The organism is Bifidobacterium dentium JCM 1195 = DSM 20436 (genome assembly GCF_001042595.1).
GTDB lineage: Bacteria > Actinomycetota > Actinomycetes > Actinomycetales > Bifidobacteriaceae > Bifidobacterium > Bifidobacterium dentium.
Window position 1 is genome coordinate 1 of record NZ_AP012326.1, and the last position, 230686, is coordinate 230686.

The 230686-nt window shown below is 58.7% G+C and carries 172 protein-coding genes and 6 tRNA genes (1 of these 178 cut by a window edge); 124 read left to right on the plus strand and 54 right to left on the minus strand.

The window, feature by feature from the left end; genetic code table 11:
- From dnaA to BBDE_RS00035, 7 genes are all read left to right on the plus strand, one after another.
- Positions 1-1503 carry a chromosomal replication initiator protein DnaA gene (gene dnaA, locus BBDE_RS00005; protein ID WP_012901761.1) on the plus strand — a complete coding sequence of 501 codons (1503 nt, stop codon included), beginning with the start codon at positions 1-3 and terminating at the stop codon, positions 1501-1503.
- Positions 1504-1977: 474 nt separating this feature from the next.
- A complete protein-coding gene (gene dnaN, locus BBDE_RS00010) occupies positions 1978-3102 on the plus strand; it encodes a DNA polymerase III subunit beta (protein WP_003838116.1) in 1125 nt (374 codons plus the stop codon).
- A gap of 84 nt (positions 3103-3186) precedes the next feature.
- Complete coding sequence (gene recF, locus BBDE_RS00015; protein WP_003838114.1) at positions 3187-4377, plus strand: DNA replication/repair protein RecF; 1191 nt, start codon at positions 3187-3189, stop codon at positions 4375-4377.
- Positions 4377-4862, plus strand: a complete 486-nt coding sequence (locus BBDE_RS00020; protein ID WP_003838112.1) for a DUF721 domain-containing protein — start codon at positions 4377-4379, stop codon at positions 4860-4862. Before recF ends, BBDE_RS00020 begins: the two co-directional genes overlap by 1 nt.
- Before the next feature lie 213 nt (positions 4863-5075).
- Complete coding sequence (gene gyrB / locus BBDE_RS00025) at positions 5076-7190, plus strand: DNA topoisomerase (ATP-hydrolyzing) subunit B (RefSeq protein ID WP_003838110.1); 2115 nt, start codon at positions 5076-5078, stop codon at positions 7188-7190.
- Between the two features lie 25 nt (positions 7191-7215).
- Positions 7216-9885, plus strand: a complete 2670-nt coding sequence (gene gyrA / locus BBDE_RS00030; protein ID WP_003838108.1) for a DNA gyrase subunit A — start codon at positions 7216-7218, stop codon at positions 9883-9885.
- A gap of 62 nt (positions 9886-9947) precedes the next feature.
- Entirely contained in the window at positions 9948-10499 is a 552-nt protein-coding gene (locus BBDE_RS00035) for a DUF3566 domain-containing protein (protein WP_003838106.1), read from the plus strand.
- A 314-nt stretch (positions 10500-10813) separates the two neighbouring features.
- Here BBDE_RS00035 and gdhA read toward each other — a convergent pair whose 3' ends face one another.
- Complete coding sequence (gdhA, locus tag BBDE_RS00040) at positions 10814-12160, minus strand: NADP-specific glutamate dehydrogenase (protein WP_012901762.1); 1347 nt, start codon at positions 12158-12160, stop codon at positions 10814-10816.
- A gap of 260 nt (positions 12161-12420) precedes the next feature.
- Here gdhA and BBDE_RS00045 point away from each other — a divergent pair, with 260 nt between their 5' ends.
- From BBDE_RS00045 to BBDE_RS00075, 7 genes are all read left to right on the plus strand, one after another.
- Positions 12421-13440 (plus strand): LacI family DNA-binding transcriptional regulator, encoded by a 1020-nt coding sequence (locus tag BBDE_RS00045; RefSeq protein ID WP_012901763.1) that lies wholly within the window; start codon positions 12421-12423, stop codon positions 13438-13440.
- A 189-nt stretch (positions 13441-13629) separates the two neighbouring features.
- Entirely contained in the window at positions 13630-14955 is a 1326-nt protein-coding gene (locus BBDE_RS00050) for a hypothetical protein (RefSeq protein WP_003838100.1), read from the plus strand.
- A gap of 81 nt (positions 14956-15036) precedes the next feature.
- Positions 15037-15792 (plus strand): sugar phosphate isomerase/epimerase family protein, encoded by a 756-nt coding sequence (locus BBDE_RS00055; RefSeq protein WP_003838099.1) that lies wholly within the window; start codon positions 15037-15039, stop codon positions 15790-15792.
- A gap of 57 nt (positions 15793-15849) precedes the next feature.
- Positions 15850-16821: a sugar kinase gene (locus BBDE_RS00060; RefSeq protein ID WP_003838097.1), complete on the plus strand. Its 972-nt coding sequence runs from the start codon at positions 15850-15852 to the stop codon at positions 16819-16821.
- A 61-nt stretch (positions 16822-16882) separates the two neighbouring features.
- Entirely contained in the window at positions 16883-17503 is a 621-nt protein-coding gene (locus tag BBDE_RS00065) for an orotidine 5'-phosphate decarboxylase / HUMPS family protein (RefSeq protein ID WP_012901764.1), read from the plus strand.
- A complete protein-coding gene (gene hxlB, locus BBDE_RS00070; protein ID WP_003838094.1) occupies positions 17500-18051 on the plus strand; it encodes a 6-phospho-3-hexuloisomerase in 552 nt (183 codons plus the stop codon). Before BBDE_RS00065 ends, hxlB begins: the two co-directional genes overlap by 4 nt.
- 300 nt (positions 18052-18351) lie before the next feature.
- Positions 18352-18795, plus strand: a complete 444-nt coding sequence (locus tag BBDE_RS00075; protein WP_003838091.1) for an MscL family protein — start codon at positions 18352-18354, stop codon at positions 18793-18795.
- Positions 18796-18991: 196 nt separating this feature from the next.
- On the opposite strand, the gene BBDE_RS00080 is transcribed toward BBDE_RS00075, so the two are convergent.
- The 3 genes from BBDE_RS00080 to BBDE_RS00090 form a co-directional block, all read right to left on the minus strand.
- Positions 18992-19064, minus strand: a tRNA-Ala gene (locus BBDE_RS00080).
- Between the two features lies 1 nt (position 19065).
- Positions 19066-19138, minus strand: a tRNA-Ala gene (locus tag BBDE_RS00085).
- Between the two features lie 42 nt (positions 19139-19180).
- Positions 19181-19254: transfer RNA gene (locus BBDE_RS00090), tRNA-Ile, on the minus strand.
- 181 nt (positions 19255-19435) lie between these two features.
- On the opposite strand from BBDE_RS00090, the gene BBDE_RS00095 reads away from it, so the two are divergent.
- Entirely contained in the window at positions 19436-20131 is a 696-nt protein-coding gene (locus BBDE_RS00095) for a M48 family metallopeptidase (RefSeq protein ID WP_012901765.1), read from the plus strand.
- Between the two features lie 108 nt (positions 20132-20239).
- Here BBDE_RS00095 and BBDE_RS00100 read toward each other — a convergent pair whose 3' ends face one another.
- The 5 genes from BBDE_RS00100 to BBDE_RS00120 form a co-directional block, all read right to left on the minus strand.
- Positions 20240-20719: a Dps family protein gene (locus BBDE_RS00100; RefSeq protein ID WP_012901766.1), complete on the minus strand. Its 480-nt coding sequence runs from the start codon at positions 20717-20719 to the stop codon at positions 20240-20242.
- Positions 20720-20829: 110 nt separating this feature from the next.
- A complete protein-coding gene (locus BBDE_RS00105; RefSeq protein WP_003838086.1) occupies positions 20830-22131 on the minus strand; it encodes a hemolysin family protein in 1302 nt (433 codons plus the stop codon).
- A 37-nt stretch (positions 22132-22168) separates the two neighbouring features.
- On the minus strand, positions 22169-22867 hold the full coding sequence (locus tag BBDE_RS00110; RefSeq protein ID WP_012901767.1) for a carbonic anhydrase: 699 nt from the start codon (positions 22865-22867) through the stop codon (positions 22169-22171).
- Between the two features lie 70 nt (positions 22868-22937).
- The gene (locus BBDE_RS00115) at positions 22938-23663 is read right to left on the minus strand and encodes a hypothetical protein (protein WP_003838083.1); all 726 of its coding nucleotides are present in this window, start codon (positions 23661-23663) and stop codon (positions 22938-22940) included.
- A gap of 116 nt (positions 23664-23779) precedes the next feature.
- A complete protein-coding gene (locus BBDE_RS00120; protein ID WP_003838081.1) occupies positions 23780-26536 on the minus strand; it encodes a phosphoenolpyruvate carboxylase in 2757 nt (918 codons plus the stop codon).
- Positions 26537-26722: 186 nt separating this feature from the next.
- On the opposite strand from BBDE_RS00120, the gene BBDE_RS00125 reads away from it, so the two are divergent.
- A complete protein-coding gene (locus BBDE_RS00125) occupies positions 26723-28576 on the plus strand; it encodes a threonine/serine exporter family protein (protein WP_003838078.1) in 1854 nt (617 codons plus the stop codon).
- Positions 28577-28727: 151 nt separating this feature from the next.
- Complete coding sequence (locus BBDE_RS00130) at positions 28728-30323, plus strand: sodium/proline symporter (RefSeq protein WP_126622079.1); 1596 nt, start codon at positions 28728-28730, stop codon at positions 30321-30323.
- A gap of 177 nt (positions 30324-30500) precedes the next feature.
- On the opposite strand, the gene trpS is transcribed toward BBDE_RS00130, so the two are convergent.
- Positions 30501-31604, minus strand: coding sequence for a tryptophan--tRNA ligase (gene trpS, locus BBDE_RS00135; protein ID WP_003838075.1), 1104 nt, complete (start codon positions 31602-31604; stop codon positions 30501-30503).
- A 125-nt stretch (positions 31605-31729) separates the two neighbouring features.
- Between trpS and BBDE_RS00140 the strand changes: the two genes are divergently transcribed.
- Entirely contained in the window at positions 31730-32104 is a 375-nt protein-coding gene (locus tag BBDE_RS00140; RefSeq protein ID WP_003838072.1) for a DUF3073 domain-containing protein, read from the plus strand.
- Positions 32105-32198: 94 nt separating this feature from the next.
- Here the strand turns inward: BBDE_RS00140 and BBDE_RS00145 are convergent, their stop codons facing one another.
- Entirely contained in the window at positions 32199-32636 is a 438-nt protein-coding gene (locus tag BBDE_RS00145; protein WP_003838070.1) for a sterol carrier family protein, read from the minus strand.
- A gap of 309 nt (positions 32637-32945) precedes the next feature.
- Here BBDE_RS00145 and BBDE_RS00150 point away from each other — a divergent pair, with 309 nt between their 5' ends.
- Positions 32946-35390, plus strand: a complete 2445-nt coding sequence (locus BBDE_RS00150; RefSeq protein ID WP_003838069.1) for a glycogen/starch/alpha-glucan phosphorylase — start codon at positions 32946-32948, stop codon at positions 35388-35390.
- A 417-nt stretch (positions 35391-35807) separates the two neighbouring features.
- Here BBDE_RS00150 and BBDE_RS00155 read toward each other — a convergent pair whose 3' ends face one another.
- Positions 35808-36029: a hypothetical protein gene (locus BBDE_RS00155; RefSeq protein WP_003838067.1), complete on the minus strand. Its 222-nt coding sequence runs from the start codon at positions 36027-36029 to the stop codon at positions 35808-35810.
- A 188-nt stretch (positions 36030-36217) separates the two neighbouring features.
- Here BBDE_RS00155 and BBDE_RS00160 point away from each other — a divergent pair, with 188 nt between their 5' ends.
- Positions 36218-37000: a rhomboid family intramembrane serine protease gene (locus BBDE_RS00160; protein ID WP_003838065.1), complete on the plus strand. Its 783-nt coding sequence runs from the start codon at positions 36218-36220 to the stop codon at positions 36998-37000.
- A gap of 463 nt (positions 37001-37463) precedes the next feature.
- Positions 37464-38819 (plus strand): THUMP-like domain-containing protein, encoded by a 1356-nt coding sequence (locus BBDE_RS00165; RefSeq protein WP_407921650.1) that lies wholly within the window; start codon positions 37464-37466, stop codon positions 38817-38819.
- 379 nt (positions 38820-39198) lie between these two features.
- Here the strand turns inward: BBDE_RS00165 and crgA are convergent, their stop codons facing one another.
- Entirely contained in the window at positions 39199-39651 is a 453-nt protein-coding gene (gene crgA, locus BBDE_RS00170; protein ID WP_012901770.1) for a cell division protein CrgA, read from the minus strand.
- A 118-nt stretch (positions 39652-39769) separates the two neighbouring features.
- Between crgA and BBDE_RS00175 the strand changes: the two genes are divergently transcribed.
- The 3 genes from BBDE_RS00175 (at position 39770) to BBDE_RS00185 (ending at position 42373) form a co-directional block, all read left to right on the plus strand.
- On the plus strand, positions 39770-40567 hold the full coding sequence (locus tag BBDE_RS00175; RefSeq protein WP_003838062.1) for a DUF881 domain-containing protein: 798 nt from the start codon (positions 39770-39772) through the stop codon (positions 40565-40567).
- Complete coding sequence (locus BBDE_RS00180; protein ID WP_003838060.1) at positions 40567-41661, plus strand: class E sortase; 1095 nt, start codon at positions 40567-40569, stop codon at positions 41659-41661. The genes BBDE_RS00175 and BBDE_RS00180 overlap by 1 nt, the downstream gene beginning before the upstream one ends.
- A gap of 67 nt (positions 41662-41728) precedes the next feature.
- Complete coding sequence (locus tag BBDE_RS00185) at positions 41729-42373, plus strand: anthranilate synthase component II (RefSeq protein ID WP_003838059.1); 645 nt, start codon at positions 41729-41731, stop codon at positions 42371-42373.
- A 154-nt stretch (positions 42374-42527) separates the two neighbouring features.
- Here BBDE_RS00185 and pknB read toward each other — a convergent pair whose 3' ends face one another.
- The 7 genes from pknB to BBDE_RS00220 are packed head-to-tail and all read right to left on the minus strand — an operon-like array spanning position 42528 to position 51262.
- Positions 42528-44597: a Stk1 family PASTA domain-containing Ser/Thr kinase gene (pknB, locus tag BBDE_RS00190; RefSeq protein ID WP_003838058.1), complete on the minus strand. Its 2070-nt coding sequence runs from the start codon at positions 44595-44597 to the stop codon at positions 42528-42530.
- Positions 44594-45538 carry a serine/threonine-protein kinase gene (locus BBDE_RS00195; protein ID WP_003838057.1) on the minus strand — a complete coding sequence of 315 codons (945 nt, stop codon included), beginning with the start codon at positions 45536-45538 and terminating at the stop codon, positions 44594-44596. Before BBDE_RS00195 ends, pknB begins: the two co-directional genes overlap by 4 nt.
- Positions 45535-47001 carry a peptidoglycan D,D-transpeptidase FtsI family protein gene (locus BBDE_RS00200; protein ID WP_003838056.1) on the minus strand — a complete coding sequence of 489 codons (1467 nt, stop codon included), beginning with the start codon at positions 46999-47001 and terminating at the stop codon, positions 45535-45537. The genes BBDE_RS00195 and BBDE_RS00200 overlap by 4 nt, the downstream gene beginning before the upstream one ends.
- Positions 46994-48418, minus strand: a complete 1425-nt coding sequence (locus BBDE_RS00205) for an FtsW/RodA/SpoVE family cell cycle protein (RefSeq protein ID WP_003842991.1) — start codon at positions 48416-48418, stop codon at positions 46994-46996. The genes BBDE_RS00200 and BBDE_RS00205 overlap by 8 nt, the downstream gene beginning before the upstream one ends.
- Entirely contained in the window at positions 48415-50004 is a 1590-nt protein-coding gene (locus tag BBDE_RS00210; RefSeq protein WP_012901771.1) for a PP2C family protein-serine/threonine phosphatase, read from the minus strand. Before BBDE_RS00210 ends, BBDE_RS00205 begins: the two co-directional genes overlap by 4 nt.
- A gap of 2 nt (positions 50005-50006) precedes the next feature.
- Positions 50007-50534 carry an FHA domain-containing protein FhaB/FipA gene (locus BBDE_RS00215; protein WP_003838050.1) on the minus strand — a complete coding sequence of 176 codons (528 nt, stop codon included), beginning with the start codon at positions 50532-50534 and terminating at the stop codon, positions 50007-50009.
- Positions 50535-50560: 26 nt separating this feature from the next.
- A complete protein-coding gene (locus tag BBDE_RS00220; RefSeq protein ID WP_003838048.1) occupies positions 50561-51262 on the minus strand; it encodes an FhaA domain-containing protein in 702 nt (233 codons plus the stop codon).
- Between the two features lie 297 nt (positions 51263-51559).
- Between BBDE_RS00220 and BBDE_RS00225 the strand changes: the two genes are divergently transcribed.
- The 4 genes from BBDE_RS00225 to BBDE_RS00240 all read left to right on the plus strand — a co-directional run bounded on the left by BBDE_RS00225 (position 51560) and on the right by BBDE_RS00240 (position 60142).
- Entirely contained in the window at positions 51560-54046 is a 2487-nt protein-coding gene (locus tag BBDE_RS00225; protein ID WP_003838047.1) for a S9 family peptidase, read from the plus strand.
- 200 nt (positions 54047-54246) lie between these two features.
- Positions 54247-56724, plus strand: coding sequence for a YhgE/Pip domain-containing protein (locus tag BBDE_RS00230; protein WP_012901772.1), 2478 nt, complete (start codon positions 54247-54249; stop codon positions 56722-56724).
- Entirely contained in the window at positions 56721-58994 is a 2274-nt protein-coding gene (locus tag BBDE_RS00235) for a YhgE/Pip domain-containing protein (RefSeq protein ID WP_003838044.1), read from the plus strand. The genes BBDE_RS00230 and BBDE_RS00235 overlap by 4 nt, the downstream gene beginning before the upstream one ends.
- Before the next feature lie 83 nt (positions 58995-59077).
- Positions 59078-60142 carry an alpha/beta fold hydrolase gene (locus tag BBDE_RS00240; protein WP_012901773.1) on the plus strand — a complete coding sequence of 355 codons (1065 nt, stop codon included), beginning with the start codon at positions 59078-59080 and terminating at the stop codon, positions 60140-60142.
- A 148-nt stretch (positions 60143-60290) separates the two neighbouring features.
- Here the strand turns inward: BBDE_RS00240 and BBDE_RS00245 are convergent, their stop codons facing one another.
- Complete coding sequence (locus tag BBDE_RS00245) at positions 60291-61499, minus strand: MalY/PatB family protein (protein ID WP_003838039.1); 1209 nt, start codon at positions 61497-61499, stop codon at positions 60291-60293.
- 139 nt (positions 61500-61638) lie between these two features.
- Between BBDE_RS00245 and BBDE_RS00250 the strand changes: the two genes are divergently transcribed.
- Positions 61639-62541: a DMT family transporter gene (locus BBDE_RS00250; RefSeq protein ID WP_003838037.1), complete on the plus strand. Its 903-nt coding sequence runs from the start codon at positions 61639-61641 to the stop codon at positions 62539-62541.
- Positions 62542-62897: 356 nt separating this feature from the next.
- Here the strand turns inward: BBDE_RS00250 and BBDE_RS00255 are convergent, their stop codons facing one another.
- Entirely contained in the window at positions 62898-63527 is a 630-nt protein-coding gene (locus BBDE_RS00255) for an NAD(P)-dependent oxidoreductase (RefSeq protein ID WP_003838034.1), read from the minus strand.
- Positions 63528-63764: 237 nt separating this feature from the next.
- Here BBDE_RS00255 and BBDE_RS00260 point away from each other — a divergent pair, with 237 nt between their 5' ends.
- Positions 63765-64088, plus strand: a complete 324-nt coding sequence (locus tag BBDE_RS00260) for a winged helix-turn-helix transcriptional regulator (RefSeq protein WP_003842980.1) — start codon at positions 63765-63767, stop codon at positions 64086-64088.
- Positions 64089-64414: 326 nt separating this feature from the next.
- On the opposite strand, the gene BBDE_RS00265 is transcribed toward BBDE_RS00260, so the two are convergent.
- Both BBDE_RS00265 and tgt read right to left on the minus strand, forming a co-directional pair.
- Positions 64415-64500: transfer RNA gene (locus BBDE_RS00265), tRNA-Leu, on the minus strand.
- A 254-nt stretch (positions 64501-64754) separates the two neighbouring features.
- A complete protein-coding gene (tgt, locus tag BBDE_RS00270) occupies positions 64755-66071 on the minus strand; it encodes a tRNA guanosine(34) transglycosylase Tgt (RefSeq protein WP_003838032.1) in 1317 nt (438 codons plus the stop codon).
- 299 nt (positions 66072-66370) lie between these two features.
- On the opposite strand from tgt, the gene BBDE_RS00275 reads away from it, so the two are divergent.
- Positions 66371-68209, plus strand: coding sequence for a S1C family serine protease (locus BBDE_RS00275; RefSeq protein ID WP_003838030.1), 1839 nt, complete (start codon positions 66371-66373; stop codon positions 68207-68209).
- A 346-nt stretch (positions 68210-68555) separates the two neighbouring features.
- On the plus strand, positions 68556-70991 hold the full coding sequence (locus BBDE_RS00280) for an HAD-IC family P-type ATPase (RefSeq protein WP_003838029.1): 2436 nt from the start codon (positions 68556-68558) through the stop codon (positions 70989-70991).
- A gap of 294 nt (positions 70992-71285) precedes the next feature.
- On the opposite strand, the gene BBDE_RS00285 is transcribed toward BBDE_RS00280, so the two are convergent.
- Both BBDE_RS00285 and BBDE_RS00290 read right to left on the minus strand, forming a co-directional pair.
- Entirely contained in the window at positions 71286-72296 is a 1011-nt protein-coding gene (locus tag BBDE_RS00285; protein ID WP_003838028.1) for an asparaginase, read from the minus strand.
- 92 nt (positions 72297-72388) lie between these two features.
- Positions 72389-73906: an amino acid permease gene (locus BBDE_RS00290; protein ID WP_033489546.1), complete on the minus strand. Its 1518-nt coding sequence runs from the start codon at positions 73904-73906 to the stop codon at positions 72389-72391.
- Positions 73907-74150: 244 nt separating this feature from the next.
- Between BBDE_RS00290 and BBDE_RS00295 the strand changes: the two genes are divergently transcribed.
- The 5 genes from BBDE_RS00295 (at position 74151) to BBDE_RS00315 (ending at position 80097) form a co-directional block, all read left to right on the plus strand.
- Complete coding sequence (locus BBDE_RS00295; protein ID WP_012901775.1) at positions 74151-75872, plus strand: hypothetical protein; 1722 nt, start codon at positions 74151-74153, stop codon at positions 75870-75872.
- Positions 75873-75991: 119 nt separating this feature from the next.
- A complete protein-coding gene (locus tag BBDE_RS00300; RefSeq protein ID WP_003842972.1) occupies positions 75992-77446 on the plus strand; it encodes an FAD-dependent oxidoreductase in 1455 nt (484 codons plus the stop codon).
- 226 nt (positions 77447-77672) lie between these two features.
- Entirely contained in the window at positions 77673-78677 is a 1005-nt protein-coding gene (locus BBDE_RS00305; RefSeq protein WP_003838024.1) for a serine hydrolase, read from the plus strand.
- 129 nt (positions 78678-78806) lie between these two features.
- A complete protein-coding gene (gene htpX, locus BBDE_RS00310; RefSeq protein WP_003838023.1) occupies positions 78807-79814 on the plus strand; it encodes a zinc metalloprotease HtpX in 1008 nt (335 codons plus the stop codon).
- A gap of 209 nt (positions 79815-80023) precedes the next feature.
- Positions 80024-80097, plus strand: a tRNA-Gly gene (locus BBDE_RS00315).
- A gap of 138 nt (positions 80098-80235) precedes the next feature.
- On the opposite strand, the gene BBDE_RS00320 is transcribed toward BBDE_RS00315, so the two are convergent.
- Together BBDE_RS00320 and BBDE_RS00325 are read right to left on the minus strand one after the other, a co-directional pair.
- On the minus strand, positions 80236-81339 hold the full coding sequence (locus BBDE_RS00320; protein ID WP_003838022.1) for a site-specific integrase: 1104 nt from the start codon (positions 81337-81339) through the stop codon (positions 80236-80238).
- Between the two features lie 43 nt (positions 81340-81382).
- A complete protein-coding gene (locus tag BBDE_RS00325; RefSeq protein ID WP_003838021.1) occupies positions 81383-82075 on the minus strand; it encodes a hypothetical protein in 693 nt (230 codons plus the stop codon).
- A gap of 132 nt (positions 82076-82207) precedes the next feature.
- On the opposite strand from BBDE_RS00325, the gene BBDE_RS00330 reads away from it, so the two are divergent.
- The 3 genes from BBDE_RS00330 to BBDE_RS00340 all read left to right on the plus strand — a co-directional run bounded on the left by BBDE_RS00330 (position 82208) and on the right by BBDE_RS00340 (position 85321).
- On the plus strand, positions 82208-82417 hold the full coding sequence (locus tag BBDE_RS00330; protein ID WP_003842966.1) for a helix-turn-helix transcriptional regulator: 210 nt from the start codon (positions 82208-82210) through the stop codon (positions 82415-82417).
- Positions 82418-82529: 112 nt separating this feature from the next.
- Entirely contained in the window at positions 82530-83975 is a 1446-nt protein-coding gene (locus BBDE_RS00335; protein WP_003838020.1) for a hypothetical protein, read from the plus strand.
- A 404-nt stretch (positions 83976-84379) separates the two neighbouring features.
- On the plus strand, positions 84380-85321 hold the full coding sequence (locus BBDE_RS00340; protein ID WP_003838019.1) for an Abi family protein: 942 nt from the start codon (positions 84380-84382) through the stop codon (positions 85319-85321).
- A gap of 441 nt (positions 85322-85762) precedes the next feature.
- Here BBDE_RS00340 and BBDE_RS00345 read toward each other — a convergent pair whose 3' ends face one another.
- The 3 genes from BBDE_RS00345 to BBDE_RS00355 all read right to left on the minus strand — a co-directional run bounded on the left by BBDE_RS00345 (position 85763) and on the right by BBDE_RS00355 (position 91903).
- Entirely contained in the window at positions 85763-87667 is a 1905-nt protein-coding gene (locus tag BBDE_RS00345) for an ABC transporter permease (RefSeq protein WP_003838017.1), read from the minus strand.
- Between the two features lie 14 nt (positions 87668-87681).
- On the minus strand, positions 87682-90492 hold the full coding sequence (locus BBDE_RS00350) for an MMPL family transporter (RefSeq protein ID WP_003838015.1): 2811 nt from the start codon (positions 90490-90492) through the stop codon (positions 87682-87684).
- Positions 90493-90622: 130 nt separating this feature from the next.
- Positions 90623-91903, minus strand: a complete 1281-nt coding sequence (locus tag BBDE_RS00355; RefSeq protein WP_012901778.1) for an NADH:flavin oxidoreductase/NADH oxidase family protein — start codon at positions 91901-91903, stop codon at positions 90623-90625.
- Between the two features lie 278 nt (positions 91904-92181).
- Between BBDE_RS00355 and BBDE_RS00360 the strand changes: the two genes are divergently transcribed.
- Entirely contained in the window at positions 92182-92949 is a 768-nt protein-coding gene (locus tag BBDE_RS00360; protein WP_003838011.1) for an SDR family NAD(P)-dependent oxidoreductase, read from the plus strand.
- A 60-nt stretch (positions 92950-93009) separates the two neighbouring features.
- A complete protein-coding gene (locus BBDE_RS00365) occupies positions 93010-93612 on the plus strand; it encodes a TetR/AcrR family transcriptional regulator (RefSeq protein WP_003838009.1) in 603 nt (200 codons plus the stop codon).
- A 1-nt stretch (position 93613) separates the two neighbouring features.
- Here the strand turns inward: BBDE_RS00365 and BBDE_RS00370 are convergent, their stop codons facing one another.
- Positions 93614-94033: a DUF2442 domain-containing protein gene (locus tag BBDE_RS00370; protein WP_003838007.1), complete on the minus strand. Its 420-nt coding sequence runs from the start codon at positions 94031-94033 to the stop codon at positions 93614-93616.
- A 25-nt stretch (positions 94034-94058) separates the two neighbouring features.
- A complete protein-coding gene (locus BBDE_RS11660) occupies positions 94059-94280 on the minus strand; it encodes a type II toxin-antitoxin system YafQ family toxin (RefSeq protein WP_074695961.1) in 222 nt (73 codons plus the stop codon).
- Positions 94281-95035: 755 nt separating this feature from the next.
- Between BBDE_RS11660 and mobC the strand changes: the two genes are divergently transcribed.
- The 7 genes from mobC (at position 95036) to BBDE_RS00410 (ending at position 103225) form a co-directional block, all read left to right on the plus strand.
- A complete protein-coding gene (mobC, locus tag BBDE_RS00380; protein WP_100070460.1) occupies positions 95036-95425 on the plus strand; it encodes a plasmid mobilization relaxosome protein MobC in 390 nt (129 codons plus the stop codon).
- Positions 95425-97314: a relaxase/mobilization nuclease domain-containing protein gene (locus BBDE_RS00385; RefSeq protein WP_003837999.1), complete on the plus strand. Its 1890-nt coding sequence runs from the start codon at positions 95425-95427 to the stop codon at positions 97312-97314. The genes mobC and BBDE_RS00385 overlap by 1 nt, the downstream gene beginning before the upstream one ends.
- Positions 97199-98017: a hypothetical protein gene (locus BBDE_RS11500; protein ID WP_228369725.1), complete on the plus strand. Its 819-nt coding sequence runs from the start codon at positions 97199-97201 to the stop codon at positions 98015-98017. The genes BBDE_RS00385 and BBDE_RS11500 overlap by 116 nt, the downstream gene beginning before the upstream one ends.
- Before the next feature lie 267 nt (positions 98018-98284).
- Entirely contained in the window at positions 98285-98962 is a 678-nt protein-coding gene (locus BBDE_RS00395) for a nitroreductase family protein (protein ID WP_003837996.1), read from the plus strand.
- A 442-nt stretch (positions 98963-99404) separates the two neighbouring features.
- Positions 99405-100631: a helix-turn-helix transcriptional regulator gene (locus BBDE_RS00400; protein ID WP_003837994.1), complete on the plus strand. Its 1227-nt coding sequence runs from the start codon at positions 99405-99407 to the stop codon at positions 100629-100631.
- A 268-nt stretch (positions 100632-100899) separates the two neighbouring features.
- A complete protein-coding gene (yddG, locus tag BBDE_RS00405) occupies positions 100900-101847 on the plus strand; it encodes an aromatic amino acid DMT transporter YddG (protein WP_012901780.1) in 948 nt (315 codons plus the stop codon).
- A gap of 403 nt (positions 101848-102250) precedes the next feature.
- Positions 102251-103225 (plus strand): hypothetical protein, encoded by a 975-nt coding sequence (locus BBDE_RS00410; protein ID WP_012901781.1) that lies wholly within the window; start codon positions 102251-102253, stop codon positions 103223-103225.
- A gap of 344 nt (positions 103226-103569) precedes the next feature.
- On the opposite strand, the gene fbaA is transcribed toward BBDE_RS00410, so the two are convergent.
- Positions 103570-104658, minus strand: coding sequence for a class II fructose-bisphosphate aldolase (fbaA, locus tag BBDE_RS00415; RefSeq protein ID WP_003837990.1), 1089 nt, complete (start codon positions 104656-104658; stop codon positions 103570-103572).
- A gap of 153 nt (positions 104659-104811) precedes the next feature.
- Between fbaA and BBDE_RS00420 the strand changes: the two genes are divergently transcribed.
- The 12 genes from BBDE_RS00420 to BBDE_RS00475 all read left to right on the plus strand — a co-directional run bounded on the left by BBDE_RS00420 (position 104812) and on the right by BBDE_RS00475 (position 120130).
- Complete coding sequence (locus BBDE_RS00420) at positions 104812-106008, plus strand: polysaccharide deacetylase family protein (protein ID WP_003837989.1); 1197 nt, start codon at positions 104812-104814, stop codon at positions 106006-106008.
- Between the two features lie 264 nt (positions 106009-106272).
- Entirely contained in the window at positions 106273-107559 is a 1287-nt protein-coding gene (locus BBDE_RS00425) for an adenylosuccinate synthase (protein WP_003837988.1), read from the plus strand.
- 304 nt (positions 107560-107863) lie between these two features.
- On the plus strand, positions 107864-109435 hold the full coding sequence (locus tag BBDE_RS00430; protein WP_003837987.1) for a ClC family H(+)/Cl(-) exchange transporter: 1572 nt from the start codon (positions 107864-107866) through the stop codon (positions 109433-109435).
- A gap of 235 nt (positions 109436-109670) precedes the next feature.
- The gene (locus BBDE_RS00435; RefSeq protein ID WP_003837985.1) at positions 109671-110711 is read left to right on the plus strand and encodes a FluC/FEX family fluoride channel; all 1041 of its coding nucleotides are present in this window, start codon (positions 109671-109673) and stop codon (positions 110709-110711) included.
- The gene (locus BBDE_RS00440; protein ID WP_003837984.1) at positions 110711-111079 is read left to right on the plus strand and encodes a fluoride efflux transporter FluC; all 369 of its coding nucleotides are present in this window, start codon (positions 110711-110713) and stop codon (positions 111077-111079) included. The genes BBDE_RS00435 and BBDE_RS00440 overlap by 1 nt, the downstream gene beginning before the upstream one ends.
- Before the next feature lie 270 nt (positions 111080-111349).
- Positions 111350-112759 (plus strand): ABC transporter permease subunit, encoded by a 1410-nt coding sequence (locus tag BBDE_RS00445; protein ID WP_012901782.1) that lies wholly within the window; start codon positions 111350-111352, stop codon positions 112757-112759.
- A 3-nt stretch (positions 112760-112762) separates the two neighbouring features.
- Positions 112763-113746 carry a branched-chain amino acid ABC transporter permease gene (locus BBDE_RS00450; protein ID WP_003837981.1) on the plus strand — a complete coding sequence of 328 codons (984 nt, stop codon included), beginning with the start codon at positions 112763-112765 and terminating at the stop codon, positions 113744-113746.
- Positions 113739-114734: an ABC transporter ATP-binding protein gene (locus BBDE_RS00455; protein ID WP_003837980.1), complete on the plus strand. Its 996-nt coding sequence runs from the start codon at positions 113739-113741 to the stop codon at positions 114732-114734. Before BBDE_RS00450 ends, BBDE_RS00455 begins: the two co-directional genes overlap by 8 nt.
- Before the next feature lies 1 nt (position 114735).
- Positions 114736-115596 carry an ABC transporter ATP-binding protein gene (locus BBDE_RS00460; RefSeq protein ID WP_003837979.1) on the plus strand — a complete coding sequence of 287 codons (861 nt, stop codon included), beginning with the start codon at positions 114736-114738 and terminating at the stop codon, positions 115594-115596.
- A gap of 433 nt (positions 115597-116029) precedes the next feature.
- Positions 116030-117334, plus strand: a complete 1305-nt coding sequence (locus BBDE_RS00465; RefSeq protein WP_003837977.1) for an ABC transporter substrate-binding protein — start codon at positions 116030-116032, stop codon at positions 117332-117334.
- Positions 117335-117519: 185 nt separating this feature from the next.
- Entirely contained in the window at positions 117520-118794 is a 1275-nt protein-coding gene (locus tag BBDE_RS00470; protein WP_003842937.1) for an ABC transporter substrate-binding protein, read from the plus strand.
- 226 nt (positions 118795-119020) lie between these two features.
- Entirely contained in the window at positions 119021-120130 is a 1110-nt protein-coding gene (locus tag BBDE_RS00475) for a LacI family DNA-binding transcriptional regulator (protein WP_003844760.1), read from the plus strand.
- Here BBDE_RS00475 and BBDE_RS00480 read toward each other — a convergent pair.
- On the minus strand, positions 120121-121074 hold the full coding sequence (locus BBDE_RS00480; RefSeq protein ID WP_012901783.1) for an aminodeoxychorismate lyase: 954 nt from the start codon (positions 121072-121074) through the stop codon (positions 120121-120123). The genes BBDE_RS00475 and BBDE_RS00480 overlap by 10 nt on opposite strands.
- 404 nt (positions 121075-121478) lie before the next feature.
- On the opposite strand from BBDE_RS00480, the gene BBDE_RS00485 reads away from it, so the two are divergent.
- The 7 genes from BBDE_RS00485 (at position 121479) to BBDE_RS00515 (ending at position 130318) form a co-directional block, all read left to right on the plus strand.
- The gene (locus BBDE_RS00485) at positions 121479-122264 is read left to right on the plus strand and encodes a putative hydro-lyase (protein ID WP_003837972.1); all 786 of its coding nucleotides are present in this window, start codon (positions 121479-121481) and stop codon (positions 122262-122264) included.
- Positions 122265-122290: 26 nt separating this feature from the next.
- Positions 122291-123166, plus strand: coding sequence for a LamB/YcsF family protein (locus tag BBDE_RS00490; protein WP_003837971.1), 876 nt, complete (start codon positions 122291-122293; stop codon positions 123164-123166).
- Positions 123163-124974, plus strand: coding sequence for a 5-oxoprolinase subunit B/C family protein (locus tag BBDE_RS00495; protein WP_012901784.1), 1812 nt, complete (start codon positions 123163-123165; stop codon positions 124972-124974). The genes BBDE_RS00490 and BBDE_RS00495 overlap by 4 nt, the downstream gene beginning before the upstream one ends.
- The gene (locus tag BBDE_RS00500; RefSeq protein WP_003837969.1) at positions 124974-126794 is read left to right on the plus strand and encodes an acetyl/propionyl/methylcrotonyl-CoA carboxylase subunit alpha; all 1821 of its coding nucleotides are present in this window, start codon (positions 124974-124976) and stop codon (positions 126792-126794) included. Before BBDE_RS00495 ends, BBDE_RS00500 begins: the two co-directional genes overlap by 1 nt.
- Positions 126795-126850: 56 nt before the next feature.
- On the plus strand, positions 126851-127879 hold the full coding sequence (locus BBDE_RS00505; protein WP_012901785.1) for a glutamate cyclase domain-containing protein: 1029 nt from the start codon (positions 126851-126853) through the stop codon (positions 127877-127879).
- A gap of 154 nt (positions 127880-128033) precedes the next feature.
- Positions 128034-129548 (plus strand): sucrose phosphorylase, encoded by a 1515-nt coding sequence (gene gtfA / locus BBDE_RS00510; RefSeq protein ID WP_003837964.1) that lies wholly within the window; start codon positions 128034-128036, stop codon positions 129546-129548.
- Between the two features lie 113 nt (positions 129549-129661).
- Positions 129662-130318 carry a YesL family protein gene (locus BBDE_RS00515; protein WP_003837963.1) on the plus strand — a complete coding sequence of 219 codons (657 nt, stop codon included), beginning with the start codon at positions 129662-129664 and terminating at the stop codon, positions 130316-130318.
- Here the strand turns inward: BBDE_RS00515 and BBDE_RS00520 are convergent.
- On the minus strand, positions 130313-131917 hold the full coding sequence (locus BBDE_RS00520) for an alpha-amylase family glycosyl hydrolase (protein ID WP_003837962.1): 1605 nt from the start codon (positions 131915-131917) through the stop codon (positions 130313-130315). The genes BBDE_RS00515 and BBDE_RS00520 overlap by 6 nt on opposite strands.
- 332 nt (positions 131918-132249) lie before the next feature.
- Here BBDE_RS00520 and BBDE_RS00525 point away from each other — a divergent pair, with 332 nt between their 5' ends.
- The 11 genes from BBDE_RS00525 to BBDE_RS00575 all read left to right on the plus strand — a co-directional run bounded on the left by BBDE_RS00525 (position 132250) and on the right by BBDE_RS00575 (position 146908).
- The gene (locus BBDE_RS00525) at positions 132250-133539 is read left to right on the plus strand and encodes an ABC transporter substrate-binding protein (protein ID WP_003837961.1); all 1290 of its coding nucleotides are present in this window, start codon (positions 132250-132252) and stop codon (positions 133537-133539) included.
- A gap of 84 nt (positions 133540-133623) precedes the next feature.
- On the plus strand, positions 133624-134502 hold the full coding sequence (locus BBDE_RS00530) for a carbohydrate ABC transporter permease (RefSeq protein WP_003844781.1): 879 nt from the start codon (positions 133624-133626) through the stop codon (positions 134500-134502).
- Complete coding sequence (locus tag BBDE_RS00535) at positions 134502-135359, plus strand: carbohydrate ABC transporter permease (RefSeq protein ID WP_003837958.1); 858 nt, start codon at positions 134502-134504, stop codon at positions 135357-135359. The genes BBDE_RS00530 and BBDE_RS00535 overlap by 1 nt, the downstream gene beginning before the upstream one ends.
- Positions 135360-135647: 288 nt before the next feature.
- Positions 135648-137210: an MFS transporter gene (locus BBDE_RS00540; RefSeq protein ID WP_003837956.1), complete on the plus strand. Its 1563-nt coding sequence runs from the start codon at positions 135648-135650 to the stop codon at positions 137208-137210.
- Between the two features lie 108 nt (positions 137211-137318).
- On the plus strand, positions 137319-138899 hold the full coding sequence (locus BBDE_RS00545; protein ID WP_003837954.1) for an MFS transporter: 1581 nt from the start codon (positions 137319-137321) through the stop codon (positions 138897-138899).
- A gap of 403 nt (positions 138900-139302) precedes the next feature.
- Positions 139303-140652 carry an MFS transporter gene (locus BBDE_RS00550; RefSeq protein ID WP_012901786.1) on the plus strand — a complete coding sequence of 450 codons (1350 nt, stop codon included), beginning with the start codon at positions 139303-139305 and terminating at the stop codon, positions 140650-140652.
- 257 nt (positions 140653-140909) lie between these two features.
- Positions 140910-141962: a ketol-acid reductoisomerase gene (gene ilvC / locus BBDE_RS00555; protein ID WP_003837951.1), complete on the plus strand. Its 1053-nt coding sequence runs from the start codon at positions 140910-140912 to the stop codon at positions 141960-141962.
- Positions 141963-142272: 310 nt separating this feature from the next.
- Positions 142273-143322 (plus strand): ketol-acid reductoisomerase, encoded by a 1050-nt coding sequence (gene ilvC, locus BBDE_RS00560; protein ID WP_003837949.1) that lies wholly within the window; start codon positions 142273-142275, stop codon positions 143320-143322.
- Between the two features lie 132 nt (positions 143323-143454).
- Complete coding sequence (locus tag BBDE_RS00565; RefSeq protein WP_003837948.1) at positions 143455-144015, plus strand: IS3 family transposase; 561 nt, start codon at positions 143455-143457, stop codon at positions 144013-144015.
- On the plus strand, positions 143976-144821 hold the full coding sequence (locus BBDE_RS00570) for an IS3 family transposase (protein ID WP_080513433.1): 846 nt from the start codon (positions 143976-143978) through the stop codon (positions 144819-144821). The genes BBDE_RS00565 and BBDE_RS00570 overlap by 40 nt, the downstream gene beginning before the upstream one ends.
- Before the next feature lie 284 nt (positions 144822-145105).
- Positions 145106-146908 carry a sialate O-acetylesterase gene (locus tag BBDE_RS00575; protein ID WP_012901789.1) on the plus strand — a complete coding sequence of 601 codons (1803 nt, stop codon included), beginning with the start codon at positions 145106-145108 and terminating at the stop codon, positions 146906-146908.
- A gap of 63 nt (positions 146909-146971) precedes the next feature.
- Here BBDE_RS00575 and BBDE_RS00580 read toward each other — a convergent pair whose 3' ends face one another.
- Positions 146972-148033 carry a GDSL-type esterase/lipase family protein gene (locus BBDE_RS00580; RefSeq protein ID WP_003837938.1) on the minus strand — a complete coding sequence of 354 codons (1062 nt, stop codon included), beginning with the start codon at positions 148031-148033 and terminating at the stop codon, positions 146972-146974.
- Positions 148034-148206: 173 nt separating this feature from the next.
- Between BBDE_RS00580 and BBDE_RS00585 the strand changes: the two genes are divergently transcribed.
- The 6 genes from BBDE_RS00585 (at position 148207) to BBDE_RS00610 (ending at position 157633) form a co-directional block, all read left to right on the plus strand.
- Entirely contained in the window at positions 148207-149574 is a 1368-nt protein-coding gene (locus BBDE_RS00585) for a GH1 family beta-glucosidase (protein ID WP_003837937.1), read from the plus strand.
- 516 nt (positions 149575-150090) lie between these two features.
- On the plus strand, positions 150091-151467 hold the full coding sequence (locus tag BBDE_RS00590; protein ID WP_003837934.1) for an ABC transporter substrate-binding protein: 1377 nt from the start codon (positions 150091-150093) through the stop codon (positions 151465-151467).
- Between the two features lie 127 nt (positions 151468-151594).
- On the plus strand, positions 151595-152656 hold the full coding sequence (locus tag BBDE_RS00595; RefSeq protein ID WP_012901790.1) for a carbohydrate ABC transporter permease: 1062 nt from the start codon (positions 151595-151597) through the stop codon (positions 152654-152656).
- Positions 152656-153546, plus strand: coding sequence for a carbohydrate ABC transporter permease (locus tag BBDE_RS00600; protein WP_003837931.1), 891 nt, complete (start codon positions 152656-152658; stop codon positions 153544-153546). The genes BBDE_RS00595 and BBDE_RS00600 overlap by 1 nt, the downstream gene beginning before the upstream one ends.
- Positions 153547-153654: 108 nt before the next feature.
- Positions 153655-156366 carry a glycoside hydrolase family 2 protein gene (locus BBDE_RS00605; protein WP_003837929.1) on the plus strand — a complete coding sequence of 904 codons (2712 nt, stop codon included), beginning with the start codon at positions 153655-153657 and terminating at the stop codon, positions 156364-156366.
- Positions 156367-156598: 232 nt separating this feature from the next.
- Complete coding sequence (locus tag BBDE_RS00610; protein ID WP_003837927.1) at positions 156599-157633, plus strand: LacI family DNA-binding transcriptional regulator; 1035 nt, start codon at positions 156599-156601, stop codon at positions 157631-157633.
- Positions 157634-157648: 15 nt separating this feature from the next.
- Here the strand turns inward: BBDE_RS00610 and BBDE_RS11390 are convergent, their stop codons facing one another.
- Complete coding sequence (locus BBDE_RS11390) at positions 157649-157816, minus strand: hypothetical protein (RefSeq protein ID WP_155115365.1); 168 nt, start codon at positions 157814-157816, stop codon at positions 157649-157651.
- 65 nt (positions 157817-157881) lie between these two features.
- Here BBDE_RS11390 and BBDE_RS00615 point away from each other — a divergent pair, with 65 nt between their 5' ends.
- Positions 157882-158898: a family 43 glycosylhydrolase gene (locus BBDE_RS00615; protein WP_003837924.1), complete on the plus strand. Its 1017-nt coding sequence runs from the start codon at positions 157882-157884 to the stop codon at positions 158896-158898.
- Here the strand turns inward: BBDE_RS00615 and BBDE_RS00620 are convergent.
- Positions 158885-159508, minus strand: a complete 624-nt coding sequence (locus BBDE_RS00620; RefSeq protein ID WP_003837922.1) for a DUF624 domain-containing protein — start codon at positions 159506-159508, stop codon at positions 158885-158887. The genes BBDE_RS00615 and BBDE_RS00620 overlap by 14 nt on opposite strands.
- A 66-nt stretch (positions 159509-159574) precedes the next feature.
- Positions 159575-160300, minus strand: coding sequence for a hypothetical protein (locus BBDE_RS00625; RefSeq protein ID WP_003837921.1), 726 nt, complete (start codon positions 160298-160300; stop codon positions 159575-159577).
- Positions 160301-160488: 188 nt separating this feature from the next.
- Between BBDE_RS00625 and BBDE_RS00630 the strand changes: the two genes are divergently transcribed.
- On the plus strand, positions 160489-162681 hold the full coding sequence (locus BBDE_RS00630) for an alpha-galactosidase (RefSeq protein ID WP_003837919.1): 2193 nt from the start codon (positions 160489-160491) through the stop codon (positions 162679-162681).
- Between the two features lie 122 nt (positions 162682-162803).
- Here the strand turns inward: BBDE_RS00630 and BBDE_RS00635 are convergent, their stop codons facing one another.
- A complete protein-coding gene (locus BBDE_RS00635; RefSeq protein ID WP_012901791.1) occupies positions 162804-164300 on the minus strand; it encodes an amino acid permease in 1497 nt (498 codons plus the stop codon).
- Positions 164301-164724: 424 nt separating this feature from the next.
- Between BBDE_RS00635 and BBDE_RS00640 the strand changes: the two genes are divergently transcribed.
- The 11 genes from BBDE_RS00640 (at position 164725) to BBDE_RS00690 (ending at position 183343) form a co-directional block, all read left to right on the plus strand.
- Positions 164725-165738 carry a LacI family DNA-binding transcriptional regulator gene (locus tag BBDE_RS00640; RefSeq protein ID WP_003837914.1) on the plus strand — a complete coding sequence of 338 codons (1014 nt, stop codon included), beginning with the start codon at positions 164725-164727 and terminating at the stop codon, positions 165736-165738.
- Between the two features lie 521 nt (positions 165739-166259).
- Positions 166260-167525, plus strand: a complete 1266-nt coding sequence (locus BBDE_RS00645) for an ABC transporter substrate-binding protein (protein ID WP_012901792.1) — start codon at positions 166260-166262, stop codon at positions 167523-167525.
- A 135-nt stretch (positions 167526-167660) separates the two neighbouring features.
- Entirely contained in the window at positions 167661-168785 is a 1125-nt protein-coding gene (locus tag BBDE_RS00650) for a carbohydrate ABC transporter permease (RefSeq protein ID WP_003837904.1), read from the plus strand.
- Between the two features lie 6 nt (positions 168786-168791).
- The gene (locus tag BBDE_RS00655; protein ID WP_003837901.1) at positions 168792-169742 is read left to right on the plus strand and encodes a carbohydrate ABC transporter permease; all 951 of its coding nucleotides are present in this window, start codon (positions 168792-168794) and stop codon (positions 169740-169742) included.
- 196 nt (positions 169743-169938) lie between these two features.
- On the plus strand, positions 169939-172911 hold the full coding sequence (locus BBDE_RS00660; protein ID WP_003837899.1) for an ABC transporter permease: 2973 nt from the start codon (positions 169939-169941) through the stop codon (positions 172909-172911).
- 469 nt (positions 172912-173380) lie between these two features.
- The gene (locus tag BBDE_RS00665) at positions 173381-173866 is read left to right on the plus strand and encodes an HTH domain-containing protein (protein WP_003837897.1); all 486 of its coding nucleotides are present in this window, start codon (positions 173381-173383) and stop codon (positions 173864-173866) included.
- 108 nt (positions 173867-173974) lie between these two features.
- On the plus strand, positions 173975-174982 hold the full coding sequence (locus BBDE_RS00670; RefSeq protein WP_048349410.1) for a class C sortase: 1008 nt from the start codon (positions 173975-173977) through the stop codon (positions 174980-174982).
- Between the two features lie 626 nt (positions 174983-175608).
- On the plus strand, positions 175609-178974 hold the full coding sequence (locus BBDE_RS00675) for a DUF7604 domain-containing protein (RefSeq protein WP_228369726.1): 3366 nt from the start codon (positions 175609-175611) through the stop codon (positions 178972-178974).
- Positions 178975-179120: 146 nt separating this feature from the next.
- Positions 179121-180680, plus strand: coding sequence for a SpaH/EbpB family LPXTG-anchored major pilin (locus BBDE_RS00680; RefSeq protein WP_003837892.1), 1560 nt, complete (start codon positions 179121-179123; stop codon positions 180678-180680).
- A 326-nt stretch (positions 180681-181006) separates the two neighbouring features.
- Complete coding sequence (locus BBDE_RS00685) at positions 181007-181579, plus strand: hypothetical protein (RefSeq protein WP_003837890.1); 573 nt, start codon at positions 181007-181009, stop codon at positions 181577-181579.
- 261 nt (positions 181580-181840) lie between these two features.
- Positions 181841-183343 carry an amino acid permease gene (locus BBDE_RS00690; protein WP_302534708.1) on the plus strand — a complete coding sequence of 501 codons (1503 nt, stop codon included), beginning with the start codon at positions 181841-181843 and terminating at the stop codon, positions 183341-183343.
- Between the two features lie 148 nt (positions 183344-183491).
- Here BBDE_RS00690 and BBDE_RS00695 read toward each other — a convergent pair whose 3' ends face one another.
- The 3 genes from BBDE_RS00695 to thiS all read right to left on the minus strand — a co-directional run bounded on the left by BBDE_RS00695 (position 183492) and on the right by thiS (position 185593).
- Positions 183492-184406: a thiazole synthase gene (locus BBDE_RS00695; RefSeq protein ID WP_003837888.1), complete on the minus strand. Its 915-nt coding sequence runs from the start codon at positions 184404-184406 to the stop codon at positions 183492-183494.
- A gap of 30 nt (positions 184407-184436) precedes the next feature.
- Complete coding sequence (gene thiF / locus BBDE_RS00700; RefSeq protein WP_003837886.1) at positions 184437-185150, minus strand: sulfur carrier protein ThiS adenylyltransferase ThiF; 714 nt, start codon at positions 185148-185150, stop codon at positions 184437-184439.
- Between the two features lie 248 nt (positions 185151-185398).
- On the minus strand, positions 185399-185593 hold the full coding sequence (thiS, locus tag BBDE_RS00705; protein ID WP_012901796.1) for a sulfur carrier protein ThiS: 195 nt from the start codon (positions 185591-185593) through the stop codon (positions 185399-185401).
- Positions 185594-186457: 864 nt separating this feature from the next.
- On the opposite strand from thiS, the gene BBDE_RS00710 reads away from it, so the two are divergent.
- From BBDE_RS00710 to BBDE_RS00725, 4 genes are all read left to right on the plus strand, one after another.
- Entirely contained in the window at positions 186458-187483 is a 1026-nt protein-coding gene (locus tag BBDE_RS00710) for an aldo/keto reductase (RefSeq protein ID WP_033489168.1), read from the plus strand.
- A gap of 163 nt (positions 187484-187646) precedes the next feature.
- A complete protein-coding gene (locus BBDE_RS00715; RefSeq protein ID WP_003837879.1) occupies positions 187647-188147 on the plus strand; it encodes a MarR family winged helix-turn-helix transcriptional regulator in 501 nt (166 codons plus the stop codon).
- Positions 188148-188454: 307 nt separating this feature from the next.
- Positions 188455-190212 (plus strand): ABC transporter ATP-binding protein, encoded by a 1758-nt coding sequence (locus BBDE_RS00720; protein WP_003837877.1) that lies wholly within the window; start codon positions 188455-188457, stop codon positions 190210-190212.
- A gap of 1 nt (position 190213) precedes the next feature.
- The gene (locus BBDE_RS00725; RefSeq protein ID WP_003844716.1) at positions 190214-192052 is read left to right on the plus strand and encodes an ABC transporter ATP-binding protein; all 1839 of its coding nucleotides are present in this window, start codon (positions 190214-190216) and stop codon (positions 192050-192052) included.
- Between the two features lie 135 nt (positions 192053-192187).
- Here the strand turns inward: BBDE_RS00725 and BBDE_RS00730 are convergent, their stop codons facing one another.
- Together BBDE_RS00730 and BBDE_RS00735 are read right to left on the minus strand one after the other, a co-directional pair.
- Positions 192188-193327, minus strand: a complete 1140-nt coding sequence (locus BBDE_RS00730) for an ATP-binding protein (protein WP_003837874.1) — start codon at positions 193325-193327, stop codon at positions 192188-192190.
- Positions 193328-193504: 177 nt separating this feature from the next.
- A complete protein-coding gene (locus BBDE_RS00735) occupies positions 193505-194551 on the minus strand; it encodes an FAD:protein FMN transferase (RefSeq protein WP_003837871.1) in 1047 nt (348 codons plus the stop codon).
- A 192-nt stretch (positions 194552-194743) separates the two neighbouring features.
- Between BBDE_RS00735 and BBDE_RS00740 the strand changes: the two genes are divergently transcribed.
- Positions 194744-196150: an MFS transporter gene (locus BBDE_RS00740; protein ID WP_003837869.1), complete on the plus strand. Its 1407-nt coding sequence runs from the start codon at positions 194744-194746 to the stop codon at positions 196148-196150.
- Positions 196151-196153: 3 nt separating this feature from the next.
- On the opposite strand, the gene BBDE_RS00745 is transcribed toward BBDE_RS00740, so the two are convergent.
- Complete coding sequence (locus BBDE_RS00745; RefSeq protein ID WP_003837867.1) at positions 196154-197197, minus strand: LacI family DNA-binding transcriptional regulator; 1044 nt, start codon at positions 197195-197197, stop codon at positions 196154-196156.
- A 45-nt stretch (positions 197198-197242) separates the two neighbouring features.
- Between BBDE_RS00745 and BBDE_RS11395 the strand changes: the two genes are divergently transcribed.
- The 17 genes from BBDE_RS11395 (at position 197243) to rbsD (ending at position 218114) form a co-directional block, all read left to right on the plus strand.
- Positions 197243-197419, plus strand: coding sequence for a hypothetical protein (locus tag BBDE_RS11395; RefSeq protein WP_003842880.1), 177 nt, complete (start codon positions 197243-197245; stop codon positions 197417-197419).
- Positions 197416-198729, plus strand: coding sequence for an MFS transporter (locus tag BBDE_RS00750; protein ID WP_003837866.1), 1314 nt, complete (start codon positions 197416-197418; stop codon positions 198727-198729). The genes BBDE_RS11395 and BBDE_RS00750 overlap by 4 nt, the downstream gene beginning before the upstream one ends.
- Positions 198730-198789: 60 nt before the next feature.
- On the plus strand, positions 198790-201462 hold the full coding sequence (locus BBDE_RS00755) for an alpha-L-rhamnosidase (protein ID WP_003837865.1): 2673 nt from the start codon (positions 198790-198792) through the stop codon (positions 201460-201462).
- A gap of 86 nt (positions 201463-201548) precedes the next feature.
- Positions 201549-202865: an MFS transporter gene (locus tag BBDE_RS00760; RefSeq protein WP_012901799.1), complete on the plus strand. Its 1317-nt coding sequence runs from the start codon at positions 201549-201551 to the stop codon at positions 202863-202865.
- A gap of 333 nt (positions 202866-203198) precedes the next feature.
- On the plus strand, positions 203199-204944 hold the full coding sequence (locus BBDE_RS00765) for an FTR1 family iron permease (RefSeq protein ID WP_003837859.1): 1746 nt from the start codon (positions 203199-203201) through the stop codon (positions 204942-204944).
- A gap of 31 nt (positions 204945-204975) precedes the next feature.
- A complete protein-coding gene (locus tag BBDE_RS00770; RefSeq protein WP_003837858.1) occupies positions 204976-205638 on the plus strand; it encodes an iron transporter in 663 nt (220 codons plus the stop codon).
- 85 nt (positions 205639-205723) lie between these two features.
- The gene (locus BBDE_RS00775; RefSeq protein ID WP_003837857.1) at positions 205724-206995 is read left to right on the plus strand and encodes a DUF2318 domain-containing protein; all 1272 of its coding nucleotides are present in this window, start codon (positions 205724-205726) and stop codon (positions 206993-206995) included.
- A 21-nt stretch (positions 206996-207016) separates the two neighbouring features.
- Positions 207017-208360 carry an ABC transporter permease gene (locus tag BBDE_RS00780; RefSeq protein ID WP_003837855.1) on the plus strand — a complete coding sequence of 448 codons (1344 nt, stop codon included), beginning with the start codon at positions 207017-207019 and terminating at the stop codon, positions 208358-208360.
- A 16-nt stretch (positions 208361-208376) separates the two neighbouring features.
- Entirely contained in the window at positions 208377-209696 is a 1320-nt protein-coding gene (locus tag BBDE_RS00785; RefSeq protein ID WP_003844733.1) for an ABC transporter permease, read from the plus strand.
- A 2-nt stretch (positions 209697-209698) separates the two neighbouring features.
- Positions 209699-210511: an ABC transporter ATP-binding protein gene (locus BBDE_RS00790; protein WP_003837851.1), complete on the plus strand. Its 813-nt coding sequence runs from the start codon at positions 209699-209701 to the stop codon at positions 210509-210511.
- 28 nt (positions 210512-210539) lie between these two features.
- Entirely contained in the window at positions 210540-211097 is a 558-nt protein-coding gene (locus BBDE_RS00795; protein WP_003837850.1) for an FMN-binding protein, read from the plus strand.
- 203 nt (positions 211098-211300) lie between these two features.
- Positions 211301-212365 carry a LacI family DNA-binding transcriptional regulator gene (locus BBDE_RS00800; protein WP_003837849.1) on the plus strand — a complete coding sequence of 355 codons (1065 nt, stop codon included), beginning with the start codon at positions 211301-211303 and terminating at the stop codon, positions 212363-212365.
- 477 nt (positions 212366-212842) lie between these two features.
- Positions 212843-213841 carry a LacI family DNA-binding transcriptional regulator gene (locus tag BBDE_RS00805; RefSeq protein WP_003844731.1) on the plus strand — a complete coding sequence of 333 codons (999 nt, stop codon included), beginning with the start codon at positions 212843-212845 and terminating at the stop codon, positions 213839-213841.
- A 151-nt stretch (positions 213842-213992) separates the two neighbouring features.
- The gene (locus tag BBDE_RS00810; protein ID WP_003837844.1) at positions 213993-215495 is read left to right on the plus strand and encodes a sugar ABC transporter ATP-binding protein; all 1503 of its coding nucleotides are present in this window, start codon (positions 213993-213995) and stop codon (positions 215493-215495) included.
- Positions 215496-215515: 20 nt separating this feature from the next.
- A complete protein-coding gene (locus tag BBDE_RS00815; protein WP_003837842.1) occupies positions 215516-216505 on the plus strand; it encodes an ABC transporter permease in 990 nt (329 codons plus the stop codon).
- Between the two features lie 130 nt (positions 216506-216635).
- Positions 216636-217583, plus strand: coding sequence for a D-ribose ABC transporter substrate-binding protein (locus BBDE_RS00820; protein ID WP_003837840.1), 948 nt, complete (start codon positions 216636-216638; stop codon positions 217581-217583).
- Between the two features lie 135 nt (positions 217584-217718).
- Complete coding sequence (gene rbsD, locus BBDE_RS00825) at positions 217719-218114, plus strand: D-ribose pyranase (protein WP_033489155.1); 396 nt, start codon at positions 217719-217721, stop codon at positions 218112-218114.
- Between the two features lie 122 nt (positions 218115-218236).
- Here the strand turns inward: rbsD and BBDE_RS00830 are convergent, their stop codons facing one another.
- Genes BBDE_RS00830 through BBDE_RS00840 form a run of 3 tightly spaced genes read right to left on the minus strand, consistent with a single transcriptional unit; the run spans position 218237 to position 223778 of the window.
- On the minus strand, positions 218237-218902 hold the full coding sequence (locus tag BBDE_RS00830) for a TetR/AcrR family transcriptional regulator (protein ID WP_003837837.1): 666 nt from the start codon (positions 218900-218902) through the stop codon (positions 218237-218239).
- Positions 218902-221139 (minus strand): YhgE/Pip domain-containing protein, encoded by a 2238-nt coding sequence (locus tag BBDE_RS00835; protein ID WP_003837836.1) that lies wholly within the window; start codon positions 221137-221139, stop codon positions 218902-218904. The genes BBDE_RS00830 and BBDE_RS00835 overlap by 1 nt, the downstream gene beginning before the upstream one ends.
- Positions 221136-223778, minus strand: a complete 2643-nt coding sequence (locus BBDE_RS00840) for a YhgE/Pip domain-containing protein (RefSeq protein WP_003837833.1) — start codon at positions 223776-223778, stop codon at positions 221136-221138. The genes BBDE_RS00835 and BBDE_RS00840 overlap by 4 nt, the downstream gene beginning before the upstream one ends.
- 316 nt (positions 223779-224094) lie before the next feature.
- Between BBDE_RS00840 and BBDE_RS00845 the strand changes: the two genes are divergently transcribed.
- The 3 genes from BBDE_RS00845 (at position 224095) to BBDE_RS00855 (ending at position 227882) form a co-directional block, all read left to right on the plus strand.
- Positions 224095-225654: a hypothetical protein gene (locus BBDE_RS00845; protein ID WP_003837831.1), complete on the plus strand. Its 1560-nt coding sequence runs from the start codon at positions 224095-224097 to the stop codon at positions 225652-225654.
- Between the two features lie 57 nt (positions 225655-225711).
- Positions 225712-226287 carry a hypothetical protein gene (locus BBDE_RS00850; RefSeq protein ID WP_003837827.1) on the plus strand — a complete coding sequence of 192 codons (576 nt, stop codon included), beginning with the start codon at positions 225712-225714 and terminating at the stop codon, positions 226285-226287.
- A 329-nt stretch (positions 226288-226616) separates the two neighbouring features.
- Positions 226617-227882, plus strand: coding sequence for a putative ABC transporter permease (locus tag BBDE_RS00855; protein WP_012901803.1), 1266 nt, complete (start codon positions 226617-226619; stop codon positions 227880-227882).
- Between the two features lie 65 nt (positions 227883-227947).
- Here BBDE_RS00855 and BBDE_RS00860 read toward each other — a convergent pair whose 3' ends face one another.
- Both BBDE_RS00860 and BBDE_RS00870 read right to left on the minus strand, forming a co-directional pair.
- Entirely contained in the window at positions 227948-228184 is a 237-nt protein-coding gene (locus BBDE_RS00860; protein ID WP_003837823.1) for a glutaredoxin family protein, read from the minus strand.
- A 521-nt stretch (positions 228185-228705) separates the two neighbouring features.
- Positions 228706-228778 (minus strand) — tRNA-Lys (locus BBDE_RS00870).
- A gap of 126 nt (positions 228779-228904) precedes the next feature.
- Between BBDE_RS00870 and BBDE_RS00875 the strand changes: the two genes are divergently transcribed.
- On the plus strand, positions 228905-229390 hold the full coding sequence (locus BBDE_RS00875; protein WP_003837821.1) for a C69 family dipeptidase: 486 nt from the start codon (positions 228905-228907) through the stop codon (positions 229388-229390).
- Positions 229391-229427: 37 nt separating this feature from the next.
- Here BBDE_RS00875 and BBDE_RS00880 read toward each other — a convergent pair whose 3' ends face one another.
- Together BBDE_RS00880 and BBDE_RS00885 are read right to left on the minus strand one after the other, a co-directional pair.
- Complete coding sequence (locus BBDE_RS00880) at positions 229428-230459, minus strand: glycosyltransferase family 2 protein (protein ID WP_003837819.1); 1032 nt, start codon at positions 230457-230459, stop codon at positions 229428-229430.
- Positions 230460-230682: 223 nt separating this feature from the next.
- Positions 230683-230686 carry the 3' end of a TetR/AcrR family transcriptional regulator gene (locus BBDE_RS00885; RefSeq protein WP_012901805.1) on the minus strand. It continues 752 nt past the right edge of the window, so only the last 4 of its 756 coding nucleotides appear in the window; its start codon lies beyond the right edge, outside the window; the stop codon is at positions 230683-230685.

Here is a 230686-nt window from a genome sequence, read left to right on the forward strand (position 1 = left end):
ATGGTCGATACTCCCCATAATCCTCTTGATCAGGCTCGCGGTGTATGGTCCGACGCACTGGCGTTGCTGCGCCAGAATCCCAAGCTCTCCGCCCGCGACAAGGGCTGGCTGGAGAATGTGGTGCCCGAAGGCATGTGGGGCCCGACCATCGTATTGTGCGTGCCCAGTGCGGCCACCCAGCAGGCGTTGCAGACCGAACTGAACCAACCGCTGATGGAGGCGCTGAAGGATTCCGCCGAACAGGATATCTTCCCCGCATTCAAAATCGTACCGATGCAGCAGACCGTCGAACCGGACATCGAGGAATATCCGCACTTCGACCGCAAACCGCGCACCCAACGCGAGGAATCGACCCAAGGCCAGCTTCCCATCCCCGCAAGCATGCCGGAACAGCCGTTCCGACCCACAGAGCAGGGAACGTTCACCAGCGGCCAGAACAGGCCTTTGCTGGACCCACAGACGCATCTGAACAAGAATGCCACCTTCGATACGTTCGTACCAGGCGACTCCAACAGGTTCGCACGTACCGTCGCCCTTGCCGTAGCCGAAGGTTCGGGACACGACTTCAATCCGTTATGTATCTATGGCGGCTCCGGTCTGGGCAAGACGCACTTGTTGAACGCCATCGGCAATTACGCCCTGGTCAAGGATCCGAATCTGAAGGTTCGCTACGTAACCAGCGAGGAATTCACCAACGAATTCATCGAGGCGTTGGGCGATACCAACCAGAATTCCGGCCAAATCAAGGAATTCAACCGCCGTTACCGCGAGGTCGACGTACTGCTGATCGACGACATCCAGTTCTTGAGCGGCAAGGAAGCTACACTCGAACAGTTCTTCCATACGTTCAACACGTTGCATCAGGCCAATAAGCGCATTGTGATCGCCTCCGACGTACCGCCAAAAGACCTCAAGGGGTTCCAGGCACGCCTGATCTCCCGCTTTGAATCCGGACTGACCGTTGACGTCAAGCCGCCGGATCTGGAGACCCGAATCGCCATTCTGCGCATGATGGCCACCATGAACGGCTCCAACATTCCCAACGATGTGCTCAATCTCATCGCGGAGCGCTTTACCGAAAACATCCGCGAGTTGGAAGGTGCGCTGAACCGCGTGACCGCCATGGCCTCGCTCAGCAACCAACCGGTCACCCGTGCGTTGGCAGAGCATACCCTGCAAGATTTCTTCACCTCCGATGTGGAAATCAAGCCGGCTGACATCATCAGTCAGGTAGCCAAATACTTCCATCTGACCTTCGACGATATCGTCGGGCGCTCCCGCACCAAGAACATCGCCTTGGCTCGTCAGGTGGCCATGTATCTGGTGCGTGAGCTCACCAGCATGAGCCTGAACGACATCGGCCTAGTATTCGGCGGCAAGGACCACACCACCGTCATGCATGCCTATACCCGTATCAGCGATGAGATGCAGGAAAAGCAGGAAATCTACAACTATGTGATGGAACTGACGGTTCGTCTGAAGCAGCATTCCTCTGAAAAATAAGGTCTCACCGGCATTGTCATTATCTAGTAAAATATTTTACTGGAGTAAATATTTACCGAAGTTGACACGCCGTGCCGTGCACAATAATCGTCGAATTTATCCACATGGTTATGCACAAATGTGGGAAAACCCCGTGGGTAAGCCGTTGAAAACACTCAATTCGTCCGTGGGCAACTCGTGGATGCATCACCGTAGGTTGTGGATAAGACGCAGACTTGATTCTGTCTGTGGATAAGTCGGTATGTTTTCCACAAGGCATCCCAATGTTATCCACAATCGAGTTATCCACCTTTGCCCTTGCAAATAATGTGGTCCCGGAACTTACCCACATTATCCACAGGCCTTATTATGACGAAGAGAGTTGGTTATTGAAAGATCACCGTCATCGCCATAAGTGGGGAATTCCCCATGATGCGCAAACACCGCGCACTTCGCTAGAATGACTTGTAGCCTGAACGAAATGAGGAATCCGTCATGAAAGTCGAAATCAACTCCCAAGCGCTTGCCGACGCAGTAGCCTGGACCACCCGCGTTATCGACGCCCGTCCTGCAACACCGATTCTGGCAGGCATCCGTCTTGAAGCCATCGATGGCACTTTGCAGCTCTCCGCCTTCAACTATGCGATTTCCGCACGTCACCATATCGAAGCGGGCATCGACGAAGCCGGTACGGCCTTGGTGCTTGGTAAACTCCTTGCCGATATCACCAAGTCGCTCCCCTCAGAGAAGACCTACCTATCAACCGACGGCTCGACCATGACCATCACTTCCGGCAAGTCCACCTTCACCATGCAGCTGATGCCGGATAACGAATATCCGGATCTCCCTGTGGTTCCGGCCAAGCTCGGCCAAGTGGACTCCCCCACGTTCATGCAGGCCGTCAACCAAGCTTCCGTAGCCGTCTCCCGTGAAGAGAACCGCCCGGTACTGACCGGCATTCGCGTGCAGTTCCAAGGCGATAAGGTCATCATGAGCTCCACCGACCGCTTCCGCCTGTCCCGCTCGAGCTTCACCTGGACTCCGGAAAATCCCGACATCAACACCACTGCTCTGGTACGTGGAGCACTCCTTCGTGACGTGGCCCGTTCGCTCGACGAGCATCAGAACATCGTGCTCGATTTCGATCCGGAGAGCCCTTCTCTGCTCGGCTTCGAAAACGCCGGACGCGTATCCACTTCGCAGCTGATTGACGGGGAATTCCCCGCCGTCGACCGCCTATATGCCGACGAATACCCGATTCACGCGATTATCGACAAGCAATCCCTGATCGGTGCCATCAAGCGCGTCTCCCTGGTTGCCGAACGCAATGCCCCGATTCGCATGGCCTTCGCCGGACAAGAGCTGACGCTGTCCGCAGGCACCGCCGATGAGGCACAGGCCAAGGAGATCATTGATATCGACATGGACGGCGATGACATCACCGTGGCCTTCAACCCTTCCTACCTGATCGAAGGTCTGAGCGCCATCAGCGAACCATTCGTCCGCATGAAGATGACCACGGCGGTCAAGCCGGTGGAATTCAACGGCCAGCAGGAAGCGGATTCCGACGAATCCATGGACTACCGTTACCTGCTCGTGCCGATGCGCTTCAACAGCTGACGGCATTCACCGACATCAGGGCTGAATATCGCCTAAAAGGGCATATTCAGCCCGTACTTATATATGATTCGAGGGTTCCCATCCATGTACATCTCACGGCTCGCGCTCGACCACTACCGTTCCTGGGAGCGTTGCGTGCTCGATTTCGAGCCGGGAGTGAACATCCTGCAAGGGGCGAACGGACTGGGCAAAACCAACATCGTGGAAGCCGTGGAGGTGCTGTCCACCGGTTCCAGTCATCGCACCTCATCCTCACTGCCGCTTATCGAGAGAGGCTGCGCCTCGGCAACCATCCGCGCAAACGTGGAAGATGACCGGAACCGGCATTCCTATGAGGTGACCATCGCGGCGCGAGGCGCCAACCGAGCACGTATCGACGGTGGCAATTCCCTGTACATGAGGGATGTCATCGGCAAGATTCCCTCCGTATCGTTCACCCCTGAAGATCAGCGTCTGGTATCGGGAGATCCGGCCACCAGACGCAATTTCATCAATCAGGCCGGTGCCCTGCTAATACCGCACTATATGGAGCGGCTGCAACAGTTCACGCATGTGGCCAAACAACGTACGGCCCTGCTTAAGCAGCTCGGGGACCGTGGTGACTTCGATCCTCAGTATGGTCGGCAGGCCGCCCTGAGCGGGCTGGAGATATGGACCGGCCAATTCATCGACATCGGCATGGCCTTGACCCACGACCGTGCCACGCTGATCGAACGGCTTTCCGAACCGTTCAGTCGTGTATATGCGTCTCTGGCGGGAATCGACCAGCAGGCATTGTTGCATTATGAGCCTTCTTTCGACGAAGTGATGCTCTACGATGATCCTGCCGCGGAGATCAGTCGGCATTTCCAGCGCATCTACCCCGGCGAAGTGGCACGTGGACAGAACCTGATCGGTCCGCATCGTGATGATCTGACGTTGACGTTGCATGGCATGCCGGCTCGCGAATTCGCCTCGAACGGTGAAATGTGGACGATGGCGTTGGCTCTGAAGATGGCATTGTATGAAACGGTCTGCGCCGACCAGCAGACCAAGCCGATCGTGATTCTCGATGATGTGTTCGCCCAGCTTGACGAGTCCCGGCGCGAGCAGATTCTGGATTTCGCCAGACGGCAGGATCAGGTGCTGATCACCGTCGCCGCGGCCAGCGACATTCCCGCAACGCAGGCGCATGTGATCGACGTGGCCGCGTTACGCGATCATGCCGACGATGACGATGCGCTGGGTGCGCTGATGGCCACACTGGCCGCAGGACGGAAGGCGGAAGAGCGCTGATGACGAATCCTCCCGTATGCGACATACTCAAGCTGGACCAACGCAAGTTGCCTGCGGAGGTGTTCGAACGCGTCTCACATCGTGCGGGACTGCTGAAGGAACGTGAACGCAAGGCGAGACTAGCGTGGGAGAATTTCGGCAAACCCGGGCGGGATCCGCAGAAAGTCGGCAACATCTTCGGCTTGATCGCAACCCAGGGCAAGTGGACGCCACATCTGAAAATCGCGCAGATGCAGAATCATTGGGACCAGGTGGTCGGTCGGGAGAACGCCATGCACACCTATCCGGTATCCTTGCGTGACGGCATCCTGACGATTCGCTGTGACAGTCCGGCGTGGACTACCACGATGAACTATATGATTCCCGAGCTCACGCGCATCATCCGTGAAAAACTCGAAGGACTGACCATCAACGAGGTGCGGGTGACGGGCCCACAGCAGCAGTCATTCAGCCGTGGGCGGATTTCTCGGCGTACCCGCTACTGAATCTCCGTTGGTTTCACGCGCATCGGGGCGGTGCCTTCCCCGCTTTCCATGAACAAGCGGCGAAATCGGCTCTATTCCGAGGAATAGTGCCTCTATTGAGGTGTCCCCCTCCATGAGTAGAATATCAAGCAGTGTATGTAAACGCCTAGAAGGGGCCTTTATTTGCGTTCTAGGTGGTATCGCCCGCGCAAATGACCTTCATCGGCGGGAAAAATGCAGGAAGGAATCTCTGTGGCAGACCTTGACGCGGATTCGCTGAACGAATCAGCTGAAAACACGCAGGAAGATCAGATTCAGAACGATCAGCTCGAAGATGCGCAGCTCGACGACTCATTGTCGCCCGAACACTATGACGCCTCCGATCTGAGGGTGCTGGAAGGCCTTGAGGCGGTGCGTATCCGTCCGGGCATGTATATCGGCTCCACCGGCCCACGCGGCCTGCACCATCTGGTCTATGAGATCGTCGACAACTCCGTCGATGAGGCTTTGGCCGGCTATGCGTCGCATATCGAGGTGACGATTCTGCCGGACGGTGGCGTACGCGTGGTCGACGACGGACGAGGCATCCCGGTCGACGAAGTGCCTGGCGAGGGCGTTTCCGGCGTGGAGACCGTGATGACCAAGCTGCACGCAGGCGGCAAGTTCGGCGGCGGCGGATATGCGGTCTCCGGCGGTCTGCACGGCGTGGGCATCTCCGTAGTGAATGCGCTGTCCACCCGCGTCGACATCGAAGTGCGTCGTCAGGGCTTCCACTGGACACAGACCTACGTCGACCAGAAGCCGACCGCCCGTCTGGCCAAGGGCGAGCCGATGGCCGAAGGTGAATCCACCGGTACCTCCGTGACCTTCTGGGCCGACGGCAAGATTTTCGAAACCACCACCTACGATTTCGAAACCCTGCGCAATCGTTTCCAGCAGATGGCCTTCCTGAACAAGGGACTGAAGCTCTCCCTGACCGATCTGCGCGAGCCTGATCAGGCGGGCGACGAGGTCGCCGGTGAGCTTGACGAGACCGAAACCAAGCATCAGACCGTCACCTACCAGTACAACGAAGGCATCAAGGACTACGTCGACTATCTGGTCAAGTCCCGCAAGGCGACGCCGGTCGAAGAGGACGTCATCGATTTCGAGGCGGAAGATCTGAAAATCGGCATTTCCGCGGAAATCGCCATGCAGTGGACCACCGCCTACTCAGAAGCCGTGCACACCTTCGCCAACACCATCTCCACCACCGAAGGCGGCACCCACGAGGAAGGTTTCCGAGCGGCGTTGACCTCGCTGATCAACCGGTACGCCCGAGAGAAGAACATTCTCAAGGACAAGGATGAGAACCTCTCCGGCGACGATGTGCGCGAAGGCCTGACCGCAGTAGTGTCCGTCAAGCTCACAACCCCGCAGTTCGAAGGCCAGACCAAGACCAAGCTCGGCAATTCCGAGGCCAAGACCTTCGTGCAGCGCGTGATGACCGACAAGCTTGGCGATTGGTTCGACGCCCACCCGAGCGAAGCCAAGAACATCATCCAGAAGGCCATCGAGGCCTCCCGTGCGCGCATCGCGGCCAAGAAGGCGCGTGAGAACACCCGTCGTAAGTCGATTTTCGAATCGGCCGGCATGCCCGACAAGCTTAAGGACTGCCAATCCAACAATCCTGAGGAATGCGAGCTGTTCATCGTGGAGGGTGATTCCGCAGGCGGCTCCGCAATCCAAGGGCGCAACCCGATCACGCAGGCCATTCTGCCGTTGCGAGGAAAGATCCTCAATACCGAGCGCGCCAGCCTGGACCGTATGATGAAGTCCGAAACCATCGAATCGCTGATCACCGCCGTCGGCGGCGGATATGGCGAGGATTTCGATCTGAGCAAGGTACGGTATCACAAGGTCATCATCATGGCCGATGCCGATGTGGATGGCGCACATATCGCCACCCTGAATCTGACACTGTTCTTCCGCTACATGCGGCCGATGATCACCGCTGGCTACGTGTACGTGGCCATGCCGCCGCTGTACCGTCTGAAGTGGACCAAGGGTGCGCACGACTTTGTGTACACCGACGCCGAACGTGACCGTGTGCTCGCCGAAGGCAAGGCCGCCGGCCGTCAGTTGCCGAAGGGTGAGGGAATCCAGCGCTATAAGGGTCTGGGTGAGATGAGTTATCAGGAACTGTGGGAAACCACCATGGATCCGGAACATCGCATCCTGAAGCAGGTGCAGATCGAGGATGCGGCCGCGGCCGACGAAACCTTCTCCATGCTCATGGGAGACGAAGTCGAACCACGCCGTCTGTTCATCCAGCGCAATGCCAACAAGGTCAGCTGGATCGACGCATAAGGGACTTCAAGGCAAGGATTAGAAATTGGCAGACGAAAACAACAACAACGAAGAGGGCCAGTTCGTGCCTGACGGCTCCATGGAACCGCTAAGCCCGCAAGAGGCCGACAACACCGATTACGGCCTGATGACCGGCGAACGCATCCAGAAGAAGGACCTGCGTCAGGAAATGCGCGACTCCTATCTGTCGTACGCCATGTCAGTGATCGTGGACCGTGCATTGCCGGACGTACGCGATGGCCTGAAGCCGGTGCATCGTCGCGTGATCTACGCGATGTACGACGGCGGATACCGCCCCGATCGTGGCTATTCCAAGTGCGCCCGCGTGGTCGGCGAGGTCATGGGTAAGTACCATCCGCACGGCGATTCCGCCATCTACGACACCTTGGTGCGTATGGCGCAGTCCTGGTCGATGCGCTACATGCTCGTCGATGGACAAGGCAACTTCGGCTCCCCCGGCGACGATCCGGCAGCGGCAATGCGTTACACCGAATGCCGTATGGCGCCTCTTGCCATGGAGATGGTGCGCGATATCGACAAGGACACCGTCGACTTCCTACCGAACTACGATGGTAAGACCCAGGAGCCGACCGTGCTGCCGGCCCGCTTCCCGAACCTGCTCTGCAATGGATCGTCCGGCATCGCCGTCGGCATGGCCACCAATATCCCGCCGCACAACATGCGTGAGGTGGCCGAAGGCGTGCATTGGGCACTGGACCATCCGGAAGCCAGCCGCGAAGAACTGCTCGACAATCTGATCCGCATTATCAAGGGGCCGGATTTCCCTACCGGTGCGACGATTCTCGGTCACAAGGGCATCGAACAGGCCTACCGTACCGGTCGAGGCCTGATCACCATGCGTGCGGTCGTAAACACCGAGGAAATCAAGGGCCGCATGTGCCTGGTGATCACCGAACTGCCATATCAGGTGAACCCGGATCGACTGGTCGTATCCATCCGTGAAGCGGTGCGTGACGGCAAAATCCAAGGCATTGCCGATATGCGTGACGAAACCTCCGGACGTACCGGTCAGCGACTCGTGCTCGTACTCAAGCGTGACGCCGTGCCGAAGGTGGTTCTCAACAATCTGTATAAGCACTCGCAGCTGCAGCAGACTTTCGGTGCCAACATGCTGGCACTGGTCGACGGCGTGCCGCGTACATTGAGCTTGGACGCGTTCATCCGCCACTGGGTGAGCCATCAGCTTGACGTGATCGCACGTCGTACCGCATACCTCAAGCGTGAGGCCGAGGAGCGCGACCACATCCTGCAGGGCTATCTGAAGGCCCTTGACATGATCGATGAGGTGATCGCCCTCATTCGCGCCTCCGAATCCGCTGAGACCGCCCGTACGGGCCTTATGGATCTGCTTGATGTGGATGAGGTGCAGGCCGACGCCATTCTGGCCATGCAGCTACGCCGACTGGCCGCATTGGAACGTCAGAAGATCCTCGACGAGCACAATGAGCTCATGCGCAAGATCGCCGACTACAACGACATCCTCGCCAAGCCGGAACGCCAGCGCAAGATCGTGGGTGACGAACTCGACGAAATCGTCGCCAAGTACGGCGATGAACGCCGCACCCGGATTCTGCCATACTCCGGCGAAATGAACGTCGAAGACCTGATCGCTGAAGAGAACGTGGTCGTGACCGTGACCCATTCCGGCTTCATCAAGCGCACCAAGGCCGACGAGTACCGTGCGCAGCACCGTGGCGGTAAAGGCATCAAGGGCGCCAAGCTGCGTGAGGATGACGTGGTCGATCACTTCTTCCTGACCAGTACGCACAACTGGCTGCTGTTCTTCACCAACAAGGGTCGCGTATACCGGCTGAAGGCCTACGAGCTGCCGGAGGGATCGCGCGATTCCAAGGGGCAACATGTGGCCAACCTGCTGCAGTTCGGTCCGGATGAGGCCATTCAGACCGTATTGTCGATTCCGAACTACGAGGTGGCCAAGTATCTTGTGCTTGCCACCCGTTCCGGCAAGGTCAAGAAGACCGCGCTTGCCGAATACGACTCCCCTCGTCAAGGTGGTCTGATTGCAGTGCGATTGATGACCGACGAGAACGGCGAGAACGCCGACGAGCTGATTGGCGCTGCACTGTGCAACGCCGAAGACGACATCATCCTCGTCTCCAAGCTGGGCATGAGCCTGAAGTTCCAGGCCGATGACGAGCAGCTGCGTCCAATGGGCCGCCAGACCGCAGGTGTGCAGGGCATGAAGTTCCGCGAAGGCGACGAGCTGCTGGCCATGGACGTGGTCTGGGGCGATTCCGACAAGGATCTGCTCGTGGTCACCAATGAAGGCTTCGCCAAGCGTACGGCCATCAGCGAATATCGTTTGCAAGGCCGTAACGGCTACGGCGTCAAGGCCGTGCAGTTAGCCGAGGGCCGTGGCTCCCTGGTGGGCGCCGTGATCGTGGAGGAAGATGACCAGGTCATGGCCATCATGAAGTCCGGCAAGGTCATCCGTTCCAACGTCGCCGAAGTCAAGCGCACGGGCCGCAACACCCAAGGCGTAACGCTCGCGAAGCCCGACAAGAACGACGAAATCATCTCCATCGCCCGTAATGAGGAGAAGGAGAACGAAGACGATGAGCCAGCCGAAGGAGCCCCTGCGGAAGCGGTGGACGGGCAGGCCGTCACCACTCAATCAGGCGAGAATGTAGAGGCCTCGGCCAAGACCGAGTAATCGTCGGCAAACACTGGTAGCCTCAGCCTAAGAAGCTGGGCATAACCTTGCAAGGAGCAACGATGAGCGAGAACATGGAAGAACAAGAGCCGAGCGCACAGTCTCCGGCATCCGAAGCTCAGGAAACCGAAAACCACGCCCCTCGCGTGGCCCGTTCCGCTTCGAGCCAGCCGCTGATCGGCGCCGAGCAGGTGCGTGCCCATGAAGGTGCGGTCAAATCGGTGCAGGGCAAGAGCCGTCGTGGTGCGCCTCGTGCACGCCGCATGAGTCTGTCCCTGACACGTATCGATGCATGGTCGGCGGCGAAGGTGGCATTCATGCTTTCCATCGCCGGAGGCATCATTCAGATCGTTGCCGCGGCACTGCTGTGGATGATGCTGAATGTGGTCGGCGTATTCGACCAGGTGACGCAGATTGTGTCCTCCACTGGCTTGGATGCCGGCGGATTCGACCTGGCCAACGTGCTGTCACTGAGCACGGTGCTGAGTGCGGTCACCATCTTCTCGATCATCGAGGTGATACTGATTACCGTGCTGGTGACCATCGTCACGCTGCTGTACAACGTGGTGAGCACACTGGTGGGCGGCATCCACGTGACTTTGGGTGATGACTGATCCGGACGCACGCCAACAAGCGTAAGAAGGCGGCACTTCCTTTCGGAGGTGCCGCCTTCTTCGCATTCACATATGCCCGCCGGTGTTTGCCGCCGTGTTTGTCCGATTCTGGAGAATCGGACAATGAGAGCGTGAAAAGCACCCCACGGATGTCCGATTCTCCAGAATCGGACATGTAAGGCATCAACAAATGGTCTTAAGTGTCCGAAAATCCAGAATCGGACATCTTGGACAGATAACACAATGCCGATCCACGCGGATAGAGAGGAATCGATCCGCGTGAACCGGCAAGTTCGGTTGAGTGGGCTATCGGACTAGAGCACGCCCTGAGCGACCATGGCGTTGGCTACCTTGACGAAGCCGGCCGCGTTGGCTCCGAGCATCAGATCGCCTTCATGGCCGTATTCCTTGGCTGCGGCCAAGGAGCTGGCGACGATGTTCTCCATGATGGACTTCAGCTTGTCATCCACCTCTTCAAAGCTCCATGAGAGACGGTAGGAGTTCTGGCTCATCTCGAGACCGGAAACTGCCACACCGCCAGCGTTAGCGGCCTTGGCGGGGCCATAGAGCACGTTATTGGCCTGGTAGACGGCGATCGCCTCTGGAGTGGACGGCATATTCGCACCTTCGCATACCACGGTGCAGCCATTGGCCACGAGCGTCTTGGCGGATTCCTCGTCAATCTCGTTCTGAGTGGCGCATGGCAATGCGATGTCGCACGGAACCGTCCACACACCTTTGCAGCCCTCGTGATATTCGGAGCCCGGCACACGCTCGGCGTATTCCTTGATACGGCCACGATGACCCAGCTTGATGTCCTTGACTACATCGAGCTGAATGCCATTCGGATCGTAGATGTAGCCGTTGGAGTCGGATGCGGTCACGACCTTCGCACCGAGAGCCTGAGCCTTCTCCGTGGCGAAGATGGCCACATTGCCCGATCCGGAAATGGCTACGATCTTGCCTTCGAAGGAATCATTCTTCAGCACTCGCAGGGCCTCTGCGGTGTAGTAGCACAGACCGTATCCGGTGGCCTCGGTGCGTGCCAGAGACCCGCCGAACTCGAGACCCTTGCCCGTGAGTACGCCGGAGTATTCGTCGCGGATACGCTTGTACTGGCCGAACAGGTAGCCGATCTCACGGCCGCCGACGTTGATATCGCCTGCCGGAACATCAGTGAACTGGCCGATATGGCGGCATAGTTCGGTCATAAAGGCCTGACAGAAACGCATGACTTCGGCATCGGACTTGCCCTTCGGGTCGAAGTCGGAACCGCCCTTGCCACCGCCCATCGGCAGGGTGGTCAGGGAATTCTTGAGAATCTGTTCGAAGCCGAGGAACTTGATCACACCTTCGTTCACACTCGGATGGAAGCGCAGACCGCCCTTATACGGTCCGATTGCGGAATTGAACTGGACGCGATAGCCGCGGTTGACCTGCACCTTGCCTTCATCATCGGTCCAAGCGACACGGAATTTGACCACGCGCTCCGGCTCGACAAGGCGTTCAAGCACGCCTGCCTTCTCATATTCCGGATGCTTCGCAACTACTGGTTCAAGGCTTTCGAAAACCTCAAGAACGGCCTGCAGGAATTCCGGCTGGTCGCCATCACGTTGTTCGACCTGTGTGTATACGCGCTTGACGTACTCGTCAGTGAGCATATTCTTCCCCTTCGGGATAGTTGGGTTATCAATAAGACGGTCTCATTCTAGGTATGCAAGGTTGGACGTCACAAGATATTGCTCAGGATTTGGCTGAGAGTTTGATGTCCGATTCTCCAGAATCGGACATCCAGACACGGTCCGGGGGCCTGTGAATGTCCGATTCTGGAGAATCGGACAGATTGAGTTTGGCGTATAAACAGACACTGTAAGGTTGATAGCAGGACGATTGATATGAAACGCAAGGGGTTATGGGTCGGATGAGTGCGAACAAAGCGGGCCGAAAGGCAAGCATGGGAGACGTGGCCGCAGCGGCCGGCGTTTCCAAAACCACCATCTCACGGTATCTGCATGGCGAATTCGGTTACATGTCGGAACAAACCAAAGCGAAAATCGAGGGTGTCATCAAAGAGCTTGGATACCGTCCGAACAAAATGGCCCAAAGCCTCAAGGCTACGGTCAGCCATATGGTCGGTGTGAGCATAGCGGATATGGGCAACCCATTCAGTTCCCTGCTGATCAAAGGAATCCAGGAAGAATGCCGAGCGCGCGATGTGCAGTTGCTGGTCAGCGATTCCAACAATCAACCCACATTGGAGCGAGCCAATATCGAATCGTTGCTCGATGCGCAGGTTGACGGACTGATCGTCAATACGGTCGGTAATAACGATGACTGGTTGGTGCGATTTCATGATCGCGCGAATCGCAAACCGGTGGTGATGCTTGATCGCATTGTGCTGCCGTTGATTTATGACAGCGTTACCAATAACAATGACGCTGCGGTGCGTGAGATGCTGGAATACCTGAAAGGGCAAGGATTCGCATATGTCGTGTTCGTAATGCGTCCTGGCGAGGGCATCAGTACTCGTACCGCGCGTCGTCAGGCAGTGGAACGGTATTGCGATGATTTGGGCCTTGGCGGTGAAGTGCTGGTCTATGACGACGGGATTGATGGACTGCGTTCGAGAATCGCCAACCTGTTGGAATTGTGCGGAAATCGGAAGACATGTCTGTTCGCCAACAACGACGAAAGCATGCGGGACATACTGGAAGCTACCTCAGCGGGACTGCGAAGGCATGTGGGTGTGTGCTCGTTTGCCGATGAGCATTGGGCCAAATACAGCGGTCCCGGCATCACGTGTCTGGATCAAGAGCCCATGCTGATGGGCCGCAGAGCTGCACAAAAGCTGTTCGCACGTATCTATGACGGGTCGGAGGAACCGTGTTCCTTGGATGAGGTACCGGCCAGACTATGCATCTTCGCATCGACTGAAATCTAATTGATCGGATTCCTTTTCAGCGGGAAGGGAATGTGCTGTAAATAAGCGGAACACGCCGTAGTTAACCGGTAAACAAAATCTGCTGTATGCTCATAGTTAACCGGTAAACGAAACCGATAAACTAAAACGGTGCACTATCCTATCTGATGCATTGACCCCATCCATTACCAGCTCAAGGAGGAGCGGAACATGATCATATGGATCATGGGCATATTGCTGATTGCCTCATTCATCTGCTTTGTCATCTACGCGATGAAAGGCGGTAATCTCACCATTGGATTCTTCATTCTCACCATTGTGTGGACCCTCGTTTATTTTCTGGGAATACCATTCGGCATAGGAAAGCCGTTCGATGTCATCGAGGAGACCTTCGCTCAGCCGGCGTTGACCTACGGTTCCACCATCATCCAGATCATTTGCGGTGCATGGTTCGGACGTGTGCTGGTCGACACCGGCATCGCGGCCTCCATCTCATACCGCACAGCCAAGGTCGGTGAGAAGAGTCCGGTGCTGGCCACCATCTGCATGGCTCTGGTCACCTGTCTGATTTTTACCAGTGCGTATGGGGTGGGGTCCGCCATAGCCATCGGCGTGATCCTGTTCCCGATTCTTGGTCGTCTCGGTGTCCCCAAACGTATCGCGGTACCGGTATTCACCCTCTCCATCGGTGCGGCAATGTGGATCAATAGCGTGTTGTTCGTACAATTTGCGGCCTTCTATCAGGACTATAAGTCTCCTGACGGGCAGATCGTGGAATGGGGAAACCACTATCTGCGCTTCGGCATCTCGGCCATGGTCGTGCAGATGATCGGCGTAATCATTTTCATCCTGATCAATACCAAATCCATCAAAAACGGCAAGCCATATGAAGTGGGGGATCCTGCCGACCAGGCCGCTGAAATCCCCCAAGTGCCGATTTGGACCTATGTGTTGCCTATAGTACCGGTCGCCCTGAGCATCATCTTCGAATGGGATGCTGTTCCGGCGCTATTCCTGGCTTCCATTGCCGCCTTCTTGGGAACCGGACATATGAAAACCTACAGAGGATTCGTACGCATCCTCAATTCCACTGCGAAAACTGCCATTGGCGACATCGGTAGCCTGATCATCATGTTGCTCGTGCTGCGTTTCTTCCAACATGCAGCGGTTACCGTCATGGCCGACTTCGGTCCGGCACTGACTTCCGTAGTACCCAACAACGAATTGATTCTTGCCGTCACGGTGTGCATTCTTGCACCGCTTGCCCTTTTCCGCGGCCCTCTGGAACTGTATGGCGCTGGTTCGGCCGTTATCAGCATTCTGATGGGCATGGGCATCTTTAACGCATGGTTCCTGTTCGCACTGCTCGTGGTACCGTCCATGACCTGCATCTCCAGCTGTGTGACGCAGTCGTGGAATATGTGGGCGGTCGAATACAACGAACTCGAACCCAAAACCTTCCTCAAGAACGGCGTGCCGGTGTACTGGCTATGCACATTCCCCATCATGGGGCTCGCCTCCCTGCTGCTGTTCTGAATGCACATAACCTCGCCGGTTGTTCGAATCATCCTGTGACGGATGACCGGCACCACCACATGAGAATCAAGGATTTCAATCATGAACATTATCGGTATCAACACCCTCGTCTACATGGATGCACTGCGTGACGGTGCCACACAATCCGAGCTGCTCGGCAGCATCGCGGAACTTGGCGTCACCCTTGCTGAAGTCCGCCGTGAATACATCGCCGGAGACGACGAATTCAACGCCATCGCAAACGCTGCGCGGATCAACGGTCTGCGGCTGTTCTATTCCATTCCGGAATCCATCACGGTCAACGGTGACGTCAATCCCAGATTCGAAGAGTTCCTTGATGAAGCGCAACGTATGGGCGCATCCAATGTGAAATTCAATCAGGGAGACATCAACAATGTGGATTTGGAGGTGTTGCGGCGTATCGATGAGTCATCGGCTGCGCACGGCGTGACTTTGACCATCGAAAATGATCAGACGCCGGAAAACGGTACCTTCGCATGTACCAGCGCATCACTCGACCATATCGTCGCCAATGGTGGCAAGGTGGGCTACACCTTCGATCTGGGCAACTGGTATTGGCGCGACGAAGATGCCGTCCGAGCCTTCGACAGGCTGTTGCCCTACATCACCGTCTTCCATTTGAAGAATGTCAACGGGGCTTCCGACAAGACACAACTTGCGACGACCATGCTCGAAGACGGCGTGATCGACTGGAAGAAGATGTTGCAACGTCTACCGGAAACGGTGCCGGTCTTCCTGGAATTCCCGATTCCATCGGATCGACTCGCCGAGCAGCTATCCATCGTACGCAATGCCGTCAATCAAGCATCGCACTGAACCCCTTATGAAATTTTCCGTACAACTTCCATAGAACCGCGAAATGAAGGAACTGCAATGTCTGAAGTCATGACCATCGGCGAACCCATGGTAAATCTCATCGTCGATTCGCAAGAAACCTATCTGGAAGCCCGTACACTCCCACGGGAGATGGCAGGCGCGGAATTCAACGTGGCCATCGGCGTAACGCGCCAAGGGCATTCCATACGCTATGTGACCACGCTCGGCAACGATTGGCAGGGCGATCTCATCCTCGACTATATGAATGGCATCGGTATTGATACGCGTAATATTCGCCGCGTATCCGAATCCGCAACAGGATACCAGCTGAAGGTGCGATCCAGTGATGGCGAGCCGAAAGTCATTTATTTCCGTTCCGGTTCGGCTGCTTCGCGGACCACGCCGGATATTGTTGATGACATTGATTTCGACGGCATCAAGATTCTGCATATCACAGGCATATTCTCAGCGTTAGCGCCGAACACGTACGACACGGTGACCCGACTGGTGGATACGGCGAAACAGCATGGCGTGACCGTGCTATTCGACCCGAATCCCCGGCCTACACTATGGCCCAGCGAAGAGGCCATGATTGATGCCACTAACAAGCTGGCTGCAAAATCCGATGTGTTCATGCCTGGGTTGGAGGAAGGTCGGCTATTCTCCGGCAAGACCGGACCACGCGACATTGCCGAGTGGTACCTCGACATGGGCATAGGCAAGGTCATCATCAAATTGGGCGATGTCGGCTCCGTACTGTTTGAAAGGACCTCGGACGGCGACTTGAGTGAAACGGTCGTACCTAGTTTCGTCGTAAACGTCGTCGATACCGTCGGCGCGGGAGATGGGTTCGCATCGGGCGTCATCACGGCTTTGCTGGAAGGGCTCGACAATGAGCGGTTGTTGGAACGAGCCAATGCGGTCGGGGCCATTCAGGTCACCAGCGTTTCCGATTCCGAAGGTCTGCCGACATCCGAGGAATTGCGCGAATTCATCGCATTGACCCCGCGTAAGGAAATCTCGTTGTAAGTGTCCCGACACTCACAATGCAACATGCAACATATGTGGCATGGCCAATGGAAGGATCATCATGAAACTACAGGTTGCTATCGATCGCGTTCCCGTGGAACGTGCCATGGAAATCGTGAAGAACATCACCTCTGAAGCGAACATCATCGAAATCGGTACTTCTCTTACCAAGGAATTCGGTATGCGTGCTCTACGGCCCGTTATTGAGGCCGCGGAAGGTGTCGCCGTGCTCGGAGACATCAAGACCTGCGACGAGGGCAAATATGAATTCGATCTCGGCTACCGATGCGGATTTTCGTATCTGACGGTCATGGGGTCCGCCTCAATGGGAACGTTGGAGGCATGCGCCCGCTCCGCTGCAGAACATGATGGCCTGATGATGATTGATCTGCTGGAATGCGATGAGGCGCGCATTGAGCGCATTAGCGGCTTTACGGACGCGATCTACTGCTTGCACACCTCCACTGATGAGGGCTCTACTGCAGATCCCGTCGCACAGGTGCGTGCGTTCAAGGCACGGTTCCCTCAGATTCAGCATCTCGCGATTGCTGGAGGTATCAAGAAACATCATCTTGCCGCCTTGTCGCAGGAAAACATCGACATCGTCATCATGGGTTCGGCCATCACCAAGGCCGACGATATTGCAATGGCATGCCGAGCATGTAGGAAGGAAATGAAATGATCGACAACAATCGCGTTCTCGAACGGATCGTCGAAGAAATCCAAGGCGTGATAGCCAGAATGGATGAAAATGACCTTGAACGGGCCATGGCATTGATTACCAAAGGTTCACGCATCTACGCGGCAGGGGAGGGACGCTCCGGTTTTCAGGCTCGCAGTTTCGCGATGCGCATGATGCATATCGGCTATACGAGCTACATGATGGGGGAAACCATCTGTCCGTCCATGCGTGAGGGTGACGTATTGCTGGCCATCTCCGGTTCCGGTAAAACCCGGCGTACCGTGGAAGACGCCGAAGCCGCCAAAAATCTTGGCGTACGAGTGATAGCAGTAACCTCCAAATCGGATTCCCCTCTTGCTTCCGTGGCGGATGCCGTGATTGTGGTACCAGGTCGGGTAAAGGGCGAATCCAGTGGTTCCATCCAGCTGTTGAGCTCGCTATTCGACCAGTCCGTGCATATCGCGCTCGATGCGCTATGTCTGATGTTGTCTCGCCGAGATGACGTGTCCGATGCCGATGCCAATGCCAACCATGCCAATGTGGAGTGAATACATGCGTTGAGTGAGGCATTGACACCGCATGGGAAACGTGACGATGTTCCGCTGTGAAACAAGCAGGTATACAACGGCGGAGCATCGTCATTTTTTGTTATGTCTGGATGTCCGATTCTGGAGAATCGGACATCCAGACAAGGTCCAGGAGCCTGTGAATGTCCGATTCTGGAGAATCGGACAGATTGCCTTAGCGTATGTTTCCTATAGGATTGGGGGATGGAAGACTGCGGAGGGGTTAACGAAGGTGTCTTCCGAAAATAAGAAGAACAATAACGGGAAACCCCGGGAGGAATCATGATTGAAGGATTCAAGAAGTTCATTGCGCGCGGCAACATGATCGACATGGCGGTCGGCGTCGTTATGGGCGGTGCCGTCACCACTGTGGTCAACGCGATTGTGGACAGCGTCATCAACCCATTCATCGCCATGATCTTCGGCAAACCGAATATGGACGGTTTGCTGGCGATCACGTTCAACGGTGCGACCGTGTCGTTCGGCGCGGTGCTCGGCGCGATCCTGAACTTCCTGATCATCGCCGTCGCCGTGTATTTCTGCATTTTGGTGCCCATCAATAAGTTCCGTGATGTGACCGAGGCTCTGCTGGCCAAGACCAAGCTTGCCGAAGATAAGAAGGCCGAAGAAGAGGCTGCCGCCGAAACGACTGCCGAGGAGCAGACGGTGCAACTGCTTCAGCAGATTCGCGACGAACTCGCCAAGCAAAACGCGGCTCATATCTGACGATAGACCGGCCTTCTCCACCTCAAGCGACACCTAAACGGGTACCGATTCGCGTACCTGATACGGCCAATCCGGCTACGTTCGTAGCGATGCCGGTCGTTGGAGAAAAACAACGCAAAACGTTGGGATTACAGGGATTCATGTCGGGCCGATAGGAAATGAAAAAAGGCTTCCGATTGCTCGGAAGCCTTATCTGTGGAGCTAAGGGGATTCGAACCCCTGACCCTCTCCATGCCATGGAGATGCGCTACCAGCTGCGCCATAGCCCCGTGGAGCTAGCCGGGTTCGAACCGGCGACCCTCTGCTTGCAAAGCAGATGCGCTACCAGCTGCGCCATAGCCCCATAGGTGAAAAAAGCGGCTATGCCGCTTCGTTCCCATCTACGTGGGCCCGGGAGGACTTGAACCTCCGACCTCATCCTTATCAGGGATGCGCTCTAACCACCTGAGCTACGGGCCCAACTCGCTGTACCCTCAAGCACAACGAGTTGAAATATTACCCGAAGCATTTTGAAAGTCAACTCAGGGGTGTATTTCGGCGTGTCGCAAGATGGCGTATCGGCGAACTGGAAGAATCGATCCGAAAGAGAGACCTATCTGAAAGATGATGTATGACCCGGGCATGCGACACAATGGCAGGCATGTCATACAGCCGTCAGCCTCATGCCCGAAGTGATAGCGGAAGGGTACGCAACCGCAATCGGATACTCTCCGAGAAGAATGCAGAAATAGCGGGAATGACGGTACATATCATCCGCAAACCAATCAAGAATATGTATCTGCGGATCAAACCGCCGAATGCCGACGTCGAGATTTCGGCACCGCAACGGATGTCTGCAGATACCATCGAACGATTCGTGATCGAACGAAGATCCTGGATCGAACGGGCACGGCAGAAGATGCTGCTGGCGCGGGAGATGGAAATCCGACGTGGGAAGGCGTTATCGGAGCAACGCGGCTTATCGGACGGCAATCCCGGCGGTCCGCTGACCTTCGTCTGGAATGATGAGAACAAGGCACAGGCGCGGCGCAACATCGATGCTCGACTGCCGGCCCTGCTTGCGATATGGGGGCCGATTATCGGTCGCGAGCCTACACATATCACGTTGCGTATCATGACATCCCGCTGGGGCTCATGCACGCCCCGAACCGGTCGTATCCGGCTGAATCTGCAGCTAGGCCTGATGAATTCGAAATTTTTGGAATACGTACTGGTGCATGAGATGACCCATCTATGGGAGAACGGGCACGGAGCCGGCTTCCAGCGACGTATGGATGCCTATCTGCCGCAGTGGCGCCAACTGCGACGAGACATCAACCGGCATGTAGTGCTGTAGGCGCATCGCATGCCGTGAAACACGATGCGGAACACCTCGTGAAAAACCGAAGGTGCCGCCGACCGCAAATCGGTCGCCGGCACCTTCATCACGGGCATGAAAACTCAATCAGGCCAAATGGCTACGCATGAACCACTGGAACTTCTCAAGCTCCTGCACATGGTCCTGCATGATGTTGGAGCTGATGACGTCCAACTCGTCCAGTTCGGTGATGGCCGTACGGCTCGCCTTGATGAACTCGCTGTAATAGGCGTCAAGGGCCTTGAGATAGTCAAGGGTGTTGACCCGGCCCTCCAACTCGAATTTCGGCCAAGTGCGGAAGCGGGTGATCGCATCCGCGCGTCCATCGGGTGAGCCTCCCAAAGTGGCGATGCGCTCGGCGGTCTCGTCGGCCATGTTGAGTACGGCTTCAACCTGCGGATCGATCATTTCATGTACGGCGATGAAATTCTCCCCGGTCACGTTCCAATGCGCATGTTTCAACACCAGTGCGGCTTCCTGCTCCTGGCTCAGGCGGTTCTGCAGAATGCCGATGATCTTTTCCGAGGCGGCCTCGTCGAGCCCCGGAACAATGAATGTCAATGCCATGATCGCTGTCCTTCCGTTCAATGGGATTGCGTGCATACGGTGTGCGCAATTCAAGTCTAGAAAAGGCGGAAGGTACTGGATAGTCTGTAAGCCGAAGGCAGAGGGACGGCCTACTCGTTGTCGGTATGACGGCGTACCTCGATGGTTTCGATGCGTCGGCCGTCCACATTGGTGATGGTCATGTCGTAGCCGTCATCGGAGGTGAGTACGTCGCCGACCTCGCCCATTTTGCCGGTATGTGCGAGAAAATAGCCGGCTACCGTCTCATAGGGGCCATCTTCCAGTTCGATGCCGGTCAGATCGGCGAAATCCTCAATCGTCATACCGCCCTCGATGGTGGCCACACCGTTCACGAATGCGGTGCGTTCGGTGCGTTCGCCGCCCTTCTCCTCGGGTAGATCGTATTCGTCGCGGATGTCGCCGACAAGCTCCTCGGTCATGTCTTCCAGCGTGACGATGCCGTCGGTGCCGCCATATTCGTCGATGACGACCGCCAGATGGATGCCGCGCTTGCGTAGCAGTTCGAGACTTGGCAGCAGTTTGGAAGTGCCCGGCAGGGAGATGCCCTCGCGCGTCACGTCGGCTACGGTCTTCGCTTCCGGATCGCGGATGTCGAGCAGGTCGCGCACATGCACGAAACCGAGTACGTCGTCGAAATCCTTGCCGGTCACGGGGTAGCGGGAATACGGCATTTCGCGTACATAGGCGGCTGCTTCGCCAATCGGCATGCTGCCGTCCAGGAAGACCACGTCGGCACGAGGACGCATGACTTCGGCCACAATCGTCTCGGAAGCATCGAATACGTCGTCGAGAATGGTGCGTTCGTCCTTGCTGAGATTGGTGTTGGTGTTGACGAGCACGCGCAGCTCCTCATCGGAAACCTCGCTGTCGGTCTCATTCGGGTCGAAGCCGAGCAATCGCACGATGCCGTTCGTATTCTTGCCAATCAGCCAGATGATCGGCTTGCAGACCTTTGCGAACACATGGATGGCCGGCACCACGGCCCGTGCGATCTGTTCGTTGCGTTGCATGGCGATGCGTTTCGGCACCAGTTCGGAGATGACGATCGAACAATATGAGATGATCAGCGTCAGCACGATGGTGGTCAGGGGAGCGGCCACGCTTTTCGGCACGCCCCAACCTTCGACGACCGGTACGATATACGGCGCTATCGAGGATTCGCCGAACGATGCGGACAGAAAGCCGGACAGCGTCACGCCGATCTGTACGGTCGACAGAAACGTGTTCGGATCGCGTGCGATCTGCGCCACCCGCTTGCCTCGAGCGTCTTCCTGTTCCATCTGGTCGATCTGCGACCCACGCAGGCTCACCAACGCAAGTTCGGTGCCGGCGAATACGGATCCAAGCAGTAGGAAGATGAAGATCAGCAGGATGTTCAAGCCAAGTGACATGCTTCCAATCTAAAGCAACGGCATGTCAAACGTCATTTCAGAAGCTCAGCACCTCCACCTTGCCGGAGTCCAGCTGATAGCGGGCGCCGACGATCATGAGTCGGTCGGAGGCGAGTGCCTGCTGAATCGATTCGGAGTGCTCGACCAACTGTTCGATGGTGCGTGCAATGTGTACGCGTTCGAAATCCTCATTGGATTCGAGCTCCGATTCGTGCGCCTGCCAGATGGAGAAGCCGACGGTGCGCAGCATAATCGAATCGGCATTCATGATGCGTTCGTCAAGATCGGCGACGCTGTCGGCTGCCATGAGCGAATCCTCGGCACTGGCGGTCAGATTGTGCAACAGGGCGTCGTATTCCTTGACGGCCTGTTTGATCGCACCGCAATTCTGGTGGCCGAGCACTACCAGCAGACGTACGCCGAGTACGTCCACCGCGTAGTCCAAGGAAGCGATCACAGCGTTGTCGATGACTTGGCCCGCGGTGCGTACGGTGAACAGATCGCCGATACCTGCGTCGAAGATGATATCGGGACTTACGCGTGCGTCGGAGCAACATAGCACGGCCGCGTCCGGCTCATGCGTGTCGATGAGCGCCTCACGCGCCTCGGCGCTGCGGTTCGGATGTTCCGGCCTGCCTTCCGCGAATCTGCGATTGCCGGCCAGCATGCGGCTCCATACGCCGCTTGCCGTGCCCTCGACGTCATTCTGGTCCACAAACAGTTCGTCATCCGCCATTGATGTGACCTCCATTGTTTAGGCTAGGAACATCATACGGTTCGGACTGGCCGTTTGTTTGCCATATGCGTTATTTCACCTTGATGACGTCGACAAGGTTGTTGGTGAGCCATGTGTCTATGGGGAAGAGGCCTTCAACGTCACGCATGTCAGTTGATACCAGTCTGTCCTTGACGCTGGCGTAGTCCACCGTGCCTCCGGACTGCAGGTCGGTGAGATCCGCATACTTCGCATCTGTTTGCGGTGAAATGTCGCTGCCTGGCGATGCCGCGATGACCGGATACCGGTATGCCCACACTTCGATATGCTGGGCGGACGTCATCGGTACCCAACCGATGGCGGAGCTACCTATATCGCCCATAGCTATCGGTTTCTCGCCATTGGCGACGCGGATATTGCAGATCGGATGATCCATGTCCGGATAGGCCTTGGACAGCAGCGTTACGGTATCGCCGTCCACATGCGCCGTGACACGGTCCCGCCAGTACTCCGGCATGTCGAATTCGTATGATTGCGCCTCCACATGCAACGCTGGTTCCGGTGACGGCGATTCGGTCTCGGATGGTGTGGCCTGCTTGTTCGTCTGCTCTTGCGATTGCGAGGATTGCTTTGCCTGTGGCTGTGGTGTCTTGGTCTTCGTGCTCGCAGACGTTGCCACAGTTGCGGGTTTCGTGCCCCACATACCCAGACCGTGAGTGATTGCAGCACCCGTCACCGCCAGTGCGGATATGAGAATGATTGCGATGATTGTGGTTGTACGTTTTCCCGCCTGCGCCGCGGGATGCACACGTTTCATGGAAACCTCCTTGTCTCCATCTCAATGCTACCCCGGGAAGCGAGTCATGCCCCCGAATGCAAGAAGCCCTCGTCCGGTTGGATGGGCGAGGGCTTCCAAGGGATCTGGAGCGTGAATCAGCCGGTGTTCTGCAGACCTGCAGCAACGCCCGAAACAGTGCACAGAATCAAGTAGGTGTAATTCTCCTGCTGACCGTGGGTCAGTTCTTCCTTGTCCACTTGCTTGCGTAGCGAGCCGAGGGCGAGCACCTGGGTAACGGATAGCGCGTCCACATACGGCGAGCGGATGCGGATGGCCTGACCGAGCACGTGGCGGTGCTGCAACGGCCACTCATCGCCGACGATCTTGAGCACCCATTCGCGGGTGAGCTCCATCTCGTCGAGCACCTTCTTATTGAGGTCTTCACGGTCGCCGAGAGCCAGATACATCTTGGCGATGCGTTCGTCGGTCTTGGCCAGCGACATCTCGATGTTGTCGATGAACGTCGAGAACAGCGGCCATTCCTCGTATGCCTGACGCAGGGTCTTAAGGTCGCCGAACTGCTCGCATGCGGTGCCGAGACCATACCATGCGGCCAAATTGATGCGTGCCTGCGCCCAAGAGAAGATCCACGGAATGGTACGCAAATCATCGAGGGACTTGGCGCCGAGACCACGCTTGGCAGGGCGGGAACCGATTGGCAGCAGGCCGATTTCGGTAAGCGGCGTGACGGTGGAGAACCACGGGGCGAAATCCGGCGTATTGAGCAGGTCGAGGAAGCGGTTATGCGCGGCCTCGTCGAGCTTGTTCGCCATGTCCGCATACTTCTCGGTCATGTCGGTGTTGCGCTTCTCCACGCTCGGAGCGGACTGCAGCAACGTCGCGGCTGCGACGGACTCCACGTGGCGGATGGCCAGCGCCGGGTTGCCGTAGCGTGCGAAGATGACCTCGCCTTGCTCGGTGAGCTTGAAACGGCACTTTACGGAGCCGACCGGCTGTGCGAGCACGGCACGGTTGGCCGGGCCGCCACCACGACCGACGGCGCCGCCGCGGCCGTGGAACAGGGTCAGGTCGATGTCGTGCGATTCCGCCCACTTGGCGATACGCTCCTGTGCGGAGTGCAGGGCCAGCGTCGCAGAGGTCGGGCCGGCATCCTTCGAGGAGTCGGAGTAGCCGAGCATGACTTCGAGCTTGCCGCCGGTGGCCTTCAGACGGGCCTGTACCTCCGGGATCTTGATCATGTCTTCGAGCACGTCCACCGAGTTCTGCAGATCCTCGAGCTGTTCGAACAGCGGAATCACGTCGATGGTCGGAACATCCTCGGGATGGGAGAACGCAAGGCGGTTCAGCTCATACACATCCTTGATGTTCTGGGCGCTCTTGGTGAAGGAGATGATGTAACGGCGGGCGGCCTTGATGCCATTGCGCTTCTGGATGGCGCCGAGCGCACGGAAGGTGTCGAGCACCTCGTGGGTCATCGGCTGCAGCGGTCCACGTTCGCCGTGCAGACCATGCTCGCGGATGTCTTCCAGCGCGCGCGAATGCACCACGGAATGCTGACGGAACTCCATCTCGACCATATGGAAGCCGAAGGTTTCCGTCTGCCAGATCAGATCCTGCACCGGGCCGTAAGCGGAACGCTTGGCGTTGGCCGCAGCCAGGGAACGCTGGACAATCTTCAGATCCTCCAGGAATTCATCGCAGGAGTGGTACATCAGGTCGGCGTCACGCTCGATGGTGTAGTGCAGACGGTCGGCCATGACCAGCATGACGGCGCGATGCATTTCCTTGGTGGAAATCAGGGCGGCCTTGTCGGTGAGCCTCTCGCTCATCTCCTTCTGGTGGTTCCACAGGCTCTTGAGCTCGTCGCTTGGCGGAGTGGTGCCGGCCTCCATCGTCAGGTTCTTGCCGACGGTGCGGGTCTCAATCTCCAGTGCGCCCAGCACATGATCGCTGAACTTGCGGGCCACCTGACGGCTTACCTTGGCGGTGACATTCGGGTTGCCGTCGCGGTCGGAACCGATCCAGCTTCCCGGATGGAAGAACGCCGGGCACATCGGCGGAACCAAGCCGGCCTTGTCGCCAAGCACCCAATCGTCGAAACGACGGTAGACCTGGGGAATGGTATAGAACAGCGTGTTGTCGAAGATGTCGAGAATCGTATCCGCTTCCTCGACAGGGGTCGGCTTCTTCAGCGCGATCGGGGAAGTGCGGAACAAGGCGTCGATCTCATTGAACAGACGGCGGGAATTTTCCTTCTTGTCCGAGCCGCCGAGCAGCTTATGCGCCTCAAGCAGGCGGGAGATGCGGCGGATCTTGCCTTCCACGGCCTTACGGCGCGCCTCGGTCGGATGTGCGGTGAACACCGGGTGGAACTCGAGCTTGTCAAGCAGATCCCTGGCCTTGGCCGGACCCAGCTCGTTAATGAGCTGATGATAGGCGCCGGTCATTTCGTTCACCGGATCGACGGCCTGGTTCTCGTCCACGGCGGTTTCGCGCTTGTGCAGCACGGAGACTCGGTAGTTCTCCTCACACAGGTTGGCCAGATGGAAATATGTTGCGAATGCACGAGCCAGCAGCTGGGCGTCATGCATGTCCAGCTTGTCGACGGTGTTGACCACGTTCTGCAGATCGTCCTGATCGGGGTTGGTGTCCGTCAGAATGCCGGCGAAGCGTTCGGCGCTGGCGTTCAAGGCATAGCCACGAACTTCATCGAAGCTTGCCAACAGCTGTTCGTCGAATTCGCCGAGGACTTCGCGAAGAATCTGCAGGCACAGATCCATTTCCTCTTTGAGAGATGCTGGAAGATCGCGCTCTTCGGGACCCTTGGTTCCGGTGCCGGACGAGACGATGGCCGCGTCCGCTGGCGTGATCTGTTGATCGTTGGTTGTCATCAGACCTCCTTCTCCAAACCATCGGGTTGCTCGGTCTGTCGGTCCTTCGCGGCTCCTCCGCGATTGTTTTGGCCGTCTGTTGCGAGCCCACAGCCCTAAGTTTGGTTAAGTAATGCGTGAACATTGTAGGCGTGCGTAATCGACACTTGTATTACGAACCCGTGAGATCTGTCCGTATTCCGGGCAATGAATGTCCGAAAAATGAAATCGGGGGAGCGGAAGAAAACCTTGCGGCCAGTCCCCGCGCTAGACCTGAATGGTGTGAGCTCAGAACATCAACATGACGAGAATGCTGAAAACAGTGCGAAGGCCGTCAGCAAATTCCATACTCATTCCATTCCTCTCGACATGGAGGACATCGAACGTGACTGGGACAAGCCGGTTACCGAAGCCGGCATCGCAGCCAAGGCAAGTGTGATCGTACGCGTCGGCATGCTCGATCTGGGCGCAGGTACGGGAAGCTTCCGCGTGCGCGAAATGATGCATCGCATCGCCTATCCACTCGGCGTTCACGTACGGGCGGACGTGAATCTCACCGACATCGAAGCCTCCTGCACCGATGGCAAGGACCGCATCACGGAAGTCATCGACTTGCCGACCACCGGCGTCAACACCGAACGCATCTGGCTGCTTGAACACTTCGCCGACTGGTTCAACGTCAATCTCGGCAAGGGTTCCATGTATCACAGCCAATCCGGCGTTTCCGAAGGGCTGATGCAACATCTCGACAAGAAGGACGCCTCGCAGGTCTCCGCGGAACTGTCGAAGAAACTCAAGGAACAGCAGAAGGCCGAACAGAATCAGGAAGGTTCCGACGATCCGGTACTCGACGCGCTGGAGATGGTGACGGAACGTGCCAAGGACGAGGAATCGCTCGCACACCCGTTGCACCTACGCGACATCGAAGAGGCCGAATATCGTTCCGACCACGCCAATTCGGCACAGTGGCAGGATACGGCACACGGACGATTCAAGGACCGCCATCACAAACCGCCGAAAGGCCAGTACGCACAGCATTTCGACCATGTAGGCAAGGCCGAGGACGACCAGGCAGGCATCACCGTGCGCCAGGCGCACGAGCGACTCGACATGATCGAACATCGCAAGCCGCTTTATTCCCCGGCGTTCGCCGGATTCGCCTCGGCCTGCGCCTGCGCATCCTTCGTGTTTTTGCTCGGCGGCGGCCCCTTCGACATGGTAGGCGCCTTCATCGGTGCCGGTCTCGGCCATTGGCTGCGTCGGCGTCTGTTTGCCCATCATCTCAACCAATTCTTCGTGACCTTCGTATGCGTGGCCGTCGCGGCGCTCGCCTGCACCGGCACATTGCGACTGATCGGGCTGTTCAACCCGATAGCGCTGCAGCACGACACCGCCTACATAGGTGCCATGCTGTTCGTGATCCCAGGCTTCCCACTGATTACCGGCGGCCTTGATATGGCGAAGATCGACTTCCCGTCAGGCGTGCAGCGCATCACCTATGTGTTCTGCATCATCCTGATGGCCACATTGGCGGGATGGATGGTCGCCTCCATCGTGCATCTGAATCCGCAGGGATTCGAGCCTCTCGGCCTCGATCCCATAATCAACTGCCTGCTACGCATGGTGTTCGCGTTCATCGGCGTATGGGGATTCTCCGTAATGTTCAACTCCCCGCAGCGTATGTGTCTGGTCGCCGCGACCATCGGCATGATCACCGACACCCTGCGTCTGGAAATCGTCGACATGGGCATTCCCGCCGAAGCCGGCGCCTTCATCGGTGCGTTGCTTGCCGGTCTGCTGGCCTCCGCATGGCGCTCCGCAGTGCATCATGGTCTGCTGGCCCCGCATCTTGGCTATCCTCGCATCTGCCTGACCGTACCGTCCATCGTGATCATGGTGCCCGGCCTATACATGTATCAGGCCATGTTCCATCTCGGCCAGTTCGATACGCTGAATGCGTTGGATTGGGCATTCAGGGCCTTCATGGTGATTCTCTGCCTGCCGATCGGACTTGCGATGGCACGAGTGATAACCGACAAGTCCTGGCGTTACGACATCTGAGGTCCTGCCATCGGAGGATCACGCATTATGCTCTCGCTCTGGGATGCAATGTTGCGGCGGCGTGTGATACTCAGTCAAGAGGTTACCAAAAGCACACATTGTTAAGAGGGAGAGGTACGTGGTCTCCAAAGATTTCTGGGTACTGCTGGCCATGGTCATCTATTTCGTGGCCATGCTCATCATCGGATTCGTCTATTCCAAGCGGTCCAACTCATCCACACGCCAGTACTTCGCGGGTGGTCGTGGCGTCGGCCCGTGGCTGACGGCTCTAAGCGCCGAAGCCTCCGATATGAGCGGCTGGCTGCTCATGGGATTGCCGGGCGTCGCCTACTTCACCGGTGCCGCCGATCCGTTATGGACGGCGTTGGGCCTGGCCATCGGCACCTATCTGAATTGGAAACTCGTGGCCAGACGTCTACGTCGCTATTCGGTGGTCGCCGGTGATGCCATCACCATCCCAGACTTCTTCTCCAAACGTTTCCACGATAGGAAGAACATCGTCTCCACGATTTCCGCGCTCATCATCCTCGTGTTCTTCTGCGTGTATGTCGGCAGCTGCTTCGTAACCGTCGGCAAACTGTTCTCCACGTTGTTCGGCTGGGACTATCACCTGACCATGGTGATCGGCGCGGCCGTCGTGTTCGCCTATACCGTCATCGGCGGCTACCTGTCCGTGGTGGTGACCGACTTCATCCAAGGCCTGCTCATGTTCTTCGCGCTGGCTGTGGTCTTCGTGGGCTCGGTGGCCTCCGCGGGTGGTGTCGACAACACCGTGGCCTTCCTGAAGGCCATTCCGGGCTTCCTGGACGGCACACAGATGGCCACGCCGGTCCTCAACGATGCCGGCGAGCAGATCGTCAAGGCCGGGCAGGCCATGTTCGGCGCGCCAACCGACTACGGTGTGATCACCATGATCTCCATGCTGGCGTGGGGCTTGGGCTACTTCGGCATGCCGCAGGTGCTCGTGCGCTTCCTGTCCATCCGCAGTTCCGAGGAAATCAAGAAGTCCCGTATCATCGCCACCACATGGTGTGTGATTTCACTTGCATGCGGCGTGTGCATCGGCCTGGTCGGCCGTGCCATGATGCCGACACAGTTCGCTACGCAGGCCGCAGCCGAAAACATCTTCATCGTGGTGGCTCAGGCGCTGTTGCCGAGCTTTATGTGTGGCGTCGTTGTATCCGGCATCTTCGCCGCATCCATGAGCTCCTCGTCGAGCTATATGATCATCGGCGCCTCCGCAGTCGGCGAGAACATCTTCCGTGGACTGCTCCATCGCAAGGCCACCGATCGGCAGGTCATGATGGTGGCGCGCATCACGCTGCTGGTCATGTTCCTCTTCGGCATCGTGGTCGCCTTCGACCAGAACTCTTCGATCTTTCAAGTCGTTTCGTACGCCTGGGCCGGCCTCGGAGCATCGTTCGGCCCGCTGATGCTGACTGCGCTGTATTGGCGCCGTACCAACAAGTATGGTGCCATTGCCGGCATGATTTCCGGCACCGCGATGGTGCTCATCTGGCACAATCTCATCAAGCCGATCGGCGGCGTGTTCGCCATCTACGAGCTACTGCCGGCCTTCATCGTTTCACTGCTGTGCATCGTGGTGGTCTCATTGCTCACACCGGCGCCGAGCGCAGAAGTGCTGTACGAATTCGATCATTATCTTGACGATCCGAACGATCGTAAGGTCGATGACGATCTGGTCGCCGCTGAAATCGCGGCGGGGGAGCGTCGCGCGCAGATGTAAACGCATATTTCTTCTATCTGCGTTATAGATGGCGTATGCAACAACCTTGAGGGCGAATACTCGCGCGATATATACCCCCTAACTACTTGGTTCCTGTAACCATCCGCCATCTATAGTGCAGATATGAAGATGCCGGATCGTGAATTCACGATCCGGCATCTTCTGTTTGTTGGCGTCTCAGTAACGCATGCCCATGGCCTCGCGTACCTGCTCCAGCGTTTCGTCAGCGATTTCGTTCGCACGCTTGTTGCCATCATGCAGGATGTCGCGGATGGAATCCATGTCCTTGGCCAGCTCGGCACGGCGTTCACGGTGTGGTGCCAGGAACTCGTTCACGGACTCGATCACGTACTGCTTCAGCGCACCTGCACCGGAATCGCCGATCTCTTCGGCGATCTCCTTCGGATCACGTCCGGTCACCAGGCCGGCGGTGGTCAGCAGCGCGGAAACCTGCGGGCGGGCAATCGGATCGAAGGTGATGCGTCGCTCGGAATCGGTTGGGCTCTTCTTGATCAGCTTGGTGGTTTCCTCGGCGGTGGCGCCCAGCATGATGGAATTGCCATAGGACTTGCTCATCTTGCGACCGTCCAGACCCGGGATCTCCGGCGCCTCGGACAGGATCGCGGCCGGCTCGGGGAACACAGGATGCTTCTTGGCGTAGCGTTCGTTGAAACGACGGGCGATGGTGCGGGTGATCTCGACGTGCGGCAGGTTGTCTTTGCCAATCGGGACCACGTTCGCCTTGCAGAAGAGGATGTCGCATGCCTGATGCACCGGGTAGGTGAGCAGCAGGCCGGTCAGTGCGTGGCCGGAGGCCTCCATCTCGGACTTCACGGTCGGGTTGCGGTGCAGTTCGGCTTCTGTGACCAGCGACAGGAACGGTAGCATGAGTTGGTTCTCGGATGGGACGGCGGAATGCGTGAAGATCATGGTCTTGTTCGGGTCGATGCCGGCGGCCATGTAGTCGAGCACCAGGTTGAGCACGTTGTCCTCGATGTGCTCGGTGGTATCGCGGTCGGTGATCACCTGATAGTCGGCGATGATGATGTTGGAGTTCACTCCGCGGTTCTGCATGGCCACGCGTTCGCGAATGGATCCGAAGTAGTGGCCCAGATGCAGGCGGCCGGTCGGTCGGTCGCCGGTCAGCATGGTGAACTTGCCCGGATTCTCCTCCAGTTTGGCCAGCGTCGCGTCGGAACGTTTCTTCGCGGCGAGGAAGCTTGCGCTCATTTCATTGCCTGCAGCGGTGATCTGCTGTTCCTGGGTGTCGTCCGTCATCATGTGTCCTTTTTCTACGAAAATAAACGATTTTATCGTAAAAGTCTGAGCCGACAACGAAACGGGGCTCAACAAGTGGTACTCTCGTGTTTGATGAATTGATAGCACAGTAATCCTCAGGGGGTCAGATGGGCCGCGGACGTCAGAAAGCCAAACAGCAGAAAATAGCCCGAAAGCTCAAGTACCTGACCACCGACACCGATTACGATGAGCTTGCCAAGGAGCTTGGTGCACAGGAGCCCGGTTCGGGTTCTTTTGACCCCTTCGCCGACATCGAAACCAAATATGCTCAACATGCGGACGGCGAACATGAATCCGCCGACGATGAGCAGCGGTCTTCCGAACCTGCCGATGATCTCGATGAGTATGCCAAGTGGGCCGCCGAAGCCGCGGCGAAGGCCACCAGCGGTGAGATTCCGGTGACCAAGGCCGCCGCACCCAAGCCACACAAGCCCATCCCGATGCCGGTGCCCAGTGCGCTGAAGCCGAAGAAGCAGGACTGACTGCATTTGTACACACTTGAAAAGCCGTGGTCGAACAAGATGATTGTTCGACCACGGCTTTTTCTTATGTCCTCCCTTATGATCCTATGCAAGCCTATACGAGCGGCAGCAGATCGCTCAGGTCGTCGCGTTCGCCGACGGCGGTGATGCGGCCGGCCTCCTTTTCCTCGGCCCAGCTGGTGATTCCGGTGGCCAGACGCATCCACACGTCCGGTTCCAGCTCGATGACGTCGGGAGGTGTGAGATTGTGCGGATCCGAAGCCGGTCCATCCAATATTTTGATGGCTCCCCACGGCGCCACCCGTACTTCCACGCCTTCGCCGGGTGCCTTGTTCTCCAGCAGATGCAGCGAGTAGCGCACTGCCATCGCCCATGTTTGCCGTGGCAGTTTCGGTGAGAGATTCAGCTTGAAGTCAAATGCCTCCATATCGTCGGCCGGCATCTGATCGGTGATGATGCGCCTTGCCGTTTGCAGCCAGTTTGCAAACGCTTCATGTCCTTTGTTGAGATCCTGTTCTCGAATAACAGCCATAGACGGTATTTTGCCGCTGATAAGCGACTAAGATGGGTGTCTGCGGACAACGTGGTCATAATTCAAAAGGGGCGTGTTGAGGGGAAATTACAAGTGATACTGACCATCGTTTGTACTGTTTTTTGCAGTGTTTTGCAAACGAATGCCATTATGTAATCACTTGCAATTTCATCTTTTTATGATTACGTTGTATGCTGAATTTGAGAACGTATGCATAGTGTTACTAAGTGTTCATACTGCCGTATACGCAAGGACGCTGGGGCAAGGCATAATGTTCAGGGAGAGTAATCCGTCAAAGGGAGTCAATCAATGACCGAAATTACCGCACCAAAGTCCCCCGTTACCGCGGCCGAATTCGCGGACGAGATTCGCGAGCAGCTGAAGTACACGCAGGGCGTCACGCCGGAGCAGGCCAAGCCGGCCGATGTGTATATCGCAGCTTCGGCGGCGATCCGTCGCCATCTCGTGGATTCCTGGATGAAGACCCAGGCCGACATGGTCAACGGCAACACCAAGGCCGTCGGCTACCTGTCCGCCGAATTCCTGATGGGCAAGCAACTGCGCAACGCGCTGCTCAACGCCGGCCTGACCGAACAGTTCAACGAAGCCGTCGAAGCTCTCGGCTTCTCCGTGCAGGATGTCGTCGACGCCGAATACGAGCCGGGCCTCGGCAACGGCGGTCTGGGTCGTCTGGCCGCCTGCTTCATCGATTCCCTTGCTTCCCTGGGCGTACCGGCATTCGGTTATGGCATCCAGTACAAGTACGGCATTTTCAAGCAGGAGTTTGACGAGACCGGCAAGCAGATCGAGACTCCGGACTACTGGCTCGCCAACGAGGAGCCGTGGGGCCATATCGATTACAACCGTGACCAGAAGGTTTCCTTCGGCGGCGAAGTCGTCGAGGAGAACGGCAAGAAGGTATGGAAGCCGGCCTGGTCCGTGCGCGCCGTGCCGGTCGACTACATGGTTCCGGGCTATGCCTCCGGCCGTGTGAACACTCTGCGCCTGTGGACCGCCAAGAGCTACGACGAGTTCGATTTGCTCACCTTCAACAAGTCCGAGTATCTTGACGCCGTCAAGCCGCAGGTCGAAGCGGAGAACATCTCCAAGATCCTGTATCCGGAAGATTCCACCCCGCAGGGCAAGGCACTGCGTCTGGAGCAGCAGTATTTCTTCGTGTCCGCCTCCATCCATGACGCCATCCGCGTCTTCTATCCGGGCCAGGACAAGCCGGATCTGACCACGTTCGCGGACAAGATCACCTTCCAGCTCAACGACACCCACCCGGTCATCGGCATTCCGGAGCTCATGCGCGTTCTCATGGACGAGTACGGCTACGATTGGGGCACCGCTTGGACCATCACCAACAAGACCTTCAACTACACTTGCCACACCCTGCTTCCGGAAGCCCTGGAAGTATGGCCGTCCAAGCTCATCGGCGAACTGCTGCCGCGTCACCTCGAAATCATCGAGAAGATCAACGCCCAGTTCGAAGCCGAGCTTAAGGCCAAGGGCATTGCCGACGAGACCATCAAGGACATGGCCATCTATACCGGTGACTCCGTGCGCATGGCATATCTCGCCACCTATGGCGGCTCCCATGTCAACGGTGTGGCCGAGCTGCATTCCCAGCTCCTGAAGGACGTCACCCTGAAGAACTTCTCCGACGCATACCCGGACAAGTTCACCAACGTAACCAATGGCGTGACCCCCCGTCGTTTCATCAAGCTGGCCAACCCGCGTCTGTCCGACCTCATCACTGAGGGTCTCGGTACCGACAAGTGGCTGAGCGACCTCGAATTGCTCAAGGGCCTCGAGCCGTTGGCCGCCGATGACGAATTCGTCAAGAAGTTCGCCGCCGTCAAGCAGGCCAACAAGGTCGACTTCGCCAACTATGCCAAGCGTGAGTATGGCTTCGACATCGACCCGAACACCATGATCAACACCATGGTCAAGCGTCTGCACGAGTACAAGCGTCAGGCCCTGAAGATCCTGGCTCTGATCGCTCGTTACGCCGACATCAAGTCCGGCAAGCTGTCCGCCGACGACGTCATGCCGCGCACCGTGGTGTTCGGCGCCAAGGCCGCCCCGGGCTACTATCTGGCCAAGCAGACCATCCAGCTCATCAACAACGTGGCCCGTGTCGTCAACAACGATCCGGAGGTCAAGGGCAAGCTCAACGTGTACTTCCCGTGGAACTACAACGTGCGCCTGGCACAGCACCTCATCCCGGCCACCGATCTCGATGAGCAGATCTCCCAGGCCGGCAAGGAAGCCTCCGGTACCGGCAACATGAAGTTCGCTCTTAACGGTGCCATGACAGTCGGCACCCTTGATGGCGCAAACGTTGAGATCCGTGAGCGCGTCGGCGCCGAGAACTTCTTCCTCTTCGGCATGACCGTCGACGAGGTGGACGCCCTCTACGCCGCCGGTTACGACCCGAAGAAGTACTATGACGCCAATCCGCGTCTTAAGGCTGCCATCGACATGGTTGCCGACGGTACCTTCTCCAACGGCGACAAGACCGTTTTCGAGGATCTCGTTCACGATTGGCTCACCAAGGATTGGTTCATGACCCTCGCCGATTTCGGTGCCTACACCGACATTCAGGCCGAGATCGAAGCCCTGTATGCCCAGCCGCTCGAGTGGAACCGTAAGGCTCTCATCAACGTGGCGAACTCCGGCTACTTCAGCTCCGATCGTTCGATCGAGGATTATTTGGAACGCATCTGGAAGACCGGTCCGCTCAAGTGAGTGATGCCTGAATCAAGATGACGGAAGGGCCGTCGGAGGACTTGTTCTCCGGCGGCCCTTGCTATCTAGCGCCATCCAGCGGGTATATCCATGGATGACCGTACTTGTCAAAGCGAGCGTCTTCCGGTTGCGCGCTGGTCTTGCTACACAGGCTGTGAAGCGTTGACTGTCTATATTTGGGCCCCGTGAGGCATATGCATGCGTTGCAGAGGCGTACCGTGACGAGAAAAAACGATGTACCGTTCCCCATCGTGTGCAGACGTTTGTCCGATTCTCCAGAATCGGACAACTGGACAGCATATGAGGGGTCATAGTTGTCCGATTCTCCAGAATCGGACAAACGGACGGGGCCGGGCATAAAAAAGGTCCGCATCCAACATGGATGCGGACCTGAACGAGTCAATGGTCGGAAAGCGATCAGGCGGCTTCCGGATCAGCGGTTTCGGCCTCGGCTTCCGGCTCGGCGGTATCCTTGGTCAGGCCAAGGTCAACCGGGGAAGAGCTGTTCTCCCATGGTTCCTCCCACGGGTCATAGTCCGGATTCTGCTGCTTGTAGATATACAGACCGACGACAGCTGCAAGCAAAGCTCCGAAGAGCAGTGCGAAGAACTTCCAACCGTTAGAAGACTTGTTCTCCATGACGGCTCCTTTCCCATACACAGGCTGACCTGTTCGTTCAAGCCAACTCTGCCTTCCATCTTAATTCCTGGAATGTGACGATTGGGTGGATTTACGCGCGGGGAAATGCCTGCCGTGTCAAAAGAAAACCGCGTAGTGAAGCCATTCGGGGGAGTCGTTGGCTCCGCAGGCTCCAGTACAGTTAAGGCATGGCATATCAACGATTCAGCTTGTTCCCCGATTCACCTTCGTTCAAGGATTTGTTCTCGGCGCGGTCCCTGCGCTATCGCTGGCGTAATGGTGACCCTTTGATCACCACCGGCATCATGGCGGTGTGCATTGTGGTTTGGATCGTGGAGGCGGTGCTGAATCTGGTGTGGCAGGGCGGACTCAATGCCATGTTGAACGCCGGCATGCTCATGCCTGCCACCGCCGTTCACAAGCCGTGGACCTTCATCACCTCGATGTTCCTGCATCAGCCGAACTCGTTGTGGCACATTCTGTTCAACATGCTGACGCTGTGGTGCGTGGGCCCGGTGCTGGAACGCATGATGGGGCATTGGTCGTTTCTCGCGCTGTACGCTGTTTCCGGATTGGCGGGCGGTACCGGCATGATGCTCTGGGCCGTGCTGTCAGGCGCTTCCGGTTGGAGTACGCCCGTATATGGCGCTTCCGGGGCATTGTTCGGCCTCTTCGCCGCCATTTTGGTGGTTTACCGTCGGATTGGTCTTGATATCAGGTCGATGATGATCTGGATGCTGATCAATTTCCTGATGCCGGTTATCATGCCGAATATCGCTTGGCAGGCCCATTTGGGAGGATTCCTATTCGGAGGCATGTTCACATGGCTGTTGGTTTCGGGGTTGCGTGTTCTGCGTGGCAAAAGCCTGCTGCGGCGCACGCTGATATACGGGACGGTCATGGTGATTGTGATTATTGCGATTGATCTGCTGTGTAACGCAGTCAATCCAGTAAATATGGCGTTGTTCTGACTGATGGTTCCGATTCATCAGGAATGGCCTTCGACTCGGTGAGTCGGGGGCCATTTTTTGATGGGTGACACAACGAACGGGGGAATGACGGGAAGTTACATGTATGCAGTTTTCCACACTTGTGAATAAGTGTGTGGATAAGTAGGGCCTAGGTTGAGGATAACTCGGGGATAAGCACTAGATTTATCCACATAGATATTCACAAAATGGCATTTTTCAAGGATTTTCCTATGTGGATAAGGTGGATAACTCACTATCCACACGTCAGAACATGGGGAAATGCGACGTCGATATTTCGTGGTGTGAGGAATCATCGACCACGAAATATAGGCACTATCCACATTCATCCACAGATATCCACCGTTGTTCACATCGCAATATGGGGTTGTTTGCCTCACCATGCCTGTATAACGGTGCGCGCTACGCAAGGAACGCTGACAGGCCGCCATTTATGATTACGGGTATGGAACATGAGGCAATGATCAGTCCGGAGACGCGTGCGTTCGTGGTGGTCCACCGTAACGAGGACGTACGCGAGTTGGCGTTGAAATCCAAACATGTGGACGGATTGGACCTGCCGCAAGCACTCAATCAGATCGCCGGTTGGCAGATTGCCCGCAACAAACTGTCGGAATGGGCCGACTGTGACGATATCATCTATCCTCCGCATATTTCCATGGAACAATGCTCATCGCAGTTTACGGCGCAATATAAAGCCGAAATCGTCAATCGTCTGCTGTGTACTGACGACGGTGCCGACAATGCCCGAGATTCGGCGCATTCCGACGATATCGGCAAAACGGACATCGCCGGCATAACGGAAGCGGAACACGCGGAAGAATGGGATTCGGTGACAACGTCAGCGGGGAACGCCGATCTATCGATGGTAGATCTGACAGGTGGCTTCGGCGTTGATTTTTCATACCTTGCGCGCGGTTTCACACGTGCCGCATATGTGGAGCGGCAGCCGCACCTGTGTGATCTGGCCGCACACAACATGATCGTTCTGGGATTGCACCAAACGGAAATCATATGCGGTGATGGTGTCGAATACCTGCGTTCGATGCAACCGGTGTCGCTGATCTACATTGATCCTGCACGTCGCGACGAGCATGGCACACGTACGTATGCCATCGAGGACTGCATGCCGAACGTGCTCGCCCTGCGTGATCTGCTGCTGGCCAAGGCGCGATTCGCGATGATCAAACTGTCTCCGATGCTTGACTGGCGTAAGGCTATCGCCGATTTCGGCGGTGCCGTGAGTGAAGTGCATATCGTGTCGACCGGCAACGAATGCAAGGAACTGCTGATGGTGCTGGATGGCGCCGTGGAAACGAGGCATCCGACGGATGACGTACGTGCGCCACATGTGTATTGCGTGAACGACGGTCAGCGGATTGATTACGATTCCGCGGTGTATGCGCGTGGACTGCGCATCGGCACGGCGCCGTTGCCGGAGATGGAATATCTGTATGAGCTGAATGCATCGATTATGAAAGCCGGCTGTTTCGACCTGCTGGAGGAACGGTATGGTGTGACGCAGATCGGACCGAATAGTCACCTGTTTGTGGCCGCTGAGCCCGTGACGGATTTTCCAGGGCGCGGGTTTGCCATCGAAGCGGTTGGAGGCATGGGCAAGAAGGATGTGAGGAGGTTGCTGAGCGGGGTCGGGAGGGCGAATGTCGCAGTACGCAATTTTCCGCTCACAGCGCCGCAGTTGCGTAAGAAGCTCAAGCTTGCCGATGGAGGCGATACCTACTTGTTCGGCACCACCATCCAAGGCGGTGGGCATATTCTGCTACGTACCGTTAAGGTGTGATCGCGTAGTGGGAGGATTCTTCCAGTGGCTGGGCGAATCAGGACTCTAGAAGAGCTTCAATAGGGATGATTTCTCCAGTCACTGGATGGATTGGGACGCTGAATGGGGTTTCAGCGGGGTAATTCTTCCAGTGGCTGGAGGTTTTATCCCTTTGAGGTGCGTTTAGGCGGAATGATTTCTCCAGTGGCTGGATGGATTGGGACGCTGAATAGGGTTTGAACGGGATGATTCTTCCAGTGGCTGGATGGATTGGGACGCTGGGAAGGGTTTGAACGGGATGATTTCTCCAGTGGCTGGATGGATTGGGACGGCTAAGGGTGACCGGACATAGCAAAAGGGCGTCTGGACTCGCCCAGACGCCCTCTCGTGGCGGATATGATCAGCGCCACCACATGGTCATAAGGAATCCGACCATGATGATGGCAACGGCGATGGCCAGATTCCATGCGCCGATGTTCGGAATCGGATAACTACCGCTCAGGTAGTAGGTCACGGCCCAGATCAGACCGATGATCATCAGTGCGCAGAACAGTGGCACGAACCAACGCGGGTTGGACTTGGTGCCATTGATGGTCTCTTCGACACGGCGGGTGTTCTCAGCCTGACGATTCATCATGCGCTGCATCTGAGGGGTCAGTGAGTCCTTGTCGACGGTGGCGTTCAGCACCGCTTCGACGCGGTCCATCGGGATGTCAAGATCGTCGTCATCTTCGGCGGACTCGGCAACAGCGTCGTTGTCGGTGGTCTCTTCCGTGCTTTCCGCGGCCTCGGACTGCCAGTCCTCCTGGGTGTCCGCGGTGGTTTCGTGCAGCTCTTCGTCAGCCATCAGCATAGTCTCCTTCAATAGGCTAAAAGTCATAATAGTGGGTAGACTCGAAAGCGGCGAACTCACATCGTAAAACTGCTCAAATTCAGAGCAAACGTTCAGTACTCGATAGGGGAAGGTCCGCATGGCGAAACGTACCGGCAGACATACCGCGAAACGGTCGAAGGTGGCCGGAATCGCGGTGTTTCTGGTATTGATGCTGTCCGGATTCCTGCTGGCGACCAATCTGCGGGTGAACCGTTCCGTGGTGGTCTCCAACGATACCGCCGACCTGGTGGAGCAACGGGTGAAAAGGGTGAACTCGTTGCGCAAGGAAGTCGACGGCCTCAGCTCCAAGGTGGATGACCTGAGTAAAACGCTGAACAGTGAAAGCGACGATGACTCACAGGACGGTGAGGATGCCGGCGTCGGCACCATGCTGCCTGCCGTCGAAGGTCCAGGGCTGGTAGTGACGCTCGATGATTCGCCGCTGTGGAAGAACATGGTCGACTCGTCCGGATCGACCTCCAATATCAACGACTACGTGATACATCAGCAGGACGTCGAGGCCGTGGTGAACGCGTTGTGGGCCGGCGGCGCGGAATCCATGATGATCATGGATCAACGCGTGCTGTTCAGCTCCGCCGTACGTTGTTCCGGCAACGTACTGCTGTTGCAGGGCAAGAAATATTCGCCGCCGTTCAAGATCTCCGCGATCGGGCCGGTCGACAGTATGCAGCAGGCGCTGGATGATTCAAAGGAGATCACCATCTACCGGCAGTATGTAAACGCATTCGGCCTGGGATGGAAGGTCGAGAAAAAAGACAAGCTGCATTTCGACGCGACCGATGCGTTGCAGCAACCGTTGAAATATGCGAAAGTCATCGAGAACGATGACAGCAGCGGCGATGCCGAGCAGAAGACGGAAGAGGGAAATCAGTAATGAAGCACGTCAGGCCGGTCGTGGCACGCCAAAGAAGCGTCATCTGGATATTGCTGGGCGTACTCGCCGAAATCATGCTGACCGCGGCGGCTGTCTGCGCGCTGTATATCGCATGGCAGATGTGGTGGACGGGTGTGCAATCCGAACATACGCAGATCGAGACCCGTCAGGCGGTGTCATGGTCGGATCCGGGCAAGGCCGAGAATGTGACCATCGCCCAGGCTCAGGAGGGCGATCCGCCGGTGCAGCCGCAGAACGCGCAGGAAGGCGAGCTCATCGCTCAGGTCTACATTCCGCGATTCGGCAGTCAGTGGCAGCGCAATCTCGTGGAAGGTACGACACTCACCGAACTCAACAAGCACGGTCTCGGACACTACACGAATTCGCAGAGGCCCGGCCAAATCGGTAATTTCGCCTTCGCAGGCCATCGCAACGGCTACGGGCAGCCGCTCGGCGATGTAGACAAGCTGCAGGAGGGCGACCCGATTATCATCCGCACGCAGGATTACTGGTACGTGTATCACTACACGAAGAGTGAAATCGTACTGCCGACCGACGTGGAAGTCGTCTCCTCCAACCCTGAAGAGCCCGGCGCCACGCCGACCAAACGCATGCTGACCATGACCACCTGCGAACCGAAATACTCCACCCCGACCCACCGATGGATCAGCTACGGCGAATTCTCCTACTGGGCCAAGGTTTCCGACGGCATTCCACAGGAACTCGCCACCACCGACACCAACGGCAAGGTCAAATTCATCAACAACGGGAAAGCCTCGTTCGCCTCGGGCATAACCACGTTGGAGCCGTGGATCTTCGGCGCGCTCGCCGCTTATGTGGTCATTTTCGCCGCGGCCGCGGTGGCATGGCGCTGGCCTGTGTTGGCGGCCATCCACGCAGGGGAACGTGAGAAACCCGATTTCAGCATATACGGCGGCTTGCTGCGATTGCAGCCGGGAGTACTGCCGATTCGGTTGCTGTTGCTGCTGCTGTTGCTGTTCGCGGCCGCTGCCTCGACGTTCGAATGGCTGTTCCCATGGGCGGCTTCGAACATTCCGATGTTGCAGGAGATGTCGAACTACACGGCTGTGTAGTGAGACACAGGGGGCGATGCGACGACTCGCGCACGTACACTGCTGTTCAACCGTTGATAGGAGCATTATGACCGATTCCGCACGCATTCTGGTCGTAGACAACTACGATTCCTTCGTCTACACGATTGTCGGCTATCTCAAGACGCTCGGCGCGACCGTGACCGTGGTACGCAACGATGCGATCGATCCGGCCACATCCGGCGTAATCGACGAATATGACGGCGTGCTGATCTCCCCCGGACCGGGTACTCCGGCGGAATCCGGCGCCAGCGAAGGCATGATCCGTCTATGCGCGGTGCAAGGCAAGCCGATGTTCGGCGTATGCCTGGGCATGCAGGCGTTGGCCGAAGTGTTCGGCGCGACCGTAAGCCATGCGCCGACCATCATGCACGGCAAAACCAGCCAAGTGGAGCATATCGATGATGCGATCTTCGAGGGCGTGGCCAATCCGATGACGGCGACGCGTTACCATTCGCTGGCCGTGGAACCGGATTCCGTGCCGGATGAGCTTGTGGTGACCGCCTGGACGCAGGGCGATCATATCGTGCAGGGCATCAAGCATCGTGACCTGCCGATGTATGCGGTGCAGTTTCATCCGGAATCGGTGATGACGCAGGACGGGTACCGGTTGCTGGCGAATTGGCTGAAGGTGTGCGGGCAGGATTCGGCCGTGGCCAGGTCCATGGGGTTGCAGCCGAAGGTTGTGGGCTGATTCGTGCCGAATCCCTGCGATGTGCGGGCCTGACATTCGTTTGCTGCGGGTGCTGCGAACATGTCTCGATTGGTCGACACGCTACGTTGTTCAGAGGACCAATGCAAAAGGAGCGACATCGAGTCGCTCCTTTTGCATATTGGGCGTGTGGCCTTTAGTGGGCGGTCGGGGATGCGGTCGAGGAGGACGTGCTGCTTGACGGCGACGGCGACGGCGAGCTGGCTGATTCGGTAGTCAGGGTGATGGTGGCGCCGGAATCGGCCTGCGAGCCACCTTCGGGGCTCATGCCGGTGACAATGGCGTCATCGTCGGTCGAACCGTTCACGGTGACCTGGAAACCGTTGTTGGTAAGCACGCTCTTGGCACTGGATAGCGTCATGTGCAGCACGCTTGGCACACTGACCTGCTGCTTGCCGAGGGACACCCAGATGGTTACGGACGTGCCGAGTTCGACGGTGCTGCCGGAACCCGGATCAAGACGGGTGACCGAACCGGAATCGACGGAATCGGAGTATTCGTTCTCCACATTGACCGTGCCGATGCCGGCCTTATTGAGCTGCTCAATCACCGAATCCTTCGACTGTCCGACCAGATTGTCGGGAATCTTGGTCATGCCGGACGAAATATACAACGTGATGATCGTGCCCTTGGTCTGCTTGGAATTCGCAGCCGGATCCGTGCTCACCACCTTGTCTTTTTCGACGGTGCCGCTATCGACTGTCTTGACGCTGCCCACCTTGAAGCCGGCGGATTCCAGAATGGACTTGGCCTCTTCCTGGCTCTTATTCGCCACATCGGGCACTGACACGGTCTGCGGGCCGGTGGAGAACCACACGGATACGGTGGAGCCCTTCTCCACCTTGGAGCCGCCCTTCGGATTCTGCTTCGTGACGGTACCCTTGGTCTGATCGGACTCCGTGTCATCGCGGGCGTCAAGCTTCAGACCGAGCGCATTGAGCTTCTCTTCGACCGTGGTCTGCGAGATGTTCGACATTTCAGTAAAATCCGGCACCTCGACGGTATCGGTCGACGAGTCGCCATGATTCAGCATGTAGACGATGCCCAAAATGGCCAGTAGGGCCACCAGTACGCCCACCACGGAGCCGATGATGATCTGCTTCTTTTTCTTCGACTTGGCGGCGGCAGCGCGCTGTTCCGCGCGGGTCTTCGTGGCGACGCCGCCGTTGGGGCCCGCCAACACCTGTTCGAATTGGCCGGTCACCGGATTGAATGCCTGCGTCGCCGCGCTCTCACCGCTCGTCGGGTTCATCGCCACGGTCGCGGCTTCCTGCTCGGCCTGCTTGCGGGCCTTCACATTGGTCAGATCGGTCAACGGATTGAATGCGGCCGCGACCGGGACGCCGCCGTTCATGAACGTCAGCAGATCGTTCTTGAATTCGGATGCGGTGGCATACCGGTTCTGACGGTCCTTCGCCATGGCTTTGGCGCAGATCGAATCCCACATCTTCGGCAGCCCCGGTACCACCGAGCTTGGCGGAGTGGCCACTTCGGAAACATGCTGGTAGGCGATGGCCACCGCGGAATCACCGGTGAACGGCGGCTTACCGGTCAGCATCTCATAGAGCACGCATCCGGCGGAATACAGGTCGGAGCGCATGTCCACGGTCTCACCGCGGGCCTGCTCCGGGGAGAGGTACTGTGCGGTGCCGACCACGCCTTGTGACTGCGTCATCGTGGCGGCGGAATCGTCGAGTGCGCGGGCGATGCCGAAATCCATGACCTTCACTACGCCCTGCTCGGAGATCATGATGTTGCCGGGCTTGATATCGCGGTGGATCACACCCATACGGTGCGAGTACTCCAATGCGTTCAGCACACCCATCATCACCTGTTCGGCGTCGCGCTGGCTGAGCGCGCCGTTCACCTTGATGATGTCGCGCAGGGTCTGACCCTTCACGTACTCCATCACCAGATATGGCAGATGCTCGGTCTGACCGGTTTCGGTGGTGACGACCTCTTCGCCCGAATCGTAGATGTTCACGATGTTCGGATTGTTCATCTGCGCCACGGAATGCGCCTCGCGGCGGAAGCGGGCGAGGAAGATCTGGTCATTGGCGAAATCGGCGCGCATGATCTTCACGGCCACGGTACGACCCAGACGCGTATCAAGTGCCACATGCACTTCGGCCATGCCACCGCGGCCGACCAGTTGACCGAGCTGATAGCGGCCATTCGCCAAAGAGGTAGGCATGTTGTTGCTCATCCCTGTTCCTTCCAATCACTGCTGGGCGAGATATGGGGTTTGCTGGCCACACGACGAGGAATCCGACCCCCGGTGGGAACGATCATCGTGTCCGCCAACTGTGTCTGCTGATCGAGCAGACGTCGTTCAATGCGTGTCAGCACGCGGGATACCGCCAGCGCGTCCTTCGGACGGTCGAGCGGATCCTTGGCGAGCATCGACATCACGAATTCACGCAGCTGCACATCCACGGAGTCAGGCAACGGCGGAACCGGATTGTTCACATGTGCGGCGGCGATGTCAACCGGCGTAGTGCCAGTGAACGGACGATGCCCACACAGGCCTTCATAGGCGACGACCCCCAACGAATAGATGTCGGACTGCGGCGTGGCCTGCTGGCCTTGCGCCTGCTCCGGGGAAATATATTGCGCGGTGCCCACGACCATGCCATCTTGCGTGATCTGCTCCTGGTTAGTGGAGTAGGAGACGCCGAAATCGGTGATCTTCACCTCGCCGGAATCGGAGACCATGATGTTCGCCGGCTTCACATCGCGATGAATCACGCCATGCGAATGCGCCACGAACAGGCCACGCGCGGTCTGAATGAGGATCGGCAGCAGCTGCGTCGGCTCCATCGGGCCGTCGATCTCGTGGAACAGATCGGCCAGCGACTTGCTCGGCACATACTCCATGATCAGGAATCCGATGCCATCATGCTCGTAGTATTCAAACAATGCGGCGATGTTTGGATGCGCCAAATTGGCGGAATTATGGGCCTCTGCGCGTAGACGAAGTAGTTTCGCCTCCTGGCTGGAGCCCAGATCGCCGCGTAAGGCCTTGATGGCCACCGGGCGGCCGAGCTGAATGTCATAGCCCTTCCACACTTCGCCCATGCCGCCTTGCGCCAGACGGGAATCCAGTCTGTAGCGTCGGTGGATGAGCTGTCCTTCAATCAGTTTCATTCTGCCAGCGCCTCCTGCATCATCGCTTTCATGATCGGACCTGCGGCCAATGCGCCGTAGGAATCCACGTTGTGCACCACCACGGACACCGCGATTTTCGGATCGTCTGCGGGTGCGAATCCGATGACCCAGGCGTCGACGGATCCGTTATTCTCCCCAATCTGTGCGGTACCGGTCTTCACCGCCACCTGTACGCCGTCAATCGCCAATTCGGGATCCTCCTTGGTGACCACGGCCTCCATCATCTGCGTGAGCTTGTCGGCGGTGTCGGCACTGAACGGTCGCGACATCACCTCCGACTTGGTCTGCGAGACGACCGACAGATCCGAGGAGCGTACACGGTCGACCAGCGTCGGTTGCATCAACTTGCCGTCATTGGCGACGGCCGCCGCAATCAGGGCGTTCTGCAACGGGGTGACCACCGTATCTCCCTGTCCGATCGATGCCAGCGCAAGTTTGTCGTCACTCACATCAGTCGGGAATTTCGAAGCCACGGTCATCCACGGGGTACCGGAAGAATCGGTGCCGTCCACGGTGATTGAACTGTCGAAACCAAGCTTCTTGGCCATCGACGAGACCTTATCGTCACCCAGCGAGACGCCCAATTGCGCGAAGGCGGTGTTCGACGAATACGCCATCGCGTCTTCCAGAGAAATCTTGCCGTCGGAGCCGTTGCCTTGCGAAGTGGCGTTCGTCAGTTGCACCGTGGTGCCGGGAAGCGTATAGCTGGCACCGGCGGGAATCTGCGTATCGGTCTGGTATTGGCCGGTTTCCAGCGCGGCGGCCGCGACCACCGTCTTGAACGTGGAGCCGGGCGGGTACAGCTGCGAAGTGGCGCGGTTGAGCATCGGATTCGCCTGGTCGGACGAGAGCGTGTTGTAGTTCTCGTTCACTTCCGACGTGGTGTGGCTGGCCAGCTGGTTCGGATCATAGCTCGGCGTACTCACCATGGCGAGAATACGACCGGTCTTCGGTTCGATGGCCACGGCCGCGCCGTCAAGCGACCCCAAGGCGTTATAGGCAACCTGCTGGATCTTCGGATCGATGGAGGTCTCGATGGTGGCGCCCTTGTTCTCCTGACCGGTAAACAGCGCTTTGAAACGCTGCCAGAACAGCTGGTCGGACTGCCCCGACAACAGTGAACTACGGGAGGCTTCGATCCCGCTCCACCCGCGCTGGCTGATCGAGAAGAAACCGGTGACCGGTGCATACAGCGGGCCATCGGAGTAGGAGCGCTGGTAGGAGAATGCGTCGTTCGACGGGTCGGATTTGGCGATTACGGAACCGTCCGAGGCGAGAATCGAGCCTCGCGGCGCCCCATACTCATGGTAGAGCGCGCGGGTGTTGCGCGGATCCTGATTGAGCTGGTTGGCACGGATGGCGGTGATGATGGTCGTCGACATGCCCAGGATCACGAACAGGATGATGACGATGGTGAAGAGCTGACGTAACGATTTATTCATTCGAGCCTCCCGTCACGGTGCGTGCGATCGGTTCGGTGGGCTGCGTACGGTGTTTCATGTCGCGGTTGCGCAACGCCTGCATCGCCTCGTACTGGAAGGTATCGCTGTTCAGGTCATCCTCCGGTTTGTTCGCGGCATTCGAAATGATGACCAGCAACGTGGCCAACAGATAATTGGCGATCAGCGACGAGCCGCCGGCGGCCATGTACGGCAGGGTCAGGCCGGTGAGCGGAATGACCAGCGTGATGCCGCCAACCACGGTGAACACCTGGAATGCCATGGTGAACACCAGGCCGGAGGCCAGCAGCTTGCCGAAACCGTCCTTGATCTTCATGGCGGTGATCATACCGGCGGCGATAATCAGCAGATACAGCATCAGTGTGGCCAACAGGCCGGTCAGACCAAGCTCCTCGCCGGCAGCGGCGTAGATGTAGTCGGAGTTGGCGATCGGCGTGAGCGACGGATGCCCCTGCCCCAGGCCGGTGCCCATCATGCCACCGGAAGCCAGACCGAAAATGCCGGTGACCAATTGGTACGATCCGCCATATTCCTTGCCATACTGCTCCGTACTGAACGGGTGCAGCCAAGCGTCGACGCGCGCGCCGACATGACTGAAGATGTTCGCCGCCAGGAATGCGCCCGCGGCGAAGGCGATGAAGCCGATGATGATCCAGCTTTTACGGCCGGTGGCCACATACAGCATGGATACGAACATGGCGAAGAACATCAGCGAGGTGCCCAGATCGTGCTGAATCACGAGCACGCCCATGGCCACGATCCACACCACGATGATCGGGCCCATATCCTTGATCCTCGGTAGCTGCAGGCCGAGTACCTTCTTGCCGCCGACCGCAAGCTGGTCGCGATGGTCGAACAGGTAGGAGGCGAAGAAGAACGCAAGGAACAGCTTGGCGAATTCGCTTGGCTGGAACGAGCCGAGGCCGGGAATCTTCACCCAAATCCTCGCGCCATACTGTTCGGAGCCGATCACCGGCAGCATCGGGGACAGCAGCAACACCAGGCCGACCACCATGCTTACGTATGAGAAGCGGCGCAGCACGCGGTAATCCTTGAGGAAGATCACCAGCAGGGCACTCAATACAAGCGCTATGGCCAACCACATCAACTGTTTGAATGCGACCGAGGTCTTGGTCTCCTGATCGATGCGGGCGATCATGGTTACGCCGATGCCGGTCAGCAACATGACGCAGCATAGGATGGTCTGGCTTGCATACGGCTGGAATCGCAGCAACAGGCCCCATGCGGCCAGGAACAGCACTGCGATGAACACGAGCATTCCCATGTAGTTGGAAGGGAAACCACCCGTGGTGCGTTCGAACATCTGGAAGAACGCCACGGCGCAGGTCAGCATGCTGAGCATCAGCAGACCGAACTGCCTCAAGCGGGTAGTGATCATGACTTGTCACCGCCTCGCGGACTCGAGCTGGAGGAAGACGATGCCGAGGCGCTCGAGCTGGGACTGGCTGAGGAGCTGGCGGAAGGCGATGATCCGCCGCCGCTCTTCTTGTTTTCGGCCTGCTGCTGCTTGAGCTGCTTCTTGATGAGCGTCGTGTGATTCTTCGCTTCGCCGTACGAGTCGAAGGAGATGCCCTGCATCAGCTGTTCCTGCCAGCTTGGCGGCAACTCGGAGGTCTTCATACCGGTGTCGGAGACGGCGTGGGACAGCTTCAGTCCGAAGATGCTCGTCGGGACGCCCTGGAAGATGGTCACGCTGCCGTTGTCATCGCCGAGATAATACTTGGTCTGGCTCCAACGATACGTACCGACGGCGGCTCCCGCCAGTCCCAGCAGCACCAGAATGGTGACGACGATACCGATGATGCGGTTGCGCTTGGAGTGCGCACGCTTGGTCTTGCGCTGTTGGATCTGCTCGTTGCGGATGGCCCTGGCGACTTCCGGATCGTTCGGATCGGCGGAGACGCGGCCGTCGTTCTTCTGCACGACGGGGATTTCGCCGGTGTCCGGATTGGTGCGATCGCCTGTTTCCTCGCGTACGGTCGACGGCTGCGCCACACGCTGCTCCGGTTGCGGTTCGTTGTCGGTCTCGTCGGGGTTCCTGCCATGACGAAGGGCCGCCGCACGTGCGGCAGGCGACTGCTTGCCTTCGCGTAGCAGCGGTGCCGTAGCCACCGGCGCGTTGATGATGTCGGCGATCGGCTCGAGGCTCGCGCTGGCCGCGCCGGCCACCAACGGCGTCTGATGCGGCAGATCGAAGGCATCGGCGTTCAGGGCGAGCGTCGCGTCGGCGATCACCGCGGTGACATTGTCAGTGCTGCCTGCCCGCAACGCCATGGAAACGAGGCGCTGCGCACACTCTTCCTGATCGGAGCAGGTCGCCAGCATCTCCTGCAGGGTGGAATCTTCCAGTACGCCGCACAGGCCGTCGGAACACAGCAGCCAGCGGTCGGCCGGATGCGCCTTGCGTACGGCGATGTCGGGGCGGGGGTCGATGTCGAAGTCACCCAATACGCGCATCACGACATTGCGCTGCGGATGGTTGCGCGCCTCGGATTCATTGATGCGACCGGTGTCGAGCAGATGCTGCACATAGCTGTGGTCCGAAGTCATGCGGATGAGATGACCGTCATGCAGCAGATAGGCGCGGGAGTCGCCGATATGCGCGAGTACCCAGTATCCCGACACCAAGGCTACGGCGGTGACGGTGGTGCCCATGCCCGCAAGGCGGCGTTCGCGCTTGGCCTTGCCGACGATGGCATCATGCGCGGCCATGACGGAGGTCTCCATCATGTGGGCGACGGTCTTCACGTCACCTTGCTCATTGTCCTGCTCGATATGCGCCAGCGATCGGATGGCGATGGTGGAGGCGGTATCGCCGCCGGCATGGCCACCCATGCCGTCGCAGATGGCAATCAGGTGCTCTCCGGCGAATGCGGAATCCTGATTGTTGGAACGTACGGTACCCACATCCGAGACCGTGGTGGAATACAGGAACAATGGTTGTGAAGTGGCGGAAGTCGTCAAAGTCACCTCAATTCAAAGGTGGTTGCGCCGATACGTACCGGAACGCGTGAACCGAGAATCATCGGAGCGTCCAGGCGCTGCTGGTTGACCACAGTGCCGTTGGTGGAGCCCAGATCCTCGATGGCCCACTGGCCGGTTGCGGGATCGGTATAGACGCGTGCATGATGCGAGGAGACGAATTCGTCGTCGAGCACCACGGTGTTCGATGCGGCGCGACCCAAGGTGATGGTGTTGCCGGTCAGAGGGACGGAACTGCCGGCAAGCGGGCCATCGATAACGACCAGCAGAGTGGGTTTGGCATTCGAAATCGGCATCTCGTTGGTAGGGATGACGGGCGCGGCCGACGCCACGGGTGCCGGCGCCTCGACCGCCTTGCGCGCGCGACGCTCCTTACGGCGATGAGCCCGCGACTTGCGCGGGCTGAACGTCTCGATGTCCTTGTACAACGAACGGACCGTACAGGCTACGAAGATCCATAACAGTATGAGGAAGCCATACTTGAGGATCGCAAAGGTAAGTTCGGTGAGCATAAAGGCAACTCCCGGGTTGGGGTTGGTTACTCCTGATCCTGCGAAGAAGCCCAGTACAGGATTCGGGTACGGCCGATAGTGATGGTGTTGCCATCCAACAGCGTGGCCGCCGGTACCTGATGGCCTTCGACGTATGTGCCGTTGGTGGAGCCCAGATCGCGCGCGATCACATTGCCGTCATTGATGTCGATCTCCAGATGCTTGCGGGAGATGCCGGGATCGTCGATCACGATGTCGCAGTTGGAACCACGGCCGATGATGGTCTTGTCCTTGGTGAGCAGGTACTGCTTTTCACCGATCTCCAGCATCGGGCAATCCTCGGTCTGTGCCTCGGTGGTCACCGGTACCGCGTTGCCCTGTACGGATTCGCTGGTCAGCTTGAAATCGCTCTTGCTCAGATCGAGATCTTCCTCGAAGATCACCACGACCGGTCCGACGAATGCATAATGCTGGCTCTTCGCATACTGCGTGAGATTGTCGGCCAGCTCATTGGCCAGGGTCTCCGCACCCCATTCCACGATGTTGTTGAAGTCCGGCGTGCTCAGCTTGAAACGGTATTCGTTCGGGGCTACGGTACGGTCGCGAGTAACGGGCATTGCCTCTTTGTCAATCTCGCGCTCAAGAGCGCTGGAGAGGTCAACCGGCTGCAGGTCCTTGGACCCGAACTTAGCGAATACTCCGTTGACGGCGCCTTCCACGCTCTTCTCAAATCGGTCGAGAACGCTCATACTTGTCCCTTTCTATCCTCACCTATCCTACGCGGTAGAGTGCCGAGAGCCAATTTATGAGGCCCATAATTGCAAAAATTCCATGCAAAGTGGGGTGTGAATGGTGACGCGGACCTAGTTCGGTGTCGGTTGTTTGGGTTTCTTTCCAAACTACCGACGGTGAGGTGGGGCTAGGCGTCGGTGGTTTGTGAGAATACCCAAACTACCGATGATGGGGCGGCCTGAGCGTCGGTGGTTTGTGGTGCCGCCCAGACTGCCGACGGTGAGGTGGGCCTGGGTGTCGGTAGTTTGGGAAGTATGAATGATGCGATTGATGTGTTTCCCCGACTCAAGGCCCGCACTGTGCGATTCACATGCGGCGCGCCCCGTTCCGCCCGTACGATTGGCGACGGGTCGCGGGCGCTGTTCCTGCGATCCGACGGTTCGGAGGATACCGTCACCTCGCTATGGATGAGCGTGATTGACACGACCGGCACCGGCGATGATCGGGAGGTCCTGCTTGCCGATCCGCGCGAACTGCTGGCCGATGCCGATGCGGAGAACGTTCCCGCCGAAGAGCGTGCGCGACGCGAGCGTGCGCGCGAAGGCGGCTCCGGAATCGTAAGCTATTCCGTCGATCAGGCCGGACGGCGCGTCGTGTTCACCATCAACGGCCAGCTGTTCCTGACCGAAATCCGGGAGGACGGCACCGGCATACGCACCCGCCAGCTTGCCTTCGAGGATCTGACCCTCACCACGGGCGGGTACGGGCCGGTGCTCAATCCGCGCATCAGCCCCGACGGCCGCCACGTGATGTACACGACCGGCGAGCACCTGAACCTAATCGACATCGCCGATTGGCCGGCTCCGGGGCAGGCCGCGCGGGAGTCCATCACCACGGTGTACGGCGTATGCGACGGCAACGGAGACGATCAGGCGCCCCATACGGTGAAGATCGGTCTGGCGGAATTCGTGGCCGGCGAAGAGATGGATCGGTACGACGGTTTCTGGTGGTCGCCGGATTCCCGATACGTGCTGTTCGAGACCTTCGATGCCTCACCCGAGCCGATATGGCACATCTGCGATCCCGCGAATCCGACCATGGGCGCGGCCGCCCGCCGCTACCCGCAGGCGCTGACGTCCAACGCCGACGTGCATCTGACACTGCTGGAGCTCGGCTTCGACGCCGATGGCTGCTGTTACGGTGAGGTGTCGCACGCGGTGGAGTGGGACCGGGAACGCTACGAATATCTGGCATCCGTGAATTGGGCGGAAGGGCACGATCCGATCATCGAGGTACAGGACCGACTGCAGCGCAACGATCAGGTGCTGACCGTCCGCGTCGGCGATCCGATCATGCCGGTCATCGCTCCGGAAGCCGAATTCACCGACGAGAACGGCGATGAGGTCGAAACCTTCTCCTTCGCGATTCCCGAATATGCGCCAGGCGAAGAGCCCGGTACGACCCGCGTGCTCGAAGAGCGTCACAACGACTGCTGGCTTGACTTGGTGCACGGCACGCCCGCCTACACGCCGGATGGTCGTCTGGTGTGTGCGGTCAACGACATGGAAGCCGATACGAACCGTCTGAGCGTGGATGGATGTGCGTTCACGCCAATCGGTCTGCAGGTGCGCGAAGTGCTTGACGTGACTGACGATGACGTGCTGTGCGTGGTGCAGCGCACGCCGGAACTGCTGCCGGAATCCGACCTGCCGTATCTATGGCAGGCGAACGCGGCCGATCATGATGCGCGCAGCTTCGACGTGGTGTCGATACGCTTCGATGGCAGCTGGGAGCCGCTTACCCACACGCCCGGCCAATGGACGATGTCGCGTGCCGGCAACGGATGCGTGATGACCGGACGCGGCATGGACGATGCGCGGGTGCAGATGCAGCATTGCATGAACGTCGTGACGGTCGGCGAAGACGGTGTGGAGACGCTGTCCATGGTGGTCGCGCCGATCGAGAACCATGCCGCCGAACCCGGCTTCGTGCCGAATGCGCGATTCGTACGATTGGGGGAGCGGTCGCTATACACGGCGATCGTGCTGCCGTCCGAGGGCAGCGGGTACGCGCACGCTGACAGGCTGCCGGTACTCATGAAGCCATACGGCGGCCCGGGATTCCAACAAGTCGTCGAAAGCCAGTCGTTCTACTGGGATGCGCAGTGGTGGGCCGATCAGGGGTACATCGTCGTGATCGCCGACGGTCGCGGCACCACCGGCCGCGGGCCGAAATGGGATCGTGCGATCTACGAGAGCATGAAAGCCGTGACGCTTGAGGATCAGGTTGACGCGGTGCATGCGCTGCCGGGAATCCTCAGCGAGTTGCGGGCGGAACAGGCCGACTCCGAGACTGCCGTCACCATTCCCGAACCCGACTTGGAACGGGTGGCGATAATCGGCTGGTCATATGGCGGATTCCTCTCCGCGCTCGCCGTGCTGGAGGCGCCTGATGTGTTCGCCGCTGCCTGCGCGGGCGCTCCGCCGACTGACTGGACGCTTTACGACACGCACTACACCGAACGGTACCTGGGCCTCGACCCGGTCGTGTACGAGCGCAATGGCATCATCGCGGACGCGCCGAATCTCAAACGTCCGCTCATGCTCATCCACGGATTCGCCGATGACAACGTGACCATCGCGCACAGCCTGCGACTCAGCCAGGCGCTGATGGCCGCCGGTCGGAAGCATACGTTCCTGCCGCTCACCGGCATCACGCATATGACCAACGACGAAACCGTCGCCGAAAACCTGCTGATTCTCCAACGCGACTTCCTCGCAGACGCCTTACGCAAGGTGTGATGCTTTCCGTCGATTGCGATGCGGATGATGCGGGGCGCTCCCGAGTGTACGGGGGTAAGGCCGATGTCGCAGGCCGGCATGAGTATTCGCCAAGCGCGTTATCCGCACCGTAGCTGGTCAAGGCAGGACTATAGTGCTCACAGGCCGGTATGCGCAGTATGCGACCTGATAGTTGAATGTTCGACTTGACGGAGGAAGATATGCGAACGATTCTCGCCATTTTCGCGCGCGATGTCAGACGCATCGTGAAGAGTCCCGTGGCGTTGGTCGTGACCTGCGGCGTAGCCCTGATTCCGTCGCTGTACGCATGGTGCAACATCCTCGCCAACTGGGACCCTTACGCCAACACCGGCAACATCCAAGTGGCCGTGGCCAACGAGGATCTCGGTACCGATTCCACGCTCGTCGGACATCTCGACGCGGGCGCGCAGACCGTTCGCAAACTCAGGACCAATCATCAGCTCGGCTGGCGTTTCGTCAGCAAGTCGGACGCCCTCAACGGCGTGAAATCCGGCGAATACTATGCGGCAATCGTATTGCCGGATGACTTCAGCGCAACGCTGATCGGATCCGTCACCGGTACCACCGAACGTCCGCATATCACGTACTACGTCAACGAAAAGGAAAACGCGATCGCGCCGAAAATCACCGACACCGGCGCCACGGAAATCGACGAACAGATCAACTCCACCTTCGTAACCGCCGTCGCCGACGCCGTGGCCACGGAAGTCAAGCGATCCGCGCAGGCCACCACGCAATCGCTCGACGGTGCGCAAAGCGACGTCATCGCGGATCTCAACACCACCATCGACCAGCTGAACAGCGTGCGCGACGAGCTGACGCACATGTCGACCTCACTCAGCGACGCCGAAACCACCATCGCTAAAGCGCAGGATACCAACAAGCAGATCAGTGCGGACCTTGCCACCGCCACGGGTACCGCCAACACCACCATCGGACTGCTCGCCGACGCACAGACCGCATCACAACGATTCTCGACGACACTCGCCAAGGCGCTCGATAACGGCAGTGTGCAATTGTCCAGTCTGCACATCGGCGTCAACACCGCTACAGGTCAGATCGTCAGCGGGCTCAACACCACGCAAAGCGCCGTGAACGCCGTCAGCCAGGCGATGCAGAAGACCTGCGACAAAACCGATGAATTCATCGGTGGTCTCGACCGCGTGCTCGCCTCCAGCGGCCTTGATCACAACAGCAAGGAATACCAAGCGCTCGCGCAGCAGATCGCCGATGCGCGCACCCAGCTCAAACAGGAGCAGCAGCTGCTCGACACCTTCGGCAACAACGCCGACGCCCTGATCGGTGACGGCACGACCACTGCGATCACGCTCGGCAACACCGTCGCCGGACTCACCGCCGACGGGGCAAACAAACTGATTGACGCACGTGACAAACTGACCGGCACCATCATGCCGTCGCTCGACAGCTCATTCACCTCGCTCAGCGCCACCAGCGGTTCCCTGATCGGTACGCTCGACGCGCTCGGCAGCCTGATCGGACAAAGCGACGGCCTGCTGAATCAGCTTGACGACACCCTACGGCAGACACGCACCACACTCGACTCCACCGTCAGAGCGCTGGACGACCTTGAAGGCAACCTCGACGCCACGCGCACCGACGTGGCCGCACTCTCCAGCTCACAGACCTACGAGCAAATCACCAAACTGCTAGGCCTCAACGCGGCGAGCATCGGCGACTTCATGGGCAACCCCGTGCATCTGAGCGAAATCGTCGTATATCCGACCGACAACTACGGGTCCGCCGTCACGCCGTTCTACACCAACCTTGCGCTGTGGGTCGGCGGTTTCGTGCTCGTGGCCATCTACAAACTCGAAGTGGACCGCGACGAGCGCATCCGCAACTACACGCCGACGCAAGGCTATCTCGGGCGTTGGCTGCTGTTCATGACAGTCGGCTTCATGCAGGCGATCATCGCCACCGTAGGCGATATCGCACTCGGCATCCAATGTGCGCATCCGATGCTGTTCATCCTCGCAGGACTGCTCGAATCGTTCATATACGTGAACATCATCTACGCGCTCGCCGCTACGTTCCGGCACATCGGCAAGGCGGTGGCCGTGGTTCTCGTGATCGTGCAGATTCCGGGTGCCTCCGGCCTATATCCGATTGAGATGATGCCGGAATTCTTCCAGCGGCTCAAGCCGTTCCTGCCATTCACCTACGGCATTCAGGCCATGCGCGGACCGATTGCGGGACTGTACAAAATGCACTACTGGAACGATATGTTCCACTTGCTGTGGTACTTGCCGGTTGCCCTGTTCATCGGATTGGTGGTGCGCCGGCTCGCCATGAACCTCAACGCCCTATTCGACGAACGGCTGGCCGACACCGACCTGATGATCACCGAACGCAACGCCGGCGTAGACAGTCAGTTGCGCTTCGTAGGCATGGCACGCGAATTCGCCGAACGCTATCCGGAAATCGCGCACGCCCGAGCCGAACGGTTCCTCGCCGTATACCCGAAGCTGGTACGGTGGGGCTTCCTCACGTTGGCGGTGTTGCCGTTCGTACTGCTGATTCTGCTGTTCATCATCCAACAGAAAACAGTGATGCTTACGTTGTGGATCGTGTCGATCATCGTCATCGACACCTATCTGATCGTGGTCGAATACCTGAAGGAAAGGTACGCGCGGTGAAATATCTCTGGGGTATCTTCCGACGTGACATGCGCCATGCCACAAGCAATGTGATCGCCCTGATCGTCTCGATGGGACTGGTGATCGTACCGGCGTTGTACGCATGGTTCAACATCGCCGCCAGCTGGGATCCATACGGTAACACGAAGGCGCTGAAGGTGGCGGTCGCAAACGTGGACTCCGGCTACAAGTCGGAGTTGATTCCGGTGCGCATCAACGTGGGCGAGACGGTGCTGAGCGCACTGCGAGCCAACCACCAGCTCGACTGGCAGTTCGTGGACAGCGCCAAGGCCGTCGACGGCGTGAAATCCGGCAAGTACTATGCGGCGATCGTCATTCCGAAATCCTTCAGCGCCGACATGATGACGCTGTTCTCACCCACCGTCAAGCATGCGACGCTGAAATACTATCTCAACGAAAAAATCAATCCGATCGCACCGCATATCACCGACGAAGGTGCGTCCACCGTGGCCAACACCATCGACAAGACCTTCGCGAAAACGATGGCGCAGGTCGGACTCGACCTTGCCGCAAACATGCTGCAGTATTCGCAAAGCCCACAGATGGCGCAATACATGACGAATCTGACGTCGAACATCGACGGCATGGTATCCACCATCTCAGGGGCGCAAGCGCAGGTGAACGCCTACTCGACGCTGTCGGGTTCGGCCGACAGCGTGATCACCTCCACGGACAAGCTGCTCGCCTCCACGCGCAAAGCCGGCAAACAGGCGCGCAAAACCTTGAAACAGAGCGGAACCAGCACCTCGACACTCACCGATGCCTGCACCAACGTAACCGATGCCGTCAATCAGGCTTTGCAACAGGCGGTTTCGGCGCTGGACGACATCGCAGACAAAGTCGGCACCGCCTTCGACCAGCTCGACAAGGATGCGACAGGCGCCGCGAAAACACTGCAGGACCTATCATCGCAGGTATCAAGCAGTGCGAACGTATACGGCAATTACATCGCGCAGCTGGAGAAGATGCGTTCGGCAGCCGAAGGATTGCCGGACGGAGACTCGAAGCAGGCCTTGCTGAATGCCATCGACAAGCAGATCGCGGCATTGCAGGCCGCACAACAGGATACGCAGGATCTGGCTACGGCGCTCGCCGCCGCCTCGAAACAGGTTGCCGCCGACAGCGGCGACATTCAGCGGGATCGACAGCAGATCCTCAACCGGATCACGACGGCAAAACGGTCGATCACCACTGTGCAAAGCGACTATGAGCAGAACGTCAAACCCAAACTGGACGATTTGTCGGCATCGGTGCAAACGCTCGTCACGCAGACCGGTACCGTGATCAGCGGACTGGATGCCGTCACCGGTGACGTCGGATCAATGGCCGGCGGCATCGGTGCGAATGTGGCTGCCGTACGCAAGACGCTAGGCAGCGTATCGGCCTCGTTGGGCGAATCGGCCGGCAAGCTGTCCGATCTGAGCGCAAAGTTCAAACAGGCCGTACAGGCCGGAGATAGTAGCGCAATCGCATCGCTTACGTCGAGCGATACCGACGCCGTCGCGACGCTGCTGTCCGCACCGGTGGCGCTCGACCGTGTACCGATCTACCCGATCGCCAATTACGGATCGGCCATGGCGCCGTTCTACACGGTGCTGTCCATCTGGGTGGGTGCCATCATTCTGGTGGCCATCATGAAGGTGGCCGTATCCGATCGTGAAAAGGCGCACGTGCTCGGGTTGGGGGATTCGTTGCCGCTTCGCGCCCGTAACCGTGAAATTCCGGGTAACGCGGCGACGTTCGGGTTGCGATTGCATCACGAATATTTCGGCCGACTGGGCATCTTCGCACTGCTGGCGCTGCTGCAAGGCACCATCGTATGCCTGGGAGACATGTACTTTCTCGGCGTGCAGGCCGAGCAGCCGCTGCAGTTCCTGGCCGTGGGATGGTTGTGCGCGGTGGTTTTCTCGAACATCGTGTACACGTTGACCGTGTCGTTCGGCGATATCGGCAAGGCATTGGCCGTGGTGCTGCTGGTGATGCAGGTAGCCGGTTCAGGCGGCACGTTCCCAATCCAGACGCTGCCGAAGTTCTTCCAGATCTGCTACCCGTTCCTGCCGTTCCCGCACGCCATCGACGCGATGCATGCGGCCATGGCCGGCTCATATGGTCTTGAGTATTGGATTGATCTTGGTGCGCTCGCGCTGTTCCTGCTGCCGTCGTTGCTGCTTGGACTAGTATTGCGTCGGCCGGTGATCCGCCTCAACAACTGGGTGCTGCGGAGGCTTGAATCCACGCATGTGATGTAGACGGTTCCGTTTGCGCTTGGCGATGGCGTGTCTGTAAGAGCATGCCCGCGATGGTATGAACGACTGGCCGTATGATGGGTGATATGACTATCACGCTCATCGATGAGGCGCATTACGACGCCGAAATGGACGCTAAGGTGCTTCCGGCGCTGCAAGCCTGCCTGACGGAAGGGCGTATGAAGCCGGCGACGCACGACAGCGACGGCAAGGCGTTGCCTACGCTCGATAATCCCGGCACGTTGCACTATTGCTGCTACGACGTCCGAAAATTCAACGAATCGCGCGGAGGCAGGTCGGCGGGACCGTTCCGCGGAGCGGTCGTCATCTCCCACGGTTTCACCGAATTCGGACGCAAATACAGCGAGATGGTGTGGTACTTCCTGCTCGCAGGCTATTCCGTATGCGTATTCGAGCATCGCGGTCACGGCCATTCCGCGCATGACATGAGCAATCCGAGTTTGGTCTGGATCGATGACTGGCGTCGATATGTAGCTGATTTCGCAACATTCGCCAGCACCGTCGGACGCGAGTATGCAATGGGTCGGCCGCTCGACCTGTACTGCCATTCCATGGGCGGCGGCATTGGCGCGGCCGTGCTGGAACGTTATCCGAGTCTATTCGACAAGGCGGTGCTGTCCGCACCGATGATCGCACCGGCGGTCGGTATGCCGACGTGGGTCGCGCGCATCGTCGTCGGCGGTATTTGCGCACTGGGATTCGGCAAAAGCCGAGTGTTCGGGCATGCCGACTTTTCCGACAATCTCAATCTGGACGATTATCGCGGCGCGTCCGAAGCGCGCATCCGCTGGTTCCACAAGCAACGGCTCGCCGACGAATGCTGTTGGACCAATGCGGCGACCTTCGAGTGGGCGAATCAGGCCATGGCGCTATCCCGTGCGGTGCTCAAACCCGACATGTGCGGTGCCATTGAGACGCCGACGCTGCTCTTCCAGGCCGGGCTTGACGTGTGGGTGCTCAACGGTCCGCAGGACGAGTTCATCGAACGTGTGCGCGAAGGTGGCGGTTCCATAGAGAAGGTGCGCTACGACCAGTCGTTGCACGAGATCTTCTCCATGCCGAACGATGTGGTCGGTCCGTATCTGAAGCGAATCCTCGATTTCCTTGGCGCGCACGACGTAGGCTTGTAGGAGTGGCTTGCGGCGGGCTTGTGCTTTGCGGGCGCGTGGCTTTTTGTGGCTGCGGACTCCGTTGCTTGAGACCGACTTGAGACCGCAGCCACAGAGGCACAGTTGTAGTGCCACCGCCGTAGGGCTGCGGCCACAATCATGGTGGGACTTAGGCGTTGAACACGTACCGGTCGAGTCGATCGAACGCTTCCCTGACACGACTCAACGGTAGTGCGAGATTCACGCGAATCGAGTACGGCTGTTTGAACATGACGCCATCCTGCCAGCACACGCCCACGTCCCAGCCGCGTTTTTCGAGTTCCTGCAACGAAACGCCGTGCGCCTGACACCATTCGGAGCAGTCGAGAAACAGCATGTACGTGCCCTCCGGCTTGGCGCATGAGACTCCGTCGAAATGATTGGCGATGAAATCGCACGCGTAGTCCACATTGCCGGTCAGAACCTCGCGCAGCTCGTCAAGCCACGCATACCCCTCCGGCTGGTAGGCGCCGATCAGCGCGTGCATCGACAGCACGTTCATCTCGTTATAGTGCGATTTCGAGCTCTTCGCGCCAATACGGTCGCGCAGATACTTGTTGTAGATGATGTGATAGCTGCCGATCAGCCCCGCCAGGTTGAACGTCTTGCTTGGCGCGTAAAAGGCGGCGGTACGGTTGCGCGCGTCCTCACTGACCGACTGCGTCGGAATGTGCTGGTGATTGCCGAGCGTCAGATCGGACCAGATCTCATCGGAAATGACCAGGCAGTCGTTGCGGCGATAGACCTCCATCGCCTGCTCGATCTCCCAACGCTCCCACACGCGGCCGCACGGGTTATGCGGGCTGCAGAACACGGCGACATGGATGTTGTTCTCCTTGATTTTGCGGTCCATGTCGTCGAAATCCATACGCCATACGCCGTCCGCGTCGCGCGTGAGCGGGCTATGCACGATGCGGTATCCGTTGTTCTCGATACTCATCGTGAAGCCGATATAGGTCGGGCTGTGTAGCAGGACCGCATCGCCGGGCGCGGCGAACGCGGTGAGCGCGGAAATCACGCCACCAAGCACGCCGTTCTCATAGCCGATGGCCTCGCGGGTCAGTCCCGTCACGCCGTTGCGCGTGGACTGCCAGCGGATGATCGCGTCGAAATACTCGTCGGTTGGACTGAAATAGCCGTATGCCGGGTGTTTGGCGCGTTCGATGATCGCTTCCGGGACGGTCGGAACGGTCGGGAAGTTCATGTCGGCAATCCACATCGGAATCACGTCGAACCCTTCCTTCGGCGGATCCGGCGAGAAGCCGAGCTGTCCCAGCCCGTCGACCGCAATCGAATCTTTGCCATGACGGTCCATGATGGACGTGAAATCGTAAGTCATACCGTGCCTTTCGCAAACATTGCCGGAGGGGAGACCTTCATCCTAATACGGTCACGTTTCACCATCGAGTCCAGCAGACGACGCGATAGAATCAGGCCGGGACGTTTCGAAAGGTAAGGGGTGGTTATGGGAGTGGATAATGTCTGAACGAACTTTCGAACTGACTCCTCGGAAACTGGCCATCGGCACAATCATGACGGTGACCGGGGCCGTATTATGGGGCGTCAACGGCACCGTATCGAAAATCCTCATGGACTCATATCGCGTCGACCCCACGTGGGTGGCATGCGTGCGCGAAATCGTGGCCGGACTGCTGTTCCTTGCCTGTGCGGGGGTTGCGACGCCGAAATTGCTTGGCGGCATGCTGCGCGAACGCAAAAACTATCCGATGCTGGTCATTGTGGCGTTGTCGAGCGTGCTGGTGATTCAGGTTGGCTATCTGCAGGCGATTCACTGGACCAATGCCGGCACCGCAACCGTATTGCAAAGCCTGAGCCTTCTATTCGTGTTGCTGTACGTGTGCGTGCATGGCAGACGGTTGCCGACCGTCATCGAAACGATTGGCGTGATACTTGCGGTAATCGGCACCGTGCTGATTGCCACCGGCGGCAATCTGTCGTCGATTTCCCTGCCGCTGCCCGGCCTGGCTTGGGGGCTGGCCAACGCACTCGGCAATGCCGCGATGGCGATCATTCCGCTTGCGCTGATTGCACGATGGGGAGCCTTTTCGGTGAATGGCGTGGCATTCCTGATTTCCGGATTCGTGCTGGTGCCGTTCGTGCGGCCATGGGCCCACATGCCGCAGTTGGATGCCCGTGGCTGGCTGATGTTGGGTTTTCTGGTGGTGATCGGCACGTTCGCGGCGTGTGGACTGTATATGGGCGGCGTTGCGATTATCGGCTCGATGCGTGGCATTCTCATCGGCACCATTGAGCCGGTGGTGGCTACGGTCACCGCCGTAACATGGACCGGTGCGGCATTCTCGCCCGCCGACCTGGTCGGTCTGGTGCTGATCATCCTCATGGTGTTTCTGGTGCGGTAAGCTTTCCCGGTCTTCTGACTCCGCTCCTCCGTCTGGTTCTTCTGGTTCGTCCTCTTGTCTGGTTCGTCCGATCTTCCCACCCCTCTGTTTGTCCGATTCTGGTGAATCAGACAAACAAGCAGTACTGCGCATCCTCTGTTTGTCCGAAAATCCAGAATCGGACAAACAGAGTGGAGCAACCGTGCTCCAGTTGTCCGAAAATCCCGAATCAGCCATGCGCGAGGCAGTCGCGTAGTGTCATGTGTCCGATTCTGGAGAATCGGACATTCGCTGGGTGCTTAAGGTGCTCCATGTGTCCGAATCTCCAGAATCGGACACATGGCATGGGGGATGGGGGAGCCGCTTCGGCTCATGACCTACTTGGTGTAGACGGAGATACGCTCACCGACATGCTTGCCGGATTCAGCTTCGTCTACCATGGCGATGGCGTAATCGGCATAGCTGATGAAGCTTTTGCCTTCGGCATTGGTGGTGAATTCCTCGCCGGCCAGCCCGTAGGATCCGGTACGTTCACCCTCGGCTTGGAAGTCGGCGGCGGGGCTGACGTAGGTCCACTTCACGTCGTCGCGGTTACGCAACAGATTGAGGGCGGCGACATGTGCTGCGGAGACCGGTTTGTAGGCGTCAAGGAACTCCGGAGTGTCCTCAAGGGCCTTGGTGTGTTCTTTGTTTACAAACAGGCTGCCTGCACCTCCAACAACGATCAGTCGGATGTCGGTGCCGGAAAGCAGGTCGGCGAGATGACCGGCGGCTTGTGCGATCTGTGGCAGGGTGTCCGGGGACCAGGTGCCGAAGGCGTCGATGACCACATCGAATCCGGCAAGATCCGCCATGGTCAGATTGAACACGTCTTTGATGATGGCGTTCGGGGCTGTGGTTCTGTTCTCGCCGCGTACGACTGCGGTCACATCATGGCCGCGACGCATGGCCTCCTTGACAATGAGTCGTCCGGCTTTGCCATTTGCTGCGACTACTGCGATCTTCATGGTGATTCCTTTCGTGTTTGCGGCCCTTCAAAGGAAGGGTAACTGCCGACCGGAAGGTCAGGCGGAGAAAGATTCCTCTCTATTGGGTGTTCCCAGTGGAAATCTTCCGTTTTTCGCTTACATGATGTACTGTATTTCCATACAGAAAATAATGGAAGAAGGCACAAATTAGTTCTGTAGTTACCTATAGGGAACTTTTATTGTGATTCCTGGATTTTATGGAAAGGATAATTTTAGATGGAACGTGAATTACCGGCGTGTCCCGTTGAAACAACGTTGCTGATGATTTCCGATAAGTGGAAGGTGCTGATTTTGCGTGATTTGCTCGATGGCACCAAGCGATTCAGTGAATTACGTCGCTCGGTCGGCAATGTTTCGCAGAAGGTGCTTACCGCGAATCTGCGACAGATGGAACGTGATGGGCTGGTGCACCGCGAGGTCTATCCGGAGGTGCCGCCGCGTGTGGAATATTCGCTGACCGAAACCGGGGTGAGTCTCAAGCCAGTCATCAAGGCTATGAAAGACTGGGGAATTCACTATAAGGCCACATGCGAAGCATGAGTTTGTCCGTTTCTGCCGAATCGGACATTTCTGGAGCGAAAAGTGGATTTGTTTGTCCGATTCACCAGATTCGGACAAACGGTTGAGTGGGATGCTGCCTATGCGAAGTGATAGATAGCCAGTTAGGGGGGTATGTAACACAACCGGCAGCACTTCAATGTCGGCGAATGAACCCCGTACTCAAACATCCGTTTTTGATCAATGACCCTCAAGCATGTTCAACGACGCTTATTGTTGTTATATTTTTCGGTATATTTTCGGGGTTTGATCAGAAAACGAAGAACCCTGAAACATTGCAATTCCAACGTTTCAGGGTTCTAATCCCGTGGTGCGAGCGGGGGGAGTTGAACCCCCACGAGCATACACTCACTGCCACCTGAAGACAGCGCGTCTACCATTCCGCCACGCTCGCAGACAATGGAATAATTTACACCCGTATTGGTATTTGTCCAATGCCGGCGTGTCGTGTTGCTGCCTCCATGGGGAAATACATGAGGAGTGAGGAAACTGGCGTTCTGAGTCAGGCTGATGCAGGCCGGTGCGGCATGTGGTTGTCCGATTCACCAGAATCGGACAACCAAGACGGCAAAGTACAATGCGGCACAGCGCATCGGCCGATTCCAGACCGCAATCACCCAGCGCATTTCCGTTCTTCCGGTTTGGGCGTTAGCCCCTCGATCCGTTCGCGTAGAAGCGGGCCAGCGTCTCGTCGCGGAATTCGTCGAAATAGCCGCCATCAATCGAAGCGCGGATGTCGTCAAGCAACTTGACGAAGAAATGCTCGTTGTGAATTGTAGCCAGCGTGAATCCGTTGAATTCGCGGGCACGCAGGGCATGATCCACGTAGGCACGCGAATAGTGCGTGCAGGTATAGCAGGTGCAGCCCTCCTCAAGCGGCCCGAAATCGTGTTTGAACTGCGCCCGTTTGATGTTATAGCGGCCCGAACGCGTGAAAATCGCGCCATTGCGGCCGCAACGTGCCGGCGCCACGCAATCGAACGTGTCGCCGCCATTCTCAACGCACGCGAAGATGTCATCGACGGCGGCGATGCCGAGCACATGGCGCGGTCGGCTTTCGGGCATCGCATCGCAGATCCAGGCGCAGGTGTCGCCGATAATACGCTTTTCGATCGCGCCGCCGATACCGACGCCATCGAAATCAAGCGAGGCGATCTGCTCGGCCGCATGACGGCGCAGATCCTCATAATTCGCGCCCTGTACCACGCCATACAGCGCCTGATATGGCTTGCCGAGACGCTCCTCGGTAAGCCGCTGATGCTCGGCTACGCACCGCTGCGCCCAACGATAGGTACGCTCCACGGAACGCTCCTGGTAGCCACGCGTGTTCATCAACGTGGTCAGTTCGTCGAAGGCGAACATGATGTCGGCGCCGATTTTGTGCTGGATGCCCATGGAGATCTCGGCGGAGAAGCGGTGCAGAGAGCCGTTGAGCGGTGACTTGAACGTCACACCATCCTCGTCTACGAATGCGAGGCGTTCCTTGCCTTCGGCGATCACTTCATCGGATTTCATGCCGGTTACGTCCATGGCGAGGGTCTTCTTGAAGCCCGCACCGAGCGACAGCACTTGGAACCCGCCGGAATCGGTGAAGGTCGGACCGTTCCAGTTCATGAATTTCGCGAGTCCGCCGGCCTCATCGAGCACTTGCTCACCTGGCCGCTCGTAGAGATGGAAGGCGTTTGACAGCAGGCACTGCGCGCCGAGATCCTTCATGGTCTCCGGCAATACGGCCTTCATCGCGGCCTGCGTGGCTACCGGCACGAACGCCGGCGTATGGATGTCTCCATGCGGGGTGTGGATGATGCCGGTACGTCCATAACGCGCGCCGCCGCGGCCTTTGCCGTCGGCCGTATCCGGCAGTCGAGTGATTTGCTCAAAGGAGAATGCGCGGCGGTCTCCGGGTTTGCCCGGCTCGGCTCCGCGCGGATGCTCGACGAGATTCGATTCAGTAAGGCTTGTCATGCGTTTCACTTTAGGCGATATCGCCGATTGCGTCGGATGGAGAGAGTGTTCGGTCCTACGGGATGGGTGACGGGCCGGATGGATTGCGCAAGAGGCGAAAAATCACCGTTTGCAGGTGCGATGAAGACGTTCCGATAAGGATGGAAGCGGCTGTTCGCCGATGCAGACGATCAATTCGAGTAGTACTTTCAACAAACATTCAGGAAATTTCCAGAGCGGGTATCTTTACTCTTAGATAGCAGTTCGAGCGGCACGATTGCTGAACATGTGAAATGCCGCGAGACGAATAAGGAGCAAGAATGGCTGAAGATAACAACGACCAGAATGTCGTGCAGCCGCAAAACAACGCACAACAGGCCGTACCGACGCAACCGGCCGACGCCGCGACCGACAATGCCGAGACCTCCGTGACCGAACCGATTGCAGTGCACGACGCCGGCGAACAGCCGACCACTACCCTGCCTTCCGTGAATGCCGCGGATTCGGAAATCGCCCCGGATTATGCATCCGCCGCCGGCGAAAGCACCGTGGTTTCCGGCGGCTCGTCTACGGGCGGCCAGTCGACTGCCGGCGCTTCCGCGCAATCGCAGTATCGTCCGGCGCCGGAATACGGCGCCTACGGAACGGTGCCGCCGCAGCCGACGAACGGAACGAATGCCGCGCAGCCGCAGTATGGTCAGCCTGCACACAGTGCGCAGACATCGCAGATGCCGCCGCAGAACAATCGCAATCCCTTCTTCGGCAATCCATATGTGAATCCGCAGAATGAGCAGCATGATTCGCGCGGCAGCAATCCGTTCACCGCTCCGCAGGGAGGTGCGAACGTTCCACCGAACACCCCGAACAACGGCAATCCGTTCAATCCATTCGGCAATGCGGGCAATCCGCAGAATCCGGTGGTCAAGACCCGACCGAAGACCGCTGGCAACGTGGTCGTGGCCGTGGTCGCCGCGCTGGTTGCCGCCGTGCTCTGCCTCGGCGTCGGCTATGCGGCCATCACCAATGGTTGGGTGCATGTGCCTACATCGAGCTCGATGACTAGCATCAGCTCCAACCAGTCCGGTTCCGGTTCGGCCAAGGCCAAGAGCGGTGAGGCCGTTGATTGGACGGCGGTAGCCAAGGAAGTGTCCAACTCCGTGGTCTCCATCCAGACCGTGACCAGCGAGGGCACCGCCAAGGGTTCCGGCGCGATCGTCAGCGACAAGGGCTACATCGTTACCAATAACCATGTGATTTCCGGTGCACAGCAGATTCAGGTCACGCTCGCCAACGGCACCATCTATTCCGCGCAGGTCGTCGGCACCGATACCACCACCGATTTGGCGGTCATCAAGCTTGACAATCCGCCGAGCGACCTCAAAGCCGTGGAATTCGCCGATTCCGACGACCTTGCCGTCGGCGAGGCCGTGATGGCCATCGGCAATCCGCTCGGCTACGACGACACCGCCACCACCGGTATCGTCTCCGCACTCAACCGCCCGGTGACCGTGACCGATGACAACAACAACGCCATCGTCACCAACGCCGTGCAGATCGACGCCGCAATCAACCCGGGCAACTCCGGCGGCCCGACCTTCAACGCGGCCGGTCAGGTAATCGGTATCAACTCGTCCATCGCCTCCACCGCAAGCTCTTCCAGCTCGGCGGGTTCCATCGGCATCGGTTTCGCGATTCCGTCGAACCTCGTCAAGCGCGTGGCCAATGAGATCATCGAAAACGGTTCCGTGCAGCACGTGGCGCTCGGCATTACCATCAAGAGCTCCACGGTCGAAGCCGACGGTGTGACCCGTGGCTGCGCTCAGGTGCAGTCCGTGGTCGACGGCGGTCCGGCTTCCAAGGCCGGCGTGAAGGCGGGCGACTCCATCGTGGCCTTCAACGGCAAGGCTGTGAACAACAACTACTCGCTGCTCGGTTACGTGCGTGCCTCCGCCATGAACGACAAGGTGACGCTGACCATCGTGCGCGATGGCCACACCATGGATCTCGAAGTGACGCTGAATCAGGAGGAATCCAGCAGCAGCTCCTCCAACAAGCAGGAACAGAACGAGCAGAACAATGGCGGCAACGGTCAAGACCAGCAGGGCAACGGCCAGAACGGTGACGGCGGCGGATTCACCGATCCGTTCGGCCTGTGGTAAACCGGATCAGCAAGTCGGGGCGTAAGCCTCCGACAAGCCCAAGGCGAACGTGATAATCATCGAAAAGCCTTGTAGCACCAAGCGAAACGGGACTGTGTGAGCAATCGCACAGTCCCGTTTCACATGCCGTGCGGCCAAGTCCCCCTGAAGACCTGTTACCCTTAAAACGAAGGTCGTTGAAGCGGCCGGATAATTGAACATTCCAGTAATCTTTTTACGCCGTGTATCGAGGCATTCCACGTTCGGACAGTGCCGCCGATGGGTTAACAAGGCGTGAATGCATCAGCCTTGGACCGGTATTCCGACCTGTACGTCCTCGGCTGGTATACGAGCGTAAGGAGATTCGATGCGTAGAGTCATCAATCTTTGCAAGCAGGTTCCACTCCTGCCGATCACCATCCTTGCCGCCATCCCGCTGGCCATGCTGGGCACGTGGCGACCATGGGGCACGCGTTCCGTATTCGCCATGCTGTTTGGCTGGGATTCGGTCAATCCCGGTGTCGGGCAGTGGCTGGTGATTGCGCTGGTGCTATACACGATTATCGTCACCGTGCTTGGCATGATCGACGATGTGCGGCATGGTCACGTCGGCGTCGATCTGTTGGCCGTCATCGCCATCGCCTCGACGCTCGCCGTTCAGGAGTATTGGGCCGCTTGGGCCGTGGTGCTGATGATCTCTTCCGGTGAGGCGATTGAGGAATTCGCACAATCGAAAGCCGAAAGCAACCTGACGGCGCTGATCGAGGCCGCGCCGAGGACTGCGCACGTAGTAAGACTGCCGGGTATGCGTGGACATATGCATGCGTCCGGTACCGAACATGCCTCGGATATTTCGGAGGACGGCTTCCGTCGCGCCGTCACAATGTCCGATTCTGCAGAATCGGACATGCAGGCCGTACGATTTACCTCCCAGATGTCCGATTCTGCAGAATCGGACACAGGAGCGCCGAAGGCTTACGACGCTTCCGGAGAGCATTTCACCACGATTTCCGTGGACGACGTCAAGTTGGGCGACGTACTGTTGGTACTGCCGGGTGAGACGGTTCCGGTTGATGGCGAGCTACTGTCGGGTGCGGCCACGCTGGACCTGAGCAACATCAACGGCGAGCCGCTACCGCGCGAAATCTACGCAGGGGCACGCGTCATGTCGGGAGCCGTCAACGGCTCGACAACGCTGACCATGCGTGCCACACAGCTTGCTCACGATTCGCAGTATCAGAAGATTCTGGAGCTTGTCTCGTCCGCGCAGGACTCACGGCCGGCCGTCGTGAAAACCGCCGACGTGCTTGCAGTGCCGTTTACCGTTCTTTCGCTTGCGATTGCGGTGCTCGCATGGATCATTGCCGGCACGCCATTGCGATTCGCGCAGGTGCTGGTGTTGGCCACGCCTTGTCCGTTGCTGATTGCGGCTCCGGTCGCGTATGTCGCCGGAACGGGGCGGCTCGCCAAGGCGGGAATCCTTATCAAAGCGCAGGACGTGCTTGAAAACCTGGGCCGTGTGACGCATATCTTCTTCGACAAAACCGGCACGTTGACCGTTAAACAGCCGCAGGTCGTGCGTGTCGAGAAGCCGTTCGACGTGAGGTCCCCATTCAATGACGATCACATTCTCATGATGGCCGGTGTAGTGGAGGGGTACTCCGTGCATATTTTGTCGAAGGGCATCGCGGCGGCCGGGCAGCGGGCCATGCATGATTTGTATGCGCGGTATGCGGCAGGGCAGCGGCTGTGCGCGGAACGGAATCTTCCGGGGCATGGGCGCGACTATCCGGTGGTGAACAACATTGTGGAGGATGCCGGCAAAGGCGTGTCCGGCGAGGTGAACGGGCACAAGGTGCGCGTGGGGCGTTATGCCTATGCCACGGCCGACGAGTTCGGCTTTTCGCCAGTGGTCCATGTGTCCGATTCTGGTGAATCGGACAAACGTGGCACCTCCACTACCCTCCAGATGTCCGATTCTCCCGAATCGGACAATATGAAGCCAGGAACTAGTGTTCAAGTGTCCGATTCACCAGAATCGGACATGCAGAGGGTACGGAATGCGGGTGTACTGTCCGATTCACCAGAATCGGACAAACGGGCGGTGAAAGGCAGGCTGGATGTGAACTCGCGGTTCGCGCCGCTTGAACCGGATGAGATGGCCGCGTACGTGGCGCTTGACGGGCAACTGGCTGCACGCATCGTGTTGCGTGATGTGCCGCGCAAGAACGCGAAGAACGCCTTGGCCCGATTGCGCGAGCTTGGTGTCGGGAAACTGTCCATGCTGACCGGCGACAAGGCGGCTTCCGCGCGAATCATCGCCGAGGAGGTCGGCATTGATGACGTCCATTCCGAACTGTTCCCTGAAGACAAAGTGCGTGCGGTCAAGGATGCTTCCGAAGCTACGCGCCGGCATCGGACGTGGCGGGATGGCTTCACGGGCGAATCCCGAATTCATCAGGTGACCATGATGGTTGGCGACGGTGTGAACGATGCGCCGGTGCTCGCGGCTGCCGACATCGGCATGGCCATGACCGATGGTACGTCGACCGCGGCTTCCGAATCCGCTCAGGTCGTGATTATGAACGACGACATCGCTTCCGTGCCGCGTGCCATCGCCATCGCCCGTCGTACTAAGAAGGTGATGCTGCAGGCGGTGCTCGTGGGTCTCGGTCTTGCCGTCATCGGCATGATTGCCGCCGCGTTCAACCTGATTCCGGTGGTGGTCGGCGCGTTTATGCAGGAAGGCATTGATGTGGTGAGCATACTGTGGGCCCTCACTGCTTTGTGGGATAGGGAGTGAGCGTGCGGATTCGCCTTGGTGGTAGAGGCTGTTCTTGCGTCTTTCCCAAGATATTTGGGATTGGATGCGATGATGAACCGTGCACGATTCCCAGGAATGTGATTTCCTGAAAGTCGTGCACGGATTTTCCTTGGAAAAAGTGCCGGTACTCACCTCCAAAGACATTTAGGGGGTATCGGTTGAGTGATAAACCGAGCACGACTCTCGAAAAGACCATTTTCCTGAAAGTCGTGCGCGATTACGTGATGCGGCCTCTATTCTTATATCCCAACAAATCCCTATAGTCCCATGGCCCTACAGCGAACTGGGTGAGATTTCACCGGCGATGGGTCGCTTCATCCATTTGCCGAAGTCCGATCCGGTCACGCCTTGCGACAGTAGGAACATGATTTTCGCGTAGGCGGCCTCCAGCGTCATGTCACCCGATCCGATGGCCCCGGCGCGAGCGATCGCATCGCCCGTCTCATAATGGCCGAGCAGCACTTCCGCCTGCTGACATTGCGATGCGATGATAACCGGTACGCCGTCATGCAGCACGTCGGCGATCACGTCGGTCAGGCCTGGCTCGTCGCTGGGCACATTACCCACGCCATATGCGCGTAACAGTACCGCCTCCGGCCGCGGTGTGAGCATGGCGTCCAGTCGTGCCGCAGAAATGCCCGGTACCATGTCGATTACGGCCACATCATGGCGCTCGTACGGTTTCGGTGACCGCCAGCCACATCCGACCGCTGCGGAATCGTCCGCATACCAGTGCCAAGGCGTGCCGGTGCGTGCCAGCGGTCCGGTGGACGGCGCCGAAAATCCTTCGAACGCCCAGCTCGATGACTTGCTTACACGATTGCCGGCAAACAGATGATGCCCGAAGAACAGTCCCACGCCATGGAATCGTCCGCTCATGGCCGCGTTCAACGCACCGGTCACATTGGCGGTGGCATCCGACTCGATTTTGCCGAGCGGATGCTGCGAGCCCGTGAAGATCACCGGCTTGCCGAATTCAGTCAGCGCGTACGACAGGGCCGCGCTGGAATAGCTCATCGTATCGGTGCCGTGCAACACCACGAACGCGTCGGCGTCGGCGGCATGCGTGCGCAAATCGTCGATCATCGTCTGCCAATTGTCGGGTGTCGCATTCGACGAATCAATCAGCGGATCAAGTTCGGTGAACGAAAACAGGCCGGAGTCCATATGCGCATCCTCAAGCAGACGGAACAGCCATCCACGGGTGTCGGCGCCCGGAATCAGGCCATTCGGCGAGTCGATCATCCCGATTGTGCCACCGGTATAGGTGATGTGAATGCGCATTGCCTTCCTCCTTATCGAAAAATCGATGCGCCGGGTGGGCGGCCTGTATGTTCCGCCGCCCACTTTACTGTCTTGTCCGATATCGTGAGCGGCTACTTGCCCGGCGTTTGCGTGGTTTCCAGCACGTCGGCCACGCCGTTGCCGTTGTCGTCGAGCATCTCGTCCATCAGATCGCCGTTGATGCGACCGCGTACGTAGAACCAGCCCGCCACCATGGCGATGATGACCACCACGAACATGGCGAGCGTCCAACGGCCGGCAGCGCTGGTGAGATTCGACAGCACGACCACCGCGAAGAACAGCAGGGAGATGTAGTTGGTGTACGGTGCGCCCGGCATGCGATATTCCGGTCGCGTCTCCTCGCCGGTTTTCGCCTTCTTGAGGAATGCGAGATGCGTCACAAGAATGCACGCCCAGGTGCCGGCGATGCCGATGCCAGCCAGATTCATGACGATTTCGAACGCGTCGGATGGCAGTACCGCGTTAAGTGCCACGCCGACCAGTCCCAGCGTGGAGGTGATGATGATGCCGCCATACGGCACGTGGTGCTTGTTCATGCGTGCCGCGAATTTCGGTCCGGATCCGGCCACGGCCAGCGAACGCAGGGTGCGTCCGGTGGAATACAGGCCTGCGTTGAGCGAGGAAAGCGCCGCGGTCAGGACTACGACCTGGATCACGTCGCCGGCATGCGGAATGCCAATGCCGGAGAAGAACGTGACGAACGGCGATTCGTTGGAGGAGTAGGCGGTATACGGCAGCACGAGTGCCATGAGCACCACGGAACCCACGTAGAACACGAAGATGCGGATGATCATCGAATTGATGGCCTTCGGCAGCACTTTCTCGGCGTCCTTGGCTTCGCCGGCGGCCACACCGACCATTTCGGTGCCGCCGAACGCGAATACGACGCCCAAAGTCAGGGCGAATACCGGTGCGATGCCCATCGGGAACAGGCCTCCGTTATCGGTGATGTTGGCGATGCCGGCGTGGGCGTCGCCAACCGGGGCGCCCGTCACGATGGCCCAGATGGCGATGAGCATGAACGCGACGATGGTGGCCACCTTGATGGCCGCGAACCAGAATTCCGCCTCACCGAACATTTTCACGCTCAGCATGTTCAGCACGAACACCAACGCCAGCGCGATCAGTGCCAGTAGCCATTGCGGCACGCCTTGGAACGCCTTCCAGTAGTGGAAGTACACGGCTACGGCGGTGATGTCGGCCATGACGGTCACGGACCAGTCCAGGAAGAACAGCCATCCGGTCACGTACGCGCCCTTCTCACCGAGGAATTCGCGTGCGTAGGAGACGAATGCGCCGGATGACGGGCGGCGGATTGCCAGCTCGCCTAACGCGCGCACCATCAGGAACGCGAAGATGCCGCATACGGCGTAGGCGATTGCCAGTCCTGCGCCGCCCTGCGACAGTCGGCCGCCCGCGCCCAGAAACAGACCGGTGCCGATGGATCCGCCGATGGCGATCATCTGGATATGACGTGGCTTCAGGTCCTTGGCATAGCCTGCGTCGCTTTTGTCTTGTTTGACTGCGCTGTGCGATGTTGCGTCGCTCACTGTTGCTTGCTCTTTCTCTGTGTTGTAGGTCCCATGCATGCGTGCCGTATGAGGGCGGTGGCATTCGTCAAACGTTTTAGTCTGATGGATAGGCACATGAATTAACAGGCACATTATAAGGACGGTGTGCAACTGAGCGAGATCCGGTTGCATCCGTGCCACGACAGTGGCGCCGTGAGCCGTTCGGGCCGTGTGATGCGGCTGGCCCCTGCCTGCCATGCCCATATCGGATGTGCTTAAATTGGTGCATCAGAGAGAAGCTGCATGGCGGTGGGAGACTGATATGGGGAATGAGATGCTGGCCGGTGCCGTGGGGGAGGCAAGGCCGGGCGAGACGAAACGGTTCGGAACCGGAATGAGGGGTTGGATTCGCCGTCGTTGGCGTCCCATCACGTTCATCGCGTACGTCGTCGTGATTGTATGCGTGATGGCGTTCCATGAGCCGTGGTTCGATGAGGCGCAGTCATGGCTCATCGCACGCGATGCGTCATTCCGCGATATCCTGCTGCTGCGCCCGCATTACGAGGGGCATCCGCCGCTATGGTGGCTGATGCTGGCGATTCCCGCGAAGTTCGGGGTGTCATATGAGATCGGTCTGAAAGGCGTACAGTTGGTCTGCGCCGCGGTCATGGCATGGTTGCTGGTGTTCCGCTCGCCCTTCCCCCCGCTGGTCGCGGTCCTGCTGCCGTTCACATATTTTCCATGCTTCCAATATGGCGTCACCTCCCGTCCGTACGCGCTGATGTGCGCCGCCATATTCCTGGTGGCCGACTGCTGGAAGGGACGCGACCGGCATCCGTGGCGCTTGACGTTGAGTCTGCTGCTGCTCTGCTGCACCAGTAGCTACGGCATCGTTCTGGCATGCGCGGTGGCGTTGGTGTGGGTCGCCCGCGTGCTGCTGCAGGCGCGGTCCCTCCGCGCCCTGATCGCCGATTCCGGACGATTCGTCGCCTGGCTGACGCTGATGGCCGTGGGCCTTATGCTGGCCGCGTGCATCCTGCCATATCCCGACACCTTCGGCGTGACCCCCGGCACGAACGGCAATTCACCCATTCTGCAGTTCCTGATGTTCTGGCTGGTATTGCCGTCCGAAAGCATGTTCACGTCGTTCGCCGGCGATGTCTCGCTGCATGGCATGAGGATGGACGTCCTCCCGATTGCGGTGTGCGTGGTACTGTCGGCGTTGATCTGGGCCGCGCTGGTCCGTCTTGCGCGCAGACGCGGCGACCTTGATATTCTGTTGCTGCCGTATGCGCTATTCGCGCTGTGTGCGGCGAAGTATTTCAGCCTGCATCATCTGGGCATCATGTTTGCGCTGTTCGTCGCGGATTGGTGGATGCTTGTCCGTGACCGTCCGCTTGATGTGGACGATGCGCCGGAACGTCTACGCCGATTCGTGAAGACACGGTTCGAGAAAACCGCCGAAACCCGGCGCTGGAGTCCCTCTGTCGTGCGTGACTGCGTGATCGTGGCGTTGCTGTTGCCAAGCCTGTTGTGGAACGTCGCCGCCGTCACCTGTGACCTGCGCTACGACTATTCGGGCGCACGGGCCATGGCGGCATTCGTCAAGCGCAACGGGCTCGAGCATGACCGTTGGGTGTCGTTCTGGCGCTACTATCCCGAAACCACCTGGCCGGACGGAAGCCATACGCCGCGCCAGGAAGATACGCACCGTTACAGCTGGGCGGCAATCGCCGCCGACCCGTACTTCGACCACGGCCTACTGGACTGTACCTATCGCGGCCGTTCCTACGAACCGAACCAGGTGCCGACGGCATTGCGGATGAATCGGGAAATCGCGGCCTGTGCCGCCAATGGCGAACCTGAATTCGTGATCGGAGACACCGATTTTCCGGATTACTATTTCAAGCGCCTCGGATACCGTATGCGCGACTATCGCAAGATCACGATCGCGACGAAGCGCACGCCGTGGAAGAACTGGACCACCACCGCCGACATCACGGCGTATGTGCGCGTGGATGTGTTGCGCGATCTGCGTTCGTGACACCCCGCCATTCCGGACTACGTCAGGAAGGGAGAGTTTGGCAGAGAGCCATCCAAGCATCCATTCCCCCGGCAAATCGACCCTTTTGCGTTTCGACGGTTTGCGTTAGGCTAGAGCGCGTGACTGAGACTAATGAACTTCGTATTGCTGTTATCGGCGCCGGCCCCGCAGGCGTCTACTCCTCCGACATCTTCCTGCGCCAACTGGGCAAGCTCGGCGACGAACTCGGCTTGGGTACCAAGGCCCGCATCGACCTGTTCGAAAAGCTGCCCGTACCGTTCGGCCTGGTGCGCTACGGCGTGGCCCCCGATCATCCTTCCATCAAGTTCATCGCAAGCGCGCTCGAGAAGACGCTCGACAACCCCGACATCCACCTGTACTGCGACGTGGAATTCGGCAAGGACGTGACGCTTGACGAACTGCTCGAACGCTACGACGCCGTGCTGTTCGCCACCGGTGCAGTGGAAGACAAGCCGCTCGGACTGCCGGGAGCCGATCTTGACGGCGTGTACGGTGCCGCCAAGTTCGTGGAATGGTATGACGGCTATCCGACCGGCGCTCGCGAATGGCCGCTCGAAGCCGAAGAAGTCGCCGTAATCGGCGGTGGCAACGTGGCCATGGACGTGGCGCGCGAGCTCATGCGCAACGCCGACGATCTGAAGGAACGTACCGACATTCCGGACAACGTGTACGAAGGCATCAAGGGCAACAAGGCCAAGGTGCTGCACCTGTTCATCCGCCGTGGCGTGGCACAGGCCAAGTTCTCCGTGCAGGAGCTGCGTGAGATGGAAAAGCTGCCGGGCGTGCAGCTGATCATCAACGAGGACGACTTCGATCTGGATGACGACACCATCGAGGAGGCCGGCAAGGACAAGCTCACCCGCCAGATGGTCGAAGAACTGTTCACCATCCGTGAGATGGCCGAAGACATGGAAGACGACGGCGACACGGACTTCGAAGGCAATCCGGCCGACCGCAAGTACTATGTGCATTTCAACTCCGCGCCGGTCGAAGTGCTGGGCGAGGATGGCAAGGTCGTCGGCATCCGTGTGGAGAAGACCGAGACTTCAGCGGATGGCAGGATGAGCCGCACCGGCGAATTCGAGGAATACCCGGTGCAGGCCGTGTACCATGCAATCGGCTACAAGCCGGCCACCGCGCCGGGCATTGCCTATGACGAGCGCCGTGCGCACCTGGCCAATGCCCATGGTGATGGCCGTATCACCACGGCTGCCGAAGCCGGTGAGGATGTTGAGGTGCGTGAGCGCCTGTATGCCACCGGTTGGGCCAAGCGCGGTCCGGTGGGCCTGATCGGCTCCACCAAGTCCGACGCGCTGCTGATCGTCACCAACATGCTGGAGGATTTGTCCAAGGCCGCCGAGGGCGGACGCGTGGCCGCCGATCGCGATCCGGAATCCATTGACCGCCTGCTTGCGGAACGTGGCGTCAAGCCAATCGACTTCGCTGGCTGGAAGAAGGTCGATGCCTTCGAGCGTGCCGAGGGTGCGAAGGAAGGCCGCGAGCATAAGAAGGTCATCGAACCCGAGCAGATGCGCGCTCTGGCCCACGCCTGATTCCCACAGACCCTCGAGCAGAGAGCTCGAGGGGCTGCTCGTATGATGCTTCGATGCGCTGGGAGGGCGGCTTCACCGCATGTTTCGGCTCCCAGAAAAACCCAAGGTGTGCGTAAGGTCACGATAACTTTTCGGTCATAGCGTTACGCACGACAGGGGAATCATACGAAAACGGAGTGTCATGGGATTCGGCGATCGTAGAAATCACGTGTGGAAAACAGGTCGAATGTACATGCGTAGGCGCGTCACCGTGGCTATGACCGGCATCGCGGCGGCAGCCGCACTGGCTGTCGCCTTTGGTACGGGAGCGGCTGGTTTGCAGGGCCTTGGCTCATCCGCATCCGAGGGAGGTGGAAAGAGCGCCTCTTCCAGCGGACAAGCCTCCTCAACATCACAAACCGATGCATCCGACAGTCCGACGCAGTCCGCGATGACCGGCATCGACGCACTTGACGGCAGCGCAACGATCTCAACTTCCGGCTTCACGCTCGACACTGACTCGCAACTGGCCATCGAATCGCAGATAACCAATTTCGAATCCGCGGGATATACCGCATCCTTCGTGCTGGTCGACATCAATACCGGCCGTGCAATTTCCTACAATGCGGATGCGCAGGTCTATTCGGCGTCCGCAATCAAAGCGCCGTTCATCATGGCACTCGCTTCGACGGGTACCATCGATCTGAACGCGGTATACCAAGCGGGCGATACGCAGAATGCAACGACGAAACAGAACATCGACCAGGTGCTGACCGTCTCCGACAATACCGCTTACAGTTGGCTGGTCGACACGTATGGCACCGGCGCCTTCGATTCATGGGCGGCACAAGCCGGCACCGCCGTGCAGATGGCCGGCTATGGTTACGTGACCACTTGTGCGCGGGACATGGCGAAGCTGTGGACGCAGGGTTATGGATTCCTGTTCGCACAGCAGACGTCCGGGGCCGCCGATGTTTCCGACGAGGCGCTGCAGTGGCTGTCGGGCGATATGACGGATTCACTCAACTCCAATATTCATCGGGCGCTCGGCGACTCAACCACGGTGTATACGAAAGCCGGATGGATCAGTGGCGAAGGCGACCTGTATGCGTTGAATGACGGTGGAATCGTGGCGTCGTCATCCGGTGCGTACGTGCTCAGCGTGATGACGGACGCATGCGGACGCAACGACTTGCTCACCGAGCTGGTTGACGTATTGGATTCGGTGCATTCCGGCGCCATGCTGGCGTAGGGCGATTCGCGATCGCACGCTTTGCGCGCACCTGATATGTTGCGCCGGTCGGTGGCGGGGTGCGGACCCGATAAGGCGCTCAGCATGTATCCAGCAAAATATCAGACTGCATCTTTACGCTTGGGCCCTATGAACGGCAAATTGCGGGTGCATGGCCATTGCAATGGCTTGAAGACAACGCTGCTTTTCGCGTTGATGTGGGGCGTCATCATGCTGATTTGGTGGGCTACGGGTGGTAGTCAGCGCACGCTTGGCGTCTACATTCTCATCGGTCTTGGCTCGACTTTCGTCTCATACTGGTTTTCCGACAAACTGGCCATCGCGTCGATGGGTGCGCGGGCCGTCAGCGAGCAGGAGGCGCCGATGCTGTACAAAATCGTGCGCGAACTGTCCGCAAAGGCGGGCAAGCCGATGCCGCGCATCTACATTGCGCCGACCATGAGCCCCAACGCCTTCGCGACCGGCCGTAACGAACGGCATGCCGCCGTCTGCTGTACGCAGGGCATTCTGCAGATGCTCAACGAGCGTGAGATTCGCGGCGTACTCGGCCACGAACTCATGCATGTGTACAATCACGATATTCTGACCTCCGCAATCGCATCCGCCATGGCCACGGTGATTTCGTATCTCGGCTATTCGCTCATGTATTTCGGAGGTGGCTCGTCGCGAGACGATCGCAACGGCTCGTCCAGCAGTGGACTTGGGTTGCTCGGCGTGCTGCTGAGTGCGATCCTTGCGCCGATTGCCGCCTCTTTGATTCAGATGGCGATTTCGCGCACGCGCGAATACGATGCCGATGAGGACGGTTCGATGCTGACTGGCGATCCCGAAGCGCTCGCCTCCGCGTTGAATAAGATTTCGTACGGTGCCGAGGCCGCGCCGATGCGCAAGACCGCAGGCACGCAGTCGGTGGCCGCGATGATGATCGCCAATCCGTTCTCCACAGAAGGCTTCTCCCGCCTGTTTTCCACGCACCCGCCGACCGCCGACCGCATTTCGCGACTTATGCAGATGAGCCAGGAGATGAAGGCGCAGGGCGTGCAGTCCGGATATACGTCCGATGGGTATGTGCAGGGCGGGTATTCGCAGAGTGGATACGTGCAAGGCGGGTATTCGCAAGGACCGTTCCGCAGCTGACTGGCGGATTTGGACGGCGGATGCTCGTGCGATGCGAGTACGGCGCTCGTGTGGCGGAGCCACTCAACGGACTCGGCTGGCGGATCTGGCTGGCGGGCGGTTATGCGGGCGCGTGCGGCGCGGGTCGGTAATCCGTATATCGGGAACCGCGTCTGTGGAGCCGTGCGCGACGTGCTAAACTTAACCTCCGTGCCCAAAAGGCACTTTTTGCGGATGTAGTTCATCGGTAGAACGAAAGCTTCCCAAGCTTTAAAGGCGGGTTCGACTCCCGTCATCCGCTCCATTTGCCTCAACGGTGAGGTGCTAAAACCCAATCATTCCAACGTTTTTCAATTTTGTGGATACCTGCTCAATCACTGGTTTTTTCCTGAAATGTTGTCACCGTGTTGTCACGGAGGGGGTCTGAAGAGCGGTATTCAGCTCAGCGAACATTCCCGGAGTTCGAGGTCTTCGCGGCTGCGATCTTGCTGCTGATGGATGTAGCCACATCGTCAAGATCGGTGTCAAATAGGTCTGCATAGGTATCTAAGGTCATGGCCGCGTTCTTGTGCCCCAGCATGCGCTGGACAGCCTTGACATTGGCTCCGGAGCTGATGGCAATGGAAGCCGCCGTGTGGCGAAGATCGTGGCAGGTCAGTGTGGGAACGCCGGAATCGCGCAATGCTCTTGCATACCAGCCGTGATTTTTCGCGGATTGCTCGCGGAGATGTCCTCCGGATGGTGCGGTAAACACTAAATCCTCAGGTCCCTTGCCTTCGCACTGTTCTTTGATGGCGGACATTACTTGATCGGGAACGGGAACGTCCCGTACCTCCCAAGTTTTGGGGGCACCTTCGAAGTGCTTCTTGCCGGAACGGACCCAGCTCAACCGCACCCTGAGGCGATTGTTCTGGGTGTCCACATGCTTGACGCGCAATGCTGCCGCTTCGCCCCATCGAAGGCCGCAGAAGCCCAGCGTCAAAATAAGGGCTTGGTAAGTACCCGCTGCATGGGCAAGGTCAATAACCTGTGCGGGCGTGAGGTAAGTGCGTTCCTTCCGTTGTTTCCTTGGGAGTTGGCATCCGTCTGCCGGATTGCGTCGTATACTGCCGTCTCGAACGGCAAGATCCAGCACTCCTTTGAGCACTCCGTGGGCGCGAATGGTGATTGTCGCTGATCGCTTTTTTGCAAGTTCGCTGACCCAAGTCTGTATCTCGCTGTGTCTGATGGATGCGATTTCCCGATTTCCCCAAGCGTTGCACACATGCACTCTCCATGAGCACTCAAGATCGGCGTAATACTTGGGTTTGACGACGTTTTTCTTGCCTTTGAGCCAGGTGTCTGCGAATTGGCAGACCAGCGTTTTGCCGGCGTTTGGGTCGATGTAATCGTTGTCTGCGATATACGTCGTCATGCGGGCCAGATAATCCTGCGCATCTTTCCGCCGTCGAAAGCCTCGTTTGGTGCGCTGGGAATGATCCGGATCGCGGTAGGTGACTCGGTACCGCTTATCGCCGGACTTGGTGTTATAGGAGTATATGGGCATGGTTGGGTTGTCTCCTCCGGCGATTACCGAAGGAGACAACCCCCTATTCCAAAAGCTTCTTCAAAGAGATGTCGGGGGTGGTGTCGATTTCGGTTTCGTCGTGAACGGTAATGGGGGATGGGAGCTTCGCGGAAACTGATTCTGGAACGCGCTCTTTCATGAGTGTCAGCCAGTGCGAGGCTGTACGCAGGGGTATGTCGAAGACCTCTGTCAATCGTTTCGTTGCGGGGCCCTTGTTGAGCTGGGTGACCGAATAAACACGCGAAGCCCATTTCAGGGTGTCGGGTGTGGGACCTTGCTTGCGGAGCGCTGGGAAGTTCACTTTGCGTAGCACTTCATCTTCCCAGCTCGGCAGCGGGCCGAAGATATCGGTTCCGTTTTCCGTGATCTCATAGGACCACAGTGGCGGATGGTAGGAGCGAATAATCTGCTCGATGGGCAGGCGCGCGATGTCCCTGATTTTGAGTTCTCGTGTGGTGCCGATTTCGCAGTTGCGCAGCACGATTCGCTGCTCTTCCTCGCTGTATCCCATGTGCAGGCGGATGTCGTATTTTCCGATGCGATCCTCCATCGCGCGGATGCAGTAATCGGCTCTGACTGCGATCCCAGGGGCGATGGAGACGAACGCTGTCCGATCCATTCGATCGAAATCCGTGAAGACGATGAATTTCCATTTGTCTATAGCGAGGGCATAAGTCGCGTCTTCGTATAACGGGTTTGCCTCTTCCATGCTCATGGCAGCAAGTATTACATGAGCGACAATCACCTTGCAATAGCAATATTGACAACATAGAGGCAATAATATGCTACAATCACAGCGTTGGCAAATATGTCAACAAATAGGCAAGTCAATTGAAGGGAATCTGTAATGAGCACAGCAGTAATTGGATCTGAGCCGTACATCAGCGATGATGATGTGGTGTCTCGTATGCCCGGCATGACCAAGGGAAACCTTGCGCAGCTCCGTTATACAGGTAAAGGGCCTAAGTTCTACAAGCCTTCACCGCGCGTAGTGCTCTACAAGTGGAGTGATGTACAGGCTTGGATCGAGGGTCACGCACAGATGAGAACACGATGAGAGCCGAGACGAATAAGGGTCGCGTCAATTCCGCTTGGCGCGACCCAAAGAATCCATATTCATACGCGCCGCTGCTTAAAACTGGCGCAAGATAAGGTTGAAGGACTCTTACATGCTTCATTATAGCGATCTGCGCCCAGAGAAGGGCGAATTCATTGGAGACGGGATAGCCAGAACGGCCGGTGGAATCCCCTACAATCCAGAAGCCGATGTCAATGCGTCATTCCCTGACGATGCGTTCTGGAATTCAAGGACGAGTCTGTGTGAAATCAAGGATTACGCGGTCAGCAGGCTTGTGTCTCCCATTGCGGTACTTGCCGTGACGATTGCCCGCATCATGGTGGCGGCACCTCCTCACATGGTTCTGCCGCCATTCGTCGGTGCGGATTACGGTTCGCTGAACTTCGGTATGGTGATCCTCGGCAAGCCGGGTTCCGGCAAGGATGCGGCATTCGGAGCGGCGAGGAAGCTAGTGCCTGACATTCGGGACGCTCCGGTGACTAGTGTGGCGAGCGGCCAAGCCATCAGCGCGCTGTTCGGGCAGCGCGTGCAGGAGGGCAACAGATTCAAGCTGGAATGCAAGTCTCCCCGCGCCATGATCAGGTATTCCGAAGCATCCAATTTCAAGGCGCTGTCAAGCGCGAAGGAGAGCAATCTCCAAGCGGAGGTGCTGTCACTGTTCTCCGGCCAGCAAATCGGTGACTACACCAAAAACAAGGAGCTGGCAGTGACTATCCCGGAGCACGGATACAGGGCAGTCGTAGTGATTTCGGCACAGCCATCGATGATGGGCATGTTCGAGGCCGGTGTCGGCGTGGGATTCCAACAGCGGTTCCTTTACGTCTCCGCATATGATGACAGACTCAGCGTCCGTCCTATCGGCGAAGAGCCGGTGGAGCTTTCCTCGTTGACTAAGTTCCCGTACGATACGAAGGCGTTGCCCGCAGACTATCCCATCGAGCAAATGAACAGGCTCTACGAGTGCGGCAGCTACGTCAAGGCCAATGAGGCTACACCGGAATCCAGCCATCTGCGGATGTACCCCATGCGGATGCCTCCCATTGTGAGGAATGAGATCATCGCTGATAAGCAGCGGGTCAACAGGGAGCGCGGAGGTGACCCGCGCAGAGCGCACAGCATGTTTCTGCGCGAAAAGCTGGCGGTGGGGCTCCGTCTGCTTGAAGACCCGCGATCGTCCGAGACCACTCAGGAGGATTGGGAACTCGCGGGCAGAATGATGCAGTACTCGCGTGCATGCTACGAGGAGAATCTGCGGGAATTCGAAGACGAGAACCTTACTCGCCGTGCGGACTTCAAGGAGCAGGACGAACTGGCGCGCGAACGGGTTGACATTCGCTCCCGTTGCGCGACAGAGGAGCGCATTGTCGATATCCTGTCCGCTTCGAGCCAGCCATCTGTATCCAAAGGAGAATTAAGCCGAGCCCTGTCGAAACGGCAGAAAGTCTACATGGATGACGCGTTGGAAAATCTGATGACTTCAGGAAAGATCAAACATAGAAAAGGTGTGAAAGGCGGACACTGGTACTCGCTCATCTGACTCAACCAAGCAGCCTACCGACCTACCCGCCTACTCACTACTGCCATAAGGGTTTTCGTCGCCTACTCACGCAATCTACCAACCTACCTAAGAAAACCTCAAGTAGGTCGGTAGGCCAAGTTGGTAGGCGGTCGAATCCCAATGATTCCAAAGGGTAGGTTGGTAGGTTGGTAGGTTTTGGGGTATGAGTGACTTATTGATGAGCAATGTGTCTGGAATCGCAGCGGCGGTATTTCAAAGAGTCATGGGATGATTGTTTTCCAACAGCATCACGACACGCATCGTCGCACAATAGTCATTCCCGTGATAAACTTTTCATGCGATAAAGCTGGGCAGTGTCCAGTTCGTAAAAACCGCTTCCGGAATTCCGGGGCGGTTTTTGCGCATCTAGGCGGGAGAACACGATGCACAAGCCATTCATGCCAGTAGCCGATCAAGTGAAACTACTGGCGTCCCGTGACCTAGCAACGGATTCCCGCACCTCATGGGTGCTTGAACGAGAAGGCTACTATTCCGTCGTCAACGGATACAAGACACCTTTTCTGGATAAGGAAAAGACGGAAGCAGCTGGTGATGACCGCTATCGCGACGATGCTTCGTTCAATGACATCTACAAGCTATACGTGTTCGACCGCAATCTGCGGTTCCTGTTCTTCAGGATGACCACCTTGGCCGAGGCTATCCTGAAAACGGTTTGCTCACATGAGTTCACGAAACTGAACCCGAATGAAAAGAACCCCTACCTGAACATTGCGAACTACGCCAGCAGCGGGACAGCGCACGAAAAAGCAATAAAGCTTATACCCCGACTGGAGAAAATTCTGCACCTGAACATGCAATCGGGGTACGCGGACAAGAAGGGCTATCTCCGTCATTGCCTGGAGCGGCATGATGGCGAAGTCCCGATGTGGGTGCTGGCCAACGATCTGACGCTCGGGCAGATGTATTGGTTCTTCCAATCCCAGAAGACAGAAGCGCGAGCCAACATCGCACGCAGCTTCACCGCATTGTACGCGGACTCGCACAAGCATGAAATAGAAATCACGTCTCAGCGGCTCGACAAAATCTACCGCAGAATCAAGGACTATCGCAACATCTGCGCGCATGACGAACGCCTGTACTGCGCCCACCCACACGACTCGAACATTACGGTCTTCCAGCTCGCCAAGGATTTGCAATTCGTGACGGACAAGCAACGGTACCTTGAATTCCTGCAAGGATTTGATTCATTGCTGATGCACCTACGAGAAGACATCCCCCATTACCTTGATGCCGTATGCGTTGAGATTGGACTGCACTATCCGGATGAACTGCACTTGTTCATGCAGCAAATACGCGAAAAATAAGCCAGCATGCCGCATATTGTAGTGATTCTACGCCAATTGCCCTGCCGATCATTCCTGAATTTTGCAGCCAAGCCAACCGAGGACATCTCCTGTAGCTGACGGATACCAATCCGTATCAGACCCTCGACCGCATTGCGCAATTGGCAAAATTGGTGGGAGCAATGACGCTCCCACCAGTCATGAATCAGCCTAATCGGCTACATCGTAGTATTGGACACTTGCTTTGGCCGTTGCGGCATCCACGTTGAAGAATGCTTCAAATTACACGGTTTCGCCTTTATTCCAGCTGTTGGCATAAGCGGAGGTCTCAGACTTGACGTTGTCGGCGTCACACTTACTTACGACAAACCTCGATAGTGAGACAGCTTGCTGTCAATTGTGTTTTCTATAGAGTCATGATGGAGTATCAGATCAATATTTCACGATTTGCGGTATCCATAGTCAGAAGGTCTGAGATGGCAATCGCAGCTGATTCGGATTCAGCGTGCGTCGTCGTGCAGTCAGGGCAACACAGGCAAGGAATCCGACGACCCACCATGTCAATAGGGTCAGCAGTGGCTGCGTGATGCTGCCACTTCCGGTTATGGCCGTTCGTAGCATCATGTTGGCGGCGTGTGTGGGCAGCATGGACGCCAAGGAGGCCAATGGTGCGGGGATAGTGGAGACGATACCCGTAAGCAGTGTCAGTGCCATCAGCATCATGGACAGCAATCGCCCGAGGCTGCCGAAACTGCCGATCAGCGCCTGGTTGATGGCATTGAATGCCATTGCGCACACCAGTGCCATGATCATCAGAAAAGCGCCATGCTGGTTGTCGAGCCTCAAGCCTGCCCACGCAATGGCGCTTGCAAGCAAAGCGCCGATTGACGCTGCGGCCGTTCCAAGGAACATGCCTGTAGCCACTAGTTTCCATGTGGATTCCTTCGAAGTGAGTATGTCGGCGGAGATTGGGCGGGCAATCACATACACCGCAAGCGACAGGCCCCATAGGGCCAGTGCCAGCAGCAGGGTGGCGGCCAGCAATCCGGAAGGGATGCTGGAGATGATGGACCGGGTGGGTTGGGCGATAGTGGAGGCCAGCCGCTCGCGCGCCTCTTTGCTGAAGGTAGGCACCTGCTTCACTCCGTTAGTAAGACCTGAAGACAAGGTATCCGCGCCTTCCTGCAGTTTCTTTGTACCGTCGGAAAGCTGTGCTGCGCCATCGTTGATAGCGGTGGCTCCATCGGACAGCTGGACGATGCCTTGATTGAGTTGGCTTGCGCCATCGGCCACGGATTTCGCGCCGTCGGCCACTTGGCGTGAACCTTGCGCGAGTTGGTTGATGGAGCTTTGCGTATGCTGGATCTGTGCGATGGCTTGAGCTTTAGCCGCATCGATCCGTTCGGCTGGCTCCGTGGCCTGACTGAGGGCTTGGTCAAGTTTGTCGCAGTAGGCTTGCGGCGTGTTGTTGGCGGCGCATTGCCCGACCAATTCTTGCATCTGCTGGAGCGCTGCTACGGCCGAAGGGGCTTGTTCGAGCAGAGAGGATGCTTGCTGGGCTATCGGGGAGACGGTGCTTGCCAGCTGTTCGTTGCCTTGCGCCACTTGTTCCGCGCCCTGGGCGACCTGTTGTGCTCCCGATTCCAGTTGCGAACCGCCTTGCTTGAGCGTTGTCGTGCCATCAACCAATTGCTTGGTGGCATCATGCAACTGGTTCGCACCGTCATGCAACGTGTTGATACCGCTGCCGAGCTGGTTCGCGCCATCGGCGGCTGTTGACAGGGATTCGTGCATGGTGTTGGACCCATCGTAGACGCTGCCAAGATAGGTGCGAATAATCAGTTGATCCAGATTGTTTTTCGCGCGTTCGGCGGCCGCGCGCGCGAATTGCGGATCGTTGACGCCGGTGGTGTTGGAGGTTTCCATATGCACCAAACCGTTGGAAACACTGCTGGTGTCTCCGGTGAGACTGGCCTGCATGGTGTCGACGATACGTTTGGAGAAATCATTCGGTATGGTCACCGTAATGGCATAGCTGCCGTTGTCTAAACCGTTTCGGGCATCATCGGCGTCGGTGAGTGTCCAGTCGTAGTCGGAGTCGTTGTTGTGAAGCAGTTCGGACGCAAGCTGCCTGCCAAGCGGCAGCGTTTGCCCGTTGAGTTCAACCGGTTCGTCATTGTTGACCACGGCCGCTTTGGCAGTAGCCGGATGATTGCTGGTGCCGTGGAAAGCGAAAAGCCCGAGCGAAAGCATGAACACGGGTATCAGGATGATTGCTGCCCAGAGTCGCCAGGTGATGGTGCGGGGCGTCCAGGTGCGTGCCGTCGGTGTGATGGAGTCTCGCAGGCGCTGTGTGAAGAAAAGCATGGGTGTCCTTGTGCTCATTGTTCGACGTGTGTGGAGGTGGTGATGGGTGAGTTGATGAACCGGGCGAAGCGCGTGATGTGGCTTTCCGGACGGTCAAATTGGTCGGTTCGCTCGCTGTCTCGGGTTCTAGAGGAAAGGCGCAATATTGTTAGCGGCATGCCATGCAGGATGTCGCCCAGCGTAGAAAGATTCCGGCAAGAGAGCACGTAGGTGGTCTCGCCACGCTTGCTGATTGCGTCGCGCAGCTGGGCCCGGGCGTCGGGCTGCAGCACCATATCGGCATCGTTCAACATGATCAACCGTGTGCCATCATTCGTGGCCTGTCGCATATCCTCCAATGGATCCGCCGCATTGGCACAGCTGATGAGTGCTACGTTGGAACGTATCTCGCGCATGTGCTGAGGCAAGGTGCATCCTATGACCTTCAGGTCGCCTCGGAACGTGGTGACCCTGACCGCGAGAGTGTAAAGCAGTGCGGACTTGCCTGAAACGCCGGAATCCTCGACCACCAGCACTTCGCCGGGTTTGATATGCAAGTCGATGTGCTCATACAGAGCGTTTCCGTTCATATCATCCAGCGTGAGATCATGTGCGCTGAGCACCTCGGTACTGTCGGGAGTAGGCCAGTCACGCAGACGAAGCTCACGCTCCAATCCGTCGCCTTCCGCATCGAACACCGGTAGACGGCGGTCTACCCAAGCGGGCAGATGCCAGACACGTTTGCCCAACAGAGCCAATACTGCGGGCACCAAGGTCAGACGGACAACGAACGCATCGACGAACACACCCACCGCAAGTGAAAAGGCGATAGGCTTGATGGTGGCGGACCCCTCGGGGATGAACGCCGCAAACACCGACAGCATGATGGTTGCCGCGGCCACGACCACGGTGCTTGCCGAAGCAAATCCTTCCTCGACGGCCGCCTTCGCATCACCATGATGGGCATAATGCTCTCGGATACGGGAGACGAGGAACACCTCATAATCCATGGCCAGGCCGAACAACACGCCCATAAGGATGATCGGCAGGAAGCTGATCACCGGTCCCACCCGCTGCACACGGATCAATTCCGCTCCATGGCCAAGTTGGAACACCCAGGTGGTGACACCGAAAGCGGCAAGCACGCTAAGCAGATAGCCTGCGGTCGCTTTCAGCGGCACCCATATCGAGCGGAACACCATAGCCAGCAATATCAGCGACAAGCCAACCACCAGCAGGCCGAATGGCAATAGAGCTGCCCCCAGTTTCGATGACACATCAATAGCAACGGCGGTGATGCCGGTCACCGCGGTTTCAGTGTCGTATGTGTCCAAGAAATACTGATATTTACCGCGTAACTCGCGCACAAGCTGTTCGGTTGCGGCGTCGGAGGGACCGGTTTCGGGAACGATCTGGATGATGCCGGTGTCGCCCTTCGGATTGGGAGTGGCCAACGGCACCGCTTTGACTCCGGGCAAGCGCCGAATATCGTCGGCGATGCGGTTGACCAAGCCGATTGGATCTGTGGATTGGATGATATCGGCCGTGAGAATCAACGGTCCGTTGAATCCCGGACCGAAATGCTCGGCCACGGCATCGTAGGCATCGCGTGCGGGAGTGCCGACCTCTTCCACGGAATTGTCAGGCAACGCCAAACGCAGGTTCGCTGCAGGCAGAGCCAGAGCACTCAAGGCCACGGTGATGACGACGACCACAGCCAGTGGCTTGGCGGTCACCAACCGTACCCACGTGCGCGCAATGCGATGGTCGTGGCTCTTACGATTCGTGAGGCTACGGCGGCTAGTCTTGACATTGGCACGCTTCCGTGGAATCAGGCGCTTGCCAGCGAAACCAAGTAGCGCAGGCACCAAGGTTTCGGCCACGGTCACTGCCACCAGCACGCCGAACGCGGCCGCGACACCCATGGTGGTCAGGAACGGTATCCCCGCCACGAACAAACCCAGCAGCGCGATAATCACCGTCAAACCGGCGAAAATCACCGCCGAACCTGCCGTGGCTACGGAACGGGCAATGGACTCCTCCACCTCCAGTCCATCGGAGAGCTGGTCACGGTGACGGGATATCAGGAACAAGGCGTAATCGATGCCCACGGCAAGGCCAATCATCACCGCCAGCATCGGTGCCGTGGACGAGATGGTGAACCACGAGGTCATTGTGTAGATGGTCGCGACGCCCACACCCACACCGACCACAGCAGTGAACAACGGCAATACCGCGGCGACCAGCGAGCCGAACATCATCAACAGCACGATAAGCGCGAACGCCAAACCCAACGCTTCAGTCGGTGACAACGACGGAATGGCATTGCTATACGCGGCCCCGCCGCAATACGTGACCGCCCCATCCATAAGCGCATCCTGCAACGCTTTGGCATCACTGGCAATCTTCGACTTCACCTGCGAATCAAGCTCGTTGAACGGCACCTCGAACTGAATGGCGATGATCGCTGCACGTCCGTCCTCGGATACAGCGTCCTGCACCGTCTCCGAAAACGGATCGGCGGCAAGCGCCACCTGCCGATAACCGCCTATCCTCTTCGCCACAACGCCTATGGCATTGCGCGACTCAGTGGTGTCAATGCGTTGGCTTTCCGGCGCTACCGCTACGATTTGCGCCGAAGTGCCGGAAACTTCGGGAAACACATGGCCCAAGTGATCCAGCGCGTCCTGGGATTGCGAACCCGGTATGGAGAACTCGTCGTTGGTGCCATGCGCCAGCGTCGCCATACCGGCAACGGCCAACACCGACGCCAGTAGCCACGCCATCAATACGCGGCCACGTCGGCGCACCATTAATTGCCCAAGTTTGTACAGCGAAAACGACATGGTTTGGTGTTGCCCTCTCAAGTAGTGCAGAATCTACGGTTCCGAAGTGTTGAACGGTCTGGGTTTGGCGAATGATTGACGGTTATGAACAGGCTGATTTGAGTAGTATTGCCGACTGATCACGGTTGATTCAGTTGCGGTTCTTGCGGCGGCGTGGCGAGAGCACGGCGGGCCCGTGTTGTTTGAGTGCGAACAGGAGCGCGCGCATGCCGCCGATATTCGGATCCGGGTTCTTGCCGGTGCCGATGCGGTTCATCTGCAGCTCGAACCAGCTGATGACCAGCACGCCGTTGAACGCCTTGTCGAGCGACTTGACGCCGGTGGTGATCCACGGCAGCTTGAAACGGTTGGTCGGCTCGATGTCGCCGTCGAGGATGTGCTGGGGCATGTCGGGCTGCAGGACCAGTGGCCGGGCGATGCCGATCATGTCGGTGATGCCCTGTTCGAGCGCGTCCTCCATATCTGCGGGCGTGCGGAAACCGCCGGTCAGGCACACGACGGTGCCGTGCAGATCGAGTTGCTTGACGCGGGTGGCGAAGTCGGAGAAGTACACGCCTCGGGCGCTGTCCTCCTTGTCACCGGTATTGGTGGAGAAGGTCGGTTTCTCCAGCGTGCCGCCGGAGATCTCGACCAGGTCGACACCGAGATCAGCGAGACGCTGGATGACGGTCAGGGATTCGTCCTCGGAGAAGCCTCCTTCTTGTCCATCCGACGAGTTGAGTTTGACCGCCACGGGGAAATCGCTTCCGACCGCTTCGCGCACGGCTTGGTAGGTTTCGACGAGGAACCGCATGCGGTTGTCGAGGCTGCCGCCGTACTCGTCGGTGCGCTGGTTGTCGAGCGGGGAAAGGAACTGGTTGATCAGGTAGCCGTGCGCGCCATGCAGCTGCACGCCGGTAAACCCGGCCTGCTTGGCCAATCGTGCGGCGGTGGCAAAGCGCTGCTGGATGTCGTGGATCTGCGCGCGGTCGAGTTCTCGTGGTTCGGCGAAGAACTTGCCGTATTCACCTTCCAACTTGCCCGCGCTGGGAGCCCATGGATGCGGGTTGATGGTGGCTGGGGACTGACGGCCGGGATGGTTGAGCTGCATCCAGCACTGCATGCCGTTCACCGTGCCTGCTTCGGCCCACGAGCGAAATGGGGCAAGGTTGCTATCGTCTTCCAATGCCACGTTGCCGGGTTCTCCCAACTGGGTGTGGTCGACCATCACGTTGCCGGTCATCAGCACGCCCGCGCCGCCCTCGGCCCACTGCCGGTACAAAGCGGCGAAACGCTCGGTCGGCGCGTGATCGCGGTCCGCCATGGCCTCGTGCATGGCGGACTTGAAGAAACGGTTCTTGATGTGAACGCCGCAACGCAGTTCGATCGGCTGTGCGAGATGGGTGGGGCGGGTGGTGTTCTGCTTGTCCATGACGGTTCCTTTACGCTGATGCTGCATAGTGTGATATCAGCGCGCACATGCGCTGCTTGCTCAAGGCTAAGCATGGACATCAGCCCATGACTGAGACGGTTTGCTGAAAATGTCCACCGATATGCAGGCGGCGATTTGTGTGTGATTTCGAGCTGCGAGTGTCCGTTATCGTGGACACCGATGGACAGCTGTCCACGCAGTGCCGGTGCTTGTCGAATAAGGCGGCGTTTTGTCGCGGACAGAGCATTCGGTGGTTTTGAAACAAGAAGGAGCATGCGATGACTGTGGCGGTAATCAGCGGCACGACGTCCGGGTTGGGGCGTGAGTTCGTGGATGCGGTGATGGGGGAATGCCCCGAGATTGACGAGATCTGGATGATCGCCAGACGGCAAGACCGGCTGGAGTCCATCGCCGCCGAATACCCGCGCATGCGGTTCGTATGCCTGCCGTTCGACCTGAGCCAGGACGACGGTTACGCAGGACTGGAGAAGGAGTTGGAGGCGCGCAAGCCGGACATCGGTGTGGTGGTCGCCAATGCGGGCGTCGCCAGCGCCGGATTGGTGGAGGAGTCCGAGCCGGACGCATTGGAGCGTATGATCCGCCTCAATGCCATTGGATCGACGATGCTGATCCGCCTGTGCCTGCCGTACATGCGTCGTGGCTCGTTCGTCATCCAGGTGTCGTCGGTGTCAGCGTTCGCGCCGAACCCGAACCTCACGGTGTATTCGGCCACCAAGGCGTATGCGTCGTTCTTCGCCGCTGGCCTGCGCGAGGAATTGAAGCCGCGCGGCATCAACGTGCTGCGGCTGAACCCGGGCAATATGCGCACCGGCATGCAATCCGGCGTGGCCTCTCACCCGGACGCGGCCCATGGCAGCACCGCCGCCAAGCTGCCGTTCGTCGACATGGCCAGGTTCGCCCGCATCGCGTTGCGCAAAGCCCGCGCCGGCTGCGCCTCATACACCATGCATCCGGTGTACAAGGCGTACCGGGTGCTCGCCAAACTGGTGCCGATGCGACTGCTGACGCTATTCTCATGGGGCTGACGGCAATCGGACTGTCGGAAAGAACTGTGAGACGACTAAGGGAACGGATAGGCTGGAATCATGAAGGCGGATGAACAACGTGCAGGCACTCGCGCGGGGCGGCGAATCCTCAACGGCATGGCGGACGCGCTGCTCGAACTGGTGGGCGAGCAGTCGTTCGAACAGGTCAGGGTGAACGCGATCTGCGAGCGAGCCGACTACCCGCGGGCAACGTTCTACAATTACTTCGCCGACAAATACGACCTGCTCAACCATTGCTGGGCGCGGTTCGCCGCCTCGATGGAACCCCGGGATTTCGAAGGGACCAGGGACGGGTTCCACACGCTGTTCGACAGGTTCGCGGATCTATTCGATCGTAACGCCGAACTGATGAGGAAGATATTCGCGCACAACGGACTCGACGGGGCGTTGATGCGCAGCCTGACCGCGTATTTCATCGCTCGCATACGTGAATCATTCCGTGCCAACCACTGCTACCACCTCGAAGTGGCTGGAGGGTTGCCGCAGGACCTGCTGGCCGATTTCTGCGCGAACACGATGCTGCTGATCGTGCGCTGGACGTTCCTGAGCGCCACCCCCATCAGCCGCGACCAAGCGCATGCCCTGATCGACCAGCTCATCATCAACACCGAAACCAGCGGAACTGCCACAACGAAACAGTGAATCATGCTGCTGCAATCGGCAATGTCAGGCCTGTGATACAAGCGATTGCCGGGTCTTTGGAATGTTGTTGATCAGTGAACGAGTTCGCGTTGCATGGGCGTAGTTGTATGGGCGTATTGGCGGAGCTGGTGTCCGTGATGGTGTCGTAGGGGTAGGTCAGGTTGTAGAGGTTGTTGGTGTCGATGTCGATGCTGCTGTCCCATGTGAGGATGGCGTGGTCAATGGCGAAATCGTCGAAAACCGTTTGATCGCGCAGCGGTTCGTAGACGGGTTTTCCGAAGAGATTGGTGCCGTCGAAGACACGGGTCTCTCCGTTAGAGAAGGTGACGAGCATCATCCAGTCGTTGGTCGCTCGTGCGTTCACGACCTTGAGTTCGGGCGTTATCTCGCCTACGATCATGATTCCGTTGAGTTCATACATGCCGGTCCCCTTCCTTGAGCTGGTTTCAGGACAGCGGATCCACGCGATTGAATGGCTTGCTGGGGAGTGTGGGCCTATATTGTCTTGCGAGGCGTGCTCCTGTAGTTCCTGATGTTTTTGCATCGACTATTTTGAAGAGAGCGTCATGACTGCCGGTGCGCATGAGCACTAGTGCGACGGTGTCGTTGTCGCGAAAATACACGACGAGACGGTCTGCTCGGACATGGAATTCGCAGATCCCTGCCATTGTCCGGTGAGAGTGTGGTCACGGTATTCACGTCTCCGTCTGGAATACGACGCCGAAAACCGCGTCAACACCGGACGAGACAACAAGTGAAATCGCAGGCATTGATCGCGCTCACCTTCAATGACGAACAAACAACGGTTTCGCGCTCACTTACTTACGACAAACCTCGGTTGGCCCGAATACGTCGAAGCGGCGTATGGCGTGACGCAGTCGTGCAGGACGGGCGACGAGCGTTTGCAGATTCTGTTCGACCGATACGCGGAGATGGCCGAACAGGAATAGGCAATCGCTTTCGGCTCTCACTCATTCAACCAGTCGGATAAGGGAAGCGCCACGGAAATTTTTCTCGTGGCGCTTCCCTTGTTTTTCAAGGCCTAATGTAGCCTTTCGCCTGTTTCGTGGGTCTTGTCTAAATCAGTTTCCTCCAAATGGCCTTAGCGTCGATAGTGCGATGTGAACCAGCCTCACGCCAAGCCCGGAGCGGGTCCGCGTCGCAATCGTCATGCCGGATGAAACATGAAAGGACAGGCACATGAACAACACCGCCAAGAGTTTGCTCAAGGCCGTGCACGATGGCTCCCAGTTCGTGGATGCGAATATGGGAGTAGCAAGCGACGCATGTGTGGCCACACTTGCTCGCCCCGCGGGGCCGGGGCGGCTTGACGGGAGACCCGTTCCCCTTGGTCGGCGGAGCCTCCGGACCGCTTTCGCGGCTGGAAAAACGATGCGCTTCGCTTCTCGTGTGGAGGTGTCCGGTGGGTTGGCGTGACAATCGCAGGCGCAGCATCTGCAGGAAGATCATGTTCACGCCGGAGGAATGGGAGCAGGCCAGACGAGTCCACGAGCGCTGGTCGAGGAACATTCCGGTGTACAGGAGGTGGGGCGATTTCGCCCGGCAGACGCTCATGCACGGCGGGCTGATGAACGTTTCGGTGACGCTGGCGAGCGATCCGGAGGCGTTCAAGGCTGAGCTGCACCGCATCGGCGTGAACGTGAACCAGGTCGCCAGGATCGCGAACCTGACCGGCACGGTGGACGCGGAGCAGGTGCGTGAGCTGCAGGATCTGCTGGCCTCGATCGACGGGAGGGTGGCGGAGATGGAGCGCGAGAAGGCCCGGATCGACGCTGCGCAGGGGTTGTACTGATGGCCGTGGTCAAGCTTGGGAGCAAGGTCAAGACGAATCTTCCGGCCACGATCCGCTACGTCATCAACCCCGCGAAGAACGATGACGGCAGGCTCGTGTACGCGAGCTACAGCGGCGAGAAGCGTGACGCGGACATGCTGGCGGAGCCGATGATCCACGACTTGGAGCGCTGCGCGAACGGGTTGCGGAGGGACGGCGTGCTCGCCCTGCACTTGAAGCATTCGTTCAGCCCGGACGAGCGGGTGACGGCGGGGCAGGTGCACGAGCTGGGCGTGATGCTGGCCGAGGCGATCACGGGCGGCGACTACAAGTACGTGGTCTGCACGCACGTGGACCGGCACCATTTGCACAACCACATCGTCATCTGCGCGGCGAACCGCAGGACGGGAAGGAAGATGCGCCTGACCCGCAGAAGCATCGACCGGTGGCGTGCGATCAGCGACGAACTGTGCCGCCGCGAGGGCCTGGGCATACTGGAGAACCCGAACGTGGAAACCGCCATGAAACATGCGGAACTGGTCGCGGCGATGCGGCATACGCCCGGCCAGGATGACAGTCCGCTGCCCGGAACCGGAGCGAGGACGGTTGCGTCCAACGGTCTTGGCGTGGGCATGAACGAGTTGTACGCGGCGGCGAAGGGCGGGGGAGTCAAGGAGCGGATGCGCATCCTGATCGACCTCGACGCCGCCAGGGCGGGCAACATCGCCGAACTGTCGCGCCTGCTCGACTCGCACGGCATAAGTTTGGCGATGCGCGGCGGCGAGGCGACGTTCATGGACCAGGCCACGGGGCGCAGGTTCCGCGGATCCCGTTTGGGTCCGGCGTACTCGCTCGACCAGATCGGGGCGAGGCTTTCGAATGGTGGGAGCATGCTGCACCTGACGTTCAACAACAAGCTCGTCGCCACCGAGAACGAGCGCACGGTAAGCGTGTGGCTGCCCGGTTCCAAACGCCAACGGAAGGTCAACCTGCCCGTGAATATGCTGCACCGGGACGGCGGCACGTGGCATCTGCTCGTGCCGGAAACGTTCACCGGCATGCTCACGGACAGGTCGAACAGGTATGCGGCACGCTTCACCGCGACCACGTTGGCGGATGCATTCGGCCGTCCGGAACGGCGCATCGAACCCCTGACGGCAACGCCCCGCACGCGGATTGTGCGCTACGCGTCCAGCGAGGCGCAGCGCCGCTACTACCAGTCGCAGGCCAGGAAACTCGACGAACTGGCGATGATGGTGGAGGGATTGAACGCGGCGTGCAGGATCCAACGCGCGGGCGGCTGCGACCTCGCCAAGGGATTGAGGGACCTGAACAACCGTGCGGACTGGGCGCGGGGCGAACTGCGCGCCGCCGTCATCGCGTTGAACGACGCGATCGACAACAACGACACTGACCTCATAGTCGAGACCCGCGAGGAGATCGAACGCCGCGAACAGGCATTGCTCGAATGCCAGCGCGAACTCGACAAGATTCGGATCGCGGCCCGTCTCGCCGGAATCACACCGCCCGAACAGACGAACAAGGAACAGCATCATGAACCAGACAGCAAGGAACACCAGTATGGAAACCGATCCGATGGGCGACATGTTCTCCCAAATGTTCGACCGGATGAAACCACAGGAACCAGCGAACACGACCCCGACCATGGGAACCGACATGATCCGGCTGGAAGCGGAGAACAGGGAACTCGAACGGCAGATCGCGGAGCTGCGGGACGGGAATTCGACGCTCTCATCCGAGAATCGAGAGCTTCGATCAACGAATCAGAGGCTCTTGTCAGCGAATCGGACGCTCAGGAAACAACTCTCCGAACTCAACGAGACGAGCAGGCTGCTCGAAGAAACCAAACGGAGGGAACACGATTGCGCAGAAAAGGAAGAGCATTGTAGGCGCATCCTCAACCGCGAAGCCACACTCAAGCAGGATGAAGCGCGCCTCGAAAGCGACCGGGCGAAACTCGACGGCGAACGGAAACGACTGCGGGAAAACATCGCCGAACAGGTCAGACAACAGGCCGAACAGGAACAGGAGCGACTCCGAAACGATGCCGACAGGCAGCGCGGGAAAGACAGGCGCGTCCTGTTCGCCCTGTGCGTGGGCGTGTGCGCGTCCGTGATTCCCCTGCTTGTCATCATCATGCAGGGCAGGTGGCATGCCCTCATGGCTTCGCTGCCGGAATGGGTCCATGCGCGCGGCCAACAGCTTTCCGCGATCGGGAAATGGTTCAACAGCACCGGCACGTGGATCGGTGGAATCATCCCGCAGGGTTGGTGGAACGGGCCGCTCACCCTTTTAGTCATGCTAGTGATCTTCGTCATCGTATGCGGCATACCGCTATTGGTCGTCATCGTCTACGCGGCGGCAAGCAAAGCGGCGGTCATGTACTGGTGGCGGGAACAGACGATGGGCGTGCACATCATCCTCTGGACGCTGCTCATGCTCATATGCCTCGTGGTCGCGGATCGCCTCGCCACGATCCCCGACAGCCCGATGCGATGGCCCACCTGGTGGATCCTGCTCGCCGCTATCACGCATCCGGTCTACCTGCTGGCAATCGCACCCAGAATCAGCCAATTCATCAAAGGTGACTAATAATGAGCGGCAACCATGAGTGTGCGGCAGCGTGTGTGTGCTGCATGTTGAGAGGGCGCAAAATGAGTTGTTCTTAAATTGTTGTCACCATGTTGTCATATAGGTCTGCGATAAGCCAGAGAAAGCCGCTAAATCACTGGAATTTAGCGGCTTTCTGGCTTTGGTCAGGTAGGGTTCGACTCCCGTCATCCGCTCCACGATTTCTCCAACTTCAGGATTATTCCAACAGCATAGCCAGAGAAGCCGATTGAAGGCTAAGGTGTATGTATGGATATGCTTGAAGCGATGCGTTCACGGCACACCGTACGTGCCTATACCAACAAGCCGATACCTGACGACATCGTATCGTTGCTTACTAGGCGCGTTGCGCATGACAATCAAAAATATGGCACAGCCATCACTCTACGAACCGAAGACACAACTGCGTTCGGTCCCATCTTCAAACTGATACGTGCCAAAGGTGTGCGTAATTTCCTCATCATGTCCGCGAATCTGCGTGAGGGGGAGGACCCTCGAGAACTGGACGAACGACTGGGATATGCGGGCGCCGATCTCATGTTGTACGCGCAAACCTTGGGCCTCAATACCTGGTGGGCGGGCGGTACCTACAGCCGTAAGATTGTGGACAAAATGGCGGAAGGTAACCGGACCATCGCCGTCATCGCCATCGGATACGGAGCGGAGCAAGGCGAGCCGCACCAATCCAAATCCGTTTCCGAAGTCTGCAAATACGACGGTAAGGCCCCTGCATGGTTCACGGACGGTGTGAAAGCGGCACTGCTTGCACCGACGGCATTCAACAAACAGGACTTTTTCATCGAAGGACACGGGCGGATCGTGTCCGTTCGTCTGACCAACGAGACGTCATACTCCGGAGCTGATCTGGGTCTGGTCAAATACCATTTCTCACTAGGGGCGGGAGCCGATAATTTCGGCTGGGCCTGACTGGGGTTGGAGCCAACCAGAGTGCTGGGCTTAGGTGGGGGCACTTGGCTTAGCCGGGCACTCGGGACCAAGCTGGGGCCAACGACCGTTGCCTTGGGTTCTGGTTTGTCCGATTCTGGTGAATCAGCCATCCGGAGGGCAAAAGTATGGGCATGTTTGTCCGATTCTGGAGAATCGGACAAACAGGGTGTGCCAAAACGTACACGGATGGCTGATTCACCAGAATCGGACAAACGAAAGGCGAGCGTACGCCGCCGCAACTACCGGTTGCAGAGAGAAATCCGGTTGCACCATGGCCGTGCAACCGCAAGATGGTGGCACGCAACCGAAGCCTTGTGGCAATCTGCAATCATCAATCGCAAACATGTTCCACACTTTCGAGGGCAAGATCGCCAATCGAACGGTATGAGACGATGGAACCAATCGCAGTAAAGGAGCAAAGATGAGCTTCAGGGAAAATCTGCAATACCTGCGCGGCACCCGCAACATGACGCAGGAGCAGCTGGCGATGCTGCTCGGCGTCTCACGGCAGGCCATCTCGAAATGGGAGTCCGAAAAAGCATATCCGGAAATGGACAAATTGCTGATGATCTGCGACCTGTTCGGCGTAACGCTTGATGACCTGGTGATGGGTGACGTTCGCAGACCGAATTCGGGCATACGTGAATCGACCGCCGATACGTCTACGAATTCCGGATCGGTCGGGGTCGTGGCCGCAATTGCGCAACCGGTCGGTTTCGCGGCGGCTTCGTCGTCGCTGCGAAACCAGGCGGAATCGTCGGCTTCGACGCAAGACGCGCCGACTGCGCTGAAAGCGGATCACCCTGCAGCGGCGCCGCGTTCCGCCGCAGCATCGCGCTCCGCAATGCCGCAAGACATGGTCGGCTACGACAGACATATGAAGATCCGCGCATGGCTGACTGCGCTTGGCGTCGCCGCGATGATTCTTGGTGTTGCGGCCGGCATGCTATTCGACTCCGAAAACTCGATTATCGGACACAGTCCGATGAATGAATTCCTGACCGCCGCGCCGATTATTCTCGGTGTGATCGTAGGCTGTGCGTTGCTGATTCCTGCCGGTGCCCTGCATGGCGATTTCCAACGGCGTCATCCATACATTCAGGATTTCTATACGGATGATGACAGATCGCGCGCAGTCATCGAAAATGGCATCGGTAAGGCTGTGGGTGTGGGGTTGATCATGGTCGGCGTATGCGTGATGGTGTACTGCAACGAGGTACTCGGCATCAACAACGGGTGGCCCGTCAGCATAATGCTGGCACTGGTGGCCATAGCCGTATTCTGCTTCATCTTCACGGGGATGCGGCTCGATCGCACAAAGCTCGGCAAGTACAATCGCGAAAGCGAAGAGCGCAATGCGGAGGGTGATTCCGCGGAGGATGATTTCGAAAGCCTGTCACAGCCTATGAGTGTGACCGACAAATACTACAACAAACTTACCGGGGCGGTGTGCGGTATCATCATGCTGATTGCAACGGTGATGGCGCTGCTCATGCTGTTCGTGGGCGTCAATGCGAATGCCGCGCTTGGGGGCGATCCTAGTTTTTGGGGAGCTGTTTTCTGGATTCCTTGGCCGATTGGCGGCATCCTGTGTGGCGTTGCCGGCGCAGTCATCCAGTTGCTGAAGTATCGTAACGGCCGACGGTAGGGCGCTGGGATTGCTGGCTGCGAATGGAGTGATGCGGAGCCGTGGGTTGTGCAGCTGCGGGTTGTGCAGCGCGTGGCATGCGGTTTGTGGCATGCGGGCAGTTGTCTGATGGGTTTGTTTGTCCGATTCTGGTGAATCGGACAAACAAACCCATATCTTTTGCCTTTACCTGACTGTTTCTGGAGAATCGGACATTTGGATACCTGTATATTGGGGTCTGAATGGCTGATTCACCAGAATCGGACATCTGTTGGGCGTGTGAAGTAACGTGGTGCGCGTGAAAGCAGATGAGAGAAAGACGCCACGCAATCCGTTGCTTGGACATGCGATTTCGCATCGTGGCACGATTATCGGCCTGTGTGCAATCGTGTTGTGGGGGTTCATGGCCGGGCTGGTGCGTCTCGTCGCCGACGCATTCGGTGCAACGCTCGGATCTGCGCTGATCTACACCGTCGGTGGCATGATGCTGATGATCGTACGTCGACCGGCGCCGATTCGTAAGGCGCCGCGTAAATATCTGATCATCGGCGGTGCCATGTTCATCGCGTACGAAGCGTCAATCTCATTGTCGATCGGACTCGCCTCAACGGCCGCGCAATCTGTGGAAGTGAGCTTGGTCAACTATCTATGGCCCACACTGCTGGTACTGATGACCGCTGCGGTCTCACATAAGCGCGGTGCGGTCTGGAAAGCGCTGCCAGGCGCGATCGTGGCGACAATCGGCGTGGCGATGGCCGTCGGAGGTGAGAGTCTCGACGTATATGAGGCCATGCGTAACATCGCATCGAATCCGCTGCCGTATGCATTGGCGCTCGCAGGCGCGTTCATATGGGCAGTGTATGCAACCGTGACACCTGTGATGTCCGACGGCTACGATGGTACGACGATTTTCTTCTGCTGCGTGGCCGCAGTACTGTGGGTGATTCACTTCGCGTCCGGCCAAGGCTGGCCAACATCCACGCCGTCGATAAGCGGATATGTGACACTGGCGGCCTGTGCACTGTCGATTGCCGACGGATACGCCTGTTGGGGCTATGGCATGTTGTACGGAAACATGGAGACGCTGGCGGTCGGCTCATATGCCACGCCCGTGTTCTCCACCGCATCCAGCACGGTGCTGCTCGGTGTGGCTTTGGGCGTGCCATTCTGGATTGGCGTGGTGCTGGTGGTGGCGGGGTCGCTGATCAATCTGTGGTTCGCGCGGCGTGCCAGTTAGCCATCTCTCCGCATGTCCGATTCTCCCGAATCAGACAGTCTGATTGGTTCGTGCGCTGTATGAATGTCCGATTCTGGTGAATCAGTCACATACATTCCGTTTTCTGTACCCCGGTTGTCCGATTCTCCAGAATCAGACGCATGTGGTGCAGTATGGCAGCATTGGATGACTGATTCACCAGAATCGGACAAACTGGGGCGAACTCCTGTTATTCCCGCTGAAGATTGACGCCCCCCTCCCCCGCAGCCTCGCGACACGCCCGAAAATGTGGATAACTCCCGTCCTTCGACCACAACCCCTGTTTCTGCTGGCACGTCCACCCGAAATCCCCTATCGTGTGCGCATGAACATGCACAGGAATTCTTCTGCAAGAGCGACGAAAGCTCAGCAGCGTCTAGACGCGATGCTCCGTCAAGCCTATGCGCACCGCCGTCTTGCGGTACCCGAGCAGCCTAAGGATCGCCGTGCATGCCAACGTCGTGTACATACCGGCATGATTATCATGCCGAAGAAGGGCTACTACATCAGTGCGCAGCAGTGGAATGCACTTTCCTACGCCGATCGCATCAAATGGACGCTTCGGACAGTTTGCCACGAACATCCGGACTGGGTGCTGTGTGGTCCGTCCGCCGCCGGTGCGTACGGTTACTCGACCACCCTGCAATTGCAGCGGTACGTGCACATCGCAGTGACGGAACGTTCCAAGGCGGGGCGTCACGGCTTCGTCATCGCACATTTTTACAAGGATCCTCCGCCGACGAAAGTAGTGGACGGCATGCAGGTCACCGCAGAAATTCAGACTATGGCGGACTGTGCGCGGATGCTGGATTTTGAAAATGCGATGATTGTGTGCTGCACGGGTTTGCGCAAAGGCAATCTCACGAAGACGCAACTGCAGGAGTTCGTTGGCAATAAAAGGAAGATCGGCGGAATCATCCGTGCACGTTATGTTGCGGAGCATGCGGAACCGGCATGCGAGAACGGCGGTGAGGTGGCCGCGCTCGCCGCGATGCTGGAATTGGGATTCGCGCAGCCACAGGCGCAGGTTACTTACGTAAGTCCGTTGGATGGTCGCAATATCAGGGCTGATTTTTCATGGGAACGTGACGATGGCAGCATTGTGGTCGGTGAGTTGGATGGTCGGCAGAAGTATGTGGACCCGTCCATGACGGTCGACGGTGACACGGTTGATGTGATTTTGCGAGAGAAGGACCGTGAAAGTGAACTGAATATGCTGAAAATTAACGTCGTAAGATTCCAGATGGAGCATGTCCGATTCCGGGAACCATTGCGGCGTCGGCTTGACGCGGCTCGAGTGCCACGTGACCCATGTGCCTATGCCTCGCCGTTCGCGGGATTCCGAAGCACCGCCTACTAGAAGCGTGGCAGTTCCTGTCCGGTTCCTCTTTCCCTTTGTTCTTTCCTGATTCTGTTCGCACACGAGCCGTGCCCGCTTGGCTTATAGCGCCACCGGATGAATCCGGTCCTTTGGCATGCCTGATCCGGGGGAATTTCAACCGGTTCTGGTGGCGTGTGGTCGTAGCGGGGCCTTCCTGTGTGTCCGATTCTGGTGAATCAGCCATCCGCACACCTTTAATCATGTTCTGTTTGTCCGATTCTGGTGAAACGGACACACAGAACGCTGGTTACCTCTCCGCCTTGGCTGATTCACCAGAATCGGACAAACAGAGGGGAAGACAGCCAAACGCCACGGCGGGAAGACTACCTCAGCGCCCGCCCCGCGGAACCTAGCTGCTTGCAAGCCTCGACCACACGTGCGGCCATCGAGGATTCGGCCTCACGACCCCACGAGCGTGGATCGTAGAACTTCTTGTTGCCGACTTCACCATCAATCTTCAGCACGGAATCGTAATTGCGGAACATGTGTCCTGCGATTGCACGTGAGAACGCATACTGTGTATCCGTATCAATGTTCATCTTGACCACGCCGTAGCTAACCGCTTCCGCAATCTCAGCCGCCGACGATCCGGAACCGCCGTGGAACACCAGGGGGAACGGCTTGCCTTCCGGCATGTCCGGCAGCGCACAAGTGGAAACGTGCGCGGCATCAACGCTTCCCAGGCGTCCGTCATGTGCGGCCGCCCATACTTCGGACTGAATGTCGTGCAGTAATCGTGGACGCAACTGCACTACGCCCGGCTTGTATGCGCCATGCACGTTGCCGAAGGTGAACGCGGCCATATAACGGCCGTGTTCACCCAACCCCAGTCGTTCCGCCACGCGTACGCCATCGGCGGGCGTGGAGTACAGCTTGTCGTTGATTTCCGCGGAATGGCCGTCTTCTTCGCCTCCGACCGCGCCAATCTCAATTTCGAGCACGGTGTGCGCCTTCACGGACTTTTCCAGCAGCTCCTCGGCGATGTCAAGATTCTCTTCCAGCGGAACCGTCGAACCGTCCCACATGTGGGACTGGAACGTCGGCTCTTCGCCGTGCTTGACCTGCTCCGCCTCATGCGCAAGCAGCGGGCGGACCCATTCATCCAGATATTGTTTGGCGCAATGGTCGGTGTGCAGTGCCACCGTAATGTTCGGATAGTGTGCGGCCACTTCATGCGCGAACGCGGCGAATGCGAGCGAGCCGACCACACGATTGTTGACCGATTGTCCGGAGAAATATGCGGAACCGCCCACCGACACCTGGATAATGCCGTCGGATTCCGCCTCGGCGAAACCCTGCAACGCAGCGTTCAGCGTCTGCGTACTGGTCACATTGATTGCGGGATATGCGTAGCCGCCACGACGTGCGGCATCCAGCATCTCGGCATAACGTTCAGGAGTTGCGATAGTCATGTCTCCATTATGTCTCGTTTTGTGACACTTTGGTTTTCTCATTGTGGTTTTGCGGGCCTCCGGCGGTCGGATCGTTTGCCGGCGCGGCAACGTCGCCTACAATTGCGGTAATCCCAATACGACGTCACGGCAATAGCAGCGAAAGAAGCCAGCATGACTTTGGAAGACGATATTGAAGAGCTGTCTTTTGAGGATAGCGTCCGTCCGCCGCGCAAACATCACACTTGGTTGCGCGTCATACTTGCGATGTTGCTGACCGTACTGGTCGCAGGAGGCGCAACGGGCGGCTGGTATCTGTGGAACTATCATCTGCGCCGCATTCCGGTTACCGTCAATCGTGTCGACCGTCTCGTTCGCATCGACAGCACGATTGCGACCCTGCTCCATGACAACGATGATTTCAACGCCAAGCCAGGCCGTCTGCTGGATATCACCGGCAAGGTCCTCGACAAGCGCGGCGGTGGAGCGATCATCGTGAAACGTAATGGCGCCGCCGTGGCAACCGCGCAACTTGGCAGCACACGTATGGCCGACAACGACGTAATCACCGTGGAATCCGGTAAGGATCAGACCGAAGCGCATACGGTACGGTACGACACCGTCAAATACGGTACCGACATCAATCTCAACAATGGGCCGCTGCAGGAAGTCAAACAACTCGGCAAGGACGGCATGAAAGAGATTTGGGTCGGGCGGAGATCCAAGAAGGAAGTCGACAAGGGATTCAAGAAGGAACCGCAGAATCTGGTGGTACAGTCGCGTTCGCCACGACCGGCCGGACGTAAGGTAATCGCATTGACGTTCGACGACGGGCCAAGCCAATACAGCGACGCGGTTCTGGACATACTCAAGGAGAAAGGCGTGAAGGCGACGTTCTTCGACGTCGGCGAAAGCTCCGCGCAATACCCGAAGCAGGAGAAGCGCATGCTTGCAGAAGGTCATCAGGTGGCGAGTCACAGCAACACGCATCCATACATGCCGAAGATGGGGCGTGACGAGTTGCGCGCGGAGATCACGGCAGGGTTTGACAATCTGAAGAAGGCATCCGGACTGGAAACGAAGGTGATGCGTGCCCCATATGGTGCGTTCGGCGTGGAACAGTGGAAGCAGTGCGCCGACCTGCTTGACATGAACGTGCTGTGGGATATCGATACGGAGGATTGGAAGATGCCCGGTGCGCAGGCCATTCATGATGCGGTGTTGAACAATGCGCATAACGGCGCGGTGGTGCTGATGCATGACGGCGGCGGCGACCGGTCGCAGGACGTGGAGGCGTTGCCGGGGATTATCGACGATCTGAAGAAGCAGGGGTACGAGTTCGTGACCATCGAGCAGCTGAGTGAGATGTAGAGCCTGGGGTGGATGGCGGCGGACGGGGTCGTGTGTTGCGGCGCTGCCGGGATTCCGTTTGTCCGATTCTGGTGAATCAGCCAAATAGCGTGCCTCGGCGTGCGCCTGAATGTCCGATTCTCCAGAATCGGACAGATGAGGGGTGAAAAGGCGGGCGTGCATGGCTGATTCACCAGAATCGGACAAACAGGATTGGCGACCCGCAGTAGAGGGCTCAAGGTACGCTGTTTTCGGCGGAATAAGGCGACAGCGTGGAGGTGCGTTATGCCGGGTATCGTGTTGATTGGCGCTCAGTGGGGCGACGAGGGTAAAGGCAAGGCCACCGATCTCATCGGTACCAAAGTCGATTACGTTGCACGCTTCAACGGCGGCAACAATGCAGGCCATACCGTGGTGGTCGGAGACGAATCGTACGCACTGCACCTGCTGCCATCCGGCATCATCAGTCCGACGGCTACCCCGGTCATCGGCAACGGCGTCGTGGTCGATCCCGAAGTACTGTTCGAGGAGATCGACGGCCTTGAAAGCCGCGGCGTGGACTGCTCCCGACTGTTGGTGAGCGAAAGCGCACACATCATCGCGCCGTATCATCGTGTACTCGACAAGGTGACTGAACGCTTCCTCGGCAAGCATAAGATCGGCACCACCGGCCGTGGTATCGGTCCGGCTTACGCTGACAAGATCAATCGTGTCGGCATCCGCGTGCATGACCTGTTCAACGCTGAGCATCTGCATGACAAGGTTGAGGCGAGCCTGCATCAGAAGAATCAGATGCTGGTCAAACTGTACAATCGTCGTCCGATTGATGTGGACCAGACCACCGACGAGCTGCTTAAGCTCGGTGAACGTCTGAAGCCTTACGTTGCCAATACTTCCTTGGTGTTGAACAAGGCGCTTGACGAGGGCAAGACCGTATTGTTCGAGGGCGGCCAGGCCACCATGCTTGACGTGGACCATGGCACCTACCCGTTCGTGACATCCTCCAACCCGACCGCCGGCGGTGCCTGCACTGGCACCGGCGTTGGACCGACCAAGATCACCCGCGTGATTGGCGTCTCCAAAGCATATGTGACCCGAGTCGGTGAGGGACCGTTCCCGACCGAACTGTTCGGTGAGGATGGCGACTGGCTGCGTGCCCAGGGCCACGAATACGGTGTGACTACTGGTCGTCCGCGTCGTTGCGGCTGGTTTGACGCGGTCGTGAATCGTTACGCATCCCAAGTCAACGGTCTGACCGATATCGTGCTCACTAAGCTTGATGTGCTTACCGGGCTTCAAGAAATTCCGATTTGTGTGGCTTACGACGTAAATGGTGAACGCCACGACGATATGCCGACCGATCAGGCTGAATTTGCCGTCGCGAAGCCCATTTACGAGACCATGCCGGGCTGGACCGAAGACATTTCCCAAGTGCATGATTTCAACGATCTGCCGCAAACCTGCCAGGATTACGTCAAGCGTCTTGAAGAGCTGTCCGGATGCCGCATTTCCGTGATTGGCACCGGCCCGCAGCGCGATCACATCATTCAGATCAATTCGCTCGTCGACTGATTCCCGCTGCGCTTCATTGGTAGTGTACGTATGATTGGTGTCGGCAGGTGTACGCCTGTCCGGCACCTTTTTTATCCCCTATTTGTCTGATTCTGGAGATTCGGACAAACAACTGGTGATCTGACATCCTTGTTTGTCCGTTTCTGGTGAATCGGACATGCGTGGGCGAGTTTGGATGCGTACGTGTCTGATTCTGGAGATTCGGACACATGGGGGTTGATATTGGAGGCGCGACTGGCTGATTCGCCAGAATCGGACAGTCTGTGTGAAGACGTAACGGGCGAGGAGACGGGAGCGCAATGCGATGAGTTCGATTCCGACCATCGACAGGCTGATTCCACGCTTCGACCATCTGAAATGGAAGATGGCCGCGGCCGGCGTTGCTGTTGGTCTGATTTCCGGCTTGTTGGTGGTCGTTTACCGTCTTGGTATCGAATATGGCACGGATTGTGCACGTTGGATGTACGCGCAGATCCGTAACCAGCCGTGGCTGCTTGTGCCGTGGATGGCTGCGGCCACTGGCAGTGCCCTGCTTATCGCTTGGATGGTTGGCAAAGAGCCGATGGCCGGTGGCAGTGGCATTCCTCAAACCAATGGTGTGGTGATCGATGGTTTGAAGATGCGTTGGCAGAGCATTTTGCCGGTTCGTTTCGTTGGTGGTCTGCTGGGGTCGCTGTTCGGTCTGTCGCTGGGCCGTGAGGGGCCGTCCATTCAAATCGGCGCGTCTGGAGCGCAGTTTCTGTCGCATCGTTTGCGTGGGCGGCGTCGTGAGGATGCGCAGGAGCACTATCTGGTGTCCGCCGGTGCCGCTGCCGGCCTTTCCGCCGCGTTCAGCGCCCCGCTTTCTGGCATGATGTTTGCGCTTGAAGGTATTCATCGTAGTTTTTCGCCCACTATTTTGATGGGTGCGACCGCTGCTTCGCTAACCGCCGATTTTGTTTCGAAATATTGTTTCGGACTGCGTCCTGTGTTGGATTTCGGCGCTGTCGGGCAACTGCCTCTTGCCGAATACATTTGGTTGATTCCGCTGGGGATCGTCGCCGGTCTGGTCGGTTCGCTGGTGAACCGTTCCTTGCTTGGATTGCAGACGTTATATGGCAAGCTGCCTGCGTGGATTCGCCCGATGGTTGCCATCGCGATCGCGTTGCCGGTCGGCATCTGGCTGCCGGACGTGCTTGGCGGCGGATCGAATCTCATCGCATTGTCCGAAAAGGCCGAATCGGGCATTGGTATGTTGTGCATATTGTTTGCGGCGAAGATGATTTTCACCAGCACCAGTTTTGGTTCCGGTACCCCCGGTGGCATTTTCATGCCGATTCTGGCAATCGGCTCATTGGCTGGTGGCATCTGCGGCGAGGCTGCACGTCAGTTTTGCGGATTGCAGTCGCAGTCCGTGGCTGTGTTCGCGGTTTGTGTGATGACGGGTACGTTGGCCGCTTCCGTAAAGACTCCGATTACTTCGATTTTGCTGGCTGTAGAGATGTCGGGTACGTTGACGCACATGCTGCCGATTGCGGCATCGGCCTTCATCGCGCTTCTTGTCTCCGATTTGCTGCGTACCAGGCCGATTTATGGCGAACTGTTGGCACGGTATATGAAGGCGCGAGACATGGAATCAACCGTTGTGAGCCAGGTCGGCAGCGGTGTGATGGAACTTCCGCTGGAGATGGGTGCCGAAGCGGAGGGTAAGCGCGTACGTGACGTGGCATGGCCGTCAGGCTGTCTGATTATCGGATTGCGTCGTGGCGAGCGTGAGATCGTGCCGCGCGGTGATACTACGCTGCGTGCCGGTGATTATTTGGTGGTGCTGTTCAGTGGTGAGGAGGAACGTAAGGTGCGTCTCGCCATGCGTCGGCTGTGCGATGCCGGACTGTGAGCGCCCTACACGGCTGTCCGATTCTGGAGATTCGGACATCTGTGGGCGTTGCAGAGGGCATTACGTGTCTGATTCACCAGAATCGGACACGTGGTCGGATTGCGTCGTGGCAGCGTGTACACTCGTGCAATGTCGGGAAGACGGTATCTGCGACTGGTGCCTCGTTGTGTGACCAGTCGCGAGAACGGTGTGGTTCATGAGTGAGCGTCTGAAAGTTTTGGAATAAGGGAGCGACATGGAATCGCAGACACGGGGTCCGTTGCATGGCGGACAGGCGGATGACGAGCCCAAGCCGCCCAGGTGGCTAGGCGCGGGGGAGGACCCGAATCCGGCGACGCAGGCGATCAGCGTGGTTGAGGCGGCCAACGCTGATGCCCAACCTCAAGGTGCGGCTGCGGCTTCCAATCCTCCTCAGATTCCTCTCGCCCCGTTAAAGCGTGTGCAGGCACGATTCAATCCTCTGGCCGACGGACTGATGTATCTGGTGGTGTTCGTCGGCGGTTTTGTCGGCGTGGGACTTCGTCGCGTGCTTGATGAGATGATGCCAGCGGCTGAGGGACAGCCGTTCGTACCGGGCACCTTCGTGTCGAATATGCTTGCCTGTTTCCTGTTCGCCATGCTGGTTGAATACATGGCGGTCGCTTCATGGTGGCCCCGCCGCATGCGTCAGATCGCCAGTCGCGGCATTGGTCTGGGGATGCTCGGAGGGCTTTCCACCATGTCCGGGCTCATGTTGGAAACCATGGAAGGAATGAGCACACATCATGTGACGGGTGCATTGTTGTATCTTGCAATCAGTTTCGTCGGAGGCATGATTGCGTCCGTGGCGGGCCTCGGGATTATGCAGTTGCTGCTGGCGCGCCGCACTCGCAGAGCCGTACGTGAAGCATTACGTTTGTCCGATTCTGGTGAATCGGACAAACAGGGGGCTGACAGACACTCACGGTTGTCCGATTCACCAGAATCGGACAACTTGACGATGAGGAAGGGGCTGGCCGAAGGATATACGCAGGTGAAAGTGGCCGATATGGCGCATTCCGCCGCTCAAGCCGCGTTGGAGGCGGCTGCGGCGGCGCAGGCGGCTGCGACCACGGCCGCGCGGGCTGCACAATCCGAATCTGTGGAATCGCAGGAATCCCCAGGGTTGGCGGAGCTTGCCGACGCGACGCGGCGGAATAGTCCTGTACCGTCCGTGAATCCGCCGAGTTTCGAACCCAAGCCGATCACTGCGGAGATTCCGCTGGTCGCCGATCCGACCACGGGGGAGGTGCGCTGATGATGTGGCTGCTTTGCTTCTTCGGCGGCATCGGGGCCATGGCTCGTTATGTGCTTGATGTGTCGATTCAACGTAGCTGGAATCGTTCCTTCCCATTGTCCACGCTGGTGATCAACGGTATCGCCTCGTTGTGTGCGGGCATTGCGATGATGTCATATTATGCGCAATCGGTGGATTCTCAGACCGTCATGCTGTTCCTGACCGGTTTTCTGGGCGGGTTTTCCACGTTCTCGACGGCCATCAATGAAGTGCTGTCGTTGATTCGCAAGAAGCGTTTCGCGATGGCGTTGGGGTATGGCGTGGCGACGGTTGCGGTGCCGCTCGTGTGCGTCGCATTGGGTTTCGGATTGGCTTCGCTCGCCCGTTGACAAACGTCAGGCGTAACAAAACGTCAGATGCGCGAGAACGCCGAAAAATCGGGCAAAAACGTTGTTTTGCCGGCAATCGTGTCCCATTTTCCGACAGCGGTTGACCATTCCGGCACCATAGCCAATCCGTCTGAGAGAGCTCTCCGCCGACCTTCCCGCGTAATTTCCGTGTTACAACTCCGGCGTGAGAGTAACCTTCCGGAAATCTGAGTGCAACTGAGAACGCCGTTTCTTCTCCTACGTTGTGGAAACAACAAGAGAGGAAATCCTATGACAGCCGTATCTCACATTGCACGGCATCGTCGATCGGGAATCGTAATACTATGTTCGATCTTCGCCGCTCTTTCGATGCTATTCATTCTGCCACCCGACTCAGCCATGGCGGCCGACGCCGTGGATGTCTGCAATCCGACTTCCGACAACGGTTGCGTCAACGGCATTCTGCAGGATGCCGACAAGAAAGCGATTGCGGATATCACCGTGAAGCTTTCCGGTACGGAAGAAGCGGAAACAACAACCGATGCCGACGGTAAGTGGGCGTTTTCAGTCAAGGATGACGGCGATTACACCGTCACCATCGACGAATCCGTGGCCGAAGAGCACGGATTGAAGTCGAGCAGCGCCACGGTGACCATCAAGAAAGCCAGCTTCGACAAGCAGCGCGGCGTGGTCCGCTTCGACCAAGTCAACGACTCCGCATCCTCCGACAGCTCGTCCTCCGACTCGGCCAAATCCGGCGCCGACAGCTCCAGCTCCTCAGGCACCGCGACGGTATCAAAGAAGAAGGCCGGCTCCAACATCGGCAAGCGCATCTGGCAGCAGCTGTACTCCGGTATCATCTTCGGTCTGATGCTTGGCCTGATGTCAGTCGGCATGAACCTCGTCTACGGCACCACCGGCCTGCAGTCGTTCTCGCACGGTGAGCAGGTGACGCTCGGCGGTCTCATGGCATATGTCGGCACGCAGATGCTGCACATGCCGGTCGTGGCCTCCGCCATTTTCGCCATCGTCATCGGCGCAATCACAGGTCTCATCCAAAACGAAATCGTATGGGGCCCGCTGCGCCGCCGCCATGTCGGCACCATGCAGCAGATGATCGTCACCATCGGCCTGTCGATGGCATTGCAATACACGTTCCAGTTCTTCTTCGGCGGTGACATCAAGGGCATCGTCAAATCGGTGCCGGACAGCTTCCAGCTCGGCCCGATCACGACCGACATGCCGACGTTGCTGTCCGCGCTAATCGCCATCTGCGTGATCATCGGCGTCACATTGTTCCTCTACAAGACCCGTCTCGGCAGGGCAACGCGAGCCGTGTCCGACAATGCGGCGCTCGCAGCGGCTTCCGGCATCAACGTGGACCAGGTGGTACGTGTCGTCTGGATCCTGTCATGCTCCATGGCCGCACTATCCGGCGTGCTGTTGGGCATCTACCTCAACGGCATCTCCTGGAACACCGGAGCGACCCTGATCCTGCTGATGTTCGCGGCCGTCACGCTCGGCGGCCTCGGTACCGCCAACGGCGCACTCATCGGTTCGCTGGTCATCGGCATCGTGGCGGACATGAGCTCGCTCGTCATCCCCAACGACATGCGTTACGCCAGCGCGCTGGCAATCCTCATCATCGTTCTGCTGGTGCGCCCGCAGGGCATCTTCGGCAAGCAACAAAGGGTGGGCTGATTCATGGACATCATGACAATCATCTCCAATGCAGCGGGCGAGCTGATCGCCCCGACCACGGCGGCATACGTACTCGCCGCCATCGGTTTGAACATTCACTTCGGTATGACGGGCCTGATGAACATGGGTCAGGCAGGCTTCATGCTGCTCGGCGCGTACGGCTTCGCAGTCACGCAGTCGATGGGCTGCAACCTGTTCGCCTCCGTATGCGCGGCGCTCGCTCTTGCCGTCATCTACGCACTGCTGCTTGGCATTCCGACGTTGAAGCTCGGCCCTGACTATCTAGCCATGGTCACGTTGGCTGCCGCGGAAATCATCCGTATCATCGGCAGGTCGACGGCCATGACGAATCTCACCGGCGGTTCCGCCGGCATTTCCCCGCAGGATTTCACGGAGAAGTTCGAGGCGCTTTCCCCGCTGCCCGATGGTTCGACCACGTTCCTGCTGTGGACCTACAGCAACAACATCGCGAACTCCTGGTGGCTTCGTATCGTGGCCTGGATTTTGGTGGCAATCGCGGCGTTCCTGTGCTGGCGTTGGTTCCACTCGCCGTGGGGGCGCATGCTCAAGGGCATCCGCGAGGATGAGAACGCGATCCGTTCGCTCGGCAAGCCGGTTACGAAATACAAGATGGAATCGTTGATTCTCGGCGGTCTGTTTGGCGCGATGGCCGGCATCATCTTCGTGCTGCCGCGTTCCGTGCAGCCGGATTCGCTCGGTCGTACCGTCACCTTCTATGTGTGGACGATTCTGCTGCTGGGTGGCGCGGCCACGATTCTTGGCCCGGTACTGGGCTCCTGCGTGCTGTGGGTGTTGCTCACCTTCGTCAAGGAGGTCATGCGCAATACGGTTCCCGAAACCCTGATCTCCTCCAACCAGATCGAAGCCCTTGGCTGGGTGATCGTCGGCGTCGCGCTGATGTGCCTGGTGATCTTCAGGCCACAAGGCTTGTTGGGCGACCGAAAGGAGTTGGCTTTCCATGCCTGATACAACGAATACTCAACAGCCCGCCGTGTCGTCTTTCCCTCAGCCGGGCGTCCCGTTCCATGATCTGACGAAATGGGCCACCAAGGCGCCAGAAGGTGAAACCCTGATCTCCACCGCTTACAAGGACAAAGTCACCGAGGATCTCAGGTTCGTGGAGAACAAGCCGGGTGTGCATAAGCCCGATCCGATTCTGATCGCCGACAACGTGACCCGCAAATTCGGCGGCATGACCGCCGTGGACGTGGGCCACTTCGAGATCGAACGCCACGGCATCACTGCGTTGATCGGTCCGAACGGTGCCGGCAAGACCACGTTCTTCAATCTGATGACCGGCTTCGATACGCCGAATACCGGCACTTGGCAGTTCGACGGCAAGGACATGGCCCACGTGCAACCTGAGAAGGTGGCACGTATGGGCATGGTCCGCACATTCCAGCTGACGAAGGTCATGAGCCGTCTGACCGTGCTTGACAACATGCTGCTTGGTGCGCCCGTGCAGCCAGGTGAGGGCATGTTCCGTGCGCTGTTTCCCGGAATGTGGAAACGTCAGGAGAAAGAGAACGTTGAAAAGGCGGAAGCGCTATTGGAACGCTTCCTGCTGATCAAGAAGAAAAACGATTATGCGGGCGCGCTTTCCGGAGGCCAACGCAAACTGCTGGAGATGGCACGTGCGCTGATGTCGGATCCGCAGCTGGTGATGCTCGACGAACCGATGGCCGGCGTGAATCCGGCGTTGAAGCAGTCGCTGCTCGACCACATCATGGCATTGCGTGAGGAAGGCACGACGGTGCTGTTCGTGGAACATGACATCAACATGGTGCGTCATATCGCCGATTGGGTCACCGTGATGGCGGAAGGCAAGATCGTTGCCGAAGGTCAGCCGAAGAGCGTGATGAGCGACCCGGCTGTGATCGACGCCTATCTGGGTGCGCATGCCAATGTGGACCTGGGTGACGATTCCGTGCTTGAAGATTTGAAGGAGGCCTGAGATGAGCGACATCGCAAGCGTCACCGATCCGGCAGGTTTGTCCGATTCTCCAGAATCGGACATTCAGGGTGGGAGCGCGGACGGTTTGACCCGTGCGCAGATCCACGTGGGAGAACCCGAGGGCGAGCCCCTGCTGGACGCGGTCGACCTGATCGCCGGGTACATTCCCGGCGTGAACATCCTCAACGGCGCCTCCCTTACCTTGCATGAGGGCGAAATCGTCGGCATCATCGGTCCGAATGGCGCCGGCAAGTCCACATTGCTCAAGTCGCTGTTCGGTCTGGTGCATATCCACTCCGGAAAGCTGTTGTTGAAGGGCGAGGACATCACCAACCTGCGTGCCGACAAGCTTGTCTCCCGCGGCGTCGGTTTCGTGCCGCAGACCGAAAACGTGTTCCCCAGCCTGACCATCGCGGAAAACATGCATATGGGCGCATTCCAGGCGCCGAAGCTGTTCAACGAGCGGTTCGACTACGTGTGCTCCATCTTCCCCAAGCTCGGCCAACGCAAGAACCAGCTTGCCGGCCAGCTTTCCGGCGGCGAACGCCAGATGGTGGCCATGGCCCGCGCCCTGATGATGAAGCCATCCGTACTGTTGCTGGATGAGCCTTCCGCAGGTCTGTCCCCGATGTTGCAGGATGAGACCTTCATCCGCGTGCGTCAGGTCAATAAGGCCGGTGTCTCCGTGGTTATCGTCGAACAGAACGCCCGTCGTTGCCTGCAGATCTGCGATCGTGGCTACGTTCTCGACCAGGGCCGTAACGCATATTCCGGCAAGGGCCGTGACCTGATGGAAGATCCGAAGGTCGTTTCCCTCTACCTCGGCAATCTGGAAGAGGAGGTGGAAGAGGAAGGGAGATGAGGTGACGGCAGAACTCTGGGAATCACGGAACGGAGCGCATGCCGCCTTTCTCGCCGCTCGCCGCCTGACGTACCTTCGTACGCCTTCGGTCCCGAATGGCGGTCTGCGCACGCGTTCCGCGGTTTCCTCCATGAGCCGGAACCTTGAGTCCCCGAGCCCGGGCTTTCTTCCGTAAGCGAGGACCTCGAGTCCCAGCCAACCGCCGGCGTACCGGGAATCCTACCTCCGCCGGCGGTTCAGCCATGCCCGAAAACCGTTGGAAATCCTTGTGTTTCCAACAGTTTTCGGGCTTCATCTCGGGTTAACTTTATGCACACACTTTCGGTTTGCGGGTCTTCTATATTCCGAAGTAAAGATTGCGAACGGTCGAGAACAATCAACACGATCGCAATCGTCACCAAGGGTTCGGCATTCGGCCGGATCAAGAGAGGAAATGGTGATTCGCATGAAGCATATCAACATGAAGAGCATGAAGAAGCTGTCGATCACGACGACCGCCGTGATCGCCGCCGCGGTGATGTCGCTCGCCGGCTGCGGCTCGAGTTCCAGCGGTTCCGACAGTGCCGCCAGTTCGTCGGATTCCAGCGCCAAGACCACCAAGTTCGTGCTTGGCGGACTGTGGCCGGAAACCGGTTCCCTGGCCTATCTCGCACCTCCTGAACTGGCCGCCGAGAAACTTGCGGTCAAGGATATCAACGATGCGGGCGGCGTGCTTGGCAATGACGTCACCACCGTCGATGCCGACACCTCCGATGCGGACCATGCCGATCAGAACACGTCCGCCGCGCAGTCCGTGCTCAGCAAGAATCCGTCGTTCGTCATCGGCCCGGCTTCCAGCTCCGTGGTCAAGAACACGTACAAGTCCATCACCTCGCAGAACGTTCCGATGCTGTCGATGGGCGCCACTTCGGCCAGCTTCTCCGGCCTGTCCGACTACTTCTTCCGTACCGTCGCCCCCGATACCGTGCAGGGTGCCGTGATGGGCAACCTCATCGCCCAGGATGGCGTGCAGAAGCTCGCCATCGCGGTCTTCAACGACGAATACGGCACCGGCCTGCGCGACACGGTCGTCAAGACCGCCGGTGACGCGGGCGTCGATATCGTTTACGGCGAGAAGGATACCTTCGATCCGACCGAAACGAACTTCTCTTCGATTGCCACCGCCATCAAGGCGTCCAACCCTGACGCGACGCTCGTCATCGCCTTCGATCAGACCAAGCCGCTGCTCAAGGCCCTCGCCTCCGCCGGTGTGGACATGAGCAAGCTGTATTTCGTCGACGGCAACACCTCCGATTATTCCAGCGAGCTTGATGCCGGCTTGCTCAAGGGCTCGAAGGGCACCATCCCTGGCGTCAACCCGTCCGATGACTTCATCAAGCGTCTCGAATCCACCGGCGTGGATCTGAAGAACACCACCACCTATGCTGCCGAAACTTACGATGGCATCATTCTCGCAGCCCTCGCCGCGCAGAAGGGCGGCAGCGCCGACGGCAAGACCATCCAGGCCAATATGGCGGCGGTCTCCGGCGCGGACGGCGGCGAAAAGTGCGATTCCTACAAGGCATGCCTCGCCCTCCTCAAGGACGGCAAGGACATCCAGTACCAAGGCCAGACCGGTATCGGACCGTTCAACAAGAACAATGATCCGAGCTCCGCGAACATCGGCGTCTACACCTTCGACGGCGACAACAAGCCGGTCTTCGACCACACCCAGTCCGGCGACGTTCCGACCGACTGACAGTAGGTTGTGACGGCGGCCGACAAACGTAAGATGCGCGGTCGCCGTCGGGCCTCAATCGCAAGAATCCGCATAATCCCAGATAGCGCAATCGTGATATCCGCAGGAATTTGCGGATTCTTGCTTTCCCGCGGCAATAATCACGACAATAAACGACAGTACAGAGACAAGAGGAAGTGACAATAATGAAGAAGAGTAATTCCAGGAAGACCCTGATTACGATTACCGCGGCGGCGGCCGCGCTGACGATGATGCTGTCCGGCTGCGGCTCGTCTTCGTCCAGCTCGAGCGACTCATCCGCCTCATCCACATCCGATTCCGGCACGTTCATGGCGGCAGGCCTGTTCCCGCTCACCGGCTCCATGGCGTACCTCGGCCCGGCCAATATCGCCACCATGAAGCTTGCGCAGAAGGACATCAACGATGCCGGCGGCGTACTCGGCAAAGACATCGAAATCACTTCGGCCGACACTTCGGACGCGGACCATGCCGACCAGAACACGTCGTCGGCGCAGTCGGTGCTCGCCAAGAACCCGTCCGTCGTGGTCGGCCCGCCGTCCAGCTCCGTGGTCAAGAACACCTACAAGCAGGTCACGTCCGCGAAGGTGCCGATGATCTCTTCGGGTGCCACGTCCACCGCCTTCTCCGGCCTGAACGACTACTTCTTCCGCACCATCCCGCCGGACACCGTGCAGGGTGCCGTGCTGGGCCAGATCATCGCACAGGACGGTGTGAAGAACCTTGCCATCGCGGTCTTCAACGACGAATACGGCACGTCCCTGCGTGACGTGGTCGTCAAGACCGTGGAGGATGCCGGCGTGAAGGTCGTCTACGGCGAGAAGGATACCTTCGATCCGACCGAAACCAACTTCTCCTCGATGGTGACCAGCATCAAGGCCTCTAATGCGGATGCCACGCTGGTGATCGCCTTCGATCAGACCGTGCCGCTCGTCAAGGAACTTGCGACCCAGGGCATCGATACCCACAAGCTGTACATGACTGACGGCAATACCGTCGACCACTCCGAGGACTTCGATGCCGGTCTGCTGGAAGGTTCCGTCGGCACCATCCCGGGCGCCCATCCGACCGACGAATTCCAGAAGAACGTCAAGTCCTTCAACTCCAAGGTCACCGACTTCACCTACACCGCCGAAACCTATGACGCCATCGTGCTGGCGGCGCTCGCGGCCCAGAAGGGCGGCGCGACGGACGGCGAGACCGTGCAGAAGAACCTTATGGCGGTCTCCGGTTCCACCAAGGGCGAGGAATGCGATTCCTACAAGGCTTGTCTGGCGCTGCTCAAGGACGGCAAGGAAATCCAGTACAAGGGCCAGACCTCCATCGGCGCATTCAACGATGCGCATGATCCAAGCTCGGCTTCCATCGGCGTCTACAAGTACGATGCCGACAACAAGCCGGTCTTCGACCACTCTCAGGAAGGTTCCGTGCCTACGGCCTGATCGTGGCGCCGCACCTGAGCCACAGGTGCGAATCATGACCAAACGAGACGCGCGGTGCGAAGCGGGCGACAATCGTCGTCAGGCTTCGCACCGCTTTCGTATGCCGCGACCTCATGCTCGCGACGACCGTCTCGACCGAACGTACAACGATGCACACACCGGTCGCTAAACCGGTTCGATACTATGTACAATGAGCATGATAACGGCTGCGCAAAGGAGTATGAACATGGTCGGCATGCGCGATGTGGCGAAGAAGGCCGGAGTCTCATTGAGCACCGTCTCGTTGGTGGTGAACGGCACGGGATATGTGTCCGACGATATGCGTGACCGGGTGCAGCGTGCCATGAACGCGCTGAATTATGTGCCGAACGAACTGGCGCGCAATCTATACCACAATCGCACCAATATGGTCGGCGTGATCGTGCCGACCATCCGGCACCCCTTCTTCGCCACATTCACGGCCAGCTTGCAGCATATGCTCGCCGGGCAGGGACTGAGCACCATGCTGTGCTCCACCGCCGATGCCGAGAACGGCGAAGCCGAATATGTGGAAATGCTGCGCCGACATATCATGGACGGCATCGTAATGAGCGCCCATACCGCGCATACGCCTGATTATTGGACGTCCATTCATCGCCCGATCGTTGCGTTCGACCGTGTGCTGGGGGAGGGCATCCCCTCGGTCGGTTCCGATCATGAACAGGGCGGCCGTCTGATTGCCGATCTGCTCATTCGCACCGGTGCGCGTCATGTGGTGATGATCGGAGGTCCGCGTGATCAGTTCTTCGACCTAGCCGCCCGCGGCGAGGTCGAAGACGTCTTCGATTTGGAGAAGACCACCTTCCCGACGGTGCGTTATTACCTGACGCTCGAGCAGGAGTTGATGAAGGCCGGTATTCGATATGAGTATGTGGAAGCCGGCGAGGTCATGGATTTCGACGGCTACCGTCGTGCGGTGGGGGAGACGCTGGATCGCGTTGGTCCGGATGGCGTGGATGCGGTAGTCAGCTCCGATATAGGGGCTTCCTTCTGCGTGCGCGAAGCATTGCGTCGGGGTATCGCCATTCCGCAGGATTTGCAGATCGTCGCCTACGATGGCACGTATCTGACCGATCTCGCCGGCATGAAGACGACCGCGGTCGTGCAGGATTTCGTTGCAATCACGCAGACCGTAGCCGATCACATCACGCAGGCCATCGCCGACGAGGATGCGGCCGCCGCCAAGGCGAGTCTAAGAAAAGATGACAACCCGTTCGAGCCGTCCGTGCTCATTCCCGTGACCTTGGCGTTGGGTGACACCACGCGAGCGGTGTCAGCGGCCGCCGATCACTCGTAATCGCCGGTCGGACCGATCCCCAGCGCGTCATCATGCGTGCGTCCGGAATGAATCGCATCGTTGACCGCCTGAATCTGTGCCGTGTCTACGACTAGCGCACGCCCGTCGATCTCACTGATCGGAATCACCCAGCCACCGTGCGTCATATACAGGCTGTCGGCCTCACGTAGTTCGGCAATCGGCAGCTTCCTGTAGACCGCCTTATGGCCCTCCTGCAACGCCCATGCGAACATCTCACGCTGCGAAGTGCCGTTGAGGATGCCGATGCGCGGGTCGGGCGTGACGAAATCACCGCCGTATCGCGCCACGATCGAAGAATTCGGGCACTCCATCGTATAGCCGTCCTCCGTGTGCAGAATCGCGTCGCCGACGCCCCGACGCGCGCATTCGCGGTGCACGGCGCAGTTGAACGCGTAGCTGAGGGTCTTCGCACCATTGAGCAGCCAGGGCGCGCGGGCGGTGATGTCCGACGGATATCCGCGCGTCATCGACGCCATGGTGATCGGTTCGAGTGAATGCAATGTGCCCTTGGCATCAAGGAAGATGAAGATGGTGGGCGTGCGGTCGGCCGACCTGCCCACGCCGGTATCGGGGTCGAGACCGCGGGAGACGATGATGCGCAGCATCGGGCCAGGTTCCGGGTCGTCATATTGGTCGATGACCAGCTCCACGGCGCGGGTCATCGCCGGAATGTTCGGCTCGGGCATGTTCATAAGCTTTGCGGATTGCGCGAGACGTCTGAGATGATTCTCCAACGAGACCGGGAAACCCCTCCATACGGTGGTCGCCTCAAAGATGCCATCACCTCGCAATACGCTCAGATCGAAGGCGTTGATGATGCTGTCCGTCGGATCGGCGAACCGCACCAGATCCTCATCGGGCGCGACGGACGTGCCTGTGAACAGCGCCTTGCCGTTGCCGACGCCCAGAACGATCGAACTCATGGGAACCTCTCTTCCTGCGCGCGCAACCATCGCGTGAACCATACGGCGCGAATCGTGCGGATGGCGCGAATCCCAATCACATGAACATGTCAGTAACATGTCAATTCTGCCAATCCGATCATGCGAAGCCGACTGCGTAATGCCAGTCGCGTGGAACCGACGCAACGCATGAAATCGGGACGACGACGTGACGCCGCCGTACAGCGCCCAACCTAATGGAGGTATGTTTCCGCGCGAAGCCGCCAATTTGCAAGGCTGAAACATTGGCGTCACGAAAGTCAAAACACCGTAACGTTGTGCGTCCATCGTGGTGGTCAAGAGAGTTTCCCGTTGCCTGTGGGCTATGCCGGGGTTGTGCCGTTCGGTACGCCGCCGGCACGGATATAGGTGAGGAAGGTGCAAACATGGCTGATCTTGATGCGGCATCCACTCCCGCGGCCGCGCGCGCCGCGTTCCGTGCAGGACAAGTACGCCCGACATGCGGCGTCGCTCAAGGCTATGCGCAGGCGAATCTGATGATTCTGCCGAAAGAGCAGGCCTTTGATTTCCTATTGTTTGCGCAACGCAATCCCAAGCCCTGCCCCTTGCTGGAAGTGATGGAACCGGGCGTCACCGAGCCGGCAACCGCGCCGGGAGCCGACATCCGCACCGACGTACCGATGTATCGCGTGTGGAGGCGTGGTGAGTTGGTGGCTGAAGTGCCGGACATCCGCGACTATTGGCGGTCCGATCTGGTGACGTTCGTAATCGGCTGCAGCTTCACGTTCGAGTTTCCTTTGATGGAGGCCGGAATCCCTGTGCGACACATCACGGCCGGACGCAATGTGCCCATGTACGACACGTCGATCGAATGCCGGCCGGCAGGCGCCTTTCGCTCCACGATGGTGGTGTCGATGCGCGGCATTCCCGCACGGCAGGTGGCCGACGCGTGCCGGATCTCCGGATACTATCCGTCGGTGCACGGGGCTCCCGTATGCGTGGGTGATCCCGCAGCAATTGGCATCGAAGACATCGCACATCCCGACTATGGCGACGTGCCGGTTCTGGAACCGGGCGACATTCCGGTGTTCTGGGCGTGCGGCGTGACTCCGCAGGCGGCGGTGATGGCGTCGAAACCGGAATTCGCGATTACGCATGCGCCGGGCCACATGTTCATCACCGACAAACGCGACCTGGATTACATGGTGTGAGCGGCGGGACAACGGTAAGGAGCGGCATGAACGGCATCGATCTGAACAGCGACATGGGCGAGAGCTTCGGGCGTTGGAGACTTGGCGACGACGAGTCGTTGCTCTCGGTGGTTTCGAGTGCGAACGTGGCCTGCGGATTCCATGCGGGCGATCCTTCGGTGATGCTGCGCACGCTGGAGACCGCGGCCGCGCGCGGAGTCACGGTCGGTGCGCACGTCGCCTATCGTGATCTGGCTGGATTCGGACGACGCTACGTCGATGCGACTCCCGCCGAGCTGAAGGCGGACGTGATGTATCAGATCGCCGCGCTGGAGGGACTTGCGCATGCCGCCGGCACCGCCGTACGGTACGTGAAGCCACACGGGGCGCTCTACAACCGGATCGTGCGCGACGAGGTACAGGCCGCTGCGGTGGTGGACGCGATCCGTTGCGTTGACCCAAGCCTGGGTGTGCTTACCCAGCCCGGAGCCGTGGTCGGACGATTGGCGGCGGATGCGGGCCTGCGCGTGTTCCATGAGGCGTTTGCCGACCGGGCCTACAATCCGGACGGTACGCTGGTTTCACGCCGGCTGCCTGGAGCGGTGATCGCCGATCCGTCAGTGGTGGCCGCGCGTGTGATGCGTATGGCCACACGGCATGAAGTCGAAGCGGTTGACGGCTCCGTGGTGACGTTGAACGCTGATTCCGTATGCGTGCATGGCGATTCGCCCTCCGCTGTGGCCATGGCTCGGGCCGTGAGAGCCAATCTGGAGGCTGAAGGCATCGAGGTGCTCGCATTTGCGGCGGATAGGGAAGAGACACGCCGTGATTTCGATGGGGTATCTGGCCATGGTGTGAGCACTCCCGAAGTATCCGGCGCTGCGCGTGGCGGCATATCATCCTCGATTGGCCGGCAATCATGAGATTTCGGACCTGCGGCGACAGTGGCGTGCTGGTGGAACTCGCCGATCTCGACGAGACCCTGCGCGTATTCGCCGCGCTACGTTCCTCCAAGGCTGCGGGCATACCGGGCAGCAACGCTCTGGACGCCGTGACCCAGCTGATTCCCGCAGCCCGCACGATTCTAATCTCATTCGACCCGCTGCTCGCATCCCGCGCCGACATCATCGCCGCGGTGCGCGCGCTGGATGTTTCCACCGATGTGTGCCGGCGCTCGCGAACCGTTGAGATTCCAGTGATTTATGACGGTGAGGATCTAGCCGACATAGCCCAATTGCTTGGTGTTTCCGTGCCGCAGGTCATTGCACGGCACTGCGCCCACGCATGGTCGGTCGCATTCGTTGGCTTCGCACCAGGTTTCGCCTACCTGACCGGTGGCGACGAAATCTTCGATGTGCCGCGCCGCAAAGTGCCACGTTTGAGCGTTCCCGCCGGTGCGGTGGGATTGGCCGGCACCTTTTCCGGTGTCTACCCGCGTGTGAGCTCCGGAGGCTGGCAGTTGCTCGGTCACACCGAAAAGACGATGTGGGATGAGCATGCCGACCCGCCTGCGCTGTTGCAGCCGGGTGATGCCGTACGGTTCACTCCCGCGCGAGAGCGTGTTGTGGCCGGAACTGCCTCCTGTTTGTCCGATTCTGGAGAATCGGACAAACACGACCGGATTTTGGCATTACAGTTGTCCGATTCTCCAGAATCGGACAAACGGTGCGGCCCAGATTCATCCATCATGGCGACCACTGCGTTGGAGGCCACTCGCCCGGGCCTGCTCACCACTTTCCAAGATGACGGGCGGTGCGCGGCGGATATGGGTGTGACCGGTTCGGGCGCGGCCGATCCATGCTCCTCTCATCTCGCCAACGCATTGGTTGGCAATCCCACGGATGTTCCTGTTCTGGAAATCACCGGCGGAGGAGTGCGTTTTACAGCACACGGCGATATGGTCGTGGCCGTGGCCGGTGCTCCCGCACCAATCACCATCATCGGCAAAGCCACATGGAACAGTGGCTTGGGTGCGCAACGTAATGCGGGAAACCAGTCGCATGCATCCGAACGTACCGTCGTGATTCGGCAGGAGGCCATGCTGTTGCGTGACGGCGAAGTCATCGAAATCGGCGTTCCGACCAGCGGATTGCGCGACTATCTGGCGGTACGCGGCGGATTCGACGTGGCCCGCTCGCTCGGCTCCGCTGCGACCGACACCATGAGCGGCATCGGACCCAAGCCGGTCGCGGCTGGGCAGCTCCTACCGGTGCTTTCGCCGATCGGACGCCATCCATCAACGATGCGTGGCCCGCGCCCAAACGGCGGGCACGGAAACAGCATAGGTCTACCGGAACCATGGCCCGAGCATCTACCGAAATCCGACGACATTACGGAGCTGCATGTGCGTTTGGGGCCGCGCGACGACTGGTTCACTGCGACGGGAATCAGCGACTTTTTCGACCAGATTTGGACGGTCACCGCGCAATCGAACCGTGTAGGGCTGCGCTTGCAGGGCGAACGTTCGCTGGAACGGCGTGATGCTACGGAATTGGCGAGCGAGGCAACGTTGCCGGGCTCCATCGAGGTGCCGACGAGCGGTCAACCGGTCATTTTCCTGCGCGACCAACCCGTGACCGGAGGCTATCCGGTCATTGCCGTGCTGACGTCTGAATCGCTGATTCTAGCCGGGCAACTACCGCCGGGCGCCAAAATTCGCTTCCGAATGTCCGATTCTCCAGAATCAGACAAACAGAACACACAATCACAAGAGCATAGGGAGGCCCGGTAATGCCCAGACTGCAGCGAATCCTGATCGCCAACCGCGGCGAGATCGCGGTGCGCATCATCCACGCGTGCCATGACACCGGTCGTACGGCCATTGCAGCTTACGCCGATCCGGATGCCGACGCGCTGTTCGTACACTTGGCCGACGAGGCCTATGCACTGCATGGGGTGGATGCAAAAAGCACGTATCTCAACATTGACGCGATTATAGAGACCGCCAAAAAAGCGCATGCCGACGCCATACATCCCGGCTACGGGTTTCTTGCCGAAAACGCGGACTTTGCCGAAGCGGTGGCCGCCGCCGGCATGGCATGGATCGGGCCGGGAGCCGACACCATCCGCATGCTCGGCTCCAAAGTCGAAGCCCGGCGTATCGCGGCCGAAGTGGGCGCACCCATGGCCCCTGGCACCACCGAACCCGTACGCGATCCGTCCGAGGTCGTGGCATTCGCTGAGCGACATGGCCTTCCGCTGGCCATCAAAGCCGTGTATGGCGGCGGCGGGCGAGGCTTGAAGGTCGTGCACCGGCTGGAAGATGTGCGCGAGGCGTTCATGTCAGCCACGCATGAGGCCGAGCTTGCGTTCGGCAACGGGGATTGCTTCATCGAACGTTTTCTGGCACGTCCCCGTCATGTGGAGGTGCAGGTGCTGGGCGACCGAACCGGCAGCGTTGTCGCAGTCGGCACACGTGACTGTTCGCTGCAGCGTCGCAATCAGAAGCTTATCGAGGAGGCGCCGGCTCCGTTCCTGCCGGATGAGATCACGCGGCGGCTTGAATCGGCGGCCGTCGCCATCTGTAAGAAGGCGTGCTACGAGAGTGCCGGAACGGTGGAGTTTCTCGTTGATCCGGACGGCACCATGTCGTTCATGGAGGTTAACACGCGTATTCAGGTGGAACATCCTGTTACGGAGGCGGTGACAGGCGTCGATCTGGTCGCGGCGCAGCTTGCGATTGCCGAAGGCGCGAGGATTCGCGAGATTCCCGGCCTGGAAGACGGCTGCACGCCTGCCGTGCATGGTCACGCCATCGAATTCCGTATTAACGCGGAGGATCCGGCGTTGGGTTTCGTTCCTTTTCCCGGCACCGTTGACGGATTGCGGGTGCCGACCGGCATCGGTGTTCGTTTTGATTCCGGTGTCGAAGCCGGCGGTACGATTCCCGGTCAATTCGATTCAATGCTGGCCAAGCTGGTGATTGCCGCGCCTTCGCGCGAAGTTTGCCTGGCCCGCGCCCGCCGCGCATTGGCTGAGATTGCGGTTGCCGGCATTCCGACGGTTGTTCCGTTTGACAGGGCGGTGCTTGAGCAGCCCGCTTTTGTTGCGGAAGATGGCGACTTCGGCGTGTACACCCGTTGGATTGAGGAGGAGTTCCTGCCATCGGTTGATGTTGCGGCGTTGTCGGGAGGAGCCTGCGGTAGACGGGCCGCGCCGACGGATCCCGTTGAAAGCTGGATTGAGATTGATGGGCGGCGCGTACGTCTCGGCTTGCCTGCAGGGCTTGCCTCGCTCGCCTCCTTAGCTGCAGGTTTGTCCGATTCTGGTGAATCGGACATGCAGAGTGCGTTTCTTGCCCCGCGAATGTCCGATTCTGGTGAATCGGACAACCATGGCGGAGGTACGCCTCTTGAATCCACGATCACTGGCACCTTGGTCCGTTGGCTGGCTGATGACGGCGCGCAGGTATGCGAGGGAGATTCGATCGTGGTGCTTGAGGCCATGAAGATGGAGACCGAAATCGCGGCGTCCGCGTCGGGTACGCTGCATCGGTCCGCGAAGGTCGGCGATTTCGCCCAATATGGCGAGAATCTGGGATTCATCGAATAGTCTGCACTTGCGTATGCGAACGTCTTGCGTATGCGAACGTCTTGGAGGAGAGGGACATGCGTACAAGCATTTTGGATTGGCGGCACTACCCGACCATTGCGAGAATCGCGAACATGGCCGCTTGCGATGTCGGCCGCGGCTCGGAGACGTTGATGACGTATTCCCGCGGCGACCTGTTTCATGCCGCCCGTCATTTGGTTTCCGGCAGAGTAGGGCGTTCCGGTAGGAACGGTCTGCCGGCCCGGGCGCTGGTGGTTACCGGATTCTTCATTCCGAAGGCCGACCAGCCGGCCGCCGAGACGGACGGTCCGTTAGGTGCGTTGGAGGTGTGCATGGCGTTGCGTGCGATTGGCGGAGACGCATGGCTGGTCAACGACGAATGCTGCGAACCGGTGATCCGCCCGGCGGCGTTGGGATTCCTGCCGGAGGACCATGTGCTCATCGCACCTGATGTGTCCGATTCTCCAGAATCGGACAATTGGAGCATGAACAGTGCCCCGCGTTTGTCTGATTCGGGAGAATCGGACAAACGGGCACACGGCGGCACCCCGTTCGACGCCTGGCTGAATCGCGTGATCGACCTGGTGCGCGCCGAAGGCATCAGCACCCTGATCTACATCGAGCGCGTAGGTCCTGCCCGCGACGGTAATCCGCACAACATGCGCGGCATTGACATCACTGAATGGACCGCGCCCCTCAGCCAATTGACTCTCATGGGACTGCATACCATCGGCGTGGGTGACGGCGGCAATGAAATCGGCATGGGCCGCGTCGAGGATTATGCCATCGAGGGCGTGGTGGACCACGGTATGGATATCGCGTGCACGGTGTCGACGGACCAGCTTGTGGTGGCGGGCACGTCGAATTGGGGCGCTCATGCGTTGGTGTGCGTCATGCGCGCGTTAGGCCGCACGGAGGTGGATCCGTATATGGAGGTCGAGTGGCAGCGCGTGGTGTTGGACGTGATTGTTGCGCACGGTGGGCTTGATGGTGTGCATATGACGAATGTTGCGACTGTGGATGGCCTTGATTCCGACCGTTATTTCGCGGAGATCATGGCGCTCGCATCCGTTGCGCGCCGGTGACGCATCGAGCTGGTCTGACACGCCGACGGGCTGTTCTCGACTGGACAACGATGCCCGTTCGGCGGTAATATCGAACCGGTTCGATATTCAGGGTGGACGATATCCGCCGTTGAACAATCGCAAACAATCATGATTTGGAACCGAGGGAGGTCCCATGAAGAACAAAGTGCAGCTCATCACTTATGCTGACCGTTTGGGCGACGGCACCATCAAGTCGATGACCGATATCCTGCGCACCCGCTTCGACGGTGTGTACGACGGCGTGCATATCCTGCCGTTTTTCACCCCGTTCGATGGCGCCGACGCGGGTTTTGACCCGATCGACCACACCAAGGTCGATCCACGTCTCGGCGACTGGAACGATGTCGCCGAGCTTTCCACGACCCACGACATCATGGTCGACGCCATCGTCAACCACATGAGCTGGGAATCCGAGCAGTTCCAGGACGTGCTCGCCAACGGTGAGGAATCCGAGTACTACCCGATGTTCCTGACCATGAGCTCCGTCTTCCCGAACGGCGCCACCGAAGAGGATCTGGCCGGCATTTACCGTCCGCGTCCGGGTCTGCCGTTCACCCACTACAAGTTCGCCGGCAAGACCCGTCTGGTGTGGGTGAGCTTCACCCCGCAGCAGGTCGACATCGACACCGACTCCGACAAGGGTTGGGAATACCTCATGTCGATTTTCGACCAGATGGCAGCCTCGCATGTGAGCTACATCCGTCTCGACGCCGTCGGCTACGGCGCCAAAGAGGCCGGCACCAGCTGTTTCATGACCCCGAAGACCTTCAAGCTGATCTCCCGCCTACGCGAAGAGGGCGTCAAGCGTGGTCTTGAGATTCTCATCGAAGTGCATTCCTACTACAAGAAGCAGGTCGAGATCGCCTCGAAGGTCGATCGCGTCTACGATTTCGCCCTGCCGCCGTTGCTGCTGCACTCGCTGAATACGGGCCACGTCGAGCCGGTCGCGCACTGGACCGACATCCGTCCGAACAATGCCGTCACCGTGCTCGATACGCACGATGGCATCGGCGTGATCGACATCGGCTCCGATCAGCTGGATCGTTCGCTCAAGGGCCTTGTGCCGGATGAGGACGTCGACAACCTCGTCAACGCCATTCACGCCAACACCCATGGCGAGTCCCAGGCTGCGACCGGTGCCGCCGCCTCCAATCTCGACCTGTACCAGGTCAACAGCACCTACTACTCGGCATTGGGATGCAACGACCAGCACTACATCGCCGCCCGCGCCGTGCAGTTCTTCCTGCCGGGCGTCCCCCAGGTCTACTACGTCGGCGCCCTCGCCGGCAGGAACGACATGGAGCTGCTGAGGAAGACCAACAACGGCCGCGACATCAACCGCCACTACTACTCCACCGCGGAGATCGACGAGAATCTCGAACGCCCGGTCGTCAAGGCGCTGAATGCCTTGGCGAAGTTCCGCAACGAGCTCGACGCCTTCGACGGTGAATTCTCCTACGAGGCCGATGGTGACACGTCCATCAGCTTCACCTGGAAGGGCGACGCCACCTCCGCCACGCTCACCTTCGAGCCAGGCAAGGGTCTTGGCGTCGACAACACCGCTTCGGTCGCCACGCTCGCGTGGACCGATGCCGCCGGCGATCACCGTACCGACGATCTGATCGCCGAGCCGCCGGTCGTTGCCTGACATACGGGCCTGCATCCGCCATTGTCCCTCCCGTGCCGGCAGGCGTGGGAGGGACAATTCGGCATTTCGGACGATGCGGCCCGTATCCGGCCCTTGCATGTAAGGTGAGCACCATGCCAAAGATGTCAAAGCTCTTCGATCAGAACAACATGTTCTTCGCCATCATGGGCGTACTGTTCGACCTGATCATCCTTAACGTACTCACGCTGCTGTGCTGCATTCCGATTGTCACCGCCGGCGCCGCGTTCACGGCCATGCACAGCGTGCTGTGGCGTATGGTCCGCCATGAGGAGACGTACGTTGCACGCCAGTTTTTCGAGTCGTTCAAACGTAATTTCAGGCAGTCGCTCCTGCCTTGGCTCGGATTGCTGCTTGCCGCCGTCGTGCTTGCCGTCGATGGCATGCTCGCATGGTCGATGGCGTCCATGCGTGGCCCGCTTGTCGCCTGCGTCGCCTTTGCGGGACTGGTGGTCATCGCCATTGCGCAGTATTTTTTCCCACTGCTGTCACGCTACGAAGACCCCACTCCGGTGCATCTGCGGAACGCCGCCAAACTTGCGCTCGGCTTCTTTCCACGCACCTTGTGCATGCTGGTGATCCTCGTCGGTTTCGCCGTGCTGTATATGCAGTTCTTCGTCTATATGATTCCGCTGCTGCTGTTGATGGGCGTCACGTTGCCGCAGTATTGCTGTGCTTGGATCTACAACTGGATTTTCCGGCGTATCGACGGTGAGATTGACACGGGAGGCCGGACGATTCCGCGATCATGACCGGCATCTGAAGATGGTCGCGCTACCTGCCGGTACGTGCAGCTCGCCTTCATCGACGCCGGCGACGGTTCCGATGTGAAACAGCACGTCGTCTTCCGCTGCGCCGATTGCATCGCCATACACCGCCGATAGTGTGCAGCGTGCGTCTGAGGGCGACGGATTGATGGCCACGATGATGCGCTCGCTGGGATTCGCGTCATCGGCTTCGTCGGCCGTTCTTGCGTATGCCAGCGGGTATGCGTGGTCTTCGGCGTGCAGGAATTCGATGCCGCCGTCCGCCTGTAGCGCCGGGTGCGCCATGCGGAGGGCGTTCAGGGCGCGTACTGTGCGCAACAGCGAGTCGGAATCCGTCTCCTGTGAAGCCACGTTCGGCGCGTCTGCGGCGTCATCGATCGGCAGGTACAGGCTTTCCCGCCGCGCGGATGAGAATCCTGCGTTGGTCGAGTGGTCCCATTGCATCGGCGTACGCGAACCGGTTCGTTCGTAGCCGCCTTCCTTGGATTTGAGTCCGTGTGCGTAGCGCATGCCGATTTCGTCGCCGTAGTAGATGAACGGGCAACCCGGCATGGTCAGCAGGAACGCGAATGCAAGTTTCATTTCGGCGGGTGTCAGGGTGTCGCGCATGCGGATCATGTCATGGTTGCCCGACGGAATGCAGATGTAGCCGTCGCCTGCGGTGTCGGTGAGCATCTTTCGGTATATGTCGGCGAACGCCTTGATGTCGCCGTTCGCCGAGGCGGAGAAATACGGATTCTCCCGGAACAGGTCGAGGTAGTGTGACGGCCCGAAATGCAGCAGGAAGTCCATGTCGAAGCCGGCGTGCAGCGCCTCACGGGGATTGCCCCATTCCGAAACGAGCACCGCTTCCGGGTGCGTTTCGTCCAGGTGGGCACGCACCTGCCGCCACAGTTTCGACGTCCAACGGTGTTCCGGATCCTCTTTGACCAGACTGCCCGCCATGTCTACGCGGAAGCCGTCGCAACCCAAGCCCAGCCAAAAGTCCATGATGTCTTGAATGAGCAGGCGTCCGGCCTGCGCTTCGGGTGAATCCGCAGCGAATTGCCAGTCTTCGGTCACGGTGCCGAAGCCGTAGTTCAGGCAGACCTGTGTGGAGAAGCAGTTGACGGCGGCCGCGTCCGGGCGTTCGGCGATGCCGCCCAGAAAGCCGCGAATCGATGCATATGGCGAATTCAGGTCGGGGGATTGGCTCATCGGCCGCCAGATGTAGCGGTCGGTCCATGCGTTGCGTTCGTCCTTGCAGGATTCCTTGAACCAGGGGTTGTCGATGGCAGTATGACCCGGCACCAGATCGAGCAGTACGTGCATGCCGAGTTCGTGTGCATGCTCGAACACCGCTGCGAGGTCTTCGTTGCTGCCGTAGCGCGCCGCGACGGTGTAGTAGTCGCGTACGTCGTAGCCGGCGTCGTAGAACGATGAATCGAAGCAGGGATTGATCCAGATTGCATTGCAGCCGAGATTGCGGATGTATTCGAGTTTGCTGATGATGCCTCGAAAATCCCCGATACCGTCGCCGTCGGAGTCCCGAAAAGACTGCGGATAGACTTCGTAGAAAATCGCGTTATTTAGCCAGTCTGCCATAAAATCTCCCTTGATTGGCTGGTTGTGATTATCGCCTTGCAGTGTGCTGTGAACTGCAGATTGATGGGGGTATCTAGTGCCATCATAACGTGAGGCAAGGCCTTTTCTAAAGTCCAAAATGGCAGTATTTGCAACACGTCAAACCTTTGACGCGACACGCTGGTGAAAGGTTGGAAAACCGGGTTTTATCGAACCGGTTTGACAGTTTTGAAGCGGTTGATACACTTATTGCTCAGGACGGAAAATTTCCGACGGCGCGAGTCGGAGGTTCCTCCTCACACCTCATGAGGCAGTGTTGCCTGATGAACAGTGGAAATAGAAAGGGATTGGCAATGAGAACACTTTTTTCGTGGAAGAAGGCCGGCGCCGCCGTCATCGCTTCGCTGATGGCCGTCGGCATGCTGGGCGCATGTGGAGGCGGATCTTCGAACTCCAGCGGCACTAAGATCACCATCTTCAACTCCAAGGTCGAGATCGAAAGCCAGATGGAGGAGATGGCCAAGAAGTACTCCAAGGAGAAGGGCGTGGACGTCGAGGTCTACTACTCCAACGACACCGTCGCCGCCCATCTTGCCACCAAGTACGCCTCCAAGGATCCATACACCATCTCCATGGTCGACGCCAAGGACGTCTACTCTCTGGCTAAGGAACACGCCGTCGACCTGTCCGACCAGAGCTGGGTCAAAGACACCGACTACGCCATCAGCATCGACGGCAAGACCTACGGCTACCCGGTCTCCATTGAGGCTCGTGGCCTGATCTACAACGCCGATGCCATCAAGAAGATCACCGGTAAGGAGTTCAAGCCGGAGGACTACAAGACCCTTGACTCCTTCAAGGAGCTCATTCAGGAGCTCAAGGACGGCGGCATGACCTCCCCGACCGGCGTGATGAAGGAAGACTGGTCCTTGGCGGCCCACTTCCTGCCTGAGGTCTACGAGGAGCAGGAAGATCCGAATGCATTCCTGCTCGACATGAAGGCCGGCAAGGTCGATCTCAATTCCAATGCCAAGTGGACCTCCCTGATGAACTTCTTCGACGTGATGAAGGAGAACAACTACGCCAAGTCCTCCGCCATCTCCGCTGAACGCGAGGTGACCGAGCAGAAACTGGCCGAGGGCGAGATCGCCTTCATGTTCGGCGGCAACTGGGATTGGTCCGTGATCAACCAGTATGACTACTCCAAGAACATGGGACTCATGCCGGTTCCGCAGAACATGGACGACGGCACCAATGAGAAGCTTGTCGGTGGCGGTTCCAAGTACTTCTTCGTCGACTCCTCCGACAACACCTCCGACGCGCAGCGCAAGGCCGCCAAGGAGTTTCTGACCTGGCTTGCCGAAGACAAGGACGGTCAGGAATTCATTACCAATGAAGCCGCCTTGGTCTCCCCGTTCAAGAACAACACCCTCGAGGTCGCCGACCCGCTGAGTAAGTCCGTGAAGTCCTATGCCGACAGTGGCAAGCTCATCCCGAACTACAACTACCTGCCGGACGATCACTATTCCGTGCTGGGTGCCAAGTTCCAGAAGTGGCTTGCCGGCGAAGAGGACCGCGCAACCCTTGCCAAGGACATCCAGGATTACTGGAAGACCGCCAAGTTCACGGGCGAATCCGCCTGATTCGCCGGGTAATGCACCATGATGCGGGGGTCGTCGTCGGCACCGGCGGCGGCCCCTGCATCGCCGGCATGGATGGGATTCATCATGAAGCAGAATAAGCTTTCCTACAAAATCGGCCAGTATCTGATGTTCGGCGGCCCGGCGACGATCCTGTTCTTCGCCGTCGTGATCCTGCCGTTCTTCTATGGCCTGTACCTGACCTTCACCAGCTGGGACGGCGTTTCGGCGAAGAAGCCGTTCGTCGGTCTCGACAACTACAAGACGGCCATCGCCGACACCGCGTACTGGCAGTCGCTCGGCCGCACCTTCGTCTACTCCGTCATTGCGGTCGTACTCGTCAACATCGTCGCCTTCCTGCTGGCCTACATGGTGACCAGCGGCATCAAGGGGCAGAACTTCTTCCGTGCGGGCTTCTTCATTCCGAACCTCATCGGCGGCATCGTGCTGGGCTACGTGTGGAAGTTCGTGTTCAACCGTGCCTTCGTCGCCATCGCCGAAGCGGCCACCCAATCCGATCACGCATCGTTGCTGTCCACGCCGAACGGCGCGATGTTCTGCCTGATCCTCGTATCGGTCTGGCAGTACGCGGGCTACATGATGCTGATCTACGTGGCCGGCTTCATGAGCGTGGATCAGAGCCTGAAGGAAGCGGCCATGATCGATGGCTGCAACAAGGGCAAGGCCATGTGGCACGTGGTCATCCCGCTGATGCGCGCCTCCTTCGTGCAGTGCATCTTCCTGAGCACCACCCGCTGCTTCATGGTCTACGACCTGAACCTTTCGCTGACCAAGGGCGAGCCGTTCAATCAGTCGGTGCTCGCGGCCATGCACGTCTACAATCAGGCATTCGTTTACAAGAACTATGGCACCGGTCAGGCGGAGGCGTTGGTCCTCTTCATCGTCTGCGCAGTGATCGGCATGCTGCAGGTGTACTTCGGCAAGAAGGGTGAGGTGGCAGCGTAATGGAAGGTCAAGTCAGCACTCGCACCAAGGTTCTGCACGCACTGATGGTCGTCGTATTGACGATCGTGCTGCTGCTGTTCATCGCTCCGTTCATCCTCGTCGTGATCAACGTCTTCAAGACGAAGGCGGACATCAACACGGAGCCGCTCGCCCTGATCGGCAAGCACGGCTTTACCCTGGACAACTTCCCCAGGGCGATGGAGAAGATGAACTTCCTCACCGTGTTTGGCAACTCGGCGATCATCACCATCAGCGCCACCATCCTGACTATCCTGTTCTCCGCGATGTGCGCGTACGTGATCGTGCGCAATCCTTCGTGGAGGTTCGGCGGCGCTGTCTTCGCGCTTATGGTGGCCTCCATGGTCATTCCGTTCCAGGTGCTCATGGTGCCGTTGGTCTCCGTGTATGGCGGTCTGCTCAACGTGCTGAACAGCCGCATCACGCTGATCCTCATGCATACCGGCTTCTCGGTGTCGTTGGCGGTGTTCATGTTCCACGGCGCCATCAAGACGAACATCCCGAACGAGCTTGAGGAGGCGGCCAGCATCGATGGCTGTTCCAAGTGGCGTACATTCTGGACCATCGTGTTCCCGCTGCTCAAGCCGACCGTCGCCACGGTCGCCATCATCGACGCCATGGCTTTCTGGAACGACTACCTGTTGCCGTCCCTGGTCTTGGGCCGTCGCGAACTGTACACCATTCCGATCGCGACCCAGATCTTCTATGGCACCTACTCCAATGACATCGGCCTGATCATGGCGGCCCTGCTGCTGGCCATGCTGCCGATCCTCATCCTGTACCTGTTCCTGCAGCGGTACATCGTCGAAGGCGTCACCTCCGGCGCGGTGAAGGGCTAAGTCATGATGTGCGGTCGCATATGTCCATGATGTGGCCGCACGTCGCATGCAGACGGGTCCGGATGCGAATCGAGTTGCGCATCCGGGCCTTTTTCATACCTGCATGCGCGGCATGACGTTGTGCGCCTTGGTAGGGAACATCGGGGGATGGTGGATTTTCCGTAGGCGTAAAACGATATCGAACCGGTTCGACACGCGCGGAAGAACCCAGAATTGAAATACGCTCGGTTCCGAGATAGTATCGAACCGGTTCGATACTGAGGTCGGGCCATATAAAAGGGGTTTATCATGGACAAGTTCGTTCGACCGGGCATTGACGACCGCCCGGATTATGACAAGACTTTGACTCCGGAGCAAAAGGAAGCGGTCACTCGTTTGGCGGCATCGATGCCCGAACGTCGAGCCGGGGATGCCAGCCAGACCGACGCGCAGGTGCAAGCCACCAACCTCGCCGCGGCATCCGACGCCGCAGGCTCCGGTCTCGGCGCCATCGCCGCCGTGGACACCGCCGTACCGGATCCATCCTCCGCCTTCATGGACATGCGCGATCCGATGGTCTCCGCCGACGGTCACCGCCCGACCAAAACGGAGGTCATCCGCCTCGGCATCGGCTTCACCATCTCCGCCGTGGCCTGTGCCATCCCGTGGGTCGCCCTGAGTTCCATCATCCTGCCGCGCGTGTTCGAATCCATCGACCCGGCCAGCAAGGAGTCCATGCTCGGTCTGGTCAACATCTTCGGATCCGTGGTGGCGCTGCTCGCCAACATCGTCTTCGGCACCTTCTCCGATCTGACCCGTTCACGGTTCGGCAAGCGCACTCCGTGGATGGTCGCCGGCGGTCTGGTGACCGGCCTGAGCATCGGCGCCGTCTCGCTGACCCATTCCGAACCGCTCATCATCATCCTGTGGTGCTGCGCGCAGCTCGGCTACAACATGATGCTCGCCCCATACGTGGCCACCATGTCCGACCGCGTGCCCGACAAGTTCCGCGGCACCGTCTCCGGTTTCTACGGCGCGGGCATCGCCGTCGGGCAGACCCTCGGCTCCTTCGTCGGCGCACAGCTGCTCAAGCAGGGCGAGGCCGGCATCTTCGGCGGTTGGATGATGGGCATGGCCATCTTCAGCCTCACCGGCATCGTCGTGGTGCTCATCTGGCCTCGCGAGAAATCCAATCGCGACGAGGCCCGTGGCGAACTCAACGTCAAGTCCATGCTCATGAGCTTCCGTCCGCCGAAGAACGCGCCCGACTTCTACTACGCGCTCGCCGGCCGCACCATGATGATGGGCGGCTACTGGATGATCAACACCTACCAGCTGTACATTGCGCAGGATTACGTGTTCGCCGGCGATCCCGGCGCCAACGTCAAGGCGGCGGAGCTTATCGCCACCATGGCCGTCATCACGCTGGTGGTCTCCCTGATTGCCGCCGTCGCAGCAGGTCCGATCACCGACAAAATCGGCATGCGCAAAGTGCCGGTCGCCTTGGCCAGCTGCCTGTTCGCCGTCGGTGCGCTGATGCCCATGCTCTTCCGCTCCGCCACCGGCATGCTGCTGTTCGCGGGCGTCGCCGGACTCGGCTACGGCATCTATAACGCCATCGATCAGGCGCTGAACGTCTCCGTGCTGCCGAATCCGGAGGAAGCGGGCAAGGACCTCGGCATCCTGAACCTCGCCAATACGCTCTCCACCGTGATCGGCTCAGGCATGACCTCGATTCTCGTCGTGATCGTGAAGGCCGTGATGGGCGTCTCCAAGACCCCGGTCGTCGCCTACACCGTGGTCTTCGGCGTGGCCATCGTCATCGTGCTCATCGCCGCCTTCCTGATCATGCGCATCAAGAATGTGAAATGAGATTATTCTCAGCATGTTGATATAGTTTCTCTCGCAAACGATCGCCCGAACGCACCGACGCAGTGTGTCCGGGCGATCGGCGTATATGCCCCTGAGAGAAGACTTTCCATGACTGACGATAACCAGAACGAAACCATGCCCACTCCGCAGCCGTTGCCCGGTCAGGTATTCATCCGTCCCGGCATCGACGATCGACCCGATTACGAGAAGACGCTGACCCCGGAAGCCAAGGCCGCCCTGAAGCGTCTGGCCGTGCAGCAGCGTCCACGTGTGCCGGAAGCCTCCAACGAACGCCCGGAAGTGCAGGCCGCCCGCCTCGCGGAAGGCGGCTCACCGCTGACCGCGGCCGCGCATCTCGATGCGGCCGTGCCGAATCTGGAATCCTCCTTCCTTGATCTGCGCGACCCGATGACCGCCCCCGACGGCAGCAGGCCGAACGCATTGCAGGTCAACCGCCTCACTGCGGGCTTCGCGCTCGGCTCACTGCTGTTCGCCGCACCGATTGCCGCACTTGACGTCGTGCTCATCCCGCAGCGCATCGACCAGCTGGTCGGCGACGGGCGTGTTGCCGGCCTCGCCCTGACCATGGCGCTCGGCATGGTGCTGAGCTTCTTCATGAACGCCTGGATCGCCGTCGGCTCCGACCATACCTTCGGTCCGCTCGGCCGCCGCACCCCATGGATCATCAGCGGAGCGCTCCTGAGCGCCGCTTCACTGGCGATACTGTCGGTATGCGACCTCCTGCAGCTCGTCATCGTGTTCTGGCTGCTCATGCAAATCGGCTATGCCATGATCGCCATGCCTCTGGCCGCGGCATTCGGCGAACGCGTGCCCGACAAGTTCCGCGACCGCGCCGATTCCTGGCATGGCATGGGGCTTGCGCTCGGCCAGTTGCTCGGCATTCTCGTGGCCGTCTACCGCACCATGCATCCCGCTGAATCCGGCTGGGATGGCACCACACGCTCGGGCATCATGCTGTTCGCCATCTGGTTCATCGTGGCCGGCATCGTCACGTTGCTCGTACTGCCGCGCGAAGGCTCCAGCACCTACATGCCGCGCGAGAGCGTGCGCAAGGGCTCGTTCTTCTCACAGTACCGGCCTCCGAAGCATGCGCCGAAATTCGCCGTCGCCTTCATCGCACGCATGCTGGCCGTCGCCGCCACCACGCTGATTGCCGTATACCAGTGGTATCTCGCGGCATTCGATCTCGACGCAGACGGGCTGTCCGGCTACGGCCTGACCGGTGCCGGTGCGGTCGTGGCGTTGATGGCCGTCGCCGCTTTCGTCGGTTCGCTGATGGCCGTGCTACTGCTCGGTCCGATCGCCCGTGCCTTCGAAGACGCCCGTGTTCCCGCCGTCATCTCCTGCATGCTGTTCGTGATTGGCGCCGCAGCTCCGTGCATGATGGCCGACAAACTGTTCGGCGTCGGCCTGTACGCACTGATCGCCGGTTTCGCCTATGCGATGTACGACGGTACCAGCCAAAGCCTCAATCTGGCGACTCTGCCGGATGTACGCTCCGTCGGCCGTTCCCTGGCGGCCTTCAGCGTGGCCAATACGCTCGGCTTGCTGCTTGGCGTCATCGCAGGTGCGCTTGCGATTACCGCACTTGCGGCATACCTGCCGCTGTTCGGCGTCGCCATCGGCTTCATGCTGCTGGCCGGCGTGCTGACGATGCTGCTGAAGTGATTGTACGCGTCCACATAGTGAACCTTTGGTGGAGAGGGCGAGTGGGCGCGCTTATGTTTACCGCTTAGTTCGAGCGAAGCGCTCGCCGAACGTCAAGACTTTGCGAAAGGAGGTCCGCCATGATGAACGGAATGGTTGCACGCGTACTGCTGTCCGCACGAATTATTATTCCGCTTTCGTTGGCGGACTGATTCGAGCAATACAGCTTCAATCCCTCGCCAACGGAGGCAGGGTTTGAAGCGCGCGAAACACACGTTGAAGGCCCTGCATGAAGCGGGGCCTTTTGCGTTGCCGCCCACAAGGCGTGAAGGCAACGGAGTGGATTGAAGCCGGCAACAGAACGAGCAGCGTTATCGGCGCAAGTTGGGAGTCGGTAACGCGTGAGACGTACAGGAGTACATCAATGAGTGCAGTCGAGACAGCTGCCGGCAAAGCACAGGCGATGGTGCGCGATTCGGTCAAGACCGTAATCGCCGCCTCCATGGTCGGTACCGCCATCGAGTTCTACGACTTCTACGCATACGGCACCGCCGCTGCAAACTATTTTCCGAGGGTCTTCTTCGGAGACACCGCCAACCCGACCGTGGCGTTGCTGGCCAGCCTGCTGACTTTCGCCATCGCGTTCATCGCCCGCCCGCTGGGCTCGCTGGTGTTCGGCCATTTCGGTGACCGTATGGGCCGTAAGACCACGTTGGTGGTCTCTCTGCTCACCATGGGCATTGCAACCTTTCTGATCGGATGCCTGCCGACGTACGACCAGTGGGGCGTCGTTGCGGTGGCCGTGCTGTGTCTGTGCCGCTTCGTACAGGGCATCGGTCTGGGCGGCGAATGGTCCGGAGCGGCTCTGGTCGCCACCGAGAACGCTCCGGAAGACAAGCGCGCACTCTACGGCTCCTTCCCGGAGTTGGGCGCCCCGATCGGCTTCTTCCTGTCGAACGGCACCTACTTCCTGCTGGAAACCTTCAATGATGACCAGGCCATGCTCTCTTGGGGCTGGCGTGTGCCGTTCCTGCTGTCGGCAGTGCTGGTGATCGTCGGCCTGGTCGTGCGCGTGCAGATGGAGGAGACTCCGATCTTCCGCATGGCGCAGGAGCAGAAGAAGGTCGTCAAGTCGCCGCTTGCCGAAGTCTTCAGGAAGAGCTGGAAGCAGGTCATCCAGGCCACGTTCCTGGTGGCCGTCACCTATACGCTGTTCTACACGCTGGCGACCTGGTCGCTCGCATGGGGCACCAAGAGCGTGGAAGACGGCGGTGGCGACCTCGGCTTCACCAATCAGGAATATCTGTTCATGCTGATGGTGGCCGTGTGCGTATTCGCCGCATTCATCATGATCTCCTGCGTGAACGCCGACAGGTTCGGCCGCAGGCGCGTGATCGTCATCTCGTCCTGCTGCCTCGTGGCCTTCGCGCTGCTGTTCCCGTTCCTGCTTGATTCCGCGGTCGTCGGACAGCGCAACTTCGTGGCCAACCTCGCCTTCCTGTGCATCGGCTTCGCGCTGATGGGCACGGCATTCGGTCCGATCGGCGCCTTCCTGCCCGAGCTGTTCGACGCCAATGTGCGTTACTCCGGCTCTGGCATCGGCTACAATCTGGCCGCCATCGTCGGCGCGGCGTTCGTGCCGACCATCGCCACCTGGCTGTCCCACCACTGGGGCGTGCACTCCGTGGGCCTGTACCTTGGCGTGATGGCCTTGTGCTGCCTCGTCGCCGTGTTGAGCTGCAGGGAGACGAAGGACGTCGATTTCACCAAGTAAGGGTGCCGATACCACCGTGAAAAACCGTTCGACAAAAAACATAGTCACTATGTGAACGCCGACAACCACCATAAAGAAAGCGGGACTAGAACGGTTCCGCAGGAGAGGCGGGGCGAGTTCCGCGGACACAATCCGGGGGGAGCAACATCCTAGGAATCGCGAGCCGCCGCAACAACCGAACAACAGAAGAACATCGCGAACAATCCGGGAAGACTTTCCATCCCGCAATCACGAAAAACATAAAAGGAGCGCCAATCATGGCAGCAACTATCTGGTACGAAAAGGACGCCGATCTGTCCGTGTTCGATGGCAAGAAGGTGGCCGTTATCGGTTACGGTTCCCAGGGCCACGCCCATGCGCTGAACCTGCGTGACTCCGGTGTCGACGTGGTCGTCGGCCTGCGTCCGACCTCCAAGTCCGTGGAATACGCCAAGGAGCAGGGCCTGGAGGTCCAGTCCGTGGCCGACGCCACCGCCGAAGCGGATGTGGTGATGATCCTGCTGCCTGACCAGTATCAGGCCGCCGTCTACAAGTCCGAGATCGAGCCGAATCTGAAGCCGGGCGCCGCTCTGGCCTTCGCCCACGGCTTCAACATCCACTATGGCTACATCAAGCCGAGCGAGGATCACCCGGTGTTCATGGTCGCGCCGAAGGGCCCGGGCCACATCGTGCGCCGTGAGTATGCCGCCGGCCGTGGCGTCCCGGTCGTGGTGGCCGTCGAGCAGGATCCGGATGGCAAGACCTGGGATCTGTGCCTCGCCTATGCCAAGGCCCTCGGTGCCCTGCGCGCCGGCGCCATCAAGACCACCTTCACCGAGGAGACCGAGACCGATCTGTTCGGCGAGCAGGATGTGCTCATGGGTGGCATCAACCACCTGTGCGACATGGGCTTCGACGTGCTGACCGAGGCCGGCTATCAGCCGGAGATCGCCTACTTCGAGGTGTTCCACGAGCTTAAGATGCTGATCGATCTGGCCAACGAGGGTGGCCTGAACAAGGCCCGTTGGTCCTGCTCCGACACCGCCCAGTACGGCGACTACACCTCCACCGTGATTACCGAGGAGACCAAGAAGCGCATGCAGTATCAGCTCAAGCGCATTCAGGACGGCTCCTTCGCCAAGGAGTTCATGGATGACCAGGCCGCCGGCGCGCCGAAGTTCAAGCAGCTGCAGGAGGAGTACAGCCACCCGCATCTGGAGACCGTCGGCCCGAAGCTGCGCGCCATGTTCTCCTGGAACAACCAGGTGGACGCCGATGCCGATATGGCCGAGTCCTTCAACGGTAAGATCGCCCGCACCCAGGTGCAGTGAGCCGTCGCGCCGCTTGACGCAAGTTGATCGCTGACTGGTTCTCAGCCTGATTCGGCTGAGATACGAAACCGCCATCCGTTCCGATACGGGTGGCGGTTTTTCGATTTTCGGCTCTTGACTCGGTGATTTTTCGGTGCTATGGCTCACCTTTTGGACTGAGTGGCGGTTTAGGAGTGCGCTCGGGTAGGATAGACCCCAGTTTGCAGGACAAAATCCATGCACGAAAACACGAATTTCATATCTGCGAATGGTAGAAACCCGAACGCTTTGGTGGCGTTCACCCCACTACGATAAAAGGAGTGCCAATACAATGGCTGCACAAATCTGGTACGAGAACGACGGCGATCTCTCCGTCCTCGATGGCAAGAAGGTTGCCATCATCGGTTACGGTTCCCAGGGCCACGCCCATGCGCTGAACCTGCGTGACTCCGGTGTCGACGTGGTCGTCGGCCTGCGTCCGACCTCCAAGTCCGTCGAGCAGGCCAAGGAGCAGGGCCTGGAAGTCAAGTCCGTTCCGGAAGCCGCCGCTGAGGCCGACATCATCATGATCCTGGCTCCGGATCAGTACCAGCGCACCATCTGGGCCAACGACATCGAGCCGAACATCAAGCCGGGCGCGGCCATCGCCTTCGCCCACGGCTTCAACATCCACTACGGCTACATCAAGCCGAGCGAGGATCACCCGGTCTTCATGGTCGCCCCGAAGGGCCCGGGCCACATCGTGCGCCGTGAGTACGCCAACGGCCGTGGCGTCCCGGTCGTGGTGGCCGTCGAGCAGGATCCGCGCGGCGACGCTTGGGACATCACCCTGGCCTACGCCAAGGCCCTCGGTGCCCTGCGCGCCGGCGCCATCAAGACCACCTTCAAGGAAGAGACCGAGACCGATCTGTTCGGCGAGCAGAACGTGCTCATGGGTGGCGTGAACAAGCTTGTCGAAATGGGCTTCGAGGTCCTCACCGACGCCGGCTATCAGCCGGAGATCGCCTACTTCGAGGTCTGCCACGAGCTCAAGATGCTCGTCGACCTCATGAACGAGGGTGGCCTGAACAAGGCCCGTTGGTCCTGCTCCGACACCGCCCAGTACGGCGATTACACCAACACCGTCATCAACGAGGACTGCCGCAAGCGCATGCAGTACCACCTGGGCCGCATCCAGGACGGCTCCTTCGCCAAGGAGTTCATCGACGATCAGGATGCCGGCGCTCCGAAGTTCAAGGAACTGCAGGAGGAGTACGGCAACGTTCGCATCGAGACCGTCGGCCCGAAGCTGCGCGCCATGTTCTCCTGGAACAACGGCCAGGACGACGACGCCGATATGGCTACCTTCACCGGCAAGATCGCCCGTTCTCAGGTGCAGTGAGCATCCGCGGATCGGCTGACTGAAACCGGCTGACCGGCAATCGATGAAAGGCGACCACCCCCACTTGAACCGCACCCCGATTATTGGACTGAAGAAATTCGGATTCGATGATTGGAGGTGTGGTTCTTTCGTATGCGTGAGGATCGGAGGAAGCACTATGACGACGGGTTCCGGCGCGAGGCGCTGAGGCTCATTGAGGCCGGCGTGGGCAAACGCTCCCTCGCCCGTCGGTTTGCGATGCCCGTGCAGACTGCGGAAAAATGGATCATGCTGTACAGATCCAACGGCGGGGAGGCGGTCATGGGAACCACCGGCAACAGGCGTTATGACTGGGAGACGAAGGTCGCGGCGGCGCGGGACCACGTCGAGAACGGCTTGAGCGTGGCCGAGGTCATGGCCAGGTACGGGATAGCGAGCATCGCCCCGCTGCAGCGTTGGTGCCGCGAATACCGTGCCGGTGGCGCGGAGGCGTTGAGGCCGAAGCCCAAGGGCAGGCCTAAAGGCGCGAAATCCAAGCCAAGGCCGAAACCCACGCGGGAGCAGGAGCTGACCGAGGAGGTCGCCTACCTGAAGGCGAAGGTCGCGTACCTGGAAAAACTCCGGGCCCTGCGGGCGCAGAAGTCACGAAGCGCGAGCGAAGCGCCGTCGTCCGACTGCTCGCAGGGCAGGGGCACCGGCTCGACCACCTGCTGAAGATCAGCGGGTTGGCGAGATCCACGTATTTCCACCATCTGTCGCATCCGGCGCATGAGACGCGCCCCGACCTCGATCCCATGGTCGCAGAGATCTGGGAAAGGACGGCCAACGGGTGCGGCCACCGGCAGATCCATATGTGCCTGGTCCACGAGTTCGGACAGAAGGTGTCGGCCAAGAGCGTCCTGAGGGTCATGCGCCGCATGGGACTCAGATGCCCGATCCGCGCCAGGAATCCATGGAGAGGCTACAGCTCGTACAGGGGCGACGCTGGCGGAGGGGTGCCGAACCTGCTCAAACGCGACTTCACCGCCGGCAAGCCGTTCGAAAAACTCGGCACCGACGTCACCGAATTCAAGGTCGCGGGCGGCAAGGCCTACCTCGCGCCCGTGTACGACATGGCCAGCAAGGAAATCGTCGCCTGGGACGTGAGCCGGCACCCCGGCATGGGGCAGCAGCGGCGTCTGCTCGCCATGCTCGAAGCCAGGCTGCCCGGGGGCGCGAACCCGATCCTGCACTCGGACATGGGATGGCAGTACCAGCACCCGTGGTGGCGCGGGGAGCTCGAACGGCTGGGCATCCGCCAGTCCATGAGCCGCAAGGGCAACTGCCTGGACAACGCCGCCACCGAACAGGTCTTCGGACACCTCAAGGACGAGTTCTACCGGGGGCGCGAATTCGACTCGTACGAGCAATTCAAACGAGAACTTGACGCGTACGTCATCCACTGGAACACCAGACGACGCCAGATACGACTCGAGGGACACACCCCGGAGGAATTCCGAAGCGTGTCCCTCGCAGCCTAGACCTGTATCCTATTTAACAACGTCCAACAATCGGGGCGCAGTTCAACTCGGAGTGGTCGCCTTTTTGCATGGCATCCCAACCCTATGCCAATGGAAGCAGACGCAGGAGGGGCGGCATAACGTTGTGCCGCGTACGATTCGGTGGCGTGCACGCGGTCACTTCGAGGGGATGATAGGTGGTAACGCCGCGTTGGCAGGACACTCGCCAGATGATTGATTGCCGGATTTTTTATGAGTTTTCGCCTACGATTTGTGCATAGGACGATTCGATAGGAAGAGAAGCTATGGTTACAGCGACTGGTCCCGCACCCGGTTCCGACATGATGACCTCGGCTGAGCCGGCGGAAAACCGTACCGCATCCGGAGTGCTGTACGTCGCTCCGATTTTCGCCTCGCACATGGTGTTGCAACGCAATAAGCCGATCGTGGTGTTCGGCGCGTTGAATGCCGATTGTGCCGGCCTTGAGGTTACGGCAGCGATCTGTACGCCTGACGGTTCCCCTGTGGCTCAGGCGCACGCCTACGCTTCGATGGAGGTCAGGCATGGCTTCTCCTACTGGCGCATCATGCTGCCGGCCCAGTCCGAAGGCGGCCCGTACACACTGCGTGTGACCGCGGGCAACGACTCAATCGAATTCCATGATGTGCTTATCGGCGAGGTCTGGCTGGCCGGAGGCCAAAGCAATATGGAACTTGAGTTGCGCAACAGCGATGATGCCGATGCGGAGCTCGAGGACTGCACCGATCCGCTGCTGCGCTTCTATAATGTGCCGAAAACCGGTGTGATCGACCGCAATGCCGAGAATGCCTCCGGCTGGCAGGAGTCCTCTCCGGAAAACAGTGGTGTGATGAGTGCCGTCGCCTACTATTTCGCACGCAAGCTGCGCGACGAGCTTGATCCCGATCTGCCGATCGGCATCATCGACTGCTATATCGGCGGTACGTCGATCAGCTGTTGGATGAGCGAAGACGCCCTGCGATCCAGTGAAGCGGGGCAGGGCTATCTCACCCGATTCGACGAAGCGATCGCGGGCAAGACGCAGGCGCAGTTCGATCTGGAGACTTCCGCCTGGCAGGAACGTTTCGACACTTGGAACGCTTCGATCGCAGCTGCGCGCGAAGCGGACCCGGATGTCACTTGGGATACGTTGAACCAACGATATGGCGAATGCCCATGGCCGCCGCCGGTCACGCCGACCTCGCAGTGGCGTCCGACGGGTCCGTTCCATGCCATGCTCGAACGCGTCGTGCCGTATTCGCTGGCGGGATTCCTGTGGTATCAGGGCGAGGAGGATGAACCGTACTGCGAATCCTACCGTGAGTTGCTTGGCATGATGATCGGTGAATGGCGCGCGTTGTGGAGCGAGAATCTACCGTTCCTCATCGTGCAACTGCCGCAGTGGATCGATAAGGGCCATGCCGACGCGGGCACCGATCCGATGCTCTGGCCGGTGTTGCGCGAGGCCCAGTGGGATGCGGCGCAGACCATCGACAATGTGTACGCCATCTGCACCATTGACTGCGGAGAATTCGACAACGTGCATCCGACCGACAAACGCACGCCGGGCGAACGCCTGGCGGAGTGCGCGTTGCGGCAAATCTACGGCCTTGACGACGTGCCGGTGTACGGTCCCACGGTGTTGGGATTCCGTTGCGGTGAGAACGGCCATGTCTGCCTGTTCTTCCGGTATGCGCACGGTCTGCATTTCGAGGGCGTCACACCGGATGATACCGATGATGATTTCGTCGACCAATTGCCTTCCCTGGTGCGCAATGCCGAGCGTTCCGGTTTTGAGTTGGCCGGTGTCGACGGTGTGTTCCATCCGGCGACGGCGGCGATTTTCGTGGATTGCGATATCGAAGATCTGGTCAATGCGAAGATCAACGTGGTCGACTACAACGCTACGGAATTCGGCATCCCGATCAACAGCCGCAGCATCGGTACGATCACGTTGGCAACTTCCGAGGTCCCCAAGCCGGTGGCGTTGCGGTACGCCTGGCACAGTTGGGGACCGGCGCCGCTGTTCAACAGCGACAATCTGCCCGCCCAGCCGTTCCGTTTGGATCTCACCGACCGCGAGGACTGAAGGTAGGGCGGTAGCCGATCGCCCGATTGCTGCCGGAATCGCATCGGTGTTCGGTCCCGCACGTCACTCCCATACATCCGGGCCGAAGGACTCTAGGTAGGCGACCAGCTCGCCGGCCATCTCCTCGTCCTCGGGGATGCGTGGATGGCCGTGGGTGCCGGAGGCGTTGCGGGAGTAAAGGAAATGCTCTACGCGGATGTCGCCTTCGGAACGTACCGTCTCGCATACTTCGTCAATCGCACGGTCCCATGCCGGGTCGTGCACCAGAATCGTGGTGGCGAGCACAATCAGCGCCTTCGGATACCTCGCACGTAGGGCATGTATGAAATCGACGTAGCGCGTACGCCAGTGCCGGGCCGCTTCACCCGCGTAATCCGACGCCATGAAATCATGCGGATGCGCATCGTTCTGCCCTAATGCCACGAGCACGACATGCGGCGTATACCGTGTGAAATCCCAAGGCTTCGTCTCACCCAGCGCCGGATTGTATGCAATGCGGTCCCACATGCTTTCCATGCCCAGATAGTGCGGTGCATTGAACCAGCCGATGCCGTCGAGCAGGGGAGCGCCGCCCTGCGATATGTCGTGCAGTTCCGCGCCGAGCATCCGCGCGGCAATCGCCGCATACGAATGCCAGCTGTCGGAATACCCGCTCAGATCGACTTCCGGATCGGCCTGACCTACGTAGCGTATGGCCTCGTTGCGTTCGCCGCAGGAGACGGAATCGCCATACACCTCCATACGACGTGGCGGTCGCGCATCGGCCGGCGGCAGGATGGTCGCGCCGTCATCCAGTTCGATGCCGAGCATCTCAAGATGACACATGCCGCCGTCCTGACGCTTGAAGATCGTCACTTCATGCTCGATATCCGGCAGATGCTCGGCTAGGGTGATGGTCGTGGCGTCGATTGGCACCGGCACTTTCACTTCCAGTCCGTCGATGATGGCTCCGAGAAAGATGTCGCCGTAATTCCAGTGGTTGCGTAGCTTTACGCGTATGTGGGAGCCGGTGCAGCGGAACGAGACCTGCGTATATGGGAACACCCAGATCGGTGCTTTCGGATTATCGTCATCGATGCGTCCCATGAATCGCAGTGCCGGATCGTCAAATGTGATTGTATGCATGGCAAGCTTCCTTACCTTCTGATTCGCATCTTTGAGGCAATCATAGAGATATCCGTTACCTCGCGCGCATTCCAGGTGATGATGATGGCACCCCTTTCGTGCGCGTTGCCGAGGGCGGTACTTTAGAATAAAAGACCAAACACTATCTTAACCGCTTCAGGAAAGGACGTGCAATGGAGAACACATTCCCGAAGGATTTCGTTTTTGGCACGGCTACGGCAGCCTATCAGATCGAAGGCGCGGTGAACGAGGACGGTCGCTGCCCCTCGATCTGGGATACTTTCAGCCATACTCCGGGAGCCACCTTCGCAGGCGATACCGGCGACGTAGCCACGGATTCATACCATCGTTGGCGGGAGGATCTGGCGCTGCTCAACGATTTGGGCGTGGATGCCTACCGTTTCTCGATCGCCATGCCGCGCATCATGCCCACGCCGAACGGCATCCCGAATGCGAAGGGTCTCGACTTCTACGAGCGCATCGTCGATACCCTGCTCGAGTACGGCATCAAGCCGGTCGTGACGCTCTACCACTGGGATTTGCCGCAGTATCTGGAGGATGCGGGCGGCTGGCTCAATCGTGTGACCTCCTATGCGTTGGGCGACTATGCGGCCGTCGTCGCCAAACGGCTTGGCGACCGCGTCGACACATGGACCACGCTGAACGAACCGTGGTGCGCCTCATATCTGAGCTATGGTGCGAAGGAGCAGGCTCCGGGGCTGGGACTCGGTCCGGGCGCATTTCCGGCGGTGAATCATCTGAATCTCGCCCACGGCCTGATGGTGCAGGCGGTGCGCGACATCGTCGGCGACAAGTCGAAGTATTCGGTCACGCTGAACATGCCGTTCAATCGCGGTGATGCCGATGCCTGCCATCGTCTCGACCTGATCGCCAATCGTGCCTTCCTTGATCCGATGCTGCGTGGCCGCTACCCTGACGAACTGTTCGCCATCACCAAGGGCATCTGTGACTGGAGCTTCATACAGCCGGGTGACCTGGAGAACGCGCACCAGCCGATCGATGTGCTGGGCGTCAACTATTACTCCACCAATCGTGTGGCCATGAGCGACCGTCCGCAGTTCCCGCAGGAGACCGGCCCGTCCACCTGCCCCGGCGCCTCCGACATCGATTGGCTGCCGACCGACGGTCCGCACACCGACATGGGATGGAACATCGACCCGCAGGGCCTGTACGACACGTTGATGCGTGTGCATGACCGCTATCCGGAGGTCGATCTGGTCATCACCGAAAATGGCATGGCCTGCAGGGACCAGCTGGTCGTGAACGAGGACGGTACCAAGGCGGTGCATGACGCCGATCGCATCGATTATCTTGAGCGACATTTCGCCGCCGCGAAGCGTGCATTGGACGATGGCGTGCCGCTGAGCGGTTATTTCGTGTGGTCGCTGCTCGACAATTTCGAGTGGTATTTCGGCTATGCCAAGCGATTCGGCATCACCTACGTCGATTACGCCACCCAGGAGCGCACGAAGAAGGACAGCTTCCTGTGGTACCGAGACTTCATCGCCTCGCGTGGCTGAGGGGTCGATGACATCCGTGATCCGCACCATGACTGAGGTGGGTGGATGGGTGTGGCCGTCGCGCATTCCGTTCGTGCTTAAGTCTGCCGACGCGTCACACCTCCGATTGGCGCAATGCGCCGATTTCCAGTGTGACTACGGCATGGCGACGGGTAAACAAAGGGTACTTAAGCGCTTAACGACACTCGGGTAAAGAAATTAACGTTAACGCCATTAATGTTAACTTACTGAATGCTTGCCGGTATTCCGATAGGATGCCGAAATAGCTGATTTTCCAACGTTTAAAGAAAATTGAGAAAATGCTGAGAATGTGCGATTGGTTGAAGAATCGCACGGCTGTGGCGCGACACGACACAACTTAAGCGCTTGACAAACTTAAGGGGTTCACTTATCGTAATAATCACCACTTCATCAAAGGCAGGCAGAGAGGCCTGAGATGAGAGGCATCACCAACGAAGAATCGGTGCCGAGTCTTCAACGGTGATGAACAAGTGATTCATAAGGAAGGATCAGAAGATGAATCTCAAGAAGATCGTCGCAGCCGGTGTCGCGGCCGTCTGCGCGGTGAGCATGGCAGCTTGCGGTGGCAGCAACGACTCCAGTGGCGTGACGGACCTGACCTACGACAAGATCAAGCTCGGCGAGACCGGCAAGGACATTACGGCCAGCATCAAGTTCTACAACGGCCGTACCGACATGGGCCTGGATTCCTATCCGGGCAAGAACTGGAAGTCCTACATCGCCGACTTCAACAAGATCTATCCGAACATCAAGGTCGAGGCCCAGACCGACACCAACTACGCGGATAACGCGCTGACCCGCCTGCAGGGCGGCGACTGGGGCGACATCATGATGATTCCGTCTGTCGACAAGTCCGAACTGGAGAACTACTTCATCTCCTACGGCTCCCTCGATACCATGCAGAAGCAGGTCAAGCTCGCCTCCGAGAAGGCCTACGACGGCAAGTCCTACGGCGTCGCCACCGACGGCCAGACCTCCGGCGTCGTCTACAACAAGGCCGTCTTCAAGAAGGCCGGCATCACCGAGTTGCCGACCACTCCGGAAGAGTTCATCGCCGACCTCAAGCTCATCAAGGAAAAGACCGACGCCATCCCGCTGTACACCAACTACGCGGCCGGCTTCACCATGGGCGCCTGGGATGCCTACATCGGCACCACCGCAACCGGTGACACCAAGTACATGAACCAGAAGCTGGTTCACACCAAGGCCCCGTTCAAGGATCCGGGTGACGGCACCCACGCCTACAACGTCTACAAGATTCTTTACGATGCCGTTGCCGACGGTCTGACCGAAGAAGACTACTCCACCACCGATTGGGAGTCCTCCAAGAGCATGATCAACAACGGCCAGATCGCCACCATGGTGCTGGGCGCCTGGGCCGTGACCCAGATGCAGCAGGCCGGCGACAACGCCGACGACATCGGCTACATGCCGTTCCCGATCTCCATCAAGGGCAAGCAGTACGCCTCCATGGGCGGCAACTACTCCATGGGCATCAACAAGAAGTCCTCCAAGGACAACCAGGAAGCCGCCATGATCTTCGTCAAGTGGCTCACCGAGGAATCCGGCTACGCCATGAACGAAGGCGGCATCCCGATCAAGTACGGCGAGACCGACCTGCCGTCCATCTACGAGGACTTCAAGGACGTCACCATGGAGCCTGACGCAGACTCCCTCGAAGGCGAAGAGGATCTGTTCACCGAGGTCAACTCCGACTCCGAGCTGGGCATCAACTCCAACGGCAACAAGCGCGTTCAGGCCATTGTCGAGCACGCCGCCAACAAGGACAAGTCCTTCGACGACATCATGAAGGACTGGAACGACGCCTGGTACAAGGCGATGCAGGACGACGACGCGGAAGCCAAGTACTGATCGTCGCAGGCCGGCCTAGGCCAGCCAAGACTTCTCCTCCATCCCTTTCTCCTGCCGGCGACCGCTCCCAACCGGTTGCGGCCGCCGGCTTTTCATATCACTGGTACGTCAACGAAAAGAGAGAATCATGACTACCGCGATTGCGGGTGCCACGGCCACCTCCGTGGATGACATCCCTTTCAATCCCCATAAGCGCGACTACAAGAAGGCCGGCATCATCGTCGCCTTCTGCGTCATCCCGGTCACACTGCTCGTGGTGTTCACCTACTGGCCGTTCATCCAGATGTGTGGATACTCCTTCTACAAGATGAAGTACATCGGAACCCCGCGCTTCATCGGCATGAAGAACTACATCGACATCTTCACCCGACCGGAGTTGCTTGCCACCCTGAAGCTCAGCCTCTACTACATGGCCGGCGCACTCATTCAGGTGGCCCTGGCCCTGTATCTGGCGACCGTGCTGGCGTTCCACGTCCGTGGCGGCTCGTTCTTCAAGGGCGCGATGTTCTTCCCCTACCTGATCAACGGCATCGCAGTCGGCTTCATCTTCAAGTTCTTCTACACCCGTGGCTACGTGCTCGACACCGTGCTTCAGTGGTGCGGTTTCACCCAGGACACGCTGCCGTACTGGCTGAGGGACCAGTCCATCAACAACTGGTCGCTGGTGGCCTCCTCCATCTGGCGCTACCTCGGCTCAACCCTGATCCTGTTCATCGGCGCGATCATGTCCATCGACTCCTCGCTGTACGAAGCGGCCGAAATCGACGGCGCCAACAAATGGCAGCAGTTCAAGCACATCATCCTGCCGGGCATCCAGACCATCCTGGTGCTGAACATCATCCTGTCCATCACCGGCTCGCTCTCCGCCTTCGAAGGCCCGTACGTCATCACCTCCGGCGCCAACGGCACCGGCACCTACATGGTGCAGATGGACAAGATCGCACACACCGACCAGAAGGTGGGCCTGGCATCCGCCATGGCCGTGATCCTGCTGATCATCATCATCATCTGCACCCTGCTGCAGAAGATCGTCATGGGCTTCCTGTTCAGGGATGCCGACGACGGTACCGCAAAGGCCCGCAAGCAGGCCAAGAAGGCCGACAAGGCCCGCAGGCGCGCCATGAAGGCCGCCAACAAGGTCCAGGCCGGCAAAGCTCCATTGTTCAAGAACGGAAAGGTGAGTGCGTGATGACTACTGCAACCGTCGCACCGCAGGCCGAGGTACAGAAGGTAAGCTTCGGCTATCATCTCAAGCTGTGGGTTCTGAGCTTCCTCAAGTATTTCAGCCTGGTGTTCATCACCTTCTGGATTCTGCTACCGCTGGTCACCTGCTTCTTCACCGCGGCCAAGGGCACCGACGAGTGGCGTTCCACCTCCGTGATGACCTTCCCGAAGAACATCTTCAACTTCGAGAACTATGCCGAGGCCTTCAAGTTGTCGAACATGGGCATCGCCTTCCGCAACTCGGTGATCGTGCTCGTGTGCGTCTGCTTCCTGACCACCATCATCGGCACCCAGCTGGCCTATGTGCTGTCCCGCTTCCAGTTCCCGGGCAACGCCCTGATCCGTACCGCGTTCATGATGGCGGCCCTGCTGCCCGGCATCGCCATGCAAGTCGCGGTCTACAAGATCATGGGCACCTTCCACCTGATCAACTCGCTGTGGGGCTACATCATCATGTCGATGGGCACCGACGTGATCTCGATCTACATCTTCATCCAGTATTTCGAGAATCTGTCGATCTCCCTCGATGAGGCCGCGCTGATGGATGGCGCAAGCTACTTCACCATCTACAGCCGCATCCTCCTGCCGCTGCTGAAGCCGGCAATCGTGACCTGCCTGATCCTGAAGGGCGTCGGCATCTACAACGAGTACTACTCAGCCAACCTATATCTGCAGGACAAGCAGAAACTCGGCACGGTGGCCATCTCGCTGTACGCCTTCACCGGCCCGCAGGGCTCCAAGTACAACCTGATCTGCGCAGGCGTGATCATCACCCTGCTGCCGGCCCTGATCGCCTTCCTGATCTTCCAGAAGCAGATCTACAACGGCGTTGCGGCAGGTGCCGTGAAGGAATAATCCTTCGCACATATAACTGAAGACTCTCTTTTCATCATCCAAGGCCGTGCCAAGATCTATCATCGCCGGTACGGCCTTACCCCTCTTTTCTTACAAAGGATTCCTCGCATGACTCACACTCCTAGCACGTTCGCCCCGCTTGCGGACGGATGGACGCTGACGGCCGTCAACATTGAAGCCGCCCCTGAATCGCTACGCGAAGCGCTCGCCGCTGGCATTCCGGCTACCGTGCCGGGAGAGGCCACGCTGGACCTGCTGAACGCGGGACTCATCGCCGATCCGTTCGATGGCGCCAACGAGAACGACCAGCAGTGGATCGGCGACGTTGACTGGCGCTTCACCTGCCGCTTCGATTGGCATGACAATGGCGCCGACCGGCATGATCTGGTCGCCTACGGCCTCGACACCATCGCCGATGTCGCGCTGAACGGCCGTCCGGTCGCCTCCACCCGCAACTTCCACCGCTCCTACCGTTGGGACGTGCGTGACCTGCTTCGCGAGGGCTCCAACGAACTGACCGTCACCTTCACTTCGCCGGTACGCGAATCCGATCGTATGGAGCAGGCCCGCGGCTACTATCCGCATACCGAGCATCATGCATTCAACCAGATTCGCAAGCCGAGCTACTCCTTCGGTTGGGATTGGGGCATCGACGTGGCCAACGCCGGCATCTGGCGCGAGATCGGCATCGACTCCTGGTCCGGGGTGTGCATCGCCTCCGTGCGTCCGCTGGTCGACGTCGCCGCCGACGGCACCGGCCTGCTCAACGTGCATGTCGAGATCGAACGTGCTGGCAAGGGCCGCATCATGTCCCCATACGAGTGCCATTCCGTGCGTGCCGCGGTGCCGGTACATGTCGGCTTGTCCGGCTTCGGTGCCGATGTCGCCGCCGACGGCGTGGTCGCCGAAGGCCGCAATGAAACCGTGCTGACGCTCGCCGTACCGGAAGCGAAGCTGTGGTGGCCGATCGGTTACGGCGATCAGCCACTGTATGATGTTGCCGTCGCTGCCGGCGATTCCGCCGAAGCGGCTTGGAACGGACATGTCGGCTTCCGTACCGTGCATGTCGACACCCGTGCCGACAACGTCGGTCGTCCATTCCAGATCTACGTCAACGACGTGCCTGTGCACGCGCACGGCTACAACTGGATTCCGGACGATGCCTTCATCGCCCGCGTGGCTGAGCGCGACTACGAACGCGGCATCCGTGATCTGGTGGAGTCCAACTCCAACATGGTGCGTGCCTGGGGCGGCGGCATCTACGAATCCGACGAATTCTACGATCTGTGCGACCGCAACGGCATCATGGTCTGGCAGGACTTCATGCTTGCCTGCGCCGCCTATCCGGAAGACGCCGAAACCAAGGCCGAAGTCGAAGCCGAAGCCCGTGAGCATATCACCCGTCTGTCCGAGCACGCCAGCCTGATCGTGTGGAACGGATCCAACGAGAACTACGTGGCCTACTCCGAATGGGGCGGCTACAAGCAGGCCTTGCGCGACGACGATCTGCCGGCCAACGAGTACGGTTACGGCGAGAAGCCGTGGGGCGACTACTACTATGCCGAGCTGTTCCCGGCCCTGTTGGCCGAGCTCGATCCGGGCCGTTCCGCCTACCTGCCGAGCTCGCCGATGAGCTTCACCAAGTTCGTGGGCGCCAATTTCGACACCGACGGCACCATGCACATCTGGGACGCTTGGAACCGCGCCGACTACACCGTGTATGCGCAGTACACCCCGCGCTTCGCCGACGAGTTTGGCTACCAGGCACCGCCGGCGTGGAGCACGCTCACCGGTGCCGTGCACGATGACGAGTTGGAGCCGTTCGGCAAGCAGATGCTGGTGCACCAGAAGGCCTCCGGCGGCAACTATAAGCTGGCCCGAGGCATGCGTTCGCACATCACTCCCGGCCATCTCGACGACGTGAGCTTCGGTGGCGTGGTCAACGGCAAACCGTCCGACGGCGAGCACAGCTGGCTCATTCCGACCGACAACTGGGCCGATATCGAGGATTGGCACTGGGCATGCCAGTTGCAGCAGGCGCAGGCCATGCGTTTCGGCGTGGAGCACATGCGCTCCCTTGAGCCGGTCAATGCCGGTGCGCTGATCTGGCAGCTCAATGACGACTGGCCGGTCGTCTCCTGGGCGGCAGTGGATTTCAACGGTCAGCGCAAGCCGCTATGGTACGCCTCCCGTGACTTCTTCGCACCGCGTCTGGCTACCATCCAGCCGCGCGTCTCCGAGGAATATCGCGAAACCCACAGCTGGGAAGGCGTCAGGACGGCCAACGACCACTATGAGCTGATTGTGCTCAACGACACCCGCGAGGCCTGGAAGGGCTCTTGGAAGGTGGAACGCATGACCTTGGCCGGTGAAGTGCTTGCCTCCCAGACCTTCGATGTCGAGCTTGACGCGGTTTCGCATGTGGGTCTGCCATTGGCCGAGGAGATCGTGGACTACGCCGACGCCGGCAACGAGCTTGTCGTGGCCACTGCGTCCGACGGCGCCTTCGCCCGCGTGATCTTCAACCCGGCCGAAGTCATCGGGCAGAAGCTTGCCGCACCGGCTGAAGCGTTTGGGACCGTGGCATCTCGCGTCGACGGCGGGGTGGAGCTCAAGGTCACCGCCACGAGCTACGTGCGCGACCTGTTCTGCATGGCCGACAAGATTGACGCCAAGGCCAGCGTCGATGCCGGCATGGTCTCGTTGCTGCCGGGCGAGAGCGTCACGTTGCGCATCGACACCGGTTCCGACGACGATCCGCAGTCTTTCGCCGCGGCCAACGTGTTGCGTAGCGCCAATGATCTGAAGCGCGAGTGGTAGTCGAGCGCCCATCGGCCGAGATGACGTGAGGATTCACCGGGTGATGATTCACTGAACGTTCAGTTGATGGCGCTTGTTAAGCCGAAGCATAAGTGAAAGCGTTGCCGACCTTAAGCGATTAAAGTGTTGCAAACACTTAGATTCGTAGGTCTGGCGGCGCTTTTGCTGTATAATAACTAAAGAACAGTTTAAGTAATCGCTTAAGTTCAAAGATGAAGAAGGATGCATCAGCATGGCCGTGCAGAAAAGTAAGGTGACGATTTTTGATGTCGCCAAGGCTTCCGGAGTCTCCAGCAGTGCGGTCTCGTATGCATTGAACGGCAAATCCGGGGTTTCCGAGGACACCCGTGCCAAAGTGCTGAAAATCGCCCATGAACTGGGCTGGAAGCCCAATGGGGCGGCGCAGGCGCTGGCCAAATCCAAAACCCAGCGCATCGGTCTGGTGCTCGGCTACGATCCGAAACTGCTTGCGGTGGAATCCTACATGATGGAGCTCATCTCCGGTCTTGGCGCCGAGCTTGAAAAGCATGACTACTCGCTGCTGGTGCGCATGGCCGTGGGCGAGCACGCCAAACTATCCATCATCAAGGACTGGATCGCCACAGGCAATGTGGACGCCATGCTGCTGGTCAACATCGAATTGGGCGACCCATGCGTGACCTTGCTCGAGGAGCACACCGAGATGCCGGTGCTTGCCATCGCGGACGCATCCGTATCCGGCAATCTACCGACGCTGTCGAGCGCCGACGCCGACGCCGTTCGTCAGGCGGTACAGTATCTGTACGACCTTGGCCACCGGCATATCGCACGCGTGGCCGGCCCGGAAATGCTCGCACACTCCTACATCCGTGATTCCGCTTTCTCCGACGTGGCCACCGAGTTGGGCATGCGATACCGTTGCCTGCACACCGACTACACGCCGGAAACCGGTTCCGAGGCCACCAAGAGGCTGCTGTCGTTCCCGGAACATCCCACGGCCATCATCTACGACAACGACGTGATGGCGCTGTCCGGCCTCGGTGTGGCGACGGCCGAAGGCATTACGGTGCCCGATGACCTGTCGATCATGTCCTGGGATGATTCCTTCATGTGCACCGCCGCCTATCCGAATCTCACCGCCATGGGCCGTGATGTGGTGGGCACCGGTACGAAGGCCGCCGAGCTGTTGCTCAAGCTCATCGACGGTGAGCGCGTTGGCAACGTCATGGAAGAGCCGTATGAGTTGCGGCAGCGCGGCACCACCGGCCCGGTTCCCGCTGAACGATGACGGTGTCCGTTCGGTCTACCTTCCGGTGGATTCGCGTCGGACGAGCCGGAAATCGGCTGTGAGCTTTTCGGGCTTGAAATCCGTGCCGTCCTCGTCGATGCGCTTGCGCAGCAGGTTGACGGCTTTGGCCGCCAAATCGTTCAGATCAGTGCTGACGGTGTGGGATCGTCCGTCCCGTCTCAACCCGGCCGCTCCTGACTGACGCATCGGTGTGAATTGACGCGAATAGTTTGAAAGAAGAGGTTGCAATGACTGAAATCGATGCCCCCGTTTGTGCTGTGGAAACGTCCGCTCGAACCATCGATCGGCATGATCTGCCGTGTCGCGTGAACAACGTCGCACTGGCCACCAATCCACTGCATCGCTATTGTGCCGACCCGAATCTGGCAATTTTCGACGGCCGATACTTTCTGTACTGCACCGACGACGGCGTCGATGACTGGGGTTCCACTGCGTTCAGCGTGTACGTTTCCGACAATCTGATGGATTGGGAGCGTTACCCGGCGCTCGACCTGCGCGACGTACCATGGTGGACGGGTTCGGATGGCGCGTGGGCGCCGTCTATAGTGCGTAACGCCGACGGACGATATGTGTTGTTGTTCGTGGCTGATTCGCAGATCGGCACCGCCGTGGCCAACACTCCATATGGGCCTTTCATCCCTACTGTCGAACCGATTGTGCGCAAGGGGACCTTCGGCTGCCACACCATCGATCCGGGCGTATTCATCGACGATGACGGCACCCGCTATTTTTTGTGGGGCAATGGCAAGGCGTGGATCGCGCCGTTTTCCGACGACTGCCTGAGCTTCGACGAATCCAAGGCGATCGGCTGGATTCCGGGTGACTTTCGAGAGGCGATCTGGGTACACAGGCATGATGGTCTGTATTACGCGAGCTGGTCGGAAAACGACACCAGGGACCCGGCATACTGCGTGAAGTACGCGGTAGCCGAATCGTTGGCGGGGCCGTGGAGCGAACCCCGCGTGCTGGTCGAGCAGAATCCCAGGCTTCACTTATACGGCACCGGTCACCATAACATCGTGAACATTCCCGGCACTGACGAATGGATTATCGCCTATCATCGTTTCGCCTACCATCCGTCCGGTCGATGGGCCGGCGGAGATGGATGCCATCGTGAGACGGTGTTCGCCCCGCTCAATCATCTGCCCGACGGCTCGCTTGAGCAGGTGCGCCCTCAGGTCGGTTCCTATGTGCGTCCGTTGGGCATTCGGCCCGCCGGCTCGGTTCCGGCTATTCCAGCTTGAAGGCCTTGCGAATCATCAGTATCTGTAGCCAGAATGAGCCGCCGCTCGCCACGATAATCCACAGCAGCGGCACCCATATGATGGCGCCCGGCACGGTGGCCAGCAGTACGATCGGCAGAATGTCAAGCGCGAACACGGCGATGGCGACGAGCGGCTTGAGCACGGCCAGTTTGAACGATTGTCTGATCTGTTCGGTCACGCTTAGCTTGCTGCGACCGGAAAGCGGCAGTACGAACGCCAGCATCACGCCGAGAATCGCAAACACCGCGACGGTGACGCCGTAGACGAGCGAGATGGTGTCACCGCCGCGTTGCATCGACAGGAACCTCAAGTCGAAGGCGGCCAGCGCCCATACTGCGGCGATGATTAGCGACAGTGCGAAATTCGTGCCGATGCGTCGTCTGAACGCGGCGATATAGCCGCGAAAGATGCCGTGATCGCGTGCCTCCTGCATGGTGCGCGCCACCTCGCATGCGGCGGAGGTGGAGATGCCGATGGTGACGATCGGAATCGATCCGACGAACCAGGCGACCGACAGCATCGCCAGATCGCCGATGGTGCTCATCACCACATTGTACGGGTTGTCTTCGCGAAAGAAATTCGATGCCATGTCAGTCCTTCGGTTGCTGCTGTTGCGTTATGTACGGCGTCATGCGACCGCGATGCGGTCGACTGCCTATCGGTATAGCCAGTCGATGAATCGCTGCGCGGTGCCGGTGTTCTTGGTGCCGGTTGCGATGCCGATGAGCGCGCTGTGGTCGCTGTCTGCGATGCTCGTCCAACCTGCCGCGTCGGAAAGCTTCAATCCGTAGGATTTCGACGCGCCTTTGCCGGTGCCGGACGAGTCGATCCCGTCGTCGTCTGCATCGCTGAAGCCCTTAAGTTGTACAGTTGCGTCATCGAGCTTGATATTGTCCGACTTGCTGACGGTCGATTCGAGATTGGTGAGGTATCCGTAGCCGGCCAGCTGCTTGAAAATCTTATGCGGGGCGATGATTACGTCGATTTGCTTGCTGGAAAGCATGGTCTGCAGCTTGGTCAGGCCGTCTTTGTCCATATCGAAATAGTCGTCGATGATCACGCTGACGCCGAGCTTGTCTTCCAGCTCGTTTTGCAGATTCGTGGCTTCGCTGGTGGTCAGTGCGTCGTCGACGACGGCCGCGTACAATGCGGGGCGTGCGTCAGGGGAGATAAAGCGCACCGCGAGGAACGTCACCAATGCGATGATGATCGCAGCCGCTGCGACGGGTATCAGAAAATGCTCGCGAAAGTATTCCAGCTTCTTGCGCCAAGGCAGCTGGCGGAAGATGGAGAGTTTGGATTCGTTGGCGTATGCCGGAGCCGAGGCCAGTGTGTTGATGGCCTCCTGCTGTTCCTCGGTAAGCTGCGTGCTCAATGCCATGCCGATCACCCCTTTAGCGCCAATGCTATCGTGCGTTGCGTGCAATATGCGTTGTGGGGCGCCATGCCGCCACTTGCTCTACTTAAGCGCTTAATATATACTGGTTTTCCGTAAAAGTCAATTATGCTCATTGCAAGGGTTGACGTCCTTGCCGTGGAAACCACGTGAAACAGCCCAAGGAGACAACGATGTTTGATCAGGGACCACATGTTGTGCTGCGTCGTGACGGCGTATGCCTCGTGCTCAAGACCCCGGAAGGCGAAATGCCGCAGGTCGAGTATTGGGGAGGGGATTTCGGCATTACGTCCGATGAATCCGCGCTCAACCAGCTTGACGCGATGACGCTGAAGGTCACTCCGCCACAGGAGAAGCCGGATGCCGCGCTGCGCCCGTCACTGCTGCCGCAAGGTGCCGAGGCCTTCGCCGGCCGCCCGGGCCTGGAGGCCTATCGTGGCGGCAAGCCGGTATTCGTGCGTTGGACCTCCGTCACTGCCTCTCCGATCGCTGCCGGTGGCGAAACCGAAGCCAACACGCTGAACATCGTGGCCGAAGACGCCGTCAACGCCGTCAAACTGGAACTGAAGCTCTCCATCAAGAAGGGTGGTCTGGTGCTGGTCGAACAGACCATCACCAACATCGACGCAACCGACAATCCGGATGCCGCCGCACTGACCGTCAACTGGCTGGAATCCACCCTGCCGATGCCGCGTCGGGCCGACACCCTTACCCAGTTCACCGGTCGTTGGCCTCTTGAGAAGCAGCCTCGTACCGCCGTGATGCCGTCCGGTTCCGTGACCCGTGAATGCCGCCACGGCAAGACCAGCCATGAAAGCCCGTGGATGTTCATCGCTTCCGATGGTGAGCCGAAGTGGTCGGAAGGCGAAGTCTGGGCCTGCCATCTCGCATGGAGCGGCAACCAAACCTACCGCATCGACAACATGCCGCCGCACGAGCCGCTCATCGGCGCTGGCGAACTGCTCGGACCGGGTGAGATTCAGTTGGCCGCCGGCGAATCCTATACGGCTCCGCAAGTGTGCTTCTCTTACTCCGCAAACGGCCTTGACGGTATGGCCTCCCGTTTCCATACGTGGCTGCGCTCCCTGCCGAAGCATGTGTCGAGTCCGCGTCCGTTCACGCTCAACACGTGGGAGGCCGTGTACTTTAACCACGACGAATCCACGCTGAAAAAGCTTGCCGACCGCGCCGCAGCCGTGGGCGTGGAACGCTTCGTGCTCGACGACGGCTGGTTCCATGAGCGCCGTGACGACACCAAGGGCCTGGGCGACTGGGTGGTCGATCCGGAGGTCTGGCCGAATGGTCTCGACGGCATCGCCCAGCATGTGCACGACCTCGGCATGCAATTCGGCCTGTGGTTCGAGCCGGAAATGGTGAACCTCGACTCCGATTGCGCCCGCGAGCATCCCGATTGGATTCTCGCCGCCCCGGAGGCCGTGCCATACCGCGAAGACGTCTCCTACCGCACCCAGTATGTACTCGATCTGGCCAATCCGGACGCCTACCGACATGTGCACGACCAGATGGCAGCGCTCGTCGAACAGCTCGGTATCGACTACATCAAGTGGGATCACAATCGTGATGTCACCGAACCGGTGCATGACGGCCGCTACGGTCTGCACGAGCAGACCCTCGCCTGCTATCGATTGTTCGACGATCTCAAGAAGGAATTCCCGAAGCTGGAAATCGAAAGCTGCTCTTCCGGCGGTGCGCGTACCGACGCGGGCATTCTGCAGCATGCCGACCGCATCTGGGGCTCCGATTCCAATGACCCGCGCGACCGCGTGGACATCCAGCGCTACACCGAGCTCGTCGTGCCGCCGGAAATGATCGGCGCGCATGTAGGCCCGTCGCCGGCGCACTCCACATGGCGCGCCACCGAGCTGAGTTACCGTGCGGCCATCTCGCTTGAAGGCTGCTCCGGTTTTGAATGGAACATTCTCGAATGCTCCGACGAAGAGGTCGAACAGCTCAAGGCGTTCGTGAGCCTGTATAAGGAACTGCGTGGCGTGCTGCATCGTGGTACCGTGATGCACGCCGACTTCAAGGATTCGGCGCTGCGTGGTCGTGGCGTGGTTTCGGATGACGGCAAGCATGCCGTGTGGGTGGTGGCCACCGTCACCAATCTGCGTGACGTGCTCACCGAGCGTCTGCGCATGAAGGGCCTCGATCCGAAACGTACGTACGGCGTACGTCTGCGTGATGAGGTCGGCGAAGTGCGCTGGGGCTGGAATACCCCGCAGTGGATCACCGCTGCGCAGATGGGCGGCTTCAGGGTCTCGGGCCAGCTGCTTGAGCAGGTCGGTTTGCAGCTGCCGCCGCTGTGGCCGCTTGAGGCGATCGTGCTTGAGGTGGAGGCGCTGTAGTCTGGCGATGCCGTCCCGTTGAACCCAATGGTGGCGTGAAACTCATGAATCCCTCCCGTGTAATCCAGGGGGGATTCATGAGTTTCGCGCCACCATCGAAAAGGGCGTCGGATTCATGAGTTTCACGCCATGATTCCATCCCCGGCGGTGCCACCCCGCACCTGTGTGAGCTGGTAGGCGGCGAACAGCACGATCAGCCAGATGATGCCGGCGTACACGGCGATGCGATAGCTGGCGGAGAAGCACATCAGCACCACGACCAGCGCCATGAACGCAATTACCACATACGGTGTCACGCGGGCGAGCGGCAGTTTGAACACGATCTTGTCGAGCGCCTCCTGGCCCTTCAGACCCTTGAGTTCGGCCGGGCCGTCGCCGGCAGCCACTACGCGGCGGAACTTCAGCTCGGTGATCATGATCATCGTCCAGTTGATGGCGGCCGCGATGGTGGCGATCGACATCAGATAGTTGAATGCGAATTCCGGCCATACGAACACCACCACCACGGCGATGGCGATGATGATGGCGGAGGTGATCACGCCGCCGACCGGCACGCCACGTTTGCTGAGCTTGCCGAGATATGCCGGCGCGTTGCCTTGCCTCGCCAGCGAGTAGAGCATGCGGGAATTGGCGTACAGACCTGAGTTGTACACGCTCATTACGGCGGTCAGGCATACGAAGTTGAGGATTCCGGCGGCCGCGTGCACGCCCACGGAATCGAAGATCTGCACGAACGGGCTGGAGTCGCCGTCGATCTTGCTCCACGGCACCACGGCCATGATCACACCGAGCGCCACGATGTAAAACACGAGGATTCGCCAGATGATGCCGTTCGTGGCCCTCGGGATGGTGGTGCGCGGATTCTCGGTCTCGCCCGCGGTGATGCCGATTAGCTCGGTGCCGCCGAAACTGAACATCACCACGACCAGCGCCATCATCAGGCCGGTCCAAGTGCCGTCGGCGTTACGGCTCATCAACCCGTGCGGGAGGAAGCCACCGTCGATGGTGAACCAGTTGGCGAATGATGCACGGATGCCCGATGCGGTCGGCACGTTCGCAATGATGACGTACAGGCCGCCGAGGATCATGGCGATCACGGCCACGATTTTGATGATGGCGAACCAGAACTCGAATTCGCCGAACTTGTTTACGCCCATCAGGTTCAGTGCGGCGATGGCCACGAGGAACACGACCGCCGAGACCCATTTCGGGATGTTTGGGAACCAGTAGTTCACGAACGAACCGACTACGGAAAGTTCCACCATGGCCACGAGTACGTAGTTGAACCAGTAGTTCCAGCCGGAGATGAATCCGGCGCGCTTCGACCAGTAGCGGGTGGCGTAGTAGCTGAATGCGCCTGCTTTCGGATCTTCTACCGCCATCTCGCTCAGCGCACGCACGATCAGGAAGATCGCGAGGCCGCCGATCAGGTAGGCGAGCAGAATGGACGGGCCGGCGAGTCCGATGGATTCGCTGGAACCGTAGAATAGGCCGGTGCCGATTGCACCGCCCAATGCGATCAGTTGGATGTGACGATTTTTCAGTGACTTGCGTAGCGTCGGCGGAACCGGCACGTCGTCGGTTTCGCGCGGCTTATTCACGGCATTGACGTCGCTCATGAATGGCCTCTTCTTCTCTTGGCTTTGGAACACCACTGATTGTATCCAAGCGCACACATATCCGTACGTCACCGTTCACGGCGAACCAGGGTTCTTGTCTGCGGGGCCTGACGGATGCGGGGGGAGAAGATGGAGTTCGTGGCGCCATGTGGGTGTTGTGGGTGCCCTATGCCTACAGCGAACGGCAGGATGATGGCCGTGGTGTCAGACGGTCATGACGATGGCGAGCATTGTGGATCCGAAACGCTGGAATCGTTTCCAAAAGCATGTCCTATGATGGTAGGACCGGTATGCGGTTGCCGGCGGTACTGCTATGGACTCGATGCATGAAACGTTCAGGTAAGGGAATTTACGATGGGGTGGTTCCGGTGGCTTCGGGCGAGGCGGCAGGGCGTATAAGGCCAACGAGAGGTGGGCAGCGATCATGGAACAGCAGGAAGGCAAGACCGTCGTCACCATACGTGATGTGGCGCAGCGCGCCGGCGTCGCCGTTTCGACCGCGTCTCGTGCCCTGAGTGGCGGCTCGGCGTCCGAAGCGACCCGGCGGAAGGTTCAGGAGGCTGCCGAGGCGCTGCATTTCGTGCCGAATCCTGCGGCGAGACGTCTGACCGGTGGGCATAGCAACGTAGTGGCATTGGTGGTGGACGAGCCCACGGACTTCCTGTTCCGTGATGACTTCCTGGCCGGCATTCTCGGCCAGTTGAGTATGTCGCTCGCTCGGGAGAACCTGCTGCCGTTCCTGATTCTGGCCGAGCCCGATAACGCCAAGGGGTTCGAGCAGCTGCTACATCGCTCCGGCGCTGAAGGCGTGGTGGTGGCGAGTTTTCATGAAGGCCGTAAGTTCGCCGATATGCTCAAACGGTTCGATAAGCCCACCGTGTTCATCGGCAGTCCGCCGAAGGGCTTCAAATGCCCATATGTGGATGTCGACAATTACGACGGTGGTTATCAGGCCGGCAAATTGCTGGTGGAACGCGGCTGCAGGCACATTGCCCTTATCGAGGGGCCGCGCGATATGCCCACGCCGAAGGAACGTACGGCCGGATTCCGTGCCGCGTTGAAGGAGCAGGGGCTTGAGCCGATCGCTTCGTATGCGGGTAGTTATGAGATGGATAACGGTCTCAAATCCATGGAGCGGATTATTGCCGAGTATCCGCAGGTGGATGGTGTTTTCGCGCATTCCGACAAGATTGCGGCTGGCGCGTTGCATGTGCTTGACCGGTTCGACAAGCAGGTGCCGCAGGATGTCGCCGTCGTAGGATTCGACGATCTGCAGGCCGCACGTCTGCTCAATCCGCAGTTGACGACGCTCGCCCAACCGCTGGATGATATGGCGGAGGCGGCTACGCGCATGCTTGCGCATCGTTTGGAAAACGGTACGTGGCGCGTTTCGTTCCAGCGTTTTCCAGTGCGTCTGGTCCGTCGCGAATCCGCCTGACGGAAGTGTTTTTCCTGTCGTCGTACGTGCCGTCTTCATGTTACGGGAACGGCGCTGCTGTTGTTGCATTTCCTGCAGGGATGAGATTCTCACATCGGTGGCTGAGGTGCTTGCAATGCGTGAGATTGTATGGCGCATGTCAAACGTTTTTTGGAACCGCTTGCAAAATAGTTTAGTGAGTTGACGATATTCGTTAGTCGACGAAACTATATCAGGGGGCAAGATAGAGTGGCGGTCAACATGGTCGAATATGTCTAAAAGCATTGGAATATCAGCGATTTGTATCGGCATGTGCAACACGCCGAGATGATGGCGTTACCCCTTGAAAGGGTGTATCTTTGGAGTCACTTGATGGAAACGGTTCCATCAAACGTGAGAAAACATCGAGGTTTTCTCACAAGATCGTTGCACACGGCAGTGCGACGAACAAGGGAGAGTGACGTACATCGCAGTGCGTTGCAAGGAAAAGAGGACGAGATGAACAAGTTCAAGCCGGCACTGGCATCCGTCACGCCCTGGCCATGATCGTTGGCCTAGGTGCCTGTGGAAGTTCCAATAGTTCCAGTGACAGTTCAAGTGCGGACGGCAAGATCACCATCAAGGTGCAGACCTTCAACAATCCGGGTTTCGGCAAGCCGACTTCGGAACGCCCGGGTGCAGACCTCTGGGCCAAGTATGAGAAGGCCCATCCGAACGTCAAGATCGAAGAGACCGCGGTCGCGTCTTCCGATGATGCGCGTGCAGCCTTCAACACCGCAATTTCCACCGGTTCCAACGCCTATGACGTATACGTGGCCGAAGTTGACTGGATGCCCTCATTGCTCGCCATGCCCGACAAGTTCGTTGATCTGAGCTCCTACACCAAAGACAACGACTGGGTGGCGTGGAAGTCCGAAAGCGCTACCGTCGACGGCAAGTTGATCGGTGCGGGTACCGACATCGGCCCTGAAGGCATCTGCTACCGTGCGGACCTGCTCGAGAAGGCGGGTTTCCCGTCCGACCGTGAATCCGTGGCCGAATGGCTCGGCGGCGATGATGCCACTTGGGACTCCTTCTTCAAGGCGGGCAAGGAATACACCGAGAAGACCGGCTTGCCATGGTATGACTCCATGGCCAGTAATTGGCAGTCCATGATCAATCAGGTCGAGGAATCCTACGTATCCAAGGACGACAAGATTATTGCCGCCGACAATGCCAAGATCAAGGATCTGTACGACCAGCTGACCGCCACCAAGGATATGTCCGCCCATCTGACCCAGTGGAGCGACGACTGGAACGCGGCCTTCAAGTCCGACACGGGCTTCGCCACTATCCAATGCCCGGCATGGCTGATCAACAACATCAAGGGCAACACCGGTGAGGATTTCCAAGGCTGGGATATCGCCGACGTCTTCCCGGGTGGTGGCGGTAATTGGGGCGGCTCCTATCTGGTCGTTCCGGAATCCTCCCCGGTTAAGGACGAGGCCGCCAAGCTCGTGGCATGGCTGACCGAAGCCGATCAGCAGGTCTCCGTGTTCACCACTGCCAACAACTATCCGAGCTCCGAAGGTGCGCAGGCCTCCTCCGATGTGTCCAGCAAGACCGACGCCTACCTGAACGATGCTCCGACCGGTAAGATCTTCGCCAACCGAGCGAAGGCCTACGACATCGTCCCGTACAAGGGCAGCCAGTACTTCGACATTCAGACCAAGATGGTCGACGCCCTGAATCGCGTCGATGCGACCCAGGAACAAACTCCTGACCAAGCTTGGAAGCAGTGGTTGGAAGACGTGAAGGCCCTAAGCTGACAGACACCCTGTGAAGGACCCGGTCCCGGCCGAACCCATCATCCATAGGCCGGGTCGGGTCCTTTCTTCTGAGCGAATCGCGCTCAACGCAACCGGCATCCTCTGCAATCACAACGACGTGAACTAGGAGCAATCATGTCACGATCAACCAAGCAGCCGACCCCATGGCGCACCCGGCTAGGACAGTTCGAATGGAAGGCGTCTCCATACCTTTATATCGCGCCGTTCTTCCTGCTGTTCGCAGTGGTGGGCCTGTTCCCGCTGCTGTTCACCGTATATATCGCAACGCGCCAATACAACACCCTGACCGGCGATGGCGGCGTAGCCATCTGCGGCGCAACCTGCAATAGCGACGAGCCCAGCATCTGGGCCAACTTCAACCGGGTACTGCACCAGCAATCCTTCTGGGACGCGCTGCGCAATTCCTTCTCCATCTTCATTCTCAGCTCGGTTCCGCAAATCATTCTGGCGCTGTTCCTGGCATGGATCCTCAACGCGAATCTCAAAGCGAAAACCTTCTGGCGCATGGGAGTGCTGTTGCCATACATCGTGGCACCGAGCGCGGCCGGCATCATCTTCTCGCAGATCTTCTCCGACAAGATGGGTGCCATCAACGTGTTGCTGACCGATATCGGACTGAACCCCATCATGTGGCATGGCAACGCCTTCTGGTCGCATGTGGCCATCGCCACCATCGTGAACTTCCGCTGGACCGGCTATAACACGCTGATCTTCCTCGCTGCCATGCAGGCCATCCCGAACGACGTACTCGAGGCGGCCGTAGTCGATGGCGCCGGCAAATGGCGCACCTTCCGTTCGGTGGTATTGCCGATGCTGCGACCCACATTGATCTTCGTGATCATCACCTCCACCATCGGCGGACTGCAGATCTTCGACGAGCCACAGATGTTCCACAACGGCACTTCCGGGTACGGCGGACCGAACCGGCAGTACCTCACGCTCTCGCTGTACCTGTGGGATATGGGCTTCAACAAGGTCACGATCGGGCAGCCGAACTTAGGTCGCGCGGCGGCCGTGGCGTGGATCCTGTTCCTGATCATCGTGCTGTTGGCCGTGCTGAACTTCTGGCTGACGCAACGACTCGCCTCGGGCGGACAGCCGAAGATCGACAAAATCAAACTGGCCGAACTCAACGCACGGCAGGAAGCCGAATATGAGCTGGCAAAGCGATCGGGAGTCGAGGCCCGTCGTGCAGCCTCGGCAACGGCCGCTTCGACCGACGCCGCCGAAAGGAAGTGACCCAAGATGACCGATATCACCAACGAAGGCAACAAGCGCGATCTGGGCACTCCGGCACTTGAGCAGATGTACGGCAAGGGCGTGGCCCGTTCCGCAGCGAAACAACGCCGTCGTAAGACGTTGGAAGTGACCAGCGAAGGACGCCGCGCAGGGTGGGGCACGTATGCGATTCTCGTCGTGACGATCCTGATTTTCGTGTTCCCGCTGTATGTGGCGCTTTCGATTGCGTCGCAAAACAGCTCCAGCACGCAGTACGGCGTGCAGGCGCTGATTTTCGGCAGCGGACTGATCAAGAACATCTCGCGCGCATTCGGCGCCATGAAATTCTGGCAGGCGTTGAGCGGCACCCTGTTCGTGGCAATCGTCACGTCGGTATCGACGGTGTTCTTCTCCACGCTGGCAGGCTACTCATTCTCCAAACTGCGGTTCCGCGGCCGCGGCGTGCTGTTCACCATCGTGATCGGTACCATGACCATCCCGCAGCAGTTGAGCATCGTACCGCTGTACATCATGGCCAACAAGGCCGGATTGTTCGGTTCGATCTGGGCCGTGATCATTCCGGGTCTGGTCAGCGCGTTCGGCGTGTTCTGGATGACGCAATACCTGCAGGACGCCCTGCCTTACGAGCTGATCGAAGCGGCGCGCGTGGACGGCTGTTCCATGTTCCGCACCTTCATCTCCGTGGCGGTGCCCGCAGCCCGGCCGGCGGCCGCGATGCTGTTCCTGTTCACGTTCATCGCGCAGTGGACCAACTACTTCTGGCCCATGCTTATTCTCGGCCCGAACAAGAACAGCATGCTCACCGTTGCCGCGGCAACCCTGAAGGGCGCGTACTTCACCGACTACACCATCGTGATGGCCGGCGTGGTGCTCACCACCTTCCCGCTCATCCTTCTCTTCGCCGTCGCCGGCAAGCAACTGGTTTCCGGCATCATGGCCGGTGCGGTGAAGGGCTGATGCGGATTTGGCCTCCGCCGTCGGGCCATATACATGTACCCTTGTGACGAGGGTGCCGGCTACAGGGGTTGCGCTCGCTCTGGCGCAACCCCTGTTTCATGCGTGTTGATGCGTGTCACAGACATATGTTCTCCAGTTTCGTAGTGTTCAATAAGAAGTAGGTTTTTCTTAAGGGGCACGCGTCTGGAGGAGCACAATGGCGTTCGTCAAAGACATGATTCGCATGTGGCTGCGATCGTGGAAGCGATTCGTCTCGATCGCCATGATTACCCTGCTCGGCGTGGCCGTACTCACCGGCATCTACGCGGGATGTCGCGATGCGTTCCTCGCGTCGGACCGGTTCTTCGACGCCCAGGGCATGCATGATATTCAGGTGTTATCGACGGCTGGGCTGAGCGATGCCGATGTCACCGCGCTGCGACGGGTCACTGGCGTACGGAAGGTGCAGGCCGAGCGCTCGCAAAGCGTAACCATCGATGTGGGCGGCGACAAGTCCGTAACCATGCAGGAAATCGGCACGAACGGCATCGACCAGCCATACCTGCAGGAAGGTCGCATGCCGACCAAATCCGGTGAGGTCGCAGTTACCAAGCAATTCATCAAGGATTCCGGCCATACGATCGGCGACCGCATCACCGTCACACCTGAAGCATCCCAAGTGTCCGATTCTGGAGAATCGGACACTTCAGCGGTGTCGGATGAACAGTCGCCGGAATTCCCGACGGAGCTGCGAATCGTGGGCGTGGTGCTTGATCCTCAGAACCTGAGCAATCCTGACGGATATTCGGCCATGACCTCATTCCGTTCGACTGCGACGAGCGATTACACGTTTTTCGCGCCATCCGATGGCGTGACCGGCACCACCTATACGTCGGTCACTCTGCTGGTCGACGGTGCGGCAGACGAAAGCACGTTCGACGAATCCTACGAAACCATCGTCGGCAAAGTCATGAACCGCATCAAAGGCAAAACGAAAACCAATCGTCAGAAAGCACGACGGCAGGAACTCATCGATGCGGGACAGAAGAAAATCGACGAAGCGCGAGACAAAGCCAATCGGCAATTCGCGGATGCGCAGAAACAGATAGACGAGAATCGCAGTCAATTCAATCAACAGATCGATCAGATTGTGGCACAGCAAAGCGCAATGCTGGGCACAGGTGCGACCATGGACGAATCCACCCGTGAAACCATGCGTGAAACAGTGATCTCCAGCAGTCCGCAGCTCCAGGAAGCCAAGGCGCAATTGGACGCGGCGCAATCGCAATTGGACGAGCAGAGGAACAGTGCCGAACAAACCTTCCAGGATAAGGAAGATGAGCTCGAAAGCAGCGTGCCGAACGTGCGCTGGTACGTGCAGGATCGTTCATCCCTCGGCGGATACAGTGCGCTCAAATCCGACCTGAGTTCGATCCGATCCATCGGCAACGCATTCCCGGTCGTGTTTCTACTGGTCGCGGTGATGATGAGCCTGACCGCCATGGCGCGCATGGTCGAAGAGGACCGTGGCCTTATCGGCACCTACATCGGCCTCGGTTACGGACGATTGCAGGTCGCCGCGCGCTACATGCTGTTCGCACTGCTTGCCTGCCTGATTGGCGGCGGCCTTGGGCTATTGCTTGGATTCCTTGGCATTCCAGCGTTTTTGCTGATTGTGATACAAGGCATGTATGTGCTGCCGGGCGTGCGATTCGAGTATGACTGGCTGTATGGATCGCTTGGTATCGCGCTGTTCGTGGTCGGCGTACTCGGTGCGACGATCTACGCGTGCGTCGAAGAGATGCGGCAGACGCCCGCCGGCTTGATGCGTCCGAAAGCCCCGCGCGCAGGTTCGCGCATTCTATTGGAGCGGATTACGCCGATTTGGAGTCGTTTGGGATTCCTAAGCAAGGTTACTGCGCGCAATATCTTCCGTTTCAAGTCGCGCCTGGTCATGACGGTCGGAGGCGTTGCCGGATGCACGGCGTTGATCATATGCGGGCTTGCGATCAACGACACCGTGGCGGAACTTGGCGTCAAACAGTATCGCGATATCTACCGATACGATGTGATGGTCGTTGCGAACGATACCGATGCGGATGCAATGCGGGCGAAGTTGCGAGCGGACGGGCGTACGACTTCGACCATGGACATACGTGTCGAATCCGGTGATCTGGCGAACGATGAGGGAAGCGAGGGCATCCAACTTGTGGTGGTGCCCGAGGAGCATCTGGATGAACTGGGTGAGATGGTTACGCTCAAGCCGGTCGCGTCCGGATGGGATGGTGTGCGCAAGTTCTTCGGACTGTCCGATTCTGGAGAATCGGACAGTAAAGCAGTCGAAACCACGTTGCGAATGTCCGATTCTGGAGAATCGGACAAACGGAGTGGCTCGAAGGCGGTGTTGGGCGACAGTGGGGTGATCGTGTCGCAGTCGGCGGCCAACGCTCTGGGCGTTAAGACCGGCGATACGGTGAATCTCACCAACGGCGATGGCATTCAGGCCAAGGCCAAGGTGAGCGAGGTGACGCGTAACCTCATAGGTTCCGACATCTACGTGAGTGAATCGTATTATGGCAAGCTGTTCGGTTCAGGGTCCGGAATGTCCGATTCTCCAGAATCGGACAAATCGGATTCCGGCGGCTCCCTGACCTGGAACGCCGTATACGCCAAGCTCACCGGATCCGACGATGCGCAGATCGCATACGCCAACACCCTCGAAAAGGATGATTCGGTGATGAAGACGGTGTGCTGCGCGGACATGGCCGCCAGCTTCAAATTTGACCTCATGGGCGCGGTGGTCGCCCTGATCGTTGCGCTTGCGGGCGGTCTGGCGCTTGTGGTGCTGTTCACGCTTGCCAATACGAATGTGTCGGAACGCGTGCGCGAGATGGCCACGTTAAAAGTGCTGGGATTCTTCGATCGCGAAGTGCATCGGTATGTGAATCGAGAGATGATGATTCTGACGGCCATGGGAGTGGTGATCGGTTTGCCGATAGGTCGATGGGTCGGTGGTCTGCTCACGGCTGCGCTGAATATGCCGGCATTGTATTTCGAGGTGGAGGTCAAGCCGATGAGTTACGTGATTGCGGCGGCGGCGACCATGGCGTTTGCGCTGTTGGTGCAACTGTTCGTGAATCCGGTGCTTGACCGGATCGAGCCGGTCAGTTCGTTGAAGTCGGTGGAGTAATACGACTCAGGGGAGTATACCCCGCCATTTTCCTCCTTTCCCAGGCGTATCACGTGTTGTGTGGCTCATGAAACCATTGAAGATACGGGGGTGTATGGAGCGTGTGCTTGGCGTGAGGCCGCACGCTTCGGTTGGCGTGTCTTGACCGTTGTGTCCGAGTGTTGCGGGTTTCAGCCGTGTGACTCGTTTTTCGCGGGGTTTGCCCGCATTGATTCGTTCCGCTGTAAGCAAGGTGCGGTGCCGTGAATGTTGAGAGCGGCGAGAATATTATGCGGGGGTTATAGGGAGGGTATCGGAACAAATCCCCCCGATACGATTCGGCGTATCGCAGTTATATGAGGGGGTCGCCATATGAAAATACTTTCGCTGGGGGGGGGGGCTTCTTTTCTGCCCACATGCAATTTACAGGCGATCTTGCAGGGCTTGCGATGATGCCGGGTCGTACGATGACGCTCGAGCAGGGGCGGCAATGATGATCGACGGTAAGTTCACTGCCAAGGAACGCTCCTATCTGGCCAGTCTGCCCGCGGTCAAAAGCGTCAGTGCGTCCCATATTCGCTATACCGACCAATTCCGTGTCGAATGCATGTGCCGTTACCGTGCGGGGGAGTCGCCTGCGGCTATCTTCCGTGAGGCAGGTCTTGATCCGAAACTTATCGGGTACAAGCGCGTGGAACGTTGCATCGCCAGATGGAAACGTCGGCAAGATAAGGAGGCGAAGTCCGGTAAGCGGACGAGTCCGTATGCGCTCGATGCCGATGATTTGCGGATATTGGAACACGGCAATCTTACGCAATCGGAATGGGGGTCGCCGAATGCCGGCGATTCCGAGGAGGGGCTGTCGCAGCTGGCGAGGGCTCAGCTGGCCATCAATGAGCGTGATCTGCTGATTGCGCGGCAGGCGTTGCGCATCGACGAACTGGAGCGTGTATTGCGGCAGTTCGTCGAAAGGTAGCGGGATTGCCGAAATGCTGCAGTCAACAGCGTTCGGGCTGAATTTGGCGGGATCGGAGAGTCGCTAATGCGGGAGTCGCGGTGCGAAACGGTGCGTGCTGAGGATTTGATGGAATCGGAAACGGTGGGAATGGGCTGGCGGCAGCCTGCGTTTGATGAGGTGATCGACGTTGCCGATGAGATGCGTGAACGCCGCAGGAATCGCCGTAGTATGCGCATGATGTATGCGATTGGTGCATTGCTGATCGTCGCCGCAATCTGCATTGGTGGGTTTCCGGCGGCATTGCAGTACCGTGCCGCAGTGGAGTTGTCGCGTACGTCGGCGCAATCCGCACGAACGATTGCGGGCTGGCCGTATCCGCAGGCGGATGATGCGTTCGCTGCCGCGAAATCATACAACGAACGTCTTGCGGTTTCGGGGCAACCGATTTTGGGTGAGGCGAAGGATCCGTTCGCTGCGGTTCAGGGCGGTTCGCGGGCCAGCGAGACGGATGATGACGATGGCAGTGCGAGTTCCAAAGACGAGGAATATCAGGGATTGTTGGATTCCGGTGGCGGAGTGATGGGCACCATTCGCATTCCTAAGATTTCGGTGAACCTGCCAATCTACCACGGCACGTCGCAGTCGGCGCTGGCCTCCGGCGCGGGGCATCTGTACGGCAGCAGCCTGCCGGTCGGTGGCAAGAACACGCATGCCGTGATCACCGGGCATCGCGGATTGGTGAACGCCACCATGTTCACGCGGCTCGACGAGATGCGTGTTGGCGACTACTTCTATCTTGACGTGATGGGTCATACGCTCGGCTATCAGGTGGACCGCATTTCCGTGATCGAACCGAACGATACGTCAAAGCTGAAGATCGTGCCCGGCGAGGATCGCGTGACGCTGATGACATGCACGCCATACGGCGTGAACACCCACCGTCTGCTGGTTTCCGCGGTACGCTCGTCGATTCCCGACGTGATTCCCGACGAATCGGACGCGGCGAAGGATGCGCGGTTGATTGCGATCGTGGCCGCTGTAATCACACTGCTGCTCGGATTGGTTCTGTTGTGGTTGCGCAGAAAGCCGTGGCATATCCGCAGGCATGCGGCCAAATGGCCAAAAAGGGGATAGATTTCTGTTTCGAAAATCGGGTGCCGAAAACAACCTTCATGCGTTGCAGCCAGTAGGTTTTGCCGTGAGTCTTTCCCCTCGACTTTCCCGCCGTTAGGGTGTATGTGTGCTTGGGTGAATTCCCCTACGTTTCAGGGTTGGAGCGGTGTCGAACGACTGCAAGGTCGTCGAAGCCGTATGAAGACAACCTAGCGCCGCAAGGCGCTGCGTAAGGGGACAATATGAAACGTGCATGCGACGAATGGCAGGCAGTGCGCAAAGGGGGACTTGCTAAGCGAGTCATCACGGCGCTTGTTGCTGTGGCCATGCTCGGTGGTCTTGGATATGCCACTGCCAGCACCGCTGTTGCGCAGGATGATACGACGCAGCAGCAGGCGCAGCAGACGGAACAGTCTGCGAAGACCACAAGCGAATCGCAGGATGAGAAGACTTCCGATTCCGAAGCAACCAGCAAGAAGGCCGCTACGGATGAGACCTCTGCGGATGGTTCCGCTGAGGATACGAATACAACGGATGCCGATGCTGGTGTTGAAGCGCAGAATGGCGCTGATGAAACGGCAGTGCAAGCGGCTAATGAGCCGGCCGCGACTTCGGTGGCGGACGGTGGTTCGCCGGAAAGCGGTTCGTTGCTGCTGGATGAATCGTTCAAGAACAGCACCTTCGGAGACGCAAACTGGACAACTGCAGACAGCGCTTGCCTGACGGCCGCGACCAGTGGTTCGTTGAAGTGCGAGAACACGCAGGATAGCAGTGATATCCAAGGGGAGAACGGCAAGGGTTACCTGCAGTTGACAGATAACAGCGAGAACCAAAAAGCCGCAGTACTGTACAATCAGCCGGTCATCAGCAAGAGCGGCCTGCATGTTACGTTCGACTATTACATGTATCAGACGTCCGGCGCGGGCAAGTATACAACACCAGCGGACGGCATCAGCTTCTTCCTGACGGATGGCGCGGCCACGCTGAGCAAGGCAGGCACCTCAGGCGCGGCACTCGGTTACGCGACTAGTGACGATGATGGCATCGGCGACAGCAGCAAGCGAGGAGAGGGTGTCGCCCAAGGTGTGCTCGGCATCGGCTTTGACCGTTTCGGCAACTTCAGCACACAGCACGCAGCTGGAACCACTGCACGTGTCACCGGTGGCGATGATTGTACGCAAAGTGGAACGAACGCTGGTAATTCCGTCACTGTGCGCGGCGCAGGAAAGATCGACGTCGACGGTAAATGGAATAACGGCTACTGCATTGTGGCATCCGAGAACGTTGCGGCCGGACTTGACAGTGGCAAGGCGACCAAGAGCGAAAACGATACCAATGGCGAATCCGTTGACATCACCATCGCTCCTGTTATCGATGACAGCGCCACGACGCAGCATCTGACGGTGAAGATCGCAGGTGAGACCGTTCTCGAAAAGGATATCGACCGTCTTCCGGATTCGGTGAAGTTCGGCTTCAGCGCATCCACAGGCGCTGACCATCAGGTGCAGTTGATTCGCGGACTGAAGGTTTACTCGGTAAACAAGCTGAGCCAGCTTGATCTGGTGAAGTCCATGAACAAAGACACATATCCAGATGCGGATTCCCACACGTTCAATGTGGGCGATGAGGTTCCGTACACGTTCGTAGTGCGTAACAGCGGCACCACCACGTTGAACAATGTTGCGGTGAATGATCCCAACATCACGAATGTTTCCTGCGGAACCGATACTCTTGCCGCAAACCAGCAGACGACGTGCTCCGGAACGTTGACCCTTACCGAAGACATGGTGGACAGCGAAGGCCACTTCACGAACACCGCCACGGCTTCGGGCACGGACGACGAGGGTAATGCGGTGAATTCTCCTCAAGCCAGTGTGACGATTAAGGCGATTAAGCCGCTCGGCGCACCGGAAAAGCATAAGAGGATCAAGAAGAACAGCGACAACACCTACACGGTGAACGTCGATGTGACCGGTGCCGCGAACAGTTCCACAATCACCACTACTCAGTCGGTTGACTTCACGCTCGTGCTTGATGTGTCCAGTTCGATGAGTGACGAGATGGACAGCGACCAAGGTTCTATCAAGAAAATGACAGCATTGAAGTCCGCTGTAAACAACTTCTTGGGTGAGGCTGCGGAAATTAATGAGCAATCCGGTTCTGAGCTAATTCGTGTCGGCTTGGTGAAGTTTGCCGGTAAGGAATCGAGCAAAGTGGGGAATGAGACATATACGGAGGGAAGGTTTGTTTACAACTACTCCCAGATTGTAAGCCCCCTAACCGCTGATATGAGCGACTTGAAGAATAAAGTGTCAGCGCTTAGGCACAACGGTGCCACTCGGGCTGATCTTGGATTCAAGCATGCGTCCACTGTAATGAGCGGTGCTCGAACTGACGCAAAGCGCGTTGTCATCTTCTTTACGGATGGCACTCCTACAAAGGTGAGCGACTTTGATAAGGATGTAGCCAATAGCGCCGTTACCTATGCCAAGAGTTTGAAAGATAGTGGCGCTACCGTGTATTCCATTGGCGTTTTTGACGGTGCGAATCCATCTTCAATAGAAGAAAACCAAAAGAATCAGTTCATGAACGCTGTATCCAGCAATTACCCACATGCGACGGCGTATGACAAACTTGGCACGGGGAGTAACGCCGGATACTACAAGGTTGTTTCCAACGTCTCGGATCTGAAGTCCATCTTTGAGAAAATCCAGACGAATGAGACTACTGACGGTTTCACCAACGTGAGCATCGAAGATACGCTTTCCAAATACGTCGAACTCTCCGGCAAGAACTATACGGTGACGGCGAAGGATGCCAATGGCAACGAGGTCACTCTCAAAGAGAATAGTGACTACACGCTGACCTATGACGAATCCGCCAAGAAGTTCACGGTCGTATTCCAGAACATGTTGCAAGATGGTGTTACCTACACGCTCTCCTACAACGTAAAGCCGACCCAGGAGGCGTATGACGAGTATGCGGCCAACGGCTATGGCGGCACTGTGGGTGATGCAGATACCGATCTCGACGGCAGCACCACATCGTCCGGCCAGCTTGGCTTCCACTCGAATGAGTCCGCTTGCCTGGCCTACACGGCCAACGGTAAGAGACACGTTTGCTCCGACAATCCATACCTGCATCCTGTGATTCAGGTGGTCTCCTCCACCCTGCATATCGAGAAGCAGTGGAGCGGCGACGGTGAAAAGCCGGCAAGCATCAATGTGACTATCAAACAAGGCAATAGCGACTACAAGACGGTCACGCTGACACCCGACGACAACGGCAACTGGTCAACTGACGTGATCATTCCGGCGGGCGAGTCGAAGACCTACACCGTTACGGAAAACGATCCCGGCAACCAATGGAACGTATCCTATCAGCACAAAGTCGGCGACGGAAATCTCGCTGATGGCAATGCAGTGACAGTTCCGCAATCCGCGACATCACAGACCGCGACGGTAATCGTCACCAATAAGCAAGCTTTGGTGACGTTGCCAGCAGATTCCATCACCGTGAATAAGAAAGTTGTCGGAACCAATACGGGGCATGATTTCAACTTCACCATGATTGCGACTGGTGATAATGCGGGCAAGGTCACTTGGCCCAGAACGGACCAATCCAAGTCCAAAGTGACCATCAGCCAGGTTTCCCAGACCCAGGTAAAGTCCGCCACATTCGGCGATGAGCTCACGTTCCCCGCCGCCAACGCGACGTACACCTTCCAAGTGACGGAAGACAAGCCAACCGACACTACTGGCTGGAAGTACGACGATTCTGAGCAGACGGTAACGGTAACGGTGAGCTACGACGAAACGCAGAAGAAGTGGACCGCCGTAGCTTCCCCGGCGGAGGTCACCTTCACCAACCGCTACATCGCGGTGGCTTCGTTGCCGCTGACCGGTGGCACGACGGATCGTCAGTGGCTGATGATCGGTGGCGGAATCGCCGGAATGGCGATGCTGATGATCGGCGCGGCCGGAATCTGGCGCGGCAGGAAGCGTCTCGTCTGAGATGTCATACGGCTGGGCCGCTCGCCAACATTCCGGGCGGCCCGGTAATCATCAATCAGGATTTGCGGATCGCGGGAGCATGTCAAGTTTCCGCCTCCCGCGATTGCAGAAAACAGTAGTTAAAACATAAGGAAGAGGGAATTCTCATGAAGTTGAGGAAACTTTTCGCCGGCATCGCCGCCGCGGCGACGCTGCTGGGTGGCATGGCCCTAGGCGCTACCAGTGCTCAGGCGGCACGGCTCGCGGATGCGACGTTTACTTTCACGGCTGAAACCGCCGAGCAGCTGACACACGCCAACCTGACGGCGTACAGGATCGGTGATTACTATCAATTATCTACGGACTGCTACGGCGTCATCACGAATAATGACAATAAGAATGCGGTTGACTCCGCTTTGGCGAGTGCTCTCGGCACAGACGCGGTAAAGACGGATCAGGATAATCTGGCTGCCGCCCTGAGCACCGGTGCTTTGGACATTTCCGCCACTCGCCCGTGGACCACGACCGCTGACGGTGCGGCCAGTGCCACTCGTGCATTTGCCAATACGCTTGAGTCTGAAGGTAAGTTGACGAATGGCCAGCAGGTCACGCTTACCACTCCGACCGGTTCCGACGAGAACGGCTGGTCCGCCACCGTGGACCTTTTCCCAGGTATCTACGTGTTCGTGGATAATGCGACTGAGGGAACCGTCACCAAGGCCGTTCCGATGATCGTTGCTTCCGGTACCGTCGATGCGGAGAAGAAGCAGTTGGTCGATCCGAATCATGGTGACAATACCGTCAACATGAAGAACACCAAGAACATCGAGAAGAACAAGACCGTCGACAAGGCTTACGCCGCTATTGGTGACACTCTGACCTACACCCTGACCGGTACTGTTGCCAACCCGGCTCCGGCTGCCTTCGCATTCACCGATACCCCGGGCGTTGGCCTGACCGTCAAGGCTGGAACCTACGAGTTCTACACGGTCGGAGCCGATGGAGACATCGAGGATCCATCCACCGATTTCACTTTCCCTAAAGCGGATGTGACCGGTGATGGTGAGACTTCCTTCGATATCACCGTGAACGATCCGTCCAAGTACGCTGGCCGGACCATCAAGGTCGTGTTCCAGGCTCTGGTGAATGACGAAGCCGTTGTTGAAGATGGTGTTGTGAACGATCTCGACAACTATGGCACCCCTATTGAGGTCACCACCAAGTTCGTCGGCTTCGACTTCAAGAAGATTGATTCCGACAACAAGGGCATCGAAGGTGCCGAATTCCAGATTCTGGATGGACGCGTTGCGCTGTACTTCGTCAAGCAGGATGACGGCTTCTACAAGAAGGCCGCTTCCGAGGACACCGAAGGTGCCACTGATACCCTCGTGTCTGCGGCTGATGGCACCGTGAAGGTTACCGGTCTTGACGCAACGAAGGCCTACACCGTGAGCGAAACCAAGGTCGCCACCGGACAGTATCTGGACCTCAAGCCGTCGTTCACCGTCAACTTCAACAATGATCACGAGGCTGTTCTGAGCAGGACCATCGATCCGTGGGGCCTGGTCAACACCGCCGACAAGACCGTGAAGAACGTGAAGTCCGTCGATCAGCTGCCGCTCACCGGTGCTGCCGGAACCATCCTGTTCACCGTCATGGCCCTGCTGCTGGCCGGTGCCGGCGCGACCGTGGTGCTCAAGGCTCGTTCCAAGAACGCCAAGGCTTGATTCTCATCAGACTGAATCGATAGGCTGAACCCTCGAAGGGTGACTGCGAGAACATCATCGCAGTCACCCTTCGTTTGTTGGGATAAGAAGGGTTTTGAGATGCGAAAGCCTCTCATGGGCGATGCTCTTTTTCGGGGGTTATAGAGTGCGATCTACGGGGGCTCGGGTCGGTGAAATGGCGAGGGTATGCGGAAGGAAGGTTTTACGGGGGTTGACGGGGAGGGGAGGAAAACGAGGGTATTGTGCGGAAAGCGAGCCATACAATCGCTAGCGAATTCACCAAACAGATATGTGAAGGGCAATGCAGCGAGAAAGGCGGAACGACGATGGCACGGGGCGGCGGATCGTTCAGTAGCGAGGAAATCCAACTATTGCGAGGATTGCCGGCGGTCGCCAACGTCACGCAGGATCGCATCACCTACTCCGATACCTTCAAACAGGTATGCACCATTCGTTACCTGGCGGGGGAGTCGCCGACTAAAATCTTTCGAGAAGCGGGCCTGCCACCGGACCTCGTCGGCTACAAGCGCATCGAACGCAGCGTGGCGCGCTGGAAGGCGGCCGCCATCAAATCCGTGAACGGCAGCGACAGCATGAGCGATGGTGAGATCATCGCTCAGCTCGTTGATCGGTACAGGCGTGCGCTGGTAACACGGAAGAATCTTGACAGCATTGCGGAGAACATCATCGGCATGGAATCCGATGCGAGCATGGCCGCCACCAATGCCGAAGCCTCCTTGAAAGCCATGCAGCCATCCAGTCCACAGACTGCCGATACGGGGACGGACGCGATCGATGCCGAGACGGCCAGCATCATCATCAAACAGCAAGCCAGGCGCATCGACGAATTGGAGAGAGCCAATGAAGCGCTCCGCGAACAGGCTGCGCACGTCGCCTAAGTCTTGGTTGCGCACGTCGCCTAAATTCGCGAGTGTACGCGAGTGCAGTCGGTGGAATGCGTAACGGAACCCGAAACGCATGAATCTCACGCCCCGAGCGAACCAGGCATGCGATCAGTAAGCAGTGGGCAGAATTCGGCAGCCCGCCTAATTGCGGGACGGATGTGCGATGCGCGGGGTAGGGTGGAAATCATTATGACTTACGAGAATCCGAACTCCGCCGGCCAGGGCGGTATGCAATCCGAAACCTCGCCTGCCGACATGCGAGCCGCCCAGGCCGCGACGCCGGCAACCGCCGAACCCGTCGAGTCGCTCGATAAAGGCAACGAAATGGCCCGAGGCCTCAACAATCGCCATGTGCAGTTCATCGCCATCGGCGGCACCATCGGCACAGGGCTGTTCCTCGGTTCCGGCAAGTCGATCGCACTGACCGGTCCGAGCATCATCTTCGTGTACATCGGCGTCGGCCTGATCATGTTCCTGCTGATGCGCGCCATCGGCGAAATGATGTACCGCGACCCCAGCCAGCACACCTTCATCAACTTCATCACCCGCTATCTCGGCCGCGGATGGGGCAAATTCGCCGGCTGGACGTACTGGATCGTGCTCATCCTGACCGGCATGACCGAAATCACAGCCGTCAGCACGTATTTCGTCACGTTCTTCGGCATGTTCGACATCAATCTCAAAGCATGGAAATGGCTGATCGAACTGTGCTTCCTCGTGGCGCTCACATGCGTCAACCTGATTGCCGTGAAAGTGTTCGGCGAAGCGGAATTCTGGTTCTCCATGATCAAGATCACGCTGATTGTGGGCCTGATCGCCACCGCCGTGGTGATGCTCGTCATCGGCTTCCACTACCCGGCCACGCACATCGAGGGCGTTGACGGCACCATTGCGGGCGCGACGGTGAGTCTGCGCAATCTGGTCAACGGCTTCCAGATCGCGCCAAACGGTTGGATGAGCTTCTTCATGAGCTTCCAAATGGTGTTCTTCGCCTACCTGCTCATCGAATTCGTGGGCGTTACGGTGTCGGAAACGCAGAATCCGCGCAAGGTGCTGCCGAAAGCCGTGAACGAAATCATCATGCGCATTCTGATCTTCTACGTGGGCGCGTTGGTGGCCATCATGTGCATTGTGCCGTGGCGTAATTTCCATCAGAACGCCGACGGCTCGTTCGGCTCGCCGTTCATCATGGTGTTCAAGTATGCCGGCCTTGACTGGGCCGCTGCGCTCGTGTTCTTCGTGGTGATCACCGCGGCCGCCTCGTCGTTGAATTCGCTGCTGTATTCGGCCGGTCGTCACCTGTATCAGCTGGCGCAAGATTCCGACTCGCCTGCGATGTCGCGCTTGGCGGAAGTGTCGGACCGCAAGGTGCCCGCGAAGGCGATCGTGGTGTCCGGCTGTATGATCCTGTTGTCACCGATCATCAACGCGCTGCCCGGCATCTCCAGCGCATTCGTGCTGTTCTCATCGGCCGCCAGCGCCGTGGTGATCTTCATCTACGTGCTGACGATGTTTGCGCACCGCGGCTACCGGAAGAGCGCCGACTTTCTTGCCGACGGCTTCCTGATGCCGGCTTGGAAGGTGACGGATTGGATTGCGATCGCGTTCTTCGTGTTCGTATACGGCACGTTGTTCCTGTCGGCCGACACCATCGGCTCCGCGATTGCCGGTGTGGTCTGGTTGGTGGCGTTCGGCGGTTACTGTCTGTTGCATGAACGCTACCAGAACCGTGATCTGAAGGACTCGTTGCGTAAATGAAGATGCGGTGGGCGGAAACCGGCTGAAATGCACAGAAACCGGTCTAAATACACGAAAACCGGCTGATTTTCCACACTATATGCTGGGAATCAGCCGGTTTTTGCTAGATATATGGGACTATGCGACGGTTATATGACGGTTATGCGCGTCAGCCGATATAGTCGGCTTCGTTCGTCGGGCTGGACGGCACGGCGTGGTCTTCCGTAACCTTGCCCAAGCCGGACAGATATGCCTCACGGCCGGCTTCAATCGCCTTCTTGAAGGCGCGGGCCATCAGCGGAATGTTGCCGGCGGAGGCGATCGCAGTGTACGCCATCACCGCGTCGGCGCCCATTTCCATGGCTTCCGCGGCCTGACTCGGCCGGCCGATGCCGGCGTCGATAATCACCGGAACATTGGCATTCCTGATAATCACTTCGATGAAGTCGCGTGCACGCAGGCCCTTGTTCGAGCCGATCATCGCGCCGAGCGGCATCACACAGGCGGCACCGGCATCTTCGAGGCGCTTGGCTGCGATCGGATCGGGGAACATGTACGGCATGACCACGAAACCTTCCTTGGCGAGCATCGCCGTGGCCTTGATGGTCTCCTCGTTATCGGGCAGCAGATACTTCGCCTCGTGTTCGATCTCCACCTTCACGAAGTCCGTCTGGCATACCTCGCGCGCCAAGCGGGCGATGCGCACCGCCTCCTCGGCATTGCGCGCGCCCGACGTGTTCGGCAGCATGGTGATCCCTTTGGGAATGTAGTCGAGCAGGTTGTTTTCGGTGGTGCGGCAACGGCGCAACGCCATGGTGACGATCTGCGTGCCGGCGTTCTCGATCGTGGCCTTGATGAGGTTCAGATCGTAACGGCCGGAGCCGAGAATGAATCGGCTGGTGAACTCATGTCCGCCGAGAATCAGAGGGTCTGCGCTGCCGGTGGCAATTTCGTCGTATGCGTGCGCATCCGGTTCCGGCAGAATCGCGGTATTCGTGGTGGTGCCGACCAGCTCGTCGAGCGTGGCGTTCGGCGCGGTCGCAAAATCCTTTTCGGCTGTGGTTACGGTGTTTTCGGTACTCATCGTCGGGTCCTTTCGGTTGATTGAGTTTGCTTAGGCGTCTTCTTCGCCGAGAATCAGGCGGGTGATCATATTCGCTTCATGGCAGGCGACCACGCCCACGCGCGGAGCCATCAGGCCGGCACCCGGTACCGGGGCGGTTTCGCCGTCGCCGCAGAAATAGAAATTCTTTGAGACGCGTCGTGTGCTCACCAGATTGGAACTGCGGAATCCGGCCATGCCGGAGGCGCTCACGAGCTTCTTGCTTGGCAGGTTCTCCAGTACCGCGTTGACCAGCATGGTTTTGTTCTCCGGCACGTCAAACGCCTCGCAGATGATGTCTTCGTGTTCGAAGAGCGTCGGCACGTTCTCATCGGTCACCTTGACGGTGTCGACGGTGATGTCGATGAACGGATTGATCTGGCGCAGGTTGCTGCGCAGCGCCTCAGTTTTGTACTGGCCGAGATCCTTAAGGAAATACTGCTGGCGATTGAGGTTCGTCATGTCTACGCGGTCGAAGTCAATCAGATGCAGGTGGCCGACGCCGATGCGGGTGAGCGCCACGGCGATCGTCGAGCCGAGGCCGCCGCAACCGCAGATGGCCACGCGTGCGGCATCCAGTTTATCTTGGGTGGCCGCGGTATGGCGGTCGAGTAGGGCGGCGCGGATCTCCTCGCGACTTACGAGCGTTGCCGGATCGGGGAGGCCGTTGAATGCGGTTTGGCGTGCTTGGATTTGCTCGGGGGTTGCGGATGGTTCAAAGGTCATGGTCGTGTCTTGTTTCCGTTCGTTTGCGTGTGATTGGGTGCGGGCGTGCGCGGCCCGGCATGTACCGTGTCCGCCGCGTACAGGCGGCTTCCGTCTCCCCGCCTGGCCTCACATTCGTGGCCAGCCAGTATCCGTCGCGTACAGGCGGCTTCCGTGGAACGTTCGCGGCGGTCCCGGTTCTCCGGTGTGATTGGCCGAGCCTCACGTTTGACTCAGGCGCGCCTGTTCGCGACTCGCTTGGTGTGGGTTCAGCCGCCCTGTACGAAGGTGACGATTTCCAAGGTGTCGGTGCCTTTGAGCTGAGTCTGTGCACGCAGTGTGCGCGGCACGATTTCGCCATTGAGTTCGACGGCCACACGTTCGGCACGCAGTCCGCGTTGCTCAATCAGTTCGGCCACGGTGATCGGCGTGGCGATGTGCTCTTCCTTGCCATTGATGATCATGTTCGATCCCTTCTGTTGTGCGATTCGGAACCGTTGGCATGCAACGGAATCCACCGCCGTGCCGCAACCTTGCCATTCGCGTGGATGTCCGATTCTGGTGAATCGGACACTCGTGGCGCCCGTAGATTGTCCGGAATGTCTGATTCTGACGAATCGGACATCCACGAAACCTGCAGGCTGTACCGGCGGGCGGCGCGTTGATGGGATTCCGTACCGAGGTTCCGATACGAAAAAAGGGTCTCCGAAGGAACCGTACCCTGTGAGGTGGTGCGCCCCTCCGTGACCCTGATTCACGCGATATTCGGTTATCGCGAACGGAAGATTGAGATGCGCCTTGCAGCGCGAACAACCCGTCTCCTTACGGCGGCATTACCCGCATCAAGTCCTCGGTCGAAGTCTTGCGACTCCCTCTCAGCCTTTCGGCTCCCGTTCGGTTGTGCCCCTATCTTCCCTCAGCCGCCCGACAAGATCGTCGGAATCAGGTGATGGATTGGCGTACTACCTGAAGATTCGCCTCTGAGTTGCGAGAGTCGGCCTGTTGCTCGACGGTGGCGTCCTTAAGTCCGTGTGGCTCGGGTTCTGGACTGCGAGAATCGGCCTGTTGCCCAACGACGGCAGCCTCAAATCGGTCTGGGAACGGCTCTTACCGTTGAGGAACGGGGCGATTCTCGCGGTTTGCAGCCCCAAACACACGGGCTCGAGGCCGTCACCGTCGAGCAACAGGCCGATTCTCGCGGCGTATGCCCCATGACTGCTGCCCTAAGGATTCCCGAGCCAGTCAGTGGGTATGTGAGAATGAAATCAGGGTACGAGAAGGAGATGGCGTTGAAGGATTCAGCAACGGACGCAGTGCCAGGTGCAGTGATGGGCGAACTGGCAGGATTTACGATTCCTCGGCTTGGCATGGGAACGATGGCGCTGGCGATCGAGGGCCGGCCGGATCGTGACACGGCAATCCGCGCGATTCATGCCGGTCTGAATGCCGGCGTGCGATATCTGGATACCGCATGGTCGTACTATCTGCCGAGCCGGCCCGGTACCGGAACCCCGGAGGATCTGGGCTATGGCGAGAAACTGGTGCGTGATGCGTTGGCGACCTGGGATGGTCCGCGCGATGAGGTGCTTGTCGCCACGAAGACCGGTTACCGTCGCACGATGGAGCCTGCCGTGCGAGTGTCCGATTCACCAGAATCGGACACTGACGATCCAGCAGCCCCGTGTGCATATTCCGCGGCACGCGATGACGATTCCGTAACACCTGCTATGCGGTCCGACCGATCTGCGGAACGTCAGCATCTGCAGGCCGTTGGCAGTCGATACGGTTGGATGGCGGATTCGCGGCCCGAAACGATGATTCGCGATGCGAAGGAGTCGGCCATGCGCCTCGGTGTGGAGGCGCTCGATTTGCTGTATTCGCATGGTCCGGATCCTGCGGTGGATTATGCGGATCAGATCGGTGCGCTCAAGCGACTGCTTGACGAAGGGGTGATCAGGAACGCCGGCATTTCGCGCGTGAACAACGAGCAGATTGACCTCGCCCGTGAGATTTTGGGAGATGGCTTGGTTGCCGTGCAGAATCAGTTCTCACCGTCATACCCCGACCCCGAACATACGCTGGAACACTGTGAGAAGCTAGGTCTTGCGTTCGTCTGTTGGTCGCCATTGGGGGGATTCCTCGATGCGTTCGACCAACGCGCGTACGATGCGTTCCGCGTGATTGCCGATAAGCGTGGATGCTCCTACCAGCGTGTGGTATTGGCTTGGGAGTTGAGTCGCTACGACCGGCTGTTCACCATCCCGAGTGCCCGCAATCCGCATGAGATTCAGGATTCGTTCGCCGCTACCGAACTTACGCTTGCCGATGAGGAGCTTGGATTCCTGAATAGCTAGTCTCCAACGGACCGCGCGCTGTCACCTTACGTGGGGAGATTCAACGGTTCGCGGTGAGCGAGGGCGGATTGCGCTGTGTGCGGCACGCGTAGCGTGATCAGGAGATAAACAGTTTGCAGTGTAAGATAAAATATCGGTTGATCATACGGGAAGGAGGGTACGCGTGGGCTATGAACAGGAGGCGTTCCGCAAGTTGATGTCGAATATCTGGGGCAAGAAATCCCGGATGCAGGAGGAGATGTCAAAAGGCGCGAAAGGTGAGCCGTTCATCGTGCAGGAGCTCTCGCGGAAAGGTCCGCAGACGCCGACGCAGCTGGCCGCGGCGATGCGTGCCACTACCGGCAGGGTCTCCACGTTGCTGTCCGCGTTGGAAAAGAAGGGGCAGATTACGCGCGAAATCGACCCGAATGATCGCAGAATCGTGCATGTGAGTCTTACCGAAGCAGGCGAACGGCGTGCCGAAAAGCAGCGTGAGGACATGCGGGAGGCGGTCTGCTGGATCTTTTCGCAGATGGGTGAACGGCGCACCCGTGAGTTCGTGGACCTCGCCGTCGAATTTACCACCTACATGTCCTTGTGCATGCCGGGCAAGTCACGCCCCACTCCGGAGCAGGTCAGGCAGGCCTTCGGCTCGACAGGTGGCTCCGACGGCGCAGCAAGCTGACGGCGTGCGCGGGCCATCCCGGCGCGGGCAATCCGTGACGATATCGTGGAGCCGTTGTGGCAATACCGTGGCGGGTGGCGTTCTGTTTCGGTGCGCGCAATGTCGCGTCCGGTCAAGCAATCGCATCCAGTCAGCCCTGCGGCTGCGGGTGGCAGTGTGTGCCGATCGTTCGCGGAAGCGCCGCAACCAACAGCGGCAAACCATGCAATCGCAAATCGCTCTCAGGGAATACGCAGAAACGGGCGTAATATCTTACACTGTAAGTAATTGACATCGTAAAGTAATCACCACAGAGAAGGAACCGAGCATGCTTCGCATCATGCGATACCTCTCCAAAGCGGAGATAGGCCAGATGCTCATAGCGTTGGTCAGCATCATCGGTCAGATCTGGCTTGATCTGACCCTGCCGGACTACATGTCCAACATCACCGAACTCGTTGAAACTCCGGGCAGCAGCATGTCCGACATCTGGGTGGCAGGCGGCAAAATGCTCGCCATCTCACTGGGATCCGCGGCCTGCGCCGTCGTGACCGGCTACATCGCCGCACGCGTGGGCGCCTCATTCAGCCAAAGGCTACGCTCGCTGGAGTTCAACAAGGTCGAAAGCTTCGGACCGGCGGAAATGAACCGCTTCTCCACTGCGTCGCTCATCACCCGCTCCACGAACGACATCACGCAGATCCAGATGTTCATCACCATGGGCCTGATGATGATCGTCAAGTCGCCGATCATGGCCGTGTGGGCAGTATGCAAGATTGCGGGCGACGGATTCGAATGGACGCTCGCCACTGGCATCGCCGTGGCGGTACTGCTGGTCGCGATCGGCATTCTGATGGCGCTGGTCATGCCGAAATTCAAGTCCATGCAGCGTCTGACGGACAACATCAACCTGGTGGCGCGCGAAAACCTGACCGGCCTGCGCGTGGTGCGCGCCTACAACGCCGAAGACTATCAGGAATCGAAATTCACGCAGGCCAACAAGGAACTGACCGAAACCCAGCTGTTCACCAACCGTGCCATGGCGGTCATGATGCCGCTGATGAACACCATCATGAACGGCCTGATGCTCGCCGTCTACTGGATCGGCGCATACCTGATCGAAGCGGCCGACGCCACCGACAAACTCACCACCTTCGCGAACATGGTGGTGTTCTCCAGCTATTCCGTGCAGGTGATCATGAGCTTCCTGCTGATGAGCATGGTATTCGTGCTGTGGCCGCGCGCCGACGTATCCGCACAGCGCGTGCTTGAAGTGATCGACACCGAGCCGATGGTCGTAGATGGCAGCCGGACTGCGGGAAAGTCCGGCATGGAAGGCGACATCGAATTCCGCAACGTGAGCTTCGCCTACCCGGATTCGCGCGAGGCCATGCTGGAAGGCATCAGCTTCAAAGCCGCAAAAGGTCAGACGGTCGCGTTCATCGGCTCGACCGGCTCCGGCAAATCGTCGCTGATCAATCTGGTGCCGCGCTTCTACGACGCCACCCAAGGCGAAGTGCTCGTCGACGGCGTGAACGTGCGCGACTACACGCTCAAGGCATTGCGCGACAAGATCGGCTACGTGCCGCAACAGGCGTTCCTGTTCAAGGGCACCATCGCCGGCAATGTGGCATACGGCGACACCGAACTGCGCGAACGGGACGTGAAGGACGCCTGCGATGTCGCGCAGGCCACGGAATTCATCGACAAGAAGGAACATGGCTACGAATCCGACATTTCGCAAGGCGGCGCCAACGTGTCCGGCGGGCAGAAGCAACGACTGTCAATCGCAAGGGCCGTGTATCGGCATCCGGAAATCCTCATCTTCGACGACTCCTTCTCCGCACTTGACTTCAAAACGGACCGTGCCGTACGCGACGCGCTCGCGAAGGAGGCCAAGGATTCCACGAAACTGATCGTCGCGCAGCGCATCGGCACCATCATGGATGCCGACCGCATCGTCGTGCTCGACGAAGGCAGGGTGGTCGGACAGGGCACGCACCGTGAACTGCTCGAGACCTGCGAGGTGTATCGGCAGATCGCGCAGTCGCAGCTGAGCGAAGACGAACTGAAGGGAGGCCGCTGACATGCCTAGGGGACCAATGGGACGTGGACCTGCTGAAAAACCGAAGGATTTCGGCGGTGTGATGAAGAAACTCATACGTTTCTGCCGCCGCTACATTCCCGTGATCATCATCGCGCTGGTGCTTGGCGCAGCCGGAACCGTATGCCAGATCATCGGGCCCGACAAACTCAAGGACATGACCAACGAGATCACCAAGGGCCTGCCGGCCATCGTACACGGCAAGCCGGTGATGAACTCGATCGACTTCACCGCGGTCGGCCGTATTGCATGGCTGCTGGTGGCGTTGTATGTCGGCTATGCGGTGCTGTGCTATCTGCAAAGCTGGCTGATGGCAAGCGTGACGCAACGCACCGCGCAACAGCTGCGCGAGGAGATCGGCCGGAAGATCAATCGCCTGCCGCTCAAATATTTCGACAAGGTCAGCTACGGCGATGTGCTGAGCCGCATTACCAACGATGTGGACGCGATCGGGCAGACGCTCGGCCAGTCGCTGGGCTCGCTGATTACGTCGGTCACGCTGTTCTTCGGTGCGCTGATCATGATGTTCTACAACAACGTAATCCTAACGTTGTGCGCCATCGGCTCCGCACTGCTCGGCCTGATCGTGATGGGCGGCATCATGAAGGCCTCGCAACAATACTTCGCGCGCCAGCAGGCGGCCCTCGGCGATGTGAACGGCCATGTTGAGGAGATGTATACCGGGCATACCGTGGTCAAGGCGTACGGTGGCGAGGCCGATTCCATCAGCCGCTTCGAACGCTACAACCAGGACCTGTACGTGTCTGGTTGGAAGAGCCAGTTCCTGTCCGGCCTGATGATGCCGCTGATGAATTTCATCGGTAATTTCGGCTATGTGGTCGTATGCGTGGTCGGTGCGGTGCTTGCGATGGATGGCAAGATCGAGTTCGGCGTGATCGTGGCGTTCATGATGTACATCCGCCTGTTCACGCAGCCGCTGTCGCAGTTCGCGCAGGCCTTCCAGAACCTGCAACGCTGCGCCGCCGCATCCGAGCGCGTGTTCGGCTTCCTGGAGGAGCCGGAGTTGGCCGACGAATCCGATAAACGGCCGTTGCTCGGCGTCGATGCGGACGGCAGGCCGCAACCGGTGCGTGGCGACGTGGAATTCAGCCACGTACGCTTCGGCTACGAATCCGACAAGACGATCATCCACGACTTCTCCGCTTCGGTGAAGTCCGGTCAGAAGGTCGCCATCGTCGGCCCGACCGGTGCCGGCAAGACCACGATGGTGAACCTGCTTATGCGCTTCTACGAGATTTCCGGCGGCACGATTTCGATTGATGGCGTCGATACCAAATCGGTGCCGCGTTGGAATGTGCACGATCAGTTCTCGATGGTGCTGCAGGATACGTGGGTGTTCCGTGGAACGGTGCGTGAAAACATCGCATATTCCAAGAAGGGCGTGACCGACGAGCAGATCGTCGCCGCATGCAAGGCCGTTGGGTTGCACCACTACATCATGTCGCTGCCGGATGGCTATGACACGATTCTCGATGACAAGGCGTCGCTGTCGCAGGGTCAGAAGCAGTTGCTGACGATTGCGCGCGCGATGGTGGAGGATGCGCCGATTCTGATTTTGGACGAGGCGACCTCTTCCGTCGATACGCGTACCGAAGAACTGATTCAGAAGGCGATGGACGCGCTGACGGTGGGGCGTACGAGTTTCGTGATCGCGCATCGCCTGTCGACGATTCGTGACGCCGACATGATTCTGGTGATGGACGGCGGCGATATCGTAGAGCGCGGTACGCACGAGGAGCTGCTTGCGAAGGGCGGTTTCTACGCCGATATCTACAACAGTCAGTTCACGCTGGCTGGCTGAACGGTTGGCTGGCTGAACGGTTGGCTGGCTGAACGGCCAGCCGGCAGAGTGGTTGTTCGGCCCGTTGATGGGCCAATGGGCCGAACAGTCCTCCGCAACGGCAGGTGCCATGCCCGGCGCTATACGGCGTGGTGCCTAAAGGCGCTTCCTAAGATAAGCGCCCAGATGGGAGATGGCGAATTCGAGGGATCCGTGGCCGGCCGGCTGAATGATCTTGTCTTTGATCAATGCGGCCCGGTACTTATTCACCCAGCTTCGACTACGCCCGGTTCGGGTTTCGATTGCACTGACTGCGGTTGCGGCTGGCGCGTCACAAGCCATGGCATTCAGGAACTCGAGTTCCGCCGGCTTCAGCCCGTCCAGCGCGGGTGCGCATACGGCATCATCGAAAGCGATCTGCGCGTCCGCAATGCCGGTCGCAACGTCGCTTGCGGTGATTCCCGTCGCGTGGCGGCGCTGGGAGGCCTGCCACATGTAATAACCGACAAGTTGCACCATGTAAGGGTATCCGTTGGTTGCCTGCGCCGCCAGCCAGGCCTCGTCGTTGCCGATCGTCTTGCCGGAATCGGCGACGGATTCAAGGAATGCGTTCTTGACATCCACCAGTGGAACGTTGTCAAGCTCGCAACGCAGGGCTCTGCGCAGGAAAGTGACGACATCGTCGTTGACCAGGTCGTTGACCGTTGATGGCAGCCCCGCGAATACGATGGCGATGCCCTTCTTCTCGGCGTCGGGCACATTGGTCTCATCGATGGACGTAGTGACGTGTTGTATGGCTGTGGCGATGGCGACAAGGTCGTCAAGCGAAGCGGCCTGTGTTTCGTCGATGGTGATGAGAATGCCTTTCCCCTTGCCGATTTTTCCGCTTTCCAAACGTTTGGCGATTGCATTGCGTAGCGTGAGCGGCGTGGTGGTTGAGGAAAGATCGATATGGCCGAGGCTTGCGCTGGCGATTCCCGGGATGCTGACCGAAGGGCTCACGCTTGCCTGATTGATGTGAAGGCCGCTGGGCGTAAGCGCTTCAATGAGGCGTTGCGCAACATCGGGTGAAGCGGTTTCGGAGATGGTCTCCCATCCGCGCTCGGCGGCGATGCGGCGAAATTCGGTCAGGAGCACGGTCTTGCCGAAGCCGCGCTGTCCGGTGACCAACATGATGCGTCCTGGGGCGCCGGCGCCGTTGTCCAGCCCCTCCGTGAATTCCTCGATGGCGGTCTCGCGGCCGATGAGTATCGGCGGCATTTTGCCGGCAGTCGGCTTGAATGGGTTCATTGCCATGGAGCACCTTCTCCGTGAATCTTTTCGAATCAAGACATGTGAACATGTATGAATGTATACGAAAGTATACCAACATGTACGAATGTATACGAAGATGTACGATCATGTGTGGCGCTGTGCGAGCGTCCGTATGCGGTATGGCCCGTTCCTCGGCGTTCGTTGGCGATCCAAGCTTGTTCAGAACAGCCTTCCGGGGAAATCGCTGCTGACGGCGGCGTGACGACCGGCATTCAAGGTCACGCAGGCGAACGAGAACGCGCGTCTCAGTTCTTCCGGGCTGGTCGTGAACAATGCGGTGGCCAAGCCGTCGGCCAGAGCGCTGGGATGGGCGGCAAACGGTCCGATGGCATCTTGAGGCGACGAATCCGAAGTCCGTGGTGCGCCATGCGTGGCACGCGCCTCCGGCTCGCGAACTCGCGCCGACGGGTCCGGCGCTGATCCGGGCATGTAAACCCATGTGGCTTCGGTCTGTTGGACGGGCAGGCCATCAATGGCATTGAGCAGATGGTGGATGCTCAGTTGGGTACGCTCGTTGACCGCTACCTCCCAGTGGCGACGACTGGGGGCGCTTGCGCAGAGCGCGCCGTCGATGATGTGCGCCACGCCAATCGCGCGGGTGGAATCATCCGGGTCCTCGAGTGCGATGGCTATCGGTTCGGCGGAATGAATCAGCAGGTCGCCTCCCGCGTCGATTACGAACTCGGCGGAAGCAGAGGCAAGGAATGCGCCGAGCAGGTCGACGAGATACCCTTTGCCGCAGGCGCCGAAGTCCAGATCGACTGGACGGCGGGTGATCAGCGTGGTGCCTCGGCGTTCCACGTCATCACCCCATGTGGGCCGCCCTCGCAGGGCGCCCAGATGCTCGGCGGACCCAGGTTTGACCGTGAAACTCAAGGAGGCGTCGTAGCCGAGACGAATCAGATCTTCGCCAATGCACGGGTCGATTGCGCCGGAGGTGGCGGCGAACAATGCGTCGTACAGGCCGAACAGCGGTTCGGTCCAATCCGGGAAATCGAAATTCCCGCCATGCTTTGCCCGTCCGATTTCGGCGACGAGCGAATCGTCTCGGAACCGGGACAGCACCTGCTCGTACGTTTCCAAGAGCTCCGACATCCTTGTGCGCAGATCCTCATGTACCGGTTGAGGCGTTGAAATCACGATTCCGGTGCCAAGCGCCTTCGGGAAGGCTGTGACATGGGGCATGCGCAGTGAAAGGGAGACCATGCCTACGATGCTAGTGGTATTTCGCTTATAGATGGCGGATTCTCCTGAAGGAATGGTCGAAAGGGGGTATTCCCATGCCTCCTGGAGACGTTGTCTCCAGGAGAATCCGCCATCTATAAGCGAAATAGTGCGTACAGTTGGGCCCGGAAACGATGCTAGAGTGATTGACATAGTGTCAACAAGGAGGTTGTGATGAGTGGTGGCGCGGCGCAGACGGTCCAGTCGGGGCAGTCCCGAAAGGCGCTGGATCTGCCGATGCCCAAGGTATGGGCGTTCGCGGTGGGCCAGTTCGGTTGGGCGTTGCTGTCCGGCATCATCTCGAATTGGCTGGTGTACTTCTACCAGCCCGACAACGAGACCATCGCGCAAGGCCAGACGGTATTCGTGCCGCAAGGGCTTGCAGTGCTTGGCGTCGTGACGGTGGTCGGTGGCATCACCGCGTTCGCGCGTTTCTTCGACGCCTTCGTGGACCCGGCCGTGGCAAGCCTGTCCGATCGTTGCCAGTCGGCCGTCGGCCGCCGCATGCCGTTCCTGAAGTGCGCCGCATTGCCGCTGGCTCTTGTCACCGTGCTGGTGTTCTGGAGTCCGATCAACGGAACCAGCTGGGTCAACGGTGTGTTCCTGTTCGTCGCCGTGATTGGCTATTACATCGCGCTTACGTTCTATTGCACTCCATACAACGCGCTTATCGCCGAACTCGGTCATGACTCCAAGCAACAGCTCACGATTTCCACCGCCATCTCGTTCACGTGGGTGGCGGGCACCGCCATCGCGTATGTCGCGCCGGTGGTCTGGGCCGGTTTCGTTCCGGGACTCGGCCGCGTGAACGCCATCCGCCTGACCTTCTCGATTATGGCCGCCATCGCGCTTGCCTGCATGCTCGTGCCGCCGCTGGCCATCAAGGAACGCGATTACGTCAACTCGCAACCGACCTCCGAGTCAACCGTCGAATCGTTGAAGCAGACCTTCGGTGACGGTGAATTCCGCAAGTTCGTTTGTTCCGACGTGGTTTACTGGGTGGCCATCACCACGTTCCAGACCGGCCTGCCGTTCTTCGTGACGAGTCTGCTGAAGCTGCCCGAAACCACTACGACGATTTACTTCGTGCTCATGACCGCGGTATCCGTGCTGTTCTACCTGCCGGTGAATCTGATGGCGAACCACGTCGGCAAAAAGAGGATCCTGCTCGTCGCATTCGCGATCTTCACCTGTGCATTCGCCTTCGCCGGCGCGCTTGGTTCCGGCTTGCTCGGCGCGATTCCGCCCATGGCGCAGGGGTTGATTCTTTCGATCGTCGGCGCGATTCCGATGGCCGCGTTCGGTATTCTTCCGCAGGCGATTGTGGCGAATATCGCCGATGCGAGCTCGAAGACGACCGGCCAGGACCGCCAGGGCATGTTCTATGCGGCCCGCACGTTCGCCATGAAAATGGGCCAATCCGTGGCGATGTTGCTGTTCACCGGTGTGAGCACGATCGGCATGGCGTCTGGAACCGGCTATCGCATCGCCGCCATCTGCGCCGCCGTGCTGTGTGGCATGGGAGGCCTCGTGTTCGCGTTCTACAACGAGCGCAAGGTGCTCAGCGTGCTCGAATCCTGAGCGTCATCGACGTGTGGAGGCGCGGCGGACCAGTATGGGTTTGATCAGCGTGGTGGCGTGCACATGCGCGTCGGCGTCACTCATGTGATCAAGCATTTGGGTCATGGCCTTGCGTCCGATATCGGTGGCGTTGGCGGCCACGCTGGTCAGCGGCAGTGAGCCGAGCGGTTTGATCTGTGCCTCATCACAGGCGATCACGCTGATGTCTTCGGGGATGCGCACGCCTTGGTCGAGCAGTGCGTTGACGACGCCTACGCCCAACGGCGTGTCCACGGTGATGATGCCGTCGGGGCGTTCGCCTTCCGGCATTGCGGCGATGGTCAGGCCGGATTCGTAGCCGTCTTCGATGTACAGGCCGCCGGAATCGATTACTTCCGCGGAGACTTGCGGCGTCCGGTTGCTGCGGGTGGCCAGCATGACGGCTTTCTGCACGCCAAGCTGGCGGTCCTGTACGGATTCGTAGTCGAATGAATGCGCCAGAAACGCGAGCTTCGTGCAGCCGGTGCGGATGAGTTCCTCGGCGGCGATCTGACCGGCCGACACGTTGTCGGTCATTATGGAGCAGACCGGATCGGCGTCGCGGGGGTTTGTGTGGTCGATGAGGATGATCGGAATTCCTGCGGCGCGCGCGGCCGCCACGTCTTCCGGCGAATCCTCCACGGTGCTCAGGATGATGCCGGCCACGTTCATGCCGATCAGCAGCCGCACCATATCGCTTTGCCGCTGTTTGTCGGACAATGCGTTGAGTCCCACGACCTGCATGCCGTGGTCCTCGCACACCTCCTGTGCGCCTTCGAAGATCGACGTGAACAGTGAGTGCTCGATGTCGGTCATCACGAAGCCGATTACGGGCGTGGCGTTGGATGCGGGGATCTGCCCGTTGCTGTGTTTCGGCACGTAGCCGAGGTCGGCGATGGCGCGGCTGATCTTCGTTTTCAGCGTTTCGGAGACACGTTCCGGATAGTTGAGATAGTTGGAGACGGTGCCGATGGAGACGCCTGCATGCTTGGCGATGTCGGAGACGCCGACTTTCTTGTTGGCTGGCATAGGGCCTCCTTCGGCTTGCGGTTGATGCTTTCAATGAAATATTAGATGAAGATCGCGATTCCCGTTTTGAAACTTTCAACACGCCGGGTGAAAAGTAGATTGAAAATTTCAAAACAAGGATTTATTCTTGAATTTGTCAAGGAAGAAATATCAAGTAACAGCGAGGTTCTTGAACGCTCTCGAGTCTCGTTGAATATTTCAAAAGAAGGAAAAGAGAAATGAACGCTGCAGCTCAGAAGAAGGAAGGAATCGGCGGGTACATGCCGCTCGCGGTTGCCGCAGGCATCGGTTCCATGCTGGGATCCGGCATCATCGTCGGCCTGTCCGCAACCATCACCGTCTGGCAGAACGGTCTCGGCCTCGACACCACCCAGGTCGGCCTGCTTTCCGGCATCCTGACCTTCGCCATCGCGTTCGGCTCGCTGTTCGGCGGCCGTCTGGCCGATAAGATCGGCCGTGTGCTGGTGTTCAACTGGATCAACCTGCTGTATGCCATCGGCGCCGCCATCTGCGTGTTCGCGCCGGACTTCACCGTACTGCTCATCGGCCTGATCATCGCCGGCGTCGCCTCGGGTGCGGATCTGCCGATCTCCATGACCATCGTCTCCCATGACGCCCCGAACGACAAGGTCGCCGCGCAGCTCGTCTCCACCACCCAGGTGTTCTGGCAGGTGGGCGTGTTCATCTCCTTCATCTGCGCGTTCCTCGTCTCCACCATGGAGGGTGCGATGGGCGGCCGCGTGGTCTTCGCCATCCTCGCCGTGTTCGCCGTCATCGCATGGCTGTGGCGTCTGATCTCCCCGACCTTCCGCCGCTTCCACGAGGAAGCCGACGCCCGTGATGCCGCCGCAGGCCACGTCGCCACCGCCACCGAGAAGGTCTCCGTCACCAAGATGCTGTTCGCAGGCACCGAAAACAGCAAGATGCTGCTCGGCTTCTTCCTGGCCATCACCATCTTCTACTGCGGCTGGAACCTGCTGGCCAACACCTGGGGTCAGTTCCAGACCTACATGCTGGTGCAGGCCAACGCCTCCCAGTCCCTGGCCACCGGCCTGGGCATCATCCTGAACTTCATCACCCTCGCCCTGAACATCGCCTTCGCCTCCATCGCAGGTGGCAAGTATCGCAACAAGCTGTTCTTCGTGGGCATGGGCATTTCCATCGTGGCCATGGTCTGCCTGGCTCTGGGCGGCACCAACATGTGGGTCATCTTCGGCGCCACCGCACTGATGAACCTCGGTGGTCCGTTCGCCGGCGAGGCCATGTACAAGGTGTGGACCCAGGAATCCTTCCCGATCGAGATCCGCGCCTCCATCCAGGGCTTCATCAACGGCTTCTCCCGCCTGCTGTGCGGCCTGTTCGCCCTGATCACCCCGGCCCTCGTGCTGCCGTCCACCATCAAGACCACCATGTGGTGCTTCGTGGGCGTGGTCGTGCTCGAACTGGTCGCCGGCTCGATCATGATCGCCAAGCAGAACAAGTACGGCACCGACGAGGAGCGCCAGCTCAAGGCCTCTTCCGCCGAAGCATGATACGACGCAGGGCGTCTCCCGCTGGAGGGAGGCGCCCTGCCCGCCGATAACAAAGGAGTTATGAGAATCATGGACACGCAAATCATCAAGCCGATTGCAGTGGGGGACCTGCACATCACGCGCTTTACCATCGAACACTTCCCGGGAGATGCGCTCGGCATTCCGACCGCCACCCCGCGCATGAACTGGACCTATTCCCGCACCGTTCCGGACGGCTCTCAGATTCTGCTGAAGATCAGCCGCCGCATTCCGGGCGCGCAGGCTCGGGAGGAGTACACCTACCTTCCTCCGGAAGACAATGTGCTCGTGCCTTGGCAGTTCACCCCGCTCGCTTCACGCGAAGAGGTCTTCGCCACCGTGCAGCTCGTGTCAGCCGCGCACAAGCCGCTGAGCGATCCCAGCGCCACCCTACACTTCGAGGCCGGCCTCATGCAGGAATACGAGCATGTCGCCGATTTCGTAGGACCGTCTTGGGCGGAACCGGAAACCGACCATCGCCATCTGCCGCTGGTGCGTACGGAAATCGCGATCAAGGCGAAGCCGAAGCGTGCACGCCTGTATCTGAGCGCCCTCGGCCTGGTCGAAGCGGAAATCAACGGCGTGAAAATCGGCAATGATGCGTTGATCCCCGGCTGGACCAACTACGAACAGCGCGTGCAGTGCTGGACCTACGACGTCACCGACGAGCTCAACGAGGGCGCCAACGCCATGGGCTTCTGGCTCGGCGACGGCTGGTATCGCGGCCGTCTCGGCTTTGATGGCGGCTATGTGAATTACTACGGCGATCGTCTCGGCGTGTTCGCGCAGCTCGAAATCGAATATGAGGACGGCGGCATCGAGCACGTCTACTCCAATGCGTGGGATCGTCAGTGGAAGGCCTCGCTCGGCCCGATCGTTTGCTCCGATTTGTGTGAGGGTGAACGGTACGACGCACGCCTCGAGCAGCCGGGCTGGTCCGAGCCGGGCTTTGACGACTCGAACTGGAAGCCGGTTTCCGAGATTTTCTATGATCCCGCGAAAATCGAGAATCCCGATACCTCACCGGTGCGCGCGCATGAAATCAACGAACCGGTATCCATCGCGCGCACCGGCGACACTCCTGACGGCCGTGGCATCTGGCTGGTCGACTTCGGCCAGAACTGCACGCAGCGCATCCGTCTACGCATCGCAGGCCTTGAGGCCGGGCAGAGCGTGGAATTGCATCATGTGGAGGTACTCGAACCGAACGGTGAGATCGCCACACGCACCTTGCGCCGCGGCCAGCAGCATGACATCTACACGTCCAACGGCACGGACGCCTGGTGGGAGCCGCGTTTCGCGATGCATGGCTTCCGTTATGCGCAGATCGAGGGCGTGGTGGGCGAGCTGACCGTCGCCGACATCGAATGCCATGTGTACCACTCCGTGATGGACCGTGCGGGCGAACTGGAAACCTCCAATCCGCTGCTCAATCGACTGCACGCCAATGCATCGTGGTCGATGCGTTCCAACTTCGTATCCGTTCCGCAGGACTGCCCGCAACGTGACGAGCGCATGGGCTGGACGGGCGATATCTGCCTGTTCGCGCCGACCGCCGCTTACCTGTATGACGTGTACGGCTTCCTCAAGAGCTGGCTCAAGGACGTTCGCGCCGATCAGGTCAAATGGGGTACGGTGCCGTTCTACGTGCCGTTCATTCCGCTCGGCGGCTGGGCTCATCCGCAGGCCATCTCCACGTGGGGCGATTCCGCGGTCGAAGTGCCGTGGGTGCTGTACATGGAGTCCGGCGATCCGCAGATTCTTGCCGATTCGTACGAGTTGAGCCGTGACTGGATCGACGAGGTGGCCGGATATCTCTCTGCCGACGGCGTATGGGACCGCCGCCCGGACTATGTGCTCGGACAGCTTGGTGATTGGCTTGACCCGACCGCTCCGCCGGACGATCCGACGCAGGCGATGACCGAGAAGGAGCTCGTCGCGACCGCCTTCTTCGCCCGTTCCTGCGCACAGGCCGAGCAGATTGCGCAGATTCTCGGCAAGAGCGAGGACGTCGTACGGTTCGGTGATTTGCGCAAGCATGTCACCTCCGGTTTCCTGGGACGTTTCACGAACCTGGACGGCACGATGACGTCCGACACGCAGTGCGCCTACGCGCTGGCGATTGCGTTCGGTCTGCTTGACGGTGAGCCGGTGCGCCGCGTGAAGGCCGGCAACCGCTTGGCCAAGCTCGTGCGCGAGTCCGGCGGCAAGGTGAGCACCGGTTTTGCGGGTACGCCGTTCGTGCTGCCGGCGCTGACCATGACCGGACATAACGAGGAGGCTTACGGGCTGTTGCTTTCCGAGGAGTGCCCGAGCTGGCTGTATCAGGTGAAGATGGGCGCCACCACCACGTGGGAACGTTGGGATTCCATGCGTCCGGACGGATCGCTCAACCCTGGCGGCATGACCTCGTTCAACCATTATGCGCTCGGCTCCGTTGCCGAATGGATGCATGCGCATATCGGCGGCCTCGAAGCCATCGAAGCCGGATGGAAGCGATTCCGCGTGGCGCCGGTGATCGGCGGCGGCATCGATCATGCCTCCACTGCGCACGTCACCCCGTACGGCAAGGCCTCCGTGGCTTGGAAGACTTCCGAAACGGGCGTGGAACTCGACGTGACCGTGCCGATCGGCGCCACCGCAGTGGTGGAACTGCCCGACCACGAACCGACCGAACTGATTGGCGGAACGCACCACTTGGTCGTGGCGCTGTAAATCGGATCCTTCCGCTGGCGGGCCGGGCCATGAAGCCCGCCAGCGGGGTCAACCCGGCTGCAAAACAATAAGAGAAAGGGATAATCATGTCACTCAACGATGAGTCGGCAGTCGCCGCCGCCATTCCACCAGAGGAAATCGCCCCAGATACCGGACGTCGCCTCACCACGGCCGAAAAACTGCGCTTCGGCATCGGCTTCGCACTGTTCTCGCTGCTGTGGATGACCGCCGGCACTTCCGGATCTGGCGTACTGCTGCCGCAGCGTTTCGACGAACTCAACATCGGCACCCCGGAAGTGATTCTGGGTGCGATGAACTCCGTCGGCTGCATCTTCGCGCTGTTCGCGAACATCATCTTCGGCGCGCTGTCCGATATCACGCGTTCGCGCTTCGGCAAGCGTACCCCGTGGATCGTGGCCGGCGGCTTCGTCACCGCGGCCGGCTATGTGCTGGCGTTCTCGTCCGCTTCGCTCGCGGGCATCGTGGCGGGCTGGTCCATCGTGCAGGTCGGCGTCAACATGATGATCGCCCCGGCCGTAGCCGTCCTGTCCGACCGCATCCCCGAAAACGTACGTGGCACCTTCTCGTCGTTCTACGGCGGCGCAATGATCGTCGGCCAGTCCGCCGGCACCTTCCTGGGATCGAAGTTCATCGACACCATGGGCGTCGGCTTCGTGATCGGCGCGGTGCTGTTCGCCATCACCGGCATTCTGACGATCATCATCTGGCCTGCCGAACGCTCGTCGAAGGTCGGCAGCGCGGCGGACGACACCAAGGCGAACGTGAAGCTCAGCCCGGCTGCCATTGCGAAGTCCTTCATTCCGCCGACCAAGAACTGCCGCGACTTCTATCTCGCACTCGTCGGCCGTCTGCTGCTGATTTTCGGATGGTCCATGATCTCCGGCTACCAGCTGTACATTCTCAAGAAGTATTGCGGACTTAGCGTTGACGATGCCGCTTCGACGCTTGCCACCATGTCGCTGATTTCGATGGTCGTGCTCATGATCTGCTCGGTCGTCTCCGGTCCGATCTCCGACAAGCTGCACAAGCGCAAGATCATCGTGGCCATCGGCTCCGTAATCATCGCCGTGGGCGTGGCGATTCCGTTCTTCATGCCGACCGCGCTGGGCATGATGCTCTACGCTGGCATCGGCGGCGTCGGCTACGGCATCTACATCGCCGTGGACCAGGCGCTGAACGTGGACGTGCTGCCAAGCGCCGACGAGGCCGGCAAGGACTTGGGCATCCTCAACCTCGCCAACACCGTCGGCCAGGTACTCGCCCCGGTCGCGACCGGCGCGATCGTGGTGGCCACCGGCAGCTACGCGCAGATCTTCCCGGTCGCCATCGTCTCCGTGCTCATCGGCGCCGTGGTGATCATGCTCATCAAGAAGGTCGCCTAACGCTGTTTTCCCTTCCCGAAACGTGAGCCTTGCCTGTCATTCCTGGTTGCGCAAACCTCGATAGCGGGCAAGGCTCACGCCGTTCCATGTCCCGCCTTGCTGGGCAAAGGGTGGCAGTAACCACTATGTGAGACGGAGCGCACAAGATAGGAAAATCAGAAATGGCGGGATTCCGCCATTTTGATGTCACCTACAACAAAATTCTTCAAAAATCAAGACTGTTCTTCGGGAATCTTCCGTTCTATGTTGTGGTCACGGTGCGCGTGTTGCGTACGGCAACGGGGGCGCATCAATCGAACTTTTGGAACGGGCTGAGAGAGAGGAACCGGTCTCATGTCATTGCGCGACGTGCGCTCGCAGGGCCTTGGCCGCATCACCGCCATCATCGCGGCGATGATGATTGCGCTTGCCACGATGTTCGCTTTCACGTCAATGCCGCAGCAGGCGCTTGCCGCCGACGACTCCCAGACGAATTTCGATTCCTGGACCGAGGTCGCGGCCAACATTGAAAAGCAGCTGGAGACCGCCGAGCAGGACTACAACGACGGCAACTACTATCAGGCCGGCACCGACTTCCAGAATGCGCACTGGGTCGGCTACGACGCATCCAACTTCTCCAAAGTCGTCAACGACACCATCGGAGCCGACAAGCAGAAAGCGCTGCTGCAGGAATTCACCGACCTCGAAAGCCTCGCCTACCAGCAGGATCAGGGCGACGCCATCACCGCCAAGGTCGATGCGCTGACCGCCGACCTCAACGCGACCGCGCAGACGCTCGACGCCGACACCAGCCTCGCCGATCCCAAGACATACGCGAAGCAGCGCGCGGAAGAGACCGCCAAGGAGCGTAAGAAGCTCGATGCCGCCAAGAAGAACTCGTCCAAGGGCAAGGGCGATCGTACTTGGAGCGACGTGGCCAGCGAAATGAACGTCATCCTCGACAAGGCATACAAGGCCGCTATCTCCGGCAAGGGTGCGGAAGGCTCCAGCCTCGTCAACAACGCGTACTACCAGTACTACGAGAAGCTCGGCTTCGAAAAGAACGTCATGAACGCGATCTCCGGCGACCGCGTCTCGCAGGTCGAATACCAGTTCAAGATGACCCGCAAGACCATGCGCGACGGCGGTTCCCAGAAAGAGATCAAAAAGCTCGTCGACGACCTCAAGAGCTGGCTCGTGGAAGACGCGGCCACGCTTGACGGCGGTGCGACCAGCAATGTCAACAGCTTCACCAAGTTCATCACCAGCTCCGTCGGACAGGCGTTCCTCATCCTGATCCGTGAGGGCCTCGAGGCGCTGCTGGTGGTGGCCGCGGTGATCGCCTACCTCGTGAAGTCGGGCAACAAGCGCTTCACCAAGTTCATCTACCTCGGCGTACTCGCCGGCTTGGCGGGCTCCGGCCTGATTGCGGTGCTCTTCACCTTCCTATTCGGCGGCTCCGGCCCGATTCAGGAGATTTCCGAAGGCGTGTGCGCGCTCATCGCCATGGCCATGCTGCTGTGGACCAGCAACTGGATGCTCAACAAGAGCTCCGTGGAAGCGTGGAACCGCTATATCCGCAACAAAACCGAAGCCGCTGTGGCCAGCGCGCAAAGCAAGATGGAGGCCGGTGAAGGCGTAAGTTTCGGCATGGTCGTCTCACTCGCCATGCTGAGCTTCCTCGCCGTGTTCCGTGAAGGCGCCGAAACCGTGATCTTCTACGAGTCCATCTATTCGATGAGCCAAGACTCGCGAGGCATGTGGATTGGCGGCATTGCGGCCGCGGTCGTGCTGCTGATCATCTTCTTCGTGCTACGTTTCACCTCCGTGAAGATTCCGATCGGCCCGTTCTTCCTTGTCACGTCGATTCTGATGGCCGTACTGGTCGTCATCTTCGCCGGTGGCGGCATCCACGCGCTGATCGAAGGCGACCTGATCGAAGGCACCTACCTGAGCAACGTACCGACCAATGACTGGATCGGCCTGTACCCGTACGTCGAATGTCTCGTGGCACAGGTGTTGGCCGCCATCGCCGTGATCACGCTGTTCGTGGTCGGCTTCGTCAAGAAGCGCAAACTCAAGATTTCCGATATTTCCTAAACGAAACTCCCAAGAAACAAAGGAAGAGATAATGAAGAACAAGAAGATCGCCGCTCTGCTCGGCCTCCTGCTGGCCGGTTCCATGGCCTTCTCGCTGTCCGGCTGCGGCAACAGCAATAGCTCCGCCTCCAACGACAAGAGCAGCAGCTCCTCGTCCACGGCCACCGACGATTCCAGCAAGGATGACTCCAGCTCCGACGATTCCGCCGGCTTCGAAGAGATTCAGGTCGACGAGAAGCACTCCGATCAGGAAGTCGGCCCGCTGACCGTCAACGCCGTATACTTCCAGCCGATCGATATGGAGCCGTCCGGCATGGGTCTGAAGGCCGCCGACGCCAGCTTCCATCTCGAAGCCGACATCCACGCCAACCAGAAGGGCACCGAACTCGGCTACGGTAAGGGTGACTTCGTTCCGGATCTGACCGTGAACTATGACATCATCGACAAGACCTCCAACGAATCCGTCGGCTCCGGTACCTTCATGCAGATGAACGCCTCCGACGGCCCGCACTACGGCGCCAACGTCAAGCTCGACAAGGCCGGCTCCTACAAGCTCGTGCTGAAGATCGAATCCCCGGAGAAGAAGGGCTGGATGCTGCACGTCGATCCGGAAACCGGCGTCAAGGGCCGCTTCTGGACCGAGCCGCTTGAGGTCACCTTCCCGGATTGGAACTACACTCCGCAGGAGTGGTGAGCCCCACCATTTAAACCATAAATGCAGTTGAGTCGGAGCTCGCGAAAAGCGGGTTCCGACTTCATGCGTAATTGTAAGGGGAAAGATGCTGCTGCAGTATGTGACGGTGTTGCAGGGATTGCTGGCACCGGCTTTGCTGATCATGGCGCTGAACGTGATGCTCACCGTCGGTGAGGGGCGTGACAAGCCGCTGAGCGCGTACTGGCGCTTGACCGGCTTCCTCGTCGGATTCGCGGGCGCCATCGTGTTCGCCGCGCTGCGTGCCACGGCCGTCATCACGCAGCGTACTTTCGTCAACTATCCGACGCTATGGTGTTGCGTGATCTTTGACATTGCGGTGTTCGTCATCGTGATCTTCGCGCGACGCATCACCACGGCATGGCATGATCATCGTCCCCTGCTGGATGCGGCCAATCTCATCGCCGCGCTGGCCATCGCCGCCACCACCTTCCGTGCGCTGCCGGACGTGATCCTGCGTCTTACGATTTTCGTCGAGCCGGGCGATCCGGTCTTCACCTCCGATATGCTGCTCCGCGCGCTCGGCTTCGCGCTCGGCGCCGCCACCGCGATCATCGCGGCCTGCATCTTCCGTACGATGCGCTCCACCGCCGTGCGCTGGTCGTTCACCACGGCCGTGCTGCTGCTCATCATGCTGCTGTTCGCCTCTCATTTCACCGATCTGGCGCAGCTGCTGCAATCCAAGCGCATCGTCAGCTTCCCGACCGCCGCATTCCTGGCGCTCGTGTGGGGCATCAATCATCAGCGCGAAATGGCCATCGCCATGGCGCTCGTATTCGTCATTCCGGCGGCTGCCAGCATCGTCATGGGCTTCAAGATCAAACCGACCGGACCCAACGAGGCGATCGCACGTTCCCATGTGGCGTTCCGCCGTCGCGCGAAGGCCGCCGGCGCATGGAGCCTTGTCGCCATGATCGGCATCACCGTGGCATTGACCTATGGCGTAGCGCAGACGCAGAAGGTCATCACCCTTTCGCCGCCTGAAGAGTACTCGCTCAAGGACGGTGTGGCCACCATCACCTTCAGCCAGGTTTCCGACGGCCACCTGCACCGCTTCCAATACAAGGCGAAGGATGGCACCGTCATGCGCTTCATCATCATCAAGAAGAACGGCGGCGCGTACGGCGTCGGCCTCGACGCCTGCGACAACTGCGGCGACGCCGGCTACTATGAGAAGGACGGCAAGATCATCTGCAAGAAGTGCGATGTGGCCATCAATCTCGCGACCATCGGCTTCAAGGGCGGCTGCAATCCGGTGCCGTTCGACTATCAGGTCAAGCCGGGCAAAATCGTCATCCAAACCTCTGTGCTCGACGCGCTGTCAAGCCACTTCCAGTGAGCGGAAAGGAGTGATCGACCGATGTTCTTTCTCCGCATGATTTTCCGCTCGTTCAGCCGTCAGTTCAAACGCCGTCTGCTGATCGCCGTCACCGTGTGCCTGTCGGCCACCGTGAGCGTGGCCATGCTCGGCGTGGTGTTCGACGTGGGCGACAAGCTCAACGCGGAACTGTCGACATACGGCTCGAACATCACCGTGCAGCCGAAGGCCGACGCGGTGGTGAGCGACCTGTACAACACGGGCGGATCTTCGGGTTCGTCCTCCGATTCCGACCCGACCGCGTTCCTCAAGGAATCGGATGCGCCGAAGATCAAGACGATCTTCTGGGCATTCAACATCACCAATTTTGCGCCGGAACTCAACATCCACGTGGACGCGGGATGCTCGGACGGCTCGGCATCCGCCGATTCATGCAAGGCCACCAACGTGCCGATCGTGGGCACATGGTTCGCCAAAACCCTGCACATGGATTCCGGCGAATCCACCGTGGCCGGCATGAATGGCATGCGTTCCTGGTGGAAACTCGACGGTTCCTGGCCAAAAGACGACACCGAACAGGGACTGATCGGCACCAGCCTGGCTTCGCAGCTCGGCGTGAAGATCGGTGACACCGTCACGCTTGGCAAGACCATCTCCACCGGCGAACGCAATCAGGTGAAGGTGAAGATCACCGGCATCTACGATTCGGGCGATTCCGACAACAACGGCATGTACATTCCGTCCATCGTGGCGCAGACGCTGGCGAATCTGCCCGATTCGATCGACAAGATCGAAGTCAAGGCGCTGACTACGCCTGACAACGATCTGGCGCGCAAGGCATCGAAAAACCCGAATGCGCTTACGCAAGACGAGTGGGAGACATGGTACTGCACCGCATATCCGTCATCCATCGCCTATCAGATCGAAGAGGTGATTCCGGGGTCGGTGGCCAAGCAGGTGCGTCAGGTCGCCGCATTGCAGGGCGATGTGCTTCAGAAAACACAGGCGGTGATGGTGCTGATGACCGTGCTGTCGCTGGTCGCGGCCGCGATTGCCGTGGCGAATCTGATGGCCGCCTCGATTGGCGAACGCGGCTCCGAACTTGCTTTGATGAAGGCGATCGGCGCGACGGATGGTGCGGTTTCCCGCCTGATGCTCGCCGAAACCGCCGTGATTTCGCTGGTCGGCGCGCTGGTCGGCGCGTTGTTTGGCTCCGGCGTGGCGCAGATCGTCGGACACGTGGTGTTCGGCTCCGGCATTACGATGCGTCCGATGGTGTTCGTACTGGTGTTCGTGCTGCTTGCCGTCACCGTGCTCATCGCCTCGTTCTCGTCGATTCGTTCGATTCTGAACCTGAAGCCTGCGGAGGTGCTCCATGGCCGCTGATCGTAGGAAACATGAAATGACCAATCGCAAGATGTTCTTCGCCATGCTGTGGGGTGCGGTGTTCCGTCGCCGTTCGCGTGCGGTGATGGCCGTGATCGCATCGCTGGTAGGTGCGGCCACGCTGTTCTGCCTGGCTTCCGTGTGCATTGCCGTACCTCAGCAGATGAACGAGGAGATGCGCGCATATGGCGCGAACCTCATCGTCACCCCTGCCGATGCGACCTCGAAATCCGAAGGTATCAGCACGGCCACCATCACCAACGTGACCGCGCTCGTAACGGCCGAACACAGCGCGAAATCCGCCGCCTATCGTTACGAAAGCGTGCGCATCAACTCCGCACCGTATACGTTGGCCGGCGTCAATCCCAAGGCCGTGCAGACGCTGAACCGCCACTGGAACGTGACCGGTGACTGGCCGAGCGAGGGCAACGTGATGGTGGGCCGCGATGTGGCCGACGCACTCGGGGTGCATATCGGTTCGCGTATCACCATCGGCTACCGTGCCTCCGACAATTCGGCCGCGTCCTCCGCATCAGGATCGTCCGATTCTGGAGAATCGGACAACCAAAGCGACGAAAACGGGTCCCAGATGTCCGATTCTGGAGAATCGGACAATCAGACGGTGGGCAAACTGGGGCAGACCGAATCCCAAGTCAAGGAAAACGGCCGCGTCTCATCCGACATCATGAACAATGAAGGTACCGAATTCCGCGTGGCCGGCATCGTCGATACCGGCGGCAACGAGGATTCCATCGTGTACGCCACCACCGCTGATGTGGCCAAACTGGCCGGCTCCAAGCGTGGCGCCGACGTGGTCGAATATTCCGTGAACGCCATGGGCGATGACCTGAACGCCATCGTCAAAACCCTCAATGCCAACCCGAACACCGGCGTGAAGGCGCAGACCGTCACCAAAATCACCTCGTCCGATACTCGCATCATCACCATGCTGCAGACACTGTTCTGGATCGTATCGCTTGTCGTGCTGGTGCTGACGCTGGTCGGCGTGGGAACCACCATCAGCTCCATCGTGAGTCAGCGGCGCAACGAAATCGGCCTACGCAAGGCCTTGGGCGCGTCATCGCAGGCAATCGGCACCGAATTCTACGTGGAATCCGCCATCTATGGGCTCATCGGCGGTCTGTTCGGCACGGCCATCGGCTATGCGCTGGCCCGTGTGCTGTGCGTCACCGTATTCGAACGTGCCATCGGCTTTAATTGGCTGTTGGGCCTCGCATCGCTCGTGTTGAGCATGCTGATCGCTGTCGTCGCGTCCATTCCGCCGGTCCGCCGCGCAACTCGTATTGACCCCGCCATCGTTTTGAGGGAGGAATAATCATGGGCTCCGAAAACATCCTGCTTGAGCTTGACCACATCTCCAAGATCTACGGCGACCTGCATGCCGTCGACGACCTGAATCTGACCGTGCCGGAAGGCGAATGGCTGGCGATCGTCGGCTCGTCCGGTTCCGGCAAGACCACGCTGATGAACATGATCGGCTGCATGGATACGCCGTCCAAGGGCTCCGTGATGCTTGAAGGCCGCAAACTTGAGGATCTGAATGCCAAGCAGCTCGCCGACGTGCGCAAGAACATGATCGGGCTCGTGTTCCAGAAATTCTATCTCGTGCCTCATTTGACGGCTGCGGAGAACGTGATGGTCGCGCAGTACTATCATTCTGTAGTCGATGAGACGCAGGCCTTGGAGGCGTTGGAACGCGTAGGATTGAAGGATCGCGCACACCATCTGCCAGGGCAGCTTTCCGGCGGCGAGCAGCAGCGCGTGTGCATCGCCCGAGCGCTGATCAACTGCCCGAAGCTGATTCTCGCCGACGAACCGACCGGCAATCTGGATGAGAAAAACGAGAAGATCGTGCTTGACCTGTTCCGTCAGCTGCATGAGCAGGGCACTACGATCATCGTCGTCACGCATGATGCGCTCGTCGCCTCCTGCGCGCAGCGAGAAATCATGCTCAACCACGGTGTGCTCATCGGCGAAAAGTGGAATGATGAAGCGGCAAGGCAAGCGTACGAGGCGGCCGGCGGCAAGCCCGCCTCCACCGGCTCGACCGCCGAGGGCGCGCAGACCGGCGAAACCGCCATCGAATTCGCCGATCCCACCAAAGCCGCCAAAACCGGAGCTACGGAGTGATCCAATCCAACGGAGTGACTGAGTGACTATGACTGACGAGAAATCGACTGCTGTGAAAGTGATCGCCCTGACCGCGGCGAGCCTTGCGTTGCTTTCGGCCTGTGGCGAGCCGAAAGCAACGCCGATGGACGACGAGTATGCCGGCAACTCCGGCGAAAGCGTCGAATCGCAGGAAGACAAGTCCAAAACCGACGGTAAGGCCACCGACAACTCCTCCAACGACGATGATTCCGTCAAAAATCATGCCGACGACTCGAATTCCACGAAGTCCGACAAGAAAGACACCGGCAATTACGCCGACGGCACCTATTCGATTAACGGCCAATACGGTCCGGTCGGCGAAGACACCATCGATGTGCATCTGACCGTCAAGGATCAGAACGTGACCGATGTGAGCATAGTCGGCCATCCGTTCACGTCCATCTCCAAAAAGCATCAGGACGCCTTCGCCAAGGCCGTGCCGGATGCCGTGGTGGGCAAGCCTCTGAAAGACCTCAAAATCGACAAGATCGCGGGCGCCAGCTGGACCACCGAGGCCTTCAACAAGGCCCTCGAGGTGGCTCGGCAGGAGGCTTCCATCCAGTAATGGTTTCATCATTCGATTTGTGAACTGTTTCTTTACCAGCGGAGAAATACCGGATTTCTGTTTGGCGATGTAACGCCTAGCACATATCGTCTTCGGCCCTATCGCATTGTGTGATGCAACGTGGCATGTGAGGCTTCCATGTGCGATAATGCTTATGTCTGAAGGTCTGTTCCGGCAACAATGCAGCGTTGAAGGGACAGGAAATGAATAATGGCTTAGACCATAAAGCCACGTTGAAAGATATAGCGACGAAGGCGGGGGTGTCGGTGACGGCCGCATCCTTGGTTTTGAACAACCGCAGGGTGCGCATTTCAAAAGAAAAACGCGATCGTATCCTGCAGGTTGCAAAGCAACTGGACTATCGTCCCAATCAGGTTGCCCGTAATCTTGCAGCGGGTGAATCGAGACTGATTGCGCTGATTGTGCCGAGCATAGAGAATCTATTCTTTGCATCGTTGGCGAAACGGCTTGAATGTGAATGCGCGAATGATGGCTACTCTCTCGTCGTAGCGGTTTCGGAAGAATCGCGTGCCAAAGAGCATGCGGTAATGAATCGATTATCGGCTCTCGGGGTAGATGGTGTATTTTTAGTCGCTGCCTGTGAATCTTACGAAGCGGAGCGCGAGCTTCGCAAGGATGCGGAGCGTGTAATGTGCCCTGTGGTGTTGATGGATCGACTGTTTTCAAGCTCGTGGTGTGACGGTCTGGCTTTTGATGGCTACCTTGGTGGCAGACAGGCCTCACAGCGCTTGGTCGATGCAGGGCATCGTCGGATTGGATGTGTAACGGATGAAGCTGACGGGGAAGGGCTTGGAGTGCGTACACGAGGTTTTGTGGATGTACTCCAGGAATCAGGAATTGGATTCGATCCAGCATTGTGGGTGAGAGGAGACTATCGTTTTAGCAGCGGTTACATGGCGGCGGACAGACTCATCGATATGGGTGTGACGGCTGTGTTCTGTGGCAATGACTTGATGGCTGCTGGATTTATACAGCGTGTGACGGAACGAGGGCTATGCGTGCCAGCGGATATATCGGTGGTGGGTTTCGATGATGTCTTGGAGTATTACGGTCTGTTTCGCGCGGTAACTAGTGTGGCGCAAGACATCAGCCAATTAGCGAAACGCGGATGGGGCAAGATGCGAGAATACATCGAGTTATTGGATTCCGATGATGTTGACGGTTGTCCGTGGCTAGAAAATCACCATGCCGAATTGTTGAAACCGCATCTTGTGGAACACGGGACCATAAGCGACATCGCGATGTGATGGATGGTCGTAATTTCTTGGAATTGATCAATCGGGCGTGAATCGATATCTGCTTTGGCTTGTTTCAAAGCAAAGGGGATATGTTGCGGCGGGTAGGGTTTCCTGTGACACGCCTGAAATAATGCGGAAGTTGAGAATCCGGAAGCAGTGCATTATAGTTGTGGTAACGTTACCGCATTGAAATGGTAAAGGAGCTGAATTAGATGAGGTAACGTTACCGCATTAGCTGTAACTTAATATATGCAAAGAATATGCAAGATTGGGTTACCTGATGGGTGAAAGAAACAGACCTGATTCATTCGACAACGTCGAAGTTCCGAATGAATTTTGCGGAACGTAATGGAGGCGTCCAAGTCGTCCGCAGTCAGACATACATAAAAGAGGCGGCAATTGATCTCATCCAACCCAATGAGGATGGGTTCCGGAAGCGAGACTGGCAAGCCGCACATGGTATTCTCACAGTTGAGAGGAGGTGTTATGGCGTACGTTACGATTCGCGACGTGGCGCGGCGCGCAGGTATTTCTGTATCTACGGTGTCACGAGCGCTCAACGGCAATGGCAGGATATCCGCCGAGACCAAGCATGCGGTCGAGAAGGCGATGGAAGAGCTCCACTACATTCCCGACTCACGTGCTCGGGCCATGCGATCATCGTCCACGAAGACCGTCGGGCTGCTTGTTCCCGATATTCGAAACGGATACTTTGCGGATCTGGCGTATGCGATTCAAGACACTCTATCTAAAGCGGGATATTGCACATTCATCGGAACATCGTCCGAGAATGTGAGACAGCAGGATGTTTTCATCACGAACATGCTGTCGCAGCATATCGATGGGGCGATTATTGTGCCTCAGGGTGAGATGTCGGAGGCATTGCAACGTCTGTTGCGTAGACAATTGCCGGTGGTATTTGTGGACCGTCGCGCGGATGAGCTCGACATGGTGCCCTTAGTGGATTCCGACCCGTTCCCCGGGATGGAATCCGCATTAAGAGACATTCAAGAGCAGGGGCATTCCAAGGTTGGATATGTCTCCGGTCCGATTTTGGATTCGCCTACTTTGCGAGAGCGTGAGCTTGCTTTCCGTGATTGCGGAACACGTTTATTCGGCGAAGAGAATGTCTTCGTTGAATCTACCAGTTTTGACCAGTCCTCTTGTGTCTCAGTGATACGCCGCATGCTGTCGTCCGGCGTGACGTCGATGGTGTTTGGCTATTCGCCTGATACCGTACGTGCCATTGCCATGATGAATGGCGTGGGGGGTGTGCTGGAAAGTGGAATGTCATTTATTTCATTTGATGACATTGAGCTATTCCGATTGACGACGCCGCAAGTGTCCGTGATTTCTCAGCAAGTGCAAAGACTGGGTTGTTTAGGCGCGGAAACCTTCCTTGACATGGTTCAAGGAGGTCACCCGCGATCCCGGCGAGTGGAGACAATCTATATTCAGAGAGGATCTGTCGAGTCTGTCCGATGAGGGACAGGAGACGCAACTGATTGCGGGCGCGAGTCTGCGATTCTGATCAACAACATCAATACATGCCGCTTGGGCCTGTTTCAGCAGACCCAAGGAATAAGTGCATCTTGGTGCGGTAACGTTGCCGCACCCGTAGGGAAAGCGAGAGAATATGACGCAACTATCTCTTGTCGGTGTCTCCAAGATATTTGGAAGCACCAAGGTAGTGAACAATGTCTCGGTCAAAGTGGAACCGGGTAAAGTCCATGTACTTCTCGGTGAGAACGGTGCCGGCAAATCTACCGTCATCAAAATGATGAGCGGCATCTACCAACCTGATGAAGGCCATATTGAGATTGACGGCAAAGAAGTACGTATTCCCAATGTTGATACCGCCCGTAAATTCGGCATTGCAGTTATTCATCAGGAGCTCAACCTTGTTCCGCAATTGTCCATTATGGAGAATTTATTCCTTGGCACACTGCCGAACAAAGCGGGTTTTGTCGATCGCAAAACCATGGCTGAAAAAGCCAGAAAAGCCATCAAGCTCATTGGGTTGGAAGAAGACGTGCACACTGCGATGGGTGAATTAGGTGTGGCCCGTCAGCAGATGGTGGAAATCGCAAAAGCTCTGATGCAGGATGCATCGATTCTGATTCTGGATGAACCGACTGCCGCGCTGACCCGCAGGGAATGTGACCAGTTGTTCGCCATTATGGATGAGCTGAAGGCGAAAGGCGTAGGTATGGTCTTCATCTCCCACCATCTTGACGAAATAGCCCGTGTGGGAGACGTGGTTTCGGTGCTGCGAGATGGTCAATACATCGATACGGTTCCAGCGTCTACCAGTGAGGATGAACTTGTCAAGCTTATGGTCGGCCGTGACATTACCAACCAGTTTCCACGCATCGCGCAGGAGCCGGGCGAGGTACTGCTTGATGTAAAAGAGCTGACTCGTGAAGGTGCGCTCGATAAAGTGTCACTGCAAGTGCATGCCGGCGAGGTTGTCGGATTGGCTGGCCTGGTTGGTGCAGGGCGAACTGAAGTTATTCGTGCGATTTTCGGTGCGGATTCATATGATTCTGGCTCCGTCAGCGTGTGCGGAAAAAAGCTGCAGAAGAAGTCCATTGCTCAGTCCATTGAGGCTGGTCTGGGCCTGGTGCCGGAAGATCGTCGTACGCAAGGTCTAATTCTGGATGCCTCGGTGGCTGAAAATCTCGGCTTGGCGACTATGTTGTCTACTGCAAAATGCGGATTCGCCGATCTCGCAGGGCAACGCAGGCGTGAGAACGAGACCGCCCAAAAACTACGTATCAGAATGGCCAACGTCAATCAAACCGCAGGGTCGTTATCAGGCGGTAATCAGCAGAAAATAGTGTTCGGCAAATGGTCCATGGCCAACGTCAAAGTGCTGCTGCTTGATGAACCAACCAGAGGCGTCGATGTTGGTGCCCGTGTTGAAATCTACGACCTTATCAATGAAATTACCGCCAATGGAGGCGCGGTGCTTATGGCATCCTCGGATCTACCAGAGGTGCTTGGCATGTCGGACAAGGTCCTGGTAATGAGCGAAGGCCGTATTACAGGCCATATGCCCGCTAGTAAGGCCACGCAGGAAAAGGTAATGGCACTCGCGGTCTCCCATATGGATGACGAAAACGACAACGAACACTGATCGGATTAAGGAGAATACAAATGACCAATGCAGACAAGAAACTCGGTTATGATTCCGGAGACAAGACCACGGTCGCTCGCATCAAGACATTTGCCTCACAAAATGGTGCGCTAATCGGTCTGATTATCCTGTGTATCGCCTTGTCCATTGTGGCTCCGGCGTTTCTCAGCGCCTCGAATCTCATGAACGTCGGTATTCAGGCGGCAACCGTCGCCATTCTTGCCTTCGGGCAGACATTTGTGATTGTTGCTGCGGGCATCGATCTGTCGGTCGGTGCGACAGCGGCTGTCGCCAGCATGCTGGTTGCTTACACAGGTGCCAACATGGGACTTCCTGCAGGCGTGACCATCATTGTCGGTCTGCTGGCAGGTGCAGTATTCGGCGCCTTATCCGGTATGATGAATGCGTTCCTGAGGTTACCTTCCTTTATCGCTACACTGGCCATGATGTCCGTGGCTCGCGGCTTGACCTTGGTCATCTCTGATGGACGTCCTATCTCCACCTCCGGCATGGTCAACTTCTTCGGCGGCACCATCATTGGTATTCCGGTTCCAATCATCATGATGGTCATCATGGGCATCATTGCCTCCGTTATCCTGAACTTCACCACTATTGGTCGTTCTATGTATGCAGTTGGCGGCAACATGGAGGCTTCTAGGCTTTCAGGCATTTCCGTGCATAAAACGCAGATTATGGTGTTTGTGCTCTCCGGCATCTTCGCGGCTGTGGCTGGCTTGGTCATTGCGGGCCGTCTGCATTCCGCCCAGCCGCAGGCGGCAGATGGATATGAGATGGACGCCATTGCTTCCGTTGTCATCGGCGGTGCGTCCCTTTCTGGAGGCAAAGGTAAGGTTTCCGGCACTTTCATCGGTGCCATTTTGCTGGCCGTCATTCGTAACGGTTTGAATATATTGAATGTCTCTTCCTTCTGGCAGAAGGTTGTTATCGGCCTAGTCATTGCTTTCGCGGTCAGCTTCGATACTTTGCGTCGCAAGGTCGATGCTCACTGATGCAACTCTGCTTTCCTCAAATCTCCATCGCGTGATTGCTCTCTAAATTGCGTGCTCCTTGCTCCGACCCCAAAAACATAACTGAAACGAACCTAATCCAACCAAATTTGGAAAAGAAAGAAGAAAGACCATGCTTAACCCGTGTTTTAAGAAAACCATCCGCGCAGCAGTTGCTGTTGCCTGTGCGGCTACGTTGGCGATCGGTGCGAGTGCTTGCGGCGCATCCAACTCCGGCAACGGTTCCGACAAGGTGGCTTTGTTGATCTCTACCCTGAACAATCCGTTCTTCGTTGATCTGCGGGACGGTGCTCAAGCTGAGGCGAATAAGCTAGGTGTGAATCTGTTGGTGTCCGATGCGCAAAACGATTCCGCAACGCAACAGAATCAAGCGCAGAACGCCCAGTCTCAAGGCGCCAAAGCAGTCATCATTAATCCGGTCGATTCCGACGCTGCGTCTCCAGCCGTGGCTCCGTTGCTGTCCGCCAATCTGCCTGTTATTTCTGTTGACCGTTCCGTTACGGGCGAGGATGTGACTGCGCACATCGCATCCGACAATGTGGCGGGTGGTGCTCAGGCTGCCGATGAGTTGGCGAAAGCCATTGGAGAAAAAGGAGACATCATCATCCTGCAGGGCACCCCTGGAGCGGCCTCCACTCGTGACCGAGGTGATGGATTCAAGAAAGAAATCAAGAAATATGCCGGCATTAAGGTGGTTGCTGAACAGACGGCCAACTTTGATCGTTCCGAAGCACTCGATGTCACCAGTAACTTGATGCAGGCCAATCCTAATATCGTCGGAGTCTATGCAGAGAACGATGAAATGGCCCTAGGCGCGATTCAAGCTCTTGGCTCCAAGGCCGGTACGGACGTGAAGATTGTCGGTTTTGATGGAACTGATGACGGTCTGAAGGCCATCTCTTCCGGCACCTTGACCGGTACCATTGCGCAGCAGCCGAAGGAGCTCGGCAAGCAGGCAGTACAGGCGGCAGTCAAGGCGATCAAAGGCGAGAAAGTCGATAAAACCCAGTCGATTGAAGTCAAAACCGTCACCAAGGAGAATGTCGCGGATTTCCAGTGACTGGATTTGACACAACAGGCTGAGGTGAAGATGCCTCTGCCCCCCATGGCATGCGGAATGCGTTGAGGGAAAACGCAGCCAAGAATGGGTTCCATTTCGCAATCCGCATGCCAACACTACGAAAGGATAGCCGATATGCTTACTCATGGAATACTGAATGCACAACTCTCAGCTGCACTTGCGGGATTACGGCACAAGGATGTGTTCGTCGTTTCCGATTGTGGTCTTCCTGTGCCGCAGGGTATTGAAGTCATTGACTTGGCGGTGGTATTCGGTGTGCCTCGCTTCGAAGAAGTGCTGGAAGCGCTACGGCCGCAGCTTGTATTAGAGGAGGGTCTGATGGCTGAAGAGGCTCGAGGCGAACAGGCCGAACGATGGGTCAAAGACCACTTCAATGTACCTTTGTCTTATGTGCCGCATGACGGTTCGGGGGGATTTAAGTCCCATGTCAGGAATGCGAAATTTGTCGTTCGCACGGGTGAAACCACCTCGTACGCCAATGTGATTTTCCGATGTGGCGTGCCATTCTAGGAATCCGATGCATATGGCAGTTGCCTCATTACGGATAACCTGATTTACCGGAAATCAAAATTACCGTTAATGATGGTTCAGGCTGCCTCCGGCAGTCTGAACCATCGACGCATTTTCACGACTCATGCCTTTACAAACGGCCAGATGAGCGTGGCCATACGCTCCGACCAAGGAACGTCTGAGTCGGAGTCCTTATACAGCGCCTTACAGGTGAGCATGGAGCCCAGTATGGTGCTGAACAGGAATTTCGTATCCAGTCCACGGCGGAAGGCTTCGCTTGCCACACCGCGCTCGACGAACGTCGCAAAACGTTGCTCCGCCGGCGTGATTACCTGATCGGCGATCGTCTTCAACGAATCGTTGTCGGACGAGAGCACCACGCCGACCGCTTTCAGACCGATCTCGCTGTCGAAGCAGTTCTGGATACGTTCCAACATGGCCTGCAGGCCGGAACGAGACGGCTGCAAATCGCCGAAATCCGGCAATCCCGCAACTTCTAGCTGAATGCGTTGCAACAGGTCATCGGCGTTTTTGTAGCGTCGGTAAATCGTCGTCTTGGCTACGCCGGAACGGCGGGCGACCTCCTCAATCGTAACGGCCGCAACGCCTTTGGAAATCATGATCTCCAAAGTGGCCCTCATGATCTTGCGATCGGTCTGCTCACGTAACTGCTCGCGTCGGCCCTGAATCTTCTGCACGGCTCCCTGCACCGCCGTCTCGACCACGCTTGCCGGCGAAGCGGCAGGGGAGACAGTCGGCGGCACACCGGTGTTCATTAATCCATTCATCACATGATCACCTTCGTGCTTTCCACCTTTGCGATATACCATTTGTTGAACTTCATCATCGGAATGCGTAGCAGCAGGCCGATGAGCAATAGCGGTGGGATGAACAGCGCCAGCGCGCCGATCGACGTCCAGAAATCATTGTTGTATATGCCGGCGATGGCCGCACGCATGGCCGTGACCGAATGCGTGACCGGTAGGAACGGACTGATGTCGGAGATGATGCGCGGCATGACGGCCAGCGGATACGCGCCGTTCGAACCGGAGATCTGCATGATGAGGAACAGTACGCCGATGGCTTTGCCCACGTTACCGAAACTCGCCACCATCGTATATGCAAAGAACGAGTAGATCAGTGCGGAAATCCAGCCGGAAATCATGAATAGCCACGGGTGCACGGCCTGCACATGCATGAATAGCAGACTGCCGCCAAGCGAGAACGTGGCCTGCATGAGTGCGATCACCGCGAATACGAGGTAGTGGCCGAAGAACAGCTGGTGTGGTTTCGGGTTGCCCAGTGCCATGCGGGTTTTGCGGGACACGGAGGTCTTCAAGGTCACGGCCATGAGCAGTGAACCCACCCACAACGTCACGAATGTGTACAGGGGGGCGAGCTGCGAGCCGAAATTCTTCACCGGGAACACGGCGGTGCGCTTCACCTTGACAGGGGCCGCGAGCGTGGTGGCCAGCGAGTCGGTGTTCTTGCCCAGCACGTCCTTGACCATGCTCATGTCGCCGCTGTTCAGCGCGTCGGACAGCGTGTCATTGAATGTAGAAAGCTTGTTGCCGGTCGTGGTGAGGCTGTCGGCGGTGGAGTCCAACACCTCACGGATGGTGGTCAGCTGCTTGTCCGCACTCGACGTGGTCTTGTTAAGGTCGCCGAGTGCGCTCTTAAGATTGGCGGCACTCGCGTTGAGTGCGCTCGAAGCGGTGCTTACGGAGCTGCCGATTTCGTTGAGCTGCGGCTTGAGATTCGTGTCGAAATCGGAGTGCACGGCATTGATCGAGGCCTTCGCCTGCGTGGCGAGATCCTTGATGGCGGCTTGGCTTTCCTTGGAATCGCTGATGCCGTCGTCGATATGCTGCGCCGCATCGGTAAGTGTGGCTGCGAGTGTCTTCTGCATATCGATGGCATTGTTCAGCTTGCTGATGGATGCCTCGAATTTGCCGATGATCGCCGTCAGCGTCTTCTTCTCCAAATCGGTCAGCGAGGTATCGGTGTCGAGCTTGTTCTGCAGATCATCGTGGGTTTTCTGCAGATCGTCGACGATGTGCTGGTATTGCGCGGCTTGGTTGGTCACGTTGGATGCCTGATTGCGTAACGCGGTCGCGGTATCGCCCGCCTGCGTACTCACATTGGCGAACAATGAGTCGACCTCGTCTCCCACCGCGGCGAAGCTTTCGCCGGACTGCTTGATGGCGGTGCTGAGTGCTTCGGTGGAGGTGTTCAGCGCACCGGATAGGTCGGTCACGCTACCGGAAGCCGATTTCAGCTGTTTGCCGGCGGTTTTCGCGCTGGATGCGGCCTGTTGGATCAGGGTTCCGGAGCTGTCGAGCAGGGTTTGTGCGCTGCCGGTCAATGAGCTGAAGGTCTTGAGTGATGAGGCGGTCTGCGTGAGTCCGGCCGCGAAATCGCTGATGTTCGAGCTGAACTGTTGCAGTTGGTTCTTTGCCTCGGGCTTGTCGAGCTGATCGGATAGCTGCGTGGCGAGGTCCAGCGCCGTTTCGGTGAGTGTCTTCGAGAACATCTCGTTGATCTCCGCCGACACCGTGTCGGCGCCCTGACCGGTCACCTTTGGCGCGAGTGCGTTCTTTTTCTCATTGTTGTAGTAGGTGAGCTCCGCATGCTTGGAATCCTTGGAGAAGAAGGTCATCATGCGCTTGCTGAAATCCTTCGGAATGATGACGGCGGCATAGTATTTGCCGGATTTCGTGCCATCGATGGCCTCCTCTTTGGAGGTGAAGGTCCAGTCGAGCTGGCTGTTGGCGCGCAGGGTGTTGACCACCTGATCGCCCACGTTGATCTTGACGGGAATCAGATCGCTTTTGTAGCCGGCATCGACGTTCGCGACGGCGAATTTGAGATTGCCGGTATTGGAGAACGGATCCCAGCTGGCGGCCACGTTGAACCAAGTGAACAGCGCGGGCAGCACGGTCAGGCCGATGACGATGATCACGGACACGACGTTGCTGGTGAGGCGTTTGACGTCGCCTACGAACAGCTTCCAGATTGCCTTCATGCGTTGTCCTTTTCGTTCTTCGTGCGGTGGTGCTTGGCGGCCTTGCGCGTCAGTTTGGCCTTGCGTTCCTCCAGGGCGCGCTTCTTACGGCGAATGCGGGCTTTCTGGCGTTCCATGAGCATGCCTTGGATGGCTTCGTCGCTCAAGGAACCGAGCTCCACCTGACGGCGCATGCTGTCGCGCATGTATTCGATGACCATCAGGAACCCGATGATAAGCAACACCCAGATGATCCATGTGGCCAGTGCTACCAGTTTCGTGCCATTGGTCAGCGAGAATACGGTGGCCAGAATGGTCGGCACGATGAAGCCCGCAATCAGTGCGCCGCGCTTAAGCTTCGGGTACAGTTCGGTGAACCGGCTCGCACGGTACTCGATGGCCTCGCGGTAGCCGCCCTTGTCGGACAGGACGTGGATGATCTGCGACACGTTATAGCCACGATTCTCCACCATCGGCCGCTCGCCGATGATCATGTCGCTTTCCTCGATCTCGCGGGCGAACAGGCGGTTCAGATTGGTCAGCAGCGGGCGGATCACAATGCCGATGAAGAAGGCGATCGCCACGAACAGCAGCATCACGCCGACCATCTTCAGCCAATGCCCGTCATAGAAGCCGGCGATCGTCTCGCGGAAGGCGTCGATGGTATAGCGGAACGGGATGAACGGGTAGACCGCGCGGAAGAATCGCGGCATCATATCGATCGGGTATAGGCCGGAACCTCCCGGAATCAGCAGAATCGCGAGCAGAATGCACATGCCCTTGCCAACGTGCATGAAGGTAGTCGACAACGCGTAGGTGATGCTCAGGAACGTAAGCGACGTCAATGTGCCGGTCAGTATGAACATGAACGGGTTGACCGCCTGCACGCCGATGATCAGGTCGCCGATTGCGCATAGTGCGCCTTGGATGGCGGCCGGAATGGCGAGCAGCAGGAAGCGGCCGAGATACTTCTCGGTGGTGGTCAGATCGAGATCTTCAAGGTCGTCGTCATCCACTTCGAGCTTCATGATCACCATGTAAGCGAACGCGCCCACCCATAGCGAGAGGGTGTTGAACATCGGTGCCATGCCGGAGCCGTACGTGTTCACCGGGTAGATGTTCTTCGTCTTGATCACGGTGGGGGACTGCATGAAATCAGCGATTTTCGTGACGTCCAGGCCATCTTCGCCGATGAGGTCGTTCAGCAGGCTCGCGCCCGACAGTGCGTTCAGATCGGTGGATAGCTGGCCCAGCTTGTTCTCGATGGTCTGCAGTTGCTCATCGGTGTCCTTAAGCATGGAACGCGTGTCGGCGGAGACCCGCTCAAGCTGGTCGAGTACGGACGAGGTCTGTTGCGTCAGGAAATTCTGGCTGGTCACGGTGCCGGAAAGGGTTCCGGCGGTCGCGGCGAGCGAGCTCAGGCCGCTGTTGAGTTGGGGCAGCGCACTCGAATTGATGGCGTTGCGTGCGTCCGTGGCGGAGTTCAGCGTGGACTGCGCGGAGGTGTTGAACTGGTTCGACAGTTTCGTGGTGCCGGCCACCGTGTTCTTGGTGTCGGTATTGAGCTGATTGAGGTCGTTGAGCGTATTCGCCGACTGTCGGTTACGTGATTGCAGGTCGCTGATGATCTGCTGATACTGCTTGTTCAGTTCGGGGCTGACATTGGAGATGTCGATCTTCTGTAGGCTGTCGAGCACTTTCGCATTGTCGCTGTTGACCTTCTGCATGGTGCCGATGGCGCTGCCGGCGTAGCCGTTGGCCGCCGCCAGACCGCTGGTCACCGTGTTGACGCTGGTGTTCGTCTGCGTGGACAGTTGCGAGAGCAGCGCCGAGCCTTGGTCAAGCGAGGCCGATGCGGTCGATGAGAAGGTGTTGATGCGGGTCTGCGTATCGGTGATCAGATTGGCGGTGCCGGACAGCCCTTTGCCGGCGCTCGCGGCGGCGGTCTGTACGTCGTTCAACGCGGCGCGTGCGGCCTGAATCTGATCGGGGGTGTTGGCCAGGTTGGCGCTGAGATCGCTGATGGTGGTGCGAATCTTCTCTACGTTCCGCTGTGTCTTGTCAAGTTCGGCAACGGCTTCGCTGGTCACGTTGTCGGTCTGTGTCGTGATGGTATCGCTTACCGAGTTCACGGTTTTGGAGAGCACTTCGCTCACAGTGGAAACGAAGGTGCTGTTCACGGTGCGATCCACGGTGGTGGTTCCCGAATCGGTGACCTTCGGTACGAAGGCGCTGGCCTTCTCATTCACGTAGTATTCGAGGGTCGGACGTTCGGAATTGCCGGTGATCACGCCCGCGAGGTCTTCGCTGAAGTCCTTGGGAATGATGATGGCCGCATAGCAATCGCCCGACTGCACGGCCTCCATGGCCTTGGCCTTGCTCATGAACTGCCAGCCGAGCTGATCGTTCTTCTTGAGTGTGCTTTCAATCTGGTCGCCGAGATTCAGCTGGCCCAGCATGGCGTTGTCGGTGCCTTCGTCGACGTTCGCCACCGCCACCCTGATGTTGTTGGTGTTGCCGTATGGATCCCAGAATCCATAGATATTGAACCATGCATACAGCGGCGGAATGACGGTCAGGCCGGTCATGATGACCCACGCCGCGGGCACGCGAAGAATTCGCATGATGTCACGGTGCAGGATCTTCAGCACGTTGCTCATAGGAAGTGCTCCCTTTTGCCGGATCGCTCCGGTAGTGGCGGTGTTCACGACTGTCGCGTAGCGATACGCAATTCGTAGCGCTACGCTTCAAGTAGCGTAATACCATCTCCCGGACAATCCCGCTTCCCGTTCTCAGATACGGGCAGTGTCGTAGGAAATGCGGCGGAAAAGGGGGAAATCATTGTCAGCGAATGTCCAAAAATCTTCTAGAAACCTTCCTGACGGTTTCCAGAGATCGGCCAATCGGCTGTTGTTCAATACAACTAACGACGTCGCATAACCCAAGAACATCCACCTTCTCGTGAAAGGAACGATCATGGTTTATGCAGCTCATCATCCACGGCAAACGCATCGACCGGTCGGCAAAATCATCGCCATCGCGGCGGCCGTCTCGCTAGTCTCCGGTTTTGGTGCGGGCGCAGGCGTAGCCGCCATCGTGAAAGCGAGCGCAACCAGTCAGCAATCCGTCATGTCTTTGGTAGGGCAGGGAGGCGGCGCCGACACCATGAGCTACGACTACACCGGCAGCTATTCCGGGGCTCTCACCGCCGACGGCAAGTCGGTGGAGTCGAGTGGTGAAACGGTTTCCGCAACCAGCTCCGACCAGAACGCAGCCCTTGTGCAAAATGGCGGAACGTTAACCATCACCAATGGCAAGCTGACCAAATCCGGCGACAGTGACAACGCCGACAACTGCAACTTCTACGGCACCAACTCCGCATTGCTGGCGGTGGGGGAGAAGTCGAAGGCCATCATCTCCGACTCTTCCATTGACGCGACGAGCTCCGGATCGAACGCCATCTTCTCCACCGATTCCGCATCCGTGCTGGCCAATAATGTCAACATCACCACGTCCGCGGCCAACTCGCGTGGCCTTGATGCCACTTATGGAGGCTCGATCATCGCCAATGCGATGACGATTTCGACCAAGGGCGACCACAGTGCGTCACTCGCCACCGATCGCGGCGGCGGATCGGTTTCCGTGACCGACTCCACGCTGAACACGGCCGGCAGTGGCTCCCCACTGCTGTACTCGACCGGCGATATTGAGGTTTCGGGCGTGACCGGTACGGCGAGCGGTTCGCAGATCGCCGGTATGGAGGGCCTGAACACCATCCTGATCAACAATTCGACGCTGGAAAGCACGAATACCGGCACCACCGGTTCCGATCCGGTGGCGAACGGCGTGATCATCTACCAGTCGACCTCCGGTGACGCGGAATCCTCGACCGGTCAACATGCCACCTTCCAGGCGAAGGACTCCACGTTGAAATCGGCGATCACCAGCGGATCGATGTTCTATTTCACCAACACCACAGCCGACGTGGTGCTCTCGAACACCGATCTGGACTTCGACTCGGACGCGGCGAACCTGATCATGGCGGCCGGCAACGATTCGAATAACTGGGGTACCGCAGGCTCGAACGGTGCGACGGTGAACTTCACCGGGCGTTCGCAGACGTTGAAGGGCAAGGTGAGCGCCGACACCATTTCGAGCGTGACGCTCAACCTGCTGGAAGGCTCCACGTGGACGGGTTCCGCTGAAATCACTGAGAATTCCGCCGGTTCGACTTCGGACGCTCCGATCACCGTGAATGTTGACGGCACTTCGACGTGGGTGGTCACGGCCGACACGACCGTCTCCGCCCTGAACGTGGCCGATGGCGGCAAGGTGGTGGACTCCTCCGGCAAAACCGTCACCATCAAGGCCAACGGCAAAACCGTGGTCTCCGGCGACAGTGACCTGACCGTCACGGTCACCGGCTCCTACGGCACCACCGTCGAGGCCGGTTCCGACACCGAACTCAGCTCGGATGTGACTGACCGCACGGCATTCGACAAGCAATTCGGCACCAGCACCTCTTGGTCCTTCTGATCCCCACGGCAAACCCAATATCCAACATCACTGCAATAGCACTCAAAGGAGTACATCATGACTAACTTCGATTTCGATACCAGGAACACCCAAAACCAGCAGCAGAACACCGACGGGCAGCCGACCCAGACCATGCCCGAACAGCAGGGTACGCAGGCTTCGCAGCCCGCTCAGCAATATTATGCGCCGCCCACCCAGCCGGCGCAGCCTGTTCCGGATTCGTTCAATGGTCCGGTTGCCGCGAAGTCCAATACCAAGCTCGGTGGCAAGGTCATCGGCGTCGTGGCGGGCATAAGCCTCTTGTGCGGTCTGGTCGGTGGCGTCGGCGGTGCCTTCGCCGTGAATGCGCTGTCCGGTTCCAATGAGCCGCAGATGAGCCAGCAAGGTGGCCCGAGCCAAGGCGGCCCGGGGCAGATGGGCGGCCAGTCCGGCAATGGCAATTCCCAGAATGGCAATGGCCAGATGGGTGAGCCTCCGAGCGGGCAGGGCGGTCAAAGCGGCTCTGATGGCCAGTCCGATTCCAATGGCAATTCCGGTAGCCAGTCCGACGGCTCCAGCTCCGGCAAGTCCAGTGGTTCGAACTCCAGCAGCAGCTATTCCGACGCCGACGATTCGGACACCATCGCCAGCTGACCGCATATTGTCATGCTGAATGGGAACGCGCGGCGTTTTCCTCCTCGCGGTGAAGGCTTGCGCCTTCATCGCGAGGATTCTTTATGCCCCTAAAACGCTATCTGGCTGCCGTGTGAGCATCTTTGCCCATATGCCCCGATATCGGTTCCTGGGATTCGCTAAAAATAGCGGCCTATAGGAACCGATATCGGGGCATGTCATGTTTTTCGCTCACACGGCAGCCAGATAGCGTTTTAGGGGGTATGAGGTCTCATGTTTTCGGGCACTTGGCATTTTCCCTACGCGATATTACGCGTTTTTTGATAGCGTTGGCCCGGGAGGGTGCACATATGAACGAGCACGAAACAAGCGCGGCCATCGCCGACGAAACCGTTATCGACGCCATCGAAGGTGCGCAAGCCGTTGATGCGGTGACGGCCGATGAATCCAGCGACCCCGCCGATCGCCGCCTGCCGTTGATTTTCCGCATCTACGGCATCATCATGCTGGTCGAGGGTGTGGTCACGCTGCCGATCATCGTGCTTGCGGCCTTGTATGCGGTACGTGCCGTGATCGAAGGCCGTATGGCGGTCGACGCCATCAACCTCACCGTTATCCTGTCGGTCATTCATGCGGTCGTGCTGTTGGCCACCACGGCCTGTCTGGCGGTGTTCGGCGTGCTGCTGGTACTGAACAAACGGCGTCACGTGGCGCAGTGGACATACGTGATGATTCCGCTCACCCTCGCGGAGGGTCTCTTATCGTTGGCGTTGCAAGGTCTTGACGTCAATCTGATCGCTCCGGCCGTGCAGCTGGTCGTGTTGATTGCGTTGCATATCACCGCCGACCCGTCGCTGCGCGAGGAGCGCCGACTGCAGTTCGCCTTGCGCCGCATGGATGCGCGTAGTGAGTACGAGGATGCCGTGGCCGTGGGCATGGCCGGCCGGGATCTGACCGGCAAAGGCTACATTTCGCTGGACTTCTTCAATCTGTTCTGGCTATTCGTGGTCGGTTGCGTGTTCGGTCTGGCGATTGAGACCATCTACCATTTCATTCTGTTCGGCGAGTATCAGGATCGTGCCGGCTTCCTATGGGGGCCATTTTCGCCGATTTACGGCTTTGGCGCGGTGATCCTGACCGTGCTGTTGAATCACCTGTGGCGGTCCAATTGGCTGCTGATTTTCTGTGCCAGTGCGCTGATCGGCGGTGCCTTCGAATATTTCACCAGTTGGTTCATGGAAACGGCCTTCGGCATCACGGCGTGGAACTATACGGGTCAATGGTTGTCGATTGACGGCCGCACTTCCGGCAAGTACATGTTTTTCTGGGGGTTGCTCGGTCTGATATGGGTCAAGCTGATTTTGCCGAGATTGCTGGCGTTGATTCAGCACATTCCGTGGAAGGTGCGTTATTCGTTGACGGCCGTATGCTTCGTGCTGCTGTTCGTCGACGGCGTAATGACGCTGATGGCATTGGACGCCTGGTATTCGCGCATGGCCGGCATCGCCCAGAATTCACCGGTCTCGCAGTTCTTTGCCACCTATTTCAATGATGCGTTCATGGTCGACCGTTTCCAGACCATGTCTATCGACCCGTCTTCCGCTGGCCGCATGTAGCCGTTGCCTCTTCCCCAGACGGGGGAGGATTACGCTGTGGGTGTGACGGCGGTAGGGGGTGCTTGCTATGCCGCGAAGCTTTGCGCCAGCTGTCGAATCAGATCCGGCCTATGCCCGCTCCAGGACGAGTTTGGCGAAATCACCACTGGAATCTGCTTGAATCCGGCGTCCTTGATCTGCTCGAACGTTGAGGGATTCTGCGTCAGGTCAATGGCCACATAGCGTACGCCCAGTTTTGCAAGCTCTTGCTCGGTGGCTTCGCACTGCGGGTTGCTCGGATTGGTGAAAACGGTTACGGTCATCGATTCCTCCCTATGCAAGCTGTACTGGCCACGTTCTTCGGTTGTGCTTGTTCGTCTGCAAACCACTATCTAGGATACACACTACCTGTAGTGGTGTGTCGCGCGTTTCACCACTGCATATAGTGGGGAATTCCCCAGATTGACGTCAGGTACGAACGTTTGTTCGAATGATTCCAGTCTATCCCAAAGCGTGGAATGTGACCCATCTCGCATGTCGCCAATCGAGTCCTCGCCCGTTCCTGAAGCGTGCGCAGGCCGCATCCGTCCATGCCGACCATTGCGGCTGGCGTATCCGTCGCGTCATCGTCCTACGGATTTTCCGCGCAGATGGATTGCCCGGTGGCCAATGCGAACGATCTTCCAGCCCTGAAATGGCATGAGGACACTCAACAACGAAAGGAACAGGAGCCGGAGATGGCGAATGAAATGCCACTGAGATACGGGTTAGTGCTTTCGAAATGACATTGCTACGCAACGAGATACGGGACAAGATGCGCAACGAAACGCGAGATGAGAACCTGTGCCCCCCCAGGGATTCGAACCCTGAACCCACGACTTAAAAGGACGCTGCTCTAACCGTTGAGCTAGAGGGGCAACAGTGACATAGTATACAGCACATTCGGACCAAACGCCACACGAATTGGCGATGCGCGGTGAATCTACCAGTGAATATATCGAGAATTCCGTCGTCACCCATCAAATCGGCCTAGAGTGAGGCATATGTCATGCACCACGATTCTTGTAGGCAAAAAAGCCAGTTACGACGGCTCCACCATCATCGCCCGCGATGACGATTCCGGATCCGGCCGTTACGATCCGAAACGATTCGTCGCCATCACGCCGGAGGTCTCGACCGACAATCTGTATTGGACGAACCGGCTGATTGCGGCGCTCGCCGATGCACATTTCTATGAGACCAGCAATGCGATTGAAGCATTCGCGGAGGCCGCTTGCACGTACGGTCATCGTTTGGTCGAACATACGGATGCCGCCTTACGCAATATCGGCAAGGATTCAGACGATTCGGCCGTCGGCGATTCCGTGGCGGAGACAGCGGGGGAGCCGATTGCCGGGCGGCTGCGGGCGGCCAACGACGAGATGGCGGAATACTTGCGTACGCATGCCACGAAACTGCTCAATGACGTGCTGTACACGTCCAGCAATCTTATGCGCAACGGTTTCGCGATGTCGGATCGCTGGAACTGAGCCCGCCGTACGGCGCATCGGCTCCGGTTCGGCCGACTCAGTTGAATCCGACGACGTGTTCCGCCACGAAATAGCCGTTGCGAATCACGAACCGACCGATTGAGCCGCGCAGATTCAGCGCGCGCGACATGGCCTTTCTGCGTACATCCGCATACATGGAAGGCGAGTAGGCTTTGATGTCCGCCCACATCTCCTTCTTTTTCGCATAGTTTTCCGGCTTGCGAGACAGGATCATGAACACGCTCGCCACGGAAGTCTCAATCGCCAGGAAATGAATCATGTAACGGTACAGGCCTTCCGGCACGGTCCCGCGTTCCGGGGTCGCCCGCACCATGTACTGGTTCACCAGGCGCAGCTGGTCCACGCGGCGGATCATCACGTCGGTCTGTACGCTTTGGCCGTCACGGCCGATGAAATAGTGGTAGAACGGCGTGTCCAGGTACTTGATCGTCTTCACCCACGGGAATGGCTGGTAAGCGTAGATGAAATCCACGTAGAAGGTGTGCTCGGGCAGCTGCATGCCGGATGCGCGCACCACCGCGGTGCGGAAGGTCAGCGCATGCATGAGAATGTATTCCGCCAATCCGAAATGGCCCAGATCGTTCCAGGTCAGTCGTTCGTCGGACTTCATGGCGCGACGGAAGTTCACCACGTGTTTCACGATCTTGCCGACCTTGTCGTACACGTAGTTGGTCACCAGCATGTCGATCGGATCGGTGCGCTCGGCCTCCTCGCGTAGTGTGGCCATTACGAGCTCAAGCGATTCGGCCCCCACCCAATCGTCCGCGTCCACGACCTTCACGTACATGCCGCTCGCCGCCGCGATGCCGGTGTTCACCGCGCCGCCATGCCCCTTGTTGTCCTGATGGATCGCGCGCACCACGCCGGGATGCCGCTGTTCGAAGGACTTCGCCATGGCAAGCGTACCGTCGGACGAACCGTCGTCGATGATCAGCACTTCGATGTCATCGTTGCGTTTCGCGGCAATCAGCGACTCGACGCACCGTCCCAGATACGTTTCCATGTTGTACGCGGGCACCACGAAGGTGAGCGTCTTCTTCTCCTGCATATTCTTCCTTGGGTAAAGCCAAAGGCGTCGGTTACGGTAGCGGATCGTCCGATTGCCGCATAACGAAACTAACGTAGCACCTTGTGCGCTTTCGGGGTACCCGTTATGCACAATCGGTACCCCGAAAGTCGTAAACTGCACCTGAAATTCCCCCTAGGGATACCTTCGGTACATTCGTTGACGTTTGTTCGCTTAACGTCAATCCTTGCGACTGCGGTAGCCGTCAG

What these genes read in the sequence shown, in the direction of transcription:
- dnaA (WP_012901761.1), top strand. Translation starts at nt 1, where the DNA reads ATGGTCGATACTCCCCATAATCCTCTTGATCAGGCTCGCGGTGTATGG.
- dnaN (WP_003838116.1), top strand. Translation starts at nt 1,978, where the DNA reads ATGAAAGTCGAAATCAACTCCCAAGCGCTTGCCGACGCAGTAGCCTGG.
- recF (WP_003838114.1), top strand. Translation starts at nt 3,187, where the DNA reads ATGTACATCTCACGGCTCGCGCTCGACCACTACCGTTCCTGGGAGCGT.
- BBDE_RS00020 (WP_003838112.1), top strand. Translation starts at nt 4,377, where the DNA reads ATGACGAATCCTCCCGTATGCGACATACTCAAGCTGGACCAACGCAAG.
- gyrB (WP_003838110.1), top strand. Translation starts at nt 5,076, where the DNA reads ATGCAGGAAGGAATCTCTGTGGCAGACCTTGACGCGGATTCGCTGAAC.
- BBDE_RS00035 (WP_003838106.1), top strand. Translation starts at nt 9,948, where the DNA reads ATGAGCGAGAACATGGAAGAACAAGAGCCGAGCGCACAGTCTCCGGCA.
- gdhA (WP_012901762.1), bottom strand. Translation starts at nt 12,160, where the DNA reads ATGCTCACTGACGAGTACGTCAAGCGCGTATACACACAGGTCGAACAA.
- BBDE_RS00045 (WP_012901763.1), top strand. Translation starts at nt 12,421, where the DNA reads ATGAGTGCGAACAAAGCGGGCCGAAAGGCAAGCATGGGAGACGTGGCC.
- BBDE_RS00050 (WP_003838100.1), top strand. Translation starts at nt 13,630, where the DNA reads ATGATCATATGGATCATGGGCATATTGCTGATTGCCTCATTCATCTGC.
- BBDE_RS00055 (WP_003838099.1), top strand. Translation starts at nt 15,037, where the DNA reads ATGAACATTATCGGTATCAACACCCTCGTCTACATGGATGCACTGCGT.
- BBDE_RS00060 (WP_003838097.1), top strand. Translation starts at nt 15,850, where the DNA reads ATGTCTGAAGTCATGACCATCGGCGAACCCATGGTAAATCTCATCGTC.
- BBDE_RS00065 (WP_012901764.1), top strand. Translation starts at nt 16,883, where the DNA reads ATGAAACTACAGGTTGCTATCGATCGCGTTCCCGTGGAACGTGCCATG.
- hxlB (WP_003838094.1), top strand. Translation starts at nt 17,500, where the DNA reads ATGATCGACAACAATCGCGTTCTCGAACGGATCGTCGAAGAAATCCAA.
- BBDE_RS00075 (WP_003838091.1), top strand. Translation starts at nt 18,352, where the DNA reads ATGATTGAAGGATTCAAGAAGTTCATTGCGCGCGGCAACATGATCGAC.
- BBDE_RS00095 (WP_012901765.1), top strand. Translation starts at nt 19,436, where the DNA reads ATGTCATACAGCCGTCAGCCTCATGCCCGAAGTGATAGCGGAAGGGTA.
- BBDE_RS00100 (WP_012901766.1), bottom strand. Translation starts at nt 20,719, where the DNA reads ATGGCATTGACATTCATTGTTCCGGGGCTCGACGAGGCCGCCTCGGAA.
- BBDE_RS00105 (WP_003838086.1), bottom strand. Translation starts at nt 22,131, where the DNA reads ATGTCACTTGGCTTGAACATCCTGCTGATCTTCATCTTCCTACTGCTT.
- BBDE_RS00110 (WP_012901767.1), bottom strand. Translation starts at nt 22,867, where the DNA reads ATGGCGGATGACGAACTGTTTGTGGACCAGAATGACGTCGAGGGCACG.
- BBDE_RS00115 (WP_003838083.1), bottom strand. Translation starts at nt 23,663, where the DNA reads ATGAAACGTGTGCATCCCGCGGCGCAGGCGGGAAAACGTACAACCACA.
- BBDE_RS00120 (WP_003838081.1), bottom strand. Translation starts at nt 26,536, where the DNA reads ATGACAACCAACGATCAACAGATCACGCCAGCGGACGCGGCCATCGTC.
- BBDE_RS00125 (WP_003838078.1), top strand. Translation starts at nt 26,723, where the DNA reads ATGAATGTCCGAAAAATGAAATCGGGGGAGCGGAAGAAAACCTTGCGG.
- BBDE_RS00130 (WP_126622079.1), top strand. Translation starts at nt 28,728, where the DNA reads ATGGTCATCTATTTCGTGGCCATGCTCATCATCGGATTCGTCTATTCC.
- trpS (WP_003838075.1), bottom strand. Translation starts at nt 31,604, where the DNA reads ATGATGACGGACGACACCCAGGAACAGCAGATCACCGCTGCAGGCAAT.
- BBDE_RS00140 (WP_003838072.1), top strand. Translation starts at nt 31,730, where the DNA reads ATGGGCCGCGGACGTCAGAAAGCCAAACAGCAGAAAATAGCCCGAAAG.
- BBDE_RS00145 (WP_003838070.1), bottom strand. Translation starts at nt 32,636, where the DNA reads ATGGCTGTTATTCGAGAACAGGATCTCAACAAAGGACATGAAGCGTTT.
- BBDE_RS00150 (WP_003838069.1), top strand. Translation starts at nt 32,946, where the DNA reads ATGACCGAAATTACCGCACCAAAGTCCCCCGTTACCGCGGCCGAATTC.
- BBDE_RS00155 (WP_003838067.1), bottom strand. Translation starts at nt 36,029, where the DNA reads ATGGAGAACAAGTCTTCTAACGGTTGGAAGTTCTTCGCACTGCTCTTC.
- BBDE_RS00160 (WP_003838065.1), top strand. Translation starts at nt 36,218, where the DNA reads ATGGCATATCAACGATTCAGCTTGTTCCCCGATTCACCTTCGTTCAAG.
- BBDE_RS00165 (WP_407921650.1), top strand. Translation starts at nt 37,464, where the DNA reads ATGGAACATGAGGCAATGATCAGTCCGGAGACGCGTGCGTTCGTGGTG.
- crgA (WP_012901770.1), bottom strand. Translation starts at nt 39,651, where the DNA reads ATGCTGATGGCTGACGAAGAGCTGCACGAAACCACCGCGGACACCCAG.
- BBDE_RS00175 (WP_003838062.1), top strand. Translation starts at nt 39,770, where the DNA reads ATGGCGAAACGTACCGGCAGACATACCGCGAAACGGTCGAAGGTGGCC.
- BBDE_RS00180 (WP_003838060.1), top strand. Translation starts at nt 40,567, where the DNA reads ATGAAGCACGTCAGGCCGGTCGTGGCACGCCAAAGAAGCGTCATCTGG.
- BBDE_RS00185 (WP_003838059.1), top strand. Translation starts at nt 41,729, where the DNA reads ATGACCGATTCCGCACGCATTCTGGTCGTAGACAACTACGATTCCTTC.
- pknB (WP_003838058.1), bottom strand. Translation starts at nt 44,597, where the DNA reads ATGAGCAACAACATGCCTACCTCTTTGGCGAATGGCCGCTATCAGCTC.
- BBDE_RS00195 (WP_003838057.1), bottom strand. Translation starts at nt 45,538, where the DNA reads ATGAAACTGATTGAAGGACAGCTCATCCACCGACGCTACAGACTGGAT.
- BBDE_RS00200 (WP_003838056.1), bottom strand. Translation starts at nt 47,001, where the DNA reads ATGAATAAATCGTTACGTCAGCTCTTCACCATCGTCATCATCCTGTTC.
- BBDE_RS00205 (WP_003842991.1), bottom strand. Translation starts at nt 48,418, where the DNA reads ATGATCACTACCCGCTTGAGGCAGTTCGGTCTGCTGATGCTCAGCATG.
- BBDE_RS00215 (WP_003838050.1), bottom strand. Translation starts at nt 50,534, where the DNA reads ATGCTCACCGAACTTACCTTTGCGATCCTCAAGTATGGCTTCCTCATA.
- BBDE_RS00220 (WP_003838048.1), bottom strand. Translation starts at nt 51,262, where the DNA reads ATGAGCGTTCTCGACCGATTTGAGAAGAGCGTGGAAGGCGCCGTCAAC.
- BBDE_RS00225 (WP_003838047.1), top strand. Translation starts at nt 51,560, where the DNA reads ATGAATGATGCGATTGATGTGTTTCCCCGACTCAAGGCCCGCACTGTG.
- BBDE_RS00230 (WP_012901772.1), top strand. Translation starts at nt 54,247, where the DNA reads ATGCGAACGATTCTCGCCATTTTCGCGCGCGATGTCAGACGCATCGTG.
- BBDE_RS00240 (WP_012901773.1), top strand. Translation starts at nt 59,078, where the DNA reads ATGACTATCACGCTCATCGATGAGGCGCATTACGACGCCGAAATGGAC.
- BBDE_RS00245 (WP_003838039.1), bottom strand. Translation starts at nt 61,499, where the DNA reads ATGACTTACGATTTCACGTCCATCATGGACCGTCATGGCAAAGATTCG.
- BBDE_RS00250 (WP_003838037.1), top strand. Translation starts at nt 61,639, where the DNA reads ATGTCTGAACGAACTTTCGAACTGACTCCTCGGAAACTGGCCATCGGC.
- BBDE_RS00255 (WP_003838034.1), bottom strand. Translation starts at nt 63,527, where the DNA reads ATGAAGATCGCAGTAGTCGCAGCAAATGGCAAAGCCGGACGACTCATT.
- BBDE_RS00260 (WP_003842980.1), top strand. Translation starts at nt 63,765, where the DNA reads ATGGAACGTGAATTACCGGCGTGTCCCGTTGAAACAACGTTGCTGATG.
- tgt (WP_003838032.1), bottom strand. Translation starts at nt 66,071, where the DNA reads ATGACAAGCCTTACTGAATCGAATCTCGTCGAGCATCCGCGCGGAGCC.
- BBDE_RS00275 (WP_003838030.1), top strand. Translation starts at nt 66,371, where the DNA reads ATGGCTGAAGATAACAACGACCAGAATGTCGTGCAGCCGCAAAACAAC.
- BBDE_RS00280 (WP_003838029.1), top strand. Translation starts at nt 68,556, where the DNA reads ATGCGTAGAGTCATCAATCTTTGCAAGCAGGTTCCACTCCTGCCGATC.
- BBDE_RS00285 (WP_003838028.1), bottom strand. Translation starts at nt 72,296, where the DNA reads ATGCGCATTCACATCACCTATACCGGTGGCACAATCGGGATGATCGAC.
- BBDE_RS00290 (WP_033489546.1), bottom strand. Translation starts at nt 73,906, where the DNA reads ATGCATGGGACCTACAACACAGAGAAAGAGCAAGCAACAGTGAGCGAC.
- BBDE_RS00295 (WP_012901775.1), top strand. Translation starts at nt 74,151, where the DNA reads ATGGGGAATGAGATGCTGGCCGGTGCCGTGGGGGAGGCAAGGCCGGGC.
- BBDE_RS00305 (WP_003838024.1), top strand. Translation starts at nt 77,673, where the DNA reads ATGTACATGCGTAGGCGCGTCACCGTGGCTATGACCGGCATCGCGGCG.
- htpX (WP_003838023.1), top strand. Translation starts at nt 78,807, where the DNA reads ATGAACGGCAAATTGCGGGTGCATGGCCATTGCAATGGCTTGAAGACA.
- BBDE_RS00320 (WP_003838022.1), bottom strand. Translation starts at nt 81,339, where the DNA reads ATGCCCATATACTCCTATAACACCAAGTCCGGCGATAAGCGGTACCGA.
- BBDE_RS00325 (WP_003838021.1), bottom strand. Translation starts at nt 82,075, where the DNA reads ATGAGCATGGAAGAGGCAAACCCGTTATACGAAGACGCGACTTATGCC.
- BBDE_RS00330 (WP_003842966.1), top strand. Translation starts at nt 82,208, where the DNA reads ATGAGCACAGCAGTAATTGGATCTGAGCCGTACATCAGCGATGATGAT.
- BBDE_RS00335 (WP_003838020.1), top strand. Translation starts at nt 82,530, where the DNA reads ATGCTTCATTATAGCGATCTGCGCCCAGAGAAGGGCGAATTCATTGGA.
- BBDE_RS00340 (WP_003838019.1), top strand. Translation starts at nt 84,380, where the DNA reads ATGCACAAGCCATTCATGCCAGTAGCCGATCAAGTGAAACTACTGGCG.
- BBDE_RS00345 (WP_003838017.1), bottom strand. Translation starts at nt 87,667, where the DNA reads ATGCTTTTCTTCACACAGCGCCTGCGAGACTCCATCACACCGACGGCA.
- BBDE_RS00350 (WP_003838015.1), bottom strand. Translation starts at nt 90,492, where the DNA reads ATGTCGTTTTCGCTGTACAAACTTGGGCAATTAATGGTGCGCCGACGT.
- BBDE_RS00355 (WP_012901778.1), bottom strand. Translation starts at nt 91,903, where the DNA reads ATGGACAAGCAGAACACCACCCGCCCCACCCATCTCGCACAGCCGATC.
- BBDE_RS00360 (WP_003838011.1), top strand. Translation starts at nt 92,182, where the DNA reads ATGACTGTGGCGGTAATCAGCGGCACGACGTCCGGGTTGGGGCGTGAG.
- BBDE_RS00365 (WP_003838009.1), top strand. Translation starts at nt 93,010, where the DNA reads ATGAAGGCGGATGAACAACGTGCAGGCACTCGCGCGGGGCGGCGAATC.
- BBDE_RS00370 (WP_003838007.1), bottom strand. Translation starts at nt 94,033, where the DNA reads ATGTATGAACTCAACGGAATCATGATCGTAGGCGAGATAACGCCCGAA.
- BBDE_RS11660 (WP_074695961.1), bottom strand. Translation starts at nt 94,280, where the DNA reads ATGGCAGGGATCTGCGAATTCCATGTCCGAGCAGACCGTCTCGTCGTG.
- BBDE_RS00385 (WP_003837999.1), top strand. Translation starts at nt 95,425, where the DNA reads ATGGCCGTGGTCAAGCTTGGGAGCAAGGTCAAGACGAATCTTCCGGCC.
- BBDE_RS00395 (WP_003837996.1), top strand. Translation starts at nt 98,285, where the DNA reads ATGGATATGCTTGAAGCGATGCGTTCACGGCACACCGTACGTGCCTAT.
- BBDE_RS00400 (WP_003837994.1), top strand. Translation starts at nt 99,405, where the DNA reads ATGAGCTTCAGGGAAAATCTGCAATACCTGCGCGGCACCCGCAACATG.
- BBDE_RS00410 (WP_012901781.1), top strand. Translation starts at nt 102,251, where the DNA reads ATGCTCCGTCAAGCCTATGCGCACCGCCGTCTTGCGGTACCCGAGCAG.
- fbaA (WP_003837990.1), bottom strand. Translation starts at nt 104,658, where the DNA reads ATGACTATCGCAACTCCTGAACGTTATGCCGAGATGCTGGATGCCGCA.
- BBDE_RS00420 (WP_003837989.1), top strand. Translation starts at nt 104,812, where the DNA reads ATGACTTTGGAAGACGATATTGAAGAGCTGTCTTTTGAGGATAGCGTC.
- BBDE_RS00425 (WP_003837988.1), top strand. Translation starts at nt 106,273, where the DNA reads ATGCCGGGTATCGTGTTGATTGGCGCTCAGTGGGGCGACGAGGGTAAA.
- BBDE_RS00430 (WP_003837987.1), top strand. Translation starts at nt 107,864, where the DNA reads ATGAGTTCGATTCCGACCATCGACAGGCTGATTCCACGCTTCGACCAT.
- BBDE_RS00435 (WP_003837985.1), top strand. Translation starts at nt 109,671, where the DNA reads ATGGAATCGCAGACACGGGGTCCGTTGCATGGCGGACAGGCGGATGAC.
- BBDE_RS00440 (WP_003837984.1), top strand. Translation starts at nt 110,711, where the DNA reads ATGATGTGGCTGCTTTGCTTCTTCGGCGGCATCGGGGCCATGGCTCGT.
- BBDE_RS00445 (WP_012901782.1), top strand. Translation starts at nt 111,350, where the DNA reads ATGACAGCCGTATCTCACATTGCACGGCATCGTCGATCGGGAATCGTA.
- BBDE_RS00450 (WP_003837981.1), top strand. Translation starts at nt 112,763, where the DNA reads ATGGACATCATGACAATCATCTCCAATGCAGCGGGCGAGCTGATCGCC.
- BBDE_RS00455 (WP_003837980.1), top strand. Translation starts at nt 113,739, where the DNA reads ATGCCTGATACAACGAATACTCAACAGCCCGCCGTGTCGTCTTTCCCT.
- BBDE_RS00460 (WP_003837979.1), top strand. Translation starts at nt 114,736, where the DNA reads ATGAGCGACATCGCAAGCGTCACCGATCCGGCAGGTTTGTCCGATTCT.
- BBDE_RS00465 (WP_003837977.1), top strand. Translation starts at nt 116,030, where the DNA reads ATGGTGATTCGCATGAAGCATATCAACATGAAGAGCATGAAGAAGCTG.
- BBDE_RS00470 (WP_003842937.1), top strand. Translation starts at nt 117,520, where the DNA reads ATGAAGAAGAGTAATTCCAGGAAGACCCTGATTACGATTACCGCGGCG.
- BBDE_RS00475 (WP_003844760.1), top strand. Translation starts at nt 119,021, where the DNA reads ATGGTCGGCATGCGCGATGTGGCGAAGAAGGCCGGAGTCTCATTGAGC.
- BBDE_RS00480 (WP_012901783.1), bottom strand. Translation starts at nt 121,074, where the DNA reads ATGAGTTCGATCGTTCTGGGCGTCGGCAACGGCAAGGCGCTGTTCACA.
- BBDE_RS00485 (WP_003837972.1), top strand. Translation starts at nt 121,479, where the DNA reads ATGGCTGATCTTGATGCGGCATCCACTCCCGCGGCCGCGCGCGCCGCG.
- BBDE_RS00490 (WP_003837971.1), top strand. Translation starts at nt 122,291, where the DNA reads ATGAACGGCATCGATCTGAACAGCGACATGGGCGAGAGCTTCGGGCGT.
- BBDE_RS00495 (WP_012901784.1), top strand. Translation starts at nt 123,163, where the DNA reads ATGAGATTTCGGACCTGCGGCGACAGTGGCGTGCTGGTGGAACTCGCC.
- BBDE_RS00500 (WP_003837969.1), top strand. Translation starts at nt 124,974, where the DNA reads ATGCCCAGACTGCAGCGAATCCTGATCGCCAACCGCGGCGAGATCGCG.
- BBDE_RS00505 (WP_012901785.1), top strand. Translation starts at nt 126,851, where the DNA reads ATGCGTACAAGCATTTTGGATTGGCGGCACTACCCGACCATTGCGAGA.
- gtfA (WP_003837964.1), top strand. Translation starts at nt 128,034, where the DNA reads ATGAAGAACAAAGTGCAGCTCATCACTTATGCTGACCGTTTGGGCGAC.
- BBDE_RS00515 (WP_003837963.1), top strand. Translation starts at nt 129,662, where the DNA reads ATGCCAAAGATGTCAAAGCTCTTCGATCAGAACAACATGTTCTTCGCC.
- BBDE_RS00520 (WP_003837962.1), bottom strand. Translation starts at nt 131,917, where the DNA reads ATGGCAGACTGGCTAAATAACGCGATTTTCTACGAAGTCTATCCGCAG.
- BBDE_RS00525 (WP_003837961.1), top strand. Translation starts at nt 132,250, where the DNA reads ATGAGAACACTTTTTTCGTGGAAGAAGGCCGGCGCCGCCGTCATCGCT.
- BBDE_RS00530 (WP_003844781.1), top strand. Translation starts at nt 133,624, where the DNA reads ATGAAGCAGAATAAGCTTTCCTACAAAATCGGCCAGTATCTGATGTTC.
- BBDE_RS00535 (WP_003837958.1), top strand. Translation starts at nt 134,502, where the DNA reads ATGGAAGGTCAAGTCAGCACTCGCACCAAGGTTCTGCACGCACTGATG.
- BBDE_RS00540 (WP_003837956.1), top strand. Translation starts at nt 135,648, where the DNA reads ATGGACAAGTTCGTTCGACCGGGCATTGACGACCGCCCGGATTATGAC.
- BBDE_RS00545 (WP_003837954.1), top strand. Translation starts at nt 137,319, where the DNA reads ATGACTGACGATAACCAGAACGAAACCATGCCCACTCCGCAGCCGTTG.
- BBDE_RS00550 (WP_012901786.1), top strand. Translation starts at nt 139,303, where the DNA reads ATGAGTGCAGTCGAGACAGCTGCCGGCAAAGCACAGGCGATGGTGCGC.
- ilvC (WP_003837951.1), top strand. Translation starts at nt 140,910, where the DNA reads ATGGCAGCAACTATCTGGTACGAAAAGGACGCCGATCTGTCCGTGTTC.
- ilvC (WP_003837949.1), top strand. Translation starts at nt 142,273, where the DNA reads ATGGCTGCACAAATCTGGTACGAGAACGACGGCGATCTCTCCGTCCTC.
- BBDE_RS00565 (WP_003837948.1), top strand. Translation starts at nt 143,455, where the DNA reads ATGCGTGAGGATCGGAGGAAGCACTATGACGACGGGTTCCGGCGCGAG.
- BBDE_RS00575 (WP_012901789.1), top strand. Translation starts at nt 145,106, where the DNA reads ATGGTTACAGCGACTGGTCCCGCACCCGGTTCCGACATGATGACCTCG.
- BBDE_RS00580 (WP_003837938.1), bottom strand. Translation starts at nt 148,033, where the DNA reads ATGCATACAATCACATTTGACGATCCGGCACTGCGATTCATGGGACGC.
- BBDE_RS00585 (WP_003837937.1), top strand. Translation starts at nt 148,207, where the DNA reads ATGGAGAACACATTCCCGAAGGATTTCGTTTTTGGCACGGCTACGGCA.
- BBDE_RS00590 (WP_003837934.1), top strand. Translation starts at nt 150,091, where the DNA reads ATGAATCTCAAGAAGATCGTCGCAGCCGGTGTCGCGGCCGTCTGCGCG.
- BBDE_RS00595 (WP_012901790.1), top strand. Translation starts at nt 151,595, where the DNA reads ATGACTACCGCGATTGCGGGTGCCACGGCCACCTCCGTGGATGACATC.
- BBDE_RS00600 (WP_003837931.1), top strand. Translation starts at nt 152,656, where the DNA reads ATGACTACTGCAACCGTCGCACCGCAGGCCGAGGTACAGAAGGTAAGC.
- BBDE_RS00605 (WP_003837929.1), top strand. Translation starts at nt 153,655, where the DNA reads ATGACTCACACTCCTAGCACGTTCGCCCCGCTTGCGGACGGATGGACG.
- BBDE_RS00610 (WP_003837927.1), top strand. Translation starts at nt 156,599, where the DNA reads ATGGCCGTGCAGAAAAGTAAGGTGACGATTTTTGATGTCGCCAAGGCT.
- BBDE_RS00615 (WP_003837924.1), top strand. Translation starts at nt 157,882, where the DNA reads ATGACTGAAATCGATGCCCCCGTTTGTGCTGTGGAAACGTCCGCTCGA.
- BBDE_RS00620 (WP_003837922.1), bottom strand. Translation starts at nt 159,508, where the DNA reads ATGGCATCGAATTTCTTTCGCGAAGACAACCCGTACAATGTGGTGATG.
- BBDE_RS00625 (WP_003837921.1), bottom strand. Translation starts at nt 160,300, where the DNA reads ATGGCATTGAGCACGCAGCTTACCGAGGAACAGCAGGAGGCCATCAAC.
- BBDE_RS00630 (WP_003837919.1), top strand. Translation starts at nt 160,489, where the DNA reads ATGTTTGATCAGGGACCACATGTTGTGCTGCGTCGTGACGGCGTATGC.
- BBDE_RS00635 (WP_012901791.1), bottom strand. Translation starts at nt 164,300, where the DNA reads ATGAGCGACGTCAATGCCGTGAATAAGCCGCGCGAAACCGACGACGTG.
- BBDE_RS00640 (WP_003837914.1), top strand. Translation starts at nt 164,725, where the DNA reads ATGGAACAGCAGGAAGGCAAGACCGTCGTCACCATACGTGATGTGGCG.
- BBDE_RS00645 (WP_012901792.1), top strand. Translation starts at nt 166,260, where the DNA reads ATGATCGTTGGCCTAGGTGCCTGTGGAAGTTCCAATAGTTCCAGTGAC.
- BBDE_RS00650 (WP_003837904.1), top strand. Translation starts at nt 167,661, where the DNA reads ATGTCACGATCAACCAAGCAGCCGACCCCATGGCGCACCCGGCTAGGA.
- BBDE_RS00655 (WP_003837901.1), top strand. Translation starts at nt 168,792, where the DNA reads ATGACCGATATCACCAACGAAGGCAACAAGCGCGATCTGGGCACTCCG.
- BBDE_RS00660 (WP_003837899.1), top strand. Translation starts at nt 169,939, where the DNA reads ATGGCGTTCGTCAAAGACATGATTCGCATGTGGCTGCGATCGTGGAAG.
- BBDE_RS00665 (WP_003837897.1), top strand. Translation starts at nt 173,381, where the DNA reads ATGATGATCGACGGTAAGTTCACTGCCAAGGAACGCTCCTATCTGGCC.
- BBDE_RS00670 (WP_048349410.1), top strand. Translation starts at nt 173,975, where the DNA reads ATGGAATCGGAAACGGTGGGAATGGGCTGGCGGCAGCCTGCGTTTGAT.
- BBDE_RS00680 (WP_003837892.1), top strand. Translation starts at nt 179,121, where the DNA reads ATGAAGTTGAGGAAACTTTTCGCCGGCATCGCCGCCGCGGCGACGCTG.
- BBDE_RS00685 (WP_003837890.1), top strand. Translation starts at nt 181,007, where the DNA reads ATGGCACGGGGCGGCGGATCGTTCAGTAGCGAGGAAATCCAACTATTG.
- BBDE_RS00690 (WP_302534708.1), top strand. Translation starts at nt 181,841, where the DNA reads ATGCGAGCCGCCCAGGCCGCGACGCCGGCAACCGCCGAACCCGTCGAG.
- BBDE_RS00695 (WP_003837888.1), bottom strand. Translation starts at nt 184,406, where the DNA reads ATGAGTACCGAAAACACCGTAACCACAGCCGAAAAGGATTTTGCGACC.
- thiF (WP_003837886.1), bottom strand. Translation starts at nt 185,150, where the DNA reads ATGACCTTTGAACCATCCGCAACCCCCGAGCAAATCCAAGCACGCCAA.
- thiS (WP_012901796.1), bottom strand. Translation starts at nt 185,593, where the DNA reads ATGATCATCAATGGCAAGGAAGAGCACATCGCCACGCCGATCACCGTG.
- BBDE_RS00710 (WP_033489168.1), top strand. Translation starts at nt 186,458, where the DNA reads ATGGGCGAACTGGCAGGATTTACGATTCCTCGGCTTGGCATGGGAACG.
- BBDE_RS00720 (WP_003837877.1), top strand. Translation starts at nt 188,455, where the DNA reads ATGCTTCGCATCATGCGATACCTCTCCAAAGCGGAGATAGGCCAGATG.
- BBDE_RS00725 (WP_003844716.1), top strand. Translation starts at nt 190,214, where the DNA reads ATGCCTAGGGGACCAATGGGACGTGGACCTGCTGAAAAACCGAAGGAT.
- BBDE_RS00730 (WP_003837874.1), bottom strand. Translation starts at nt 193,327, where the DNA reads ATGGCAATGAACCCATTCAAGCCGACTGCCGGCAAAATGCCGCCGATA.
- BBDE_RS00735 (WP_003837871.1), bottom strand. Translation starts at nt 194,551, where the DNA reads ATGGTCTCCCTTTCACTGCGCATGCCCCATGTCACAGCCTTCCCGAAG.
- BBDE_RS00740 (WP_003837869.1), top strand. Translation starts at nt 194,744, where the DNA reads ATGAGTGGTGGCGCGGCGCAGACGGTCCAGTCGGGGCAGTCCCGAAAG.
- BBDE_RS00745 (WP_003837867.1), bottom strand. Translation starts at nt 197,197, where the DNA reads ATGCCAGCCAACAAGAAAGTCGGCGTCTCCGACATCGCCAAGCATGCA.
- BBDE_RS11395 (WP_003842880.1), top strand. Translation starts at nt 197,243, where the DNA reads ATGAAGATCGCGATTCCCGTTTTGAAACTTTCAACACGCCGGGTGAAA.
- BBDE_RS00750 (WP_003837866.1), top strand. Translation starts at nt 197,416, where the DNA reads ATGAACGCTGCAGCTCAGAAGAAGGAAGGAATCGGCGGGTACATGCCG.
- BBDE_RS00755 (WP_003837865.1), top strand. Translation starts at nt 198,790, where the DNA reads ATGAGAATCATGGACACGCAAATCATCAAGCCGATTGCAGTGGGGGAC.
- BBDE_RS00760 (WP_012901799.1), top strand. Translation starts at nt 201,549, where the DNA reads ATGTCACTCAACGATGAGTCGGCAGTCGCCGCCGCCATTCCACCAGAG.
- BBDE_RS00765 (WP_003837859.1), top strand. Translation starts at nt 203,199, where the DNA reads ATGTCATTGCGCGACGTGCGCTCGCAGGGCCTTGGCCGCATCACCGCC.
- BBDE_RS00770 (WP_003837858.1), top strand. Translation starts at nt 204,976, where the DNA reads ATGAAGAACAAGAAGATCGCCGCTCTGCTCGGCCTCCTGCTGGCCGGT.
- BBDE_RS00775 (WP_003837857.1), top strand. Translation starts at nt 205,724, where the DNA reads ATGCTGCTGCAGTATGTGACGGTGTTGCAGGGATTGCTGGCACCGGCT.
- BBDE_RS00780 (WP_003837855.1), top strand. Translation starts at nt 207,017, where the DNA reads ATGTTCTTTCTCCGCATGATTTTCCGCTCGTTCAGCCGTCAGTTCAAA.
- BBDE_RS00785 (WP_003844733.1), top strand. Translation starts at nt 208,377, where the DNA reads ATGACCAATCGCAAGATGTTCTTCGCCATGCTGTGGGGTGCGGTGTTC.
- BBDE_RS00790 (WP_003837851.1), top strand. Translation starts at nt 209,699, where the DNA reads ATGGGCTCCGAAAACATCCTGCTTGAGCTTGACCACATCTCCAAGATC.
- BBDE_RS00795 (WP_003837850.1), top strand. Translation starts at nt 210,540, where the DNA reads ATGACTGACGAGAAATCGACTGCTGTGAAAGTGATCGCCCTGACCGCG.
- BBDE_RS00800 (WP_003837849.1), top strand. Translation starts at nt 211,301, where the DNA reads ATGAATAATGGCTTAGACCATAAAGCCACGTTGAAAGATATAGCGACG.
- BBDE_RS00805 (WP_003844731.1), top strand. Translation starts at nt 212,843, where the DNA reads ATGGCGTACGTTACGATTCGCGACGTGGCGCGGCGCGCAGGTATTTCT.
- BBDE_RS00810 (WP_003837844.1), top strand. Translation starts at nt 213,993, where the DNA reads ATGACGCAACTATCTCTTGTCGGTGTCTCCAAGATATTTGGAAGCACC.
- BBDE_RS00815 (WP_003837842.1), top strand. Translation starts at nt 215,516, where the DNA reads ATGACCAATGCAGACAAGAAACTCGGTTATGATTCCGGAGACAAGACC.
- BBDE_RS00820 (WP_003837840.1), top strand. Translation starts at nt 216,636, where the DNA reads ATGCTTAACCCGTGTTTTAAGAAAACCATCCGCGCAGCAGTTGCTGTT.
- rbsD (WP_033489155.1), top strand. Translation starts at nt 217,719, where the DNA reads ATGCTTACTCATGGAATACTGAATGCACAACTCTCAGCTGCACTTGCG.
- BBDE_RS00830 (WP_003837837.1), bottom strand. Translation starts at nt 218,902, where the DNA reads ATGAATGGATTAATGAACACCGGTGTGCCGCCGACTGTCTCCCCTGCC.
- BBDE_RS00835 (WP_003837836.1), bottom strand. Translation starts at nt 221,139, where the DNA reads ATGAAGGCAATCTGGAAGCTGTTCGTAGGCGACGTCAAACGCCTCACC.
- BBDE_RS00840 (WP_003837833.1), bottom strand. Translation starts at nt 223,778, where the DNA reads ATGAGCAACGTGCTGAAGATCCTGCACCGTGACATCATGCGAATTCTT.
- BBDE_RS00845 (WP_003837831.1), top strand. Translation starts at nt 224,095, where the DNA reads ATGGTTTATGCAGCTCATCATCCACGGCAAACGCATCGACCGGTCGGC.
- BBDE_RS00850 (WP_003837827.1), top strand. Translation starts at nt 225,712, where the DNA reads ATGACTAACTTCGATTTCGATACCAGGAACACCCAAAACCAGCAGCAG.
- BBDE_RS00855 (WP_012901803.1), top strand. Translation starts at nt 226,617, where the DNA reads ATGAACGAGCACGAAACAAGCGCGGCCATCGCCGACGAAACCGTTATC.
- BBDE_RS00860 (WP_003837823.1), bottom strand. Translation starts at nt 228,184, where the DNA reads ATGACCGTAACCGTTTTCACCAATCCGAGCAACCCGCAGTGCGAAGCC.
- BBDE_RS00875 (WP_003837821.1), top strand. Translation starts at nt 228,905, where the DNA reads ATGTCATGCACCACGATTCTTGTAGGCAAAAAAGCCAGTTACGACGGC.
- BBDE_RS00880 (WP_003837819.1), bottom strand. Translation starts at nt 230,459, where the DNA reads ATGCAGGAGAAGAAGACGCTCACCTTCGTGGTGCCCGCGTACAACATG.